This window comes from Sedimentibacter saalensis (genome assembly GCF_007830175.1).
Lineage (GTDB): Bacteria > Bacillota > Clostridia > Tissierellales > Sedimentibacteraceae > Sedimentibacter > Sedimentibacter saalensis.
Map to the genome: position 1 here is coordinate 288358 of NZ_VLKH01000004.1, position 193063 is coordinate 481420.

General features: G+C 36.0%; 186 protein-coding genes and 1 riboswitch (1 of these 187 cut by a window edge). Of the genes, 48 read left to right on the forward strand and 138 right to left on the reverse strand.

Annotated features, from left to right (window positions below):
- From LY60_RS08945 to LY60_RS08980, 8 genes are all read right to left on the reverse strand, one after another.
- A protein-coding gene (locus LY60_RS08945; RefSeq protein ID WP_145082575.1) for an adenine deaminase C-terminal domain-containing protein crosses the window boundary here: on the reverse strand, window positions 1-195 show its start. 1518 nt of this gene lie to the left of the window's left edge; 195 of the gene's 1713 nt are visible here — the first part of the coding sequence; the start codon lies at window positions 193-195; the stop codon falls past the left edge of the window.
- Between the two features lie 66 nt (window positions 196-261).
- Entirely contained in the window at window positions 262-1323 is a 1062-nt protein-coding gene (locus tag LY60_RS08950) for an ABC transporter substrate-binding protein (RefSeq protein ID WP_145082577.1), read from the reverse strand.
- A gap of 14 nt (window positions 1324-1337) precedes the next feature.
- Window positions 1338-2372, reverse strand: coding sequence for an ABC transporter ATP-binding protein (locus tag LY60_RS08955; protein WP_145082579.1), 1035 nt, complete (start codon window positions 2370-2372; stop codon window positions 1338-1340).
- A gap of 12 nt (window positions 2373-2384) precedes the next feature.
- A complete protein-coding gene (locus LY60_RS08960) occupies window positions 2385-3167 on the reverse strand; it encodes an ABC transporter permease (protein WP_145082581.1) in 783 nt (260 codons plus the stop codon).
- The gene (locus LY60_RS08965; protein WP_145082583.1) at window positions 3160-3999 is read right to left on the reverse strand and encodes an ABC transporter permease; all 840 of its coding nucleotides are present in this window, start codon (window positions 3997-3999) and stop codon (window positions 3160-3162) included. Before LY60_RS08965 ends, LY60_RS08960 begins: the two co-directional genes overlap by 8 nt.
- Before the next feature lie 456 nt (window positions 4000-4455).
- Window positions 4456-5565, reverse strand: coding sequence for a DEAD/DEAH box helicase (locus LY60_RS08970; RefSeq protein ID WP_145082943.1), 1110 nt, complete (start codon window positions 5563-5565; stop codon window positions 4456-4458).
- 119 nt (window positions 5566-5684) lie between these two features.
- Complete coding sequence (locus tag LY60_RS08975; protein ID WP_145082585.1) at window positions 5685-6704, reverse strand: anti-sigma-I factor RsgI family protein; 1020 nt, start codon at window positions 6702-6704, stop codon at window positions 5685-5687.
- Window positions 6701-7411 carry an RNA polymerase subunit sigma gene (locus tag LY60_RS08980; protein ID WP_145082587.1) on the reverse strand — a complete coding sequence of 237 codons (711 nt, stop codon included), beginning with the start codon at window positions 7409-7411 and terminating at the stop codon, window positions 6701-6703. The genes LY60_RS08975 and LY60_RS08980 overlap by 4 nt, the downstream gene beginning before the upstream one ends.
- 154 nt (window positions 7412-7565) lie before the next feature.
- Between LY60_RS08980 and LY60_RS08985 the strand changes: the two genes are divergently transcribed.
- Both LY60_RS08985 and LY60_RS08990 read left to right on the forward strand, forming a co-directional pair.
- The gene (locus LY60_RS08985) at window positions 7566-8090 is read left to right on the forward strand and encodes a flavin reductase (protein WP_246145406.1); all 525 of its coding nucleotides are present in this window, start codon (window positions 7566-7568) and stop codon (window positions 8088-8090) included.
- 121 nt (window positions 8091-8211) lie between these two features.
- On the forward strand, window positions 8212-10224 hold the full coding sequence (locus LY60_RS08990) for a methyl-accepting chemotaxis protein (RefSeq protein ID WP_145082589.1): 2013 nt from the start codon (window positions 8212-8214) through the stop codon (window positions 10222-10224).
- Window positions 10225-10270: 46 nt separating this feature from the next.
- Here the strand turns inward: LY60_RS08990 and LY60_RS08995 are convergent, their stop codons facing one another.
- A complete protein-coding gene (locus LY60_RS08995) occupies window positions 10271-10786 on the reverse strand; it encodes a nitroreductase family protein (RefSeq protein ID WP_145082591.1) in 516 nt (171 codons plus the stop codon).
- Between the two features lie 413 nt (window positions 10787-11199).
- Here LY60_RS08995 and LY60_RS09000 point away from each other — a divergent pair, with 413 nt between their 5' ends.
- The 4 genes from LY60_RS09000 to LY60_RS09015 all read left to right on the forward strand — a co-directional run bounded on the left by LY60_RS09000 (window position 11200) and on the right by LY60_RS09015 (window position 14977).
- Window positions 11200-12069 (forward strand): substrate-binding periplasmic protein, encoded by an 870-nt coding sequence (locus LY60_RS09000; RefSeq protein ID WP_145082592.1) that lies wholly within the window; start codon window positions 11200-11202, stop codon window positions 12067-12069.
- A 66-nt stretch (window positions 12070-12135) separates the two neighbouring features.
- Complete coding sequence (locus LY60_RS09005; protein ID WP_019229395.1) at window positions 12136-12801, forward strand: amino acid ABC transporter permease; 666 nt, start codon at window positions 12136-12138, stop codon at window positions 12799-12801.
- A complete protein-coding gene (locus LY60_RS09010) occupies window positions 12791-13528 on the forward strand; it encodes an amino acid ABC transporter ATP-binding protein (RefSeq protein ID WP_145082594.1) in 738 nt (245 codons plus the stop codon). The genes LY60_RS09005 and LY60_RS09010 overlap by 11 nt, the downstream gene beginning before the upstream one ends.
- A gap of 12 nt (window positions 13529-13540) precedes the next feature.
- Window positions 13541-14977, forward strand: a complete 1437-nt coding sequence (locus LY60_RS09015) for an amidohydrolase (protein ID WP_145082596.1) — start codon at window positions 13541-13543, stop codon at window positions 14975-14977.
- Window positions 14978-15004: 27 nt separating this feature from the next.
- On the opposite strand, the gene LY60_RS09020 is transcribed toward LY60_RS09015, so the two are convergent.
- The gene (locus tag LY60_RS09020) at window positions 15005-15469 is read right to left on the reverse strand and encodes a peroxiredoxin (RefSeq protein WP_145082598.1); all 465 of its coding nucleotides are present in this window, start codon (window positions 15467-15469) and stop codon (window positions 15005-15007) included.
- A 157-nt stretch (window positions 15470-15626) separates the two neighbouring features.
- Between LY60_RS09020 and LY60_RS09025 the strand changes: the two genes are divergently transcribed.
- Window positions 15627-16481: a DegV family protein gene (locus tag LY60_RS09025; RefSeq protein ID WP_145082600.1), complete on the forward strand. Its 855-nt coding sequence runs from the start codon at window positions 15627-15629 to the stop codon at window positions 16479-16481.
- A 74-nt stretch (window positions 16482-16555) separates the two neighbouring features.
- Here LY60_RS09025 and LY60_RS09030 read toward each other — a convergent pair whose 3' ends face one another.
- The gene (locus LY60_RS09030; RefSeq protein WP_145082602.1) at window positions 16556-18427 is read right to left on the reverse strand and encodes a DUF4153 domain-containing protein; all 1872 of its coding nucleotides are present in this window, start codon (window positions 18425-18427) and stop codon (window positions 16556-16558) included.
- 30 nt (window positions 18428-18457) lie between these two features.
- The gene (locus LY60_RS18040; RefSeq protein WP_019229389.1) at window positions 18458-18598 is read right to left on the reverse strand and encodes a hypothetical protein; all 141 of its coding nucleotides are present in this window, start codon (window positions 18596-18598) and stop codon (window positions 18458-18460) included.
- Window positions 18599-18847: 249 nt separating this feature from the next.
- On the opposite strand from LY60_RS18040, the gene LY60_RS09035 reads away from it, so the two are divergent.
- Window positions 18848-19195 (forward strand): hypothetical protein, encoded by a 348-nt coding sequence (locus LY60_RS09035; protein ID WP_019229388.1) that lies wholly within the window; start codon window positions 18848-18850, stop codon window positions 19193-19195.
- Between the two features lie 68 nt (window positions 19196-19263).
- Here LY60_RS09035 and LY60_RS09040 read toward each other — a convergent pair whose 3' ends face one another.
- From LY60_RS09040 to LY60_RS09050, 3 genes are all read right to left on the reverse strand, one after another.
- Window positions 19264-19752, reverse strand: coding sequence for a ferritin family protein (locus LY60_RS09040; protein ID WP_145082604.1), 489 nt, complete (start codon window positions 19750-19752; stop codon window positions 19264-19266).
- 111 nt (window positions 19753-19863) lie between these two features.
- Window positions 19864-21132 (reverse strand): O-acetylhomoserine aminocarboxypropyltransferase/cysteine synthase family protein, encoded by a 1269-nt coding sequence (locus LY60_RS09045; protein WP_145082606.1) that lies wholly within the window; start codon window positions 21130-21132, stop codon window positions 19864-19866.
- Between the two features lie 181 nt (window positions 21133-21313).
- Entirely contained in the window at window positions 21314-22264 is a 951-nt protein-coding gene (locus LY60_RS09050) for a D-aminoacyl-tRNA deacylase (protein ID WP_145082608.1), read from the reverse strand.
- 202 nt (window positions 22265-22466) lie between these two features.
- Here LY60_RS09050 and LY60_RS09055 point away from each other — a divergent pair, with 202 nt between their 5' ends.
- Both LY60_RS09055 and LY60_RS09060 read left to right on the forward strand, forming a co-directional pair.
- A complete protein-coding gene (locus LY60_RS09055) occupies window positions 22467-22919 on the forward strand; it encodes a hypothetical protein (RefSeq protein WP_145082610.1) in 453 nt (150 codons plus the stop codon).
- Between the two features lie 71 nt (window positions 22920-22990).
- Window positions 22991-23422, forward strand: coding sequence for a CBS domain-containing protein (locus LY60_RS09060; protein WP_145082612.1), 432 nt, complete (start codon window positions 22991-22993; stop codon window positions 23420-23422).
- Window positions 23423-23461: 39 nt separating this feature from the next.
- On the opposite strand, the gene LY60_RS09065 is transcribed toward LY60_RS09060, so the two are convergent.
- Window positions 23462-23701, reverse strand: a complete 240-nt coding sequence (locus LY60_RS09065) for a 4Fe-4S binding protein (protein WP_145082613.1) — start codon at window positions 23699-23701, stop codon at window positions 23462-23464.
- 174 nt (window positions 23702-23875) lie between these two features.
- Here LY60_RS09065 and LY60_RS09070 point away from each other — a divergent pair, with 174 nt between their 5' ends.
- Entirely contained in the window at window positions 23876-24568 is a 693-nt protein-coding gene (locus LY60_RS09070) for a DUF421 domain-containing protein (protein ID WP_145082615.1), read from the forward strand.
- Window positions 24569-24605: 37 nt separating this feature from the next.
- On the opposite strand, the gene LY60_RS09075 is transcribed toward LY60_RS09070, so the two are convergent.
- From LY60_RS09075 to LY60_RS09160, 18 genes are all read right to left on the reverse strand, one after another.
- Entirely contained in the window at window positions 24606-25295 is a 690-nt protein-coding gene (locus LY60_RS09075; RefSeq protein WP_145082617.1) for a DUF2238 domain-containing protein, read from the reverse strand.
- 59 nt (window positions 25296-25354) lie between these two features.
- On the reverse strand, window positions 25355-26356 hold the full coding sequence (locus LY60_RS09080) for an ATP-NAD kinase family protein (protein WP_145082619.1): 1002 nt from the start codon (window positions 26354-26356) through the stop codon (window positions 25355-25357).
- Between the two features lie 244 nt (window positions 26357-26600).
- Window positions 26601-27989: a dihydrolipoyl dehydrogenase gene (gene lpdA / locus LY60_RS09085; RefSeq protein WP_145082621.1), complete on the reverse strand. Its 1389-nt coding sequence runs from the start codon at window positions 27987-27989 to the stop codon at window positions 26601-26603.
- A gap of 10 nt (window positions 27990-27999) precedes the next feature.
- Entirely contained in the window at window positions 28000-29292 is a 1293-nt protein-coding gene (locus LY60_RS09090) for a dihydrolipoamide acetyltransferase family protein (protein ID WP_145082622.1), read from the reverse strand.
- Window positions 29293-29333: 41 nt separating this feature from the next.
- Window positions 29334-30329, reverse strand: a complete 996-nt coding sequence (locus LY60_RS09095; protein ID WP_145082624.1) for an ATP-NAD kinase family protein — start codon at window positions 30327-30329, stop codon at window positions 29334-29336.
- A gap of 48 nt (window positions 30330-30377) precedes the next feature.
- A complete protein-coding gene (locus tag LY60_RS09100; RefSeq protein ID WP_145082626.1) occupies window positions 30378-31349 on the reverse strand; it encodes an alpha-ketoacid dehydrogenase subunit beta in 972 nt (323 codons plus the stop codon).
- On the reverse strand, window positions 31346-32302 hold the full coding sequence (locus tag LY60_RS09105) for a thiamine pyrophosphate-dependent dehydrogenase E1 component subunit alpha (protein ID WP_376752544.1): 957 nt from the start codon (window positions 32300-32302) through the stop codon (window positions 31346-31348). Before LY60_RS09105 ends, LY60_RS09100 begins: the two co-directional genes overlap by 4 nt.
- Before the next feature lie 47 nt (window positions 32303-32349).
- Window positions 32350-32733 carry a Lin0512 family protein gene (locus LY60_RS09110; RefSeq protein WP_281291835.1) on the reverse strand — a complete coding sequence of 128 codons (384 nt, stop codon included), beginning with the start codon at window positions 32731-32733 and terminating at the stop codon, window positions 32350-32352.
- Complete coding sequence (locus tag LY60_RS09115; protein ID WP_019229373.1) at window positions 32724-33026, reverse strand: DUF6506 family protein; 303 nt, start codon at window positions 33024-33026, stop codon at window positions 32724-32726. Before LY60_RS09115 ends, LY60_RS09110 begins: the two co-directional genes overlap by 10 nt.
- A 515-nt stretch (window positions 33027-33541) precedes the next feature.
- Window positions 33542-35497: a sigma-54-dependent Fis family transcriptional regulator gene (locus tag LY60_RS09120; protein ID WP_145082630.1), complete on the reverse strand. Its 1956-nt coding sequence runs from the start codon at window positions 35495-35497 to the stop codon at window positions 33542-33544.
- Window positions 35498-35641: 144 nt separating this feature from the next.
- Complete coding sequence (locus LY60_RS09125; RefSeq protein WP_145082632.1) at window positions 35642-36133, reverse strand: NUDIX domain-containing protein; 492 nt, start codon at window positions 36131-36133, stop codon at window positions 35642-35644.
- Between the two features lie 11 nt (window positions 36134-36144).
- Window positions 36145-38565 carry an FAD-dependent oxidoreductase gene (locus LY60_RS09130; protein WP_212633471.1) on the reverse strand — a complete coding sequence of 807 codons (2421 nt, stop codon included), beginning with the start codon at window positions 38563-38565 and terminating at the stop codon, window positions 36145-36147.
- A gap of 324 nt (window positions 38566-38889) precedes the next feature.
- A riboswitch (molybdenum cofactor riboswitch) is annotated at window positions 38890-39006 on the forward strand.
- Window positions 39007-39233: 227 nt separating this feature from the next.
- Window positions 39234-39884, reverse strand: coding sequence for a vWA domain-containing protein (locus LY60_RS09135; protein WP_145082636.1), 651 nt, complete (start codon window positions 39882-39884; stop codon window positions 39234-39236).
- Window positions 39885-39955: 71 nt separating this feature from the next.
- Window positions 39956-40966 (reverse strand): macro domain-containing protein, encoded by a 1011-nt coding sequence (locus LY60_RS09140; protein WP_145082638.1) that lies wholly within the window; start codon window positions 40964-40966, stop codon window positions 39956-39958.
- A 24-nt stretch (window positions 40967-40990) separates the two neighbouring features.
- On the reverse strand, window positions 40991-41449 hold the full coding sequence (locus LY60_RS09145) for an HD domain-containing protein (protein WP_170226168.1): 459 nt from the start codon (window positions 41447-41449) through the stop codon (window positions 40991-40993).
- A 53-nt stretch (window positions 41450-41502) separates the two neighbouring features.
- Window positions 41503-42024 (reverse strand): GNAT family N-acetyltransferase, encoded by a 522-nt coding sequence (locus tag LY60_RS09150; protein WP_145082641.1) that lies wholly within the window; start codon window positions 42022-42024, stop codon window positions 41503-41505.
- Window positions 42025-42111: 87 nt separating this feature from the next.
- The gene (locus tag LY60_RS09155) at window positions 42112-42828 is read right to left on the reverse strand and encodes an HD domain-containing protein (RefSeq protein WP_145082643.1); all 717 of its coding nucleotides are present in this window, start codon (window positions 42826-42828) and stop codon (window positions 42112-42114) included.
- A gap of 34 nt (window positions 42829-42862) precedes the next feature.
- Complete coding sequence (locus LY60_RS09160; RefSeq protein WP_145082645.1) at window positions 42863-43363, reverse strand: flavodoxin family protein; 501 nt, start codon at window positions 43361-43363, stop codon at window positions 42863-42865.
- Between the two features lie 222 nt (window positions 43364-43585).
- Between LY60_RS09160 and LY60_RS09165 the strand changes: the two genes are divergently transcribed.
- Window positions 43586-45070 (forward strand): DUF1846 domain-containing protein, encoded by a 1485-nt coding sequence (locus LY60_RS09165; protein ID WP_145082647.1) that lies wholly within the window; start codon window positions 43586-43588, stop codon window positions 45068-45070.
- Window positions 45071-45253: 183 nt separating this feature from the next.
- On the opposite strand, the gene LY60_RS09170 is transcribed toward LY60_RS09165, so the two are convergent.
- The 15 genes from LY60_RS09170 to LY60_RS09240 all read right to left on the reverse strand — a co-directional run bounded on the left by LY60_RS09170 (window position 45254) and on the right by LY60_RS09240 (window position 59184).
- A complete protein-coding gene (locus LY60_RS09170) occupies window positions 45254-46441 on the reverse strand; it encodes an alanyl-tRNA editing protein (RefSeq protein ID WP_145082649.1) in 1188 nt (395 codons plus the stop codon).
- A 103-nt stretch (window positions 46442-46544) separates the two neighbouring features.
- Window positions 46545-47327 carry a C40 family peptidase gene (locus LY60_RS09175; RefSeq protein WP_145082651.1) on the reverse strand — a complete coding sequence of 261 codons (783 nt, stop codon included), beginning with the start codon at window positions 47325-47327 and terminating at the stop codon, window positions 46545-46547.
- Between the two features lie 212 nt (window positions 47328-47539).
- Window positions 47540-47869 carry a tRNA-binding protein gene (locus LY60_RS09180; RefSeq protein ID WP_145082653.1) on the reverse strand — a complete coding sequence of 110 codons (330 nt, stop codon included), beginning with the start codon at window positions 47867-47869 and terminating at the stop codon, window positions 47540-47542.
- Window positions 47870-47996: 127 nt separating this feature from the next.
- Window positions 47997-49694, reverse strand: coding sequence for a bifunctional diguanylate cyclase/phosphohydrolase (locus tag LY60_RS09185; RefSeq protein ID WP_145082654.1), 1698 nt, complete (start codon window positions 49692-49694; stop codon window positions 47997-47999).
- A 51-nt stretch (window positions 49695-49745) separates the two neighbouring features.
- Window positions 49746-49883 (reverse strand): cyclic lactone autoinducer peptide, encoded by a 138-nt coding sequence (locus LY60_RS09190; RefSeq protein WP_019229352.1) that lies wholly within the window; start codon window positions 49881-49883, stop codon window positions 49746-49748.
- Complete coding sequence (locus tag LY60_RS09195) at window positions 49880-50551, reverse strand: accessory gene regulator ArgB-like protein (protein WP_145082656.1); 672 nt, start codon at window positions 50549-50551, stop codon at window positions 49880-49882. Before LY60_RS09195 ends, LY60_RS09190 begins: the two co-directional genes overlap by 4 nt.
- Window positions 50538-50999, reverse strand: coding sequence for a hypothetical protein (locus LY60_RS09200; protein WP_145082658.1), 462 nt, complete (start codon window positions 50997-50999; stop codon window positions 50538-50540). Before LY60_RS09200 ends, LY60_RS09195 begins: the two co-directional genes overlap by 14 nt.
- A gap of 236 nt (window positions 51000-51235) precedes the next feature.
- Window positions 51236-52213 (reverse strand): helix-turn-helix transcriptional regulator, encoded by a 978-nt coding sequence (locus tag LY60_RS09205; protein ID WP_145082660.1) that lies wholly within the window; start codon window positions 52211-52213, stop codon window positions 51236-51238.
- 307 nt (window positions 52214-52520) lie between these two features.
- Window positions 52521-53903: a nickel pincer cofactor biosynthesis protein LarC gene (larC, locus tag LY60_RS09210; protein WP_145082662.1), complete on the reverse strand. Its 1383-nt coding sequence runs from the start codon at window positions 53901-53903 to the stop codon at window positions 52521-52523.
- Entirely contained in the window at window positions 53903-54646 is a 744-nt protein-coding gene (gene larB / locus LY60_RS09215) for a nickel pincer cofactor biosynthesis protein LarB (protein WP_145082664.1), read from the reverse strand. Before larB ends, larC begins: the two co-directional genes overlap by 1 nt.
- A gap of 16 nt (window positions 54647-54662) precedes the next feature.
- Entirely contained in the window at window positions 54663-55475 is an 813-nt protein-coding gene (gene larE / locus LY60_RS09220; RefSeq protein WP_145082666.1) for an ATP-dependent sacrificial sulfur transferase LarE, read from the reverse strand.
- A 13-nt stretch (window positions 55476-55488) separates the two neighbouring features.
- Window positions 55489-56253 carry an energy-coupling factor ABC transporter ATP-binding protein gene (locus LY60_RS09225; RefSeq protein WP_145082668.1) on the reverse strand — a complete coding sequence of 255 codons (765 nt, stop codon included), beginning with the start codon at window positions 56251-56253 and terminating at the stop codon, window positions 55489-55491.
- On the reverse strand, window positions 56253-57059 hold the full coding sequence (gene cbiQ / locus LY60_RS09230; RefSeq protein ID WP_145082670.1) for a cobalt ECF transporter T component CbiQ: 807 nt from the start codon (window positions 57057-57059) through the stop codon (window positions 56253-56255). The genes LY60_RS09225 and cbiQ overlap by 1 nt, the downstream gene beginning before the upstream one ends.
- A 13-nt stretch (window positions 57060-57072) precedes the next feature.
- Entirely contained in the window at window positions 57073-58095 is a 1023-nt protein-coding gene (locus LY60_RS09235) for an energy-coupling factor ABC transporter permease (RefSeq protein WP_145082672.1), read from the reverse strand.
- 201 nt (window positions 58096-58296) lie between these two features.
- Window positions 58297-59184 carry a LysR family transcriptional regulator gene (locus LY60_RS09240; protein ID WP_145082674.1) on the reverse strand — a complete coding sequence of 296 codons (888 nt, stop codon included), beginning with the start codon at window positions 59182-59184 and terminating at the stop codon, window positions 58297-58299.
- 106 nt (window positions 59185-59290) lie between these two features.
- Between LY60_RS09240 and LY60_RS09245 the strand changes: the two genes are divergently transcribed.
- The 11 genes from LY60_RS09245 to LY60_RS09295 all read left to right on the forward strand — a co-directional run bounded on the left by LY60_RS09245 (window position 59291) and on the right by LY60_RS09295 (window position 68894).
- Window positions 59291-60226 carry a (4Fe-4S)-binding protein gene (locus LY60_RS09245; RefSeq protein WP_145082675.1) on the forward strand — a complete coding sequence of 312 codons (936 nt, stop codon included), beginning with the start codon at window positions 59291-59293 and terminating at the stop codon, window positions 60224-60226.
- Window positions 60220-61191, forward strand: a complete 972-nt coding sequence (locus LY60_RS09250) for an ABC transporter substrate-binding protein (protein ID WP_145082677.1) — start codon at window positions 60220-60222, stop codon at window positions 61189-61191. The genes LY60_RS09245 and LY60_RS09250 overlap by 7 nt, the downstream gene beginning before the upstream one ends.
- On the forward strand, window positions 61148-62182 hold the full coding sequence (locus tag LY60_RS09255) for a FecCD family ABC transporter permease (protein WP_145082679.1): 1035 nt from the start codon (window positions 61148-61150) through the stop codon (window positions 62180-62182). The genes LY60_RS09250 and LY60_RS09255 overlap by 44 nt, the downstream gene beginning before the upstream one ends.
- Entirely contained in the window at window positions 62179-62958 is a 780-nt protein-coding gene (locus LY60_RS09260) for an ABC transporter ATP-binding protein (RefSeq protein WP_145082681.1), read from the forward strand. Before LY60_RS09255 ends, LY60_RS09260 begins: the two co-directional genes overlap by 4 nt.
- Before the next feature lie 199 nt (window positions 62959-63157).
- A complete protein-coding gene (locus LY60_RS09265; RefSeq protein ID WP_145082683.1) occupies window positions 63158-63610 on the forward strand; it encodes a DUF2975 domain-containing protein in 453 nt (150 codons plus the stop codon).
- A 9-nt stretch (window positions 63611-63619) separates the two neighbouring features.
- Complete coding sequence (locus LY60_RS09270) at window positions 63620-63826, forward strand: helix-turn-helix domain-containing protein (RefSeq protein WP_019229427.1); 207 nt, start codon at window positions 63620-63622, stop codon at window positions 63824-63826.
- Window positions 63827-63829: 3 nt separating this feature from the next.
- Window positions 63830-65302 (forward strand): DUF4153 domain-containing protein, encoded by a 1473-nt coding sequence (locus LY60_RS09275; protein WP_145082685.1) that lies wholly within the window; start codon window positions 63830-63832, stop codon window positions 65300-65302.
- Between the two features lie 110 nt (window positions 65303-65412).
- Window positions 65413-65889 carry a DUF2975 domain-containing protein gene (locus LY60_RS09280; RefSeq protein WP_145082687.1) on the forward strand — a complete coding sequence of 159 codons (477 nt, stop codon included), beginning with the start codon at window positions 65413-65415 and terminating at the stop codon, window positions 65887-65889.
- A 144-nt stretch (window positions 65890-66033) separates the two neighbouring features.
- Window positions 66034-67101 carry an FAD-binding protein gene (locus tag LY60_RS09285; RefSeq protein WP_145082689.1) on the forward strand — a complete coding sequence of 356 codons (1068 nt, stop codon included), beginning with the start codon at window positions 66034-66036 and terminating at the stop codon, window positions 67099-67101.
- A gap of 117 nt (window positions 67102-67218) precedes the next feature.
- Window positions 67219-67908 (forward strand): hypothetical protein, encoded by a 690-nt coding sequence (locus tag LY60_RS09290; RefSeq protein WP_145082691.1) that lies wholly within the window; start codon window positions 67219-67221, stop codon window positions 67906-67908.
- Window positions 67905-68894, forward strand: coding sequence for a GIY-YIG nuclease family protein (locus tag LY60_RS09295; RefSeq protein WP_145082692.1), 990 nt, complete (start codon window positions 67905-67907; stop codon window positions 68892-68894). The genes LY60_RS09290 and LY60_RS09295 overlap by 4 nt, the downstream gene beginning before the upstream one ends.
- 28 nt (window positions 68895-68922) lie before the next feature.
- Here the strand turns inward: LY60_RS09295 and LY60_RS09300 are convergent, their stop codons facing one another.
- Window positions 68923-69822, reverse strand: a complete 900-nt coding sequence (locus LY60_RS09300; RefSeq protein WP_145082694.1) for an NYN domain-containing protein — start codon at window positions 69820-69822, stop codon at window positions 68923-68925.
- A gap of 229 nt (window positions 69823-70051) precedes the next feature.
- On the opposite strand from LY60_RS09300, the gene LY60_RS09305 reads away from it, so the two are divergent.
- The 5 genes from LY60_RS09305 to LY60_RS09325 all read left to right on the forward strand — a co-directional run bounded on the left by LY60_RS09305 (window position 70052) and on the right by LY60_RS09325 (window position 74898).
- Complete coding sequence (locus tag LY60_RS09305; RefSeq protein ID WP_145082696.1) at window positions 70052-70468, forward strand: Fur family transcriptional regulator; 417 nt, start codon at window positions 70052-70054, stop codon at window positions 70466-70468.
- A gap of 43 nt (window positions 70469-70511) precedes the next feature.
- Complete coding sequence (locus LY60_RS09310; protein ID WP_145082698.1) at window positions 70512-71006, forward strand: rubrerythrin family protein; 495 nt, start codon at window positions 70512-70514, stop codon at window positions 71004-71006.
- A gap of 359 nt (window positions 71007-71365) precedes the next feature.
- Window positions 71366-72157, forward strand: a complete 792-nt coding sequence (locus LY60_RS09315; RefSeq protein WP_145082700.1) for an FAD binding domain-containing protein — start codon at window positions 71366-71368, stop codon at window positions 72155-72157.
- A complete protein-coding gene (locus tag LY60_RS09320) occupies window positions 72147-72620 on the forward strand; it encodes a (2Fe-2S)-binding protein (RefSeq protein ID WP_145082702.1) in 474 nt (157 codons plus the stop codon). The genes LY60_RS09315 and LY60_RS09320 overlap by 11 nt, the downstream gene beginning before the upstream one ends.
- Complete coding sequence (locus tag LY60_RS09325) at window positions 72607-74898, forward strand: xanthine dehydrogenase family protein molybdopterin-binding subunit (protein ID WP_145082704.1); 2292 nt, start codon at window positions 72607-72609, stop codon at window positions 74896-74898. Before LY60_RS09320 ends, LY60_RS09325 begins: the two co-directional genes overlap by 14 nt.
- Window positions 74899-75158: 260 nt before the next feature.
- Here LY60_RS09325 and nagA read toward each other — a convergent pair whose 3' ends face one another.
- The 26 genes from nagA to LY60_RS09455 all read right to left on the reverse strand — a co-directional run bounded on the left by nagA (window position 75159) and on the right by LY60_RS09455 (window position 101913).
- A complete protein-coding gene (nagA, locus tag LY60_RS09330; protein WP_145082706.1) occupies window positions 75159-76316 on the reverse strand; it encodes an N-acetylglucosamine-6-phosphate deacetylase in 1158 nt (385 codons plus the stop codon).
- The gene (nagB, locus tag LY60_RS09335; RefSeq protein WP_145082708.1) at window positions 76313-77071 is read right to left on the reverse strand and encodes a glucosamine-6-phosphate deaminase; all 759 of its coding nucleotides are present in this window, start codon (window positions 77069-77071) and stop codon (window positions 76313-76315) included. Before nagB ends, nagA begins: the two co-directional genes overlap by 4 nt.
- Window position 77072: 1 nt before the next feature.
- Window positions 77073-78011 carry an N-acetylmuramic acid 6-phosphate etherase gene (gene murQ / locus LY60_RS09340; RefSeq protein WP_145082710.1) on the reverse strand — a complete coding sequence of 313 codons (939 nt, stop codon included), beginning with the start codon at window positions 78009-78011 and terminating at the stop codon, window positions 77073-77075.
- Window positions 78012-78021: 10 nt separating this feature from the next.
- Window positions 78022-79119: an ABC transporter ATP-binding protein gene (locus LY60_RS09345; protein ID WP_145082712.1), complete on the reverse strand. Its 1098-nt coding sequence runs from the start codon at window positions 79117-79119 to the stop codon at window positions 78022-78024.
- Entirely contained in the window at window positions 79107-80045 is a 939-nt protein-coding gene (locus tag LY60_RS09350) for a BadF/BadG/BcrA/BcrD ATPase family protein (RefSeq protein WP_145082714.1), read from the reverse strand. The genes LY60_RS09345 and LY60_RS09350 overlap by 13 nt, the downstream gene beginning before the upstream one ends.
- Before the next feature lie 14 nt (window positions 80046-80059).
- Window positions 80060-81109: a serine hydrolase domain-containing protein gene (locus LY60_RS09355; protein WP_145082716.1), complete on the reverse strand. Its 1050-nt coding sequence runs from the start codon at window positions 81107-81109 to the stop codon at window positions 80060-80062.
- 10 nt (window positions 81110-81119) lie between these two features.
- Entirely contained in the window at window positions 81120-81953 is an 834-nt protein-coding gene (locus tag LY60_RS09360; protein WP_145082718.1) for a carbohydrate ABC transporter permease, read from the reverse strand.
- A gap of 13 nt (window positions 81954-81966) precedes the next feature.
- A complete protein-coding gene (locus LY60_RS09365; protein ID WP_170226157.1) occupies window positions 81967-82923 on the reverse strand; it encodes a carbohydrate ABC transporter permease in 957 nt (318 codons plus the stop codon).
- Window positions 82924-83004: 81 nt separating this feature from the next.
- Complete coding sequence (locus LY60_RS09370) at window positions 83005-84390, reverse strand: ABC transporter substrate-binding protein (protein ID WP_145082722.1); 1386 nt, start codon at window positions 84388-84390, stop codon at window positions 83005-83007.
- A 185-nt stretch (window positions 84391-84575) separates the two neighbouring features.
- Window positions 84576-85427 (reverse strand): MurR/RpiR family transcriptional regulator, encoded by an 852-nt coding sequence (locus tag LY60_RS09375; RefSeq protein ID WP_145082724.1) that lies wholly within the window; start codon window positions 85425-85427, stop codon window positions 84576-84578.
- Window positions 85428-85575: 148 nt separating this feature from the next.
- A complete protein-coding gene (gene yqeB / locus LY60_RS09380) occupies window positions 85576-86382 on the reverse strand; it encodes a selenium-dependent molybdenum cofactor biosynthesis protein YqeB (RefSeq protein ID WP_145082726.1) in 807 nt (268 codons plus the stop codon).
- Entirely contained in the window at window positions 86379-86963 is a 585-nt protein-coding gene (locus LY60_RS09385) for a nucleotidyltransferase family protein (protein ID WP_145082728.1), read from the reverse strand. The genes yqeB and LY60_RS09385 overlap by 4 nt, the downstream gene beginning before the upstream one ends.
- Window positions 86953-87690: a selenium cofactor biosynthesis protein YqeC gene (gene yqeC / locus LY60_RS09390; RefSeq protein WP_145082730.1), complete on the reverse strand. Its 738-nt coding sequence runs from the start codon at window positions 87688-87690 to the stop codon at window positions 86953-86955. Before yqeC ends, LY60_RS09385 begins: the two co-directional genes overlap by 11 nt.
- Before the next feature lie 193 nt (window positions 87691-87883).
- Complete coding sequence (locus LY60_RS09395; protein ID WP_145082732.1) at window positions 87884-89146, reverse strand: amidohydrolase family protein; 1263 nt, start codon at window positions 89144-89146, stop codon at window positions 87884-87886.
- A gap of 123 nt (window positions 89147-89269) precedes the next feature.
- Window positions 89270-89959: a PrsW family glutamic-type intramembrane protease gene (locus LY60_RS09400; protein ID WP_145082734.1), complete on the reverse strand. Its 690-nt coding sequence runs from the start codon at window positions 89957-89959 to the stop codon at window positions 89270-89272.
- A 94-nt stretch (window positions 89960-90053) separates the two neighbouring features.
- Window positions 90054-90668 (reverse strand): 4Fe-4S binding protein, encoded by a 615-nt coding sequence (locus LY60_RS09405; RefSeq protein ID WP_145082736.1) that lies wholly within the window; start codon window positions 90666-90668, stop codon window positions 90054-90056.
- Between the two features lie 175 nt (window positions 90669-90843).
- On the reverse strand, window positions 90844-91440 hold the full coding sequence (locus LY60_RS09410) for a GNAT family N-acetyltransferase (RefSeq protein WP_145082738.1): 597 nt from the start codon (window positions 91438-91440) through the stop codon (window positions 90844-90846).
- A 96-nt stretch (window positions 91441-91536) separates the two neighbouring features.
- Window positions 91537-92424 (reverse strand): DarT ssDNA thymidine ADP-ribosyltransferase family protein, encoded by an 888-nt coding sequence (locus tag LY60_RS09415; protein WP_170226158.1) that lies wholly within the window; start codon window positions 92422-92424, stop codon window positions 91537-91539.
- Window positions 92425-92645: 221 nt separating this feature from the next.
- Window positions 92646-93710 (reverse strand): butyrate kinase, encoded by a 1065-nt coding sequence (buk, locus tag LY60_RS09420; RefSeq protein ID WP_145082742.1) that lies wholly within the window; start codon window positions 93708-93710, stop codon window positions 92646-92648.
- Between the two features lie 54 nt (window positions 93711-93764).
- Window positions 93765-94334: an indolepyruvate oxidoreductase subunit beta gene (locus tag LY60_RS09425; protein ID WP_145082744.1), complete on the reverse strand. Its 570-nt coding sequence runs from the start codon at window positions 94332-94334 to the stop codon at window positions 93765-93767.
- A complete protein-coding gene (gene iorA / locus LY60_RS09430; RefSeq protein ID WP_145082746.1) occupies window positions 94335-96119 on the reverse strand; it encodes an indolepyruvate ferredoxin oxidoreductase subunit alpha in 1785 nt (594 codons plus the stop codon).
- A gap of 126 nt (window positions 96120-96245) precedes the next feature.
- On the reverse strand, window positions 96246-98201 hold the full coding sequence (locus LY60_RS09435; RefSeq protein ID WP_145082748.1) for a sigma 54-interacting transcriptional regulator: 1956 nt from the start codon (window positions 98199-98201) through the stop codon (window positions 96246-96248).
- A gap of 83 nt (window positions 98202-98284) precedes the next feature.
- Complete coding sequence (locus tag LY60_RS09440) at window positions 98285-99190, reverse strand: bifunctional enoyl-CoA hydratase/phosphate acetyltransferase (RefSeq protein ID WP_145082750.1); 906 nt, start codon at window positions 99188-99190, stop codon at window positions 98285-98287.
- Window positions 99191-99460: 270 nt separating this feature from the next.
- Window positions 99461-101302: a heavy metal translocating P-type ATPase gene (locus LY60_RS09445; RefSeq protein ID WP_145082752.1), complete on the reverse strand. Its 1842-nt coding sequence runs from the start codon at window positions 101300-101302 to the stop codon at window positions 99461-99463.
- An 8-nt stretch (window positions 101303-101310) separates the two neighbouring features.
- Window positions 101311-101532: a cation transporter gene (locus LY60_RS09450; RefSeq protein WP_145082754.1), complete on the reverse strand. Its 222-nt coding sequence runs from the start codon at window positions 101530-101532 to the stop codon at window positions 101311-101313.
- A 21-nt stretch (window positions 101533-101553) separates the two neighbouring features.
- Window positions 101554-101913 carry an ArsR/SmtB family transcription factor gene (locus LY60_RS09455; protein ID WP_246145407.1) on the reverse strand — a complete coding sequence of 120 codons (360 nt, stop codon included), beginning with the start codon at window positions 101911-101913 and terminating at the stop codon, window positions 101554-101556.
- A gap of 185 nt (window positions 101914-102098) precedes the next feature.
- On the opposite strand from LY60_RS09455, the gene LY60_RS09460 reads away from it, so the two are divergent.
- The gene (locus tag LY60_RS09460) at window positions 102099-102782 is read left to right on the forward strand and encodes a hypothetical protein (protein ID WP_145082756.1); all 684 of its coding nucleotides are present in this window, start codon (window positions 102099-102101) and stop codon (window positions 102780-102782) included.
- 37 nt (window positions 102783-102819) lie between these two features.
- Here the strand turns inward: LY60_RS09460 and LY60_RS09465 are convergent, their stop codons facing one another.
- Window positions 102820-103113 carry a hypothetical protein gene (locus LY60_RS09465; protein WP_145082758.1) on the reverse strand — a complete coding sequence of 98 codons (294 nt, stop codon included), beginning with the start codon at window positions 103111-103113 and terminating at the stop codon, window positions 102820-102822.
- 180 nt (window positions 103114-103293) lie between these two features.
- Between LY60_RS09465 and trxA the strand changes: the two genes are divergently transcribed.
- Complete coding sequence (gene trxA / locus LY60_RS09470) at window positions 103294-103602, forward strand: thioredoxin (protein ID WP_145082760.1); 309 nt, start codon at window positions 103294-103296, stop codon at window positions 103600-103602.
- 79 nt (window positions 103603-103681) lie between these two features.
- Here the strand turns inward: trxA and LY60_RS09475 are convergent, their stop codons facing one another.
- The 3 genes from LY60_RS09475 to LY60_RS09485 form a co-directional block, all read right to left on the reverse strand.
- Window positions 103682-104269: an ECF transporter S component gene (locus tag LY60_RS09475; protein ID WP_145082773.1), complete on the reverse strand. Its 588-nt coding sequence runs from the start codon at window positions 104267-104269 to the stop codon at window positions 103682-103684.
- 92 nt (window positions 104270-104361) lie between these two features.
- Window positions 104362-105585: a DUF401 family protein gene (locus LY60_RS09480; protein ID WP_170226159.1), complete on the reverse strand. Its 1224-nt coding sequence runs from the start codon at window positions 105583-105585 to the stop codon at window positions 104362-104364.
- 249 nt (window positions 105586-105834) lie between these two features.
- Window positions 105835-107433 carry a M20/M25/M40 family metallo-hydrolase gene (locus tag LY60_RS09485; protein WP_170226160.1) on the reverse strand — a complete coding sequence of 533 codons (1599 nt, stop codon included), beginning with the start codon at window positions 107431-107433 and terminating at the stop codon, window positions 105835-105837.
- A 156-nt stretch (window positions 107434-107589) separates the two neighbouring features.
- On the opposite strand from LY60_RS09485, the gene LY60_RS09490 reads away from it, so the two are divergent.
- A complete protein-coding gene (locus tag LY60_RS09490; protein WP_145082779.1) occupies window positions 107590-108243 on the forward strand; it encodes a TraX family protein in 654 nt (217 codons plus the stop codon).
- Window positions 108244-108526: 283 nt separating this feature from the next.
- Here the strand turns inward: LY60_RS09490 and LY60_RS09495 are convergent, their stop codons facing one another.
- The 23 genes from LY60_RS09495 to LY60_RS09605 form a co-directional block, all read right to left on the reverse strand.
- Entirely contained in the window at window positions 108527-109936 is a 1410-nt protein-coding gene (locus LY60_RS09495) for a Na+/H+ antiporter NhaC family protein (protein WP_145082782.1), read from the reverse strand.
- A 9-nt stretch (window positions 109937-109945) separates the two neighbouring features.
- Entirely contained in the window at window positions 109946-111109 is a 1164-nt protein-coding gene (locus tag LY60_RS09500; RefSeq protein WP_019228209.1) for an alanine dehydrogenase, read from the reverse strand.
- 178 nt (window positions 111110-111287) lie between these two features.
- Entirely contained in the window at window positions 111288-112718 is a 1431-nt protein-coding gene (locus tag LY60_RS09505) for a sigma-54 interaction domain-containing protein (protein ID WP_145082784.1), read from the reverse strand.
- 117 nt (window positions 112719-112835) lie between these two features.
- Window positions 112836-113093 carry a cysteine-rich small domain-containing protein gene (locus LY60_RS09510; protein WP_019228208.1) on the reverse strand — a complete coding sequence of 86 codons (258 nt, stop codon included), beginning with the start codon at window positions 113091-113093 and terminating at the stop codon, window positions 112836-112838.
- Between the two features lie 102 nt (window positions 113094-113195).
- Entirely contained in the window at window positions 113196-115457 is a 2262-nt protein-coding gene (locus LY60_RS09515; protein ID WP_145082786.1) for an S-layer homology domain-containing protein, read from the reverse strand.
- A gap of 79 nt (window positions 115458-115536) precedes the next feature.
- A complete protein-coding gene (locus tag LY60_RS09520) occupies window positions 115537-116715 on the reverse strand; it encodes an ABC transporter permease (protein WP_145082788.1) in 1179 nt (392 codons plus the stop codon).
- Window positions 116705-117400 (reverse strand): ABC transporter ATP-binding protein, encoded by a 696-nt coding sequence (locus LY60_RS09525; protein WP_145082790.1) that lies wholly within the window; start codon window positions 117398-117400, stop codon window positions 116705-116707. The genes LY60_RS09520 and LY60_RS09525 overlap by 11 nt, the downstream gene beginning before the upstream one ends.
- Window positions 117401-117412: 12 nt before the next feature.
- Window positions 117413-119131 carry an efflux RND transporter periplasmic adaptor subunit gene (locus tag LY60_RS09530; RefSeq protein ID WP_145082792.1) on the reverse strand — a complete coding sequence of 573 codons (1719 nt, stop codon included), beginning with the start codon at window positions 119129-119131 and terminating at the stop codon, window positions 117413-117415.
- Between the two features lie 170 nt (window positions 119132-119301).
- Window positions 119302-121347: a sensor domain-containing protein gene (locus tag LY60_RS09535; RefSeq protein WP_145082794.1), complete on the reverse strand. Its 2046-nt coding sequence runs from the start codon at window positions 121345-121347 to the stop codon at window positions 119302-119304.
- A gap of 196 nt (window positions 121348-121543) precedes the next feature.
- Window positions 121544-122737: a CaiB/BaiF CoA transferase family protein gene (locus tag LY60_RS09540; RefSeq protein WP_212633472.1), complete on the reverse strand. Its 1194-nt coding sequence runs from the start codon at window positions 122735-122737 to the stop codon at window positions 121544-121546.
- Between the two features lie 518 nt (window positions 122738-123255).
- Window positions 123256-124155, reverse strand: a complete 900-nt coding sequence (locus LY60_RS09545) for a hydroxymethylglutaryl-CoA lyase (protein WP_145082796.1) — start codon at window positions 124153-124155, stop codon at window positions 123256-123258.
- A 13-nt stretch (window positions 124156-124168) separates the two neighbouring features.
- The gene (locus tag LY60_RS09550; RefSeq protein WP_145082798.1) at window positions 124169-125362 is read right to left on the reverse strand and encodes a CaiB/BaiF CoA transferase family protein; all 1194 of its coding nucleotides are present in this window, start codon (window positions 125360-125362) and stop codon (window positions 124169-124171) included.
- Window positions 125363-125477: 115 nt separating this feature from the next.
- The gene (locus LY60_RS09555; RefSeq protein WP_145082800.1) at window positions 125478-126920 is read right to left on the reverse strand and encodes an SLC13 family permease; all 1443 of its coding nucleotides are present in this window, start codon (window positions 126918-126920) and stop codon (window positions 125478-125480) included.
- A gap of 277 nt (window positions 126921-127197) precedes the next feature.
- Entirely contained in the window at window positions 127198-129207 is a 2010-nt protein-coding gene (locus LY60_RS09560; RefSeq protein ID WP_170226161.1) for a sigma-54-dependent Fis family transcriptional regulator, read from the reverse strand.
- Between the two features lie 114 nt (window positions 129208-129321).
- Window positions 129322-130566 carry a [Fe-Fe] hydrogenase large subunit C-terminal domain-containing protein gene (locus LY60_RS09565; protein ID WP_246145408.1) on the reverse strand — a complete coding sequence of 415 codons (1245 nt, stop codon included), beginning with the start codon at window positions 130564-130566 and terminating at the stop codon, window positions 129322-129324.
- Between the two features lie 121 nt (window positions 130567-130687).
- On the reverse strand, window positions 130688-131827 hold the full coding sequence (locus tag LY60_RS09570; RefSeq protein WP_145082806.1) for a GGDEF domain-containing protein: 1140 nt from the start codon (window positions 131825-131827) through the stop codon (window positions 130688-130690).
- A gap of 122 nt (window positions 131828-131949) precedes the next feature.
- A complete protein-coding gene (locus LY60_RS09575) occupies window positions 131950-132678 on the reverse strand; it encodes a TIGR03915 family putative DNA repair protein (RefSeq protein WP_212633473.1) in 729 nt (242 codons plus the stop codon).
- A gap of 7 nt (window positions 132679-132685) precedes the next feature.
- Window positions 132686-133933: a putative DNA modification/repair radical SAM protein gene (locus LY60_RS09580; RefSeq protein ID WP_145082809.1), complete on the reverse strand. Its 1248-nt coding sequence runs from the start codon at window positions 133931-133933 to the stop codon at window positions 132686-132688.
- A gap of 115 nt (window positions 133934-134048) precedes the next feature.
- Window positions 134049-135404: a DUF4179 domain-containing protein gene (locus tag LY60_RS09585; RefSeq protein ID WP_145082811.1), complete on the reverse strand. Its 1356-nt coding sequence runs from the start codon at window positions 135402-135404 to the stop codon at window positions 134049-134051.
- A gap of 12 nt (window positions 135405-135416) precedes the next feature.
- A complete protein-coding gene (locus tag LY60_RS09590) occupies window positions 135417-135893 on the reverse strand; it encodes a sigma-70 family RNA polymerase sigma factor (RefSeq protein WP_145082814.1) in 477 nt (158 codons plus the stop codon).
- Window positions 135894-136135: 242 nt separating this feature from the next.
- Window positions 136136-137326: an aldo/keto reductase gene (locus LY60_RS09595; RefSeq protein ID WP_145082816.1), complete on the reverse strand. Its 1191-nt coding sequence runs from the start codon at window positions 137324-137326 to the stop codon at window positions 136136-136138.
- A 12-nt stretch (window positions 137327-137338) separates the two neighbouring features.
- Entirely contained in the window at window positions 137339-138811 is a 1473-nt protein-coding gene (locus LY60_RS09600) for a sensor histidine kinase (protein ID WP_145082818.1), read from the reverse strand.
- Window positions 138801-139496, reverse strand: a complete 696-nt coding sequence (locus tag LY60_RS09605; RefSeq protein ID WP_145082819.1) for a response regulator transcription factor — start codon at window positions 139494-139496, stop codon at window positions 138801-138803. The genes LY60_RS09600 and LY60_RS09605 overlap by 11 nt, the downstream gene beginning before the upstream one ends.
- A 187-nt stretch (window positions 139497-139683) precedes the next feature.
- Here LY60_RS09605 and LY60_RS09610 point away from each other — a divergent pair, with 187 nt between their 5' ends.
- Window positions 139684-140133, forward strand: coding sequence for a DUF2680 domain-containing protein (locus LY60_RS09610; protein ID WP_145082821.1), 450 nt, complete (start codon window positions 139684-139686; stop codon window positions 140131-140133).
- Window positions 140134-140160: 27 nt separating this feature from the next.
- Here the strand turns inward: LY60_RS09610 and LY60_RS09615 are convergent, their stop codons facing one another.
- Complete coding sequence (locus LY60_RS09615; RefSeq protein WP_145082823.1) at window positions 140161-140841, reverse strand: Crp/Fnr family transcriptional regulator; 681 nt, start codon at window positions 140839-140841, stop codon at window positions 140161-140163.
- Window positions 140842-141027: 186 nt separating this feature from the next.
- A complete protein-coding gene (locus LY60_RS09620) occupies window positions 141028-142419 on the reverse strand; it encodes an alanine/glycine:cation symporter family protein (RefSeq protein ID WP_145082825.1) in 1392 nt (463 codons plus the stop codon).
- A 261-nt stretch (window positions 142420-142680) separates the two neighbouring features.
- Between LY60_RS09620 and LY60_RS09625 the strand changes: the two genes are divergently transcribed.
- From LY60_RS09625 to LY60_RS09635, 3 genes are read left to right on the forward strand one after another with little or no spacing between them, the layout of a single operon-like run.
- Window positions 142681-143484, forward strand: a complete 804-nt coding sequence (locus LY60_RS09625) for a polyphosphate polymerase domain-containing protein (protein WP_145082827.1) — start codon at window positions 142681-142683, stop codon at window positions 143482-143484.
- On the forward strand, window positions 143466-144140 hold the full coding sequence (locus tag LY60_RS09630; protein ID WP_145082829.1) for a DUF4956 domain-containing protein: 675 nt from the start codon (window positions 143466-143468) through the stop codon (window positions 144138-144140). Before LY60_RS09625 ends, LY60_RS09630 begins: the two co-directional genes overlap by 19 nt.
- 10 nt (window positions 144141-144150) lie before the next feature.
- Complete coding sequence (locus LY60_RS09635) at window positions 144151-146019, forward strand: carbohydrate-binding domain-containing protein (RefSeq protein WP_145082831.1); 1869 nt, start codon at window positions 144151-144153, stop codon at window positions 146017-146019.
- Window positions 146020-146139: 120 nt separating this feature from the next.
- On the opposite strand, the gene citC is transcribed toward LY60_RS09635, so the two are convergent.
- The 9 genes from citC to LY60_RS09680 all read right to left on the reverse strand — a co-directional run bounded on the left by citC (window position 146140) and on the right by LY60_RS09680 (window position 155114).
- Window positions 146140-147177: a [citrate (pro-3S)-lyase] ligase gene (gene citC / locus LY60_RS09640; RefSeq protein WP_145082833.1), complete on the reverse strand. Its 1038-nt coding sequence runs from the start codon at window positions 147175-147177 to the stop codon at window positions 146140-146142.
- Window positions 147178-147187: 10 nt separating this feature from the next.
- Window positions 147188-148591 (reverse strand): citrate lyase subunit alpha, encoded by a 1404-nt coding sequence (gene citF, locus LY60_RS09645; RefSeq protein ID WP_145082835.1) that lies wholly within the window; start codon window positions 148589-148591, stop codon window positions 147188-147190.
- On the reverse strand, window positions 148591-149457 hold the full coding sequence (locus LY60_RS09650; RefSeq protein WP_145082837.1) for an HpcH/HpaI aldolase/citrate lyase family protein: 867 nt from the start codon (window positions 149455-149457) through the stop codon (window positions 148591-148593). The genes citF and LY60_RS09650 overlap by 1 nt, the downstream gene beginning before the upstream one ends.
- A gap of 2 nt (window positions 149458-149459) precedes the next feature.
- Window positions 149460-149729, reverse strand: a complete 270-nt coding sequence (gene citD, locus LY60_RS09655; RefSeq protein WP_145082839.1) for a citrate lyase acyl carrier protein — start codon at window positions 149727-149729, stop codon at window positions 149460-149462.
- A gap of 86 nt (window positions 149730-149815) precedes the next feature.
- The gene (locus tag LY60_RS09660; RefSeq protein ID WP_145082841.1) at window positions 149816-151105 is read right to left on the reverse strand and encodes a 2-hydroxycarboxylate transporter family protein; all 1290 of its coding nucleotides are present in this window, start codon (window positions 151103-151105) and stop codon (window positions 149816-149818) included.
- Between the two features lie 33 nt (window positions 151106-151138).
- A complete protein-coding gene (locus LY60_RS09665; protein WP_145082843.1) occupies window positions 151139-152311 on the reverse strand; it encodes an NAD(P)-dependent malic enzyme in 1173 nt (390 codons plus the stop codon).
- A gap of 276 nt (window positions 152312-152587) precedes the next feature.
- Complete coding sequence (locus LY60_RS09670) at window positions 152588-153274, reverse strand: response regulator (protein ID WP_145082845.1); 687 nt, start codon at window positions 153272-153274, stop codon at window positions 152588-152590.
- The gene (locus LY60_RS09675; RefSeq protein ID WP_145082847.1) at window positions 153267-154850 is read right to left on the reverse strand and encodes an ATP-binding protein; all 1584 of its coding nucleotides are present in this window, start codon (window positions 154848-154850) and stop codon (window positions 153267-153269) included. The genes LY60_RS09670 and LY60_RS09675 overlap by 8 nt, the downstream gene beginning before the upstream one ends.
- Before the next feature lie 42 nt (window positions 154851-154892).
- Complete coding sequence (locus tag LY60_RS09680) at window positions 154893-155114, reverse strand: YdbC family protein (protein WP_145082849.1); 222 nt, start codon at window positions 155112-155114, stop codon at window positions 154893-154895.
- A 183-nt stretch (window positions 155115-155297) separates the two neighbouring features.
- On the opposite strand from LY60_RS09680, the gene LY60_RS09685 reads away from it, so the two are divergent.
- Window positions 155298-156188, forward strand: coding sequence for a putative ABC transporter permease (locus LY60_RS09685; RefSeq protein WP_145082851.1), 891 nt, complete (start codon window positions 155298-155300; stop codon window positions 156186-156188).
- A gap of 28 nt (window positions 156189-156216) precedes the next feature.
- Here LY60_RS09685 and LY60_RS09690 read toward each other — a convergent pair whose 3' ends face one another.
- The 5 genes from LY60_RS09690 to LY60_RS09710 all read right to left on the reverse strand — a co-directional run bounded on the left by LY60_RS09690 (window position 156217) and on the right by LY60_RS09710 (window position 159657).
- Entirely contained in the window at window positions 156217-156699 is a 483-nt protein-coding gene (locus tag LY60_RS09690) for a sporulation membrane protein YtrI (RefSeq protein WP_145082853.1), read from the reverse strand.
- Complete coding sequence (locus LY60_RS09695; RefSeq protein ID WP_019228281.1) at window positions 156696-157031, reverse strand: YtrH family sporulation protein; 336 nt, start codon at window positions 157029-157031, stop codon at window positions 156696-156698. The genes LY60_RS09690 and LY60_RS09695 overlap by 4 nt, the downstream gene beginning before the upstream one ends.
- 136 nt (window positions 157032-157167) lie before the next feature.
- On the reverse strand, window positions 157168-158460 hold the full coding sequence (locus LY60_RS09700) for an ATP-binding protein (RefSeq protein WP_246145409.1): 1293 nt from the start codon (window positions 158458-158460) through the stop codon (window positions 157168-157170).
- A 339-nt stretch (window positions 158461-158799) separates the two neighbouring features.
- Window positions 158800-159009 (reverse strand): hypothetical protein, encoded by a 210-nt coding sequence (locus tag LY60_RS09705; protein ID WP_145082857.1) that lies wholly within the window; start codon window positions 159007-159009, stop codon window positions 158800-158802.
- A 78-nt stretch (window positions 159010-159087) separates the two neighbouring features.
- Entirely contained in the window at window positions 159088-159657 is a 570-nt protein-coding gene (locus LY60_RS09710) for a GNAT family N-acetyltransferase (protein ID WP_145082859.1), read from the reverse strand.
- A 201-nt stretch (window positions 159658-159858) separates the two neighbouring features.
- On the opposite strand from LY60_RS09710, the gene LY60_RS09715 reads away from it, so the two are divergent.
- The 5 genes from LY60_RS09715 to LY60_RS09735 all read left to right on the forward strand — a co-directional run bounded on the left by LY60_RS09715 (window position 159859) and on the right by LY60_RS09735 (window position 165900).
- On the forward strand, window positions 159859-160365 hold the full coding sequence (locus LY60_RS09715) for a DUF2318 domain-containing protein (protein ID WP_145082861.1): 507 nt from the start codon (window positions 159859-159861) through the stop codon (window positions 160363-160365).
- A gap of 13 nt (window positions 160366-160378) precedes the next feature.
- Complete coding sequence (locus LY60_RS09720; RefSeq protein WP_145082863.1) at window positions 160379-161719, forward strand: urease accessory protein UreH domain-containing protein; 1341 nt, start codon at window positions 160379-160381, stop codon at window positions 161717-161719.
- A gap of 337 nt (window positions 161720-162056) precedes the next feature.
- Window positions 162057-163136, forward strand: a complete 1080-nt coding sequence (locus tag LY60_RS09725) for an ABC transporter ATP-binding protein (RefSeq protein WP_145082865.1) — start codon at window positions 162057-162059, stop codon at window positions 163134-163136.
- A complete protein-coding gene (locus LY60_RS09730) occupies window positions 163133-163999 on the forward strand; it encodes an ABC transporter permease (RefSeq protein WP_145082867.1) in 867 nt (288 codons plus the stop codon). The genes LY60_RS09725 and LY60_RS09730 overlap by 4 nt, the downstream gene beginning before the upstream one ends.
- A gap of 11 nt (window positions 164000-164010) precedes the next feature.
- A complete protein-coding gene (locus LY60_RS09735; RefSeq protein WP_145082952.1) occupies window positions 164011-165900 on the forward strand; it encodes an extracellular solute-binding protein in 1890 nt (629 codons plus the stop codon).
- A gap of 176 nt (window positions 165901-166076) precedes the next feature.
- On the opposite strand, the gene LY60_RS09740 is transcribed toward LY60_RS09735, so the two are convergent.
- The 7 genes from LY60_RS09740 to LY60_RS09765 all read right to left on the reverse strand — a co-directional run bounded on the left by LY60_RS09740 (window position 166077) and on the right by LY60_RS09765 (window position 171519).
- Complete coding sequence (locus tag LY60_RS09740; RefSeq protein WP_170226162.1) at window positions 166077-166610, reverse strand: hypothetical protein; 534 nt, start codon at window positions 166608-166610, stop codon at window positions 166077-166079.
- Between the two features lie 108 nt (window positions 166611-166718).
- The gene (locus LY60_RS09745; protein ID WP_145082871.1) at window positions 166719-167588 is read right to left on the reverse strand and encodes an SPL family radical SAM protein; all 870 of its coding nucleotides are present in this window, start codon (window positions 167586-167588) and stop codon (window positions 166719-166721) included.
- 340 nt (window positions 167589-167928) lie between these two features.
- Window positions 167929-168234 carry a hypothetical protein gene (locus LY60_RS09750; RefSeq protein ID WP_145082873.1) on the reverse strand — a complete coding sequence of 102 codons (306 nt, stop codon included), beginning with the start codon at window positions 168232-168234 and terminating at the stop codon, window positions 167929-167931.
- Window positions 168235-168325: 91 nt separating this feature from the next.
- The gene (locus LY60_RS18045) at window positions 168326-168469 is read right to left on the reverse strand and encodes an LDCC motif putative metal-binding protein (RefSeq protein WP_170226163.1); all 144 of its coding nucleotides are present in this window, start codon (window positions 168467-168469) and stop codon (window positions 168326-168328) included.
- Between the two features lie 342 nt (window positions 168470-168811).
- Window positions 168812-170167, reverse strand: coding sequence for a sensor histidine kinase (locus tag LY60_RS09755; RefSeq protein ID WP_170226164.1), 1356 nt, complete (start codon window positions 170165-170167; stop codon window positions 168812-168814).
- A gap of 1 nt (window position 170168) precedes the next feature.
- Window positions 170169-170858, reverse strand: a complete 690-nt coding sequence (locus LY60_RS09760) for a response regulator transcription factor (protein WP_145082877.1) — start codon at window positions 170856-170858, stop codon at window positions 170169-170171.
- A gap of 253 nt (window positions 170859-171111) precedes the next feature.
- Window positions 171112-171519 carry a NusG domain II-containing protein gene (locus tag LY60_RS09765; RefSeq protein ID WP_145082879.1) on the reverse strand — a complete coding sequence of 136 codons (408 nt, stop codon included), beginning with the start codon at window positions 171517-171519 and terminating at the stop codon, window positions 171112-171114.
- A gap of 224 nt (window positions 171520-171743) precedes the next feature.
- Between LY60_RS09765 and LY60_RS09770 the strand changes: the two genes are divergently transcribed.
- Window positions 171744-172088 carry a hypothetical protein gene (locus LY60_RS09770; RefSeq protein ID WP_145082881.1) on the forward strand — a complete coding sequence of 115 codons (345 nt, stop codon included), beginning with the start codon at window positions 171744-171746 and terminating at the stop codon, window positions 172086-172088.
- Window positions 172085-172303, forward strand: a complete 219-nt coding sequence (locus LY60_RS09775) for a hypothetical protein (protein WP_145082883.1) — start codon at window positions 172085-172087, stop codon at window positions 172301-172303. Before LY60_RS09770 ends, LY60_RS09775 begins: the two co-directional genes overlap by 4 nt.
- 101 nt (window positions 172304-172404) lie before the next feature.
- Here the strand turns inward: LY60_RS09775 and LY60_RS09780 are convergent, their stop codons facing one another.
- The 3 genes from LY60_RS09780 to LY60_RS09790 all read right to left on the reverse strand — a co-directional run bounded on the left by LY60_RS09780 (window position 172405) and on the right by LY60_RS09790 (window position 176409).
- The gene (locus tag LY60_RS09780; protein ID WP_145082885.1) at window positions 172405-173637 is read right to left on the reverse strand and encodes an MFS transporter; all 1233 of its coding nucleotides are present in this window, start codon (window positions 173635-173637) and stop codon (window positions 172405-172407) included.
- A 3-nt stretch (window positions 173638-173640) separates the two neighbouring features.
- On the reverse strand, window positions 173641-174228 hold the full coding sequence (locus tag LY60_RS09785; protein WP_145082887.1) for a winged helix-turn-helix domain-containing protein: 588 nt from the start codon (window positions 174226-174228) through the stop codon (window positions 173641-173643).
- A gap of 126 nt (window positions 174229-174354) precedes the next feature.
- A complete protein-coding gene (locus LY60_RS09790; protein WP_170226165.1) occupies window positions 174355-176409 on the reverse strand; it encodes a methyl-accepting chemotaxis protein in 2055 nt (684 codons plus the stop codon).
- Between the two features lie 563 nt (window positions 176410-176972).
- On the opposite strand from LY60_RS09790, the gene LY60_RS09795 reads away from it, so the two are divergent.
- Complete coding sequence (locus tag LY60_RS09795) at window positions 176973-179216, forward strand: immune inhibitor A domain-containing protein (RefSeq protein ID WP_145082891.1); 2244 nt, start codon at window positions 176973-176975, stop codon at window positions 179214-179216.
- A 100-nt stretch (window positions 179217-179316) separates the two neighbouring features.
- Here LY60_RS09795 and LY60_RS09800 read toward each other — a convergent pair whose 3' ends face one another.
- The gene (locus LY60_RS09800) at window positions 179317-179925 is read right to left on the reverse strand and encodes a DUF421 domain-containing protein (RefSeq protein WP_145082893.1); all 609 of its coding nucleotides are present in this window, start codon (window positions 179923-179925) and stop codon (window positions 179317-179319) included.
- Between the two features lie 119 nt (window positions 179926-180044).
- On the opposite strand from LY60_RS09800, the gene LY60_RS18190 reads away from it, so the two are divergent.
- Together LY60_RS18190 and LY60_RS09805 are read left to right on the forward strand one after the other, a co-directional pair.
- A complete protein-coding gene (locus LY60_RS18190) occupies window positions 180045-180221 on the forward strand; it encodes a hypothetical protein (RefSeq protein ID WP_246145413.1) in 177 nt (58 codons plus the stop codon).
- On the forward strand, window positions 180152-180481 hold the full coding sequence (locus LY60_RS09805) for a four-helix bundle copper-binding protein (protein WP_246145412.1): 330 nt from the start codon (window positions 180152-180154) through the stop codon (window positions 180479-180481). Before LY60_RS18190 ends, LY60_RS09805 begins: the two co-directional genes overlap by 70 nt.
- Window positions 180482-180521: 40 nt before the next feature.
- Here LY60_RS09805 and LY60_RS09810 read toward each other — a convergent pair whose 3' ends face one another.
- From LY60_RS09810 to LY60_RS09830, 5 genes are read right to left on the reverse strand one after another with little or no spacing between them, the layout of a single operon-like run.
- Complete coding sequence (locus LY60_RS09810; protein ID WP_145082897.1) at window positions 180522-181001, reverse strand: (2Fe-2S)-binding protein; 480 nt, start codon at window positions 180999-181001, stop codon at window positions 180522-180524.
- A 1-nt stretch (window position 181002) separates the two neighbouring features.
- A complete protein-coding gene (locus LY60_RS09815; RefSeq protein WP_145082899.1) occupies window positions 181003-181836 on the reverse strand; it encodes an FAD binding domain-containing protein in 834 nt (277 codons plus the stop codon).
- Window positions 181823-184159, reverse strand: coding sequence for a xanthine dehydrogenase family protein molybdopterin-binding subunit (locus LY60_RS09820; protein ID WP_145082901.1), 2337 nt, complete (start codon window positions 184157-184159; stop codon window positions 181823-181825). The genes LY60_RS09815 and LY60_RS09820 overlap by 14 nt, the downstream gene beginning before the upstream one ends.
- An 11-nt stretch (window positions 184160-184170) precedes the next feature.
- Window positions 184171-184359: a capping complex subunit for YIEGIA gene (locus tag LY60_RS09825; RefSeq protein ID WP_145082903.1), complete on the reverse strand. Its 189-nt coding sequence runs from the start codon at window positions 184357-184359 to the stop codon at window positions 184171-184173.
- A gap of 24 nt (window positions 184360-184383) precedes the next feature.
- A complete protein-coding gene (locus LY60_RS09830) occupies window positions 184384-185292 on the reverse strand; it encodes a YIEGIA domain-containing protein (protein WP_145082904.1) in 909 nt (302 codons plus the stop codon).
- A gap of 365 nt (window positions 185293-185657) precedes the next feature.
- Here LY60_RS09830 and LY60_RS09835 point away from each other — a divergent pair, with 365 nt between their 5' ends.
- A complete protein-coding gene (locus tag LY60_RS09835; RefSeq protein WP_145082906.1) occupies window positions 185658-185927 on the forward strand; it encodes a hypothetical protein in 270 nt (89 codons plus the stop codon).
- A gap of 108 nt (window positions 185928-186035) precedes the next feature.
- Here the strand turns inward: LY60_RS09835 and glmS are convergent, their stop codons facing one another.
- The gene (gene glmS / locus LY60_RS09840) at window positions 186036-187826 is read right to left on the reverse strand and encodes a glutamine--fructose-6-phosphate transaminase (isomerizing) (RefSeq protein WP_145082954.1); all 1791 of its coding nucleotides are present in this window, start codon (window positions 187824-187826) and stop codon (window positions 186036-186038) included.
- 782 nt (window positions 187827-188608) lie between these two features.
- Between glmS and LY60_RS09845 the strand changes: the two genes are divergently transcribed.
- On the forward strand, window positions 188609-188848 hold the full coding sequence (locus LY60_RS09845; RefSeq protein ID WP_145082908.1) for an alpha/beta-type small acid-soluble spore protein: 240 nt from the start codon (window positions 188609-188611) through the stop codon (window positions 188846-188848).
- 58 nt (window positions 188849-188906) lie between these two features.
- On the opposite strand, the gene LY60_RS09850 is transcribed toward LY60_RS09845, so the two are convergent.
- Window positions 188907-192197 (reverse strand): S-layer homology domain-containing protein, encoded by a 3291-nt coding sequence (locus tag LY60_RS09850; RefSeq protein WP_145082910.1) that lies wholly within the window; start codon window positions 192195-192197, stop codon window positions 188907-188909.
- A 395-nt stretch (window positions 192198-192592) separates the two neighbouring features.
- The coding region (locus LY60_RS09855; protein WP_145082912.1) for an electron transfer flavoprotein subunit alpha/FixB family protein at window positions 192593-193063 on the reverse strand (471 nt) is incomplete at its 5' end.

The window sequence follows — 193063 nt, forward strand, 5'->3', positions numbered from 1 at the left end:
CATGTGTACATCAATTAATCCGGGAATAATGAATTTATCATGCATATCAACACAGCTCTCTGCCTCAAGCTCAGTCATCTGGCCGGAATGAACCCACAAAAATCTGCCGTCTTTAACTGCAATATTCTTTTTTTCGAATTTTTTTAAAAACACATTGAAAACCTGCGCATTGTAAAAAATAGTATCTGCTTTCATTTTTTCCCCTTATTCATGGTATGCTGAAAATAACAAAGGACAGGGTTTCCCTTGTCCTCTCAATGATTACTGATTCATTATACGGTTCCACTGGTTAATCCATTGATCCAGGTTTTTGTTTACAAAACTTGAATCAATTGATTTTGCACGCTCTGCAATTTCTCCGTATGTCTTGTTCTTTGCTGTTGCTTCATCAAGCTGAACATTTTTGTTTGTTGGTGTTTCATTTAAAGATAAAGCTGTTTTAGCCTGAACTTCTTCAGAAATTCTCCAGTTAACAAAGGCATAAGCAAGTTCCTTGTTTTCTGAAGCAGCACTTACGTTTATTACATTGAAGTTTGCATATGTTCCGCTTTGAGGAACTACATAGGATAAATCAGGCTGAGCCTTGTATATAACCGGAAGAGCAAAGTCTCCTACAACAGCTACAGAAATTTCTCCTGTCTGAAACATGTTAGCCAGGTCTGATGATTTAGTGTATGTTTTTACAACATTTGGCTTCAATTCTTCAATTGCCTTGAAAGCAGCAGCTCCGTTATCACTTGTTATGTCTGTCTTTGCATAGTCGCTTGCTACGTGAAGCATATGAGGTCCATAAGTAATTGTCATGTCAGGAATAGCAATTTTGCCTGCAAGACTTGAATCCCAAAGGTCAGACCATTCATCAATTTCCATGCCCGCTGCCTGTGGGTTGTATATTATTCCGAGACTGTTTACAACAAATGGTGCACCGTAACCATTGTCAGACAACTCCTTTGCAGGAACTATAAGGTTGTCAAGGTTTGGAACCTTTGTTGAATCAATAGCTTCAAACAATCCTGCTTCAACTGCCTGAGCATTGTTGTTTTGTGCCAGTTCGATCACATCAATTCCACTGTTAGGATTTGTTGAAAATTTCGTGAATCTTTCTCCTGAATTTCCAGTTTCCAGAATAATTTCACAGTTATTTGCTTCTTCAAATGGCTGAATAATGTCAGCATTAACTTCATCCTCACCTATTGCAAATGTAGATACTATCAGTTGTTTTGGTTCATCCTTAGCCGGAGCTTCATTCTTATCCCCGCCTGAGCAAGCTGTCAGAAAACTTGCAGCAATAATTAATAACGCTAAACTTTTTTTGAATTTCATTGATTTTCTCCTTGTTATACTAAAATTATTTTATTGCTAGGCATAAGCAGGTGTACTGCGTCGCCTTGTTGATATGGTTTTTCTGATTTGTGGTTTACGTTGATTTTTCCAAGTTCAGTATTTATTTCATACTGGTAGCTGTCCCCAAGGAAAGTTCTTACATCAACACTTCCATTGATTGTATTCATACTTGAATCTTCGTGTGCAATTTGAATGTCATCAGGACGGATTGTTGCAACGGCCTGATTACGTCTGTCTTCATAATCAATGACAAACTCGTTTCCACAGGTGTTTTTATATTTATGATCCCCTATTTTTTCAACATTGAAAAAATTATCAAAGCCTATAAAGCGTGCAACAAATTCAGTACTTGGAAACTTATATATATTTTCAGGTGTGTCGTACTGTTCAATATCACCGTTGTTCATTACTGCCACCTTGTCGGATATGGAAAAACATTCTTCCTGGTCATGTGTTACAAATACAGTTGTAATTCCTAATTTCTGCTGTATTCTTTTTATTTCCGTCCTCATGGATATTCTAAGCTTTGCATCAAGATTGCTTAAAGGTTCATCAAGAAGCAAAAGCTTCGGCTCAACAACTAGAGCCCTGGCCAGAGCAACACGCTGTCTTTGGCCTCCGGACATCTGCTTGGGAAATCTCCCTGCAAATTGTGACAAATCTGTCACTTCAAGTATACGGCCAACTTTTTCCTTGATTGTATTTTTGTCCATTTTGCGGTTTTTTAATCCAAAAGCGACATTGTCAAAAACTGTCATATGAGGAAATAACGCATAGCTTTGAAATACCATTCCAAAATTTCTTTTGTGAACAGGAACCTTTGTCAAATCTTCACCATCTACCATGAAGATTCCGCTGTCTGGATTAATGAGACCGGCTATGATTCTTAAAGTGGTTGTCTTGCCGCAGCCGCTTGGACCAAGCAAAGAAACAAGCTCCCCTTTTTCTATTGTCAAATTTAAGTCTTTCAATATATATTTATTCCCGTCATAACTTAAATCTATGTTTTTTAATTCTACAAAACCCATAATAACTCCTTTCTAGGCAATTGTTGCAAGACCTAATGTCTTTTCAATCACCCACATCAATAATATTGTGCACAGCATAAGCATTACCGACATGGCTGAAACAGTCGGATCATAGTTGTATTCAATGTGATTCATCAGAGCAATTGGCAGAGTCTGAACTCCCGGTCCTGATAAAAACATGGAAACAGGTATATTGTTGAATGAATTTATAAATGCAAGCATGAATGAAGCAAATATTCCCGAGGAAATATTGGGAAGAACAATTTTTATAAATGATTTAGATTTTGTGCATCCAAGCGTCCAGGCCGCTTCCTCTATGCTGAAATCAAAATGCTCTAGGCTTGAGCCCACAACTCTTATAATATATGGAAGAGAAATAAGAAAATGTCCCATGAATAAGCTTGTAATAATCTTCATTTGAAGTTTTATTGTAAGAAACTGAAAAAGTGCAAAGCCTATAACAATTCCCGGTACAAATGTTGGAGACAAAAATACATTTTTAAGGAGTGCCCTTCTTTTAACCGTTCCCCTTGCCAGTGCATAAGCAGCAGGGACTCCAACGATAATTGACGCCACAGTGGCCCATATGGAAATAAAAAGACTTGTTTTCATTCCCCTCATAAATGATTTTGTTTTGAAAACTTCTTCAAACCACTGAAGTGAAAAACCCTTGATAGGAAACTGTATGGCAGATGATTCTCCAAAGGCTGTAACAACAACAATAAACAGAGGTATAATTAAAAAGGCAAACACGAGACTGGACATTAATGTAAGCCATATGTTTTTTTTACGCATTTTCATCTTCTCCTCTCTTGTCAAATTGATTGGCTATTATATTGAAAATCTGCATTACAAGAAGTGTTACCACAATCATTATTAGCGCTATTACTCCTGCGTTTGTCCAGTTGCCAAGAGCACTGGCTTCCTGATAAAGCATTGTAGCAAGCATCATATTTTTATTTCCTCCAAGCATCTGCGGAGTTGTATAGGCAGTCAGTGTTCCTGTGAACACAAGCATGCTTCCAACAAGAATACCCGGTATGCAAAGTGGTAGAATTACCTTTGTGAAAGATTTGAAATAATTGGCTCCAAGAGTCTGAGCAGCCTCGATTAAATCTCCGTCTATGTTGTCCAAAACTCCAAGAACTGTTGTTATCAAAATTGGCAGGAACAAATAGACTGTACCTATTATTATTGCAAATTCGCTGTAAAGCAAGCCTACAGGCTGTTTAATTATGTTAAGTGAAAGCAGCAATGAATTCAAAACTCCGTTTTTACCAAGAATTGTTATCCATGCAAAACTTCGAACGACCGAGTTTGTAAGCAGCGGGAACAATGTGACAGCCAACAGTATGCTTCTTGTCCTCTTTGAAACCAGTGACATGAAGTATGCAGTGGGAACGCCCAGTATTACGCAAATTATAGTTACAATCATGGATATTTTGAATGTTCTCCACAATATACCCAAGTTATAACCATCCTTAAAAAATTCTATATACTTGCTTATGGTAAAAGCTTCATTGAAAAATGTCGGAAATAAAATTGACAACAGGGGAAGGAACAGAAATAAAATCAATAATACGGTTCCCGGCAGCAAGAGAAGCATTGTATTTCTTTTAAGTTTCATTTTTACCTCACTATCTAAATTAATTATTGCTATAATGAAAATTTGAACTTATGCAGCAATCTTTTGAATTATAGCAGTTGCGAACTATCGTGTCAACATTTATATAAAGATTATCAAAATAGAAAATTTATATTTAATTCATTTTTTATAATAATTAATAACTTTCAAAATTTGTCATTAAGATGTTATCATGGTAATATCCAATGTTTTTTCTCATTATTATTTTTCCATATTTTTCTTGTTGTCTTTATTTATTCAAACAAAACGCTTTAATAAATATTTTTTTGACAATTTAGCCCTCTGAAAATTCATCAAAAACACGAACATTAAATTTACTTATGATATTTATTGTTTGATATATCACAACTATAGAAAAAATCTGCAACACAAAAAATCCTGCCGTTTTATTAAGCAGGATTATGACGTTTTCTAACATAAACTATTTTATTAATTTTTCTACAGCTCCACAGTCCTTCTTTCAATTTTAAAACCTATTGCTTCTTCTATTTCTTCCAGGGTTTTCATATCCTTTGGAGCAGCAAAAAGACATGTGTATCCTTCTTCTCCTGCTCTGCCCGTCCTGCCTATTCGGTGTATGTAACTTTCAGTATTTTCAGGCATGTCATAATTATATATGTGACTTACACCTCCGATATCAAGGCCCCTGGCCGCAACATCAGAAGCAATAAGATATTGTATGTCTCCTTTTCTAAAGGATTTCATTATTCTTTCACGCTTGTTTTGGACTACATCGCTGTGAATTTTCTCGCAGTTGTATCCCCTCGTGTGCATGTCTTCTTCCAGCTTGTCAACCCTTACTTTCGTCCTGCAGAATATTATTGCCATAAACGGTCTGTCCTCATCAAGCACTTTGCACAAAGCATCTTGTTTTTGCCTGTCTGTGGTTTCCACCACATTTTGTTTTATATTTTCTAAAGTTACACTTTCTTTTTTTACAGAAACCGTTACCGGATCTTTCATGTACTTATAGGCAAGTTTTTTCACCTGAGAATCTATTGTTGCCGAAAAGCACAATGTCTGTCTTGATTTAGAAGTTTCAGCCACTATGTCTTCAACCTCATTTTTAAATCCCATGAGGAGCATTTGATCAGCTTCATCAATTACCAGTGTTTTTAATTTTTTTAGGTCCACCGTCTGCCTTGACAAGTGATCCAGAAGTCTGCCGGGAGTTGCAATCACCATGTGGACAGCACCCTTCAGTTTTCTTATTTGAGCATCAATGTCCTTGCCCCCGTATGCAGCAAGTATATTTATTTCCTTTGCCTTTTTAAGTTTCATTGCCTCATCTGTTATTTGTATGGCAAGTTCTCTTGTGGGAGTTATAATTAGACACTGAATAAAATCAGATTCAGCTGATATATTTTCAAAAATTGGAAGCAAAAATGCAAGAGTTTTTCCCGTTCCTGTCTGTGCCTCTCCGATTACATCCTTACCGTTTTTTATGAAATTAATGCACTCTTCCTGTATTGGTGTTGGATTAGTGATTCCTGCAGATTTCAAAACATCTAAAATGTTTTCGCTTATTCCTAGTTCTTTAAAATCCATTATTTTACCTTTCAATATATTATTTGTAATATTATACCACGTCACATGGTTTTTTACTAATATATTTAAAAAACAAACTGACCTTTAAAAGGTCAGTTGTCTTTGGATAGTGCATATTATTAATTGTTTTTTTCTTTTTTATTGTTTGATGAATTGTTTGTTTTATTTGATGGAGCTGCTTTAGATTCGTCTTCATTTTCTTCCGCTTCAGCTTCTTCTGTTTCTTCATCTTCAACATCTTCTATATCATCATTTTTATTATTTTTAATATTGTTCACTTTATTTTTTTCATTGCCTTTGTTGTTTTTTACTTTTGTTTCTTCAGTTTCGTCTTCTATTTTATCTTCATCAGCAGTATTTGCTTCTTCTGCATCTTCTTCATCTGCTTTTTCAACTGCTTTTGAAGTTTCTTTTAATTGTTTTCTGTTTTCTTTTATTGCCTTGTTGATTTCCTTAACTGACTTGTCAAGCCATTCTTCCATGTCTATTTCTTCTGCGCCTTCTACACCTTCAGTACTTTTAACCAATTTTTGCACAAGGTTCAGTTTTCCTGGAGTTACCCCAAGAGATCTCGCTTCTTCAACTCTTTCCTTTCCCACTGCTTCAACTTCAACTTCTGCAGTTTCACCTATTTCTTCAACATATTCCTTTGTTTCTTCTTCAAGCTTTTCAACTAATTCTTCAGCCTTTTCATCATTTTTACCTGAAATTGTTATTACTATACCTGCATCTTCATCGTCAGTGATGTATCCGCCTTCTCTCAATTTATCTATAGTGACTTTTACAGCTTTTGATATGTTAACATTTTTAACATCCAGTTCAGTAGTTATCACTTCTCCGTCATCATTTACTGCTTTAACTGATAGAACTCTTCCAAAAGTATTCACAGTGTATTCAATTGAAGGATTAACATCAAGACTCACATAAGTTGCCGGTAAAGCATATGCAAAGCTCCCTGCTGCAGTTACAGCTAACACAGCTGCTATACTTCCTGCTTTTTTAATAAAATTCATTTTGTTTTCTTTCATTCTGACCACCTGTCCTGTCTCATAATTTTTATTTTTTATTCTCACAACTGCACCATTGTCAGACAGGACAGCCGCTTGATTATTATTGATTTCTATTACAATACCTTTCACTTCATTTCCTCCCTGACAAATTTCAAATATTCCTGAAGTACGGGATAATCTCCGGACATTATCTCCGCCCCTGCTATTATGTATTTTCTGTGCCTCTCCAATAATTTTCTGGGTAGCTTTAAATTATTTTCTATGGTTTTTAATGGAAGAAGCTTCAACCTTCTCATTTCGTTCAGCAAAATTGAGTTCTGCATTATATAAACAATTGCTTTTGCACAAACCAATTTTGTTTTTTTTGCCTTAGGAGAAACATCAGCCAAATCAAAAAAAGAAAATCCGTATTCTTTGAGTATTCCGGACACAGCTTCAATTTCAAGTTTTGCTTCATTTTCTTCTTTAACTGCAACCTTTTCCATTACTTCCTGCATCAGCATAATTTCTTCCTCTTCCCCATCACTTTCAAAAACATAGGGGTTTACAGAAACTTCGCAGAAATGCCTGGACTGCTTCTTTATATAGTCATATAATCTCCTTTTGATTACAATTTCTGAAAACGATAAAAAAGATCCTTTTTCATATGAGTAAGCATTGACTGCTTCATTAAAAGCCGAAAGAGAAACAGACCACTGATCATCGCTTTTTGTTATGTACTTGCCGGTTGCCTTGTATGCTGTCTTTAAAATAAAGAATTCATATTCCTTAAGAAATTCTTCTAAGTGTTTTTTATTTTCTTTAACTTCCATTGCTTTCTTGTCGATTTCTCTCATAATATACCTCTAGATACTATTCGACAAATACAATCATAAAACTAAGGCAAACCATGATTTAAATTTTGGAAAGATATGTATATTCCTTAAACATGTTGAATTATTTTATATCTTTGATATACTTATTGCATTACATATAGAAAGGATTGAGAACTTGAGTAATTTTATTGAAATCAATGCAGAAGAATTGAACATAAGTCCTTTTAAACTCATAGGACATGACTGGATGCTCTTGACTGCCGAAAAAGAAGGCAAAGCAAACACAATGACAGCATCCTGGGGAGGACTTGGAGTAATGTGGGGTAAAAATGTTTCTTACACTGTTATTAGACCTCAGCGTTACACAAAGGAATTCATTGAAAACTCTGATACTTTTTCCATTTCCTTTTTTGAAGCAGCATATAAAAAACAGCTGTCATATCTGGGAGCCGTATCAGGTAAATCAGAAGATAAAATACAGAAATCAGGGCTCACATTAATGCATATAGACAACACTCCTACATTTGAAGAAGCAAGTATTGTCATTGTCTGCAGGAAGCTTTATGCTCAGGATTTTAAGCCTGAATTCTTTATTGAAAAAGCCAATGATGAAAAGTGGTATCCAAACAAAGACTATCACAAGCTCTACATTTCAGAAGTGGTAAAAATATTAAAAAAACACGACAAAATCCCACAATAATTTGTGGGATTTTGTTTTATGCAAATGTCGAAATTTGTCAAAATAATGAATTTCTGCTCTAAACTTTCTAAAAAATAGTTCGATAATAAAAGTAATAAATATCACATCAAGGGGAGCAAAAATGAAAAGAAAACTATTAGTCAAAAGATCAAACAGATCAAGCAGGTCAAAAAACCTAAGCGCTAGAATTCTTAGAATACTCGGAATCTGCGTTGCCACAGCAGTTATTGTAACGGCTACTGCTTCCTTACTTCCGATGAATTCGCTCATAACAAGACTTTCTACACAACAGGCTGTCACTTCTGCGGATTTTATGAAGGAAGAGCTGGAAAATCTGGGCAATACACTAAAAATTTCAGCAAAGACAGTTTCAATGGATCAGACGATCATTGAATCATTGAATTCAAGCAGCCAAGAAGACATTCTCAATGAAATCAAATATCTGGGAGAAGCACTTGATATTGATAACATTGTAGTGACTGACGCAACAGGCACAATTTTGTCAAGCACAAGTGAAGACGATAAGATCGGCAGCAACATTTCAGGCAGAAATACAATAAAGATGGCATTATCAGGTGATATATCAAGCAACATAGGAAAAGATGAAAATTCCGTGTATGCTGTAAATGCTTCAAGCCCCATATTCAACAACGGCGCAATCATAGGTGCCGTCTATACATCATACAACCTTGACAACACTGAATTTGTAGATCACTTAAAAGAAATGACCGGTGATGAATTCACCATCTTTTCCGGAGACACAAGAATCAATACTACAATTGTTGTAGACGGTAAAAGAGCTGTGGGAACAACTCTAGACCCCAAAATAGCAAATATAGTCATCAACGAAAAGCAGGAATATACAGGAAGGGCAAAACTCTTCGGCAAAAATTTCATCACTGCATACTACCCAATAATGTCCGGTGACGGAAAGACTGTTACAGGAGTGTTGTATTCAGGAATGGATCATACAGAAATTGAAAAGACATTCTACAATAACATAATTATAATTTTCATAATAGCCATAATTTCAATAATACTTGACATATCCATAATAGCGGCAGTTCTTAAAAGAGGACTGAAAACTCCAATAGAAAAGGTTGTTAAGGCAGCTAGTGCAATTGAAACCGGACAAGTAGACAATGAAGTTTTATCCATGATAAACGAAATCACCAGCAACGATGAAATAGGTATGCTTGCCCGCTCCATGGAAGGTGCAGTCAATTCTGTTCAATTGATGTCTAGCGATATAAGCATGTTCCACAATGCGCTCATAAGCCGAGACCTTACTATGTCTGTTGATAAAACAAAACACAGTGGAATTTACAGAGAAATCATGAATATTGTCGAGAATCTGTTTTCAGAACTTGGCAACATCTTAAAAGAAATAAAAGTTATGGCTGACAGCATAGAAAGCGGCTCATCACATGTATCATCTGCCTCTCAGTCCCTTGCACAGGGTTCCACAGAACAAGCAAGTGCAACTGAGGAATTATCTTCAACAATTGAAAACATAGCAGTTCAAATCAACGAAAACGCAGCAAGCGCTGAAGCTGCAAATTCTCTTTCTATAGAAGCCGGACGTGAAGTTAACTCAAGCAGCGATCATATGAATGAAATGGTCAAAGCAATGGATAACATAAATTTAATTTCAAAGGAAATTGGAAAAATCATTAAAACAATTGACGACATAGCATTCCAGACAAACATCCTGGCTCTGAATGCTGCTGTTGAGGCAGCAAGGGCTGGAGTACACGGAAAGGGCTTTGCAGTAGTTGCAGATGAGGTCAGGAACTTAGCAAACAAAAGCGCAGAGGCAGCAAAAAGTACAGCTATATTGATAGAAAACTCCATGACAGCTGTGGACAATGGCAGTAAAATAGCCGCTGAAACAGAAAATGCTCTCCATAATGTTGTAACAAAGACAAATGAAATGAGCAGCATAATTAACGAAATAGCTGAAGCAGCACAGAAACAAAGAGAGGCAATTTATCAGATTAATATAGGAATAGATCAAATATCAAGTGTTGTTAATGCAAACTCTGCTTCATCGGAAGAAACAGCAGCTGCTTCTGAAGAACTTTCAGCACAGGCACAGTCCCTTCATGAAATGGTGAACCAGTACAAAATGTAGCAAAAAAGCTGCTGCAGAAATACTGCAGCAGCTTTTTTATTGTCATTTAAAACTTTTCAAAGTGGACCTTTGACATGTTAAGATTATTTTCATTATAATGTGTTTTTTCTTCATCTTTATATCCCAGTGCCACTATACTCAGCACTCCGTATTTTTCCGGTATGTTCAAAACATTTCTCACTTCAGCCTCAGATTCACCAAAATCACTTTGTCTCTTTCTCATTTGAATCCACACTGAGCCAAGTCCCTGTGCCTCAGCTTCAAGCTGAATCAATATAGAGGCTATGGACGCATCTTCCACCCAGACGTCGCTTAAATTGCTGTCTGCAATTACAGCTATGGCACATACTGCAGTATCAAGTCCATTTGCACCTTTTGCCTTGCATTTTCTGAGCCTCATCATAGTATCCCTGTCTTCAACTACTACAAATTCAACAGGCTTCTTATCCTTTGATGAAGGAGCCAAAAGTCCTGCCTTTATTATTTTCTCTATTGTATCCCTGGGAATTTTTTCTTCCTTGAACTTTCTTACAGTCCTTCTTCTTTTCAGCAAATCAAGCATAATTTTCTCCTCGTAAATTTCATCTATAATAACGCCAATTAATCATTTGAACATAAATATTATATCAAATTATTAAACTTAGAACAACTCACATGATTTTTATTTCTGCAGAGAATGTACCTAGCACTGAATTTACAGGTATAAGTTTTTTATGTCTATAAAAATATCTGCATAATTAATATCTTTAAATCCAATCAATATTTTTAGATTAAATACGTCTTGTCCTACAAATTTTCTTGCTAACACATTTGAAGTGTGGTATAAATAATACATTAAACTTTAATGCGTTAAAAAAATAAATTTAATATGTATTCATAATGCGTACACAGTTGCATTAAATTGCTACAATATCGGTACACAATATGATTAAATATACTTTTTTATTTTAACGTCATAACTGAAAGGACAATCATATGAAAACAACAAAACTACTAGCATTTTTATTGACTATGACCACAATTGTCACAGTCGCAGTCGGATGTACTGCAGACAAAACAACTAAGGAAGCAGCGGCAGAACCTAAGAACCGCCTTGAAGCAATAATCGAACGCGGTTACATTGAAGTTGCAACCGAGCCATATTTTGCTCCTTATGAGTTTATCGATCCAAGCAAGAAAGGCAACGAGCAATATGTTGGAAGTGACATTAAACTTGCCCAGTACATTGCAGACGAACTTGGAGTTGAACTTCACATCGTTCCACTTGAATTTTCTGCAGTTTTAAGCAGTATAACAGAAAAAAAATACGACCTTGCAATTTCAGCTTTGTCATACACTCCCGCAAGAGCACAGGCTATGAACATGTCAAAGGGATATTATTTTGCTGAAGGCGGTGACGGACATGGCCTTCTCATAAGGGCTGAAGATGCCCAGAACATTAAAAGTGCTGAAGACGTAGCAGACAAAGTTATCGTTGCACAAAGCGGTTCCCTGCAGGAGCTTTATGTAAATGAACAAATACCGAAATACAAGGAATTCAAACGTGTTTCATCCACAACTGACGGTTTTTTAATGGTACAGGAAAAAAAGGCAGATGTATGCGCCACAAGCATACCAACTGCTCAGCTATATATAGAAGCAAATAAGGACAGCGGACTCATGGTTGTTGACAGTTTTGAATTTTATGTTGATGAAAAAACATCAGGAACAAGAATCGGTATTCCTTTAGGCGAAGAGGAACTTACTGATAAAATCAACGAAATAATAGATGAAGTGGTAAATGACGGCACATTTGAACAATGGCACACAGAATACACTAAGTATTCAAAGGAACTTGGTCTGTAATCATTTGGAGCTTTTGATTTTTTCAGCTTCTCTAAGATCCAGCGCAATGACAATAAGGAGATAAAAATGTTTCAAACTATCATAGATTTATGGATTAAATATGACTACGTGTATATGAACGGTTTGTTGGGAACTTTGATTTTAGCGGCAATCACCGTCCTGGTTGCCACAATAATCGGAACAGTGGTTGCAATTATGAAGCTGTCGAAAATAAAAATTTTGGATTGGATTACCTCTTTGTACATTGGAATACTTCGCGGTACTCCAATCCTGCTTCAGCTTTATTTTTTCTGGCTGCTTCTGCCTAAAATAGTCCCTTTTGAACTTTCGGATACAGCATGCATCATAATAGCACTCATAGTAAATGCAAGCTCATATGTTGCAGAAGTAATACGTGCAGGAATTCAGGCAGTGGACAAAGGCCAGACAGAAGCAGCTAAGAGCCTGGGTCTTTCCAACTACAACACAATGAGAAAAATAATTCTTCCTCAGGCAATAAAAAACATTCTTCCTGCCCTGGGCAACGAATATATTACAATGGTTAAGCAAACTTCACTGGCATCGGTGTTTTTTGTGCAGGAACTTATGACAGCATACAAGACTGTACAATCTGCCACATTCCTTGCAATACCTTCACTGATTATTGTAGGAGCCATATACCTTGTTGTGACAACTGTATTGACAAAAGCTCTCACCATGTTTGAAAGGAGGCTCAAAGTAAATGAGCAATAGGGAACTTATACGCGTTGAAGATTTGTGCAAATCATTTGGAAAACTTCAGGTTCTTAAAAACATCACAGAAAGCATTCATGAAGGAGAGGTTGTGTCCATAATAGGCCCTTCAGGAAGCGGCAAAAGCACATTTTTGCGCTGTCTGAACCTCCTTGAAAAACCAACAGGAGGTAAAGTTTTTTTTGAAGGCGTAGACCTTGCCGGCAAAAAAGTCAACGTAGACAAGCACAGACAAAAAATAGGAATGGTTTTTCAGCTGTTCAATGTTTTTCCACACCTTACGGTGCTTGAAAACATAACTCTGACTCCCATACTTGAAAAAAAAGTTCCTGCTGCTGAGGCAGAAAAACAAGCCTGCGAGCTTTTGGACCGTGTAGATCTTCTTGATAAAAAGAATGAATACCCTACAAAGCTGTCTGGCGGACAAAAACAAAGGCTTGCCATAGTCAGGGCTCTTGCCATGGAGCCTGACGTTGTACTGTTTGACGAACCCACAAGCGCCCTGGACCCCGAAATGGTTAAGGAAGTTCTTGATGTAATTAAGGATCTGGCGGTATCAGGAATGACAATTGTGATTGTTACTCATGAAATGGCTTTTGCCAGAGAAGTGAGCGACCGTGTCTTGTTCATGGCAGATGGTATCATACAGGAACAAGGAACACCGGATTTTATATTCGACCATGCAAAAAATCCAAGAACAATTGAGTTTTTAAGCAAGGTTCTTTAAGAGGAGGATGAAGTGACTGATTTAGAATTTATTGAAAAAATAATTGATGAAAAAAAGCAACTGATTATTGATGTAAGCCATAAAATATGGAATTATGCAGAGCTTCCCTATGCTGAAACAAAATCAGCTTCACTTTTATGTGATGTGCTCAAGCAGGAAGGTTTTAAGATAACTTTGGAAGTTGCTGAAATTCCAACTGCCTTTACTGCTGTATTTGGAACAGGCACACCTGTTTTCGGATTTCTCGGAGAATATGACGCTCTTGACATTTTAAGCCAGGAGGCAGGAAATCCTCATAAATGTCCAATAAATGAAGGTGCTCCGGGACACGGCTGCGGACACAATCTCCTTGGAGCAGGTTCCCTTGGTGCTGCTCTTGCAGCAAAGGAATACTTAAAGGAAAATAATCTTAATGGAACAGTTATTTATTATGGCTGTGCTGCAGAGGAAGGGGCAGGGGCAAAACAGTTCATGGCCAGGGCAGGACTTTTTAACGGCGTTGATTTTATTTACACATGGCATCCGGCAACAACAAACGAAGTTCAGTCCGACCGTTCTGTTGCAATAATGGGAGCTAATTTTGAATTCAAAGGGCTCACTTCTCATGCAGGCGGCTCGCCCCATTTAGGAAGAAGCGCCCTTGATGCTGCAGAACTCATGAGCGTTGGTGTCAACTACTTAAGAGAGCACATCATAGACCAGGCACGAGTTCATTATGCTTATGCAGATGCTGGTGGAACAGCCCCAAATGTTGTTCAGGACCACGCTCTTGTGAAATATGAAGTTCGTTCACCTAAGGTAAAGCAGGTTAAAGAATTGTTTGAACGCGTTGTGGATGTTGCTAAAGGTGCAGCTATGATGACAGGAACAACAATGAACTATGAGGTAACAATGGCATTTTCTGATTACATAACAAACAGTGCTCTTGCAAAAGTTGCAGATGAATGTCTTCAGGAAATTGGTGCTCCAATGTGGGATGATGAAGATTATGCTCTTGCAAAACTATACCTTTCATCATACAGCCAGAACACACTTAATAATATCAAGGAAGAAATAGCTGAAATATATGGTGACGACAAAGTTGAAGAAATTCTGGCAAAGCCACTTGACAGCATCATTCATCCATATGATGAGAAAAACAAAAAATACAGCACCGGCTCCACAGATGTGGGAGATGTGTGCTATGCTGTACCAACTCTTAACTTTCTCATTGCAACTGCATGCGTTGGAAATGTTGGGCACACATGGCAAATGACAGGTCAGTCAAACAGCAGCATATCAGACAAAGGTCTCATAACTGCTGCCAAGGCAATGGCATTAGCAGCCATAAGAACCATGAACATGCCTGATGTTATAGAAGAAGCAAAAAATATAGTGCTGAAGCAAAATGGAGGCGCTTACATCTGTCCTCTTCCTGACTACGTTAAACCACCTATTGGAAGATACTAAAATAAATGCCGCAAATGCGGCATTTATTTAATCAGACAACTCCTTAAGATCTTCAAGTACTTTCTCCACATGATTATTTACTTTTACTTTGGAATAAATTTTTCTTACTATTCCTTGTTTATCAATTATGAAAGTTGTTCTCTCAACACCCATGGTCTTTTTACCATACATGTTTTTTTCCTTCCACACATCAAAGGCCTTAATGACTTCTAAATCAACATCACTGGCAAGATCAAATTTCAAATTGTATTTTTCTGTAAACTTCTTATGACTGTCAAGACTGTCCTTGCTTACCCCCACAACAACTGCTTCAAGTTTTTCAAAGTCATTCAGGTGTTCGTTGAAATCAACGGCTTCATTTGTTCAGCCCGATGTCATGTCCTTGGAGTAAAAATAAAAAACTACATTTTTACCTCTAAGATCAGATAATTTAATTGTTCTTCCGTTTAACTCCAAAAAAACATCAGGAGCAGCATCTCCTATATTTATCATAATAGCCTCCTTTTTTTATGATATTATAACATATTCGTGAATATTTTGAGAAAAATAATTACATACTTTAAAACAAACAAATAATATTTGGAATAACTGCTATTATATGTTATAGTTAATGAACTATGAAAACAATTTTGATGAACGGAGAATATCATTGAGAAAAATTATTATATCAACAGAAAGCGGGTCCGATCTACCATTGGATCTAATTAAGCGTCACAATATTCAGGTTGTTCCAATGCATGTTATAATGGACGAGCAAAATTATCCAGATGGTTCAATACCTGTTACAATGGTTTACGATTATTACCAACAGACAAAAAAAATACCCTCCACATCGTCAACAAACCCAAATGAATATGAAAGTTTCTTCCGCAAAATTAATGAAGATAACCCGGGCTGTGCAATAATTCACATTGCATATTCCTCAAAAGCTTCAAGCACATATCAAAATGCTTCCATAGCAATCAAGGAATTTGACAACATTTACTTGGTAGACTCCATGAATGTGTCGGGCGGTGAAGCTGCAATTATTGTAAAATCAGCTGAGCTGGCAGAAAAAAGCAACTGCACGGAACCAGAAAAACTAGTTGAAGAAATACGAACATTTGTCTCACGAGCACGTGCCTCCTTTATTCCGGGAAATCTGGAGTACTTAAAGGCAGGTGGACGTGTATCAAACGCTGCATATCTGGGAGCATCTCTGCTACAGCTTAAGCCCCTCATTGAAATTATAGAAGGAAAATTAGTATCTACAAAAAAATTCCGCGGTAAAATGAGACGTATAGCAGAAAATTACATAAACGAATTTATAAACCATTACAATTTAGAAAAAGACAGAATCTTTCTTTTGTATTCTCTTGGCCTTGATGAAGAAATAAAAGTGCAAATGGAACAGATTGTGAAAGAAAATAATTTCAATAAAGTTCAATGGATACAGACCGGGTGTGTAATTTCCACACACAGCGGACCAGGAGCAATTGGAATAGCAGGTTTTGAAATACAGTAACACATAATTGTCAACATGAGTATCATTTAATACATAAAAGAATGCATTAATGTCAAACATTAATGCATTCTTTTTTATTGTTTTTCTCTTATATACAGTGCATCCGGATTAATCCAGTAATTTATTCTATCTTCACGGGTATCCAAAGAAATGCTGAGATCCCTTAAAACAAGCATTACTTCAACTTCAGGAGTTTCAAATTTAATACTCATGTCATCAAGGGGCACTTTTTGCGAAGATTCCATGTTCCCAGGAGGATATTTTTCGATAATCTTGTCAATATATGTGTTCAAGTCATCTTCTATAATCGTTCTGCTGTTTAGCATAATTTTTAAATCCGGTAAATTGTCAGGAGGAGTATAGGTCCAATAAACATCATACGTTCCCCTTTTTCCTTTTACTGTTATTCCACCATCCTGGTTTTTTTCGTAATAATCCTGAAAGCTTACAGCCCAGTTATAGTTGCTCACATCAACCGCCACCTGCTCGCGATACAGTGAGGTGCTCATATAAAAACCTGGAGATCCTTCATAAAAATCATCAGGCTGAGGCCAGATTTGTTCAAATCCCATTTTTGATTTAAATGTATTGCTGTTCTGAAGATCTCTGTCAAACCATGATGGCAGCTTTGCTTCATTGGTACCTGCAAGGAAACTTACAGCATCAGTGATTGATTCCCTGACATTCTTATCGGGTTCAGCTGCTGCCGGAATCAATTTGTCGTCTTCAAGCATGCCTTCATTATTAAGAAGATTTTCAAGTCTGTTTATTTGGGCAGTTACAGGAAGTGCGTTGTATCCCACAAAAGGCAGGACCGTTATTGCAGCCAGAGAACAAACAACTGCAACAATTCCTATATGAGCTTTTGACTTTTTAATAATTAAAAGTATTGCTGCAAAGAGAGCTGCTACCCAAACCACAATAAAGAAATATTCAGTTGTTTTAAGTCCGTATTTTTGAAGCTGCAATACAAAAGCCCAGGCTTCAAAGGCCAGAATAAAAAGCACAGCCACAGGATAAACTTTTTTGTAAAATTTAGCTATAGCCGTTTCGTTGTGAGTGACCATTATGTGAAGCCATATTCCGCTTACTGCAAACGACGTTGCTATTGAAGAAAGTCGAATGAAATCTGCTCTCATTCCTCCTACGATTGTCTTCCCTGCCCAAAGCAATAGCACAACTGTCATGGCAAGGACTATGGGCACCATGATGTATTGAAACAACACTTCAACGAACTTTGGCTGTTTCTGGGCTACAGCACGGTGTTCATCAACATTACCCTTGCTGAAATCCGGAAAATACCCAAGAAAAATTGTGAAAGCTAAAAAACCGCTTATAGTTCCGATATACATGTAGACTTTGCTGCTCATTTCTCTGTAAAGCAGTGCTCTTATGGCCCCTGCAACAGCAGATGTTCCGCTCATAATAACTATGCCGTAAAGAATGGCAATAAAAAATGCCTTGTGCGTCATGAAATACGAATGAGCGAAATCTGATTGGTCTTTTGGGTATCCTGCCATTACAATAAATGTCAGGAAACTTATAAGCATTAAAACTCCTACCCGGGATGCTGCAATTATTGAAATAGTTTTATAACGGATTCCGGTAAATTCAGGGTCAGTTCCACCAAAAGCATATAAAAGCAGAAAAGCTGAAGCTGCAGCTAAAACACCAACAACATTTGCTGTCATGAAAGACTTTTTATCTCCTATGCGGCTTTTTGCAGCAGTTATTGCAGCCAGACTCAATATTGCTCCAAGTGCAAATGCCCAATGCAGGCAGTTAAACAGAAAATTGTAGGATTCCTGCTCAGGCCAGTCAAGATGAATCCTTACAATTGTAACCAGTGAAAAGGCCAGTGCATTTGCAATAGCAGCAGGAAAAGTTTGAAAAGATTTTACTGCACCCTTTTGAATTTGCGAAACAGCTCTTTTAAAAACATTCATAATTTTCACCTCCCGATCCAGCAATACTGTCTACTGATCTTTTTTCTTTTTCTTAATAAGCTCCGGCTGTGTCATAACTGGTCTTTCATAAGTTATGGGAACATATGTTGTTACATCATCTGTTTTTTTCTTTTTCTTTCTTTCTTCTTTTTTAATATTTTTATTTGCCATATTAATATCCTTCTTTCTTATATATTTTAAATTATTACTCCTACATTATACCATAAATGTTGAAACTATAAAATATTGTATTAATTATTAAAGTATTTTTAATATATTTACCCTGAATGCACTATCCTAAACAATTAAGTATACCCGCTTTTTTGCCATTAAATTTGTGAAGAAAATTAATTTAATTGTAAGTTTCACCGATAATGTGGTAAAATAAAAGCAATCAAGGTAACATGTAAAGGAGAACATATGAAAGAAATTAGCGGAGTAGAAAAACAAAAGAAACTGGTTAATGTTGTTTTGGATGAAAAAGATGTGCCGGTTCTTATAAAAGATATTGAAGAGATGGAATTTGAAGACACTAAGTATAAGAGCAAGGAAAAATTTGAATATGACAAAAAAATAATTCTAGAAACACCATGGAATGTAAATGTGGTTCTACAGAATAAAACAAGCAAAATTAGCGAAATAATCGACATTAATCTTCAAAGAAACGGAATTGAAGACGTAAGCTGCAAAAGGATATTTTCTGCACTCAGAGCAAAGTACAAATCTTCTCCTAACCTGGACGACAATGAAAGAGCAGAATTAATATAGCGGGATAACCGCTTATTTTTTTGTAAAGATTTAACAAAAAACCTGCCAAATAAGGCAGGTTTTTATACTTATAATCCTCTTCCAAAAAGCGGCTGGCTTTCTGTCTTCCTCTGAAGAATCATCTTCAGATGAGATTTTTCTTCCTTAAGTATGATTTCCATTTCATCCTTGGCAAGATCAGGATAAAGTCTTTGAAGTTCGGTCACAAATATTACAGCATCTCTTTCGGACTGTTCTGCCAGTTCGAATATCTGGCTCTTGGTAAATATTTTTTTTGCTTCTTCAATAAGTTTCTCATCAAAAAGAACATTGTTATCAACCAGCAAATCCATGTACTGTGCATCTTCATCATCTAAATCAACTTCTGCATTCTTTTCGAATTTTGTAAGCAGCGCATTGTAGATCTTTTCATGCCTTTCTTCGTCTTTAGCCAGCTTTTCGAAAAACTGCTCTCCAATTCTTACTTCAGCAGCAACAGCCCTGTATAATTTTGCAGCACTTGCTTCATTTTCAGCAATTGTTTTTAATAATTTTGTTCCATTCCATTTAACAGACATAATATTTCCCCTTTCAGATATTTTATCACTTTAAATTTATACCCGAAAAAATATTATTAAAACATCATTATAAGCTTTATGAAACGATAAAAACAGCTCTGCAAGTTAAAACTAATTTATATTATCCAATGCCTGTTTTATATCGTCAAGTATATCATCAATATTTTCAATGCCCACAGAAAGTCTCACAAGTCCAGGTGTGATACCTGCTGCAACAAGCTGGCTGTCAGTAAGCTGTCTGTGAGTGGAGCTGGCCGGATGCAGTACACATGTGCGTATGTCTGCAACATGGACCTCATTTGATGCAAGCTTTAAAGAATCGATAAATTTAACGGCATTTTCTCTGCTTCCTTTTATTGATAATGAAATTACACCGCTTGCTCCCTTAGGAACATATTTTTTTGCAAGTTCGTGATATTTATCTGTTGCAAGTCCCGGATAATTTACAAATTCAACTTTTTCAGATTTACTTAAATAATCCGCAACAGTCAATGCATTGCTGCAGTGTCTTTCCATTCTTACTGCAAGAGTTTCCAGTCCAAGGTTTAAAAGGAATGCTGCATTGGCAGAAGGATATGCTCCTATATCCCTCATCATCTGCACTCTTGCTTTTGCTATGTAAGCTGCCTTGCCGAAGTTTTTAGTGTACACAACACCGTGATAAGATTCATCAGGTTCTGTAAATTCAGGGAACTTTCCGCTTGTCCAGTCAAAGTTTCCGCTGTCCACAATTACTCCTCCAAGCTGGACAGCATGGCCATCCATGTACTTCGTGGTTGAATGGACTACAATATCTGCTCCAAATTCAAAAGGTCTGCAAAGAACAGGTGTTGCAAATGTGTTGTCAACAATCAGCGGCACATTATTTTTGTGAGCAATATTTGCAAATTTTTCAATATCAAACACAGAAAGTGCAGGATTAGCTATTGTTTCTCCAAAAACAGCCCTTGTGTTATCCTTGAACTCCTTTTGAATTTCTTCTTCTGTGGCATCAGTGCTTACAAAAGTGCACTCTATTCCAAATCTTTTTAAAGTTACAGCAAAAAGATTTATTGTTCCTCCGTATATTGTAGATACGCTGATAAAATGGTCACCGGCTTTAAGAATATTCAAAAGACTTATCATTGAAGCAGCTTGTCCTGACGTGGTGCACATTGCTCCCACTCCCCCTTCAAGGGCGGCAATCTTAGCTTCAACTGCAGCAACTGTGGGATTTGAAATACGTGAATACATGTGTCCTTCAGCACTGAGGTCAAACAGCTTTCCTATATGTTCAGTGGAATCATACTTGTATGTGGTTGATTGATATATGGGAAGAGCCCTTGGTTCTCCATTTTTAGGCTGGTAGCCTTCATGAAGCAGTTGTGTTTCAATTTTCATTTATTACCTCCGGTTGAATTTACTTTCCCATTGGATAATTGACATAGCGCAATTACAATGAAGGAATATATTGTTGAACATTATATCACGATGTGCAATTTTCATCAATATACATTTTAAAGTATTTATATGTATGTTTATGATGCCCATTTGAAATATATCATCCTAGAATCGCACACAATTATTTCCAGCTGATATTTTCCGGCATTCTTAGAGCCTGATGTTTTATAATTGGAACATTGTATTTTTCGCCAAGTTTTCTCACAAGATCCTTGTAACATCCCTTTAGTTTGTCGTGAAAAACAATGCCGTCAATTCCTCCTATAATTGATTCTATGCATGCGGAGAGTTTTTCCTCCCCTTGTTCATTTTCGTATTCACCTGAAACAAGCCACTGATTTGCCACAATATGAGAAATACCGAAATATTCTTTCCCATCGTTCCAGGAAGTGTGTACTGATTCGGCAAAATTCGGATCAAAATGAATGCCGCCAACACATAGTAAATTATGAAGCTTTATGTCATGGTCAAAAACATGCAACAGTGAACGAGCTAAAATGCTGCATGCCTGCTTGTTGCACCAGCTATCTTCTTCACTTCCCACTTCTATGTCAACCATGGGAACACTGTATTTAAGAATCAATTCCGGGTCGCCTGTTCCGTCATGGACTCCTGACCAATGAGTAGCTTCAGTTACTACCTTAAAATCTTCAAGTCCTATATCTTTTCGTATTTTTTCCATTGAAATCATTAGATTATGATTGTACAAAGGATTAGCTGGTCCGTAGCAGCCTGATGATACATCTCCTATTGTGTGAATTGTTAACACCCTTTCAGGCGCATTTGTTCCTTCATGCCATGTTACCATTCCTGACATATCAAAGTCACCAAAATATTTGTTCATATCAGGTAAAAATCTGGGATAATCACGGCATATAGCAATATCACTGGGAGCAAAATAATATTCATTGTTTTTTTCATCAGCATACTTCATCACTTCTTTTCCAGCAAAAGTAAAACCTGCTGGATGAAGATATCCTTCTTCTTGTAAAATATCCCACACAAGAAAGCTCACATGTCCCCAGTCTTTATGGTCACAAATATAATATACAGCTTTTCTTCCTCTTGTCATGGCGTTCCTCCCTATCTTTTCTTTTTATATTACTGCAGTTGCAATATTTTTTCAACATCATCATTATAAAAATATAATAATCTTAATCTCATTCTTAATCTCAGTAAAATCAATTTTCTCTGCATTGCATATATTATTGGTATATATAATTATATACATTCAGATGTGCAATTATAATACCGCTTACTACAAGGAGGTTAAAATGACCAACAAAAAAGCAAATAACCTTAAGCCGTACAAGGCTAATAATATATTGATTAAGAAAACAAACAACAACAAATCTGGTTATGTCAGAATAAGGACTGTTACAGAACTTGGAACAGTCCCCGTAGAAAATGCTTCTGTAACTATATTTTCCACACTGGATGAAACAGTTCCTCTGGACACTCATTTGTCAGATTCAGCCGGAAGTGTTCCCGTTTTCACGGTGCCGGTATCCTATGACTCGGAAGATATCAAAATGGATCCTGTATATTATTTTACAGAATATGATATAAAAGTATCTCATGAAAATTTTTATAATGTATTTATTTATGGCATACAAATTTTTCCTGACATAACAACAGATTTTGACATCAACCTTACAAAAATGCCGCCTGAAAGCATTCTTCCCAGCAGAGAGCGAATAATTCGAATTCCCAGAATAGATTTGTAATATAGCTTAATATAAATTTTTAATTAATAAAAACATCTTCAAAGGGAACTATATATTTGGAGGTGATTTTTTTGAAATTGAAAGAAATAATGTCAACTGACATTGTAAGTTTAAATCAAAATGATTCCATTGAAAGTGCAGCTCAGCTTATGAAGCAATACAATATCGGTTCAATACCAATAACCGGTCAAAATGGTGTAATCGGTATAGTAACAGACAGGGATATTACATTAAGGGCTGTGGCATCCGGTCAAAATACCAGCCGCCAGACTGTTGGAGAAGTAATGTCAACAAATATTGTATCCGGACGCCCTGATATGGATGTACATGAAGCTGCACGAATTATGAGCGAAAATCAGATAAGAAGGCTGCCGGTTGTTGAAAACAGAAGCCTTGTTGGAATGGTTTCACTGGGAGATATTTCAGTTGAGCCGGAACTTCAAGACAATGCAGAACAGGCACTGAAAAACATATCAAAACCAGCTGACAACTCTTTTATCTAAAAAAAAGAACAGAGAATTATTTCTCTGTTCTTTTTATTGCTATTGGAATGAAATTGCTCCTGTAGGACAGACTCTCAGACACTTGCCGCACTTAACGCACTTCTTAAGATCTATTTTAGGAGCTTCATACTTGTCCTGTGTCAACGCTCCCACCGGACACGCTCTAACGGAAGGACATCTGTGATTTTGCGGACACCTTGTCTTGTTTACCTTCAGAGTTTTATCTTTTAAATCCCTTGGATCCACTTCACTTTTTAAGAAAAAATCAAATAATGACATACTAACTCCTTTAAATAATTTTTCTAAATTATAACTGTTCATTATTTCTTTTTCTGTGATTTAATCACTTAAAGTTTGATACTATGGTATTAAGAGCTATCAGTTTAGAATATATGAATATTAAACATTTTAAGAGGGACAATACTGTCAGTATATAAGAACGGAGTGATTAAAATGCAGTGGTTTGAATTAACATTGAGGATTTTTGCATCCTACCTGGTACTTCTGGTGATGACTCGACTCATGGGTAAAAAACAATTGAGCCAGCTTACGTTTTTTAATTATGTAACGGGCATAACTATTGGTTCCATGGCTTCGTCCCTGGCAACAGACAACAGTCTGCAATTTGAACATGGAATATACGGTTTAATTTTATGGTCTTCATTGACCGTATTGATGGAATATCTCACTTTAAAATCAGTAAAAATAAGGTACTGGACAGATGGTCGTCCAACAGTCCTCATTAAACACGGCGAAATTGTAAAATCAGCACTTCAAAAAACCAGGTACAACATGGATGAACTTAATATGATGCTGAGAAAAATAAATATATTCAACATGGAAGAAGTTGACTATGCAATTCTTGAAAACAACGGTGATCTGACTGTTTTAAAAAAAGTTGAATATCTTAATTTTACAAAAATGGATTCAGGAAAATCATTTAAACCAAATAAAAGCTTCCCCACTGAAGTCATAAACGGAGGAAAAATCAACAAGGATACACTTAATGAAATGGGATTGGATATGAAATGGCTGGAATTTGAAATAAAAAAGAAAGGTTATAAATTAGAGGACATATTTTATGCTGAAATTGACAGCAGCACAGAACTTTTTGTCATGCCTGTTAACAAGGATGATTACTCATAGACAGCAAAAAAGTTATGGCATTTTGTCATAACTTTTTTTAATTTTGCGGTTTTTTATTTTTTATTGAATAATAACCTGCAATTGTAACTGCAAGTGAACTTAATGAATCAACAATGAAATCCTCCATTGTATCCATAAGGGCTGCGTGCCCTACGAGAATAGTTCCATCAGCCAGCATATACTTCTGCATATTTGTAGCTAAAATTTCATCTGCCAGAAACTCATATATTTCCCACACAGCACCGGAAGCCAATGCAAAACAAAAGGCAAATAAAGCCACAAAGAAAGGACTTAAGTCAATATGCGTGTGTTCGGAGTCATTTAGAAAACTCACAAGGCTGAATCCCAAGGCACCAAGCATTGCTCCGCTGAATGCATGAAGAATTGTATCCCAGTTTGGAATCAAGTAATAAAAATTTCGCACTTCCCCAAGATAAATTGCACAGTACAAAAATATAAAATACATTATTTCCATATTGTTAGGAATGTCTATGGATGCTTTTTTTTCAACTATTGAAGGTATAGCCATGACTACAATTCCAAGTATACACTGAAGCAGCATGAGAACATAGTCACTTCTTACTTTTTCGTACATTTCTGATGATGTTCCCGCAGGAGCGTAAATAATTTTAACTGTTGCATATACTATTGATAATAATAGGGACACAAATACCATTATGCCGACTATTTTTTTCCACTTGTCTTTATCTGACACTTTATTATTCATATAATACCTCTATATTATTATTAGATATTACAATATTCAACATCTAATAATATGATAGTTTATTTTCTGTTTTCGAAAAATCCTTTTTTTTGTGCTGTTTCAAGAGCTTTCACAACATTCACATGTATAGGGCCATTTCTTGTTATTTTAAATATGAAACGCTGTCCTTTGTAAAATTCTATTTCTCTTTCCCCGTCAAGAGCAATGGTGCCGCTGTCACCTGCCACATACTCGTACTCCTCATCAAGATTAAGAATAACCGGCTCACTTACAGAAACTTCTTCAAGCATTCCTGCTGCAATTGGAGCTGTTACCGTGCCCTTATCTGTGTTCACATCTAAATATGCTCCACAGTCATCATGCTGATGTATTATTTTCTTGCATCCTACAATAGATGAAAATCCAATTGAAGCCGGATGACTTCTTGTTACAAATATTTTTTCAATGCTTTCCATATCCCATATAGCTCTGGAGCCCACAAAAGGATCATTTGAAATTACTGCATCAACAAGTGCAATGTCAACGAGATTTGAATCCATGTATATTTCTATTCTTTTGTCAGTTATTGCATAGCTTTCTATTTCAAAACGATTTTGAGCAACTGCTGCAGCAGCCATTCCTGCAATTGTTCCCTCAAGCATTTCGGGATATGCGTTGTTTGTACCGGTTGATATGGCTATTAAGGGAGTTTTCTTAATTGCCTTGGCAATGGCCCTGTTTGTGCCGTCTCCTCCCAATGAAACAATACATCCCACATTATTTGATTCCATAAACTCCGCTGCATTGACCGTATCCTTCATGCTGTTGAAAGTAATAGTATCTGTTAAATCAATCTCACATTTTAATTCCTTGCTGGTTCTTAACTTATCTCTTACTTTAAGTCCCATTTTGTGAGAATCATTCATCATGTATACAGTGTCAACGCCCAATGATTGAGCTCCAAGCACTATTCTTTCCACAATATTAATTTTTTCACTGTTATCTATAACAGTGGCATGAGAAACCAGTCTCCTTATATCTTTTCCTGAAACAGGATTTGCTATTATGCCGATGGAAGTCATATTCCCTCCTATGTTGTATAAGTTTCTTACATATTATCACAATAAACTTAATATTTGCATAACTTTTTTAATTTATTCCATAATAAAAGCAACCTGTTTACAGATTGCATAGTTTAATGACAAAGTTGTTTCAATTAATATATTGGTAACTGTCAGTGAATTTGAAATCAAAGTTGTAGCGTAGAGCTACTGTAATAACCTCGGGCGGACACAAGATCCGCCCCCACAAATTGCCATATTAATTTTATTTTGGAATATGAATTGCATTTCCATATACTGCATGGGCTGCTTCAAGGAGGGATTCTCCAACTGTAGGATGTGCATGAATGGTTGAAATTATTTCTTCAACCGTGGCTTCTAGCCTTATTGCCAAAGCTCCTTCTACAATAAGGTCCGTAGCTCTGAGTCCTGACATGTGAAGACCCAGTATCTCGCCTGTAGTACCATCAGCAACATATTTTACAATTCCTTCTGTCTGTGCCTCTATCATTGCTTTTCCGTTTATATACATTGGAAAAACTCCTGTTTTTATGTCATAGCCCTTGTTTCTTGCCTGTTCTTCTGTAAGCCCCACCCCTGCCAGTTCAGGATGTGTATAAACACAGTATGGAATTGTTTTAAAATCAATGTCAGGATGCTTATTCATAATTGATTCAACGGCAACAATACCTTCTGCTGAAGCAACATGGGCAAGCATTACCCCGCCGTTGCAGTCTCCTACGGCATATATGTTTTCAATATTTGTCTGCATGAATTTATTGACAGAAACAGCTCCTTTTACTGTATTTATACCCAGTTCTTCCAGTCCCATGTTGCCAGTGACAGGTTTTCTGCCTATGGACAAAAGTACTTTTTCTGCTTCAAAAGATTTGTCACCGTTCTTTGAAGAAGTGTTCACAATAAGATTTTCTGCTGATTTGGAAATTGAAACAACTCTGGTGTCTGTGTATATTTCAATTCCGCTTTTTATAAATTTATCCCTGAGAGGTTTTACTATATCCCCATCCATGTTTGCCACAATGTCTGGGAGCATCTCAACTATTGTAACCTTACAACCCAATGTTCCATAAACCTCAGCAAATTCGGCTCCTATTACTCCTCCTCCTATTATGACCATGCTTTTTGGAATTTCCTGCAAGGAAAGAGCTTCATCGCTTGTAATCACCCCCGGAAGGTCAACTCCCGGCAAAGGAATTATCACAGGCTTTGAACCCGTAGCAATAATTGCATAATCAAAATCAACGGTCACAGTTGATCCATCCGCTGCTTTTACAAGTATTTGATTTTTGCTGATGAAACTTCCTTCTCCTGAGATTTTTGTAACGTTGTTGTTTTTAAAAAGATTTTCAACTCCAGCAACAAGTTTTCTTACTACTTTTTCTTTTCTTTTTTGAAGCTGTTTCCAATTGATTGTTGCATCAGATACATCTATGCCAATTTCCCTGCTGTCCTTTTTTATGGTTTCAAGCTGTTCAGCCGTGTGAAGAAGTACTTTTGTGGGTATACACCCTTTGTTCAGACATGTTCCCCCAAGGCGTTCTTTTTCAATTACAGTAACCTCCGCTCCCAGCTGAGCGGCTCTTATGGCTGCAACATATCCTCCGGGGCCTCCTCCCAAAATTGCTATTTTCATATTATCCTCCTTAAAGCAAAAGCATTCCTGGTTTTTCAATATATTGTTTCAATTTTGCCATAAACGAAGCAGCCACGGCTCCGTCTACAACTCTGTGGTCTGCAGTAAGGCTTAAATTCATCATGGGTTTAATTTTGATTTCACCGTCAACAACTCTTGCTTCTTCTTCAATTGTATTGACACCAAGAATTGCGACCTCCGGCTGATTGATAATAGGAGTAAATGATTCAATTCCAAACATTCCTATGTTTGTGATTGTGAATGTTCCGCCTGTTAATTCATCAGTTGTAAGTTCATTGTTTTTAGCCTTTTGACCCAAATTTATTATTTCCTTGGAAATGTCTTTTAGCCCCTTAACATTTGCATATTTTACAACAGGAACAAGAAGTCCATCAGGCAAAGCAACGGCAACACCCATATTAACGTAATTGCGGGTTATAATTTCATTGCCCTCGATAGAACTGTTCAAAAGAGGATGTTCAAGAAGAACCATGGAAACTATTTTTACAAGAATATCAGTGTATGAAACTTTGACTGTTTCTTTCAAGTCTTCCTTCAGCTGCTTCATGGCAGTTGTATCCACCTTCAGATTGTAATTTACCGTTGGAGATATCTGTACGCTTTCAAGCATTCTTTTGGCAATGACTTTGCGCATGGTTGTCATAGGCGCCCTTGTTTCCACTGGAGAAGCATATTTCATAAGCTCTTCGCTGAGCTTAAATTTAATTACATCGTCCTTCATGATGCGTGTTTCTTTTTGAATTTTGTTTGTGTCAACATCTAATTGTTCTGCAACAATTAAAGCTGTCGGAGAAACTTTTTTCTGTGAAGGCTTTTCAGCAAATGATTTAATGTCATCTTCTGTGATGGCACCACCCGGTCCTGTGCCAACAACAATTGAAATATCCACTCCCATATCCTGTGCTATTTTTTTTGCTCTTGGAGATATTTTTATTCTTCCTCCAGCTGCCGGAGCTTCGGATTGTGCTATGGATGGTGCTTTTATTTCTTTATTAGCAACGGCATCTACAGTTTCTTCCTTCTTCAGAAGATCTGATATGTCTTCATCTGAACTTCCTATAATTGCAACCGGTTCAAGGACATTTACAGTGCCCTCCTGCACAAGGATTTTTCTAAGTATCCCCGAAGACTTTGCTTCATAGGAATTTGTCAATTTGTCTGTTTCAACATCAAAAAGAACATCACCTGTATTTATTATATCTCCCTCGGATTTTTTCCAGTTTGTCAAAAATCCTTCGGTCATTGTCAGTCCCATTTTAGGCATTACTATATATTCAGCCATTTTACCTCCCAATATTATCTTGGAATAATCAAGATATTTAATTATTTAATAAAAAATCCGTTTTTCTGTGCAGTTTCAAGTGCCTTTACGGCATTAACATGTAAGGGTCCGTTTCTTCTTATTTTAAAAACAAAGCGCTGATCTGCCGAAAATTCTATTTCTCGTTCTCCGTCCAATGCAATAGTTCCCCTATTTTTGGTCATATACTCATATTCATCACTAAATTCAAGAATTACGGGTTCATCGACATATATTTTTTCAACAATTCCGGCAGCAATTGGCGCTGTTATGAAAGATTCACAGTTGTTCATGTCCACATATGCTCCGAAATCATCGTGTGCATAAATAATTTTTTTACATCCCACAACAGCAGAAAATCCTATAGAAGCAGGATGGCTGCGGGTTACAAATATTTTTTCTATTGTATCCATATCCCATATGGCTTTTGATCCAACGAATACGTCTTTGGAAATGACTGCATCAATCAGTGCAATGTCTTTCAGCTCATCATCCTTGTAAATTTCTATTACTTTATCCCTGGCAATGAAAAGACTGCTGTCATATTTTCCTGTTGCAACAGCAGCTGCTGCCATTCCCACAACTGTTCCTTCAAGCATTACAGGATATACATTATTTGTCCCTGTTGAAATGGTTATTAGGGGAGTGTTTTTTACAGACTTAGCCACTGCTCTGTTTGTTCCATCTCCTCCTAAAGTAACGATGCAGCCAACTCCTTTTTTTTCCATGTATTCGGCTGCATTTACAGTATCTTCCATACTGTCAGTGCGCATCATTTCTATTACTTCTATTTCACACTTCAATTCTTCACAAAGCTTTAGTTTATCTAAGACCCTGTATCCTATATTATAAGAATCAGGCATGATGTAAACTTTGTATACACCTAATGACTGAGCTCCAAGCACGATTCTTTCCACTATGTTTATTTTCTCGTTGTTGTCAATTACGGTTGCATGGGAAACAAGACGCCTTATGTCTTTGCCTGATGCCGGATTTGCCACAATACCTATGGAAGTCATCGCTCCTCCTTTTAAAACGCAGCATCGATTGCTCGATGCTGCATAAGATTAAAATAATGATTTGACAGCAGCTTCTATATCCTTATGGTTAGGAAGCATGTAAGTTTCAAGACTCATTGAGAAAGGAACAGGAGTGTTCAATGCTCCCACTCTTTTTATAGGAGCGTCGCATTCGTAGAAGCATTCTTCAGCTATAAGTGAAGCAATTTCTCCTGAAAATGCTCCTCTTTTTACTTCTTCACTCACAACCACAACTTTATGTGTCTTTTCAACTGACTTAAAGATTGTTTCTTTGTCAAGAGGATACAGTGACCTTAAATCAACAACTTCAGCATTGATACCATCCCCGGCTAAATCTTCAGCTGCCTTTATAGCGTCCATCACCTGTTTTCCATATGTTATGATTGTAACATCGGTTCCTTCTTTTTTAATGCAAGCCTTACCAAGAGGAACAGCCTTAAGTTCATCATCAACTTCACTTTTTACAGCATACAATGTCTTGTTTTCTATGAATATAACCGGATTGTCATCTTCAATTGCAGAAACCATCAATCCATAAGCATCCTGAGCATTTGACGGATAAACAACCTTCAGCCCCGGAACATGTGCAAGCCATGCTTCCAATGACTGTGAGTGCTGAGCAGCAGCACTGACTCCTCCGCCTTCAGGAAGACGTATAACCATTGGAAGAGTAATTTTTCCACCGGTCATGTACCTTAACTTAGCTGCCTGATTGACAATCTGATCCATACCTACAGTTACAAAGTCCATGAACATAAGCTCTGCAATGGGTCGTAAGCCGCATGCAGCAGAACCTACAGCTGCTCCTATGATTGCTCCTTCAGAAATAGGAGTATCTCTCACACGTCTGTCTCCAAACTCATCAAACATACCGGCGCTAACACCAAAACATCCGCCGAATTTACCAACGTCTTCACCGAAAAGAAGAACATTTGGATCATCCATCATTTTTTTTCTCATTCCTTCTCTAATTCCTTCAGCATATGTCATTGTTCTCATCTTATTCTTCCCTCCTCAACTATATCAGTGTATACATCTTCTAAAGCTGATTCCAAGGCTGGCACTTTGCTGTTGTCTGCAAATGCATTTGCTTCATCAATCATATTATCAACATCAGCATTCATTTTTTTGATTTCTTCTTCAGTCATTATGTTGTTTTCCTTCAGATAATTTTCCATCCTTGGTATTGGGTCTTTCTTAAGCCATGCTTCTAATTCTCCCGAAGGTCTGTATACTGTGGGGTCTCCTTCAAAGTGTCCCCTAAACCTATATGTCTTACATTCAATGAGCGTAGGTCCCTGTCCTTTTCTTGCTCTTGCAACTGCTTCACCCACAGCTTCATAAACTGCAAACACATCGTTGCCGTCAACTGTAACTCCCGGCATGTTGTAAGCTGTTGCTCTTACAGATACATCAGTAATTGCCTGATGTCTTGCCTGGCTTACGGAAATTCCATATCCGTTGTTTTCGCATACGAATACAACCGGAAGTTTCCAGATGCTTGCCAGGTTCAGCCCTTCGTGGAATGTGCTCTGGTTTGTTGAGGCATCCCCAAAGAAGCATACACATACCTGATCTGTTCCTTTATATTGAATTGCAAGTCCCGCTCCGGCTGCAATGTTATGTCCTGCTCCTACTATTCCGTTAGCTCCCAGTATCCCCTTTGATGCGTCAGCTATGTGCATTGAACCGCCTTTACCTCTGCAATAACCATTTTCTTTTCCGAAAAGTTCAGCCATCATGAAGTTTAATTCTCCGCCCTTTGCAATAATGTGGCCATGGCCTCTGTGAGTGCTTGTAATGTAGTCATCTTTTCTTAAATTTGCGCAGGCTCCTGTAGCAACAGCTTCCTCACCAAGATAAAGGTGAACAAATCCCGGAATTTTGCCCTCAGCAAACTTATCCATTGCTCTTGTTTCAAATTTACGAATTTTTAACATGGTCAAATACATTTCTTTTAATTGCTCATTTGATATTTTCAAAATATTACCTCCCATCGTTATTTTATTCCTACTTTTACACAAGCTATGCAAGCTTCTATTGAATCATCCCTGTCACCGAATCTTGTAAAGTAAAGGCCGTCTGTTTTAAGCCCTCCCTTTACGGCATCGACAGTTACCTTTCCCACTGGGAAACACTTTTCAATTTCTTCCTTATTCACTTCTTCAGGTCTTGATACAGCCACCGTCACATCAATAAATACGTTTTCATCAATGTTGTCCTGAGAAAATCCTGCCACTTCATTGAGTCCTATAAGGCAGCTTTTAGAAATGGCATCCTTTGAAGCCTTCACAGCAGCCTTTGTAACATCCTGTCCGTGAAAATCAATTCCCATTCCAAACTCAATTACAAACTTTTTCGTAATACCACCCCCTAGAAAAATTCATCACCGCTTTTATTGCCCAGGCCGGGATGAATGTCAAACCTTATTGCTCCCACAACCGATTTTCCTTTTACTGCTTCGCTTACCATAAAAGTTCCTTTGTTTCCGAAGCCTCCGCACAGTTCAATTGCTGAAACTCCTTCATCAGCAAGCTTCTTTGCCGTTTCCACAGCTTTTTCATAAGAGTTTACGCCCACTGTTGTTAAAATAACATCTCCAGTATCTATAACAGATTTATGAACTTCCGGATCTCCTTGTGGTGCTATAAATATGAACGCTCCTTTAAGAGGCATATATGTTCCTCCTTTCTTTTATTTGTCTATATATAAGCATAAACCGTGCCAAGCTTGAAAAATTATTATATAAATTTATTTGCTTGTTAAATTCAAGTAATACTCGGCTTTATTCAAAATTTTTTATAAATTTTTCTCTGTGTTGTCTCAAAAAAAATCTCATTTTGAGACCAGAATCTCACCTTGAGATATAGTTTTATTTTTAATAGCTTGATTTACAAAAAAACAGCAGTCTCATTTTGAGACTGCTTATTGATTATGGCAAAATTGTTTCAATAATGTAATGGAGGACTACTGTCCTCCCGAAGATAACAAAACTATTGAATTAATAATACGGGCGGATACAAGATCCGCCCCTACGGAATGATGATTAAAAATTACTGTGTATTTGAAATCCTACACGTAGGGGAGGACTACTGTCCTCCCGCAAGAATATTGGATTTATAACACGGACGGTCACAAAATCCGCCCCTACGATTTGTGGAAAATTAGGTTTGTCAATAGTCTGTGCAGTCTCATTTTGAGACTGCTTCATATTTATAAGAGTTGTTCATGTCAATGGAATACATCTTTATTTTTCTGTATATAGTTGCCCTGCTTATATTCAAATCATTGGCAGCCATGATTATATTTCCCTTGTTTGCTGAAAGTGCCTTTAATATGCTTTCCTTTTCAATATCCTTAAGGTTATAGGTCGTTGCTGCTTTTTCATGTTCCTTGAAGTCATTTGATGCTTCAGTGCTTTTTGGGAATGTAACGCTGCTTATGAGAACTTTGTCAGACATGTAGTATGCTCTTTGAACAACATTTTTCAGTTCTCTTACATTTCCAGACCATTGGTGCTTCATGAGCATTTCCTCAAAATATGGACTGAATTTTTTATATATTCCATCATTTTCTTCATTGAGCCCCTTCAAAAAATACCTTGCAAGCTCAATGATGTCGTCCTTCCTTTGCCTCAATGGAGGTATTTTTAAGTTGATTACATTGAGCCTGAAATACAAATCCTGTCTGAAGGATCCTTTTGAAACTTCATCTATCAGGTTTCGGTTTGTTGCCGAAATTACTCTCACATCCAGGTCTCTTTCAAAAGAACCGCCTATTCTCACAATTTTATTGTTGTCCAGAACCCTCAAAAGTTTTGGCTGTACTTCAAGAGGAACTTCACCTATCTCATCGAGAAAAATTGTTCCTCCATTGGCCAGTTCAAACTTGCCCGGCCTTCCTCCCTTTACAGCCCCCGTAAATGAACCGCTTTCATATCCAAACAACTCACTTTCAAAAAGCTCCTTTGGAATGGCAGAGCAGTTTATAGCAATGAATGGACCGCTGCTTCTGTTGCTTTCGTTGTGAATAGACTGGGCATACAGTTCCTTGCCTGTTCCGCTTTCCCCTTCAATCAAAACAGAACAGTTTGTTTTAGAAATTTTCTTGGCAGTGCTTATGAGCTCATTCATTCTCACATCTGTTGTGACAATGCTGTCAAATGTATAGTTTGCATTAAATCCTGCAAGCCTCATTACTTCCTTCCTCACCTGCTTTGCTTCCTTCATGAGCATTACGGCTCCTGTAACTTCATTGCCAACTGTTATTGGAGAAATGTTCAATGAACATTCTATTTTTTTTGCTCCTATTGAAATTGTGTAATCAGAAAAACTCATTTTGTTTTTGTTTTCTAGAATGTTTTTTTGTATGTCAATTCCTTTGAATATTTTTCCTATATCAATACTAAATATGTCTTCTTCCTCCATGTGGAAAAGATCCTTTATTTTATTGTTTATTCGCATTATGTTAAGAGAACTGTCAACAACCATTATACCATCGAGTATTGCATCAAAAGTTGTATCCATAAGATGGTATGATTCAGCAATCATAAGCTGTTTTTCAATGCAGTTTGCACTTGAAACCGCAATGCCGTATGTATGTGTCTGCACATCTTTTGCACGGCCTGAAATGTCAAAGCATCCGATTACTTCTCCCTTGCTGTTGTGAATGGGTGCCGCAGAACAAGTCCACTGGTGATGATATTCGCAGTAATGTTCAGGGCCCAGAACCTGTATGGGTTTGTCGGCAGCAAGACATGTTCCTATGGCATTTGTGCCCACGCTTTTTTCATCCCACAGCGAACCCTTAACAAAATTTATGGTGTCGTGAATGTCCTTTATATCGCTGTTGATAATCAAATCTATGATTATTCCCTTTTCATCAGTAAGAACTACGCTGTAACTTGTGGACTTAACCATTTCATAAACGTTTTCCATTATAGGACGGGTTAGCCTTATCATTTCTCTTTTGTTGTATATGCTTTTTTCAAGCACACCATCCTCAACCTTTGTTCCTTTTCCGGACTTATAATCAACGCCTAGCTTTTCGCACCTTTGCCATGATTCAAGGATATCAGTTTTAATATTTTCAAGAACAACTCCCTCTTCCACATATGACTGCCATTTTTTCCTTAATTCACTGAACAATTTATCATCTCCTTTATTTTTGGATGATTATGATTAGATGTATTATGATAACATATTTATTCTTTGTGTTCAATCGTTTTCATAATCTGAATTATGACAAGGCACCAATATATTATGCATATGGAATTGCCGGGCTGAATCATGCTATTGCTCCATATTCATAAGTGTGCTCCATTTTATTCCGGTGCTTTTTTCATTTTGCATAACGCCTACCATCACTTCATCATTTTTTTCATCTTCAAAGTAATGCTCCAGTGCAAGCTTCAATACATCTATGAACTTGCGGTTCATTGCTTCCTGCTTTGGAATCCAGTGAAGTGATCCTTCGTCATTTTGCAAAACCATTTTTGTATTTGTTCTTCCGAAATAAACATAATTTATTACCGTTTCATCCTTTTCTCTTCTTAAAAGCATGTACTTAAGTTTTAAATTTTCCACATTGTAATCCTTTAAACCTGTCTCCTCATAAATTTCTCTTATGACTGCTGAATATGGATCATTTATTTCTTCCGGCTCAACATGTCCGCCCACTCCATACCAGAAGCCTGGCATACGCTTGTTTGTTTCTGACCTTTCCATCAGCAATACATCATCATTGTTCATTAAAAAAGCTGTTGCAATATTTCTGAATTTCATTTTCCACCCCGTTAATCAACCGACACTTCAAGAATAGCGCCGTTTTCTATGAGAATTTTTTTAAGAATTTCTGTATCCACATGCTGCACAGCAGTGTCTTTGTCAATCGCCATGGAAGCTGCAATTCCTGCGGCTTCACCCATTATCATGTATTGAGGCTCCATTCGAAGTGATGAATACGCAATGTGGCTTGCAGACACACAAACCGTAACAATAAGATTATCTGCTTCTGAAATTTTAGGCATCATAACCCTGTATGGAATCTGATAAGGAGTAACTGGAATTTGCAGTTCTCCTTCGTTTTGAACATAGCCATCCAATGTGAGATATCTTTGGACGTTGTGAGAATCTATGTTGTAAGAACCCATACCAATGGCATCAAACTTTAATTTATCATGTCGAACATCTCGTTCTGTCATGACATAATCACCCACCATGCGCCTTGCTTCTCTTATGTAAAGCTGGTACGGCCAATAATCGTTGTCAACAAATTCATCCCCCGCATAACCCCACTTCTTAGCATCCGCTCTGAGTTCTGCCGGTACAGCTTCATCATTTGTCACAAAATATAACAGCCCCTGAATATACTCTTTATGTTCTTTTCTGATTTCTTCCCTTTGCTGGTAATCAGCTTCAGGATACAGATAGCTCCCTCCTATGTAATCTGTGGAAAATGGTCCTGAATTATTTATGTCATACTTGTTGTTAGGCAATGGTCCAAAAAATATAATATCTGAAAATTTTATGCTTCTTCCTTCACTTTCCTTTAAGAAATTAAGCCAGGCCGCAACGAGCAGATATCTTTCCCTTCTGTAGTTTTCAGGCTTTGAAAATGGAACCTGGTTGTTTGGATTGTTTGTTAGGCACAATCTGTAATTGTATGATTGCACAATCTCATCACCGCTGCCTGCTGGTCCCGGAAGCCTGGTGGAAATTTCTTCATATAAGGTTCCATTTTTATCAAAAGCCTTTAGGTTATAATAAAAATTATTTCTCCCAAGAGGAGGAAGAACCCCTGCAAAACTTTCCTGGTAAACATCATTGCTTTCCCTGCCCACTGTATATGATACGCTTGATTTTGCCATGAGATCGCCTTCATAGGTGCTGTCGATAAAATTCTGAGCATAAAATAATAAGCCGTCCAGCATTTCAATGCTTAATATGGAAGTTCCGTCTTTTTTCACACCGCCTTTTTCCTTTAGAAGGCTGTTAAAATAAACATGGATGTTTTCCTCCTGCAGCATTTTTTTAAAAATCAGTTCTGCAACATGTGGTTCGTAAAACCAGCTTATTTTTTTGCTGTAATGCCTTCCTGCCAATTCAAAAAATTCTTTTGTCATTCCTCCTATTACTTTTATGTTTCCGTGATCCGTGTAGCTTAAGCCCCCGGAAACCATGCCGCCTAAGTGAGACGTCTGTTCTATGAGTGCAACATCCTTTCCTTCTCTTGAAGCAGAAACTGCTGCCATAATCCCCGAAGCTGTTCCTCCGTAAACAACAACATCATAAAAAAGAGGATACCTTACAAAGTCAACCTTCATTGGCTGCTGCCTGAGCTTTATGTTTGAAGACTTGTAGTCCTCATCATCAACAGTGAACCGTACCTGTTCCGTCCCGAAAAATCTCCCAAAAGTATTTGTTAAGCTCTGAAGAATCATTCCTTCATGCATGGCTTCCACATTCATGCCGCTAAGAAATTCCATGCTCAAATCGATGTGAAGTGTATGGTCCATATCCATGTCAAGCTTGTTAATGCGGCTATTTTTGGGAAGCACCCTCACATTACCCTTAACAACATCATAGTAGGCAGAAGTAAACACTTCCTCTGTTATATCATTTGTACTGAATTCTATTTTTTCTGAAACATTTCTTATTTTCATATCTTTTAGGTCAGGAAAATAAAAATTGATTTCTTCAGTCAGTTTGTAGTTCCTTTTAATTTCACTTAAGTAATAAGTATTTTGAGTTATTTTTGCATTGTCTTTAAAATCAGATGAAGCTTCCTCGCTTATGACAATAGATTTCACAAGTCCCACTCCCTTGGCGTAATATTCAACAGTCCTTTTGTTATCCCATACGGTAGTAACCTCTACTGCACTGTACATCTCGATTGGAGTAGAAACCATTGCAGTTGTTGAAGTAATTGTTCTGACGCCTCCTCCGTTTACAGACCAATGTCTTCCTTCTTCTATTGGACCCATCATAAGAATTTCCATATTACCTGGATAGTTCATGAGATTTTTTCTGAAATAACTTTCTTCCTGTGATAATTTCATCATTGCCTTATTGTCTGAAACCTGAATTACTGAAATATTCACTTCATCAGCATATTTTGTTCGTAACTGCATCATGTCTTCACTTACATAATCTATAGTCATTTCATAAATTTCATCATTTTCTGCTGTAATGTAAGTATACTTTGTATCCTTCAAAACAGGAAAGTAATCAATGACCATGTCAATTTGAGTATGTGGTTCCTGATCATCAGACTCTGAAACCTCTCCCGTATCTTCTATTTGTTCCTTCAGATAAATTTCTTACATGGAATATAAAAGAAAAGCAAAAGCTATAGTAATTACAAAGATAACAACTCCTCGAACGTTTTTTTTCATTAAATCACCCCTTTTGATGCCTTACTATATTTATACCTTTCATTTAAAATAATAAACCACTAATGAAATTATTTTTTATGGTAATTAAAAATTATTGTTTACATTTTAACGAATAAATGTTAATATATTTTTAATTAAATATTTTGTATATTAATTTTGCGAAATTGATTTTCCTAAAGCACAAGCCATGGATGCAATTCGTTAGGGTATAGCTGGAAACGTCTATGCCTCCCGTTGGAAAGTAGAATTAATTGCAGAGGTAATTTTTGTACTTTTATGTACCATTACATCTACAATTGCATCTTTCTCGGGAAAGATGTTTTTTTATTTATATAAAATATTTATAAAATGAAGGCAGCTGTTGACAAAGATATCCTCCCCGGATAATTTAATTTCGTTGTAGGGAAGTCGCGTCTCCTTACACTTTATTGCTGTCCTTCATTTTATTTTTGGGAAAAAAAAGACCGCATTGCGGCCTTCATAGTTATTTACTTCCTTCCCCTTTTGTTGTAATCCATTTCTATTTCGCTCTTCCAGTCTGCTTCAACTTTCTTCCCTTTTCTGAAATTGCTAACGGCTTCACTTACAACTTTATAATTAAGCATTGTTCCTTCCGAATCAGGGCAGAAATTTGCTGCACGTTCTTCATCAATTCCAAGGTTTAAAGCAGTTTCAGCCGCATCTATGTTTGCACCAAGGAATATGAAGTCCCATGCGTATTTTGACTTCTTAAGCTCAATCATGTCCTTGATTTTCCTGAACGTGAATTCCTTGCTTGAATTTTCCATTCCATCTGTGATTATTACAAAAATCACTTTGCCCGGTCGGAACTGTTCACTTGATTCTGAAATTGACTTTGAGATTCTGCTTATGGTTCTTCCAATGGCATCAAGAAGAGCCGTGGAGCCACCTACAAAATATTCCTCTTGGCTTAAAAAGTTTACATTTTGTATGTTCAATCTTTCGTGGAGCAGTTCATAATTGTTGTCAAACAAAACCGTTGTCACAAGAGCTTCTCCTTCTTCTTTTTTTTGTCTCTTAAGCATTGAATTGAAGCCTCCTATTGTGTCCTGTTCGAGTCCGGACATAGAACCGCTTTTGTCAAGTATGAACACCATTTCAGTTAAATTATTTTTCATTTTTACCCTCCATTCATTTGTTAATATGAGGATAACATTTTAATAAAATAAAAGGTCGCTTTAAAAGCGACTTATACTCCAAGCAAGTTTTGATCAAATGCAAACAATGCCTCATTTATTTCAAATATGTTGTAAATTTCTTCCTCAATAAAATATTCCACAATTATGTCAAACTTGCTGCTGTGGGAAAGTGCATATCCTGCCCTTCGGAGCAAATCCTTTGTTTCATCAATGCCCAGCTCCAAAGAAACAGCAAGCGCCAGGACAGTTGACTTTCTCGGACTGTAGTCCTTGTCGGTTCTGATTTTTGAAAAAAGCTTTCTGTCTATGTTGGCTTTTTTGTATGTTTCAACATCTGTCTTTCCCTTTTCGTCAATTATGCGAAGAAGCATCTGAGAAAAAGTTTCGTCAAGTTCCGTAACAACATCTTCAAGTTTTCTTATGCCTTTAGCCGGAGCTACTTCATATTCCTTAAGACTCGGAATTTCCAGTCTGTCTTCCTGAACCTCAAAGCTTTGAATTTTTCTGTAGTGGTCACTTTCAAATTTATCCCGGACGTATTTGTCGTCTATGTACTCTTCTATAGACTTGTACAACTTTTCGCTTAAATCAAGGGCTTTCTTGTCAAACACCGCAAGGTAGACAGTCATGTCATTTTCAAGGAGAAATTCCTGGATTGCTGCCATGGCAACCCTTAATGCCTTGTCCTTTGGATAACCATAAATGCCTGATGAAATCAGAGGAAAAGCAATGGATTGGAGATTATTCTCCTTTGCAAGATTAAGAGAATTTAAATAACAGTCTCTTAAATGCTTTTCTTCACTGAAGTTTCCACCTTGCCATATGGGGCCCACTGTATGGATAATATATTTTGCAGGAAGTGCATATCCTTTTGTAATAACTGCTTCACCAACATCACAGCCGCCTATGGAGTCGCATTCCTTTTGCAGTTCTTCCATTCCAGCAGCATTAAAAATTGCGCCGCACACACCACCGCCCATTTTAAGCCTTGTGTTAGCTGCATTTACTATAGCATCAACATTCATTTTAGTAATATCATTTCTGATAATTTCAAATGGCATAGTTACTCCCTTCTGCTTATAGCATTACTGGTATATGCTGTTTAAAAAACTTTTTCCAGTCTTTGTCCTGAAATACTTTTGCTCAATTATCTCTGTCTGTTCTTTTTGTATATTTTCTTCAAAAATGTTTACCAGAAAATCTGCTTCCACAAGTATTTGAAAATCAATTCCGTCTATTTTGCTGTATGTATGGTGATTGCCTATTAAAAACTCAATTCTTTCTTTTATGTCTTCGCTTAAATTGAATTTAGCCATGATTTCCCTTGCGGCAGGTGGTCCTTCAATTTCCTGGTAAATTCCTGCCGAAGAAGAATATTTTCTTTCGCTTTCCTTTATTCCAATGTCGTGCAAAATTGATGAAATTTCAAGAGCTTCCTGTTCTTCCTTTGAAATTTTTTCAAGTTCTCCTATGCTTTTGGCATAGGCGTACACCTTCAGTGCGTGGTTTATTCTTACTGCATCTTTTTCAAAATATTCAATCATCTTTTTCATTATTTTGCTTACATTATTCAATTTATCACCTGCCGATTTATGAATTACAAATCCATGACCATTGTGTAGAGATTGTGTGTTTTTTTCTTGTAATCCCTTTTTGCTTCTTTAACTTTTTTATAACCAAGAGATGACCAGAACATTACACCGTTAGTGTTTTCCTCTACTGCACCAAGCCTAAGCATTTTTGCTCCTGAATTTATTGCCAGATTTTTAACTGCATCATGTGACATCCTGCCCAGACCATTTTTCCTTTTCTCAGGATCTATGAACATGAGTCCGATTATCCATGAATCAGGTTCAGGATAATTTTTCACAACTTCTATAAGTCCTGAAAGTTCATTTTCAGCACTAAAAATTCCAACAACAAATTTATCCTCGTAAGTGTTGTTTGGAGGAAGAGATGTGAAAATTTCCACTGCATCCTCATAATCCGGATATGTTCCGTCATGGAGAAGGTAATAGTCTGAGCACCTTTTGCACAGTCCATATACCTGATTAATGTTGTCTTTTTCATGCATCGTTTTTACTTTATATCCGTTTTTTAAATCAATGCTGATTTCCATATTCCCCTCATAATTATTCTAGTTTTCGTGGCGGTATCATAGTTAGCGGTTCTAAAAAACACCATGAACAATCTGCAACGAAACAAATTATTCTTCATTCCACTGCTTCACAAGAGCCACTGCATAATCCTTTTCAATTTTAGATACTTCCTTGTTGTCTATGAGTGCTTTCAGCTTGTCATCACGTACCCATTTGCACATTTCTCTGCTGTAACCGTAATAATCGTGCTCGTTTGTCTTAACAATAAGCTCTTTGTTTTTGTCAATATAATATGTTGCAAACAAATCAGCATAAATGTCTGTAAATTCCCAGTACATTTCATAGTCAAACAACGGTTCAAAAACATCAAGAAGTTCTCCGTAGTACCAGCTTTGTTTTTCCTTTGGTCTGTTAAAACGGGTCCATACTTCTTCCTGCATAACAGCATAATCTGCCTTAATGCTTCTTAAATTTGAAAGCTTGTCGGCCAGAGCCAAAAGCATAACATCCATATCCGCTTCCCTGCCAAGGTAATCAATTGTGTGCTGCTTTCTTACTTCCCATGATTTTGACTTATCTTCTGAACAAGCAGCTACAATTGCTGCAACTTCACTTCCAAATTCTCTTTCAATGTCGTCTATTTCAACATGGGTGTCTTCCACAGTGTCATGGAGAAGTCCAGCAATTATGAGATTTTTGCTGCATTTGTTTTCTGTGAGTATGTGGGCAACCTCAAATGGATGCACTATGTAAGGAGCATCTGAGCCTTTCCTTACCTGGTTTCTGTGAGCTTTCGCTGCAAATTCAATAGCTTTATGTATCATTTTATCACTCCGAAATTTTTATAATTTTTATATTTTAACCGACTTGAAGGACATTGTTCTTTGAAAGCCATTCCTGCAAGGGCCTAATTAATTCTTCCTGTTTAAGCACTTCCTTCATCTTCGACTGAACATAAAAAACATCAGCAATATTTCCGCCTTTTCTTTCAATGCGCTCAGTCATTGATTTAATAACTGCTGTTGGTTCCTTTTCATCAGCCAGCGTCAGGAATATATAAACATTCTTATTTTTAAAATTCATGCTGTGAATGATGGAATTTAAAGGCGTTGAACTGTGGCCTGCCCACACCTGGCCTCCAATAAAAATATTGTCATAGCCGTCATCATTCAAATCCGTGCTTTTGATTTTGCCTTTAAGCCCAATTATTGATGAAAATGCTGCCCATGCAAAGCCTGCTGCTTCCGGTTCCTTGACCATTTCGATTTTTTTAAGCTCCCCTCCGGTCAAATTTGATATTTCCTTTGCCACAGCTTCAGTATTGCCGCTTAAGGTGTAATAAACAACTAAATTCTTCATTGCTCTCCTCCATTATATTGAGACTGTATCAAAATTTCCTTCTGCATTGCAATAGCTGTAAAATATTGTATCCTATTCTATTATTATCTCTAATTTCTTTCTTGTCAACAAAAAGGCTTAAATTCTTAAATATTTGCAAAGAATATTTTAGTTTTAATTGTTGAAAATATATACTGTTAATGATATACTCTTCTTCATGTATAAAACGAGGAGAACTTATTTATGAAAATTGGATTTGACAACAATAAATACTTAAATATGCAATCTGAACACATTAAAGAAAGAATTGCACATTTTGACAATAAGCTTTATCTTGAATTCGGCGGGAAATTATTTGACGATTACCATGCATCAAGAGTGCTTCCGGGCTTTCTGCCGGACAGTAAGCTGAAAATGCTGTCTCAGCTCAAAGACCAGACAGAAATTATCATTGCCATAAATGCCGATGCAATAGAAAGCAACAAAATCCGAGGAGATTTGGGAATTACTTATGACGATGATGTTTTTCGTCTTATAGATGCATTCCGCAACATGGGATTTTTTGTGGGAAGTGTTGTTATAACTCAATACACAGAAGGCGCTGCAACAAAACAGTTCCGCCGCAAGCTTCATGAACTGGACATCAAATCATATCTTCATTACAAAATAGAAGGGTACCCAAGCAACATTAAACTCATTGTAAGCGATGAAGGCTATGGCAAAAATGATTATATCGAAACTGAAAGACCTTTAGTTGTTGTAACCGCTCCGGGACCTGGAAGCGGAAAGATGGCAACATGTCTTTCACAGCTTTACCATGAAAACAAGCGCGGTGTGAAGGCTGGATACGCAAAGTTTGAAACTTTCCCTATCTGGAACCTGCCTCTTCACCATCCGGTTAACATAGCATACGAAGCAGCAACAGCAGACCTTAACGATGTTAACATGATTGACCCGTTTCATCTGGAAGCATACGGCAATCCTACAGTAAATTACAACAGAGATATTGAAATATTCCCTGTATTAAATGCAATATTTGAAAGTATTTTTGACAAGAGCCCTTATAAGTCCCCAACAGACATGGGTGTTAATATGGCAGGAAACTGTATCACTGACGACCAGGTGTGCAAAGATGCTTCCAAACAGGAAATCATAAGAAGATACTACCAGGGCCTTTGCGACATAAAAAGAGGACGCTGCTCAAAAGATGTTCTTTACAAATTGGAACTTCTCATGAAACAAGCAGGAGTTTCGGAAAGTGACCGCAAAGTTGTTGAACCTGCACTCAAGCGTGAAGAAGAAACAGATTATCCGGCAGTTTCCATAGAACTTCATGACGGTCAGATTGTAACAGGCAAGACTTCAGATTTGCTTGGAGCTTCAGCAGGAGCTCTTTTAAATGCCATAAAAACTCTTAGCGGAATTGATGATGAAGTTCACCTTGTTTCTCCTGAAGCAATAGAACCTATTCAAACATTGAAAACTTCTTTTCTGGGAAGCTGCAATCCAAGACTTCATACAGATGAAATATTGATTGCACTTTCTGTGAGCGCTGCAAACAACCCGGAAGCAAGACTGGCACTTGAACAGCTTCCTAATTTAAAAGGCTGTGAAGTTCATTCAACAGTGCTTCTTTCATCTGTTGATGAGCAAATATTCAAGAAACTTGGAGTTCATCTAACTTGTGAGCCTAAATACGAATCCAATTGCATATACCATAAACATTAAAATAAATCCCAAGCATTGCTTGGGATCAGACTATTGAAAAACCCCCGACGCTGTCATCCTGAGTGAAGCGAAGGATCTCATCTTTACTTAAAACATGAGATTCTTCGAGCAAGCTCTCAGAATGACAACGTCCAACATAAACTTTGTTATCAACCTAATCCCAAGCATTTGCTTGGGATTTCATTATTTTAAAAGCATATCTTTTGCAATTTCCAGGCACTTTGCCCCGTTTGACTTATCTCCTGTGCACTGAAGAAGGAAGTTGTTTCCTCCTCCTTTTCCGTTCATAATAACTCTGCATTTTTCAAATATATTCTTAATGTCATAATTCATGTTTTTTGACTGACCTATTACAAGGCTGCATCCAGTATCAGCTTCAGAAACCATTACTGCCACATAGTCTTCATCCTCAGTAATCTTAGAGCAAATATATCTTAAGTCCTTTACATCCTCATCTGACACTGAAAATATATACTTTAAATTTTCCTTCTCTATGGCATTTGTTTTTAAATCTCTTGCCTTATATTCATTGATACTGTTCTTGAGATTGTTCACATCTTTTTTTAATTGCTTGTTTTCATTAATAATTTTTTCAAAATTATCCATGATCATGTCTGCCCTGCAGGTCAAAATAGATGACAGAGCTGAAATATTTCTGTTTTTGATTATGTAGTCACCAAGTGCCCTTTTCCCGCAAAGGAATTCCACTCTTGTTCCCTGCTTGTATTTTTCAGTCTTTGTAACCTTTATAATTCCTATTTCTCCTGCATTTCTCACATGAGTTCCGCCGCATGCTGAAATGTCGCAGTCCTGGATTTCAATTATTCTCAAAACATCGAGTTTCAGAGGATCTTTTCTGAGATCAAGCTTCATTGCTTCTTCATAGGAATAATTTTTAGCGACAACAATTTTATTATCATAAATGATTTTGTTGCACAATTGTTCCGCCTGTTCAATCATATCTTCAGTGAGAGGTATGTCCAGATCTATTGTTGTATAATTATCGCTCATATGAAATCCCACAGTGTTTCCGCCGAACAAGTGAGAGACAGAATATGAAAGAATATGCTGTCCTGTATGCTGCTGCATATAGTCAAACCTTTTGCTGAAATTTATGTTAAGTTTAACTTTGCCGCTTATTTCATCCTTCAGAATGTGTACAATTTCATCGCCACATTCCTGCACATCACATACATCAATGTTGTTTATTGTTCCTTCATCCTTTGGCTGTCCGCCGGACATGTGAGGATAAAATATTGTTTTGTCAAGTATTGCCTCATAAAAATCATCTTTTTTAATACAGCTTATAACTTCTGCTTCAAGTTCAGTAAGGTAGGAATTTTCCTGATAAATTTTTTCGCTTGTCTTCATCTTGTCTCCTGTTAACAAATTATTATATTATTAATATAACACATTTTCACAAATAAATGAACAACAACTACGCAACAAAAAAGCGGCACATGCCGCCGTTTATTTATTTTATAACTCTTGTTGCTCCATAGTAATATTTAGAAAAATATCCTGATGACAATGTGTCAAGTTTTACAGTTTGTCCAGGTATTGGAGAATGTATAAAGTTTCCATCTCCAACATAAATTCCAACGTGATTCAGATTATACGAAGTTGATGAATACTTGAAGAAAACCAAATCCCCCGGCATAAGCTCAGATTTTTCAACTCTTACTCCTATTGAATACTGATCAGTAGAAGTCCTTGGCATGTCAATACCGAAATTAGCCATTACATATTTTACATAACCTGAACAGTCAAAGCCGCTAGGTGAACTTCCTCCCGCCACATAAGGAGTGCCGATGAACTGTTTTGCGTAATCTACCACGTTGCTTCCTGAAGGTGATTCTGTAGATTTATCTATTATTTTCACATATTCTGCAAACACATAGGCTGTTGCAGAGTTGTATTCTATTTCATACCAGCCGTTGCTGAGAGTTTTTATATTGAATGTGCTTCCTAAGGAAAGTTTCCCTAATATTTCTGTATCTGTTGAAGGACCGCTTCTTACATTAAGTATATTTACAGTAACTTTTCCCTGTTGAACAGGTTCTTGAGGAGTTGTTTCCTGAATTTCAGGTACTTGAATTTCTACTGATTGAACTTTATTGTCTTCATTTATGATTTCTGCTTGACTGTTTTCCTGTGTATCTAAATCATCAGCATTAATTTCTGTTGCAAATGCAGTTGTACATAGCATTATAGATGTTATTCCCGCAATGATAATCGTTTTCCTGAAATTGTTCATAATTTACCTGCTATTCAGAAGAAATGAATAGTACTCCCTTTTCTAATTTTTCCGGATTGAATTTCCATTGCCAAAATTTCTTAAAATTATACTGAATCTAAATGGTCTTAAAAATTTTAAAGTAAGATATTTCGACATTGAAAACGTATAACTTCAATTATTTTATCAAAAAAAGGAGAATTTGTCAATGCAAATATCATTTTCTCTTAATCTTATCCCAGTTTATCACCTTTCTCAACTGTTCTTTCAGGCTGTATAAGAACTACCCCTCCCTTTGAATATGTACCAAGTACAAGCACCTCCGAAATAAAATCTGCTATCTGTCTTGGAGGGAAATTTACAACTCCAAGCACCTGACATCCTATTAAATCTTCTGCTCTGTAAAAATCAGTTATCTGGGCACTAGATTTTTTAACTCCTATTTCATCTCCAAAATCAACCCAAAGCTTGTAAGCTGGTTTTCTTGCTTTCTCGAAAAATTCAACCTTGATTATTTCTCCCACACGAATATCAATTTTACTAAAATCATCAAATGTTGCCATATACCCTCCATTGTCCAATGTTTTCTTATTATTATATCACATTATATTTGTTTTCATATTGTTTTTTACACATACGCATCATTACATTTAAAAAAATAAACGCCTTAGAAAGACGTTTAATATTATTTTAGTTTAAATCAAGCATATTTCTATTATTACTAAGCATTCTAATAAACTCTTGAACCATGTCCGGATCAAACTGCGATGAACTGCACGTTATCAGTTCCTCTACTGCCTGCTCATAGGTTTTTCTTTTGTGATATGGCCTGTTTGAAGTCATGGCATCAAAACTGTCAGCCACACTTAGTATCCTCACAAGATAAGGTATTTCATCTCCCATTAATCCTTTAGGATATCCTGTTCCGTCATACCATTCATGATGGTGCAATATAAGAGGCAGCACTTCACTTAGAGCAGTAACAGTCCTTACAATCTGTGCTCCGTTTTCAGGATGTGTCTTGAGCAGATTCCACTCCTCATCTGTAAGCACGCCTATTTTGTTTAATACATCCTTGCTTATTTGAATTTTTCCTATATCATGTAGATACGCTCCATACCTCAATGTCTTTCTGTCATTGTCAGAAAGATTGAGATGGTTTGCCATAAGTTCGCAGTAAATAACTACTCTGTCTGTGTGAGCATATGTGTAACGGTCCTTTGCATTGATAACACTTATTAGAGTTTTTATGGAACTTATTAAATCAATATGTTTTTCGTCAATATCCTCTTTCAATTCTTCCAACACTGAATAATAACTTTCAACTCTGTTTTTATTGAAAAACTTTGCCCTGTACAAAGCATCATCAGCAGTATTGATTAGTTCTTTTTTGTTTTTAGCCTTTATGGGATAACATGAAACACCTATAGAAATAGTCAAATTTCCGTTAGGTTGATTTTCTTCACCTTCAAAATGTGTGTTTTCTACAGCATCTCTTAATCTGTTTCCTATTTCAACAGCTTCTTCCTCGCAGGTATCCGGCAATATAATTGCAAATTCTTCACCGCCGTATCTAGCAATCACATCATTTTCTCTTACATTTTTTTTGAATATTTCTCCGAACTTATTCAGCACAACATCACCTGCACTATGGCCATAAAGATCATTGTAATATTTGAAATGGTCAATATCAATGAATAAAAGCCCCAGTACCTTATTTGACTTGTCTGCTTCATGAATGTGCTCGGACAATGAATTTTGGAAATATCTGTGGTTGTATACGCCGGTCAACTCGTCAATATTTGCCAGATGCAATGTATTTTCTCTGTGCTGGTTTTCAAGTTTCACATAATAACCCAAAAGCCATGCCATTATCACAAATACTCCTGACAGCACCAAATCTGCTTCAAAATATTTGTTAACACCGGTTTTATACCCCAGTAAATCTATTATCAAAATAGCAACAGAGCTTATGACAGCAGTTGTTATGCCAGTATTGAAGCCATATTGAATTGTATTTGCAATTATTATAAATAAATACAGGAATTTGTACTGGCTTTCATGGAATCCTGATATACAAATCAGTCCTGTATATATGGCCATAAAAACTACACTTTCTATGAGGCTGCTTATATTATACACTTGTTCAATCTGATCTTTTTTAAAACTGTGCAGCCATCCCTCGCATATGAGAACAAAAATTCCAAACCCTATGAAGTTTAAGGCAACAATGTTATTTCCAATTGTATTGCTCACCCACGACATCATATAAAGGTTTTCTGGAAATTGTGTAAATATAACAATACCACATATCAAAAGAGAAATGAGCTTTAATACAGACAACATGTCGTATAATTTTTGTTTTCTATTTATGTCAATTTGCATCATTTTTATCACCTGCTTTGCATGTCCAATAAAAAGGGGTCATAAGACCCCTTTTTATTCTTCTCTTAATGATTTAGGTTCTTCTGGCTGATACATTCCCCACCAGCAAGCTGAAGCAGTAGTTGTTGTAGCTAAAAATGACAACATTACAGCTGCTAAAGTCATAACCTTCAATACTAGACCTTTTTTCATTTGTTCGCCCTCCTATTTAGTATAGTCGTACCCCCCATAAACGTATCTAAAGATTCTATAATTATGTGTCCAAGAGATACCAAAGTTATAGATTGCCATAAAATACCTGTGGATATACATACGGCAACAGTTAAAAAATTAATGTTATTTGTAAGTACATAAGCATATGTCATAACTATGTTTACAGCCAACATGCTTAAAGTAAACATCAAAGACTGCTTTTTAAGTCGTTTTCTTTTATCCGGATTTTTTAATGGTTTGTTGACACTGCCAACAGGACAATATTTAATCATAACATAGAAAACAAAAGCAAACTCTAATGCCATTAATCCAATTAAATATACAAATTCAATATTAATCATCAGATGTTTTACCAAAAGTCCAAGAACACAAAATATAATCATTCCAATAACAGCACAGTTCAATGGTTTAGTTGCATGGACTCCGCCTGAAAACTTCCTTAAAATTGCCGCTGCAAAGGAAATAATCATAGATTCAGCAAAAACCCCTAACAAAAGACCAAAAGCAGCAATTGCAAAAATAGACAATACAGTCTGAATTAGTGCAAACGCTCCGTAGGCAATAACCTCTTCCTGGTCATGTCCAAGGGATAAATTTGAAGAAACAACTGAAGCAAAGGATTTAGAAACCTTGTCAATCCAACTCATTTTTAATCCTCTTGCTTTTTAAATTAATAATTATAACTACAATCAAGTAATAGAATATCATTGAAGGAATACCTGCTATTACCGATAACAATGTTTGTCCAGACAATGCTGATGTAAAATTAAGAGAATTGTAGACAACAACCAGTATTATATCTGAAGAAAACAACAATATTACTGATGTCAAAGTAGCTTTAATAGCTTTATGTATCTCAATATTATTCAATTTAACAGCCAATGCAATATCAAACAAAATAGCTATAATTGTATGTACTCCGAAATGAATTGGTAAAAATCTTACAAAATAAATTCCGACACCTCCAATTACACCGGATATTAATACTTTTTTAAAATCAACTTCTGAATCAGATAAAAGACAAATTGCATACATAACTAAAAATGTTTCAGGAATTATTCTAATAAATAACGAATATATAGGTTGCTGAAGCATAAAATTCTCCAAGTTGAATCATATTTTTAATCTAAATTTTATTATGTTTCGTAAAAATTATAGCATTTAGTGTCGATAAATACAATGTTTTTTCAAAATAATTACAATTAATTAGGTAAAAAATGCTATATTAACAATTTTTTCCTTTATTCGAAAATATTAATGTAATTTAAGGAAAAAACTTCAAAATTACAATTAAAAACTAAACAGCTACACAGCAACAATCTAAAATCATCTCAGCAATAACTGCCTTCAACTTCTTTACAGTATTCTACCAGTTTGTTCTTTACATTGTCAGGTGAAAGGATTTTAACCTTGTTGCCAAACTGAAATATCCACCCCAGAAAAGGAGGACTTATTTGAACTCTCACAATTGCCATGAAGTTGTCCTGGTCGTATTTGTGTATTATTGTTTTTTCACCAAAGCGGTCAATTACAACACCAAGCAGAGAATTGTCAAACAATGCTTCCAAAGTTACTTCCTCCCCTCCAAACATACCAAACACTTTTTTGGCATGATCTCCAAAATTTATATGATCTCCTTGTTCTGCTGCTATTTCCAGAATTTCTATGTCTTCCATCTTGTCCACACGAAAGTGAGAAATTCTATCATGTTTTTCACAATCAGCAATCAGGTAGTAATTTTCATCATACCATGTGAGGGTATAGGGACTTGCTGTATATCTTTCACCATTGTTTCTGTATCTTTTTTTCTTGTCAACTGTATATTCAAAGTACTTGAAGGAAATTTGCCTGTGGGTTGCAACAGCAAGATGTATTCTGTCAACATTGCAGTAAATTTTTTCATTCATGGTTTTTACTCTGTCGGCCACATAAACCTGTCGTTTTAGCTGCAAAGCCTCGTAATTACTGGCTAGACTGCTTATTTTCCTTATGAGGTCTCTAGATTTTCTTTCAGTGATAAATTTTGACGATGCCACAGCATCTGCAAGAAGTTTAAGCTCTGCCAGTTCAAAAGTTCTGTCCCCGACATAGTAGCTATAAGTCTTTGATTTTTTGCATAAAATATCAATTCCGTAGCTTTTTAAGGAATCAATATCGTTGTAAATGCTTTTTCTTTCTGCATTTATGTCGTATTTTTTTAGTTCGTTTATAAGGTCTGGAACTGTTAAGGAATGTTCTGAGTCAGTTTTTTCGAAAAGAATTTTCAACAAATACATCAGCTTTAATTTTTGATTTGATAATTTAGACATTTTACCCCCCGATACAATGTTAATATATTTAATTGTGCTTTTAAAACAAAATTTCATAAATACCTGCTCCGACACTTAATTTATCGGCTGTATTTTATATAATTTTATAATTTCATATATTATTTCCAAGACCTGTTCCTGTGCATAATCAGGTATAATTGCTGCATCAACACCAGAATGTGCATATTTGAATACATAGTGACCATTCTTACACATAATTATTATATGATAATTTTACCAAGCATTCAATAATGTTAAAAAATTTTATTATATATAAAAAGGCTCGGAATTTTTCCGAACCTGGATATTATAACATCAATGAAATATTCTTAATTTCATCATTTATTTCCTTGTAGCTCTTGCCTGTTATGTTGCATATGTTTTTTACATCTTCATATTCAGGCTTACAAAACACATTTCCTTCATAGCTGCTAACTTTTACTTTAACAGGACCATACTTTGTTTCCACTTCTATTATTTCCCTGTTAAGAACAGTCCTCTCAGTCCTGTATCTTCTGATACCAATAGTTGTTGTGTTGTTAAATATTACAGATTCCATTTTTCTAATGTCATCTTCTTTGCATATTACTGTCAGTCTGTAAGCCGGTCTGCTTTTTTTCATGTAAATTGGAGTGAAGAAAACATCGCTTGCTCCGTCTTCAAAAAGTTTCTCCATTGTGAATGACAGACTTTCTCCCGTAGAATCATCAATGTTTGTTTCAAGCACCCACATATATTTATTTCCTTGGCAATGATGCATGTCTGTTTCTGATTGTTCATTTGATTCTTCAATCAGATAAGTTCTGAGCACATTTGCTTTGTCAAAATCTTTTTTACCGGCACCTGTTCCAGTTTTCTTGATGGTGTAGGATAGAGGCAGAGAATCCATAGTCTTAATAGCCGCTGCTATTGCTGCTCCTGTAGGTGTTATCATTTCGCCCCTGGCTTGTGTTATTCTTATGGGCAGAGAATGTTCTGCTGCAATGTTTACGACCGCAGGAACAGGAACAGGAATTATGCCGTGTTGGCATTTAACATGACCTCTTCCTTCATACAGTTCAGAAACCACTACATCATCAATTTTAAGGTTATCTATTAATATGGCCAAAGCAACAATGTCAACTATGGAATCAACTGCTCCCACCTCGTGGAAATGAACTTCTGAAACTCCAAGACCGTGAGCCTTTGCTTCTGCTTCTGCCACAACCTGGAAAATCTTTCTGGAAATTGATTTTGCTCTGTTTGTAATTTTTGATTCATCAATTATTTTTAATATATCGACTATGTTTCTGTGTTCATGGTAATGATGTGCATGTTGTCCATGACTGTCATCTGCTTCTTGATAATGTTCATGGTGGTCATGATCATATGAATGACAGTGGCCGTTTTCTATTTCATGTCCATGACTGTGCTCGTGATGATGTTCATGGTCATGATGGTGTTCATGGTCGTGATGGTGCTCATGTTCGTGATGGTGCTCATGCTCTTGTTCTAAAACAACATTAAAATCACATGCATCTATGCCACATTTCTTTGTTCTTCCTATTTCTATGCTGTATCCGTCTACATTCAGACTTCTCAATCCTTCCATCATCACTTCCCTGTCACCGCCCAGATCAAGAAGGGATGCTACAGTCATATCACCGCTTATTCCTGAATAACATTCCATATACAAAATTCTTTTGCTCATTATTGTACCGCCAATCTGTTTATTTGTGTGCTCATGTACCCTGCTCCAAAACCATTGTCAATGTTTACTACAGCAATTCCTTCTGCACATGAATTAAGCATTGTGAGAAGAGAAGAAAGCCCGTTAAAATTTGCACCGTAACCTATTGATGTGGGCACTGCTATTACTGGTTTATGGGACATTCCTGCTATTACTCCGGGCAAGGCTCCTTCCATGCCGGCAACAGCTACAATGCAGTTGGCTTTGTTTATATCTTCAATTTTTGAAAGAAGTCTGTGAATTCCTGCTACTCCAACATCGTAAACCCTCATTACCCTGCTTCCGAAAAATTCCGCTGTCTGTGCAGCTTCTTCTGCAACTGCAATGTCCGATGTTCCTCCTGTGCACACTGCAATTAAACCAGTTTGTTCCGGAACATTCCTCATTATTTTTACAATGCGCGACATTTCGTCATATTCAGCTTCAGGCATAAGTGCATTTATTGCTTCATATTGTTCCTTTGAAGCTCTTGTACCCATTATGTTTATATTTTTTTCATTGAATGACTGAAAAATCTTAACAAGGTGCTCTGTTGATTTTCCGCTGCAGTAAACAACCTCTCCAAATCCCGACCGAAGCATTCTGTGGTGGTCAAGCTTTGCAAACCCAAGGTCCTCGTAAGGAAGTTTTTTAAGAGTTTTTTCAGCTTCACTCAAATCAATTTCATTGTTCTTTACTTTTAACAGCAATTCGTGAATATCCATCTTAACCTCTTTTATTTTATTTTTCCAAATTAATATCCATGCTTCCGGAACGGAAGCCTTCTATATCCAATGTAATATAAACAAAGCCGGATCTTTTCATGAAATCAATGATGGATTGGCTGTTTTCTACCAATTTGATCATATTTTCCTTTGTTACCTCGATTCTTGCTATGTCATTGTGAACCCTCACTCTAACAACATCAAAGCCCAAGCTCTTTATAAAATCCTCTGCTTTATCTATTTTTTCTAAAATTTCAAAATTTAATTCAGTATTGTAAGGAAGTCTTGTAGCCATGCATGGTGCTGATGGTCTTGAAGCAACAGAAATGTTTAAGCTCTTTGCCATTTCTCTTACTTCCTGCTTTGATATATCAAGCTCTGCCAAGGGGCTTACAACTCCCAGTTCTCCAAGAGCCTTTACGCCGGGTCTGTAGACTTTCAGGTCATCTGCATTAGTGCCGTCAACCACGTATTTTAGATCATTGTTCTTTGCAAATTCAGTTAAATTTACAAACAGCGATTTTTTGCACAAATAGCATCTGTTTACGGGATTTTTCAATATTTCCTTGTTTTCAAATTCATTTACCTGAATTATTTTATGAATGGCTCCCATTTCTCCTGCCACTTTTTTTGAAACAGTTACGTCAGAAACAGGGTGCAGTCTTGTTTCAAAAGTTACGGCGTATACATTCTTGTTTTGTTTTTTCCCTGCTTCGCATGAAAGTTTAAGTATGAGACTGCTGTCAACTCCTCCTGAAAAGGCAATACATACTCCGCCTTCAACAAGCTTGTTTATTTTTTCTTCTAGCAATAAAAATTTATTTTCCATAATTCCTCCCATGTTAGGTCATTTGTTTATATTTTGAGCAAACAGGACACCCCTGAAGCACAAATGGTTTTTCAAGTCCGCATCTGTCAAGAAGCTCTTCATTTCTTAATATTTCATCTGATTTTCCGTCAGCCAGAACTCTGCCTTCGCCTATAACTATTGTTCTTTCGCAAACATCAAGTACCATGTCCAGGTCGTGAGTTGCTATTATTTTTGTGTGTTTAAATTCTTTCAATATGTTAATGAGCCTTCTTCTTGACTTAGGATCAAGGTTGGATGAAGGTTCATCCATGAGAAGTATGTCAGGTTCCATTGATAATACACAAGCTATTGAAACCGAACGCTTTTCTCCTCCTGAAAGCTTGTAGGTTTGTCTGTCTGACAAATGTGATGCTCCTACAATTTCCAGGGCTCTTTCAACTCTTTTCTTAACTTCATTTTCTGATAATTTATAATTTCTTGGCCCAAAGGCAACATCATCATAAACTGTGGTGCTGAACAGCTGATGATCCGGATTTTGAAATGTAAAACCAATTCTCTGCCTTATTGACGGAAGTGTTTTTTTATCAAGCGGAACATTGCCTATTCTTATTTCACCGCTGTCAGGGAACAAAATTCCGACCATTGACAAAAGAAGAGTTGATTTTCCTGCACCGTTACTTCCTACCACTGCCACTGATTCTCCGTGATAAATTTCAAAATTCACACCGTTTAGTGCCTTTTTCCCATCAGGATATGAATAGCAAACATTGTCTATAATTACATTGTGATGACTCATTAAAATGCTCCTGTCATAATGTTGCCAAGTATTACCGGCACATTGTAAAATCTGACTAATAATAAAAATACAACACACAAAATCAAATACACATAATCATTTATGCGAAAAATATTTTTAGCCGTATAATATTCCCCTTGGTATCCACGCAAGCACATTGCACTGTAAATTGATTGTGCTCTGTCGTACGTTCTCATCAATAACTGCCCCAAAAGCGGTCCCCACATATTATTGTGAATTCCTTTTTGTCCCGGAGCCCTTAAAAAATATGAAGTACTTATTGTTGAAAATTCTTCAATCAAGACATATGTATAGCGGTATGTGAGCAAAAAAACCATTATAAAAATTTTCGGCACATGTAGGCTGCCAAGGGCTTTTGCAATATCGTCCACTGAAGTAGTTGCAATTAAAAGCATTCCGCACATAACTGATAATGTGCTTTTTATTATGAGGCTTATATATGATAAAATACCTCTTGATACAATCATATTTTCAAAGATTACAACCGCTTCTTTGTCAAGTATTGGATTGGAAATTCCAACAAGCATAATAAGAGGCAGCACCAGCAGCGACCTTTTTAATACGGGCATAACCTTAATGTCTCCAAGGTTGAAAACTATAGACGGATATATTGCCAGTGGAATCAGTGCCACAATTTCATACTTGTTAAATGAAACAGCAGTTAAAATATAAAAAAAACTTGCCAACAATTTGACCAAAGGATTCAGTTTGTGAATCACTGTGTCATTTTGAGCTATTTCATCGAAATACCTTAATCCATACATTGATTTTGTAATTTTATTCATTTGTCTGTCCCGGTTAGTTATTGATTTTAGCCTTTATTTGTCTGTATTTTTTTGAAATTTTTCCTATTAATGCAGCAACTATTAACGTCAAAATACTTCCTGATATTCCTGAAAGTGAAGTTCCAAGTTTTGCTTGAGTTTGAGCTTCCTGATCAGATTTAAAATTATAATCCGGAAGAAATGAGATTTTATCCTGAACGCTTCTTAGAAGTTCATGTATGCTGCTGTTGCCTTCAACCTCGTTGCTGTCAATTGTTTTTTCTATTGACCATTCAAGACCGTCAGGATTATTTGATGCATACCATGATGCAATTCCTCCTATAACTAGTGCCGCACAAAGAAGCAATGCAACAACTTTTTTATTATTACTGTTATTAATTTTATCCAGGTTGCTGCTTTCAAGAAGTTCGGGGCGGGTGTTCCATAAAAACGAAATGACTGCAGCAGTCAGCAGTCCTTCAACAATACCTATTGCCAGGTGTATGGGCTGCATCATAATTACAAACGTGCCAAAAGGAAGTTCAGTCTTCCCTGAAAAAAATGTTTCAAGTACAACAGCAAATGATCCAAGCTGAAGTCCTACTACAGCTGCAATCAGCGATCCGATAAGAATATTTTTCTTTGACATTTTCTTATGTATTATTTTTTTATAAATAAGAGGATATGCAACATAACATGTGAAAAATCCCATGTTGAATATGTTGCATCCAAGTGCAAGCAGCCCCCCATCAGCAAAAAAAAGAGCTTGAATTGCCAGTATTGAAATCAGCGTCAAAAATCCTGCATGAGGTCCAAGAAGTGCTGCTAAAAGGATGCCTCCTCCAATATGACCGCTGGAACCCGTTCCTGGAATAGTAAAATTTATCATCTGAGAAGCAAAAACAAATGCTCCCATAACCCCCATCAAAGGAATCTTTTTTTCATTTTCTTCAATTTCTGTCTGAACCTTTTTTACAGAATATGTGGCAGCGCCAGCAGAAGCAGCCCACATTGCTCCGCCTGTTGCAGCCGATACGAGGGCATCAGCCATATGCATATTATCAGCTCCTTTAATATTGTCATAATTATCCAAATTTAAATAAAATAAAAAACCACAAGGTATGCTTGTTCTCAAGCAATAAAACCTTCGTGGTTTGATGTCATAATCTTGGTCTTCCAAAATTTTAATCGTCTTCAGACGACTTTTTAGATTTTAGCAAATTATATTGTTCTTGTCAACCATTAATGAAAATGATATTTAACTTAATTTGATTGAACAATCCATACATGTGCTTATGAAACTTTTAAGATTATCAGATAAATATTTGCTTTTGTGGTATGCAAGATAAAAGTTCCTAGTGAGTTTTAAGTCATTTATTTTTATTGCATGCAGCTTTTTTTCTTCAATTTCTTTTCTGACCAGCATTTGGGAAATGACCGTGAGTCCCTGCCCGCTTATGACTGCATTTTTTATGGCTTCTGAGTTGTTGCAGATCCATTTTTTGTTAATTGTTATGTCCAGGTTTTCGATTTTCTTTTCAAAGAGTTCCCTTGTTCCGCTGCCTTCTTCCCTGAGAATGAAGTCTTGATTGTTAAGCTTCTCTGCAGTTATTTCTTCCAGTGATGAAAATTCATGGGAGAGAGGACAAACAAGAGTGAGTTCATCCGAAACTATTGGAACTGTAATTATGTCCCGGCTTTTAATTATTCCTTCAACTATTCCCAAATCAAGTTTACTCTTCAAAATCATTTCTTCTATGACGTTTGTATTTTCAACATATACCTTTGTACTTATGTTTGGTTTCTTAAGTTTAAAGTCATTTAAAATATCATTTAACACGCATGTTCCCACAGTTATGGTTGCTCCAATTTTCAAAGAGGTGTTGCTGCTGCTTTTTAGTAGGCTGTCTTCCATTTCTTCAAAAGAAGAAACAATGTGACGTGCATACTTCAGAAGATTTTCTCCTGCTTCTGTAAGATAAAGCTTTTTTGACAGCCTTTCGAAAACTCTTACTCCGTAGTGCTGTTCAATTTCTGCAATTACCTGGCTCACTGACGGCTGAGCCATGAAGAGTTTTTCTGCGGCCAGACTCATCTTTTTGTAATCGCAAACTGCTATAAAAATTTTCAGATGTCTTATTGTCATGGTTCCTCCCATAGGTAATTACCTATCATATTATACAATAATACTATTTTTAATTATGTAATTCAAGGATTATAATATTAAATATAAAATATGTAGCGGAGGAAATATGGAAATTACAGCAGAACAGAGAAAAAAAGTTAAGGGTGAGGGATTCCTTTCCAACAATGATATGGAGCACTTTTCAGCAAGAATAATAACTGAAAACGGTGTTCTTACATCAAAACAAATGAAAAACTTAACCTTGGTTGCAGAAAAATACGGAAACGGACAAATTACATTCACTTCAAGACTGACAGTAGAGCTGCCTGGAATTAAATTTGAAGATATTGAAGCAGTGAAAAACCATGTGGCAGAAGATAACATGAACATTGGAGGAACAGGATCAAGAGTTCGTCCTGTTGTTGCATGCAAAGGAACTGTATGTACAAACGGATTTTTCGACACGCAGGAAATGGCAACTGAAATTCATAATCGCTTTTACACAGGATACAGGAGTGTTACTCTTCCTCATAAGTTCAAAATAGCAGTTGGAGGATGTCCAAACAACTGCGTCAAGCCTGACCTGAATGACCTTGGAATTGTAGGTCAAATGGTTCCAAACTACAACCAGGACAAATGCAGGGGCTGCAAAAAGTGCAGCATTGAAAATGTATGTCCCATGAATGCAGCAAAAGTAGTAAATAAGAAACTTGTTATTGATAAAGAAATATGCATTAACTGCGGCATTTGCATCAACAAATGTGCCTTTGATTCAATTCCCGATGGAAATAAAGGATACAAAGTATATGTTGGCGGCAGATGGGGTAAAAAAATACGCATGGGTTCTCCACTAAGAAAGCTTTTTACAAAAGAAGAAGCCATGGATGTTGTAGAAAAAGCAATATTATTGTTCAAATTAAAAGGCTTAACAGGCGAACGCTTTGCTTCAACTGTAGACAGGCTTGGAGTGGATGAAGCAGAAAAAATACTTGTATCAGACAATATTATGGACAGAAAAGGAGAAATACTTGGAATTAAAACAAAGGGCGGTGCAACGTGCTGAAAAAAAACATTCAAATACCACTGCTTATTTTGATTTTACTAACAGCAATGGTTGCTGTATCATGCAGCAATAGCCAGGCTTCATCAGATGAAACTAAAGTCAGCGCAGAAAATATGAACTACACATTTGAAGATTCCCTTGGTAATGAGGTTGTGTTAAAGGAAAAGCCTCGTAATGTGATTGCTCTTTCAGGTTCTTATGCTGAAACGTGGCTTCTTGCAGGAGGAAATATTGCCGGAACAACAGACGACAGTATTTCAGAACGAAACATAAAGTTATCTGAAACCACTAAGATTGTGGGTACCATAAAAGAACCAAACCTTGAAGAAATATTGTCTCTTTCTCCTGATTTCATAATCCTTTCCTCGGATATAGAAAGCCATTTGGAATTAAAAGAAACATTAACAAAAGCAAATATACCTCATGCATACTTTAAGGTTGAACAGTTTGAGGATTATTTAAAAATGCTTGATATATGTACTGACATAACCGGAAACAAGGATCTGTATGAAAAAAACGGCCTCGAAGTACAAAATGAAATTGAAACAGTAAAATCTGATATTATATCATCAACGTCAAATCCATCAGTTTTATTCATACGTGCATTTTCAGGGGGTGCCAAGGCAAAGGACGATGACAACTTTGCATGCAGGATACTTGATGATCTTGGAACAACAAACATTGCCTCCAAGCACCAGTCAATTCTGGAAGAGTTGAGCATGGAAGAAATTATTGAAGAAGACCCTGATTATATATTCGTCACAACTATGGGCAACACAGAAAAAGCCATTGAAGCAATGAAAAGCGGAATAGAAAAAAATCCTGCCTGGAGCAATTTGTCTGCTGTAAAAAACGGCAGGTACATTGTACTTCCTAAGGAACTTTTCCACTACAAACCAAATGCAAAATGGGGAGAAAGTTATGAATACCTGGCAAAAATCATATATCCGGAAATTTTCAAATAAAGACACACTGAGCTATAACATTTTTGTTATGGCTCTGCTTTCAATTACACTTTCAGCAGGAATAATTTTAAGTATTTCTCTTGGCTCAACTAAACTAACTTTGACAGAAACAATAAATGCATTGTTTAATGAATCTTCATCAAATACTTATCAGATTGTAAATTATGTGAGACTGCCACGAATGTTAGCAGCAGTTCTCGCCGGAAGCTCCTTGTCTGTTGCAGGGGTTATATTGCAGACTGTACTAAACAATTCTCTTGCAAGCCCCAATGTAATAGGAGTTAATGCAGGATCTGGACTTTTTGTTGTTCTTATTGCAGCATTTTTCCCTTCATTTTTTTATTTGACTCCTGTTGCTGCATTCATGGGAGCGCTGATTGCTGTTAATCTTGTTTATTTAATAGCCTTAAAAACCGGAGCTTCGCGGATGACCATTGTATTATCAGGAATTGCCGTATCAAGTTTCATCGGTGCCATAACAGACACAGTTCTCACAATTGTTCCTGATGCTTCAATAAGCAGGACTGCATTTATGATTGGTGGCTTTTCAGGAGTAACAATGGAAAAGCTTCAGTTTGCAGCCTTATTTATAATTTTCGGTCTTATAGTATCTATGCTTTTAAGCTATGACATGAATATTTTGTCCTTAGGGGACGAATCGGCTAAGTCCCTGGGGCTGAATGTTCCCTTGTACAGATTTGTTCTTCTGGCAGTTGCTGCTTTGTTGTCCGGGAGTGCCATAAGTTTTTCAGGGCTCATTGGCTTCATAGGATTAATTGTACCACATGCTGCAAGATTTTTGGTTGGAAATGACAACAGAATTCTGATAGTGGTAAGCGCCATGCTTGGAAGCTCGTTCACTGTTTTTTGCGACATACTTTCTCGTATATTGTTTGCACCCTATGAATTACCTGTGGGAATAATCATGTCCTTTATTGGAGGACCGTTTTTTGTGTATCTTTTATTGATGAAAAAAAGAGGTAATTTATGATTAGTTTGAAAAATGTAACTGCAGGCTACAGCGGCAGGGAAATAATTAAAAACATAGACGTTTCATTTGACAAAGGTACCATCACAACCATCATCGGCAAAAACGGCTGCGGTAAAACAACTCTGTTAAAAACTTCTTCAAATTTATTAAAAATAATGTCCGGAAAAATTCTTCTTAATGTTAATGGAAAAAACTTAGATTTATCCAATATGAAAAATCAAGATATAGCGCGGCACATTTCATTCCTTCCGCAAAACAAGGAAGTTCCAAACATAACAGTCTACAGCCTTGTAATGCATGGCAGATTTCCATATTTGAACTTTTCAAGAATTCCTCAGAAAAACGACAAAAAAATTGTTGAGGAGTCAATTGAATTAATGGGACTGGAACAGTTTAAAAACTGTAACTTGAAGGAATTATCCGGAGGTCAAAGGCAAAAATCATTTATTGCAATGGTCTTGGCTCAAAACACAGACATAGTATTTCTGGATGAACCCACAACTTATCTTGATATAAACCACCAGCTTGAAATTATTGAAACTGTGAAAAACTTGAAAAAACTTGGCAAGACAGTTGTCATGGTCCTTCATGACTTGAATCTTGCCTTTTCCTGCTCAGATAAAATATGTCTCATGGACAACGGTCACATTGCTGTTAATGATGTTCCTGAAAAGGTTATAAAAACAGGAAAAATAAACCAGATATTCAACATACGATGCATGGAGGCCAGTTTAGAAAACTATTCCTCAAAGCATTATATCTTCACTCTTCCCTAGCTTAAATATATAGTTATCTCATAAATCACGGCAATCACTTCAGATTATTGACAAATCCTGACGGGCATTTCTTATGGCCCGTCTTTTTGCATTTTCTTCAATGTGAAAGACAATATTTTTTTATTGTTTATCGATAAATAATTATTGACATTAGAAAAACATCTGCTATAATTTAGTTATAAAAGCAAGGAGGACTTTCATGTATAAAAATAGTTTTGTTCATTATGTATCTAAAATTTGTGTTGATGTGCTTTTCATTGTAGGAATTATTTGCTGCTTATATGTACCATTTTCAAAGCCATTGCTGGTGTACTACTTCAATTTGCAGGATAATTTGATTTTGCCCATGATATTGGTACTGATTGCTTCAGGCATTGCATCAGTATATATTTTGTGGCAGCTCAGGGTCATGTTCAAAACATTGATTGGTGGAAATCCCTTTGTTTTGAAAAATGTTACATGCCTTAGAAAGATGGCTGTTGCAAGCATGTTAATTTCAATTATATTCTGTATTAAAAGCTTGTTTTGGTTTACCATATCAACCGTTGTGATTATTCTCATATTTGTTATTGCATGTTTGTTTTGCCTGACCCTCAAGGATTTGTTCAAGCAAGCCGTATACTATAAAGATGAAAATGATTTAACAGTGTAGGAGGATACAATGGGTATTGTTATTCAGTTAGATGTCATGATGGCAAAGAGAAAAATAGGACTCATGGAGCTGGCGGAAAAGGTAAATATTACGCCTGCCAATTTATCAATATTGAAAAACAACAAAGCCAAGGCCATAAGATTCTCCACACTGGAAGAAATCTGCAGGGCATTGGATTGTCAGCCGGGAGATATAATAGAATATGTAAAGGAGTAAATCATGGATAATTCAATAAAAATTAAGCTGTCTATTTATGGACTGCTTTCAGCAGTGAGCTTCATATATTTAATACTTACTCACAACCCGGGAATAAGTGTTCCTGTATTTACAATCATTCAGTTTGTTTCAATATTCACCTTAATCTACAAGCGTGAAGAGGCAAAAAATAAAAAAGGACTGTTAATGTTTGTTCCCATATTCATTTTGTCTCTTAACTATTACTTAAGCGGAAGTTATTTATGGAGAGCGCCTAATTTCCTGTGCACAATGCTGTTGTACAGCACCATGGTTGCAATTCTTACAGACAACTTCCCTGTGAAAGAACTGAGTTTCAAATTCTTATTTAAAATACTCGAACATGTTATTGTCCCATTAAGAAACTTCAACATTCCTTTTAAATGGATCAATAAGTATAAAAGCGATGACGTGAAAAAAAAGCTTCATTCCAGCATAATACTCGGAATATTCATATCTCTTCCATTTGTAGTATTCCTGCTGATTATGCTGTCCTCTGCAGACCTTGTTTTCTCAGTCAAAGTTGAAAATACACTTGAATGGTTTTCAAAAATGCTTGATTTAGAGTTAATATTTAAAATCATTTTTGGAATGATTGCAGGACTGTATTTGTTTGGTCTAATATACATTGTATTTGCAGAGAAAAAGTCAGATTCCCAAAATGCAATTTTCACCTTAGAAATACGACCCAAAAATGTCGACACAATTGTCATAAATATTTTGCTTTCATCAATACTGCTGGTGTATACACTGTTTATTTTCATTCAGTTCAAATATTTATTTGCGGGTTCTGTCTTGCCGGGAAACTTAAATTACGCCGAATATGCCAGAAGAGGATTTTTTGAACTCATTTTCCTGAGCTTTTTAAATATTGGGCTTATATTACTGACAGTATATTTATATAAAGAAAAAATTTATGTTCAAAGAAACAAATGGTCAAATCTTACAAAAATATTCATGATGTATCTGTGCGCAGTAACATTTGTAATGCTCATATCTTCATTTTACAGAATGTATCTATACGACCAGGAATACGGATTTACACGACTTAGGGTCTTGGTTTACGGATTCCTCATATTTGAATCCATTGGTCTTATAATTACTGCTGCATTTATAATGAGACCTGAATTCAATATTATGGCCGTATACATGGTTATTGGATTATGCTATTACTTGTGTTTGAATGTTGTTCAAATTGATTACATAATTGCCAAACATAATGTTGATATGTATCTTGCAAAAGAAACAGATTCGCTGGATATAGATTATCTCATGAGTTTATCTGTGGACGCGGCTCCACAGATAGCAAGGCTTGTAGAAAACAAAAATGCAGACATAATGACCAGGTATAAAGCAGATTTGTACTTTAAAGATATTGAAGAAAATTACAGCAGCGATTCACTTTGGCAGAGCAGAAATTATTCCATCGACAAAGCCATACAGCTAATAAGCAAATAAACCCGTGGACGGACCTTTTAATTTATAAATGAACTAAAAGGTCCGTCCACGGAATGAATTATTTATACTGTATTAAAATAAAATCAACAAAGTAATTAGAGAGGTGTTTTATGAAACGAGGATCAACACTTTTTTTAAAGATAGCTATTATTCTTATAGGAGTTCCAGTTCTTAGCCTCGGTGTATTTGGATTAACCTGGCTTCCTAATAATCCGGTAAATCCAAAATATGCCCATATGATATATCCCATTATACTAGGGATGTATGTATCTGCTATACCATTTTTCATTGCATTATATCAGGCTTTTAAACTATTAAACATTATAGACATCAATCAAGCATTCTCTAAATTGTCTGTTAAATGTCTAAAGAACATCAAACTTTGTGCAGCAGCTTTCAGTGGTGTGTATGGGTTAATAATGCCATTTGTTTTTCTCATAGCAGAATTTGATGATGCACCAGGTTTAGTCATAATCGGTATGATTCCAGTATTTGCTTCAATTGTAATTTCTGTCTTTGCTGCAGTTCTTGGAAAGCTATTAAAAGAAGCCATTGATATAAAAGACGACAATGATTTAACGATTTGATACAGCATATAGTCAATATCGATGTGATGTTAAAAAGGAAAAATTAGTGTGGCTTCTTACAGAAAATACTATAACTATGACATATTGAAAGAGCAAGAAAAAGAAAAATATTAATAAAAGAAATATATCAAAAGAGGTACATTTATGTATGATATTGTAATTGTCGGGTCTGGCCCTGCAGGAGCTAACCTTGCACGATTAATCGGAGATAAATATAAAGTTTTATTGATAGATAAGCGTGATCTGGAAAATGAGAACCACAAAAACACTATTAATAAATGTTGCGGAGGTTTACTAGCACCTGATGCTCAGAAAATGATTGCAAAGTTGGGCTTAGGAGTTCCAAAAGATATTCTAGTTGACCCACAGCTTTTTGCAGTAAGAACCATTGATTTAACTAACAACCTAGAAAGGCTATATCAGAGATTCTATCATAACATGGACAGAGAAAAGTTTGATAGATGGCTTATTTCATTACTTCCAACCGGTGTTGATAAAAAATTCAATTCATTTTTTAAGAGCTTTACCAAAACGAAGGAAGGGTATGAAATTAAATATATTTATAATGGACTTGAGACAGCTGCTAGAACAAAAGTTATCGTAGGTGCTGATGGTGCCCTTTCAAATATAAGAAAGTCTATTTGCTATGATAAAAATTTTCCCGAAAGGTACATTTCAATTCAGGAATGGTATGAGTGTCAATCTACTATGCCTTATTTCACAGCAATCTTTGATACAGAAATAAGTAATTTTTACTCTTGGGTAATACCTAAGAATAAATGCTTGCTATTAGGATCAGCCCTAAAACCTGGGGATAATACAAGAGAAAAATATAATCTTCTGAAGGCAAAATTAACACAATTAGGCTTTAATTTTGGAAACAAATTAAAAACAGAGGGTGCATTTATTAATAGACCTATGAAAATATCACAGTTTTATGCAGGTAGAGACTGTATAGCTTTAGTTGGAGAAGCCGCAGGAGCAATTAGCCCCAGCTCAGCAGAAGGAATCAGCTATGCATTAAAAAGCTCCCTATATTTAGCTGAGAGTCTTGAAGATGGAATAGATGGATTTTTAAATAGATATGAACAGAAGGTAAAAGATATTAAATTAAATTTACTTATAAAAAATTTAAAATCTCCGGCAATGTTTAACCCCTTTTTAAGAAATTTTGCTATGAAATCAGGTTTTCAAAGTTTAAAGCAATGCTAAATCTCTGCTAATTTAAATGTCCGTACCCAAGATGATTTTTTACATCTTCTGTATTATTTTTTACATTGCAGAGAAATTATTATGATAATGTGTTATTATAATGATGGAGGGAATTATATGAATGCTTCTGTTTCAATGCTTTTTTATTCCATAGTAAGTGCATTTTCAATTATTTATACTGCCTATTCCATTAATAAAAACATATCTCTAAGAAGAAAAAAAGAAGATTATCTTATTGTGCAGCTGAACAATAAATACAACTTTGCATGGTTATATTTGATTCTTGTGATCATTTGGATTACCATGTTCACTAAAGAAATCAGCAGTATGTACAATATGCTTAAGAGAGAATATTTAAACAGTATTTTTCAACTGTTCAATCCCATATATATAGAGAGCTTAAGCAATTACTTTTACGAAAATGACAAGATGATTGAATATTATGAAACGTTGCATTATCCAAATGACTTCATGAACAGTCTCTATATGATTATCGCTTCCGTATGTATTTTAATATTGGATATTAACAAAGAAAAAGTAAAAATCGCCCTATTTCAAGATGGCGTGCTCGTTAGAGACAAATTTTATAATAAGGATAAGCTACTCCAGTATGAGTGGGGCGGTGCCTATGAAAACAAAATGTTTTTTAAAGGGATATATTGCAACCTGGTGTTATACATGGACAGTATTTTTCAAAGCAACCGTGAACTTGCAGTAAGAGTGAATTATTCCGACAAGGATAAAATAGATAATATTTTAAAGTATACATACAACCTGAAATCAAAGGATAATGATGGTGATAAATGATAGACATTTCAGACAAAATTAAAACTATACTTGAGCAACTTCCTGAGCTTCCCGGTATCTACAAAATGATTGATCAAAGAGGAAACATTATATATATTGGAAAAAGCAAGAGCCTTAAAAAAAGAGTGAAAACTTATTTTGCAGATAATCCTAAGTGGGATAAAGTCAACAGAATGGTGCGACTCATTGACAACATTGAGTACGTGGTCACTGACACCCACTTGGAGGCAATGCTTCTGGAATGCAGTCTCATTAAATCCATACAGCCCATATTCAACTCTCAGATGAAAAATGACAAACGTTACGTCTATCTTAAAATAGAAGACTTCAACCGCCACAATTCCTTAAAGGTTACAAGCACAAGAGAAGAAAATTCCTTCGGACCTTTCAGGAACAAGTACATGCTGTATGATATCATGGATTCGTTAAAGAATCTGTACCCCATAATAAAATCAAATGACAGCTATGATTTTGAATACAACCTCTTTCCTGTTTCCATGAACAAGGAAATTTTTCAGGAGAATAAAAAATCATTGCTCCATTTGTTTTCTGACGAAAATAACTTTGATATTTTCATTAAAATTTTAAATCAAAAAATGCAGACAGAATCATCTCTGTGCAATTTCGAATCAGCAATAATGTACAGAAACATGATTCAAAACATGGAATATCTTAAAACAGCAATAAATAAATACAAAATCATCATGACTTCAAGCATATTTATAACAATACCGCTGAAAAATGGGTACAAGCTTTTTTTCATATCCGGTGGAAACATTGTTTTAAAAGAAAAATTATCTGAAACCAGCGAAATAAGTGATGAAACTAAAAATGACTTCATCAGGCGGGGAATGAAATCAACAGAAAATTTTTTAGCTGACATGGACGAAAAATCGCACATGGATTACAGGGACATTCTGTATTCTGAAATAATAAACCTTCCCGACGAATACAAGACTGTGGGGACGGACCTTTTAATTCAGTAATTTGAATTAAAAGGTCCGTCCCCGGAATTTATTGTGTTTTCTTTTTTTTGTTGTAGGTTCTTTTTCGAACTTTTTGTGTTTTGGCTGGCTTTGCAGCTTCAGCATGTGATTCCTGCTCTGTTGGATTGTGCTTTAATGACACCCACAGAGATGTTCCTTCTGCTCCCTTTGTATGCATATCCAGGAAGTCAAATTTCTTTAAAAATTTAGAAAGCTTTGTATCACCGTAATTTCTCACGTCAAAGTCAGGATATCTTTTTACAAGCCTGCTTCCTAATTCTCCTATGTTCATGCTTTGATCTTCATCGTCTATTTCATTAACCATTTTGATAATTGCCATCTTAATGGTGTTTATATCAGTCATGGTCTTGTCATTTTTGTCTGTACTGTTTTTAGATGCTTTTGAAGTTTTATCTGCCTGACTATCCCCTTCTGTCTTTGACCCATCGGTCCTTTGTCCTGAGGAATTGTCCGCAGCAATTTGATTTTCCGATTCTGCCAGCACATCCAGATATTTGAACTGATTGCATGAAGCAATAAATGGTTTTGGAGTCTTCCTTTCTCCCATTCCAACCACCAGCATGCCTGACTCTCTGAGCCTTGAGGACAGTTTTGTAAAATCGCTGTCGCTTGACACTATGCAAAATCCATCAACATTGCCGGAATACAAAATATCCATGGCATCAATAATCATGGCTGAATCCGTGGCATTCTTTCCTACAGTGTAGCCATACTGCTGTATTGGAGTAACAGAATTTTCAAGAAGGACATCTTTCCATGATGAAGTATTGGGCTTTGTCCAATCAGCGTAAATTCTCTTGTACGTTGCAACACCGTAATTTGTTATTTCGTCCAATATGTTTTTTATGTATTTTGCTGACACATTGTCCGCATCTATCAGCACTGCAAATCGTTTTTCTTCAACCATTGCATTCACTCTCCGATTTATGTTATATATATAATACTTCAATTAACATAATTTATCAACAAAAACAAATAATAAATGAATTGTAGATTAATTATTCTGATTCTGACTGTAATCATAATAAGAAATTACATTTTCATAAATAGTGCTTGACAAATCATTTTGTTGATAGTATTATTAGTTTGTAATCATTACAAATTAGAAATCAATATAAATCTAAAGAAGGTGTCATATGAAAATAATACTTGAAGATTTGTTGGAAGAACTTAAAAAAAATAATATACGTCTTTCACATCAAAGATTGAAGGTATTGGAATTCCTTGTTTTAAATCAATGTCACCCTACAGTTGACCAGATTTACAACGGACTTCACAAGGATGTTCCAACTCTGTCAAAAACAACTGTTTATAACACTTTAAACTCATTGACCAGTGCAAATCTTGTAAAAGTCATAAACATTGAGGACAATGAAACCAGATATGACATAAACACCTTTAATCACGGCCACTTCAAATGTCAGCAGTGCAAAGAAATTTTTGATTTTGGAATAAACATGGATTCAATAAACACTGATGATTTAAACGGCTTTAAAACAACTGATAAAAACGTGTATTTCAAGGGCTTATGCCCTAAATGTTCAAATGCTTAATCGCCGTAAGGCAGAATATAAAATAAAATTTATGGAGGATATTATGGAAGATAACAAAACACTTAAAAATTTAATGGATGGTTTCGCTGGAGAGTCACAGGCTAACAGAAAATACCTTGCATACGCAAAAAAAGCTGAAGCAGAAGGAAAAACTAATGCAGCTAAACTTTTCAGAGCAGCATCTGATGCAGAAGCATTGCACGCTCAAAAACATTTAGAAGTTGCAGGAAAAATCAAGACTACAGCTGACAACCTGGCAGATGCAGTTGCAGGAGAAACATTTGAATTTGAAAGCATGTATCCTGAATTCATTAAAGCAGCAGAAGCTGAAGGAAACAAAGCAGCAATTAATTCATTTACTTTTGCAATGAAAGCAGAAGAAGTTCACGCGAAATTATACAAGGAAGCTTTGGAAAATATAGACAATACAGAAGAAGTTACTTACTACTTATGTCCTGTATGTGGAAACATTGAAACATCTGTTCCTGATAAATGCAGCATCTGCGGCGTACCAGGCACAAAATTTATAAAGTACTAATCACCTAAACATAATAAATGTAATAATTAAACCGCTCATAATGAGCGATTAGATTGATGACAAGGTTATTAAATTAATTAATATTGGTAATTGTTGTGAACTTGAAATCTAAGTTCGTAGGGGAGAGCCTTGTGCTCTCCCGCAGATAACAAATTTTGAATTAATAGCCCCGGGAGGACACGAGGTCCTCCCCTACGGTTTGTCAATAGTCTGCCGCTCATAATGAGCGGTTTTTTTGTCTGAAATCATATTTCAGAATATTTATCCCTTTTTATAAAGTTTCATTGAATATTTTGTCGAATTAATGTAAAATTAATTGACTATTCAGATAGATTAATTTATATGAAGGGAGTGTATTCATGTTTACTATAGATAAATATGTTGTTGCCGAAAGTCTGGATCAGGCATATGAGCTTAATCAAAACAGGCGAAATGTTATAATCGGCGGAATGCTCTGGCTTAAAATGGGAAGAAAAAAAATAGGAACAGCTATTGACCTTTCTAATCTCAATCTTAATACAATTGAAGAAGATGACGACAGTTTTAAAATAGGAGCAATGTGCACGCTTAGAGATGTGGAAAATCACTTGGGATTGAACAGCTATTTCAACAATTTGCTTTCAAAATCAGTTGAACACATTGTGGGAGTTCAAATGCGCAATCTTGCAACAATAGGAGGAAGCATTTATTCCAGATTTGGCTTTTCTGATATTTTGACCGCACTATTGTCTCTTGATAGTTATGTTGAGCTTCACAAAGGAGGAATTGTTCCTTTAAAAAAATTTGTAGACATGCCTTACGACAATGATATTCTTGTAAGAATCATAATAAAGAAAGATGGAAGGTCATCGTGCTACAAAAGCCACCGCATGAGTTCTTCTGATTTTCCTGTTCTTGCCTGCGCAGTTTCAAACAAAGGAAATGAATGGTATGCTTCAGTGGGAGCGCGCCCTGGAAAAGCAGTTTTAAAACAGTTCACCTTAAGTGAAAAACCAAGCAATGAAGAAATAGACAAGGTTGCTCAAGATATAACCAAATTGATGACATTCGGAACAAACATGAGAGGAAGTACCAGGTATCGCAGGCTTCTTGCTGACGTTCTTATAAAAAGAAACATTGAAGAAATAATAGGAGGAAATCATGCAGATTAAATTATGGATTAACAACAAAGAATTTAATGATGATATAGCACCTGACATGCTGCTCCTTGATTTCATAAGATCAAAAGGGTTTTTAAGCGTGAAAAGAGGATGCGAGACATCTAACTGCGGATTGTGCACCGTCATGCTTGATAATAAGCCTGTACTTTCATGCTCTGCTCTTGCAGTGCGGGCAAACGAAAAACATGTCACAACAATTGAAGGTCTTGAAAAAGAAGCCTTGGAATTCGGTGGCTTTTTAGCCGATGAGGGAGCCGAACAATGCGGATTCTGCAGCCCTGGATTCATAATGAATGTACTTGCCATGAAAAATGAACTTATAAATCCTTCAGAAAGAGAAATCAAAAAATATCTGGAAGGGAATCTTTGCCGCTGTACCGGTTACATGGGACAGCTAAGAGCCATAAAAAAATATTTATCACGTGTAAAGGAGGGTTCTTATGAAAATAGTTAACAAAGGTGTCAGAAAAAAAGATGCTTTAGCACTGGTTACAGGAAAACCCGTTTACACAGATGATATAGCGCCAAATTGCCTGACTGTAAAGCTCTTAAGAAGTCCTCATGCTCATGCCATGATTGAAGATATCAGCACTGAGAAAGCAAAAAAAGTGCCCGGCATAGAATGCGTGCTCACATATGAAGATGTTCCCAAAACTAGGTTCACAACTGCAGGACAGACATACCCTGAGTTCAGTCCTTACGACAGGTCAATTCTTGACAAACATATACGATGTGTGGGAGATCCTGTTGCAATAGTTGCAGGATGGGATGAAAAATCCGTTGACAAGGCTATTGGATTGTTAAAGGTAAAATACAATGTTCTAGAGCCGATTCTTGACTTTAGAAAAGCAAAGGACAATAAAATAATTGTGCACCCCGAAGAAGATTTCAAGGCACTGGTTGATGTTGGAACAGACAAAGACAGAAACATATGTGCTTCGGAAGTTTTTGAATTTGGAAATGTTGAAGAAGAATTAAAAAAATGTTCTCAAATCATAGATGAAACATATCACACAAAGGCAAATCATCAGACTGCAATGGAAACATTCAGGACGTACACATACATGGATGCTTACGGCAGGCTTAACATTTTAAGCTCCACCCAGGTGCCTTTCCATATAAGACGTATAATGGCAAATGCTCTGGACATACCGAAATCAAAAATACGTGTTATTAAGCCTAGAATTGGCGGAGGCTTCGGCTCTAAACAATCTTCTGTCAGTGAAATGTTCCCTGCAGTTGTAACATGGATAACAGGAAAACCTGCAAAAATTGTGTTCTCAAGAAAAGAAAGCCTTACAAACGGAAGCCCGAGACATGAAAGTGAAATCAGAATACGCCTTGGGGCAGATGATGATGGAATGATAAAGGCTATACACATGGACACATTGTGGAATGCAGGAGCTTACGGTGACCATGGCCCTACAACAGTTGGTCTTGCCGGACACAAAGCCATGACTATCTATAACAGCGCTGCTGCATATAAGTTCAATTACGATGTGTTGTACACAAATACCATGGGCGGCGGTGCTTACAGAGGATATGGTGCAACACAGGGATTCTTTGCACTTGAATCAGCCATAAATGAGCTGGCAGCACGACTTAACATGGACCCCACAGAACTTAGAATGAAAAACATGCTCACCCAATCACAGGTTGGAAATAAAATGCCCACATACTACAATGAAGAGCTTAAAAGCTGCACATTGGACAAGTGTCTCTTAAGAGCTAAAGAAATGATAGGCTGGGATGAAAAGTACCCGTGCAAAGACATGGGAAACCATAAGGTAAGATCCGTTGGCGTTGCTGTATGCATGCAGGGTTCAGGTATTTCAAACGTTGATGTTGGAGCAGTGGAAATAAGGCTCAATGATGACGGCTTCTACACATTGATGATAGGCGCTACTGACATGGGAACGGGCTGCGACACCATTCTTTCACAGATAGCTGCAGAATGTCTTGAATGCGAACTGGACAACATTGCAGTAAACGGCGTTGATACAGATGTGTCTCCTTACGACACAGGATCCTATGCTTCAAGCACAACATACATTACAGGAATGGCTGTTATTAAAGCATGTGAAGCTCTTAAAAATAAAATACTTCATGAAGGAGCCAGACTTCTTAATCTTAATTCTGATGACGTTGAGTTTAACGGCAAGGAAGTGTTCTCCCTGAAAGAAAACAAGAGTATTTCATTAAAAGACATTGGAAATAACAGCCTTGTTGGATTCAACAACTATCTTACAGCCTCAGCATCTAACTATTCTCCTACATCACCTCCTCCATTCATGGCTGGAATTGTAGAAATCGAACTAGACAAGCTTACAGGCAAAGTGGACATAATTGATTATGCTGCAGTTGTTGACTGCGGAACTCCTATAAATCCAAACCTAGCAAGAGTCCAGACTGAAGGCGGATTAGTCCAGGGAATAGGAATGACGCTGTTTGAAGATATAATTTATGATGAGAATGGACGTATGATGAACGATTCATTTATGCAGTACAAAATTCCATCCAGAATAGATGCCGGCAACATAAGAGTTGAATTTGAATCAAGCTATGAACCCACAGGTCCGTTCGGGGCAAAATCCATAGGTGAAGTGGTTATAAACACTCCTGCACCTGCAATTGCAAATGCCATTTACAATGCAACAGCATTAAACTTCAGGGAACTTCCCATAACTGCTGAAAAAATAGCCTTGAAAATGCTTGAAAGAAATAATATTTAATATGCTGCTGCACGTTTGTGCAGCAGTTTTAAATTAAAAAAGTTGCTCCATGATGCAGCAACTTCAGGTGGATGACAAATAAACTTTCGACGTTGTCATTCTGAGGGCTTAGCCCGAAGAATCTCAGGTTTTCAATAAAGATGAGATTCTTCACTATCGTTCAGGATGACTGCGTCAGTGTTTGTCAATGGTCTGAGTTGCTCCATGTTGTGCAGCAACCTTCTAATTAGTTTTACCGTCACAGTATTAATTTCTTATCATTACTTCTTAAATATTACATTCCCACCTTTTATCACACAAGAAACATTAACATTATCATCAAGCAACAACATATCTGCATCCTTTCCGACTTCAATGCTTCCTTTGTTAACATGAACGCCTATAGCTCTTGCAGGTGATAAGCTGGCCATTTTTACTGCTTCATGTATAGGAACATTTAAAAATTTCACCATATTGTATACTGCTTTGTTTAAATTTAAAGTTGAGCCTGCCAGACTGCCATCTGACAAGCGAGCTTCGCCGTTAATTACCATTACCTTTTGTCCGCCTAATTCAAATTCGCCGTCTTTTAAACCTGCTGCCCGCATGGCATCTGAAACTAACACTGCTTTATCTGTTCCCTTTGCCTTTAATGCCAGTTTAATTGCAGCATCATGCAAATGGATTCTGTCACATATTAATTCACAACAAACTCTGTCATCTGTCAATGATGCTCCAACAATTCCAGGTTCTCTATGATTAAAACTTCTCATGCCATTATATAAATGGGTTGAAATTGTTGCACCATTATTTATGCCATTCATGGCTTCTTCATAAGTAGCATTGCTGTGTGCCATGGATACTGCAACATTTTTTTCCTTTAAATATCTGATTAACTCAAGTGCTCCGTCTTTTTCAGGCGCAATGGATACCATTTTTAATTTATTGTCTGATATTTTTATTAATTCTTTAATAAAAATAATATCCGGATCTCTTATAAATTTATCCGGCTGAGCTCCTTTTTTGCTATGGGAAAAAAATGGTCCTTCCAAATGAATTCCAAGTATTTGTGATGAATTTTCCTTATTTTCATAATTTGCAATGTTTTTTACAGCTTCAACAATATTCTCATATGACTGCGTTAAAACAGTTCCTAAATATGAAGTTACACCGTTTTGCAAATGATATTTACCTATGGAATCTATGGCTTCTATAGTTGAATCCATAAAATCATATCCTGAATTACCGTGGTTATGAATATCTATAAAACCTGGTGATAAGTATTGGCCTTTTCCATCTATAATTTCATCAAATTCAATATTTTGCATATTTTCCTGCAAATCAATTTTAGTAATTTTACCTTGTTTTACTAAAACTTCATATCCGATTAATACTTCAGAAGGAGTAATGATTTTAATGTTTCTAAGCAATATACTCATAGACAACCCACCTTTAGAAAATTGTAATCTTTTATGTTTTCAGCTGCTTCATTATCAAGTAAAATTGTTATATTATTGTGAAGCTGCAATATAGATGCCGGCAGTCTGGGATCTATTTTGCCGCTTATAGTTTTTGAAATAGCTTCAGCTTTTGATGAACCTGCTGCTATTAAAACTATTTTCTTAGCCGACAGTATTGTTTTTATTCCCATAGTTATGGCTTTTTTCGGAACATCTTCAATTTTATTAAAGAATCTTGAATTAATATTTATAGTATTTTGATGTAATTTAACTTCGTGTGTATGGGGTTCAAAATATTCAGCTGGTTCATTAAATCCTATATGTCCATTTTTGCCGATCCCCAGAAATAATATATCTATGAAACCAGCCTTTTTAATTTTATTTTCATAATTAAGACATTCTGATTCAATGCTGCTTGTCATCCCATTTGGAATATTAATGTTCGCCCAGTTAATGTCAATATGTGAGAACAGATTTTTTTCCATGAAAAAATAATAACTGTTTTTATCAGTCTTATTAAGACCAATATATTCGTCAAGATTAAATGTTTTAATATTTTTAAAAGATATATTATTTTTTTTGTATTCATTGACAACTATTTTGTACATCTCCAATGGAGTGCTGCCTGTAGGCAAGCCCAGCACTGCATTTTCTTTATTTTTAACTGTATTTAACAAATAGCCAGCTGCCAGGCTGCTTATTTCCTGATAGCTGTTTTTTATTATAACTTCCATTTTACCCTCTAACAGTCTTTGCATTAAGATATTTTTTTCCTAATTGAATTGCATCGATTACAAACCCTTCTGACTGCATCAAATAATCTTTAGCTTCATCTAAAGAACAATCCGTTTCATATATAACAATTGCTTCTTTTAAATTCCAATTTGTTTTTTCAAGAATTAATTTTGCTTCATCTTCATTTTCAACATTTGTTATATTTTTAAATATTCTTAACGCCCTTTGTCTTAATTTTGAATTTGATGCCTGCAAATCAACCATTAAATTTTTATACGTCTTTCCCAGCTTTATCATGGTTGTTGTGCTGATTATGTTAAGTATCATTTTTTGAGCTGTTCCTGATTTAAGCCTTGTTGAGCCTGATATAACTTCCGGCCCCACTATGACTTCAATGCTGACATCAGCAAGCTTTCCTGTTTCTGAATTTGGATTACAGGATATTGCAATTGCTTTAGCTCCAACAGCTTTAGCATACTTTATTGCACCTTTAACATATGGTGTTCTTCCGCTGGCTGCAACTCCTATCAATACATCATTAGAATTGAATTTCTCTTTTATTAAGTCATTGACACCGCTGTTTTCATCGTCTTCAATTCCTTCCACTGCATTTCTGAGGGCTATGTCACCACCTGCAATTAGGCCCTTAACCAACTCTGGATTTGTATTAAATGTAGGAGGACATTCTGAAGCATCTAATACTCCCAGTCTGCCGCTTGTTCCTGCTCCAACTATAATCAGTCTTCCATTGTTTCTTAAAGCTGATACTGTTATGTCAACGGCTTTAGTGATTTCGGGTATAACATTTTCTACAGCAAAAGCTACTTTTTTATCTTCGTTGTTTATAGCTTCTATTATTTCTCTTATGCTCATCTTATCTATGTTAGAGGTATTTTCGTTTAATTGTTCCGTTATCATACCATTTTCAATAATTGTCATTTATTTGCTCCTACATTTCTAAATTGATTCCTGTTTCTTTATTAAACATGTGAATTTTGTCCCATTTGAAAGATATGTTTATCTTATGGTCTGTTTTAATATCATAGCGTGTCTCGCTTCTTATAACGATTTTATTGTCATTAATTCTTGAATGTATTAACATTTCATTTCCCATTAACTCTGATACGTCAACATTTATTTCGTAGCTGTCTTGTAACTTGTCTGTGATTGAAATGCACTCAGGTCTTACACCAAGCGTTATTGGCTGTGATTTAATATTTTTTGATTTAAACTTTTCAACATATTCTTTTGATAAGTTTATTGTATGTCCATTAAATATAATAAAATAATTATCGTCTTCACAACTTAATTCTGCTTCAAAGAAATTCATTTGAGGAGTACCGATAAATCCTGCCACAAATACATTTGATGGATTTTCATATACATTTTGAGGTGTATCAACTTGATTAACAACTCCATCTTTCATTATTACTATTCTGTCTCCCAGTGTCATGGCTTCTGTCTGATCATGTGTTACATATATAAAAGTGGTGTTAAGTCTTTTATGAAGTTTTAATATTTCAGTTCTCATTTCATTTCTAAGCTTTGCATCCAGGTTTGACAATGGCTCATCCATTAAAAACACCTTTGGGTCTCTCACTATTGCTCTGCCTATGGCAACCCTTTGTCTTTGTCCACCTGAAAGTGCACGTGGCTTTCTTTTTAAATACTCTTCTATTCCTAATATCTTTGCAGCATTAATAACCCTGTCATTTATTTCTTCTTTGCTCATTTTTCTTATTTTCAAACCAAAAGCCATGTTATCATACACAGTCATATGCGGATACAAGGCATAGTTTTGAAATACCATGGCAATATCTCTGTCCTTAGGAGCAACATCATTAACTTTTCTATTTTCTATATACAGTTCTCCTTGGGTTATTTCTTCCAGCCCTGCTACCATTCGTAAAGTAGTAGTCTTGCCGCATCCTGATGGTCCGACTAAGACTATAAATTCCTTGTCTTGTATTTCCAGATTCAAATCTTCAACTGCTGTTACATCATGATCATATTTTTTATATATATTTTTTAATGTTATAGATGCCACGTTTTCCTCCTGGTTTCATATAGATTAAATACTGCTTCTGTTACCATTATGTCCTTATTAATAAACAGGCAATTTTTACTGTATTTTGAAACTTCATTTTTATATGATTCAAGTACAACAATGCTGTTATGAAATACTCCCCCATTTAAGCCAATTTTTATATTTTCGTCAGTTTTAAATTCCTTAATTGCTGATACAGTTGTTTCTGCTAAATATTTCCCTGCATCTTCTAAAAGTTTTACTGCAGCAGCATTATCTTTATCTGATAGATTTACAATTATATGAAACAGTGAAGCTACTGTTTTTTTGGGATTGTCATAAACAAACTTCTTAATCACCTTGGGTACAATTTCTGTAATTTCTTTTTGAGAATTTGGAAGACTGCCCCAAATTTCTCTAATGATCTTTGTACTTAATTCATCTAACTCAAGTCCGTTATCTATTTGTGCAGCTATTCTTTTAAGAGCTTCAACAGCAGTATGATAACCGCTTCCTTTATCTCCTAAAATATGGCCCCATCCTCCAATAACTTTTCCTTCATTATTTTTTTGAACATATACAGAAGCACCTGTTCCAGCTATTGCAATTATTCCATCTTCATTTTTCAAGTACGCTTTTGCTGTCATTTCAGCATCATTCAATATAATGTTGTCCAGCATAAATTTATCTTTTATGTAATTATGTAAAATTTCCTTAAAATCTCCGGTGTCGGCACCGGCCATTCCAACTGCTAAAAATCTGCATTCACCTTTTATACTTTCCAAACAGCTTTCAATCAACTTGCTTATATTGGCAATTGTTTGCTTGGCATCAACTGAAGGATTGCCGTATCCTCCGTTATTTTCAAATATTAAATTTTGTTCCAAGTCATATGCTGCAAGATGTGACTTAGTTCCTCCAGATTCTATACCGATTATATATTCCATATGTCTTCCCAGCTTTATTTTATAGATGTTAAAGCAATATTGTGTATATTTCTTCTTAAGCTTACTAATTTAGTATTATCTCGGGATGGGTGGATTCTGTTAGTTAAAAGTATGAAAGCTTTTTTGTTGACTAAATCCATGATTATTGAAGTTCCAGTAAAACCGCTGTGATATATTGTTCTGTCACCGGCAAAATCACACAATGCAGCATTCTTTCCCTTAACCCACCAGCCTAATCCTCTGTCGTCATTTAATCCTTCTGTATGTAATTTTGAAATCAATTTGATTGTTTGTTTGCTTAAAACTGTTTGTCCGTTAAACTCACCGTCATTTAAATACATTCTTGCAAAGTTCTTTAAATCACCGGCTGTTGAAAACAGTCCTGCATGTCCTGCAACTCCCCCAAGAACATATGATTTTTCATCATGTACCATACCTTTAATAATTTTATTGCGCATTTTACAAAATTCAGTTGGAACACAAAGCCCTTTTATTTCATCTTTTGGACTAAAGAATGTATCAGTCATATTAAGTTTATTAAATACATTTTCTTCTGCAAATTTTTCATAGGACCCTGTTAAGGCATCAATTATAAATCCCAACAAAATGAATCCAATATCTGAATACAACACCTGCTTTTCAAACCGTAGGTCATTTACTTTGTTGTTGAACACTGCATCAATTAATTGCTCCTTGTTCATTTCTTTGCAGTCTATATCAGCATCATGACCTGATGTATGAGTCAACAGATGTCTTATTGTTACCTTATTGTTTTTATATCTTGGCAATATGTCTGAAACCGGCGTATCCAGGTGCAAAACCCCTTGTTCCATCAGCATCATGATTGATGTTGTTGTTGAAATGACCTTGGTCAGTGAAGCTAAATCATATATGGCATTATCAATTAGATTTTCTTCAGTTGGTATTAGCTGTGATTTTCCAAAGCATTTCATGTATGAATCTTTTTCATCCATAAGAACAAACGCAGCTCCAGGAAAAGTTTGATTTTCGCACAAGCTAATAATGTAATTTTCTAAATATTCAACTCTTTCTTTAATAAACATAAATCTCTCCTTATTCCTTAAGGCCGCCAACCAGAAATCCTTTGGCAATTCTGTCCTGAAATATAATATATATTAAAATTGTAGGTAGTGTGGCTATTATTACTGCTGCAAACAAGACTGTCCACGTTGCGTTATATTGCTGCTGAACCTGCAATGATCTGAGTCCCACAGCCACTGTCTGAAGTTCTGGATTTGTAAGCAGTATGGATGGAAGGAAATAGTCATTCCAAATATTAATTGCAGTAATTATAGTAACTGCAATTGTTGCTTCTCTTGCCATGGGAAACATAACATTCCAGAACACCTTAAAATCGCTGGCTCCGTCAATAAATGCTGCTTCAGCATAACTCCACGATATTTTTTTAAAGAAAGAATAAAAAATTACCATGTTTGTTCCCATGCCGGTAGCATACATAACTATTAATCCGTATATATTAAATAAACCTGTGTCTTTTAAGAAAACATACAATGGAGCGAGTGTTCCTGATGTTGGTATTAAGAATCCAACTATTGCCATACCGTATATCAGCTTATTACCTCTAAATTTGTATTTTGCCAGTATATATGCTGTACCGGCTGAACAGATTACCTGAAGAACCGTACCAACAATTGTTAAAACAATACTTGTCTTAAAATATGAGAGCATGTTTGTTTCTTTAAGAGCCCTTGCATAATTTGTAAAATCAAACTTTGCAGGAAGACTCCATGTGCTGCTATAAAATTCAGAAACTGTTTTAAATGAATTAATTAAAACCCATATATAAGGGAAAATTAATGAAAATGCATATGAAAACAACAATACTTCAATTAATATTAGAACAGTCTTGCTAAATTTTCTTCCCAATTTATATCCTCCTTTAGCTCCATTCCTTTTCTCTTTTGTCCAGGAATTTTTTAATAATAGATACTGCAATGTAACCCAAAACAGCCATTGTTATTCCGGCTGCAGAGGCAAGGCCATAGCTTCCGCCACCTAATACTTCCTCAACAACTTTAAGTGCAATGGTTGATGTTCCGTATTGGCCGTTTGTCAATAATTGTGGATGGAGAAATACTCTGAATGCTGCTGTTGCACCTAAGATTGTAACAGTGCATATTGTTGGCCATACGCTTGGTATTATAATGTGAATGAATTCCTGCCAGTTTGTTATTCCATCTAACTCAGCTGATTCCAATATCTCTTTAGGTATTTTTGCAATTGCTCCGCTTAAAATCAGATTATTAAAACCGATACCTGCCCATACGCAATAAATAAATACATTTATTAGAGCTGTCTTGGGATCTCCCAGCCAGACCCTTGTAAGGTTCTCCATTCCAATTCTTGTTAAAAGCTCATTAACCAATCCTTGGTTTGGAGCCCAGGCAAATGACCAAACCATGGTCAATATAACTATTGATATAATATTGGGGATAAAAAGCACTGCATTAAAAAATCTATAAAAAGGAATTTTTTTAGACAGCACGTATGCCACAACCAATGATAAGGGAACTATAACCAAGACGTTCAATCCAAGCCATAAGAATGTATTCCTAAATGCTATTCCGTATGAAGCAGTATTATTTATTATCTTATTAAATAGTTCCATGTAGTTTTCTATACCGGCAAAACGCATTTTACCTGTAAATCTGTTTAATCTTTGAAATGAATAAGCTAAAGTCTGCAAGTTCATAAAAAGTGTGAAAATCAGCCAATGAGCAACAGGCCATGCCAGCATTAAAACAACAAATAATTTTGATTTGTTCAATTTATTTGATTTCACTTTAATTAACTTTTTATTTTTGTCTTTGTTTTCGATTTTTGAAATTTCGCTCAAAATCATCACCTCTCTGATAGCTATTTTAAACTCAAGGAACTCCTAATGAGCGTTCCATTATGGAGTTCCTTTATAATCAGATTATAAGCCTAAATCTGTTTTTACCCTATCATATTCTGTTGCAGCTTCATTTTTAAAGTCTTCTGCAGCCTTTTCAGGTGTTATTTCACCGGTTGAAATCTGAGTCAGATATGCATTTCCCAATGATTTAAACATTAAAGGGTTACTGCTTGCATCTGTATATTGATAATAAGCTTCATTAGTTATAACATCTTGGCATGTTTGAGTGAATTCACTTACTTCATCACTAAGTTCATAATTAAATGGTCTTAATCCTCCTGCAAGCTTAGCAAACTGTTCACATGATTCCGGGCTTAAGCTGAATAAAACAAATGCTTTTGCGACTTCAGGCACTTCAGTATTGTTATATATAGCCATGTAGTCTGGCATATTAATAAATGATACAGGCTTATCCACTTTTCCACCTTGTGGAACAGGAGCCATAGCAATTCTGTATCCCTGCGGCCATGCTTCTGACATTTCGTTTTCTAACCAGTACCCATTGAGTATCATAGCTACTTTGTTGTTAATGAACTCCATTTGAACCTGTGTATGATCTAGTGCAGTAGTTCCGCTCATTATGTAACCTTTGTCAAATAATTTCCTAAAGTTCTTGAATGATTCCAACACTGCTGTATCTCCATAAATATCAGCACTTGTTGGGTTTTTATATTCTCCAAAGAATTTTTCTTCGCCCATTGCTTGTAACTGCCATCCTCTAATGAACGGTCTTGTATAATTAGGAAATTTTCCTGGATAAGTCAAAGGTGCAATACCGGCAGATTTAATCTCTTCACATAAAGCTTCGAATTCTTCCCAAGTTTTTGGATATTCCCAACCATGTTCTTCAAACATATTTACATTGTAAACAACGCTCATAGGACCTGCTGACCAAGGAACAGAGTATTTTTTTATTCCGCCATTATCTTTTCCAAGGTCAAAGTAAAATTTATCTTTTGCTACATCAGTAATATACTCATCCAATGTCATATCAGTTCCCGGAACTTTTTCTTCATAAAGACTTGTTAAATCCATTACCAAACCCTGTGGTCCCCATTCTTCCCACATGCTACCGTTTGCCATATAAACATCCGGTGCATCTACTCCGCTTTCAATCATTGGTGTTAAAGTTTCTGTAAGGTTAGCATCTCCAACCAACTCCACTGTTACATTTGGATATTGTTTTTCAAATTCTGTTTTAAGCCAGTTCTGCCACTTGTTGCCGAAACCTGCTTCGAAAAATGTTACTTTCAGAGTTACTTCTTTATCTTGTGGAACGCTGGGAGCAGCTTCGTTTGATGCATTATTAGCTGCGTTGCTGTCTGCTGCTGTCCCTCCGCTGCTGCATCCTGCTAACAGCATTGCAGCTACTAGAGTAATTGATAATACCTTTGCAAACTTTTTCATTACTATTCCTCCATAATTATTTTTGAAAGCCAGATGCTTTCTGAATTAATTTGAAACATTTATTGAAATTTTATTTTAAATTAATTATAGTTTATTTGAAACATTATTTCAACAGTTTAATTTATAAATTTAACTTTTTTACAATAAAAAATAAATAAGATTTAGACTTGTTGTCGCAATCTTACTTATTTTAGCTTTAAACCGGAAATTATGCTGCCCGTTTCTATTATTTGTTTTGGAATATGATCGTAATTTTTCTTAATTAAACTCATGAATATGATGTCAATTAAGGTTAACTGCGATATTCTTGAAGATATGGCTCCTATTCTAAAACCCTGTTCTATATGTATTGTATTAATATTTATATCAGAAATATCAGCTATTGGATTTTTGCCGACATGAGTTATTGAAATTGTTTTAGCTCCTCTTTCTTTTGCCAGTTTCAGGCTGTTAAATGTTTCTTTAGTCTTGCCGCTATTGGAAATGGCAATTGCTATGTCATTTTTGTTTATGTAGGATGCTGAAACAAGCTGCAGATGGTAATCGCTGTGCAGACTGGTTTTCATATTTATTCTCACTAATTTATATTGAAAATCCAAAGCAACAACATAAGAACCACCAACACCAAACAAATGAATTGTATCTGCATTATTTATTGCATCTACAGCTTCATCTATTATTTCTGATTTAATAATGGATTCTGTATTTTTAACAGCATTTATATGAGCGTTAATTACTTTAGAAATAATTTTTTCTGTAGAATCATTTGTGGTGATTTGTTCATATATTTCTTTTTCTTGATTTAATTCTTTACTTAAATTTTTGGCTATAGCCATTTGAAATTCTTTAAAACCACTATATCCCAGCTTCTTTGAAAAACGAATTATTGCAGCGGGACTTGTATCAGATACACTTGCAAATTGTTGAACAGTCATTTCACATATTTCCAGCCTGTTATTTATTACATAGTCTGCTAATTTTTTATCATTTAAAGATAATGTAGGTTTTAAATTTTCTATAACATTTAATATATCCATTATTACGCTCCTAAAAACTTTGAGACATGACCGTAAATGTTTTGCCGTATAATATGAAATGAGCGTCAAAACGTATTGATACTCTAATCATACCATATTATTACAAAATAAACAATAAAGTATAGCGAACTCTCTCTATATTCTCTATTTAAATCCCTTTAATTCTCTTAAAAATCATCACGGCCTCCAGAACTCCTCCTCCAATGGCTCTTGCCTTGTCAGAAATTGAAAAACAATTTTCAAGCTGGTCCACTCTTGGGTCCACATCTCCGACCTTGAAATTTTCAGTCACATATGTGTTGTCTCTTAAAATTCCTCTGAGTATGCCGTCAATTTTTGCTTTTACTTCCTTACCGTCAACTATAGCTACAGTTTCTCCGCATTTAATTATATCACCGATGTTATGGGATGTCCTGAATGTTCCTTTGCACGGCGAATAAATTACCCGTTCCCATGTGTATCCTTCTATGCTTCCGGGTGTCTTTGTGTTAGGAGCTGCTTCACCTTCAAAAATAATTCTTCCAAGATTGTGTCCCCTGTTGCTTTCAATTACAGCATCAACATCTATTCCTGCTGTGAATCCGGGACCCACTGCAACAGTAACAGGAGCAAGATTCCTGCTCATGCCGGTATTTTTTTTTGCTATTATTGAATCAACTACAACATCCGGTTTCAATATGTTTATATAATATCCTTCAGGATCAACAGCTATCGGAACCTGGTCCTTTTCCCATGCACTGTATATTTCATCTGCATTTTCAGCCAATATGCAAACTGTATCCTCAAGAACTTTTATTCCGCTGTATACTGCTTCTGAGAAACATACCGTCCTTCTTATGGAAGTAGGCTGTTTTGTTTCAAGAATGAGCACCCTGAAACCGGATCTGTGAAGTTTCTGTACAACACCTGAAGCAATATCTCCTCCGCCTCTTACCAGGACAATATTTGATTTCATCTTTCCACCTTCTTACTGACATTTTCATAATCTTCAATGGTATCAATATCCAAGAATTCATATTCTCTGTCTGTGTCTACAAAGACTATTTTATCCTTATTATTAACTATGACAGCCTTTCCTCCATTGTCTTTGCTAAGCATTAAAAGTTCCTCCTTTAGCCAATGTGGAAAAATTACAGGATTCCTCATTTTATCTTTGCACCTGGGCACTATAATACAACAGGGATTTTTTTCAAAACTTTCAAGCATGAGCTTTACAGTTTCAACAGATACAAGCGGCTGATCTGCCACAAAAAACATGTACCCATCGGCTTCCTTTGATTTTTGAACGCCAAGAATTACAGACCGGCTCTGACCGTTCTCATACTCTGTATTTTTAACAGCATTAAATCCCAGAAGCCTGGACTTTTGCAGTATTTCCTCATCCTTTGCCACAACAGTCTTATCATAAAAATCGCATTTATTGATTGTGTCAAGTATGTATTCAAAAATTTGCCTGTCTTTTAATTTCATGAGGAGTTTATTTTTATTCATCCTTCTTGACATACCTGAAGCCATAACTATTGCGCTAACATTCATAATATACCCCTTCTTTCAATGAACCCGTGCAAATTTTAAAATCAAATGCATTCCCTGCAGCATTTGTTTTCAGGTATTCTGCAAGTTTTCGAGCTGTCTGTATCTTTTCACTGTCATCTGCCCTGTTAATGAACAAGTACAAACTTCCTCTTGAATTTTTAAATATTCCATCTGGGCTGGAACATATTCTTCCTACGGTTTCATTGTCTACAATCAAGCTTCCTTCAGTAAACTTAATGAAACCCTCGTAATTATATATATTGTCCTGTTTTATTTTTTCGCCCAGCATGTCAATGGGAAAAACACCAATTGTCTTTGTTGTTTTTCTTAGTATAGGAGGTTCATGGTCCTTCCATGCTTTGAGAGGCAGCATTTTTGAACCATCTGCCTCAATGAGCACAACATCAAAATCATCCATTACACTTTCAAGGTCTTCATCACTGATTCCAATCAGTTTTTTTTCTTCCTTAATGTACTTGCTGGAAATCACTGTTTCTCCCTCATGATTCTTCATTTTATCTCGAATGTAATCATCTATGCAAGGGTATATGAAATCATAATATTCTTTTGAAGGCATTAAAATTTTGGTGCTGGTGGTTATAAGCACCCTGCTCTTTTTCCTCAGTTCATTTCCAAGTGTAAACAGAAGAGATGTCTTCCCTCCTGTACCTGTAATTGAAACAACATCACCCTTTTTTATATCAAACAATTCCTTTAAAGTTTTCATAAATCCTCATTTTTAAACCATGAAGGCAGATACTGAAATCATTTTATTAATTATACAATTTATAATATTAAATATCAATGAATATAAAATGATATACGCGATTCTGGTTGATTTTCAAATAGAATGGTATTTTTAGAAGCTGAAATATTGTTCCTCTTTACAAAAAAGAGCAATGAATTACATTGCTCAGATTTTATATCAATTTCCCTGCCACATATTTTTTGACTATATTTTCATGTGAGCCCACATAAACAAATCTTTCAAGTCTTTCCTCCAGGTTGTGAGGAATTTCGTTTATGAGATTTTCATCATCAATTACTAGGGCATCAAACTGATAACCCTTCTCAAATGAGCCTACCTTGCCGAAGAAAGAACCTCCGCCTTTAGTGGCAAGATAAAATGCTTCAGAAAAGCTAACTGGCTTATATTCCGGAAAAACAGTCCAGTAAAGTTTTGATGTCTTGATTGTTTCAACTATGTGTTCTCTCATGTTGAGAGAATGAGCTCCTCCCACATCAGAGCCAAGTCCAATTTTTAGTCCTGCGTCCATATATTTTCTAAGAGGCATCATGCCGCTTGACAAATTTGCATTAGACTGAGGGCAGTGGGCTATCATCACTTCACGTTCTTTAAGCATAATGAGCTCATCATCTGAGCAGTGGACACAGTGAGCCATTACTGTCTGACCTTTGGGCATAAGACCATAGTCATTATAAACACTTGTAAAATCCCTGCACTCAGGATGAAGTTCTTTCACCCACTTTATTTCATCCTTGTTCTCATCAAGATGTGACTGAACAGGAAGATTATACTTATTTACTATTTCTGATAGTTTTTTCATGAGCTCTGCAGTTGTGCACGGAACATATCTGGGTGTAACAATATAATCCACATTGTCATTGTTTTTTGTACTGTTCATCCACTCAATAAGTTCAACTGTTTCATTTGCAGATGTCAATGTATCTTCCATGAGGCCTTCTATTGAATTTCTATCCATATTCACTTTTCCAACCAATGCTCCCATGCCTGACTTTCTGAGAAGTTCAATCAATATCTTAGTACCTTCAGAGTGGCTTGTTGCAAACATGCTTGCCCTTGTGGTGCCGTTCTTTTTCATCTCTTCGATTGTCAGACTATATGATGACCTTGCAAATTCAGCATCCTTGTAATTTCCTTCAACTGCAAAAGTATATTTCTCAAGCCATGGTAAAAGTTCAAGGCTAAATCCCATACCTGCATTGACCCACTGTGGTGCGTGAACATGTACATCGTTGAATCCCGGTATTATGAGTCCCTTTGTATCTACCTCCGGCAATATATTTTTATATTTTTCGGGGGGCTGTGAATAAACTCCTTCAATAATTCCTTCTTCAACAGCTATATATCCATTTTTAACTATTGTAAATTTTTCTGATGTTTCAGTGTAAAGAATATTTCCTTTATATATTTTAATCATCTAAATCCTCTTTCTTATAACCTTAAAAACACAACTCTTAATCTTATCACAATTTCCATAATAATGCAATATATTTTTGACAAAATAAAAGCACAGCGAACTGTGCCTTAATAGTGTGTATTCTTACAACCCGTTTCTTTTTTTCGAATCAGCATAATACACATTTAATTTCTTTAAGTTGTTCACCCAAAGATAAATAACAAAAGGTACGAATAAAACCATCAGAATATCTATTTGTGACATGAGTATGAAGTCAAAAATACCGTGGAGAACTGTAGGAACAGAGAGTGATTTCTTAAAATAATACTGGCTTTCTTCTTCTGTGAGAGCAAATTTTGCCATGGATAAATAATAACCCATTGTAACCGCAAAAAGCATGTGTGCAGGTACAGACACAATTGCTCTGTAAAATCCTATGGATTCAACATCTGAAAATCTAAACACAACATACATTACATTTTCTATGGTTGCAAAACCGAGGGCTGCAATTACGCAATATACTATGCCGTCCAGCTTCTCATCAAACACCGGATTGAAGTAAACATTTTTTAAAACAACCTGCCTTTTCATGTATTCCTCCGTGAGTCCGGCTACTATGAAAGCCGTGTACCCAATACCGATTATTCCAGGAAACACATTGAAAAAAGTCAGAATGTTTTCCACAAAAATTGTTGGAATTACAGAAATTATCCCCATAATGAAGACTTTTAAAAGAATTCTTACAGGTTCTCTGTCATGTCTGTCAAATAAATAGAAAAACAAACCAAGCGCAATGCCTGGGGTTATTGCCGTCATAAATAAATTTATGTTCATAGCCTCTCCAATTATGAATTTTTACATAAAACTTATTCTTTTATATTATTACTTTATTATTCAATTGGCAAACTATTTTTACAGGAAATAATTTTTACTGGCAGCTTATTGCCTGCTCCTGTGTTTTTTTCTGAGCGTCAAGGTATAGTCCCGATATGGTTGAAATAGGACAAATTGTGCACCAGGTTCTTGGCTTGTAAACAAATGCAAGCACCAAACCAATTATGGTTGTGGTCATCATCATTGAATAAAAGCGGTATGCCATGTGTGTAATCCAAGGCAATACGTTGTTTAATTCAATCATTTGCGGCATTTTGAAAGGAATTGGAAACACTATGAAAAACCTCAGCTGTTCCAATGGATTCATTAATCCCGACGCAACTCTTGCCGTTGACATGGTGATGAAAAACAAGCTTATTCCGAAATATATCAGCATTATATATTTTAAGTTTCCTTTAATGAAATAAGTAGGAGTTTTTAAAGAAAACTTGCTTGTAAGTTTTCCTGCTTTTGTATATAGATTTGCTCTTGGGCAATATCCCTGACAATATGTCTTCCTTTTTGTTTTTACAAGCAATACCATGGGAAGAATCATGCAAATCAGCCCCAGAAGCGAAAAGTGTATATTCACAAAACCAAGTGTGAAATATAAAATGTTGATGACAAAAAGATTTTTGTTGTTCTTTAAATTTTTAAAAAAATTAGTCATTAATACCTCCATGCAATTTCGCGACAAAAAAATATACAACTAAAAATTTTGGCGATATTCATTCGTGAAAATTAATTAATTGCATATATTTTTTAATCTTAATATGACTTAACTAATATGTTGTCATAGTATACATGTTGGTATGTATATGTTCTGTGATTAAATCACTGAACCGTTATTCAATGATGCTTTGCACTCTTTTCATAACAGATTCAAATTCTTCAGTTCCGGCTAATTCAGCTATATTCTTAGGCTTTTCAGGACAGAGAGTGTATTCCTTAATATTAAGGCTCAAATATTGAACATCCACCCAATTTCCGAATTTGAAGCCAACATTTTTCAGTATTCCAACTTTTTCAAAACCAAGCTTGCTGTGCAGTTTTTCGCTTTTGATGTTAGGCATCGTTACAACACCATAAATATTACAATATCCTAAAAGACCTGACAATTCAATAAGAGCAACATAAAGTGCCTTTCCAATGCACTTGCCCTGATGTGAAGGATCTATGTAAATAGAGGATTCAACGGACCAGTCATAGGCTTCCCTTTCTCTAAAGCGTGAAATGTAGGCATATCCTACAACCACGTTTTCTTCTTCGCAAACGAGAAGTGGAAATGTTTTTTGAATTTTGGCCATTCTTTCTATGAATTCTTCTTCTGACGGCACTTTGTACTCAAAGGTAATAATGGTATCCCTTACAAATGGTTCATAGATATCTAAAATTGAAGAATAATCACCTTCGTTAGCAAGCCTTATTTTACAGTTATTCATCTTTATCCCTCTCTATCATAATTTTATATATAATACTGCACATAATCGAAATTTTCAATATAAATAATAAAAAAGACAAATTAAGCTGTGCCTAATTTATCCTATTGTTTCCTCAATGGAAAGTATTCCACCAAACCAAAACTCAAACCTAACAGGAACTTCTGTCTTCATAACTTCAAGATTAAAATCCACACTGGAGGATTCGGGAAATTTTATCTTTGTACTTCGTATTATGTTACCTTCCAGGTCATAGAGTTTGTATTCATTGTTTCCTGATTCTTGAACAGGCTGGTTTGTAGAAAAATGAAGGACAAAGATGTTACTGTCAATTTTACCATCATACACTATGTTGTAATCCTTGATGAAGTTTTTTTCATTAAAAAACATTTCAGGTTCTACACTGTAATATTTATTCTTTCCAAAGAGGCTGCACGCCCTCTTGTAGTCTGCAATACTCCTGAACACTATGTTCTTTAAATTTCTTATAGAAACCGGTTCATCAATAATAAGCTCTGCCATTTTTTTTCGTCTTGAAGTCTTCATGTTTTCACTTAAATCATCATCCGGTTCTATATTAAACACCGTTTCCCAGTCTATTTTCTTGCTGAAGAATTCATTGTCAGTTCCAAATTTTGTATAAATGGAGTCTGCATCACCGTCTGTAAACACTGACAGATCAAAACAAATTAATTCCTCACTGAACACCAGACAAACTGGAACGTCCATTTTCAGGCGGCTGTTGCATTTTTTTTCATAATAAAACCTTGTGCAGTTTTTTAGGTCGTTTACTGCTTTAATGTCTTTATCCCATACATCCGTAAACTCTATGTTGTTTGCATAACAAAGAGCCCTGCTGCAAAGATATCCTATTTCTATTATGGAACTTAAGTTAGAAAAGTCTGTGTAGTGCAGCAGCCCCCTGAACTCATGCTCTTCTTTCAATTTTTTGACCGTTTCTTTCAGCTTATGGCAATCACTTTTCACATAAATTCCTCCTCACATCTTTAATAATTTATATTAGATAAGGTTTTCATTTATGTGATTAAAATTGAAACTATTTTTATGAAAAAAATGGGCTGTTGCATTAGCATTTATTATCGTTTCATTTTGAGGGCTTTAGCCCTAAGAATCTCATTACTTTAAAATATGAGATTCTTCGCAGCGCTCAAAATGACATGAATATGCTAATGCAGCAGTCCCAAAACTTATTCTGTGTATTCTTTTGCTTGTTCCTCATTTCTAAGAACTCTCAATGTTCCAAGGGCCAGTGATTCCATTTCATTTTCCCCTGCCATAATTTCAACTGGAGCAATGAACTCAACTCTTTCTTTTATCATGTCTGTCATCATTTTTGAATACGCAATGCCCCCTGTTAAGATTATGGCGTCAACATTACCTTTCAATACTGTTGCAAGCTCGCCTATTCCTTTTGCGATCTGGTATGCCATGGCTCTATAAACAAGATTTGCTTCTTCATTACCTTCATGTATCATCTTTTCAACTTCTCTTGCATCTGTTGTTCCAAGGTAGCCTTTAAGCCCTCCGTTTCCGCTTATCATTTTCCCCACTGTTTTTTTATCGTACTTTCCTGAAAAACACATGTCCATGAATGGCCTTAAGTTTACTCTTCCTGAACGTTCCGGTGAAAATGGTCCCTCATCGTCAGAAATGATGTCGCTTAATCTTCCCTTTTCATAGACACTTAAGGAAACCCCGCCTCCCATGTGGGCAACAACAAAGTTCATTTCAGTGTAATTTTTACCCATGTTCTTTGCTGCCTTAATTGCCATAGCCCTGGAATTTAATACATGGCTTGTGCTGGTTCTCGGCAATGCGGGCATTCCTGAAATTCTAGCTTCCGGTATCAATTCGTCAACCTTTACCGAATCGTAAATGTATGCTTCTTTTCCTATTGAAGAAGCAATTTCATGGGCAATAAGTGCTCCAAGGTTCGATGCGTGTTCTACAACGGGTCTGTTTTTAAGTCTGTCAACCATCAAATCATTGACTCTATATGCACCCGACTTTACAGGCGGAAGCATTCCTCCTCTTCCAACCACTGCATCAAGCTTATTTACATCAAAACCATTGTCCTTTAAAAATAAAAGAACAACGTCTTTTCTCATTTGAAACTGATCAACAACCTTTTCAAACTTTTCCATTTCTTCAGAAGGGTGATCCAGGGTCTTGACCAGAATTTCCTGCTCATTTTCGTAAAGCGCTATTTTTGTTGAAGTGGAACCGGGATTGATTGCAAGTATCTTATACACAAGTGCCTCCTATATTTTTTATACCTTAAGTGAAAATACTATTCATACTTAAGTTTAAACTAAACTTTTTCCTGTTTCAAGTGCTGTTAAATTGATATCAACAAAATTTTCTTTTACGTTATCTCTGAGTATTTTTTCCCAGTCAATTTCTTCAAGCCCCATTGCCTTTATGATTGTTCCAAGCAATATTATGTTCATAACCTTTGAGTTTCCGAGTTTTTCAGCTTCCTGCGCTGCATGTATTACAACTGTAGCTGCTTTTCTTTTTAATACTTCAACTGCATTTATAGGATATTCTGCTTTTCCTGAAAGTATTGGCATTGAATTTATTTCATAGTCATTTACAACAACCTTTCCATCCGGTTTAAGAAAATTCAAGTATCTCAATGCTTCCATCTTTTCAAATGATACAAGTATGTCTGCTCCTCCAAGCTCTATAACCGGAGATTCAACTTTTTCTCCGTATCTTACCTGAGATGATACAGAACCTCCTCTTTGGCTCATGCCGTGAATTTCGCTCATCTTCACGTCAAATCCAGCTTCCATCAATCCTGTTGTAAGAAGTTTGCTGGCAAGTATTGTTCCTTGTCCTCCCACTCCAACCAATAATATGCTTTTTGTCATTTATGCTTCCACCTTTCCTATTGCATTTACAGGACATACCTGGACACAAACTTCGCAGCCCACGCATGAATTCTTGTCTATGAATGACTTCTTTTCACTTTTATCAAATGATATGGCAGGACATCCTGTTCTTGTGCAGGCTTTACAGCCAATGCATTTTTCAGTATCAACCGCGCAATATGTTTTAAACGCATCTTTGAATTCTTCTTTGTCTTCCGGAGAGAATTTTTTCAATACGCAAGGCCATCTGGTTATTATAACCGAAGGTTCATCAAGTGCTAAAGCCCAGTCAAGAGCTGTCTTTACCGCCTTTAAATCATTTGGATTGATAACAGCAACATTATTAAACCCTATTCCCTTTACTATTTTCTCTATGTCAAGAATTACCGTCTTGTCGCCCTGCAAAGAGTATCCTGAGCCTGGATTTTCCTGATGTCCTGTCATTCCTGTAATACGGTTGTCAAGAATCACATTCACAGTGTTTGAGTTGTTGTACAGAACATTCATAAGCGAGTTTATGCCAGTGTGGAAGAACGTTGAATCACCAAGGCATGAAACAACTCTCATCTTGCTGTCCTGCTGCATGTTGAACACCTTTTGCGCTCCGTGTCCCACGCTCATGCTTGCTCCCATGCATATGTTGTGATCCGTACAGTTATAAGGCTCTGCAAATGCCAGTGAATAGCATCCTATGTCTCCTGATACCAGAACATTTTTTCTTTTTCCCAGTTCATAGTAAAATCCTCTGTGAGGACATCCTGCACAAAGAGTAGGTGGTCTTGAAACAACTTCCTTTTCATCATACTCAACAGTTGGAAGAGTTTCTCCGAACACGGAAGCACGTATTACTTCAGGAAGCATTTCTCCAAATGGAGGGAATGTATTTTTTCCGAAACATTCAAATCCGAGTATTTTTACCTGTTCCTCAATATAGGGGTCATTTTCTTCTATTACGTATACCTTTTCTATCTTTGAACAAAACTCACTTATTTTTTCTGTCGGCAGTGGCTGGGTGAAACCAAGCTTCAAGTATGACACTGTATTTCCGAACACTTCCTTTGCATAGCTGTAACATACGCCTGATGTGATAACTCCTACTGCTGTGTCATTCCATTCAAAGAAATTAAGCTTTGTTGTGTTTGAAAATTCAAGAAGCTTATGCTGTCTTTCTTCAACCTTTGCACGCAACTTTCGTGCAATGGCTGGAACTGTAACGTATTTGTTTATGTCTTTTTTGTATGGTATTATTTCTTTTTCTTCTCTTTCAACACATTCAACTATTGCCTTTGAATGGCACACTCTTGTAGTCATTCGAAGAAGTACCGGCGTATCATATTTTTCGCTTAATTCCAGAGCTGTCTTTGTCATGTCTTTTGATTCCTGGGAATCTGAAGGCTCAAGCATTGGAATTTTTGCAGATTTTGCATAATTGCGATTGTCCTGTTCATTTTGAGAAGAGTGTTGTCCCGGCTCATCTGCAGATACAAGCACAAGTCCTCCGTAAACTCCCGTATATGCTACTGTGAACAAAGGGTCCGCAGCAACATTCACTCCAACATGTTTCATTGAAGCAATTGCCCTTGCTCCTGCCATGGATGCACCAATTGCTGTTTCCAATGCAACCTTCTCATTAACTGCCCATTCAGCCACGATATTTTCTTTATACAATGCTATGTTTTCTAATATTTCAGTGCTTGGTGTTCCCGGATAAGCTGAAGCATATCTTACACCTGCTTCATAAGCACCTCGTGCAATGGCTTCATTTCCTGTCATTAATTTTTTCATATTAACGCTCCTTTATTTTTCTGCTAATATAAATAGCAACATTCATGCCAAAAAACAAAGGCTTAAAATCATGGTTTTCATAATTTTAAGCCTAGAATTTTTTAATTTTGTTTGTTTTTTTGTACGTTATTGTTTTATTTTTTGCACATCTTTCCCTGAATTTATTTTATTCCACAAGGATGACCTGCTTATACCAAGCATTTTTGCAATATCATTTTTTGACATTCCCTGTTCTTCAAGCATTTTAATGACTTTATTTTCAACATACCTGTCTATTTCCTTCAAGTCCAGAATAATGTTAGATTTTTTTACTATTTCAGCATTTTCTTCAGTAAATTCAATTTCTTCTCCAGTATTCTCAGCTTCAAATACTTCATTGTCTTTGCAGTCTGCTGCTCTATCATCCAGATTAAATTCTCCAAATATGACACATCGTTTGGCAATATTCTTAAGTTCCCTGACATTGCCCGGCCATGAATAAAGAACAAGTTTTTCTTCAAACTCTGAACTTATTTCAGGGACTTGTCCATCCTCTGCAAACTCATGCAAATAATGCTTGAAAAGAGGCAATATATCTTTTTTTCTCTGTCTTAATGGAGGTATGTGAAGTTCAAGTATGTTTAATCTGTAAAACAAATCCCTCCTGAAGGATCCATCCTTGATTTTATCTTTGAGACTTTCATTGGCAGCAGTCAATATTCTTACATCAAGAGGAATAACATAATCAGAGCCTATTCGCATAACTTCCTTTTCTTCAAGCACCCTGAGAAGCTTCGACTGAAGATTCAAGGACACACTGTTTATTTCATCAAGGAATATTGTACCTCCATGAGCAAGTTCAAAGAGACCGGGCTTTCCTCCCTTTCTGGCTCCTGTGAATGATCCTTCTTCATACCCGAACAGCTCGCTTTCAAGAAGACTCTCTGTTAATGCAGCACAATTTATTGCAACAAAAGGTTCATCCTTGCGGTCGCTTATGTTGTGTATGCTCTGAGCCATCATTTCCTTGCCCGTTCCTGATTCACCATAAATTATGGCAGTGCTGTCCGACATTCCTATTTTAACGGCCCTTGCCATGGTATCCTTCATGATAGAATCAGCTGCAATTATATCATTGAATTTAAATTTGGCAACAAGACCTTTTTTATTCATTTCATATCGTATTTTCTTTTCCAGATTCTGAAGTTTAGTTATATCCTGGAAAGAACATATAACACCTACAGCCTGGTTTTCTATTTCAAGCATTGATATGTTTGCTGTGACCACGACCTTTTTAAGCTGCATTATTTGATTGTACCTGTTAGTCCTAGTTTTTAAAACGTCCTCAATGGCACTGAGTTCCGGAAAGACATCTGTCAGGCTTTTCCCCAGCACATTGTATTGGTCTTTTTTTAGAAGCTCATGGGCACGTTGATTGTACAAAATTATTTTTCCTTCTCTGTCCACAGCCAGTACTGCATCATGGACTCCGTCAAGTGTTGTATTAAGAACTTCATTTTTATATTTTTGCTCATATAGACTGTCAACTATTTCCCTTGCTCTTGCCACTGCATCGTGAATGGAATCGTCACTGGCTGAAATATGCACAAAATTTAAGTTATAATTTTGAGCTGCCTTGCAGGGAATTCCTCCGCCCACTATTACAACATCTCGTCCTGCAAATACATAGCTGCTTATAATTCCTTCAATTTTATCCTGATGGTCAAACTTTTCAATAGTTACGCTGCAATTTAACAGTTCGCTCCATTCATTAAGATCAAAAGTTTCCATGTGGGAAAGAACAAGCACCACTTCTTTTTTATACTTTTTCGCGGTCATAATGGCATACAAAATATCAAGGGTGGAAATTTTAAGCTGTATTACAGGAACACTTACTTTGCCAACAGTGTGAAAATAACCGCCGCTCCTTGCAATAATTGCCTTCACACCTTTTTTCTCAAGCAGCATTCCCTGTTCGCTGATTTTATCCTCATCAAGGGTTTCAATAATTATTTCACCGCTTTTTATATTGTCTGCATAAAGCTTTTCAATTATTTTTTTAAGCTCCGTATTGTTTGCTATGATCCCTATTTTTCTTCCCATATGTTTCTCCGATTTGTTTTTTACATTATACAGCATCAAAAACAATAGCACAAAAAACAGCTGAATAGTTCAGCTGTACGTATTTATTTTACTGCAGAAGCCGATAACACCAGAGACAGGTATTTTTCTTCTGATGTCGCTCCCCTTGAAGTAAGCACTACCGGAACTTTTGCTCCAACTATCATTCCTGCCATTTTGCCGTGTGCAAGTTCAAGTATGGCCTTGCTCATTATGTTTCCTGTTGTAATATTTGGAGCGATAAGTATGTCCGCGTCCCCTGTGACAGGAGAATCAAATCCTTTTATTTCAGCAGATTCCTTGTTAAGAGTGAGGTCTACGGATATGGGTCCTTCAACAAGACAGTTCTTGATTTTGCCTTCCTGGTTCATCTTTTTAAGCATATCGGCATCCACTGTTTCAGGCATCTTTGGATTTACGGTCTCAACTGCTGCCAGCACTGCAACCTTTGGGCATTCGTATCCCATTGCCAGAAAAACATCAACTGCATTTTCAATTATCTGTTTCTTTTCTTCTACATCAGGATACATCATCATTCCGCCGTCAGTTATTGAAATGAGCTTATGGTACGTTGGAACTTCAAGTATTGCAACATGCGACATCACCTTGCCTGTTCTTAATCCTTTTTCCTTGTTTACAACAGCTTTTAACAAATCTGCTGTCTGAAGCTTGCCCTTCATTATGAAATCGGCCTTGTTTTCATTTATAAGTTCCACAGTTTTTTCAGCTGCTTCCTGGTCGCTGTTTGTGCTGATTATAGAGTCTTCATCAAATTCAACATTAAGGTTTTTCAATATTTTTTTGATTTTTTCCTTGTCTCCGATAAGCACAGGTTCAACAAGCTTGTCTTTTACCGCCCTAAAAACAGCTTCTAATGTGTGTTCGTCATGGGCTGCAGCCACTGCGACTCTCTTTTTAGAATCATTGTTTTGAACTTTTGCAATCAATTCCTGAAAATTTTTCAACTCCATTTTGTCCTCCTGAATTTATACAACTTCTTTGTGATATATTATAACACATGTGACATAAATTTTAAACTAGCAATTAGTCAGCTAAATTTTATATAATTTTATAAATAAAAAGGGCCTATGCCCAAGTTTAGATGATAAAGTATATATTTGGACGCTGTCATTCTGAGAGCTTGCTCGAAGAATCTCATATTTTCAATAAAGATGAGATCCTTCACTATCGTTCAGGATGACAGCGTCAGCTTTTGTCAATAGTCTGAGGTAACTGCCTTTTTAATCTATGTTTTTCACGTTCAGTGCTCTGAAGGAATTTAATATTGCTATTACGGCAACTCCCACATCGGCAAACACCGCTGCCCACATGGTAGCATAACCCATTGCCGATAAAAGAAGTATTAAAAGTTTGATTCCTATGGCAAAAATTATGTTTTGAGATGCAATCTTCAATGTTTTTTGTGATATTTTTATTGCAGTTGCTATTTTTGACGGTTCATCAGTCATTATGACAATGTCTGCTGCTTCTATGGCAGCATCTGAACCAAGTCCGCCCATTGCTATTCCTATATCAGCTCTTGCCAATACCGGTGCATCATTTATTCCGTCACCTACAAAAGCAAGCCGCCCTTTAGGAGATTTTTCTGTCAAAAGCTCTTCAACCTTTTCAACCTTGTCTGCAGGAAGAAGTTCAGCATAAACCTTGTCAAGTCCAAGTTCTCTTGCAGCCTTTTCTCCGGCCCTTAATGTATCTCCCGTAAGCATCACAATTTGTTTTATATTAATATTTTTAAGTTTCTTTATGGCGTTTTTTGAATCTTCCTTCACTTCATCTGCTATTACAATAAGACCGGCATAAATATTCTCAACTACAACGTGAACAACAGTTCCTGAAAATTCATTTTTGTTGTATTCAATACCCATTTTCTCCATGAGTTTCACATTGCCTGCAGAAACTTTTTTTGAGTCTACAACTGCTGAAACTCCGTGTCCCGGAATTTCTTCAACATTTGATACTCTTTCTGCATTGATTTCCTTTTTATATGCTCTTTTCAATGAAGATGAAATAGGATGATTTGAATAATTTTCAGCATATGCTGTGAGTTCAAGAAGCTCCTGTTCAGAAATTCCTTCCGGATGGATTTCCTGGACGTTGAAAACACCCTTTGTTAGGGTACCTGTTTTATCAAACACAACTATTTCAGTGTTTGCCAATGCTTCAAGGTAGTTGCTTCCCTTAACAAGTATTCCTTTTTTACTGGCTCCGCCTATTCCGCCGAAGAAGCTTAATGGAACTGAAATAACCAGTGCGCATGGACATGAAACAACCAGAAATGATAGTGCTCTGTAAATCCACTGGCTGAATGTTGCTTCTTTTATTATCAATGGTGGAACAACTGCCAAAAGTGCTGCTATTATAACAACCGTTGGTGTGTAGTATCTTGCAAATTTTGTTATGAACTGTTCAGACTTGGACTTCTTGCTTCCTGCATTCTCAACAAGATCAAGAATTTTACTCACTGTCGATTCTTCAAATTCTTTGGTGACTCTTGCTGTAACAAGTCCGTTTATATTGATGCAGCCGCTTAAGAGGTCGCTTCCTGCAATTATTTCTCTTGGAACAGATTCTCCCGTAAGTGCAGAAGTATCAAGCATTGAACTTCCTTCAATAACTATTCCGTCAAGAGGCACCTTTTCTCCTGGTTTTATTACAATGATGTCCCCAATCTTCACATCTTCCGGGTCCATAACTTCAAGTCCGTCTTCTGTTTTTACGTTGGCATAGTCAGGTCTTATGTTCATTAATGCTGTAATAGATTTTCTGGACTGGCCAACAGCATAGCTTTGAAACAGCTCACCAATCTGATAAAACAACATTACAGCAACGCCTTCAGGAGCTTCTCCTATAGCAAATGCTCCAAGAGATGCCACGGCCATGAGAAAATTCTCATCAAACAAATCTCCTCTTAAAATGTTTCTGAATGCATTGTTTACAACATCATACCCGGCAAACAGGTAGCTCACAACAAAAAATATTATTTTAAGTATTTCAACATTTATAATTAATGCGGCTGCAAAAAAAATCGAGCTTAGCACAAGCCGCCAAACAAGTCTTTTCATATGTGCTCCTATAAGGCCTTAAATTTAACGTTAGGTTCGTATTTGTTCACTATTTTTTCTGCTGCAGCAATTATATGATCCATTTCGTCCTCATCGCCTTCAATTGTCATTTTAGTGGTCATAAAGCTCACAGTTGCACTTTCTACTCCCTTAAGAGCATTGACTTCCCTTTCAATTTTTGCTGTGCAGTTTGCACAATCCAAGCCTTCAAGCATAAATTTCTTTTTCATAACGTCCTCCAAATTTTTGTGTTATTTTTCTTTAATATGTTCCATTCCTATTTCAAAGATGTCTTTTACGTGATCATCCTTAAGAGAATAAAAAACAACTTTACCTTCTTTTCTGAATTTAACAAGATCTGCCTGCTTCAGATACCTGAGCTGATGAGAAATTGCCGACTTAGTCATATTTAATAAAACCGCTATGTCGCATACGCACATTTCATGAGCATCAAGTGCAGATATTATTTTAAGCCTCGTGCTGTCTCCTAAAACCTTAAAAAAATCAGACAAATCATAAATATCCTCTTCAATTGGCATTCTTGTTTTAACTTCTTCCAGAACATCTGCGTGTATCACTTCGCAATCACAGAATATTTCATCTTTTGACAAACAATCACCTGCTTTCTTTAGTTGAATAGTTGTTCAACTGTTATAATTATTATAGTTGAGCAACCATTCAATTGTCAATATTATTTTTATTTTTTTGAAAATTTTTCTAATGTTTGTACACAATTACTTTGTTGTGCATAAAATAATGTACAAGATTCTTGTAAATTATTTTGGAGTTTGATATTATGTACAAAAAATTTAACAATCCAGTCGCTCAGGGAAACTTGGGTACATGGAGAAACAATGGATGCTGCGAACATCCTGATAATGAAGAAAATGAAGATACAGTACAAATCATCGAGGATGTTGACAGCGACAATACAATTGACATCAGCACATCAATCAGCATAAGCCAGACAGCTACATCTGCCGGAGGTGCCGGTGGTGACGGCGGCGACGGCGGAGAAGGCGGAGGTGCTTCACAGGCATACGGACTTATAGCTGTGGCAATAAATGAAATTGAAGCAGGCATTGAAATTCCTACAGTTCCTGATGCATTGGGTGAGGGAGATACTGCACTTGACGCTGAACAAGTTAAACAGCTTCAGCAGTCAAGACCTCATCAAAATGATGACGGCGCAACTGCTTCAGGAGGAGATGCTAACGGAGGTGCCGGTGGTGACGGCGGTAACGCAACATCTCTAAACTATGCATCTGTGGTAGTTGACAATGTTGTTATCATTAACAGCAATGTGGATGGCGACGGACAATATCCTGCATACACCATAGGAACAGGCAACAGGAAACTTGAAATAAGAGTGGATGAAAACGGAGAAGCTTTTGTCAATGGCGCAAAGATGGATGAACAAACATTGGGAGACGGCACAAAGGTATTAATTTTTAGAGACAGCAAAGTGCAAAATTCATAAAATGTTATAAAAAATAGGGCGTTTAGGCGCCCTTTACTCATATGTCCGAATCTGTTCCGTGGGAAAAGTCAATAATTTCTGATTGAGACATTATCGCTCCCGTTTCTTTAAATTCAACAATCTCGTCATCTTCAAGTCCTTCGCCTGCAGGCATTTCATCTGCACCGGGACTTGATGTTTCATTGACTCCATCACCTGTTCTTCCGCTTTCATCAACAATCCATAACCGGTTGAACGGAGATCTTGTTCCTTCCTTCAAATTATATTTTTCAGCAACTTGTTCATCAATGGGGACTAGACCCCCGTCTGTTTTCAAAAATAATTTTTTCATGATATCTCCTTACATTTATAAATATAAATTTAAGTACTTATATTATAGTAGTATTGCCGATAAAAGTAAAATTCATAATTTTTCATTTCCAATTATTTTTATTTTTCATGTGACTTAATCACTGTTAAATATCCATTAAGTGATAAAATGAGTTTATAATAAATCAAGGAGATGGAATATATGAGTACAATAAAAATTACAAAAGACAACTTCGAACAGGAAGTTTTAAATTCAGATAAGCCAGTATTGCTGGATTTCTGGGCTTCATGGTGCACACCGTGCAAAATGGTTTCTCCTGTTGTTGATGAAATTGCCAGTGAAGTAACCAATGCAAAAGTCGGAAAAGTTAACATTGATGAACAGCCTGAACTTGCATCTGCATTTGGAATAATGAGCATTCCTACACTTGCAGTAATGAAGAACGGAAAAGTTGTAAACAGCATGGTAGGAGTAAGGCCTAAGGCATCAATCCTAAAAATGCTTGCATAATATAGCAGTCACCTCTTAAAATTGGAAAAAGGCAGCAATGGGAGCTGCCTTTTTGTTGTTCACTTTTTATTTAAATAAATCACATAATGTTTCTTTCAAGTTTTTCAAATACTCCTGCTGACTTCAGTGCAGGCCTTATGGTCAGGGACAGAGCAATTGAAGCTATTACAGCTATTACAGCATTTGTTGATGAAACCATGAACTTTGTTACTGCAACTGCAGCCACTGCTTCCCAAGTGCTTTGCAGCACAACATACTGAAGAATAATTGTCTTTGATATATAAAGCGCTACATATAGAAAAGCTCCTACAACAGCAGCAACTATGTTTACTTTTTTGTTCTCACCGTTGTAGCTTCCCATGTGAGAAATTTTCCCCGCTACGTAACCCATTGCAAATTTCATAATAAAAGTGATCCAAAATTCCGGAGCAAAAGCCGGATCAAACAAGTCAAATATTGCAGAGCCAAAACCTGCAGCCAGTCCTCCCACTGTTCCTCCAAACAAAAGTCCGCTTAAGATACACATGACATTCCCAAGATGAAGCATAGTCTTCCCAAGAGGTGTGGGGATTTCAATCCTGAAATTCGTCGCAACAAAAACCATCGCTGCCATAAGACCCACAACCGCCATTTTATATACTGAATATTTTTTTGAGTTCTCTTTCATAACAGCCTCCTAATCATTTATACTTCCATTATACGATAGACTGATACTCTGTAAATATCCAGATTTGATATTTTTTAGCAGTACAGATTTATTTATGCAAATATTGCAGTGAGTATGAATGCTGAACTGAAAAGCACAATCAAAGAAAACATGAGGTAGTATCTGTATTCCTTGTAAAGTTCAAGTGTTGTGACATTCATAAGCTGAATTGTAAAAGCCTGGCACAGATGAATGGGTGAAAAGAAATATCCTATAAATGCACTTGCAAAAGCAAAATAAACATATATATACAGCATGTTGCCTGCAACATTCAACTGGGAAACCATGGGTAGTATTATAGCCAAAGCAGCTGTCTGATTACCCGTAATGATACCAAAGAATACAGATGAAACAAGAAATATTACCAATACAGAAAATGTGCTGTTGCTTTGTTTAAACAGATTTCCAAAAATCAGTAAAAGATCGTCCATTTTCAAAATCATTTCTTTAAGAAGCAATATTATTGCAACCATAAGAACTGTATGCCAGTTGATTGACTTAATGGTGATTTTCACAAAATCTTTTTTATCGCTTAGAAAATAAACGCATACAACGCTCACAATCATAGTAATATAAAATGGCAATCCTGTTAAAGCATTTAATATTACGCAAATAGTGATTGGGGATGTATACAAAAGAAGTTTTAAAAAGTTCTTGCCCAGATCTTTTTTATGAGTTGATTTTTCACTTTCTATATTTTTTATGTAAAGCAAGTATCCTACAAAAAACATCGGTACAACATATGCAAGATTGAACATAACCAGTTTTGTAATGTTTATTTCAGGCATTGAACTGGCAATTACCAAAAGGCCTGTTGAAAACGGAAGCAAAAACATGGCGACGTGCCTGAACACAAGATTAATGGCAGCGCGCTTCGGCGGAGCAATATTCATTTCCTCCCCCAGATTATTTATAAATGGTGCAGACAACAATGCTCCCCCGGGTATTATAAGAATGCCGATTAAAGCGGGTATTATCATAAGAATTATTTTTTTGCTGCTTACTATGAGCAAAATAGTTTCTACTATTTTGTCAAGAGTTTTGTAGTGTTTCATGAGGCCACCAAGAACACTCACCATGAGTATGGTAAGTACAGTGCTAAGTGATGATCCTTTAAAGACCTCAGCTAAAGATTGTGCTGTGCCTTCAAATCCTATTCCTGAAATTATTGCCAGAACACCTGCCGAAATCAATAATATATAGCTCAGCTTAAGTTTAGTCCTGCCCAGCACTGGAATCAATAAAAATGATATTATTACGGATGCCAATTGAATCATAGTCGTTCCCCTTCCTAATTTGTTATATAAATTATATTTCATATAAGAAAATATTACAATATATTAAAATTTTATCAATTTCGATACAAAAACAGCCTCCAGTGGAGGCTTAGTTTGATGATAAGTATAAATTGGGCGTTCATACTTAGAGCTTGCTCAATCTCATGTTTTCGATAATGTGAGATCCTCGCTATCGTTCAGGATGACAGCGTCAGGTTGGACAATATTCCAATGGAAGCTTTCTTTCAATTAAATAGTGTTAATCAATTTTCTTATTAATTCGGGAACTGTTTTTTCAACATCCGGCATATATACTCTTTCATAAATTGTATGATATTCCTTTCCCCATGGGCCAAGTACAATCACAGGAGCAGAAATATTTTCAACATAATCAAATGGAATGTCGTAGATTTCCTTGGAAGTGACCATGTTAGACATAACTTCCTCCTCGCCCTTTCTGTTTGTGCATGATGTGTAGCTGCCATCGCTGATTCCCATGAAGTAGCTTTCCTTCTCTAATTTCAATCCATAATGCTCCGAAAGTACCTTTTCAATTGTGTTTTCAAATATCTCATTGTTATTTGAAAGATAGCTGTTGTTAACTGCAGGATAGTAAGGAGGAATTATTCCTATTACTGCAACAGGTTCTGTAATGGCTGAGAGCTCAATTATCCGTTTTACTATGAGAATTCCGGCATCCTGCATGGATATTTCGTTGTTTCTTACAAGTGTGTTTATGTTGTCAATTAATTCCTTCTTCAGAGTAATGTAATTATCATTGTTTTCGGATGCAATTTTTTCAATTTCTTCGAACTTATAGACCAATGGATTGTAACTTCTTTTATTATTCCCCTTAAGACTGTAGTTTTCATTTAATATGTCATATGCCTTGTTGTACTTGTCAATTACTGTCTTCATTGAATTTAAGCACATGTCCTTAACTTCTTCAATTATTTTTTCAGGAGTCTTGCTCTTTAAAAATTGATAGTTAAAAAACACCGAGCTGTATTCCGGAATTGATACGTCATATGTTTCCTTCATGTCTCTGGCATAAAGAACAGTAGGAGGAGGTGTTGTCATATTTCTGTCTGTTGAACACAAATGAGGATTAAGTTCCATGTTTGAAATTATCTCTGCCATAATGGCAGTTGAGTTCAAGCCTTCCATCACATCGCTTGAATGGGCTATTTTTCCCTTGACAACTATCAATGGCATAATTTTTCCAACAGAACCCAACGAAATTTTAAATGTGTCAGGTCCTTTCCTTCCATGTGGCTCAGTGATTACAACCAGCTTGTAATCAAGATTATACTTGTGTTTTAGTTCGCTGAGCAGTCTTGTTGACTGCCTCATGCCTGCAGACAGGTTTTCCTCGTCGTGAACACCAACAAACAAAACATTAACTTCACTGTTTATTTGTTCAAGAACACAGTCAATGTCTATAGCAATTCCTGCCTTCATGTCGCATGTTCCTCTGCCGAAAAGCCAGTCACTGTCTTTCAGATCATTTTTTGCATCATCGTGCAGGCTAAAGTCATTAAGTTTTTCTTTCAGTTCGTCAGGATTCAGTGCATAACTCTTTAAAGTGCCGTATGATTCTATTTCAACTGCATCATAATGTCCTGACAACACTATTGTTTTGTCAGTGGTACCCCGTCTTAGAGCCCACACTGCAGCCCTTCCCAAAAAGTCGTCGTTATGGTACATGCCGCAAAGTTCCGGATTTTTTCTGAAATATTCATCTTCTTTTATAATGCCATAAATGCACTGTGCCATGTCATTTTCTTTTACACTTCCCGTATCGCTTTGAACTTGAACAAGTCTGTAAAGAATCTCTCTAATATTCATTTTATCCTCTTCTTTTTTCCTATTTTTGTTCATTTACCAGAATTATACTATACACACATCACCACTTCAAACAATATTTCCACGGAAATACATTATTATTGCAGCATATAAAATGCAATGTTATAATTAATTATTAATTTATTACTGGAGATAAAAATGAATGTTTTATTCTTGAAAGCAGTAGCTCTTGCTACAATGATAATTGACCATTACGGAGCAATTTTTCACAGCGGAGAAAATATTTACAGAATCATAGGAAGAATTGCATTTCCTGTTTATTGCTTCCTTCTTGTGGAAGGTTACTTCCACACAAGCAATGTGAAAAAATACGGCAAAAGATTATTATTATTTGCATTTATTTCAGAGATTCCGTTTGATTTGGCCTTTTACGGAAATGTGGGATTTGCTCACCAGAACATTTTCTTCACATTGTTCATAGGACTTTCTGCAATTTATTTCCTTGAAAAGAAGGACCAAAAATACAATTTCGATAAAAGAAGTCTAGTAATTGCAGCAGCTGGAATTTTAGCAATGGTTCTTTCTGTTGACTACAGCATAATGGGAGTCATTTACATATTGTCATTTTATTTTACCAGGAATTTTTCTAAAAAAAGGCAATTGTTATACATGGCGGTAATAATGTTATTTACAAACCTCATGTCATCACCTCTGCAGCAATTTTCCCTGCTTGCTCTTCCTTTCATATATTTTTACAACGGCGAACCGGGGCTTAAAAACAAGTTTCTGCAGATTATGTTTTATGCAGCCTATCCTCTTCACCTCCTGCTGTTTTACTTGTTAAACAAATAAAAAACATCGAAGAATTTAAACGTAGGGAAGAACTACTGTTCTCCCGTAGATATTATAATTACTGAATCAATAACAACGGGCGGACACAAGGTCCGCCCCTACGTATTGCAATATTAGCATTATCGCGAATCTGGATTACAGTATGCAGGGGAGAACTACTGTTCTCCCGCAGATATTAAAATTACTGAATCAAAAAAAGGGCGGTCACAATCCGCCCATACAATTTATAAAAAATTTATAATTTGTATGACATCGTTATTCAACGATGTCTTTATATTTTTTGTTATATGCTTGTAAATCCTATAATCAGGTATGCTGCCAGTGCCATTCCACCGCAAATTAATGCGTATGGAAGCTGAGTTTTTACATGGTCTATGTGGTCTGCAGCAGAACCTGTCGATGCAAGTATTGTAGTGTCAGACAAAGGTGAACAGTGGTCACCGAAAACTCCACCTCCAGCTACAGCAGCAAAGCATGCAACAACCAGTGTAGTTGCTTCTCCACCTGTGAAGCTGAAAGCAAGAGGCAATGCTATAGGCATACAAATTGCAAATGTTCCCCATGAAGTTCCTGTTGCAAATGCCATAACAGAAGCAATCAAGAATATTATAGCCGGAAGAAGCTGAGGGCTTAGGAAACCTTCGCTTATTGAAATGATGTAATTTGCTGTTCCCATTTGCTTGCTCAAAGAATTGATTGAATAAGCCAATGCCAGTATCATGATTGCCGGAACCGCTCCTTTAACACCGTCAGTCATTGTGTGCATGATTTCCTTGAAAGGAATTCCCTGAATAAACATGCTTATTCCCATGAATATCATTACGAAAAGGAATGCTTCCATTGTCTTTGCAGACTTCAGTTTAATATATGTTCCAATGGCAATTGTCATTATCATTATTACAGGAAGTATAAAGTTCAAAAACACTCTTTGCTGGATTCCTGGATAGGCTTCCATTTCTGTGAGTTCCTTTCCTATTAAAGGATCAGCTCCGTCTCTTAAAACTTTTCCTTCCTTTATTGCTCTGTCTTCAGCTTTTTTCATAGGTCCAAAGTCTTTTATTATTCCTCCGGATATTAATCCTACAAAAATAACAGTAATAAGTGCATAGAAGTTGAATGGAACAGCTTTGATAAATAATTTCATTGCATCTTCCTGAGTGACGATTGCCCCTATACCTACAGCCAGACCGCTTAAATATGCTGCCCAGCCTGTTATGGGAACCAGCACGCTTACAGGAGCAGCACCTGAATCTGCTATGTACGACAATTTTTCTCTGGAAACTCTTGCTTTGTCAGAAATGCTTCTCATTGTTGTTCCAACGAATAAAGGACTGAATGAATCGCTGAAATATACAAACATTCCCAACAGCCATGCTAAAAGCTGAACTGCACGTCTACTTAAGTTCTTATTCTGAATATATTGCGAAAATCCTTGAATTGCTCCTGTTTTTTGAAAAAAAGCAACTAATATTGCAATAAAAGTGTTTAAAAGCATTACCCATGCAAAACTTGTTGTGCCAAGGCTTGTTTTTATTAATGTAGGAAATCCCATTATTCCCTGGCCGGCAAGGAAAGTACCCAGTATGCATGCAAATCCTAGAGAAACAACCGTATTTCTTGTTGCAAAGGCTAAAGCTATTGCTAAAAGTGACGGTATTATCGATATAAAACCCATATTTACTACTTGTTCCATCTCTTCCTCCTAAAGGGTAATTTTATTGTTTGATCTTGATACTGTTGCTGGCGGTGCCGGATCCAGATTTTCATCAGCTATTTTCAAAACATCTTCCGGTCTTATCCAAGGTCTTCCCTGCAGTGCACTTGTTTCCTCGTGAGTAAGATATCCTTTGTATGTTGTCATGCTTCTTCTTAAAAATCCGTCTCTGATACATGCCTTCTCTATTCCCAGGTTCATGATGTTTCTAAGGTGAGGCAAAATTGATGCTGCATATGCAACGGTTGTTGAATTTGCTATTGCTCCCGGAATATTGCTTACGCAGTAATGCACAACGCCTTCTTCCACATATCTTGGGTCTTCGTGAGTTGTTTCGTGGAATGTTTCAATAACGCCGTAGTCATTGCTTATATCAACTATTACAGAACCTCTGGGCATTGATTTAACCATTTCCCTGTCAATAAGAAATTCCTTGCTTCCTTTTGGCCACTTAACACAGTTGATTACCAAATCTGTATCAGGAAGCAGCTTTCTGATGTTGTACTTTGTTGAAATCATGGTGTTTACTTTTTCGTCATACATTTTGCCTATTTCTCTTAATGTTGCAATGTTAACATCCATGACTGTAACCCATGCTCCAAGAGACTGAAGAACCTGCAGTGCATTTTTGCCCACAATTCCTCCTCCGAGTATGAGAACCTTTATTCCCGGTGCTCCTGCAAGTCCGCTTACAAACTTTCCGCTTCCTCCGTTAATGGATAAAAGTGATTCAAGTCCCATGAGAGCTCCCTGTTTTCCTGCAGCTTCGCAGTTAGGAGAACCATATCGATGTGAATCCTCAGCAGTGAAGGCAATAACCTTTTTGTCCAGCAATGCCTGAACCTCTTCCTTGTGAGCAGCCGGATGGATACATGTGAATACAATCTGATTTTCCCTGAGAAGTTCAAATTCAGGCGGTTCAATTTCTTTTACTTTTGCCAGAAAATCACACCTTGAATACATTTCTTCCATGGTTTCAACCAATTCAGCACCAACCTTCACATATTCTTCGTTCAGGAACCCGGCTTTCAAACCTGCGTCCTTCTGCACAAGAACCTTGTGTCCGTCTTCAACTATGCTGGCTACTTCTGATGGAGTCGCTATAACCCTGAATTCCCCATTTTTTATGTCTTTCAATACTCCAAAAATCAAAATATTTCCTCCTTTAAATTATTCTGTTCTTATTTCTGCATTATTCATGCCAACGGAACAAAAATATTTAAAGATTGAAAATTCAATATTTTCAGATTCTGCTTATTGTTTATATCTTCGTCTCAACACTAATATTGCCCGCAAATGAGCAGGCCGCTGCTCAAATGTGGGCAATATTTCAAATAATTTTAAATTTTTTAGCTTTCCTTTGAAGTGTCTGCCTTGGTATATTTAAAATTTTGCATGCTTTTGACACATTGTAATCCGTACTCTGGAGCACTCTTTCTATAATTGATTTTTCATACTTTTCAACCATGGACTCCAGAGGTTCTATGTCCAGCTGTGACTCAGTGTTCAAGTTAATCAGCTGATTGAATTTATGCTCTATATCCGAAAACTTAAGGCTTTCACTTGATCCGTCAACCATGCTCAGACCATAAATCAATATATTTTCCAGTTCTCTCACGTTCCCCGGCCAGTCATATTGATTAAGTTTTTCATAAAGTTTGTTTGATACAAATTTGATGTTTTTCCCAAACACCTTGTTATACTTTGAAATAATGTAGCTTGTCAAAATAGGTATATCATCTTTTCTTTCCCGTAGTGGAGGTATGTTAAAGCTTATGGCACTTAATCTGTAATAAATATCTTTTCGTATGGTACCAAGATCTATTGCTTTTAATGGGTCTTCATTGCTGGCAGCTATAACCTTCACATCAACCGTCTTTATTTCTTTGGAACCAATACTTCTGAATGTTCCGTCCTGTAGCACCCTTAACAGTTTTGACTGCAGATGAGCAGGCATTGAGTTTATTTCATCCAGAAAAATAGTTCCTCCCTCAGCCAGTTCCAACAAGCCGGCATTATCAACAGCCCCTGTAAATGCCCCCTTAGATGTTCCGAACAAAATGCTTTCAAGCAGATTGTCAGGTATGGCAGCACAGTTTTGCGAGATAAAAGGCTTGTTTTTTCTGCTGCTTTCATTGTGTATGGCTTGAGCAAAAAGTTCCTTTCCCGTTCCGGTCTCTCCGCATATTAGTGTTGGAAGGCTGCAGCCTGCTGCAACTTTTATATAGTCCTTAAGCTCATTCATCCTTTTGTTGTTTGTTATAATGTTTTCCGTAACATAGCTTGCTTGATTTTCTTTTGATTCAAGCTTATCCATATGATTTCTTTCAAATGTTGAAGCGTCAATTTTTGCTCTCCTGCTCTTTTCATAAAGCTCAGTATCAATTTCAACTTCATCCTTTTTAAGCTCGTCATATTCCCGCACTGATAAATCTATGGCTCCCACAATTTTGCTGTCTGATTTTATTGGTATGGATAGAGACGTAATTTTTATGGGCATTGTACCTGTTGCTTTCAAAGACTGGTTTTCAACATAAAAAGGAACTCCATGAATCATGGACTGATATGTTGTGCTGGACTTTTCATCCAGATTTTCATACACATCCAGAAACTTCTTTCCTACAACTTCATAGTTTTCGTCTGCACCTTCATTAAGCTTGTTGTTGAATTTAGCGGTAAAAAGTATTTCGCCTTTTAAGTCAATTATTGTAATACCGTCTATATAACCTTTGTTGTTGAATAAGTTTTTCATAAGTTCCATAATTTGCCTCGGTTATTTAAAATAAATAATGCAATTACTATATTATTATAATTAAAACCATATTTTTGTTCAACATAAATACATTAAAGGATGTATTTATTATTTTTATTTTGACAATTAAAAATCGCTGCCTTTTTTTACAACATCTTTCATCTTGGACATTATTCTTTCGTAGCTTCCCTTTCCATGAGGTACAAGGCATTTGGAACAGTCTTTAATGCCGTGATTCTTTATATAATTTCCTCCGCATTCTCCTTTAAGCATGTACAATGGACAATAGCAAAAAAGGCAGTTGAAATTTTCCTTGTCTTCAGTTTTATGACATGGGAAGTACTCACACTGTGAATTTTGATAAAATTTAAAATGTTCAGTCATATTATCTCCTAAAAGTATTATGTCTGATTATATCATATTTGTTCCACAATATAAACGGTTAATTGATATCAAAAAAAGCGCGAAGTATTCTTCGCGCCTTCATTATTTTTTAGTTGCTATTATAATCCTTATTCTTCCTCCGTTGACCTCTGCCTTGTCGTAGTATGCCGTCAAGGTATAGTTGTCTGAATTGATGATTTCTGACAGTGGCAGAACCTTGTAGCCGTTTCCTGAATAGCTTTTTTCATATACAACAACATTGCTGCTTAGCAGGTATGATCCTGAGTAAGTTTCAATCTGCACCCCGTTAATGTCTGTGATTTTTGATGACACCTGGGACAATTTTTTTATGGAAACAACCGTTCCACCGCTTACTTCAAAGGCTGCAGGATCTCCTGAACATATACTTGTATATGAACCGTTATCTTTTATAAGAGTGAGAATACTTCCGTTGATATTGCATTTATATACGGATGATGTGCTGTTGTCTGCCTCTGTTACTTCTGCACTTGTGACAATGCCGTATTCCAACGCATCTCCCGTAACATTTTGAAGAATCAGATTGTCTATTTCACCGTTTGTGTTCTTGCTGTAATACATAACATCTGAACTGGATATTTTAACATCATCAAGGCGCTGAGGGAAGATTATCTCATACTGACTTGACAAATCAGAATCTGTGGCACCCACATCCATTATTTTAATGTCTTCTGCAAGCTTAGTGCTGCCAAGTTTTTTATTGTCCCAGTCAAATGTTCCGCTTAGTGATGAGCTGCTCAGCGTTGTTATTGTTGCAAGGCCGTCTGTAAATTTAACCTTTACAACACTGTTTATTTTGCTTGAATAATCCTTGTATGCTTCGTATTCAAGCTCATCATCATCTGTTGTAACAATTTTTATGAAGTAAGCAGAATATGTGTAGCCTGATGAATTTGTAACACTCTTTGTTCCGCTTTCAGTCATATAGCCAACAACTTCTGTCTTTGATTCTGTTGGAGACACTACATCAGCAACCTTTCCATCCTTTCCAAGAAGGAGAGTAACACTGTCACCTATGTCAAATGTTCCTTTTGAACACAGTTTATTGAATGCTGCTATTGTTTCCAGAGAATAGTCAATACCTGAAACAGTTACACCGGAAGGCTGGTCCTGATTGGGATATGCCTTTTCATAAACACCTGTAATTTTTTTGTTGTATGCCCATATTGTATTTAATGAATCTGAATAATACAATATGTCGTTGAAGTTGATGTCTTTTACAGTTGCCTTGTTTCCGTTTCTTAATAATGTGGCACTGTTCACATCCGTATTGAACATGTTAACCCAGTCCGAACCAGATACAGTAACAGGTCCTTTAAGAGTGTTTCCTGATATTACAACAAAGTCTATGTTTCCGTTTATCTTTGAAACCTTTACTATGTCTCCGACGCTTATGTTTGAAACAGCATTTGAAACAGTTGTTTTAGTGCCATCAACATACACGGTTGTTCCTGAGTTTAGTCCTAATGCTAAAGTGTATCCACCTTCAGTTGCAACTATTATGTCATTCTCCAGGGCAGCATAGGCTGTATAAGTTTCAACCTGATGGCTTGAAGGCATGAAACATATTATTTCATCGTTAATGTTCAAAATTGCATTTCCTTTTTTCCCTACACTATCCTCATTGAATGTATCAGCAACTTTGTAAGTTCCTTCAGAAGTGGATACTTTTCCTGCACCAATTGATGGATTTTCATTTGAAGTTGCAATTAAGATTACATTTTCTAGCAGGCTGTATCCTGTTGAATCTATGTAGCTTGTTCCTGATTTCGTATTGCTGTTAAGCATGTTGTAGACAATTCTCATTGCATCTTGTCTTGTTATTTCAGTTCCCGCTGTTGCTGAAACATTTTTAGTGAGTCCGATGTTTGCTGCAGCGCTTAGCTGTCCATAAGGCCATGAAGAACCAAAATCTTCGCTTGTGTATCCCATGAGAGTCAAAGCGACTGTAACAGCTTCTTCAAGGGTAACATTTTTGTCCGGCTTAAATGTTGCATCAGGATACCCTTTTATGAGCCCGTTTGAAACAGCAACGCTCACATATGGCGCTGCCCAGCTTGAATATTGAACATCTCGAAAAGGCGATGTGGTGGATCTTGATGACACGCTGTTTTTATAGATGGAAGCATTTATCATTATTTTTGCAAACTGTGCTCTTGTAAGCTTATCACCAAGATGAAGATTCCCGTCCGGATAACCGTTCATTATTCCAAGAGACTCCATAACTTCAGCAATTTCTTCACTGGACACTTCCAAAGCATTTGCCGGGGTGAAAGTTGATGCAAGCGTCAGTATTATTAACGCAACTGCCAATACTTTTTTCATTTTATAATTCCTTTCATATTAGTATACAGGAGATTTCTCCCCTGAATGATATTTTATTTATGAACTGTAAACAATTGGATTAATCATGTCTTAAGGCATCTATGGGGTTCATTTTAGCTGCTTTGTTTGCAGGGAAATATCCAAATGTTATGCCTATGGCCACAGAAACAGAAAATGCTACTATTACAGCTCCCATGGACGGCTTGACAGTCATGTCGAGAACAGATCCCACCAGGTACGATGAAAAAAGCCCAAGCATTATTCCTATTATTCCTCCGGCTGAACTTGTGGTTGCAGCTTCTACAACAAACTGGCTCATAATATCGCGCCTTTTTGCTCCCAGAGATTTTCTTATGCCTATTTCTCTTGTTCTTTCAGTCACTGAAACAAGCATAATGTTCATGATGCCTATTCCTCCTACCAGAAGTGATATGGCTGCAACACCTACAAGTACAAGGGTTACTGTTCCCATCATTTCATTTACCTGATCCAGGGCCTGGGATGCGCTGAATACACTGTAATAATCTGAGCTTGAAAAATATTCTCCCATTTTTTTATTTATTGCTGACATTGCATCTTCAACGGTTTCTGTTGATGCTGCACTGAATGAATAGCTGCTGACTCTGCCCATGAATGAAAGTCTTGCTGCTGTGGTGTAAGGAATCATAACAACATCATCGTCACTTCCTTCCTCAGAATCAGCCTTTTCTTCCAAAACTCCCACAACTGTGAAGGATGAACCATTAATCTTTATTTGTTCTCCTAAGGGAGAGGCTCCTCCAAACAACTCCTGGACAATGTAGGAGCCCACAACGCATACCTTCTGTCTTTTTTCAACATCCAGGTAAGTAATGAATCTTCCCAAAGATGTTTCACTGTTTTTAATATCAGGATAAAATTCATTACAGCCTGTGCATGTGGTTGTAATATTTTCTGTTTCATATTTAACCGTGGCGCTTTGAATGTTTACAAGAGGAGTGACTGCTGCAAGCACTTCGGAATTTTCATCCACAAGTTCCTGCATATCATCAGGGTCTATGGTTATGTTTCCGCCTCTTCCTCTAATGCTGACAGATATAAGGTTCGTTCCCATGCTCTCAAAACTTGCCGACATGTCTGCAGCCATTCCGCTGATTAAACTCACCAGAATTATTACAGATGCCACACCTATAATGATTCCAAGCATTGTAAGGAATGAACGCATCTTGCTTCCCAGAAGACTTTTTATTGCCATGTTGAAAGATTGCTTAAAGTTCATTTTTCACAACCTCCAATACAGTATCCTCTGTTATGCTTCCGTCATGAAGCCTTATAATTCGCTTTGCCTGATGAGCAATGGAGTTGTCATGTGTTATAAGAACAATTGTGCTTCCTTCTTCATTTATTTGTTTAAGAAGCTCGAGAACTTCCTGCCCTGTTTTGGAGTCAAGAGCACCTGTAGGTTCATCTGCAAGAATAACCGGAGGATTTCCCGACAACGCTCTTGCTATGGAAACTCTTTGCTGCTGTCCTCCTGAAAGCTGTGATGGCATGTTGTAAATTCTGTTCAAAAGACCTACACGAGACAATGACTCTTCAACCATTCTTTGTCTGTCGTGTTTTTCTATTCCTCTATATATGAGTGGAAGTTCAACATTTTCAAAAACATTTAGTTTTGAAATCAAATTGTACTGCTGAAATATAAAACCCAATGTAAGGTTACGTATTTCAGACAATTCATCCTCATTTAATTTGCTCACATCTCTTCCGTTTAGAATGTACTTGCCTGAAGTTGGAATATCAAGACATCCTACCATATTCATGCATGTTGATTTTCCTGAGCCTGACTGACCTACTATTGCTACAAACTCTTTTTCGCCAATGTGCAGACTTATTCCATCGAGAGCCCTGATTTCTGTATCACCAACTTGGTAAATTTTATATATGTCTATTAAATCAATCATTTGTGACCTCCTTTAAAAACCTCCGGGCGCTCCGCCTCCGCTTGTTGATCGTCCTGTGGGTGCTCCTCCCGACGGCATTTGTCCTCCCGGAATTCCGCCTTCCATTCCAGGCATCATCTGCTGAGTCTTTGTGGTTGTTGTTTCTGTGGGAACTATTATTGTGTCTCCTTCTTCAAGACCGTTTGTTATTTCCACGTAATCAGTATTGCTTATTCCAATTTCCACTGTTACATATGTATATCCATCGGGAACATTGTCAGCACCTGGCATCTTCTTTGAATTTTCACCTTGTTTCGCTGCCTTGGAGCCGTCTTTGTCTTCAACCAGCACTCTGTTTCCTCTGTTCAGTGCAGACGCCGGTATCATCAGCACATCTTCTTTTGACTCTATAACTATTTTAGCGTCCACATTCATTCCAATCATAAGATCCTTAGAATATTCCATGACAACAGTTACAGGATAGTATGCAACGCCGTTTGAGTTAGTCCCTATTTTACTTATGTTGGCAATTGTTCCCTCAAAAACCTTTCCTTCCAGAGAATCAGCAGTAACTTCAACAGACTGACCAACTTCGATTTTTCCTATGTCCAGCTCATCCACATCAATATCAAATTTCAAGTTGGACAAATCCGCCACCACTGCCATTACAGTACTGTTTGAGCCTGAATCAAGTGTATCTCCCGCCTTTGATGTTTTTTCAATTACTGTTCCGTCAATAGGAGAGGTTATGTTATAATCTTCAAGCTTATCATATGTGTTTTGCAGGGACAGCTCTGAATCAGAAAGTGACAGTTCGCTAGTCTTCAGCGTTATATCAGCACTGTCGCTTTCAAGATTTACTATTACATTTCCTGCTCTCACGTTGTCTCCTGTTGTGTAGTTTACACTTACAACATCTCCTGAAGTTTCAGCTTTAATTGTTTTTTGCTGCCAGTAATCAAACGTTCCCGAAGAGTTGCAGGCAACACTATTTACAATAGCAGTTGCCTTGTCCGCAGTTGTAATTGAGCCCGGATTTTTAACCTTGATTTTCACGTTTGAAACAGTGGCTCCGGAATCTGTTATTATTTCTCCCGATGAAACATATTGAACGGTTCCTGTTGTTTCATAAAAAGAATTTTCAAGAACGATGTTTGCAGCATCACCAACATTTATATTTGCAGTATCTGCAGAGTTAAATGGCACTTCAAGCATCATGTATTCATTGTTAATAATATCAGCTATTGAAGTACCGCTTTGTACGGAATCACCTGCTTTTACATAACACTGTGTGATTACTCCGGATATGGGAGCTTCAACAGACAGCCCTGCATATTCCTTAAGTGTTTGATTGTGTGAGAGCTGTTGTTTTTCAAGAGAAACCTTTGCTTTTTCAATTGTATTATCTATGTCCTTCGTATCAATCACATAAAGCAAATCTCCTTTTTTAACTTCCTGTCCCTCCTCAAAATCCGACTGCAAAATATCTCCCGTTGCCAGTGAAGTTATTTCATACATCTCCATTGCTTCTATAGCACCTGAACCTTCAATTGAAACAGTCAAATCTCCTTTTGTTACATTTGCTGTGTTTATTGAATCTGTTTCTTCCTTGCCGAATATTGCATTGTATCCAAACAAAGCTCCTGCAATTCCTGCAACAACTGCAAAAAATATTGCGATTTTCTTTTTTGTCAGTTTTATTTTTTCGATTTTAGGCAGTTTGAATTTCTTGAAATTCTTTTCCTTATTCATTTATTTCCTCCTTAATTTCTATATAAAAAAATATAATCTTGCTTTGTGTTGGAAATGTGTGCATGGAGTGTCATAAAATTGAAATTTATCACACTTTAGGTTTCGAAAACAAAAAACAGTTCCGCACAACAAAAAAGCCTGAATTTATCAGGCTCTTAATCAGTATTGTGTCATTTGTATGTTGATGTATTATTGCTTAGCATTTCAGTGATTGCTTCTGCAGGCTGAGGAATGCTTATGAAATACCCTTGCCCCAAACTGCAGTTGATATTTTTTAAATATTCCAGCTGTTTGCTTGTTTCGATTCCTTCTGCAACAACTGTCAGGTTCAGGTCTCTTGCCAGTGACAAAATAAACTTTATAATTGAACCGTCCCTTCTTCCGTCAGTCACAGATTTAACATAACTCTTATCAAGCTTTATAATGTCAATTGGAAGCTGTTTTAAATATGTTATTGATGAATAACCGGTGCCAAAATCATCAAGGGCAATTTTAAGCCCCCTGCTCTTTAATCTGTTAAGCCGTTCAATTGCAAGTTCAACGTTGGAAATGGCTGCAGTCTCTGTGATTTCAACAACAAACTTTGTATAATCGACATGAAATTCTGATAAAATGGATTCAATGAACCTAAAGTTCATATTGCTTATCAGTGTCTTGCTGGATAAATTCAAGGACAATGTTATATCTCTATACCCTTTTTGTTCCCACTTTTGTTTTTGAATAAGAGCATTTCTAAAAATCCTCTGTTCAAGGCCATATATCTGGCCTGTTTCTTCTGCAACAGGAATGAAATCAGAAGGAGGTATAAACCCTTCAGTTGGATGATTCCACCTTACCAATGCTTCAAGGGACACTATCCTGCCTGAGGAAAGTTCAATCTGCGGCTGATAATAAAGTTCGAATTCCTTGTTGTCCAAAGCCTTCTGCAGTTTATTAGACATGTTTATATGCCACATTATGTCTTCATGAATATTTTCCTTGTATAGAAGGACTTTGTTCTTTCCTTCTTTTTTTGCTACGTTCATTGCAATGTCAGATTTCTTGAGAAGAGCACCCCCATCACGCCCGTCATCCGGGTAAATTGCTGCTCCTACACTTATGGAAATGAAAAATTCCCTTATTCCGGAATGCCATGTATTGCCTAAATCCTTTTGCAATCTTTCTAATTTTTTCATAAGTATTTCTTCTGAGCCAAAGTTTTTTATCAGCAGGCCAAACTCATCACCTCCAAGTCTGGCAGCTAAATCTGGCGCTGTAACATATGAAGTGAGTTTAACTGCAATATATTTTAACAATTCGTCTCCTATAATATGTCCCATTGTGTCATTGACATATTTAAAATTGTCAATATCAATAAATACTATAGCAAACTTGTCCAATTTTTTACTTTCAATCAAACATTCAATTTCATTTGAAAACATATCTCTGTTAGGCAATCCAGTAAGAGAATCATGGTATGCCAAGTATCTGATTTTTTCTTCGTATTTTTTTCTTTCAGTAATATCCATACCGATGGACACAATTACTTTTTTACCTCTGTCAGTTTTTATTACCTTGTTGCTCCAGAGTATATCTAAATTTTTGCCTTCCTTTGCAGCAAAATTGATTTCATATTCCCTGAGTCCGCCATTTTGAATTATTTCCTGGAAAATATTATTTACCCTTTGCTTGTTATGTGATACTTCAAAGAAGTCAACCCATATTTTTCCCAACAATTCCTCTTCATCATAACCGAAGGTCTTGATGCAAAAAGAATTTGTTTTTAATATTTTCCCATCCTCATCCCATAAAACAATAATTACCGGGGCTTCTTCAATTATGTTTTGAATAAGATCCTTCTGATAGTTAAGTTCTTTTTCCAGCACACCCTGTTCATGGTTTGAAGTTTTAAGATCCTCATATGCCTTGAACGCTCTGTCTGTTGCGCTTTTTATGCTTTTTGTCTTTTCTGATATCAGTATAAAAAACATAACCATTGTTATTAGAACAAACAACCATCCCTTGTAAATCTGCATGATTTTGTAGAACTCTATATTATCGGTAAATGTTCCAAGAATCTTATCTGAAAGTACAATCCACAACAAGCCAAAAATACCGTACTTTATAACCACTATTAAAGCTTCTTTTTGGGGATTAATACTTTTAACCGATTCAATAATATTTTTTGATGAATTGCTGAGTTTTGACATGTCATCAGGAAAATTTCGTTTTTTCAAATTCTTCACATCCACTTTGAATTTTTGGAAAATAAAAAAAGAATAACCATAGTATTTACTATAATCTACCCATTATTTTGCATTTTAAACACATGCAAAGCTTAATCATTATAGCAATAAAAAAGCAGCATATCAATCACAACATGCTGCTTTTTTGTAAAACTGTTTCAAATTTTTCTTAATTAATTTTTATAGATTAGAATACACCTTTTTCAATATATTCATTTATTACAGCTTCGCTCAGTCCTACAAATTTCTCGTAAACATCAAAATTGTGCTGACCCAGTGTCGGTGCAGGAGTTCTTATTTCAGCTTTTTTGTCGCTGAATTTAATGTGGTCTCCTGTCAATGTAGTTTTTCCTGCTATAGGATGTTCAACTTCCACAAACATCTCTCTTGCTACAGCAATGTGAGGATCTTTTACAACCCTGTCTATTGTATTTATTGGTGATGATGGTACTCCTACAGCAAGCAGACTTTCTACCACTTCATCAATAGTATGCTGAGAAGACCATACTTCAATGAGTGGTTTTAATTCAGCATGGTTTTTAACCCTCAGTGCATTTGTTGCAAATCTTTCATCTGAAAGAAGTTCAGGTTGTTCCATTACTTCTGTAAGCAGTTTATACAGCTTGTCATTACCGCATGCTATGATAACATCTCCGTCTTTTGCCTTAAATGAATCATAAGGATATGCAGATTCATATCTGTTACCTATTTTTTCAGGAATTCTTCCAGTTGCCAGGTAAATTTGTGTGATTATTTCCAGTGAAGATACAACTGAGTCAACCAAAGAAACGTCAACCTTTTGTCCTTCTCCGGTTTTTATTTTGTTTACAACTGCTGCAAGAACACCGATTGTGCAGCCTAAGCCACCCAACACGTCTCCCATTGCTGTACCTGTTCTTGTTGGAGCTCCACCCGGCCAGCCTGTTGTGCTCATAAGTCCGCCCATTGCCTGTCCTATAATGTCATAACCAGCTCTTTGGCTGTATGGTCCGTAGTGCCCGAAGCCTGAAACGCATCCGTACACGATGCCAGGGTTGATTTTTTTCAAATCCTCATATCCAAGGCCTAATTTTTCCATTGTTCCCGGACGGTAGTTTTCAATAACTACATCTGCTTTTTTAACCATCTCTATGAATACTGCTTTTCCTTCAGCTGTTTTCAAATTTAATGTTACGCCCAATTTATTTCTGTTCAGGTTCATGTAGTATGCGCTTTCTCCGTTTACAAATGGTCCGAAAGCCCTGCTGTCGTCTCCCTTTTTAGGCTGTTCTATTTTATAAACTGTAGCTCCCATGTCAGCTAAAAGCATTCCGCAGTAAGGTCCTGCCAACACTCTCGTAAGGTCTAGTACAACTATTCCATCCAATAATCCTTTGCTCATAATTTCCTCCAATTAAACTTATTATATTTTTACTGAATTGCATAATTTCATAATATTTGCAGACAGTTATTGCTTATATGTTATATATAGCAATTACTGTGCCAACTTTTTGTTGCATATTATTTTAATAAAAGTTCAAAAACGTTGATATACTATGCTTAAAGTATTCCTATAAAAATATTTGTATCAATTTTTGTTTCTAATTGTTGCATTTCTTTTTTTGTAAAACAATTTGAAACATTAAAGTGCTTTGGTTGTCCTTTGCACTTTTTTTATATGATAGGAGAGAGAACTTTCCTCATCATATAAAAAAGTTGCTTCGCAACTCCGCTAGGGGGACCTATGTCCCACTTCGGCGCAAAAAATACTAACGTATTTTTTGCTGAGCACCCCCCTTGACGGCAAGGGCGTCCCGCCCTTTGCAATCCCCGTTTTTTATATACTAGGAAAGAGAACTTTCCTAGTATATAAAAAATGCGTTTCAAAGAATATGAAACGCATTTTTATTATTTATTTAATTATCCGTTGCATTGTCCTGTCTGAATATTTACAAGATGTCCGCTGAAATTACCAGTGATAATGCTTTTTTCATATTTTGCAGCTTCTATGAGCTTGTTAACATCAACACCTGTTTCATATCCCATGTCGTTCAGCATGTATGCCAAGTCTTCTGTTGCTGTGTTTCCTGATGCTCCCGGTGCAAATGGGCATCCGCCAAGTCCGCCTAAAGTTGACTGAACTTTTGTAATTCCAGATTCAATTGCTGCCAGAGTGTTTACCATTCCCATATTTCTTGTGTCATGAATATGAACCTGGAATTCTATTTCCGGGAATTCTTTCACTGCTGCCGAAACAATTTCTCTTACCTGTCTTGGATTGGCAATACCTATGGTGTCTGCCAGGGACATTTCCTTGACTCCCATGTTTGCAACTCTCTCAAGAAACTTCAGCACAACATCAGTAGAATATTTTCCTTCGAAAGGACAACCAAAGACAGTAGCTACATCTACGCATACGTTCAGATCTTTGTAATTATCCATTATTTTTTGGAGTTCAGCAAATGATTCATCATGAGTTCTGTTTATATTAGCCTTGTTGTGACTTACACTTAATGAAATAACATATGAAACTTTCCTAAGACCTGCTTCATAAGCAGATTTTGCTCCGAAAAGGTTTGGAACCAATGCGAAGAAATCATATCCGGGGTATTTTTCTGTTACTGTTTTTGTTATTTCCGCAGCATCTCTTAATTGCGGAATTGCTTTTGGACTAACAAAAGATGTGTGCTGAATGTGCTTTATTCCTGCGCCTATTAAATCGTCAATAACTTTCAGTTTCTGTTCTACGGGAATATAATCTTTTAAATTTTGAAACCCGTCTCTTGGTCCAACTTCAACTATTTGTATTTTTTTATTCATAATTTCTCCTTTATTAGAATACGCCTTTTTCAATGTATTCTTTGATTATTTCTTCGCTCAATCCAACAAAGTTTTCATAAACGTCGAAATTATGCTGCCCTAATGTTGGAGCCGGAGTTCTTATTTCAGCTTTTTTGTCACTGAATTTAATGTGGTCTCCTGTTAATGTTGTTTTTCCTGCTACCGGATGTTCAACTTCCACAAACATTTCTCTTGCTACAGCAATGTGAGGATCCTTTACAACCCTGTCTATGGTATTGATTGGTGATGATGGAACTCCTACAGCAAGAAGTTTTTCTACAATATCATCAACATTTTGTTCAACTGTCCATGCTTCAATAATCGGTTTCAAATCAGCATGGTTTTTAACTCTCAATGCATTTGTTGTAAATCTTTCATCTGTCAGAAGTTCAGGCTGTTCCATAACTTCTACCAGGAGTTTATACAGCTTGTCGTTACCGCATCCTATGATTACATCTCCGTCTTTTGACTTGAACGAATCGTAAGGATATGCTGATTCGTATCTGTTACCTATTTTTTCAGGAATTCTTCCAGTTGCCAGGTAAATTTGTGTGATTATTTCCAGTGAAGATACAACTGAGTCAACCAGTGCAACATCAACCTTTTGTCCTTCTCCGGTTTTAATTTTGTTTACAACTGCTGCAAGCACTCCGATTGTGCAGCCTAAACCGCCCAACACGTCTCCCATTGCTGTACCTGTTCTTGTTGGAGCTCCGCCCGGCCAACCTGTAGTGCTCATAAGTCCGCCCATTGCCTGTCCGATGATGTCATAACCAGCTCTTTGGCTGTATGGTCCGTAGTGTCCAAAACCTGAAACACATCCGTACACGATGCCAGGGTTGATTTTCTTCAAATCCTCGTATCCAAGACCTAATTTTTCCATTGTTCCCGGACGGTAGTTTTCAATAACTACATCTGCCTTTTTAACCATCTCTATGAAAACTGCTTTTCCTTCAGTTGTTTTCAAATTTAATGTTACGCCCATTTTATTTCTGTTCAGGTTCATGTAGTAAGCACTTTCTCCGTTTATGAACGGTCCGAAAGCTCTGCTGTCGTCTCCCTTTTTAGGCTGTTCTATTTTGTAAACTGTAGCTCCCATGTCCGCTAAAAGCATTCCGCAGTAAGGTCCTGCCAACACTCTTGTTAGGTCTAGAACTACAACCCCATCCAATAATCCTTTGCTCATTTACTTGCTCCTATAAAATATTATTTTAACTTGTTTATTTATTTTTACTAACTATCAATAACAACCATAATTTATAGAGCAGATAAATTTTTACATTTATCTGCTCATTTTTATACTATGCGCCTATACCGAATAAACCGAATACTATAGCGTACATAATTATTGGGAATACTATCAGGCATATGATTTTTAATCCAAGACCTGCTTTCATCAAGTCAGAAATTTCAAATGCTCCTGTGCTGTAAGCAATTGCATTTGGAGGTGTTGCCGGAGGAAGCATGAATGCAAAGTTAGCTGCAACCATACATACAAGCATCAGCTGTAATGGATCCATTCCTATTGCATTGGCAACCCCTGGAAGCACTGGCAGGAATGAAGCAACAACAACGGCATTTGTTGTAACTTCTGTAATAAATGCTGTAATTATGCCGACAACCATGATTATCATTATTGGTGGCATTCCGCCAAGTCCGCTTAAAGATCCAGCTATCCACTGTGCAACTCCTGCATCTGTAATGGCATTACCCATTACCATTGAGCCACCCAATAGAAGCATTGTACCCCAAGGTGCATCTGCTAAAGCTTCTTTACCGCTTAAAACATACTCGCCTTTATTGTAGTCAACAGGTATTACAACAAGAGCAATTGCTATTGCCATTGCAATAGTTTCATCAGTTGCAAACGGTACAAGACCTTTCCATAACCCGCTTGTAACCCATGCCAACACAGCAGCAGCGAATATAATAGCAGTAGCTTTTTCACCTTTGTTCATTTTTCCAAGAGCATGATACTCTTTTCTAATAACATCCACATTTATTTCATCAAGCTTGTCAACTTTGTAGAATTTAACCATAAACAGCCAAGCAAGCGGGATCATAACTATAACGAAAGGAAGACCTATCTTCATCCATTCAACGAATCCAAGCTGAACTCCTATTGTTTCTGCAATAATACCAGTTCCTGTAGGAGTGGTTGTTGTTCCTATTAATGTTCCAAGACCACCTAATGTTGCTGCAAATGGTATTGACAATACCATTGCTTTCTTGAAACCGCCTGATATTTCTTTATCCATTGTTGCTATAATTGACATGGCAACAGGCAGCATCATAGCTGTTGCTGTTGTATTTGACATCCACATTGATACAACTGCAGTTGCAAGTATAAATCCTAATACTATCATTGCTGGTTTTTTACCAACCTTCATTACTATGCCAAGTGCCATTCTTTTGTGCAGTCCCCATTTAACCATTGCAGTTGCAAGGAATCCAACACCTAAAACCAGGTATACTGTCTGATATGCATAATGTTTAAATAATGCAATGTCGTTTTGCCCCTTAGCTCCTGTTATTCCAAGCAAAGGAAATAACAAAATCGGCAATAACGCTGTTACTGGAATTGATATTGCTTCAGTCATCCAGAATACAATCATCAAACTTGATACTGCCAATACTCTTTGTCCCACAACAGATAATCCTGCAGGTGTTGGCATAATAACTAATATTGCGCAAAGAAGCACACCCACAATAAAACCAATTTTTCTTACTTTAAATTCTCCCATTTGGTCCTCCCATAATTTAATAGATTATAAATGCGTATTTATAAACTCTTGTATTCATATTTAGCATTAATTGTGCCAACTTTTTATCAAAAAATATCTTCAAGTAAATTATTGTTCAAATTTCAATACAATCTTTATATATTAAAAAAATTAAAGTATGAAAATATGTCATCCATCACTTTAATTTTTTATATACTTATTTCAATTTCAAAAGAATTGTTTCATTATGTTTCATCAAGGTTCTTTATGTAACCTTTCCATGGAACCTTGCAACATATTACAATTTAATATTGTATTGTTTCATTTTTCTCCACAATGTTGTCCTGCTTATTCCAAGAGCATCAGCTGCTTTTTGAATTGATAAGTCATTATTTTTAAGGGCACTGGTTATCTTTTCGGCTTCCCATTTGTTTAAATCATTACCCTTGACTGATGTTGTTATACAAACTTGATCTTCTTCAATAGAATCTTCATTGTTGCTAATGCTGTAATCTTTGCTGATAAAGCTGCTTACAAGCTGTTCGAAATCATATCCATTGCCGTGATATTTCATCAAGACAGAGATTCTTTCAACAAAATTTTGAAGCTCTCTTATGTTTCCATACCATTTATATGAATTGACCCTTTTCATAATGTGTTCAAACATGCTTAAAAATTTTGTTTTGTCACTTCCAAGGTACTTATCAAAGAAAAATCTTCCAAGAAGCATTACGTCACCGCCTCTTTCCCTTAATGGGGGCACCGTAAGATTCAGAACTCCAATTCTGTAATATAAATCTTCTCTGAATGACTTTGACTTCATTTCATCTATTAAATTCCTGTTAGTTGCTGTAATGACTCTTACATCAACAGGTGTTTTCACAACAGAACCAACTTTTCTTATTTCTTTTTCCTGAAGGACCCGAAGGAGCTGTGCCTGGATTTCTATTGGTATTTCACCTATTTCATCAAGAAAAATTGTTCCCTTGTGAGCAAGTTCAAACAAACCTATTTTTCCGCCCTTAATTGCTCCGGTGAATGCTCCTTCCACATATCCGAACAGCTCAGATTCCAATAGATTAGAAGATAACGATGCGCAGTTTATTGCAACAAAAGGCCCGCTTTTTCTTGAACTTGAATTGTGAATGCTTTGAGCAAACAACTCTTTTCCTGTTCCAGTCTCACCTTGAATGAGGATTGTAGAATCCGAAGAAGCATAACTTTTAGCAATTGATATTGCATTTTTTATTTCATCTGATTCACCCTTAATGTCTCTGAAGTGATACCTTGCCACAAGACCTTTTTCATGAAGGCTTCTTCTTATTTTGTTTTCATTTTCCTGAATGACCTTAACATCCTGGAATGTTGCCACAACGCCTTTTACTTTGTCATCAACTACTATGGGTATCCTGTTGGTGGATACAAGAGTTCCGTTAATGTCCATAAGCTGGTTAAGCTGTTTTTCCTTGTTGCTTATTGTGTCAAACATACTCGTGTTGTGTATGATTTCATCTATGTTTTTACCTACTGCATAACCGGGACTTGTTTTTACTATCTGTTCCGCAACAGGATTTATAACATCTACTTTTCCTTTTTCATCAACTGCAATAATAGCATCATGAGTGAAATTAAGAACCGCCTTGTACCTTTCAAGCTGAACCTTTAGTTCATTTTGTTTCTTTGATTCTTCTTTCTGCACCTGAAGTATCTGCTTTGCTGTTTCAATTGCACTTGTAATAGAAACTTCAGAGTTTTCAATAGTTATATGCTTCAAGTTGTACATTTCGGAATATTTTTGAGTCATTACTCCTCCGATTCCCAAAACCGCACCGTCAGTCAATGATTGTCGCACTATTCTTTCACAGTCCTTGTCTGTCTTGAAAGTATAATATTTTGCCTTTATATCCAGCATGCTGCAAAGACTTTTCACATCATCTGTCATTTCTCCATAAGAAAAAAAGGCTATGATTCCATTTTCATATTTTGCTACTTCAATGGATTCTATGTAATCTGACAAAATACTGTTAATCGCAACCACCGATACATTTAACTTAGATTCAATTATGGCTGAAGCAGTGCCTTTTCTGCTTATTATTACCTTTGCACCCTGTTCAACTAAATTTCTTGCTATTCTCAATGCATCATTAAGAGTATCTTCTTTTGAAATGGGAACAAACACATCAATTTCTTCATTCCGCTGTTCAATTATATTTCTCGTTTTCTGAGCAAGCTGAATGGTTGGAGCAATAAGAGATATTTCAGTTACTCTTTTGTTAAGCATGTTGATTGACTGTTCTATTTGTATCACTTGAAACATCCTTTCACTTTAATATCATTTAATAATGTTACATTTTAAATTATGATAACACAAAAACAAATAAAAATCTTTAAATTTTTATTTGTTTAATTAAAGTGCAGTATGTTACTGCATTTCACGTATGAACATATTGTCTCTTTCAAGAAGCGACTCAATTGTGTCGTATCCTAACCTCTTCAAAAGTTCCATGACATATGGATTGTCTACGGGAGTTTTGTATTGTGCTTCACTTCCGTAGTCATTTACATGCTTTGTTCCCTGCTGGGAGTCTATGATTCTTTTAGGACCGCCAACACACCCTCCGACGCATCCCATTCCTTCAAGAAAGTTTTCAGAAATTTTTCCGTCCTTTATTTCGTTAAGAAGCTCCTTGCACTGGGCAATTCCATTGGCCTGTCTTGACCTTAGAGGAATGGTTCTGCTCGGGCGCAAATAATCCAGAGTGTCTTGAATTGCTTCGCTCACTCCGCCTGTCCTTGCATAAATTCTTCCTGTCTTTGAAGAATGGTCCCTTAAGTCTTCTTCCATCTTTTCAGGTTCTATGCCTGCAATTTCAAAGATTTCTGCAACTTCCTGAAATGTGAGTACAAAATCAACTGCATCTTCTATGTCCTTCTCCCTTGCTTCTGCCTTCTTTGCTACACATGGACCTATGAAGACTGTCTTAACCTGTGGATACAGCTTCTTAATGGATCTGCCGCAGGCAACCATTGGTGAAACTGAAGGAGGCAGATGAGGAACCATTTCATTGTATATTTTCTTTATCATTGCAATCCACATGGGACAGCAGCAACTGGTCAAAAGAAAATCTTCATCTGTCTTTATGGATTTATCAAATTCAAGTGCTTCTTTCAACGTGAGAATGTCTGCAAAAAGTGCAACTTCAATCATTCCTGAAAAACCGATTTTTTTGAATGCGCTGCGCAATTTTCCCGGTGTTACTTCAGGTCCATACTGACTTGTGAAGGCGGGTGCAATCATGGCATATACAGGATGGACACCGTTGTTTATCATTTCAAAAAGCGGCAGCAGATCCTTTTTGTCTGTAAGGTTGTTCTTAATGCAGCTTTCTATGCACCTTGAGCACCCTATGCAATTATCTGTAACATATACATTGCCTTCTTCATCTCTTTTCATTGCCTTAAAATCGCAGCCTTCATCACACTTTCTTTTTTCTTCATCACTGCAGCAGCAGTCACCAATTCTCACTACTGTTCCATGTTTGTCAGGATTTAAAAGACAGTCCAGGTGGTGAGGATCAAATTCCGTAAGCTTTTTAAGTTCTTCGTCTATTTTTTTATTTATAGCAGCCTTTAATAGATGATCATAAAGGGAGTTGTAAGATTCCATAAGTTCCTCCATGTTTTTCTATTATTATGAACAAATAAAGACTAAAAATTACAGAATTAAAAAAAATAAGCCTCACAGATGTGAAGCTTTGAAGTCTAAGTTATTATTGATTTTATACATTTCATTGATTATAAGATGCCCGTTTCATATCATCAACCCTGCGGCCATATAATCCCTTTAATTTTGCCTTATGTTCATACATGCGCCTGTCAGCACATTTAAACGTTTCATAAATGCTGTTGTCTTCTTCCTTGATGTAAAAGGCGCAGCCATAAGCAAGTTCAATTTTTATGTCGTGTATATTGTTAACTTCCAAAAGAAGCTTTTCAAGTTTTATAAGAGATTCTGTAATATCTTCTTCAGAAGCACCTTCACAAAGAGCACAGAATTCATCTCCACCGATTCGATACGCCTTGCCGATTTTTTCAAAGCTTTCCTGCAGCACTGTGGCTGAAATGAGTATTGCCTTATCTCCTGCATGATGACCCTTGCTGTCGTTTATTTGTTTCAGGTCATTTAAATCAAGCACCACAACTGCAACAACGTTATCTTTATTGTCATAAATTTCCATTTCTCTTTCAAATGCTTTTCGGTTCATAATTCCGCTTATTACGTCATATTTAAACTGAAGTTCTCTAAGGAAAATATAGTATAGCAACAGAGATAATGCAACGCTTGGCCACACTATGTGAAAATCAATGAATTGAAGCTGCAGCGAAACACCCAGCACTGGCATAAAAAAGACATATTTTAAAAAGAGCATATCATCCCTATCATACTTAGAATCATTTCTCAGTATGGAAATCATAAACAATATGTAGTAAAAAAAGCCTATAACTATGGGAATTGCAAATAAACTTCCTCTGTGATATGCTGCTGCCTGATCAAAGTAAAATATCCATCCTGTTTTGTAGGTTGCAATGCTTATGACAGAATTTAGAAGCAATGGAAATGAGTAAAAAATTTTGTTGTTATTAATATCATTGTTGTATAAATACAAGAGTACAAAAGGAACTACTGGAGTAAGCAAAAATCCCACGACGTTTTCCAGCTTGTAAAGCCATATATGTTCAACATTTTGAAGGCTTTGCCCCCAAATATCCATTATTTCCAACGACAATATAATTATTGTTATAGTTGAAGCTAATATGTATATTTTTGTTTTGTAAACATCTACTACTGCATTGCGTTTAGCAAGGTTAATTGTAAAAAACAACGCAGCAATACCAATGACATCAGAACTTATTGAACCAACATTCAAATTAACTCCACCCTTTATGGTAATCAACAAAACATAAATAATTTTTGCTGATAGTATTTTCTTATTTATTATACAATTTATTTTGCATAATTTCAATCATTTATGAAATTTAATGGTAGAATTCACTTGAATTCAGCCATATTTTTCCTGTATCTGGATGGCACGAACTGAAACTGTAAATTTATATTTTTTCTTTCCTTTATGGCAAGGTCAATGAAATATTGCTTCCATAAACTTTGAATCCTTTTTTCGTCTTTTGAGTATTCAGGATTCTCAATAAATACATTTTCTTTGATTTCCCATACCCCATCAGAATATAAAACAGCTTTTTTCCTTTTTTCGTCATGAATTATGAACTTTTCATACTTGTACCTGTCAGCAAAGTGATCAGTTATTAAAATTAAAATATCATTGTCAGGGGAAAATCTTGAATACAAAATTCCTCCTATGTCAGCAAATCTCAATATGCCAAGAACTCTATGCTCCTCTCTCGAAACTTTGATGTAAGCTTCATTTATGGGAAGCACCTTTTCATGAGAGAAAAAATTCATTGTGTTTTTTCCATACTTAAAGGCAAAACTCAAGAATTCAAGTATTATATTTTCCTTATTTTCAAAATTTGAAAGAAAACAATAAAAAACATTTATGTAGGCTTCCCTTGAAATTTTATTGTTTATTGCGTTAGAAACAGTTTCTGCCTTCTCTTTATCTGTTTTTATGATTTTGTATTCATTTACAATTGATTGCTGGTAGCTTGAGGCATTATAAATTCCCGCTGCATTTTCCAACTTGTAATGGAAGTAAATGCACGTTAAAAGTCCTTCGAAAGTTCCGTCATATAAATAATCCATAGCCACCTCATATAAACTCATAAATGCTTAATTGCTTTTGTATTTCCTTGAATCTTATTTCTTCTTTTATGGCATCCGGTTCAAACTGTGTATTGCCATAATATTTACCGTTTACAGTGATAAAGTATCTTGCTCTTTTTAAAACTGTCTTCATTCTTCGCAGGGTGTCGTAGGAAAGTTCTGCATTTTTTCTTTCCCTTATAATTCTCTGGGCGCTGGTCACTCCTAGGCCGGGAACCCTTAAAAGTTCTTCGTAGGATGCCTTGTTTATTTCAACAGGAAACCTATCAAGGTTTCTTAATGCATACATCATCTTAGGATCGAATTCAAGATCCAGGTTTGGTTCGATTTCCGTGAAGAGTTCCTCTGATTTGAAATAATAAAATCTCATGAGCCAGTCTGCCTGGTAAAGCCTGTGCTCTCTTAAAAGAGGAGGCATGGAGCTTACCGCAGGAAGATTTGGTGATGTAACAACTGGAATGTATGCTGAAAAAAACACTCTTTTCATGCTGAAACGATCATAAAGATTTTGAGACACATTTAAAATTGTTCTGTCACTGTCCGGAGTTGCTCCAATTATCATCTGTGTTGACTGTCCACCAGGCACAAAGCGGGGAGCGTTCACTGAATGCTTCTTGTCCTCTATATATCTTGCTGCTTCATTTTTTATTAAATTCATTGGCTCAAGAATTTTTTCTATTTTTTTCTGGGGAGCAAGTATTTTAAGGCTTTCTCTTGTGGGAAGTTCAATATTCACACTCATTCTGTCAGCCAGTGCCCCTGTTTTTTCAACAAGAAGAGGGCTTGCTCCCGGTATTACCTTAACATGTACATATCCCCAGAAATTGTATTTGTAACGCAGAAGGTACAATACCTTGTATATATTTTCCATTGTGTGGTCAGGACTTTTTTCAACTGCAGAGCTTAAAAACAATCCTTCTATATAGTTTCTTCTGTAAAACTGAATAGTGAGCTCTGCTACTTCTTCAGGTGTGAATGTGGCTCTTTTTATGTTGTTCGTCACCTTGTTCAGGCAATATTTGCAGTCATATATGCAATCATTGGTCAAGAGAATTTTCAAAAGAGAAATGCATCTTCCGTCTGAAGACCAGGCATGACAAATTCCTGCTGCAGAGGCATTGCCTATTCCGCCTGTAGTATTGTTTTTTCTTTCAACTCCGCTTGAAACACATGAAACATCATATTTAGCAGCATCTGATAAAATTTTCAGCTTTTCAAACAAACTTTCGTCCATAGCTCACCACTTCTTTTTTCTTAAATAATATCACAGACAGTCATCATTGTCAAACATATGTTCGTTTATATGGTATAATTAAAGCAGAATTTCTTAAGTGAAATTCTGCTTTAGTTTACTTTATAGGAAGAGGAATTTTAATTGGTTCCTTTAGGAATATTTTAGGTGTAAGAGACCTCTGAAGAATTACTACTCCGCTTTCAGGATATTCAACTGTTAAATATGTTTCCATTTCAGAATCCCTTCTGGAGCTTCCTTCCGATTTTATTTCGTATGATTTTCCTTCACTGTCTTTATAATTTGGAGCAAACACCCCAAAACATTCATCATCACTGACATTGGTTGAAAAGGTCAAATCTGCCTTTTCACCGCGCCTTGAAACTTTAGACAAGCGCATGCCTTCAATTTCTGGTGAAATAATTCCCTTTTCAAGGTCAACTGTTATAAACTCCTTGTCTTTTTCAAGAAGTCGAATTCCCTTTATTATTAGATTTTGTTCCTTAGGCTCTGCAAAATAATCAGATTGGATGTAAACATTCATGTGGCTGTTAGTTTCATCATATGTTGAAGTGATTCCGTTTCTTCCTGAATACATTTGAGTTCCTTCACTTTCAACTGCCAGATCAAGTCCTTTTATCCATGCAGAATTTTCTTCGGAAAACTCAAATGACACTTCCGTTCCCGTAGGATAGACTTTCATTTCCTTAAGAGTTATTTTTTGACCCATGATTATGTGCTCTTGATTGAATTCATATTCTATGGGTTTAGCAAATTCATTGAATTCAATATTAAATGAAAAGTTTCCCACGTCTTCCATCAACGGATACTTTTCATCCTCCAAAAACTGATTTTCAAATTCCTGGTATGTTTTCCTTTTGAGAGACACATTTATTTTAATTGAATGGGGAAGAAATCCTTCTGAAAAATTATACTGCTGCATGATTAGTCCCTTTGATTTATTTTCTTCCCATGAAATGTTTGATGATGAATATCCGAATCCTTCAATTTTTTTTCCTGAAGATCCGTTTTCCATACTCGTCAGGCTTATTCCTGCCCATTGTCCTTCTGTAAGTTCAAAATCATCAGGAAGTTTAAAGAAAAGCACCAGATTTTTTTCATCTGCTATAACATAAGGAAGCATGAGTTTTTCACTGCCGTCATATGCTATGAGATTTGTTTGTTGTATATAATCATTTTCAATAGCGCTTTTTAAGCTACTGTCAAACTTCACATATTCTGCTATACTCCCTATGAGCGGTATTTCTGCAACAATTCCGGCAAATGCCGTGCTTGTGTTTACAAGCACAATAAACATTGCTGCTGCTGCAACAGAAGATATGAAACTTACAAGTGCTCTTTTTTTCCTTTTTTCCTTAAGTATTCTCATTTCAAGCCTGCGTTCCACATGTGACAATTCTTCAGGATATTCAAATGACTCTTCTATTAAATTATTCATATTTTTATCTTCCATTTGTTCTCCTTCCTATTCATTGAATTCAAGCTTCAATATTCCCAGAGCCTTCCTTGCACGGCTTGATACAGTTCCTTCGGGAATCTCAAGAATTTCCGCTGTTTCAGAAATTGTATAACCCCCAAAGTAACGAAGAACTATTACCTTGCGCAGGTTTTCCTCTAGTTTTTGCACTGCTATTTTTACAGGAAGATTAAGTTCACTGTCAAGATAGACTGCTTCCGGCATCACTTCCACCAGAGTTTCTTGTTTTTCTTTTCTCAGAATTCTGTAGCATTCATTTATCAATATTCTTGTGAGCCATGTCTTTAAATACCTTTTTTCCTTAAGTTCCCTCAGGTGCTTGTAACCCAAATAAACTGCCTCATCAACGGCATCAAGGGATTTGTTTTCATCACAAAGATATCCGTAGGCAATGCGGTACATCACTGTCTTGTATTCTGTTATAAAAGAGACATACTCTTTCTTGTCAACTGCATCTTTAAACATGCTTAATCTCCTCTCTATACATTAGAGAATCTAAGAAAGTATTTTCATTACGGAATTTAAAAATATTTTTATAAAAATAAAAGCCTTGTCTTCATGATGATGACAAACCTATTTTCCAACAAATCGTAGGGGCGGGTCTTGTGCCCGCCCGTGTTTTTAATTCAATAATTTTGTAATTTCGATAGAACAGTATCCATCCTGCATCATTGAAATCCAATGTCATCATACTGAGGCCTCAGGCCTTACTTTATTTTTAAGATTTTTCTTGTTGCTTTTACAGCAGTTTTAAACATTATGCCTTCCATTTCCCTGCTTACATTTTTGAGTTCCTTGCGTATTTCTATTTTCTGAGGGCAGTGAAGCTCGCATTTTCCGCATTCCTTGCACTGTGATGCATATGCCGGTGTTGACGACATGGCTCCTAAGGTCTGAGCATATTTCACTTTGTACATTTTGTCCTCAAGAAGATACTTTTCGTTGTAGCTTGCAAAACACCCTGGAATATTCACACCGTGAGGGCACGGCATGCAATATGCACAGGCTGTACACGGAACTTTAATTTTCTCGTTCATTATTGTTTTAACCTTATTGAACACTTCAAGTTCTTTTTCAGTAAGTGAATTTTCTCTTGCATCCCCGGCAATTCTTATATTTTCCTCAACCTGTTTTTCATCGCTCATTCCGGAAAGAACAACATTTACTTCCTTATGGTTCCATATCCACCTGAGACCCCATTCAGCAGGAGATTTATTTTTGTCACATTCTTCAAATGCCTTCATAACACTTTTAGGAAGACCTGTTACCAGCTTTCCTCCCCTTAATGGTTCCATAACAATCACCGGTATGGACATTTCATGAGCAAGCATGAGTCCTGATTTTGTGGCCTGATTGTTTTCATCAAGATAATTGTACTGAATCTGGCAGAAATCCCAGGGGTATGATTTTATTATTTGTTCAAAATCCTGTTTGCTGCCGTGAAATGAAAACCCGATGTTTCCAATTGTTCCTTCTCTTTTCAGTTCTTCAAGATATTCCATGACTCCCAGTGATTCCATTTTTTTGTACATGGCTAAGTCTGTAAGCATGTGAAGAAGGTAATAATCTATATGGTCTGTCCTGAGCCTTGTAAGCTGCGTGGATATTATTTTTTTAGCATTGTCAAGCTTGTTTACCATGTATGGAGGAAGCTTTGTTGCAATATTTACCCTATCCCTGTACCCGTCTTCCAAGGCCTTTCCAAGAAGTGATTCACTTTTTCCTGCATGATATATGTACGCCGTATCGAAATAATTAACTCCATTTTCTATGGCACTTCTTATCATGTTAATTGCTCTTGTTTCGTCAATTGCTCCTCCCTTTGTGGGAAACCTCATGCAGCCGAACCCTAGTATGGAAAGTTCGTCTCCATTTTTCTGGTTAATTTTTTTTATCATTTTTATCCTTCCTTATTTGAATTCAAACTTGAAGCTTGTTCCTGTTCCGGGCTCGCTTTCTGCTGACATTTCAACATTGTGCCTGTTAGCAATCTGTTGGGCTATGGTTAGTCCCAGCCCAGTTCCTGTTTTATTTTCTTCTGTTTTTATCCTGTAGTAACGGTTGAATATGTAAGGCATATCCTCCCTTGAAATTCCAATTCCAGTATCCCTTACCTCAACTGTATTATTCTTTAAGTTTAAATATATTATGCTGCTTTCCTTTGAAAACTTTATGGCATTGTCAATTACAATCATAAACATCTGTCTAAGCCTTCCGTAATCTCCCTTGATCATGAAAATGTCCCGGTCCTCAGCATAATCTATGATTATGTTCTTTTTCCTTGCCATGTTTGAAGCGCTTCTTACTGCATCTCTTATTACATCGCAAAGATTAATTTCATGCATTTCAATTTTAAAATCTGAATTTTGAAGCCTTGAAAGTTCCAGAAGGTCGTTTACAAGCCTTTCCAGTCCCTTGCTTTCATTAAGCATCTGCTTGTTGTATTCCTTTACCTGGTCAGGGTCTTTAACCACTCCATCGCATATGGCCTCAAGAGAGCCTCTTATTACCGTAACCGGGGTTCTTAATTCATGGGAAATGTTTGTGATAAAGTCTTGTCTTTGCTTCTGAAGTCTTTCGCTTTCATGACTTGCCTTATCAAGCCTTTCACTTAAAACATCAATTGTTGCAGCAAGCTCTCCTATTTCATCATCCTGCACAATTCCTGTCTTTGCTGTGTAATCGCCTTCAGCCAGAACAAGCGCAGTGCTTTTCATTTTCTTAAGAGGCTTTGTAAAATACATGGCAAGAAAAACAGATATTACAATTGACAAAACAAGGGCAATTGCAATGCTCATTACAAGCATTTTAAATCCTTCAAAAATAGCATCGTTCATTCCTTCAACAGGTGAATGAATTAACAGTGCTCCTATTATTTGGTTTCCTGAAACTATAGGGGTTCCCACAGTCAGTGTAGGCGTCCTAAGCATGTCGCTGAAGCCTTCGCTGAATGTTGTGCTGCCGTCAAACACGTCTTTTACAACCACATCTGCATCTTCAGGCATGTCTGAATACGTGTAGTGCATTTGTGCCATAGGGCCTATGGTCAACAAATTTAAATTTTCATCCACAATCCACACATCTGCCATTGCTATATCATCCACATTTCTGAGATATGAGCCAAGACTTCCCTGCATGTACATTCCTCCCATGCCCATGCCCATTCCCATGCCTCCGCCTTGTGTGCCGGAAAATGAAGAACCTTCCAACAGCTCCGATATGGTTTCTGCTATATTAAGAGCACGTCTTTCAATGTCATTTTTGTGAATTTCAATTGTGTTGTTTTTAAACAGGCTCATGAATATGCTGCCTATTACAACAGCAAATATGAGCAGCGCCGCTGAAAAATATATAATGAGTTTTCTTGCTATTTTATTTTTCATCTGCCTCAACCTCAAATTTATATCCTACTCCCCAAATGGTCTTTATGTCCCAATTAGCATGTTCAAATTCATCAAGCTTAGATCTGAGTCTTTTGATGTGTGAGTCCACAGTCCTGTTGTCTCCGAAATAATCGTATCCCCACAGGCTATTCAACAGGTTGTCTCTTGTAAAAACCTTGTTCCTGTTAGACACAAGAGTCCAAAGAATTTCAATTTCCTTTTTTGTTAAAGAAACATTTTTATTGTCAATTGTAACAATGTAATCATTCATATTAATTTTCAGGTTATCATAAGAAAAAAACTGATTTGCTTTTTTGTCATCAATCATTATTCTTCTCATTATTGCCCGTACCCTTGCCATAACTTCTGCCGGAGAAAAAGGTTTAACTATGTAATCATCAGCACCTATGTCAAGTCCCATAATTCTTTCGAAATCCTCTCCTCGTGCAGTAATCATTATAATGGGAACATTAGACTGCTTGCGGATTTCACGGCAAACTTCAAAACCGTCCATTTCCGGCATCATTACGTCAAGCAGAATAATATCAGGGTTGTATTTTTCAAAACTTCTTAAGGCTTCCCTCCCATTGAATGCAGATTTGACTTCAAAGCCTTCATTTTTGGCGTATTCTTCAAGTATTGACGTTATTTGTCTGTTATCATCTGCTATAAGCATTACTGACATAAAATCACCTCTGTAATATGATAAGCAATTATACCATATTATAGCATTCAATGTGTGGCAAAATTTTGTTTTTTGAGTTTCAAGTCATTAAAAATTACATAAAAACAATATAAAAAAGACACACTTTTGCCATAATTTTATTTTATAGTGACAATACAAACTAAATCCAATAACAGGAGGTAACAAAATGAAAAAACATAAAAAATCAGCAGTGGTAGTTCTGGTTGTGTTGGCTCTGTTGGCAACATCATTTACAGCCTTTGCTTACACAGTAAGTTCTCCGGCTGAAATCCTTGCAGGATTAACAGGAAAAAGCGTTGAAGAAGTAACAGATGAAAGGTATGAAACAGGATTAACTTACGGACAAATGGCTTATGATCAAGGATTGTGGGAAGAATACAATGAAAAAATGCTTGAAGACAAAAAAGCTTATTTGGATGAAAAGGTTAAAGACGGTACAATCACACAGGAACAAGCTGACGCAATATATGGAAACATGCTGTTAAGACAGGAAGACTGTACAGCTAACGGCTTCGGCGGCGGATGCGGCGGCGGAATGATGGGACTTGGCTATGGCAGCGGAAGAGGCTGCGGTGGCGGAGGAAGAGGCTTCGGCGGCGCAAGAAACTGGCAATAACAACAAAAACCTGGGTTTCCCAGGTTTTTATAATTTTTTGAGCATTTTCTTGAGCTCATCTTTGTCAACAATGTGTATCAGCCCTCTGGATAGATTTACTATGCCCAAAGTCTCAAAATTTTTAAGCATTCTGGAAACAACTTCTCTGGCGCTTCCCATGTACTTGGCAATTTGATCGTGTGTAAGTTTAATATCAGGTGATTTGTTTTTTGAAGATTCATCCAGTAAAAATGTAGCAAGTCTTTTGTCAAAGCTTGTGAACAATATTTGTTCAATTGCCCACATGACGTCTGAAAATCTGTCCACAGTGTTTTTGAGAGCAAAATTTTCCACATATACATTTCCCTGGGTGAGCTGACTGAAAGCAGAAATGTTCAAAAGCAGCACTTCTGTATCGCTCTGTGCATCTATGAAAACATCAAATGTGATGTTGTGAAGTATGCATGAAGCAGATAAAATACATGCATCTCCGTCAGAAAGCCTATAAAGCGTAACCTCACGGCCATCCTCAGACAATATATATACTCTCAGTTCTCCTGTAAGCACCAAAAGAAGACCCAGGCACTCATTGTCAGCACTGTGCAGATTTTCTCCCTTTGCATATTTCACTTTTTGTACATTATTCTTAAAAAGTTCCTTTTCCCTGGAACTTAATTTATCCCAAAAGCTTAAATCCGTGACAATATTTTTCAATTCCTCATCATTCATTCAAAAACCCCCAACAAGCATTTACAATATTATAACACATGTTTATTCAAAAGAAACTATTTTCATATTCAATTTTATGTTCATACATACATTTCCGATACTATAAAGAAAAAAAACTAGCAGCTAAGTTATTGACAGTTTCAATGTCATAACCTAGTACTAGTTTTTCTTATTATACTGCTACATTTATTTTGATTTAGCCATCATTTTTTCATCAAGCTCAACCAATACTTCATCATTTATTTTATCAAGATTGTTGTCCCATAAGTATTCCTTTGTTTCGCTTACGATAACACTTGACAAAGCAATGAGTGAAATCAAGTTCGGTATAGCCATCAAACCGTTGAACAAGTCTGCCAAATCCCATACAAATGCCAATGACATAACTGCACCAAAGTATACTGCTACTGTATAAAGAACTCTGTAAGGAAGTATGGCTTTCTTTGAATGGAACAAATATTCCACGCATTTTTCTCCGTAATATGACCATCCAAGTATTGTGGAGAAAACAAATGTCATAAGACCTATTGTCAGAACTATAGGTCCGATAACAGGAATGTTTCCGAATGCAGCGTTTGTTAAATCTCCACCGTTAAGACCTGTGTTCCAAACACCTGTATTAACTATTGTAATACCAGTCATAGCACATACTATTACTGTGTCCCAGAATGTTCCTGTTGATGCAACAAGAGCCTGTCTAACAGGGTTTCTTGTCTGTGCTGCAGCAGCAACTATAGGAGCACTACCTAAACCAGATTCATTGGAGAACAAACCTCTGGCAACCCCATATCTTGCTGTCATCATTATTGTTGAACCTGCAAATCCGCCCACAGCTGCCTTGCCTGTGAATGCGCTAGATACGATCAGTCCTATTGTTGCAGGTATTGTTTTAAATGTCATAGCAAGGATAATAACACAGCCAAGTACATAGAATACAGCCATGAAAGGAACAAGCTTGTCGCAAACGCTTGCTATTCTCTTAACACCGCCTATAATAACTATACCGGTAAGTACTGCCAATGCTATACCTGTAATCCAAGTAGGAACTTGGAACTGATTTGCCATCATGTTAGAAATTGAGTTTGCCTGTACTGTGTTACCAATACCAAATGCTGCAACGCTTCCAAACAATGCAAACATATATGCAAGCGGTTTGTTTTTCATTCCGTATTCCAGAACGTACATAGGTCCGCCGGCCATTGTTCCATCAGCTGTTTTAACTCTGTACTTAACTGAAAGCAGGGATTCTGCATACTTTGTGGCAATGCCGAACACACCTGTCATCCATGTCCAGAAAACAGCACCAGGTCCGCCTAATGCTATGGCAGTTGCAACGCCGACTATGTTTCCTGTTCCGATTGTAGCAGCCAATGCAGTTGCAAGTGCGCTGAACTGGCTTACGTCGCCTGTTGCCAATTCATCTTTTGTTACAGAAAGTTTAATAGCCTTACCAATGTGCTTTTGAATGAACTTGAGGCGGAATGTTAAATAAAGATGAGTTCCGAACAATAAGATTACCAGAGGCCAACCCCACAGCCATCCATCAATAGTTGTTACTAATTGAGCAATTCCTTCCATTTTTACCCTCCTATATAGTATAATTTCATAACGTTTTACGAAACGTTTGCCTTAATTATAGTACATACATTTCATAAATTCAACTAATATTTTGCTCTAATTTGTGATATTTATTTTACATTTTAACGATTAGTAGGTATGCTTGTGATATTTTTTTAACTATTAAGCTGCAATACAAAACTTCACTTAAGCATCATTAAAACTTCACCATATGAACACAAAGGGGCTTTATTATGAAAGAAAGAAACGGAGGAAACAATTATGGGTGATAAAAACAACAATGTATTTGAACGAATTGAAAAAAAATATCTTCTTTCAGAAGAAAAATTCAACTTATTATTTCAAAAAATTGAGCCTTACATGACCATAGATAAATTTGGTCTTCACACAATATGCAATATTTATTACGACACTGAAACATTTGACTTAATAAGAAACTCCATAGAAAAACCATCTTACAAGGAAAAGTTCAGGCTCAGGAGCTACGGTGTTCCGGGAGAAGACAGCATGGTGTTTCTTGAAATAAAAAAGAAATACGGACGCACAGTATTTAAAAGAAGAATATCACTTAGCTTAAATGAAGCTGAGGATTATCTGGAACGAGGCATAAAGCCCCAAAAAGACAGTCAGATACTTAGAGAAATAGACTATTTCATTAAACTTTACAATCCAATAAAAAAAGTATTTATAGCATATGATAGGGTTGCATTGTTTGGAAAGGAAGATGAAAGTTTAAGAATAACTTTTGACACAGACATCAGGAGCAGGACACACAATCTTGATTTAAGAAAGGGAGATTTCGGCATGGCCATTAATAATTTCAGCGGCTATCTCATGGAAATAAAAACATCCGCCTCTCTTCCGCTGTGGCTTGCACGAATATTGTCAGAACTTGAAATCTATCCTGATTCCTTTTCCAAGTACGGATCAGTATACAAACAGGGTTTAATAAACGAAAGACTTTTTGAACAGTCAATCCATGAAGAGCTGGACGAACAGCAATTAATAAGCAAACTAAATTCATCAACAAATCGGAGGAATATAAAATGTTTACAAGCATCTTAACAACTACAACAGAAGCATTATCTGTTACAAATGCCATTGTATGTATGGTGTCTTCATTGGCACTGGGCATAGCAATAGCTCTAACATACATGTACAGCAAAAAATATACGAAAAATTTTGTGGTGACGCTGGTACTCATGCCATTGCTGGTACAGCTTGTCATTATGATGGTCAATGGAAACCTGGGAACAGGGGTTGCCGTCATGGGAGCATTCAGTCTGGTAAGATTCAGATCTGTTCCTGGAAGCTCAAAGGAAATAAGCTTCATATTTTTCGCCATGGCTGTAGGAATAGCAACAGGTATGGGATTCATAACATTTGCTGCTGCTGCAACAGCTGCAATATGCCTTGTGTTTATGGCATTGTACAAAAGCGGCTTCGGCGACAACACTGCTTCTGAAAGATCTCTTAAAATAACAATACCTGAAAACCTGGATTACACAAATGTGTTCGATGACTTATTTGAAAAATATCTTAAGTCATCAGATTTATTGAAAGTTAAAACTACAAATTTAGGAAGCATGTTTGAGCTTCACTACGACGTCGTTCTTAAAAATCTCGAAGAAGAAAAAGCATTACTTGATGATATCAGATGCAGGAACGGCAACTTAACAATTATATGCAGCAGAAAGCATGCTCAAAATGAAGAACTATAAGGAGATTAAAATGAAAAACAAAATATTTTACAAAATGACTGCACTGCTAATGAGCACAGCACTTCTCATGTCATGCAGCACAAATGCCGGAACACAATCAGCAGCCAATGAAACCGGAAGTGAAAATGCTGAAGTTAACTTAAATATCAAAACACTGTCCCAAAGCCTGGTTGAATACCAGGATGATGATTATTACACAGATTGGGAAGGACAAAGTCCAAACTACATCAAATTAAACGGAAGCTCTGCAGAGCTTGAAGGAACAGGAGCATCAATCAAAGAAGGAACCATAACAATAACTTCATCGGGAACATACGTAGTAAGCGGCAGTCTTTCCGACGGACAGATTATTGTAGATGCTTCCAAAGAAGATACCGTAAGAATAGTTTTAAACAAAGCGCAAATAAGCTGCTACGACAATGCTCCTATTTATGTGGTAAGTTCAGAAAAAACAATTATTTCTCTTGAGGAAAACACAGAAAATTCTGTAACGGACGGCAGCTCCTATGTTATTTCAGATGGTACTGACGAACCAAATGCTGCTATTTACAGCAAGGACGATCTCACCATTAACGGAACAGGAAAACTCATCGTGAATTCAAATTACAACAATGGAATTAACGGAAAAGATCAGCTTAAGATAACGGGAGGAACAATAGTAATTAATTCTGTGGATGACGGTCTCATGGGAAAAGATCTGGTTGCTGTAAAGGATTCTGATTTAACAATTACTGCAGCAGGTGACGGTATTAAAGCAACAAACGACACTGACGCCGACAAAGGAAATGTGGTACTTGAAAGCGGAAATTTCAATATAGCTGCAGGCTCTGACGGCATACAGGCTGAAAAAAATCTTTCAGTATTTGACGGAACATACCAGATATCTTCAACAGGAGATTCAATACATTCCAACAGCACCATAAGCCTCTACGGAGGAACTTATGATATAGCATCAGAAGATGATGGTATTCACGCTGATTCCACCATAGACATAAGCGGAGGAACAATAAACATACAAAAAAGCTATGAAGGCATTGAAAGTGCACTGATTAACATTTCAGGCGGAAATATAACACTTGTCTCTTCAGATGACGGAATTAACGTTGCAGGAGGCATGGATAGCTCATCTGTGAACGGAAGACCAGGTCAAAACAGCTTCTCAGAAACCAGTGAAAACAAGCTTACAATTACAGGTGGAAACATTTTTGTAAACGCTTCAGGTGATGGCCTTGATGCCAATGGCTCCATATACATGGATGGAGGAAAAGTTGTGGTAAACGGCCCTACAAACAACGGTAACGGCTCACTTGACTACGACCAGACTTTTGAAATGAACGGAGGAATGCTTATTGCAGCAGGAAGCTCCGGAATGGTTCAGACCCCTACAGAAAGTTCAGCACAAAATTCACTGCTCATCAGCTATTCTCAAATTCAGCAGGCAGGAACTACTGTTAAAATTCTTGATGGAAACGGAAATACAATTGTTGAATTTACACCTGAAAAAACATTCCAGTCTGTACTTGTAAGTTCACCTGATTTAAAACTGGACACAGCATACCAGCTGTACTCTCAGGACACAAAGACAGCTGATTTTACACTTACAAAAAATATTCTTACCATATCTGAGACAGGAGAAGAGGTGACAGTGGGAGGTTTTGGACAGCCCGGACAAGGCGGCGGACGTGGAATGAAACCTGGAATGCAAAACGGTGAAGTACCGGCAATGACGGAAGGTGAAAGACCGGCTGGTTTTAAGGGTGACAGGCAGATGCCTGACGGAAAAAGCGGGGCGACACAACAAACTGACGGAACAAGCGGAGCTACTCAGCAAACTGGCATCCCCGATAATAATGCTGTGGAGACTGAAGCAACAGTATAAAAAATGTCAGATTATTAACAACCTGATTTTCCAAAAAATTGTAGGGGCGGATCTTGTATCCGCCCGTTTTGATAATTCAATAATTTTGGTATATCCGGGAGGACAGTAGTTCGCCCTACATTACACCCTACTGTTCCTTAATTTTTCAGCTATTTTCATTCCTCTGCCGGAAATAATATATTCAAAAGTTGTTCGTGGCACGATTTTTTTTATTTCGTCTAAATTTCCTTCAGCCATTAATTTTCTTACAAGTGAAGCGCTGACAGGTACATTGTCTTCCTCAAATCTTGGTATTTCAATAACCTCAATTCCTCTTTCACCAAGAAACTTTTTCATCATTATGTTGTAGGAAGCTGTGACAACATCAAATGGCTCAGTTCCTACAAAACGTCTTGTAATGTTCAATGGTTTTGCAAAGTGCTGGCAAAATATTGTGAGGTCCAGCATGCAGTTAATATCCCCTGCCTTGTACGTATCCTTCATGAAGTAGGTGGGAAATGTTGCAGATGAAATCAGGTAATCGGATGTGGGATGAACCACAACATTGTTTAAATGTTCCACTCCCCTTTTAACAAGTTCGTACCTGTCCCCGGCAGGAAATATGCTTTTGTCCTCAGACACAACAAACAAATGCAAAATGCTGCACATTTTTGCTGCAGTTTCAACCAGGTACAAATGTCCATTTGTGAAAGGATTGCAGTTTAATACAATGGCACCTGCATTGTCTGAGTTGTGTTCACCTTTAATGGAATTAACAAAGTCCCGGATACCGCCTTTTATATTTTCCATCAATGCAGCGTCCTTTGTTTCTGCTATTAGGTAAAATCCCAAATCGCTGAATATATTTATGTTTTCAGTCTTCGTAAACAAAAACATGTGGCTGTGACCATTTTCGAAGCCTTTAGATGTCAATAGAGTAACAATTTTAGCTGCAAGACCTTCACCCTGTTGTTCGTCTGCAACTGCAATGCATTTGAGGACATTGCCCTGAAGCGAGCCTGTTGCTGCAATTTTTCCGTCACTTAAACATAAGTTAACAGTAAATTCAATTCCCTCATCATAAGACAGATTTTCAGTTTTCAGAAAGTTTTTAAGCTTCTCAAGCTTACTTCCCTTCAGAGGAAATCCGAATTCTTCGTAAAATGTTTCATAGCCCATGTTTTCACCTTTATAAAGTATTTTTTATTGTGTCAATAACTGTGCCGTCACGGTATATTACATTGGCAACTGTCTTGCTGCCAAGTTTTACTTCTTTTGGAACTCCGGTAATCTCTTCAGCTATTCTTTTAAGTTCATGAATGTCAACAACAGGAAGGCCTGAAGCTAAAAGATTTTCTTTAAGATCGATTCTTTTAGGATTTACTGCAATTCCTCTTTGTGTTACTAAAACATCCACGGTGTTCCCCGGAGTTGAAACACATAGAACTTTGTCAACAACTATTGACAGCCTTGCTCTTGTAAGTGGAGCAACAATCATGGTAAGTTTTGCTCCTGCAGCAGTATCGCTGTGTCCTCCGGAACCGCCCATTATGAACCCGTTTGAATCAGTGTGAACATTTACATTGAAATCAGTATCGATTTGTGTGGCTCCCAGTATTACTACATCCAGATTGTCAACTATGGCGCTTTTTGCTGTAGGGCTTGCATAGTGGGATGCAGTTACTTCCTTGTGTCTTGGGTTGTCTCTTATGGACTGCACAGCCCTTAAGTCAAAGCACTGCACATCCATCAATGCTTCAAAGCATCCTGCCTCAAGCATGTCGACAAGATAGCTTGTTATTCCGCCCATACCGAAGCTTCCCTTTATATTTTCCTTAAGCATTATGTCCTTCAGATACTTGGCAACAGCAAGAGATGCTCCTCCTGCCCCTGTCTGAAATGAAAATCCGTCCTTTAGAAGTCCAGAGCTTTGGATTACTTTTGTGGCATAGGAAGCCATCATTAGTCCAACAGGATCTCTTGTAATTTTTGTTGTTCCTGAAACAATTCCTGTGGGGTCGCCTATTTTGTCCACACAAACAACATAATCCACATATGTTTCTGAAATTGAAAAATCGAACAATGGATATTCCATAAGGTTATCAGTTATTACAACAACTTTTTTTGCATTCATGGCATCAACAAAGGCATATCCCAGGGAACCGCATGCAGATTTTCCGTACTTTCCTGAACAGTTTCCCATGTTGTCGGATGATGGGGCAGCTATGAACGCGATGTCAATTGGAGTGTTGCCGTTTTCTATGTCACTTGGACGTCCTCCGTGACTTCTGAAGTCAACCGGCTTTTGCATTATGCCTGATGATATTTCTCTACCAACTGCAGCTCCCATATAGTTTACTTCAAGTCCTGTAACAACATTATTTTTGATGTGATTTACAAGCGGTGCATGGATGTCGAACACAGAACTTGCATTTACTGTCAGGTCCTTGTATCCCATGTTTGCAATTTCTTCCATGACCATATTTATTACATGGTCTCCGTTTCTTAAATGGTGGTGGAAGGATATCCTCATTCCATCCTTAAGACCGCATAGAGTTATTGCTTCTTTTATAGATTTTACCACTTTATTCATTAAAATGCACCTCCTAAAGCTTTAGCCGCTTCCAGAGTCTGTCTGGCTCTTTCAACTATAGGAGCGTCTATCATTTTTCCTCTTAAAGAAATTGCACCTTTTCCCTGCTCCTTAGCAACCTGAATTATATCCATAACTTCCTTAGCATACTCGATTTCTTCAAGCGTAGGGCTGAACACTTCATTGACTGCTTGCACATGTCTTGGTGATATACAAGCCTTGCCTGTGAACCCAAGACTCTTGGCAAACTCTGCATCTGTTCTTAATCCTTCCTCGTCTTCAACATCAGTAAAAGGAGTGTCGTAGACGTCAATGCCTGCCGCCCTGGCTGCCATAACCATTCTTCCCCGGCTGTAGAATATTTCGTCGCCTTGTTTTGTTCGTTTGCAGCGAAGGTCTGCAGTGAGATCTTCTCCTCCTAAAAATATTGCTTTGATTCTTTTGCTGGAGGAAGCAATTTCAAATGCATTTTCGACTCCCAGTGCAGTTTCAATAAGAGGTATGAGGGAAGTTTTCTTTTCAATGTTGTGTTTTCTTTCAACTTCGCCCATATAGTTTTCAATTACTTTAATATCCATTCCGCTGCATACCTTTGGTGGCATAATCATATCAGGTTTCATTGGCAGTATTTCGTCAAGATCCTTCTTCCAGAAATCCGTGTCTATGGAATTTATTCTTATTATGACTTCACAGCCTTTGTATCCAAGATATTTAAGCGCATTTCTAACAAGAATTCGAGCAGAATCCTTTTCTTGAGGGGAAACCGCATCTTCAAGGTCCAATATTACGCTGTCTGCACCAAGGGCATCAGCATTTAACAGCATGCCTGAATTGTTGCCAGGCATAAACAACATGCTTCTTCTCATGATTATTCCATCCCTTCTGCTCTTCTCAGGGCTGTTTCAATCCTTGCACGAATGGCACATTCAACAGCGCCCCTGTCTTTAAGCTGAATTTTTACTCTTTTAACGTCAAATTCAGAAAGAACTTCTCTCACTGTTCTTTCTATGTCTTCGCCGAACTGGTTGTAAACAATTGATGTAAGATTAATTTCTATTCCATTGTCATTAGGCTCAACCTGAACAAATATGTCGCTCGATTCCAAGGTTCCGGCAGTTGCCTTCTTTTTTATCTCCATTTTTGCCACCCTTTCTAAACCTTAAAATTATATATAAAATTATGCAATAAAGCCCACCCTGAAGGTGAGCTTATTATTATTAAACTTTATCCGAATAATATTGGTACTATAAATGTTGCCAACAGTATTATAAATGCTCCCCCAAGCCTTGAAGAAATCTGTGCAAATGGCATGAGTTCCATTCTGTGAGCTGCTGTTAAAACCGCAACGTCTCCTGTTCCTCCCATGTTAGCCATGCAAAGACCGGCTGTGATGGCTGCTTCAATAGGATAGAAACCAACAAGTTTTCCTACAAGAGCTGTTCCAACAACTGCTCCAAGCACTACCAGGAATACAAGTACAAGGTATATTGGTGAGAATGCTGATATAACCTGACCAAGATTTGTGTATGCTATGCCTATTCCCATAAGAAGTGCTGATGTCCAGTTAGTTGCAACAAATTTATACCATCCTGCACATGCTCTTTCAAACTGTTGTGGAAGAACATTGAATGCTTTTGCCAATGCAACGGATATAATCATCCATGCATATGGATGTATGTCAAGGCCTGCATAAGTATCAAAGAAGTATGCTACAATTTCACCAACTACGAAAAATGAAGTTGCAATTGCAATACCAATACCATAGTCAGAAAGCTTCAAAGCTTCAGTGTCTTCTTTTTCCTTAAGGTCATCTTCGCCGATTTCCATGAGTTTACCGTTTCCGCTCAATGAAGGATATTTTTTGCCAAGTCTGTCAAGAAGTCCTCCAAACACTATAGCCATTGCATTTCCCAAAGCCACAGCAGGCACAAGTTTAGAAAGTATTGTTTCTGAAGGAACTCCAAGTCCCTGTGAGAAAACTTCTGATATTGGAACAGCTCCTGCTCCCATGCCGCCGCCCATTATAGGAATGCCTATATACGCTATTGATTCTCCAGGTGCCTGACCAAAAAGCATGCCTCCCAATGACACAAACAACAATGATACGGCAACTCCACCAATTATTGTTGGGAAGTATCTTACTGCTGCCTTAATAAGAAGTTTCTTGCTCATACCTAAAATAGAACCTGTAATGAGTGCTGCAATGTAGAAGTCAAGAAATCCTCCGCCCTTCATAAATGTAGTAACATTTTCTGAAACTGAAGCAGGAATCAGGTTGTAATAAACCATTGCTGCTGAACCGAAAATTATTACGATTGGTCCGCCGCCAAAAAATGTTTTTACAATTGGTGTGTTGTTTCCTATTACGTCAAGCAATGAACCAATAATCATCATAAATGCAAAGGCACCTATCATGCCCCCAGGCAATATGTCCAGAAATACTGCTACAAGCAATATAACCAGCAATGTGAAATAAACTGGTAGACTAATTCCCATAATCTTGTAATCTTTCATAATTTTCCTCCCAGAAATTATTTTATTTTACTCTTATATTCTTGCTACACCTGACTTGCGTGCTGCATCAGCTATAGCATTTGCAACTACCTTTGCTACTCCCTTATCAAGCGCACTAGGTATTATGTTGTCTTCATTTAAATCTTTTTCATCAATGTAGCCAGCTATGGCATACGCAGCAGCCAGTTTCATTTCTTCGTTTATTTCTTTTGCTCTGACGTCTAAGGCTCCTCTGAACACTCCAGGGAACACAAGCACATTGTTTATCTGATTTGGAAAATCAGAACGTCCTGTACCTATAATTCTTGCTCCTGCTTCCTTAGCAAGATCAGGCATGATTTCAGGTGTAGGATTAGCCATTGCAAGTATTATTGCATCTCTGTTCATTGAACGAACCATTTCAGGTTTTACTGAATCAGCAGAAGAAACTCCTATGAACACATCTGCTCCCACAAGAACATCACCAAGACTTCCACTTTTGCTTCCAAGGTTTGTTGTCTGAGCAAGGATGAGTTTTGCTTCGTTCATTTTTTCTCTTTCCTTGTATATTGCGCCAGTTCTGTCGCAAACAATTATATTTTTAGCTCCAGCTGACAACAAAAGGTTTGAAATTGCTGTTCCTGCAGCTCCGGCTCCGTTTATTACAATATTAATATCTTCAATTTTTTTGTCTACAATTTTTAATGCATTTATGAGTCCTGCAAGAACTACTATGGCAGTTCCGTGCTGGTCATCATGAAATACAGGAATATCCAGTATTTTTTTCAATTTTTCTTCAATTTCAAAACATCTTGGTGCGCCAATGTCTTCAAGATTGATTCCGCCAAGTCCCGGTGCAATTAGTTTTACGGCATTTACTATTTCATCAACTTCTTTTGTGTCCAGGCATATAGGGAAAGCATCCACATCAGCAAATTCCTTGAATAGAATTGATTTACCTTCCATAACAGGAAGAGCAGCCTTTGGTCCTATGTCTCCAAGACCTAATACAGCAGTTCCGTCAGTTACTACAGCAACAATGTTTCCTTTAGATGTATACTTGTATACATTTTCTTCATTTTCATGAATTTTCCTGCAGGGTTCAGCAACTCCAGGAGTGTAAGCAAGGCTTAAATCTTCCCTTGTTTCAACCTTCATTTTTGATACAACCTCTATTTTTCCTTTGTGCTTTTCATGAAGTTTCAAGCTTTCTTCAAAATAATTCAAATCGTTTTCCTCCCATAACTGAATTAATTTCACAATCAATATATCATTCCGCGAAAATAACGTAAATATTATGAAAGTTAAAAAAAGTTTTGTTCATAAAAATATCATTGTTATTTAAATAACGATTTCCTGCATACAAAAAAAGGGCTGATGCATTGTGATTATCAGCATGTCATTCTGAGGGCTTTAGCCCGAAGAATCTCAAAATTTCAAAGATGAGATCCTTCGCTAACGCTCAGGATGACATGATAGCGCTTAATGCAACAGTCCCTTTTGCTATTTTACTTTTATTTTATACTTGTGCTGGGGTCTTCCAACTTTACCGTATTCTATGATTTTTTTTACTTTATCTTCTTTTTCCATATAATCAAGATATTTTCTTACAGTAACCCTTGCGACCCCGGAAGACATTGAAATTTCCTCGGCTGTCTTGTAGTTATCATTAGAATTTTCAATTTCATTCCAGATTATTTTATATGTGTACTTGTTAATGCCTTTCTCAAAATCCTCTTCATCATTGCTTTTGTCAAAAGGAGATCCGGCTATATATTTATCAAGTGTTTTTTGTTCAATAGTGTTGGAGCTGCTGAAGCTGTTGTACATTTGCTTATACTTTTCAAGTGCTTCTTTAAACCTTTCAAGGGTGAATGGTTTTATGAGATAATCAACTGCCCCGTATCTGAGTGCTTCCTGAATCATAACGCTTGTTTTATCAGCCGTTATTAAAATGACATCAACTTCTGTTCCTTCTTTTCTGAGCTTCTTCATAAATTCAATTCCGTTTTCTTTAGGAAGATAAATATCAAGCAACAAAAGGTCCACTTTGTTTCCATTCATGAATTCCATGGCTTCTGTGAGATTTGATGCAGCTTTGACTAATTTGAAATCATCTACCTTTTTCAGGAACTTTGAGTTAATATCCCTGACCATCGGATCATCTTCAATAATCATAACATTAATCATCTTTCTCACCGCCTTCCATTGGTATTTCAATATACCATGATGTTCCACCGGATATGGTCAAGTTTATTGCTCCATTCAGACGGTCCACAATTTTTTTTACAATGTACATTCCATAACCTCTCTGGCCTGATTTTGTAGTAAATCTCTGCTCGTAAATCCTGTGTCTTATATTTTCAGGTATGCCCGGACCATTATCTCTCAGTTCAAGAATTAACTTTTGATCCTTTTCATAAAGCGACATGGAAATTATACCTGTTCCGTCAACACTTACGGCATCCAGTGAGTTTTCAACCAAATTTCCGATGATACTTTCCAGGTCTTCCTCAGTCATAAGTTCAGGAAGTTTTGTTAAGCTTGACTGTTTGTCAATTTCAAGCTTAACCCTCATTTCTTCAGCCTTGTAATATTTGGCAAGAAGAAGAGCTGATATGGAAGAAATTTTAATATTTCCGGTTATGATGTCGGTTATTTTGTTCCTGCTTTTTGCAGTCTTGGATATATATTTTATTGCTTCATCATATTCTTCAAGCTGTATTAAACCTGATATGGTGTGAAGCTTGTTCATAAACTCATGATTATTGGCTCTGAGTGACCAGGCCATTTTCTTGATGCCTGTAAGCTCTTCAGCCATTTTTTTAACTTCTGTCAGATCCTTGAAGTTTATAACGCTTCCAATGACCTGATTTTTATCGTCCTTAAGCAGACTGCTGTTGCACATAATGCTAAGCCCAGGCCTTATTTTAACTTCTGTTTCATGCATACCTTCACCGTACTTAATCAATTCATAAGCTTTGTTACCCTGTATGATTTCTTCGGTGTTTTTTCCCATGTCCTCTTCTGTCAGTCCAAGTATGCGCGAAGCTTCCTTGTTGTACTGAATGAGATTTCCTGCTTCGTCAAGGGTAATGATACCCTCCATTACATTTTCCAGTATTGCATCTTTTTCCTTGAACATGAGTGTTATTTCTTTTGGCTCAAGTCCTAGTATTTCATTTTTAATATTTGAAGCAAGAATAGCAGACAAATATATACCAAAAACAAATCCAATCAAAATAAAAGGATAAAACTGTTTTATGATGTTGTTAAGAGACTTTGTGTTTTCATTTACCGTACTACCAACACAAACAGCACCCACCTGGCGTCCTTCATAAAAAACCGGAACAAATGCTCTTACAGATATTCCAAGAGTTCCTTCAGCCTTGGATGCATATTCCTCTGCTGTTTCAAGAACCCTTTTCTCATCTCCTCCTTTAAAAAGCTGTCCTATGTTCTTTTCATTGGGATGTGTAAACCTGATTCTGTCCATGTTGAAAACAACAATGAAGTCCACATTTGTTTTAACTCGTATTTTTTCTATATGTTCATTCAGTTCAGAATCCGGAATGATTTCATTGACGGCCAGAGCCTCCTTGACAAGGCTGTCTTCTGCGGCATAGTAAGCTATGTCAAAAAGCTTTTCTTCCAGCTGTTTATTGAAGATTATTTCCATCTGATAGTAGGAAAATATAGTTATACTTCCAACCGAAAACAATAGAATTAAAATAAAGAATAGTATTATCTGCGTTCTTAGCTTCATGTTTTTTCCTTAGTTATAATATTATACAGCTTTCACCTTTTTTTATAATTCAAGCTTGTTAAGAGCATCCCTCAATGTTTTCAGCTCTTCAGCTGACAGTGTTATTCCTTTGCCCATCTTTTCATGTTCCGGTGACCATTCTCTCAAATCATACTTAGGGTCTCTTTCGTTCCAGCTTATAAGGTTGAGCTCTTTTGACCATCCTCTTGATGATTCAGATATTACTGCAATTTCCTCAACTATTTCATATTTAAATTCAGCCATTTAGTACCTCTTCTTATATTATTTTTCAGGAATTTAATCCCTCCGGTAAAATCATTATACAATAAAATTTTGTCAAGTCAAGACAACAGAAACTCACAAATTTTAAAGTTAAAATCATTTTTCCTGTAAATTAAAGAAAAGATTAATTTAGCAGGAATATTATGTAATAATCGGAGGTTCAAAATGTACTTATATTTATGGTATTTTATTATTTATGCCTTCATAGGATGGTGCACTGAAGTTGTTTATGCAGCCGTGAGCACGGGAAAACTTGTAAACCGCGGGTTTTTAAACGGCCCAGTTTGTCCTATTTATGGTTTCGGGGTTCTTGCAGTAATCAATATACTTACTCCCGTTAAAAACAATTTGCTGTTGTTGTATGCCGGTTCTGTGGTGCTGACTTCTTTGCTTGAATTTTTCTCAGGCTGGATACTTGAAAAAGCATTCAATCACAAGTGGTGGGACTACACAGAATACCCCTTCAACATCAAAGGATACATATGCCTTAAATTTTCGCTGGTCTGGGGAACAGCCTGCCTTTTGGTAATAAACGCTATTCATCCACTGGTGCAGAATTTTGTATCTTACATCAACATAGAAGTTGGGAAAATAATGCTTAGCATTTTTCTGACAATAATGACTGTGGATGTAGTTGCAACTGTTCAATCTGTAATGAAGCTTAACAGACAGCTTAGTAAAATCAATGAAATGGCTGCTAAAATCAGAAGCATTTCCGACGATATGGCGGAAAAAATTTCTGAGGAAAGCATTTCAATAGTTGAAAAAGGCGAAGAACTGAGGGCTGCAATTGAAGAACAAAAATTAACAGTTAGCGGCATCATAGAAGAAAGACTATCTGAAGTTGAAGGCACAATTGAAGACAGAAAAGAAATACTTTCTCAGAAAATTGAAGAGAAAAAAGCAATCATCCGCCAGCTTAAAAATAACCGTGATGAGATGCTGAACATTTCATTCTTTGGAGAAAGAAGGCTATTAAATGCCTTCCCTGGAATAAAATCAAAACACTACAAGGAAGCATTGGATGATTTAAAAGAAAAAATACTGAGGAAGTAACCTCGGTATTTTTATTTTACATGTGAAGTTATTCCTGTGATTCAATTTCCATGACCGTTATACCAACCCATATTTTGAGTGTATCAGACAAAGACAGCTTCTTGACATCAATTTTATATTCAGCCTCGTCAAACTTTAAAATTCTTTTATCAATAACCTGCATTAAGATTTCTGCATCCAGATTCTTAACTTCCTTGCCCAGGGAAGAATTGAATTTTTCTTTAATTGCTTTTTCAATTTCTATGTTGTTTATGCTGTTAATTTGCTCTTCATCAGCTTCTATTATTATTTTTATATCCTTTAGTACAATATTTGAATTATTTATTGATTTTTCAAGCTTCTTTAACTTTTCTACGCTGTCTTCGATCATATTTTCCTGATATGCTATTTTTTCATAGAAGAGATCAATCCTGTAGCTCACCAGCATTGTTGTAATCGAAGCGCCTATGAGAGCACCCCATATAATGCCTGTTGCAAAACAAAACATATATCCTGTTCTTTTTTTATTCATTTTCCCCATATGTCACCACAAATTTTTATAGCTTTGATGAATCCATATCCTATATTTGCTCCGGACAATGATATGAGTACAAAAATTGCCTGCTTTAAAAGCGTTCTAACTTCTCCGTCAAACAATCCTTTTTCTATTACTGTGAACGATGTGAATGTTCCTCCCAGTGAAGCAGCCAATGCCCAAATTTTAATTGAAGCTGCAGCCTCAATCATTGCCTTATAAGGAGGATTGTTTGTAATTATTGCTCCTATTCCTGAAAAAATACCTGCACCAATAACAATTCCAAATGCTACCAAAAAATTCTGTACAACGCTGGAATAAAAAGTCATTAAATCCCCAACTTTCATATTATCTTTTTACAATGTATGAAATAATGCTGTGATTATGACATTCTTCATTATTTGGAAGCAAAAAATCAAATCATGTATCTTTAACACAAGATACATGATTTGTTTACTATAATTATTATAATTGCAATTGTCTGTCAAGAGGAAGTTCAATTGAAAATGTTGTTCCATTGCCTGGTTCTGTTTCAAACCATATTCTTCCTTTGTGGGTATTTGTTATTGTGTAATAAACCATAAAAAGTCCCAGACCCGTTCCGCCTGACCTTTTGAATACGAACGGTTCAAACAATATATCACGCATTTCTTCAGGAATGCCTCCTGCCGTATCTTTAACCGTTATTAAAAGTGTTTCCCCGCAGGATTTTGTTCCGATTGTTATGGTTCCCTCACCATTCATAGATTGAACCGCATTGTTTAGTAAATTTTCAACCGACCTTTTAAAAAGTTTCCTATTTATCCTTACAAGATCATTACAATCACACTTAAATGTGAGTTTGATGTTTTTATAATCACAAATTGGTTTATAACTGTTAATAACTTCTTCAATAATTGGATTTACATTCTGGCTTGAAAGTTCTTCCGGTCTAAACACATTTATTAATTCCGTTACCATTTTATTCATTTCATCAGCCTGTATGACTATCCTGTCAAAATAGCTTTTGATTTTGTCTTCATCTGTAGCTTTGTTTCCAAGCTGCCCAAGGCCGCTGATTACTGACAAAGGGTTTTTAAGGTCATGCACAGCAGTGGAAATTAAGTTGTTCATTGCTGAAAAGTTAATGTTGTTTGAGTTGTTGATGTATGTTAACACTGACTCAATAGAGCTGGCACATGCTGTAAGTATATGCAGCCTGGCAGGATGTGCATATTGAACAGGAACACTTATGTCCAAGGCACCAAGCACCTGTCCGTTGCTTATAATAGGAACTCCTATACAAGAGCAGGAACCATATACCATTCCAAAATGTTCAACACCATGAACAAGAACCGGTTCCCTTAGTCTTAGTGCCGTTCCTATTCCATTGTTTCCGATAACTTTTTCTGACCAGTTTGAACCCAGGCATAATCCTGCATCTTTTCCGCCTAATTCTTGAGGGGTGCCTCTTAAATCAATTATCCATCCTTCTTTATCTGCTAGACTTACAATGTGCGGAATTTCTTCCAAACTTAAAGACAAAGACTCCAGGTAGGGTTTGCATATTTCTATAAGTTTGGAATTTTCTCGAATTTTTATTGATAGTTCTTCCTCAGAGAGAAATTTATATTTCAGCTTGTCAGACTGCAAATCAAATTCACTGCATCGTTTCCACGACTCCAATGTAATTGGTCTTGCTTCAGAACTTTTTTTGACATTAGAAACAAAACTTTCCCATTCTGCATAAACATCACGTGCTACATCAAAATTATTCACAATATACCCCCGTCCCCGCTTGTAAAAATAAGAATTACTTATGTCTTACACTTTATTATTACAAATAATATAAATTTTGTCAACGTTTGCACGATTAAGTTTCTCAGACCCTGTCTCCTCCTCAGGGCATAACTCTACATTACCTAAGACGTTTATATTAAAGAAATGTTCCATCACATCATAAAATAATAAATACTACAAAACTTGTATTGATACGTCAACACAAGTTTAATTAAGCTATATATTTTAAGCTAATGTTATCACAGCTGCTAATAGCAAATAATAATTAGAATAAAAGCGAGAAATAAATTAAATCTTTGTTTTCTCTGAAAAAGCTATCTATTGGTGGTAAGATTTTTTTGGAAGATTTGCTGCCACTATCACTCCAATAAATGAAAAGAAAAATCCAAACAATGTATATTTAAATTCATAATATCCTTTAAGTTTGGCAATCTTAGAGCTGATGGACCCGCATATAAGTCCCTGCAACACTGCTCCGAACAATATATTCATGTAGTAAGTTGACCAAAATTCTTTGAAAACTTCCATCTTCTCCTCCTATATCGCTGGCGATATAAGCATTATACCACCATTTTTTACATGTTTCAACAGCTTAAGAAAACATTTTCATTTCTTTATACTGTTGTAATATTCATCAGCCAGCAAGCCGTACATCGATGCATCACATATACCTTGGTTGTTTTTGTCTGCATTTCGCAATGTACCTTCATAAGTCAAGCCGCACTTTAGCATAACCTTGCCTGAATTTGGATTTTTTGGATCATGACGTGATTCTATTCGCTTTGCTCCAACCTCTTCAATTAAAAATGGAATTATTCCGGCAAAAGCCTCAGATGTAATGCCCTGATGCCACCATTTCCTGCCAATACAATACCCTATATGCACCATATTGATTTCTTCATCCATATGTACAACACTGATGCTTCCCACTGGTTCATTTTGATTTTCCTTTAAAACAATTGCCCATTGATAAAACTTGTTGTCAGCATAACTGTTAACCCAGTCATTTACTACAATTTCTGATATTTCTACAGAGGTATGAGTGGGCCATGTTAAAAACTTTGTAACCTCGCTGTCATTTGCCCAGTTGTTGTATAATGCTTCTGCATCTGAAAGTTTAAATTTCCTCAATATTAATCTTTCTGTTTCCAGATTTACCGTCCCCAAATGATTCATAATTTCCTCCCTTAACATTTTATTTCTATAATATTAACATTTTACCATAAATTTCTCCAGCATTTAATTTTCACATATAAAAATTATAGCTAGTTAAAAATTTCATCTTCATTATTGCAGGCAAATACAATATTAATTCTCCATAATTTCTTCACAAGCTCATTGTATGATAATAAAAAAATACTAAATTTGAGAGGATATATGAAAAAAAATAATTTGATACTTGGAGCAGTTGCTCTTATAGTGGTAGCAGCTGCAGCATTCACATTTTTAAAACCTAATACTGATAAAGGGAAAACTAATGATCAACCAAAGACAGCTCCGGTTTCAGCTATTAATGAAAATGGCGATATAGTAATTCCAATTGCTGATATAACTGAGGATGCAACTTTCTACTCATACGACAAGCTTGACACATACATGGAAGTTTTAGCTGTTAAGGCTTCTGACGGAACAATCCGAACAGCATTCAACACTTGCCAGGTATGCTATTCTTCAGGAAAGGGCTACTATGTCCAGGACGGCAACGTCCTGGTATGTCAGAACTGCGGAAACAGATTTAATATGGATGAAATTGAAGTAGCCAAAGGTGGATGTAACCCGGTTCCTATATTTGATGAGTGGAAAGAAGTAACCAACTCTTCTATTATTATAACCAAGGATGTATTCGTTGAAGCTGAAGGTATTTTTGCAAACTGGAAGAATTAAGCGGTAATTAAAAATGCAGAATTCAATTGAACAACAAATTATAAAAATAGATGGAATCACTTGTGCTGCATGTGAACGCAAAATTGAAAAAGCAATAAAAAATCTGGATGGAATATTGAGTGCAGATGTGGACTATGCTTCTGCCACAGCAGATGTTTCCTATTTTAGCCCTAAGGTAGATTTAAATGATATTTATGATGCCATAAGAAATGCCGGATATGAGGTAATCTTTGATGATACCTACGAAAAGGAGTCATCACATATGACTACCCTCTTCATAGGCATTATACTTGCAGGTTTGTATATTATTATAAACAATACTGTAGGGTTTAATTTTTTTCCTCAGGTTACCAGCAGCATGGGCTTTGGAATGCTTTTTATTGCAGGACTTTTCACTTCAGTTCACTGCATTGCCATGTGCGGAGGTATCAGTCTATCTCAATGTGCCGGCTGTGGCGGCTGCGAAAGCAAAAATATATACTTAAGGCTCAAGCCAAATTATTTATATAATTCGGGCAGAGTGACATCTTACACATTTTTAGGAGGCCTGGCCGGTGCCCTTGGTTCTGTTTTCAGTGTGTCTCTTAAGGGTAAGGCTTTTATTTCTCTTGTAGCAGGCTTGTTTATGATAGTTATGGGAATTAATATGCTTGGCATAAACTCTGTCTTGAGAAAAATTATGCCTCGCCTTCCAAAAGCCTTGACTGATAAAATCGACAGCACAAAAAATCATAAAGGATCTTTTATTGTGGGACTTCTTAACGGATTTATGCCCTGCGGTCCTCTTCAGGCCATGCAGCTTTACGCCCTTGGAACCGGTAGTTTCCTGACAGGAGCTGTATCAATGCTTATATTCGGATTAGGTACTGTTCCGCTCATGTTCGCATTTGGTGCTTTCAGCTCTCTTATCAGTTCAAAATTTACAAAACAAATGATGAAGGTAAGCGCCATGTTAGTCATAATATTGGGAGTGGTAATGGGAAGAAGAGGTCTTTCTCTGGCAGGAATCAACATTGCTGAAACTTTACTGTCACCACTTGGCATTAATTTTGAACAAAATGACAGTTCTAAAAATGCTGTTATAAAAGATGGCTATCAAACAGTAACAACAAATCTTGAATCAGGAAAATATCAGCCAATTACAGTGTATGCAGATGTTCCTTTGAAATGGACTATAACTGCTGATAAAGAAAACTTGAACGGATGCAACAATGAAATTATTATTCCTGAGTTCAATAAACAGCAAAAATTAGTGCAAGGTGAAAACATTATTGAATTTACACCGACAAAAACAGGAACTGTAACCTACACATGCTGGATGGGTATGATAAGCAACACAATAACAGTTAAATAAATCAGCATTAAACTGCCATACAGGGCAGTTTTTTATTTGCAAATTGTATATTTTTAAATTATCTGAATACTGTGAAAATCTGAAATTTTTTTAAAAATACTCTAAAAATTTCTTATGATATTAACCATTGAATTTCATTAAAGTTTCAATGTAAAGTTACATTGTTAAATTGTTGTCTTTCTCGTAAAAAAAATATTAAAAAAAATGAAATTTTTTATTGTAAAACCTTACATCTTACATTATAATTATAACATTCTGAAAAAATGCACTTATTTGCATAATCTGAAAGGTTTTCAGAATCTTGATCTAATTATAAGGAGGAAGATAATTTAAAAAAATGGTAAGAATCGAGAATGTAATGAAGGACTTTGGGGGTCAAAGAGTTATTGAAAATCTCAACTTGGAAGCTAAACAAGGTGAATTTCTGACTTTACTTGGTCCCAGTGGTTGCGGAAAAACAACTACATTAAGAATGATTGCAGGATTTGAAGAGCCTACGGGAGGTAAAATTCTACTTAATGGGAAAGATGTTTCTCAAAATCAACCATATGAAAGAGATGTAAACACTGTGTTTCAAAGTTACGCTCTTTTTCCTCATATGAATATTTTTGAAAATATAGCTTTCGGTCTTAAGTTAAAAAAACTGCCTAAGGAAGAAATTAAAAAAAGAGTTAAAGAAGCATTGAGGTTGGTCCGACTTGAAGGTTACGAAGAAAGAAAACCCAATGAAATCAGCGGCGGGCAAAAACAAAGAGTTGCAATTGCCAGAGCCATTATCAACAACCCAAAAGTACTCTTATTGGATGAACCTTTGGGTGCCTTGGACATGAAACTTAGGAAAGAAATGCAAATAGAGCTGAAGCACCTTCAGCAAAAGCTTGGTATAACATTTATTTATGTCACACATGACCAGGAAGAAGCCTTGGTATTGTCAGACAGAATTGCCGTAATGAACAACGGCAAGGTAGAACAGCTAGGTAACCCAAGCGAAATATATGAAAGACCAAAGACTAAATTTGTTGCTGATTTTATCGGTGAAACAAATTTATTCGAAGGAGCAGTGAGCCATGTATCAGAAAATTGTATTAAAGTTATTATTGATGACTTAAGTGAAATAACAATAACAGATCCGCTTCTTGATAAATTGTCTTTAAAGAAAAATGCAAATGTGTATGTTGCAGTGAGACCTGAAAAAATGAAGCTTGTTTCTTCAGCAGAAGAAGGTATGAATAAAATAAAGGTTACGGTAAAAGAAAAAATTTATGCGGGTTCTGTCAATAAAACCATTGCTGCTCTGTCAAAGGGAAATGAAATAACAATCAATGAGCTGACTGGCAACACAACTACCATTAATGATATAAATAAAAGCATGTTTGCTCAGTGGGACTATGAAGATGGGGTGGTGATTCTGCAATGACCACAAATTCACTTAAAAAAAACAAAGGACCCCTTTGGACCCTTTCCCCATTAGTAATTTGGCTTTCAATTTTGGTGGCTGTTCCACTTATGTTTGTAATAGCCATAGGATTCTTAAGCCGCGGAACATACGGCAATGTGGAATTTAAATTTACACTAGAAAACTACATGAGAATATTTAATCCTTTGTACCTTAAAATGCTGTTATCATCGCTGTGGCTTTCATTTATAACAACCATAATTTGTCTTGCAGCAGGATATCCATTTGCCTATTTCATAGCAAATGCTCCTAAAAGAATAAGAGGAATACTGTTGATGCTTATAATCATACCATTCTGGACAAATTCTCTTATAAGGACATACGCATGGATTACCCTTTTAAGGACAAGCGGAATAATTAACTCTTACTTGATGCAGTTTGGAATGATAAATGAACCAATACAATTTCTCTATACAAACGGTGCTGTAGTTCTTGGGCTTGCATATACACTGTTTCCTTTTATGGTTCTTCCTCTGTATGCTTCAATTGAAAGTCTTGATAAAAGATATCTTGAAGCTGCATCTGATTTAGGAGCAAATCCATGGACGACATTTTGGAAAATTACAGTTCCGCTGACAATGCCCGGAATAATAGCAGGCTGTATATTGGTGTTTATACCAACTCTCGGATTGTTTTTCATTCCGGATTTGATGGGTGGCAGTAAAATAATGCTCATAAGCAACTTTATAAAGAACCAGTTTTTGACTGCAAGAGATTGGCCTTTTGGTTCTGCAGCTTCTATTGTGTTAATAGCTCTTACTTTTATTTTGCTTGGTGTATATGTAAAAATACTGAACAAAAATAAAAACATGGAGGTATTGTAGTGGTTAAAAACATGAAATCAAAACAAAATTTATTATCTTTATATTCTTTTATAATTTACTCTGTTATATATATTCCTATTATCATATTAATAGTGTTCTCCTTTAATGATTCAAAGGTCAATGCAATGTGGCAGGGATTCACTTTCAAGTGGTATTTGGAACTTTTTGATAACAGCTCCATAGTGACAGCAATGACAAACAGCCTCATGGTTGCTTTTGTAAGCGCCTTGATTTCCACAGCCATTGGTACACTGGCAGCTGTTGGAATGTACAAGTACAAATTCAGAGGCAAGACAGTGCTTGATGGATTGTTGTATGTTCCAATTATTATACCGGAAATTGTAATGGGCATAGCACTTTTAATGTTCTTTTCACAGCTTAAAATACCAACTGGAGCACTTACATTGATACTTGCACATACGACATTCAGTGTATCCTATGTGGTCATTGTAGTAAGATCCAAACTTGAAGGTTTTGATCCTTCCCTAGAAGAGGCCGCCATGGATCTTGGTGCAAAGCCCCTTGAAATATTTTATAAGATTACTCTGCCGCTCATAGCTCCCGGAATACTGGCCGGTTCGCTTCTGGCATTCACATTGTCAATGGATGATGTGATTGTAAGCTTTTTTGTTTCAGGACCAGGCTTTACAACTTTGCCGCTGCAGATATTTTCAATGGTCAAATTTGGAGTAAGCCCTGAAATAAATGCTTTGTCCACATTAATGCTGATTTTTACATTGAGCATAGCTCTGTTTTCAGAAAAACTTCGTTTTAAAAGTGATAAAGAAAAAAAAGTAAAAGAAAGAATAATATTAAAGGAGAAAATAAATTTGAAAAGAAGTATTAAAAAAATTGCTGCATTGTTCATTGCAGTATTGATAATAGCAGGAGTATTTACAGGCTGCAGCAAGTCAGAAGGCGGAGCTGGTGCAAAAAACGAAGAAGTATTAAATGTATTCAACTGGTCAGAATACCTGCCTGAAGAAGTAATAGAAAAATTTGAAGAAAAGTATAATATCAAAGTAAATTACACCACATACGCATCAAATGAAGAGATGCTTGCAAAGCTAATGGCAGGCGGAGCTCAGTTTGACATAGCTGTTTCAACAGATTATATGGTTGATGTTATGAGAAATCAAAATTTGATTCAGGAAATAAACATGAACAACATCCCTAACTACAAAAACATAGGTGATGAATTCAAGGGATTGGCCTTTGATGCTGAAAACAAGTATACAGTACCTTACATGTGGGGCAATGCAGTTGTTGCTGTAAACACTAAAATGATTGATACTGAAATCAACAGCTATGCAGATCTCTGGGACAGCAAACTTAATAACAGCATGGTTGTTCTTGACGACCAGAGAGCAATTATAGGAATAGCTCTGAAGAAACTTGGGTATTCATTCAACGAAACCGACCCTGCCAAGCTTGAAGAAGCAAAAAATGAACTTGTTAAGCTGAAAGACAACATTAAAATATTTGATTCTGACAGCCCCAAAACTTCTCTTATAAACGGTGAAGCAGCTGTTGGATATGTCTGGGGAGCAGAAGCAGTGCTTGCTCAGCTGGAGAATCCGGACATCAAGGTTTTCTTCCCAGAAGAAGGATTATATTTATGGCAGGACAATTTTGTAATTCCAAATGGTGCTCCTCACAAGGATAATGCGGAATTATTTATAAATTTCCTGCTTGAGCCGGAAATAAGCGCAGAAATTTCAAAGAGTTTCCCATATGCAAATCCAAACGTTGAAGCTCACAAGCTCATGGATGCTGAAACTCTGGATAATGAGGTTATTTATCCCGATTCAGAAATCATTAAAAAGGGAGAACACTTAAGAGACCTTGGCGAAACAACAGTAGTTTATGATGAAATTTGGACTGAATTAAAAAGCAATTAACATAACAAAAGCTTCGCAATAATAGCGAAGCTTTATTATTGAAAAACGATGGAATATTACATTTATTGTTCTCCATAATATCTTCATAATTATGATGTACAATATATTTAGAATTAAATTGAAGCTTATACAATTTATTTCTCCCCCAATATAAGTAAAAATAAGACCGAAAGGTCTTATTTTTTATGATTCATTAATGAAATATTATTATTTATGATTTCATCTCTTGGATGAGGCGGAATATTAGTAACTTTTTCATCAATAGGAACGCCTTGAACAATTTTATTTAAATTGTAAAAAAATGAAGCTTTAATTTCCGGAAAAAGCCGTATATTTAATGTGGTTACTTTGTAATAGCCCTCACTTTCTATTGTCAAATTATAAGTTGTAAAATAATATTCAGGACCCTTAATTAAATTTCCTAATTTATGCGCTATGGGCAATTCTATTATGGTTGGATTTTTAACTATAACAACTTTTTCTACTGGAATGTGAAATTCGTCACCCTGCCTTGCATATATTGTCACAACTGCATCGGTTGCGATATCCTTGCCGAGATTTTTAGTTACATAAAGTTCCAGATATCCGTATTCAGTATTAACAGGAACTTCATTATTGATGATACCAAGAGCTGCATTTATTTTATTATAATAATCAATATTTCCATAATTAAAATAACTGTTGTACAAATTTGGCTTCTTACAATCCATTATAATCTCTCCAATATATTTGTCTCCCATAATCATTATATGTTATTTTAAAATAGATGTAACTTTTTAAATCAAAAAAGAAAACCCTAAAGTTTTCTAATGTTATAATCAAAATAAACAAATTTGTTCATTTATATTTTTTGTTTCAAACTCCTTTAAATAAGCAAATACATTGTTTGACCCGACCAATATATTATGTTTATGACATTCGTGATAAAGTATCTTCATAAGCTTGTCATTATTGGTACTATGACACTCATAAGAATTTCCAAATACTTTCATATATTTCTGTTTCATACCCGGAAAATGTTCATCCAGCTTACTGTAAAAATATTCTCTATTGCCTTCACGCATTGTAACTCCAATGCCAAAACATATAATTCCATGAACTTTAGCCTCAATGCAGTAATTGATGAGTGTTCTAAAATTTTCTTCCGTATCATTTATAAAAGGCAAAAAAGGACATAACCAAACAACCGTTGGTATTCCATTTTCATTGAGTGTTTTCAATGTTTCGAATCTCTCTTTTGTAGTGGAAACATCAGGCTCTATAATGCGGCATAAATTTTCATCAGCAGTAGTAAGAGTCATTTGTACAACACATTTTGACTTTTCATTTATGCTTATGAGCAAATCTAAATCACGTAATATCCTATTTGATTTTGTTAAAATAGAAAGTCCAAAACCATATCTATCTATTATCTCCAGGCATTTTCTGGTATACATTATTTTTTCTTCAATATGAATATACGGGTCGCACATGGAACCTGTACCTATCATGCATTTTTTTCGCTTTCGCCTCAATTCATTTTCAAGCATCACAGGTGCATCCATTTTAATTTCAATATCTGTAAACTCATGCTTCATTTGATAACAGCTGCTTCTGCTGTCGCAATAAATGCAGCCGTGGCTGCAGCCCCTGTATATATTAATTCCGTTGTTAGCTGACAAAATAGACTTGTATTCCTTGTAATGCATGAAACCACTCCTGATTAACTTATTTCAATATGAGTTACCAATAATTTAAAATTGCTATTTCAATTACTACTTTTCTTCGGATACTTTTTTCCATACTTTCAAACTATTATAACACATATATAAAGACTGCGCAAACAATTGTTCGCCATATAGTGGCTTGCTCATTGTTAGTATTTATTTATTACTACTTTAGTTCAAACTAGATTTTAATTTACTTGATTTAAAAATAAAAAAGCTCTTTGACAAATAAAAATCATCAAGAACTTTCAAAAAATCATATTTCGTATATTATCTAACGGCTACAAAATATACGGCTTTTTCATATTCGTCTGAACACTTATTATTCAGCCCTATTGTTTAATTCAAGCTGCGCACTTTGGTTTTCTTCCTTGCTTTCACAGCAGTCGGACTTTTTATTGTTGCCTCGTCCTAGCATCATTGGTATCATTCCAATCATCATAATAGGGCATATAAATGGTGCTATTACTGCCAATATCCTGCTGGAGCCAGGGCTAAATCTTGATATAAACGGTAATGCTGCAAAAATTAATATTGGTAACCCACAGCAAATAATCATATGAAGCATGTGTTTTATTGGACTATGATTATGTCCCTTATTATCGTCTTTATTTCCATGACAGCTCATTTTATTTCCTCCATCGTACTTTCGAAATTTATATTTCTTAATTTTGAATTACATACCGATTGTGAAACATATTGGTAATATTGTTAATCACTTACTTCTTGTTTGTATTGTTGGAAGTTTGTACATTTATATTTTTTGGTCTATTTAAATCGCAGCAATCAAGCCTTCCGCTTCCGAAACTTTTTTCATTTTCCTTTGCCAATCTTTCAAGCCAATTCTTAATAAATTTAAACATTATACCACTCCTCTTTTATTTTTATGAACCCTTTTTTACTATATCCACTACATAAAAAATTTTATTCATCCATGCCTTTTATTTATTTTATCAAGATACTATGGAGAAATTATGAAGTTTATTAATTAAATTCTAGTGAACAAATATAGAATTCTTAATATAGCGCAAAACTAATTTAAATGTTATTGAAATTGGCAAATCAATTTTAACTAACAAATGTATATGATGCAAGAATAAATGATATTTTTTAAATCATTACCGCAACTATATAAATAAGTTGTTCATACTGTATTTGTCACATAACCTACACTTGAGGAATTAATATAGCATTAAGTGATGTTACTATCTGTTGAATTCAATTATTACGCTAGTTCCTTTTCCAACTTCACTATCTATTTTAATGGTTCCTTCATGTGCTTCCACCAATGCTTTTGTAATTGTAAGTCCTATGCCGGTTCCCCCGGTTTGGCGATTTCTTGATAAATCGCTTCTGTAAAACCTCTCAAAAATATATTTTAAATCTTCTTTTGGGATCCCAATACCTGTATCATTTACTGTTATTCTGATTTTATCTTTTATTTTTTCAAGAAAAATACTGGCAGATCCATTTTCATTAGTATACTTAATTGCATTAGAGAGAATGTTAACGAAAATACGTTTTAAATAATCCATGTCTCCCATCATATAAACTTCATTTTGAATTTTCTTATTTAAATTAATATTTTTATCTAAGAACATAGGCTCATAGCTGTCTATAATATCATTTAAAACAACCGATAGATTTATTGTGCTTAACTTAAGATTTATTTCATCGTCCTCAACTATAGATAATTCTGATAATTCATCAATTAATTTTGTTAATCTGATTATTTCTCCATGAATAACAGAAAGCCGTTCATCATTTGGTTCCCACACTCCATCCATAAAAGCCTCTATATGGCTTTGAATGGCTGCAATCGGAGTTCTCAATTCATGTGCTATATCTGTAGTCATCCTTTTTCTTAAATGTTCCTGATAGTTCAATCTTTCTGCAAGCTCTTTAACCGATACGGACAATTCATATAGTTCAAATGTGTTAGTATTAATGTCATTTAATGATTTATATTTTCCTTGTTCAATCAGTTTAGCATTTTCTTTGATTGCATAAATTGGGTTTAAAAACTTCTTTGATATGCGAGTACTGGAACGTACTGCAAATATGAAAGTCAGTACTGAAGCTAGTGCAAATATGCTGTTTATTGTTACAATAAACTTTTCATCTTCTATATTAGAAATGATGCTTTTTGGGCGTCCCACATCGATAGTCCCTATTTCTGACTCATTGTATATAAAGGGATAACTTCTAAAGGAAAAATTAGCTTCATTATTGCCATATTCATCTACCATACCGTATAAAGTGCCATAGGAGCTGCTGTTCCAGCTTATATTATTGTTCTTGTCCCTTATTTGAATGATAACATCTTCACTGAATGCATAATGCATTATATTCATCAGTGAATGAGAATTCAACTCTTCATAATCGCTGTATACGCGTTCCACGTATTGAACTACTTTCAAATCATCTCTGCTTCTTGAATCTCTGATATAATCCGAAAAAAAATAATTTATGCCTATATTTGAACTAATTGTAATAAATGCAATAGATAATATTGAAATCATTACAAAATACTTCCGTAACTGTTCACTTATTTTAATCATGTTATTCTCCTTCAAACTTATATCCAACCCCATAGACAGTTACAATATATTTGGGTTCTTTTACATTGTTTTCTATTTTTTGTCTCAAATTTTTAATATGAGTATCAACAGTACGGTCATATCCTTCAAAATCATAACCAAAAGCCAGACTTACTAAATGACTTCTGGTAAAAACTTTGTACGGATTCTGTGCCAGGGTCAATAATATTTTAAACTCATTTGGTGTTAAACTTACATCATGTCCTGCCTTCTGGACAATATGTTTAGGAATATCAATCAGTAAGTCCCTATTATTAAATTCCAGGGCATCAGTTAATTCAGAATTGCCTTTTGTTCGTCTTAGGATTGCTCTTACTCTTCCAACCAGCTCTCTGGGACTGAATGGTTTTGTCAAGTAATCGTCTGCTCCTATATATAAACCTGTAACTTTATCATCTTCTTTGCTTTTGGCTGTCAGCATTAAAATAGGTACATCAGATTCCTTTCTGATAAGTTTGCATATTTCCTCTCCTGAAATATCAGGAAGCATTAAATCAAGAATTATAAAATCAGGTTCTATGTCGTGAAACAGTTCAATAGCTTTATTTCCACAGGCTGCTGTATATACTTCGTATGTTTCCCGTAACAGGTAATCTTTTATAACATTCGAAAGATTAATTTCATCATCAACAACTAATACTTTTTCATTCATCTTTTTCACCATAGTTTTTCAAACCAACTTCATATTGCCAAAATTAAATTAGAGTGGTTATATTATACTCATTTATTCTAATAATAAATCATGTAGTTATTATGAATAATTGCATTTAAATATATTTTCTTTCTCCATAACTTCTCCATAAACAATAATTATAATTAGTTATGGATTTTGAATTGTCAGATCAAAGCGATTTAATCTCCCTCCAAATATAGTTATGAAAAAATAAGACCTGAAGGTCTTATTTTTATGCGACAACATCTATATCAATATCATTTTCCTGATTGTTTGTATTGCTTTTAATATTAACAATAATTCCGTTAGGCATACAAACAATAGTTTCATACTCTTCTTTTATCCATCCTGTTTTTGAACATATCTCTTCAGGGCATATGTCTTTGTTCATTTCTAACATCCTTACAGCCCCATTCTTGACTTCTATGAAACCTGTATTTTCTCCAAATTTAAAGCTGTAAGTATTTGCAGCTTCCTCAGTTAATAATAACTTTTCTACAATGTTGCCATTTACTTTAATTTCAATTACCTTCGCCTCATCTTTTGTACCAAATAATACAGCTAATCCTAACCATGCAACACTTATAATAATAAGTGAGCATATTAATATTTTATCCCATAATGTCATTTTGCTTAACATCTGAATTTTCCTTTCAATATTTCAAGTTATATAATTAACAATCAATTATAAAATAAAAATGTGAAGAAGTTATGTATCTTTAATGGCCACATAAATTTAAATTTACAAAATCTTTAACAAAAATAAAAAATGGACATATTATGTATTAAGATAGATGTCCACTAAAACATAACAACATACATCGTTCTATCTTTGATATTAATTAATAGGGTGATAATTAAATTATGGAATGTCCATTTTGTTGTTTTTTAAAAAATTATACAGGACGATTTGTAGGTATAGGCTTTGTATGCAACTGTTGTCTTGACACAACTCAGTACAACCACGTTTATGGATTTGGTTATCTGAGAAGACGGTCTTTTTATGGTGACAGCATTAGATTGTATGATGCTCCAAGGGATGGAAATGTAATATTTACTGCTAATTGTGATGATATATTTGAAGTTTACTTTCCACCTAATGATGCAAACGGACCTATGAGTATGGAAGAGCTTAAAACTATAGTTGAAGAAAAGGAAAAGAACTCATTTTCTAGATTCGTCAGCACAAAAGGGGGAGAAGGCAAATGATTGAACATGAAAATAATTGTAGTATTTGTGATAATCTCTTGAATGATTATAGCGGAAGACTCGTATCAATAAAAACCAAATGCCCATCCTACTACTATGCTGAAGGACGAATTTTAGATATAAGAGACAATCTTGTTATAATGGAATTTAGATATGGCGGAATAATAGTAATTTGCTGTGACAATATATGCTACGTTCGACCAATAGAAGCATAAAATTAAAAATTATAACGAATAGGTAAATATCTTAATTAAAAAATAATGACCATGTATGATTTTAAATTATGAGATATCATATATGGTCATTTTGCATTTTTTTATTCGTACCTATTTTGAACTTCTCTATGTCTGTCGAATATAAAATTTTTTGATATAATCAATATGGTAATAAATATTACACCCGCTGCAATCATCCACAATACTGGTATTGATATATAATTTATTATGAAGCTATTTATTAAAGAACCTGTTAATCCGCCCATTTGCAATACTAATGAGTTTACTGACAATACAGAGGCTCTGATATTACCAGGAATTTCACTGTTTAATATAACATTTTCAGGAATATTTGACATTCCTAAAAACAAATATATTAAAGTATAAAATACAATAAACGAATATGCATTTAACTGAAGAGCTGCAACAATCAATGAAGATACAAGCATAGTTCGTAGTATTAAATACATTTTTTTAAAGTCTAAATTATACCTTTCAATAATTTTTTCTGATATAATGCTTCCAAATATACTTGATGCAAAATACAAAAATGATATAATTCCAAGAAGCCAATACATGCTGTTATCAGGCAAAAGCGAAGTAAAATGTGGCTGCCAATATGTTTCTATGGTTAATAAGAAAAATCCTGTTGCAAATGCAGAAATAAAAATACACTTTATAGTTCTGTTTTTTATTACTATCAATGAACTGTCTTTAATATGATTTTTTAATGATATATTCTTTTTTATATCAGATTTAGAATTTTCAGAAATAAAAACAACAGATAATAACAGCACTATAATAATTAATAATATTTCTGCAACCAAGTTTAAATCAAAAGTTCCAATATCTACAATTAAGCTTTGCGAGAACTTAGGTAATACTCCTCCCGTCAATGCCCCTAAAGATAAACCCAGTGAATCTAATACAGACAGGCGAACGGTAATTTTATGTAACTTATCCTTCCCAAATGTTTCAATATAAGAATCTATAAACAAAGCATCAAATGAACCGGAAGAAAGAGCTCTGCTGGTTCCATAAAATATTATACCAATACACAAAAAAATCATACCTTGGCCAATAAGAATAACTGAATATCCAAAAAGTGCAACAATCAAAGACAGACAAAATATTTTTTTCCTGCCTATTACATCGGCTAATATTCCTGTGGGCAGTTCAAGTACTACTACAGTTAACGAATATATTCCCATGATTATAGATATGTTGCTTAAAGAAGCACCTTTATCAATTAACAACAGGCTTAAAACAGGTACGAGAAGACCCGTTGATAATGATCTTAGGAATACTATTAAGGAATATAATTTCACCCTCATTTTTTACTCCTTCACCTGATTTTCTATTAAATCTGCCCTGTATGCTATTAAAGCATATTCAAATGGGTGAGAAGCTTCAGTTGATTTAGAATGACTGTTAATAAAATTATTTACCATGTCATACAATTCATTTGCTTCTTTTTCAGTCAAGTGAACAACCCCTGATAAAATATCAGCCAATTTATTTCCCTTGTTAAATTCATCTGTTAGAAGTGCTCTTTTATATTTTATTAAATCTTGAAAACCGTTGTATGTTTCATAAATCATATTTCTTGCTAAAATATCACGTTCTTCTGATAGTTCATCATTAATACTCTGCCCCAGGCTGATTGTTTTGTCAGTTATTGTTAAGTACTTTGCTGTTATACCATTTATAACTTCACAATGGTCAGTTTCTATAATCCCTAATTGCTCTAATAGCTTTATATGATGACGAGCAGATGAAGGCGTTATGTTTAAATTATCTGCAATATATTTTGATGTTACAGGTCTTCCTTCGACACGCATAAATTTCATTATTTTTTGCCTGATTGGTGACATTACAACTTTAAGATCCTCATCTGATGCAATTACTATTTTATCATTTACCATGATAACACCTCCGAAACATCGTTACAATTATTGTAACATTACATTAATTGTTTTGTCTAGAGAAAAATAAAAAATATTATAAAAAAACATGACTTCAATTGTCATGTTCTTTATAATATTTTTTACTTAACTTAATATAAACTTTTTAATCAATTCATTTAATCTTTCTACCTGTGATGCCAGTTCTACACTATTTGCTGCTGACTCCTCAGCTGAAGCGGCATTTTCTTGGACCACAGATGATACCTGTTCAACGCCAATTTTTATTTGTTCTATAGCTACCGCTCCATCATTGGCCATATCAACTATGTTTCCTATCAACCTGCTTGCTTCTTCAGTTGCAACTACCACTTCTTCTAAATATTTCCCTGTTTCTTTAGCTAATGTTGTTCCATTGCTAATAGCCGAAAGTGAATTTTCTATTAAATCTGTAGTTTCCTTTGCAGCTTCTGCTGACTTTCCTGCTAAGTTTCTTACTTCATCAGCTACTACTGCAAATCCCTTTCCTGCAGCACCTGCACGTGCGGCTTCCACTGCTGCATTTAATGCTAAAATATTAGTCTGGAAAGCAATATCATCTATTACCTTGATTATTTTTCCTATTTGCCCTGATGTCTTGCTTATTTCATTGATAGCTATTAACAGCTCCTGCATTTTAGCATTCCCGTTTTCAACTTTTTCAGAAGCTTCTAGTGATTTGTTCCCAGCATCTTTAGCTTCATCTGCTGTATTTTTAACTCCATCAGCAAGCACAATTATTGAGGCTGATAATTCTTCTATTGAGCTTGCTTGTTCTGTGGCTCCTTGTGAAGTTGCTGATGCTCCGCTTGCTATTTGTTCTGCTCCGCTGTTAATAGCTTCTGATGATTCTTTTATTTCTCCAATTACTTGTTTCTGCATTTCACTGACATTAATCAATGCATTTTTAAGTTTTTCAAATTCTCCGGTATATTCATATTTTAAGTTCCAACGTATATCTCCATTTGCAAATTGATTCAATACTTCTGAACTTTCATCTATATAGTCAATGTATTTCTTTAACCTGTCTGTTAAGCTGCTTATTGATTCTGCTAATTTACCTACCTCATCATTTGAAGATACATTTATTTCAACATCAAGGTCGCCATTAGCCAGCTTGTCAGTTACCCTTTGTATCTGCACTATTGGTTTTGTCATTTTTGTTATCAATATAAATATTAAAGTAAGTAATAATATTCCAACAATTAAAAAGATAAAAATAACTTTATTTGATAAATCTTCAGTAGCCCGTGAAAATTCTTTTTCACTCATAGATGATACCAGCTTCCATCCAGTATCTCCTATAACATCCAGGCTGCCAACATGCTTTTCTCCATTTTCTTCATACTCAATTAATTCAGTATTGCTTTCTCTGATAGCAGATACTAATTTCTCATCAAACCCAACTTCTGTAACATTCTTCAGTAACTTATCAGCATCTTTGCTATAAGCTATATTATTGTCACCTGTTAAAAGTGTAAAATATCCGCTTTCGCCAAATTTATTGTCACCTGTAATTTGTTCAAGTTTATCAATTAATATATCAACACATACTTCTCCAATCACCTGTCCATTTACATTTACAGGAACTGATAATGTAACCGCCATGGAGCCAGTGTTAGAATCCTTATATATTTCTGACACATGCTTTAATCCATCCTGAAGCGTCCTATAATATGCTTTTTGTGTTAAATCAACATCTTCTTTAACAACAGTCTTTGATGATGTTACATAACTTGATGGACTTTCTTCGGCTACATAAACAGAGCTTACAACTCCATCATATCCCTTTTGAGCATCTTTCAATATTGCTATTACATTGGCAAAATCTTTATTTGTTGTTACACTTGTTCCATTTTGAGTGCTGATTAAATAATTTTGAACCGTTGTGTTATTTGATACCATTTCTGCTAAAACTGTATAGCGTTCAAAAAATTCATTTGCTTCTCCACTTACCCTCATAGCTTTTTCTAGCAACAATTCCTGCTTTGTCGTTTCATATTCTGATCTTACACTAGATGAAATTACAACACCACTTATGGATAATAGCACTAAGCATGCTATAAATATTGCTGTTACAAGTTTTCCTCTAATAGTTCTTGCTTTCTTGATTTTTTTGAAGCTAATTTCATCTTTGACAATTTTGTTTTTAATAAATTTCATGTTTTTACCTTTCTCTCTGAGCTGCTTTTTTTGTGTGTACAGCATATATCGGCAAAAGCATTAAATTATTTACAAAATTAATAATACATTTTATTCCATTTGAAAAATATTTTCTGCACAATTAAATGTTGCACAGGTAAATCCATATTATTTTAATAAATATTTTTATGCTGCAAATGTATTCGACATTTAATGCTTAAATTGTAGTTTAAAATAAATATATGAACAAATGTTGAGCAGTACATAATATAGTTTTTCCTCAAATCCAAATTTTGTATATTCTATGAAATTGTAAATAATAATTCATATTTTTCTGATACTTCTATTCATATTAATTAAATTAATCCGGGTATGAAATCAATTATGTTGGTTTTGTATTATAAAAATTTCAAGAAGGAGGTAAAAACAAAACTATTTGTTTTATTGCAGTTGCCTTAATGTCAGTAAATTATTTTACAAGTGACATGAGGACCATTTATTTTGTTATGTGAAGGGGGTGCATAGTAAATAAACATTAAATAATCTCTTTTTAAAAAATACATTTGGAAAAATAGGAGGATATAATGAAGTATAAAATAGTATGTCTACTGACAATTGCATCCATGATTATTGGAAGCATGGCAACTACTACATATGCAGTATCTGCAGCTGATGGAAACATCAATAACGGGAAGAAATTTGTTCAAAAAAAGGACAATCTTCCAGACCCATTAACAACCAAACAACTTGATTTAAGAGAGAAAGCAGTGAAAGCAAAACTTAATGGTAAAGCATTAGGTAAAACTCATGAAGTTGCCAAAGGCCAGTATGTTGAGCTGGAAAGAGAAGGTGAAGGAGCAATATGGACAGTCTTAGGCGAATTTGCAGATTTTCCGCACAACAATATAACAGAACCTGATCGTAAAGTAGATAATACAACAATCTGGGAACCTGATTTCAGCAGGGATTATTTTTATGATTTGCTTTTCAGCGAAGAACCCGGTGCAAACTCCATGCGAAACTATTACATTGAACAATCTTCTAATCGTTACGCAGTCTATGGTGATGTTACAGATTGGATTAAGGTACCAAATAATGCTGCATATTACGATGACAATCCTGACTCAAATGTATGGCTTTTCCTGGAAGATACAGTAAATGGCTGGTATCAAGAACAGCTTGACGCAGGCATGTCTCCTGACAAGATAAATGAGTACCTAAAACAGTATGATGTAAGAGACCGTTACGATTACGATGGCGACGGAGATTTTGACGAACCTGATGGTTATATTGATACATTCCAGTCAGTGCATGCAGGCGAAGGTGAAGAAGCCGGCGGCGGAACTTTAGGTGATGATGCTATATGGAGCCACAGCTGGTATGCTTACAGTAATCTGATTGGTAAAGAAGGACCTTCTTTCAATATGTTAGGCGGCATCCAGATTGGCGATAGTGATTACTGGGTTGGTAAATATACAATTCAACCTGAAAATGGAGGAGTTGGAGTTTTTACACACGAATATGGCCATGACCTGGGTTTGCCTGATCTTTATGACACTTCAGGTGGTGAGAATGGTACAGGTTTCTGGACTCTTATGTCTTCAGGCTCATGGATGAGCGATGGAACAAAGGATATCGGTTCTAAGCCAAGCCACATGGGAGCCTGGGAAAAGTTGCAGTTTGGATGGTTAAATTATGAAGTAACTAAAGCAAGTAAAAAACCAATGTCATTCAAATTAGGCCCAATGGAATTCAATACAAAGCAACCACAGGCTTTGTTCGTGGTTTTGCCGGAGAAGTCTGTGACCACTGTTATCAGTGAACCATATGCTGGCTCAAATTTCTACTACAGTGGATCTGGTGATGACCTGGATAACTTTATGACTAAGCAAATTGACGTCACTTCCGGTACAGCCATATCTGCAATGGTGAACTACGACATAGAAGAAGATTGGGACTATGCTTATCTTGTAGTCTCTACAGATGGTGGTGCAACTTGGACAAATATAGAGACAAATCTTTCAACTGATGATGACCCAAATGGCCAAAACTATGGTAATGGCATCACAGGCACTTCGAATAAATGGGTTGAATTAACTGCTGATATTTCAGCTTATGAAGGACCGATAACTCTTGGTTTCCGCTACTGGACTGATGGAGCTTCTGGCGGAGTAGGCTTCATGGTAGACGACATCAGTATCAAAGGCTTTCCAATAGATGGTGCTGAAACTGAAACTGATGAAGGCTGGAAATTTGATGGTTTTAAAGTGACTACCGGAACAGAATCCGGACTTTTCAGCAATTATTATATAGCTGAATACCGTACTTACAAAGGTTATGACTCCACGCTTAAAGTAGGTCCATACAACTTTGGTTTTTTAGATAATAAACTTCTGGCAAACTGGGCTGAACATTTTGCTTATCAAGATGGTTTACTCATAAATTATTGGGATACTTCTCAAAGCGATAATGCTACAGCTGATCACCCAGGACATGGTTTAGTTCTGCCAATTGATGCTCATTACCAGGCGCTGAAACGTGTTGATGGTAAAATTTGGCGTAACCGCATCCAGACATATGACTCCACATTCACTACAACTGCAACAGACGGAATTCCGGATTTGCATTTAAATAGTATATTATCACCTGTTAAAAGTCTACCGGCAGTAAATGTATTTGATGATAGTATACTGCACTATGATGAAACCAATCCACAAGGAAGTGTAATTCATCCAAATACCGGCACAATTATTGAGATTCGTTCAATGGATTCTAACGGTTTCATTCAAATACAGGTACATTCAGCAAAATCAAGCAAAAATAAATAATAACCAACTTGTTTCGTAATACCACGGGTTCAGTTTTGTTTATTTGTAATAAATGAAACTGAACCTGAAATTTGAATCTACTAATATTATTGTTTAATTTTTAGGGCTCATTTTTTCCTTCAAATTTTTTTGTTTTTATTTCATTAAAAATATTATTTCCTTGATTTTCATTTAATTGTATATTTGTATTCATTCCTATTAACTTCTTTAGCTGTAATATTTCGTTTATTAATAAATTGAAATCTTCTTTAGTTATTGGTTTTTTATTTTCATTTAGTTCATACCCTAATTGGCCGCTAACTTCGATTGTGGCATATTTTACATCTTCAATAGATGATATTCCGGATTGTCTTAATCGTGTTTCAAGTCTATCAACTGACATTCTAAGATTTCTTAAGTTTTTTGTATTTAATTTACCATCTTCAATAACAATTTTTGCCTTACCAGTAGATATGGTTTCTAAAAGGTCAAACTTCATCTCTAAGTATTCAGTTATTACCATCAGTACTGTTATTATTAATCCAACAGCTAAGGTACGTAATATATCTTTTCCAGCCACGGGCTGAATCAATAATGAACCAATTCCTACCATCACAACTACCTGAGTAATTGTCATCTGAGATATGGATTTTCTTCCTCCTATCCTTAAAATTAATCTGCCTCCATAAAATATAATGATCGTCTGCCAAATCCAATTTAAATTATTCATTTAATCATCTCCTAATATTAAATTAATCTGAAATTTTGTACAAGAATATACCTTAATTATTCTACATATTTTAAAAATTATAACATGCATTACAAGTCAATTTTATCTAGTAGTTAAAAATGAATTATTCAAAGTATATTTTTGAAAATATTATTAAAAATATAAAGGTAAACAATATAACTAAAGGAGAAAATATATGGGTATTGTTACAAACAAAACTGATAAAATGCAATCTTGCATTGATGCTTGTGCTAAATGTTCTCAGGCTTGTTATGAATGTTTTAATGCTTGTTTAAATGAACCCGACTTAAATGCGAGGAAAAACTGCGTCAGTATGTTGGTAGAGTGTGCTATGATGTGTCAAATGTCAGTGGCTACTATGTCAATGAATGGACATTTTTCAAGTGAACATTGCCAGATTTGTGCTAAAATATGTGATAAATGTGCTGAAGAATGTGCAATGTTTAAAGATGATCATTGTAAAAAATGTGCAGACATTTGTCGTATGTGTGCTGAAGAATGCAGGAAAATGGCAAATATTCATTCCATGGTTTAGTAAACATAGAAAAAAACTTCTGATTTTTTCAGGAGTTTTTCTATATGTTTTTAATTTTTCCTGTTAAAATTGAGTTTATGGCTTCCTTTATTTCCTGGTAGCTTGTGCACCTGCATAAATTAGATTGGAGCCACTGTTCTGTTATATATTCATCTGCATCCAAATGCTGTGTAGCTAAAGAATGACACACCATTAAAAATCCTGATGTACAAAATCCACATTGAAATCCCCATTTTTCTACAAATGCTTTTTGAATAGGTGCATTTTTAAGACCTTCAATTGTTGTTATTTTATGTCCGATCATTTCAACAGTCAAAGTCAAACAGGACTTTATAGGCCATCCATCAACAATAACAGTGCATGCTCCACAATCTCCATTCTCACAGCCAGGCTTCGCACCTGTAAGATTTAATTCATTTCGAAGAGTATAAAGCAATGTATCAGAAGGATTCACTGCGACTTTTCTTTTTTCATCGTTCACATCAAGTTCTATGATGCTTGTGTCTAATATTTTAAACATATTACACCTCGTTTAACATTTTAAAAGTATTTTCAAGGGTATTTTTGAGCACAAATTTTCTATATTCTGATGATCCTTCAGCGTCATATAATATTGAAGATGATACTTGCTCAATAATTTGGCCTATTATATTTTTATGATTTATTCCCTCATCGTTAATATAATTTTCTATTTCTTTATTTCTGAATGGATATGAATATAATCCGCTGAATGCGATTCTGATTTTATTATCCTTTTTTAGTGCTGCCACTGTCATAAGCGGATAAGCAATTTTATCGCTTTTAGTTTTTTTAACGTGAACATATGGCAGTGAAAAATATCTTTCATCTATTATTAGATTGACTAATATTTCCCCGGGTAATAGATTCAGTTTTTTATCAAATATTTGATTAAATTGAACTTCTCGCCTGCCATTTTTACCGAAAATTACAACGATGCTGTCGCAAAGCATCAGGGGAAGCGATGTTTCTTTGTATATTATTGTTCCGCACAAATTGCCTCCTATGGTTAATTTGCACTGAACTGTGTGATCGGCTATTCGTGCTGCAGTTTTGTCAAGGAGAGGAAACATTTTTGATTCGGATATCTGGCTAAGTGTTACTGCACTGCCGATGTTTAATTTATTGTCCTTCATTTCCATAGTACAACATTCAGGAATTCCTTTAATATCAATGACAGCACTCATATGAATATTATTTGCTCTTGCCATTGTTATAATTTCAGTTCCACCGCTGTAATACATGGGATTCTTGCCCTGTAAACTTAGTTCATTAAATGTTTGGAAGGCTTCTTCTAATGTGTCAACCTTATAATATTCAAATTTAGTAGGTATCATTTTTACCTCCTGTTTTTTTCTTCCAAATATATTCCGGTGTTATTGGAAGTTTATCAACATCTATATCGGCTGCCAAGGATATGGCATTGCCAAGTGCACTGGGAATTCCTATGATGCCGTGTTCTGCTATTCCCCTTGCACCATAAGGTGCTGACAAATCAGGTGTTTCTATGAAATCAACAACATATTCGGGATTTTCTCCGTATCTCATCATCTTATATGTTCTAAAGCTTGTAGTTTGCATGATGGCATTTTCATCATATAAAAATTCTTCTCTGCTTCCTATGCCGAGCCCCATGCTCATGCCGCCCATTAAGAGACCCATTGCCGATTTTGGATTTAAGAGTTTTCCTACATCAATTACAGTTGCAGCTTTAACAAATCTATACGTATAATCGGTTTTATCAAATTCAATTTCAACCCCTTGAGCTCCCAGTGTCCAGGTCGGACCTGCTTTACCTGTTCCAGTGGCAGGGTCGAGATGTGTAAGTCTGCTCATAACAAAACTGCCTCTTCCAAAAATATGACCGCCCACAGTATTTCCATTGTCATATTGGAATCCATAAACTAAATCCTTAAAAGACATGTATGTTGTTGGATCTTCGTTTAAAAATACCCGCATGTTGCCAACATCTAAATCTTCCGGAGAACATTTGAGAGCAACAGCAGCAGCTTTTTTTAATTGCATGATTAAGTCCTCTGCAGCTCTTAACACTGCACTTCCAGCCATATAAGTGCTCATGCTCGCAACAGTCTTCCAATGTGTAGGGCTTGTTTGTGTGTTTACATTCATAATTACATTGATTTTGCTTACAGGCATTTTCATTTTTTCCGCAAGAATTTGAGCCAGTGTTGTTTTTGAACCAGGACCTATTTCAACAACTCCGCAGTTTACATTTATGCTTCCGTCAGAATTAAAAGTTAACAAAACACCTGAGGATGCATCAGTAGGTGAAACAGATGTTTTCCAAAAACAACTGATGCCTTTAGTTCTGACTTTTCCATTGTCTAGTTCAATTTTATTTCCTTCCTGCCAGTTCATGATCTGTTTAAGTTTCTCTAAACATAAAACAAGATCGCCCGTATTGCTTTTGGTGATTTTCACCTGTGTTGGCGAAGTTGAGCCTACAGTTATTGCATTGATAACTCTTAATTGGATAGGGTCCATATTTAATTTCAATGCTAATTTATCCAACATTCTTTCTAAACAAAAAGCGTGGCTCGCATGACTAAATCCTCTAAATGATGTGGAATATGTATGATTTGTATAAATGCTCATTGCATCACATGACAAATTTTCTATACTGTATGGTCCTGAGCAATCCACTGCAATTGCTTTTGCTAAACGTGGAGATATGTTGGAATAAGCTCCACTATCAACTAAATAAGTCATTTCCGCTGCCTTTATTTTTCCAATGTTGTCAGCTCCAAGTTTAATTTTTACTTCAGCACCCATTTTACATGGTGAAGTGGAAATATCCTCTTCACGGCTGTTTGAAATTTTTACCGGTCTTCCATCAACAGATTTTGAAGCAAGATATGCCAATATTTCTAATTGAACATTTGCTTTACCGCCAAAAGCACCTCCTACAAGGGGTGTATTCACAATAACTTTGCCTTCTTCCAATTTGAAATATTTGCTGATATATTGTTTTACTGTAAAAGGGGTTTGTGTTGAAGTGTCTATTAGAACTGTTCCATCCGTTAAAATTTCAGCCATTGCATTTCTTGTTTCCAAGGCAGCATGGTCTGCCTGCGGCTCAGTAAAGCTTCCTTCCACAATGATGTTGCTCTCCTGCCAGCCCTTATTCATATCACCTTTTCTTACTTTTACTATGTGAGAAATATTAGTATTTTTTTGCGGATATATATATTTAGATTCAAATTTATAATCAGCTAAATTCTCGTGAATCAATGCAGCATTTTCTTTTATTGCTTCAGAAACAGTATTTATAACAGTAAGTGGTTCGTATTCTACTTTTATTAAGTTTACTGCTCGCATTGCAGTTTGCTCGCAGTCAGCAACTACTAAAGCAACCGTCTCTCCGTAGTATCTGACTTTTTCCTTTGCAATGGGAGGCATGTCATCAATTAGTTCTCCAAATAAAATTTCACAATCATATCCTGTTAAAACAGATTTAACTCCAGGTTCTTTTAATGCTTCGGAAACATTAATGGATTTAATTTTAGCATGGGCATATGTGCTGCATAACATCTTTGCATGAAAAATATTTTTCACAATTTCATCTGCATTATATTTTGCTGCACCTGTTACTTTATCCCATGCTTCTTTTTTTATAATGCTATTGCCTAAAACCGTCAATTCACATCCTCCTATTTTATTAAGATATAATCACCGCAATTTAGTTGTGAAACATTGGCTTTCATGGCTTTTGCGATATCCCTGCACAATATTTTTTGTTCATCAACGTCATTTGCTATTAGTGTTAATGGATTGCCTCCATGAACTCTTTCTTTATTTAAAGTAATGTATGCAATTATTTCTGCTTTTTCTTTTGACATGACAATTTCTCCTTAAGCTTTTAATTATTTATCTTCAAGCGGACTTTTCATTAGTTCAGGATTCTTTTTAACATTTTCTAAAATTGGTGTTTGTTTTATTGTATCAACAAAGGCTCCTTCATCTCTTATTATTGGAACTATTGCTAAAGCAATTTTACCTGTACTAAATTGTTTCCTGATGAAGTTATATCTTTTAACACCAAGCCTTCTGCAAACTTCAAAAAGAATTGCCTGTCTTTGACCATAATTATCTAGAGTGATGCGGAAGTGCTCTTTTTTGGGAATTATTACAGCACCAATACCTTCTGATTGAACTAATTTTCTTGAATTATCAGTTCCTAATAAATTTGTAACAAATATATTATCTACATATAATTCAGAATTTCTAACTTCAATTTTGCCTATTTTAACTTCTGCAAGATCTCCGACATTATGTCCTTTTGAAAATCTTCTTAAAATTAAAAATGTTATTGTACCGGCTATTACACCAACTATAATATTTACCCAAATTATTGGACTGTTAACGGCATGCATGGTTATTCCAGTGGTTAAAGATACTAATAGAGCAAAATAATTTCTTGCTTCATATGTTTTTGAAATACCATCAATGTAAGCATTACCTCTTTTAGCATATTCAGTAGTATCAACATCTTTTAAACTTTCCTTTTCCAATTTTCTAATGTCCCTAAAATGCTGTATCCCCAATGTTAAAAAAGTAATAGCTGAATAATTCTTAGTTATAAAAGCAGGAACGACAACAGCCCCTAAACCAGCTGCAACTATGCCTGAAACTAAATTTAACAAATAACCATTCGGATAACTCGGGTATTGCCTATAATCCTGTATTATGGTTAATATTCTTGCTAAACTGCCCATAACTACAGCAGTACCAATGAAGATAAGCTGCTGCTGTGAAATAATTTCTTCTTTCATTATGGCCTCCAATTTAATTATCGTGTATTATTTCGTTTATAATTTTTGATAAGCAATCATCCCTATGCGGAAGTTTTCATGGATGATGAACACAGTAATATTGTTATGTACAAGGGTTGATTTATACCTGGAAAAATTACATTGACTTTCTTATTATCTTATTTTTTGCCTTTAATTATTCAAAAAAATATTATAAAGTCAGCAATATAAATGCCTTCATGTAAAATATGAAAAGAAAAAGTTTTTATTGTACAATTGGTTAGAATAAATTGTTTCGCTAAAATATACTGCTAATAATCATATTTTTTTTGCAGAAACTATTTTATGTAAATAACATATAAAACTTACGAATAAAAGGAGCAAAAATGGTAAATATTAGTGAAAATATTCCTAACATCAAAAATTCAAATTCAATAGATCAGTCAGAAATTCAAAATGCTAAACAAAACATGAACTCTGCAGGAAGCAAAACTAAGATTTTAGGTGCTGAATTAACTTCAAATATTTCAGAATCAGCAAGCCTAGGAATGACCAATTCTGTTCTTAGCTTAAATAGTTCTACATCTGTAGGAATTAATGAATTGCAAAGTGCTAAAAATGCAGTTCATAAAAGTGGTAAACAGGGGTTATTATAATAGCCTGACTAAATAATAATAATTAAAAAATCACTTAGAGCACATCTTTAATACTCTAAGTGATTTCTTGTGAAATTATTAATAATTTATTCAGCGAAGCTCATGTATTTATTCTACAGTAACTGATTTTGCCAGGTTTCTTGGCTTATCTATATCACAGCCACGAAGGAGTGCCGCATAGTATGCAAGATATTGTGCCGGAATGATTGTTGCCAGGGGCGAAAGCAGTTCATTTACGTCATCGATTACTATTTCGTCTGTTTCCTGACTCAATTTTCTCATTGATATTACAAGTGTTGCTGCTCCTCTGGCCTTAACTTCCTTTATGTTGCTTCTTGTGTTAAGGTTGATGTTCTCCTGTGTAATAACTGCCACTACAGGAGTGTTGTGCTCAATGAGAGCTATGGTTCCGTGCTTTAATTCTCCTGCTGCAAATCCCTCTGTCTGAATGTAGGAAATTTCCTTGAGTTTCAATGAAGCTTCCAGACATACGAAGTAATCCATGCTTCTTCCTATATAAAAACAGTTTCTGCTGTCTTTAAGATATTTTTCAGCCAATAATTTGTAATTGTCCTTGTCATCGCACAGTGTTTCCATGGAATATGCAATTTTTCCAAGTTCCTTGAATATATTGATGTCAATTTTGTTGTCAACTACTGCAGCAAGTATTGCAAGAACAGCAATTTGTGCTGTATATGCCTTTGTTGAAGCAACTGCTATTTCCGGTCCTGCGTACAAGAGAAGCGTGTTGTCTGATTCTCTTGACAATGTTGATCCTTTTACGTTTGTAAGAGTAAGTGTTTTGTAGCCCATTTGTTTTACCTTGACCAATACAGCCCTGCAGTCTGCTGTTTCACCGCTTTGTGAAATGAACATGAAAAGCGGTTTTTCAGTTAATAAAGGCATATTGTAAATAAACTCGCTTGCTATTACAACTTCAGTTGGTTTGCCTGCAATTTTTTCAAAGAACTGCTTTCCAATAAGTCCTGCATGGTAGCTTGTTCCGCATGCTATTATATAAAGTTTGTCGCAGTTTCTTATATCTTCAAGTATTTCAGGCTGTATTTTCATGTTTCCATTTTCATCGGAATACTCTGACATTATTTTTCTGATCACAAAAGGCTGTTCTTCAATTTCTTTCATCATGTAATGAGGGTATGTTCCCTTTTCTGTGTCTGAAGCATCTATGTCTGCCTTGTATGGCTCTCTTGTGATTTTGTTGCCGTAAATTGTGTATATTTCTATTGAATCTTTTGTAATTTTCAGAAATTCCTTGTCTTCAATTTCATAGAACAAGTTAGTATGATTTATCATTGCCATGGCATCGCTGCCCAGCATGTTAAATCCTTCGCCTTTTCCTGCCAATAAAGGAGTTTTGTTCTTTGCTGCATACAATGTGTTCATGTCATCACCGTCAAGTATTGCAAGGGCATATGAACCTTTAAGTTCACTCATTGTATGTCTTATGGCCAGTTCAACTGATTCTCCGTCATTGACGAACTTTTCAATAAGCTGCACAATCACCTCTGTGTCTGTGTCGCTTGTAAATTTAGTGTCTTTTAAATATTTTTGTCTCAATTCAACTTCATTTTCAATTATTCCATTGTGTACCAGCGTAAAGCGTTTTGAACTGCTCTGGTGAGGGTGTGAATTTATCTGGTTTGGCACACCGTGTGTCGCCCATCTTGTGTGCCCGATTCCAAGCATTCCTGTAACCTTGTTGTCCAGGCATTCTCTTAATTTTGCTATTCTGCCTTTTTCTTTGCATATATAGACGTTGCTGTCATGAGCAATTGCAATACCTGCTGAGTCATAACCCCTGTATTCCAATTTTTCCAGTCCGCCTAATATTATTTCCTTCACATCTTCATATCCGATATAACCTACTATTCCGCACATATCAATTCTCCATTCTTTTTTTAAATTAAAAACCAGGCTTGAAATAGAAATTTTCCAAGCTTTTATATGACTTTTGAACATGTCAAAAAAGTCAAATGATAAAATTACCATCATCACAATATTAATTATATTATGATTTTTTTGTTTTACTTCAATAAATTAATTGTGGGATTGTAAACCAGATTGATATTATTTCATTAAGATGTGAAAGTTATTGATTTCATTTTGTTTTGACAGTCACCCGTCATATTTGCTGAAACCATTTCGATGTAACCACACCGCAGAGCATCCGCCGAATATTCGATAACTCTGTCCTCGTCAACTTTAAAAGTTCTGGCGCTATAATACAATAATCAAAGTTTAACTTCCCTTTATTCTCCTTTCTACTAAATTTATTATTAATTTATGAAAATAAAAAAAATTAGTTACTTTATCTTTTTTATTTTATCACAAAACTAATAAATAGTACATGATTTTTTTGAAATAATATAAAATGCAAGTTTAATAGTTTCCAATAGTCGACCTTTTGTTCATTAATTTGCCATGTATTATATTAAATCTCGTGTCAATAATATGTTTAGAAAGTCAATCTTCAAATTGATTTTCAGAACAAATTTAATCTTGTAAATTAAAATTGACCTGCAATACATAAAACATAAATGTACTCAGGTTGATAGGGCCCGGGAAGTATAATTTACCAACTTAACAATATCTTACATGATTAAATTAAACACAACTGACAATAATAACACTACATCATTCATGAAAGGAGAAACAAAATTATGGCATCAAACAACAACAGCGGAAGCAACAATATAGTTGTTCCAGAAGCAAAACAAGCATTAAACCAAATGAAGGCTGAAATAGCTAATGAATTGGGATTAACTAACTATGAACAGGTAGACAAAGGTAACCTTACTGCTAGACAGAATGGTTATGTAGGCGGATACATGACTAAGAGACTGGTTGAGATGGCTCAGAGACAAATGAGCGGAACTTCAGGCATGGGCTCAACTAAATAAGTAAGAAAAAGAATAATGATATAAAATTGGTGAACAGGGTTACTGTTCACCAATTTTTTTACCAGTCTTTGTTTACAGGCATTTTCATGAGTCTTCCGTATCCGTTGAATGAATCCTCATAATGGTATACGTAATCAGTCTTAGGATCAAGGAATATGAGTCTTCCTTCTTTTTGTGCCTGGCTCCTTAGATATCCTGCTCCGGAAGGATAATCTGTTTCGATCTGGAACCAGGTGTATTCACCGCCGCCGTTATTTTTGTACATGTTGTAAAAATCCTCATACCTCGGCGATTCTGCTTCAGGATATCTGCTTGTGAGAGCAAAACCTCCGGGTTCTACGTAAACCTTGAGATTTATGGAACTGTGGGGCTGCACAACAGGAATTTTCAAATCAACAACCGGCATGAAAACTTCATAGATTGCTACTCCATCAATAATTCCTCCGGTCAGGTAATCAACCGTGTAACCGTTAAGTCCATAAATAAAATGGTTCCTGTATTCTGTTGATGTTATAGTACCTAAATTAGGATCATAATTGTACTTGTTAGTGTCGTTTGTGAGGAAAAGTCCTGTTGGGTCATATGATGTTGCATATATTCCATTTCTGTCAAGCCTGAACTGCACGTTTAAATCCAGTGTTCCCGGGACAGAAGGATAATCTGTATCATTTCTCACTTCAATTTCCACATAGGCAGGATTATACAAGTAATCAGGATTTAATTTCAAAAATGGAGCATTCACAGGGTTCTCATCTTTTTTGTTGTTTGCATTCTTAAATTCGTCCACAATGCCTGAAGCTGTTTTTTTTGTGATTTCGTCTGTTATTTCATTTGGCGGAATTCCTGCTTCTGTCAGTGCAACCTGTGTAAGGTATGCTATGTTGTCTTCAGCAAGCTTTTCAAAGTTAGGCAATGTTGGAGGTATTCCTACTGACATGAGCCCGTAATTAATCAGACCTTCCAAAGCCACCGCCAGGTATTCCCTGAATGCCTTAATTGGAAATACACTTACAACTGTTTCAATTAGTTTTTTCTTTATGGATTCATATTTTTGCTGAATATCAGCATAAATCTTTGCCAACGTAGAAACCAAATCAACAAAGAAACCTACAACACCGTCATAAAGTTCTTCATACCACGGCTTATCTTTTTCCTGAGGCTTAGGTATGTATACATTTCTGCCTTCAGGTATAACTCTGTGGATTGCAGCTTCATATTCAGGATAGCTGCCGTTTGGATACATCAACGCTTTGATATTGGGTGACAGTGTCTCTCCGCCATACTTCCATTTGTTGAATATCTCATGTGGTTCTGGTTCCCTGAAAACATAATAATGTGAAAGGTATTCCGGGTCTGCCCAGTCGATTGACTTGTATCCTGTAATCCTTACGCTTGGAATGGAATAATCGATTACAACAGTCTTGTCGTACTTGGAAGGAGGAACAGGAGGAGCAATTATTGTAACCGGTTTTCCAAACCCATACTGAACCTTAACAATATCAGAGTATATTGTCTTTTCCCTGCCGGGCTGTTCATCGTCAGCTATTGCTACTATCCTTACATTGTATTCTATGTACTGTTCAGCAGCCATCTGTGCGGGATCTTTCCCGAACTCCTTAAATGGCACCAATACTGACGGAGTATAATTTCCGCTGTAGAGTTCAGTTTTCTTGTATTCCTTTTCATAAACCAGATTGTTCTTATCAACATAAGTTTGTTCATCATCAAAATCTTCGTCATATACCTGCACTATTACTCTTGATGCATCTTCATCCAAATTGTTCAATTGGAAAAGTCTGGTTGTTGTTGAAGTCGGGTCAACGCTTACGTTATTGCCGTTTGACCAAGGGTCGTGAACCGGTTCATCTACAGTTTCAGCCTGGCTGCTTCCAAGACATGATTTCGGTGTCCACAGTTCAAATGCAGACTGCGTATTCTGAATTTTAGAAATAACTTTTTCGCCGAACAGCACTGCAATTCCTTTGCCTGGATCTCCAATTGGATTGCCTGATGTATCAACTGCAACTGCCCTCACATAGAATGTTTTCTGTGTCTGAGGAATTGGGTTTCTAACAAGCTTTAATGATTCAAGATAAACTTTTGCAAAATCTACTGAAAATTCTTTTGAACTGACTGCAGCTTCACCTGTCATTACAATTCCCGGCTGTGTTTTAAAATCGCTTTTATATCCTGAAAACTGAACTGCTGAAACCTGCCATACGACCTTTGCAGCTCCTGGCGCATTATTAAGCTTGAAAGAAAACCAGCGCACATTATCTCCATTCTTGTCTACGAAGGCTCCGAAGTCTGACTTGGTATAAACAGGCCCTTTAGCCCGCTCTTTTATTGGAGGCTGGTAATAGATTACCGGAAGATCCGGGAGTTCAATTTTAGGCGGATTTATAACCGGCGTATTTAAATCAGGTATTTCAGGCATTTGAGGTATATTGGGAACAATTACTGGATTTGACAATGCTGCATATATCTCAGAATACTTTATGGCCTTTCGATCTGATGAAAACACAGGCAGCTTGCTTGGTTTTCCTGATTGAGTTGAAACAAAAAGTTCTGTTCTCTCATCGAACTTCGGGAAGAAGACGTTGTTTGAAACCATTGTGAACTCATACTTTTTCTGAAAATCCTTTATAGGTGCCGGTCCTTCTACAACTGTCACAGTTCCTTTTTTTCCTGCTTCCTGTGAGGCTGCTGCAGTGCTGTATTTTTTATATGTACGCAGCAGAAGAACTATGGCCTGCTCTCTTGTTGTGTTTGACAGAGGATCTATGGTATCAGATGATACACCCTTCATTATTTCATTTTTGTATGCAAATTTCATTGCATCACTTGCCCAGGTTGCTATTTTCGATGCATCCTTGAACGGAAAATTTCCACTTGTATCCTTGTCAAGATTAAGTACACTCACAGTAAGTGACCTGTATATCATGACGCAGATTTCCTGCCTTGTGATGTATGCAGACGGAGAAAACATATCTGCAGCTGTTCCCTTGACAATTCCCAGCTTGTAAGCCTTTAATATTTCCTTATTGTCCGTGTCCTTGAAAATATTATCTGCTGCAACCGGCACTACACCTGTAAGCTTTTCATAAAGCTTTATAACTAAGGTACAGAATTCTTCACGAGTAATATTTTTGTTAAAACTGCTCATCACATTTGAATATGTGAGAGATAGCCCGTAAGCCTCTTTTATCTCCGGTTCCGCCCAAGCACTTTGGGTTCCGTCAAATTGGACGGAATCAATCTCACCAGAAGCCTGAAAAGGTGCTACAACATTCATGAACATTGAAATTAAAACAATAACAGCAGTAATGTGTTTAATTTGTGATTTCATGTTCTCACTCCTTTTATTATTTTCACATACTTTCTGCAGTTTTATTGAGTAATTTAATTATATTATAAACTTTACTCATGTCAATTTATATTTATGAAAGCTATCTTATAAAAGATTTTGCTAAAATGATGCTTTATGTCCGCCCGATTATTATGGAATAAATTCTATGTCTACAACCATTCCATTTTTATGATATGAGCATCACTTGTGTTAACAAAAAGAAAGACCAGTTGTTTAATTATACAACCGGTCATCATTAATATTACAATTATTCTTAATTATAATTTTCAAAAGAAATGAGTTTTAAAAATAATTTATAACCCAAGTGCTATAATTTTATTTAATTAAATAATGAAACAAAAGGTGAATGACATTGCCATTCACCTTTTTATTGCTTATTTATCTTCTTTGCCAGCTGCCTGTTTCAATTGTTCAATAAGAAGAGGAACTATTTTGAAAATGTCTCCCACTATTCCAACATCAGCCACATCAAATATAGGAGCTGATGCATCCTTGTTGATTGCTATGATGTAATCAGATTCTTCCATTCCGGCCAAGTGCTGTATTGCCCCGGAAATACCGCATGCAATGTACAGATTTGGTCTTACTGTCTTTCCTGTCTGTCCTACCTGTCTGTCTTTTGGAACCCATCCTGCATCAACTGCTGCTCTTGATGCTGAAATTGTTCCTCCAAGAAGTCCAGCCAGTTCTTCAAGCATTGGATAGTTTTCAGGACCGTGCATTCCTCTGCCGCCTGATACCAATACTTTTGCATCTTCTATATTCATTCTTTGCTGAATTATTTTTGTAATGTCAAGTATTTCAACATTTTTGCAGTCTGCAGGAATTTCTACCTTGTACTGCTC

What these genes read in the sequence shown, in the direction of transcription:
- LY60_RS09540 (WP_212633472.1), bottom strand. Translation starts at nt 122,737, where the DNA reads ATGAGCAAAGGATTATTGGATGGAATAGTTGTACTAGACCTTACGAGA.
- LY60_RS09615 (WP_145082823.1), bottom strand. Translation starts at nt 140,841, where the DNA reads ATGAATGATGAGGAATTGAAAAATATTGTCACGGATTTAAGCTTTTGG.
- LY60_RS09495 (WP_145082782.1), bottom strand. Translation starts at nt 109,936, where the DNA reads ATGGAACAAGTAGTAAATATGGGTTTTATATCGATAATACCGTCACTT.
- LY60_RS08960 (WP_145082581.1), bottom strand. Translation starts at nt 3,167, where the DNA reads ATGCGTAAAAAAAACATATGGCTTACATTAATGTCCAGTCTCGTGTTT.
- LY60_RS09070 (WP_145082615.1), top strand. Translation starts at nt 23,876, where the DNA reads ATGCAGTGGTTTGAATTAACATTGAGGATTTTTGCATCCTACCTGGTA.
- LY60_RS09160 (WP_145082645.1), bottom strand. Translation starts at nt 43,363, where the DNA reads ATGAAGAATTTAGTTGTTTATTACACCTTAAGCGGCAATACTGAAGCT.
- LY60_RS09490 (WP_145082779.1), top strand. Translation starts at nt 107,590, where the DNA reads ATGAATGTTTTATTCTTGAAAGCAGTAGCTCTTGCTACAATGATAATT.
- LY60_RS09355 (WP_145082716.1), bottom strand. Translation starts at nt 81,109, where the DNA reads ATGTTTATTAAAGAAAGAGTTGAATATTTAGAAAATTACATTATTAGC.
- LY60_RS09510 (WP_019228208.1), bottom strand. Translation starts at nt 113,093, where the DNA reads ATGACTGAACATTTTAAATTTTATCAAAATTCACAGTGTGAGTACTTC.
- LY60_RS09375 (WP_145082724.1), bottom strand. Translation starts at nt 85,427, where the DNA reads ATGGATATATTAAATGTTATAGAAAATTTAAAACCTACATTATCTTTA.
- LY60_RS09760 (WP_145082877.1), bottom strand. Translation starts at nt 170,858, where the DNA reads ATGAATGAAAAAGTATTAGTTGTTGATGATGAAATTAATCTTTCGAAT.
- LY60_RS09830 (WP_145082904.1), bottom strand. Translation starts at nt 185,292, where the DNA reads ATGAAAGAAGAAATTATTTCACAGCAGCAGCTTATCTTCATTGGTACT.
- LY60_RS09170 (WP_145082649.1), bottom strand. Translation starts at nt 46,441, where the DNA reads ATGAAGACAAGCGAAAAAATTTATCAGGAAAATTCCTACCTTACTGAA.
- LY60_RS09150 (WP_145082641.1), bottom strand. Translation starts at nt 42,024, where the DNA reads ATGGAAATCAGCATTGATTTAAAAAACGGATATAAAGTAAAAACGATG.
- LY60_RS09475 (WP_145082773.1), bottom strand. Translation starts at nt 104,269, where the DNA reads ATGAAAGAGAACTCAAAAAAATATTCAGTATATAAAATGGCGGTTGTG.
- LY60_RS09065 (WP_145082613.1), bottom strand. Translation starts at nt 23,701, where the DNA reads ATGTCATTATTTGATTTTTTCTTAAAAAGTGAAGTGGATCCAAGGGAT.
- LY60_RS09635 (WP_145082831.1), top strand. Translation starts at nt 144,151, where the DNA reads ATGAAAAACAAAATATTTTACAAAATGACTGCACTGCTAATGAGCACA.
- LY60_RS09460 (WP_145082756.1), top strand. Translation starts at nt 102,099, where the DNA reads ATGTACAAAAAATTTAACAATCCAGTCGCTCAGGGAAACTTGGGTACA.
- LY60_RS09750 (WP_145082873.1), bottom strand. Translation starts at nt 168,234, where the DNA reads ATGAGCTGTCATGGAAATAAAGACGATAATAAGGGACATAATCATAGT.
- LY60_RS09305 (WP_145082696.1), top strand. Translation starts at nt 70,052, where the DNA reads ATGAAAATAATACTTGAAGATTTGTTGGAAGAACTTAAAAAAAATAAT.
- LY60_RS09605 (WP_145082819.1), bottom strand. Translation starts at nt 139,496, where the DNA reads ATGTCAGTAATGCTTATAGCAGATGATAACAGACAAATAACGTCAATA.
- LY60_RS08990 (WP_145082589.1), top strand. Translation starts at nt 8,212, where the DNA reads ATGAAAAGAAAACTATTAGTCAAAAGATCAAACAGATCAAGCAGGTCA.
- LY60_RS09155 (WP_145082643.1), bottom strand. Translation starts at nt 42,828, where the DNA reads ATGATACATAAAGCTATTGAATTTGCAGCGAAAGCTCACAGAAACCAG.
- LY60_RS09515 (WP_145082786.1), bottom strand. Translation starts at nt 115,457, where the DNA reads ATGAAAAAAGTATTGGCAGTTGCGTTAATAATACTGACGCTTGCATCA.
- LY60_RS09405 (WP_145082736.1), bottom strand. Translation starts at nt 90,668, where the DNA reads ATGACTAATTTTTTTAAAAATTTAAAGAACAACAAAAATCTTTTTGTC.
- LY60_RS09395 (WP_145082732.1), bottom strand. Translation starts at nt 89,146, where the DNA reads ATGATTAAAATATATAAAGGAAATATTCTTTACACTGAAACATCAGAA.
- LY60_RS09310 (WP_145082698.1), top strand. Translation starts at nt 70,512, where the DNA reads ATGGAAGATAACAAAACACTTAAAAATTTAATGGATGGTTTCGCTGGA.
- LY60_RS09075 (WP_145082617.1), bottom strand. Translation starts at nt 25,295, where the DNA reads ATGAATAATAAAGTGTCAGATAAAGACAAGTGGAAAAAAATAGTCGGC.
- LY60_RS09800 (WP_145082893.1), bottom strand. Translation starts at nt 179,925, where the DNA reads ATGAATAATTTAAATTGGATTTGGCAGACGATCATTATATTTTATGGA.
- LY60_RS08980 (WP_145082587.1), bottom strand. Translation starts at nt 7,411, where the DNA reads ATGAGAGAAATCGACAAGAAAGCAATGGAAGTTAAAGAAAATAAAAAA.
- LY60_RS09295 (WP_145082692.1), top strand. Translation starts at nt 67,905, where the DNA reads ATGATAGACATTTCAGACAAAATTAAAACTATACTTGAGCAACTTCCT.
- LY60_RS09370 (WP_145082722.1), bottom strand. Translation starts at nt 84,390, where the DNA reads ATGAAAAAGTTTGCAAAGGTATTATCAATTACTCTAGTAGCTGCAATG.
- LY60_RS09235 (WP_145082672.1), bottom strand. Translation starts at nt 58,095, where the DNA reads ATGCATATGGCTGATGCCCTCGTATCGGCTGCAACAGGCGGAGCAATG.
- LY60_RS09275 (WP_145082685.1), top strand. Translation starts at nt 63,830, where the DNA reads ATGGATAATTCAATAAAAATTAAGCTGTCTATTTATGGACTGCTTTCA.
- murQ (WP_145082710.1), bottom strand. Translation starts at nt 78,011, where the DNA reads ATGACAATTATTGAAAATGGTATGATAACGGAACAATTAAACGAAAAT.
- LY60_RS09290 (WP_145082691.1), top strand. Translation starts at nt 67,219, where the DNA reads ATGAATGCTTCTGTTTCAATGCTTTTTTATTCCATAGTAAGTGCATTT.
- LY60_RS09730 (WP_145082867.1), top strand. Translation starts at nt 163,133, where the DNA reads ATGACCACAAATTCACTTAAAAAAAACAAAGGACCCCTTTGGACCCTT.
- LY60_RS09765 (WP_145082879.1), bottom strand. Translation starts at nt 171,519, where the DNA reads ATGTTAAGCAAAATGACATTATGGGATAAAATATTAATATGCTCACTT.
- LY60_RS09265 (WP_145082683.1), top strand. Translation starts at nt 63,158, where the DNA reads ATGTATAAAAATAGTTTTGTTCATTATGTATCTAAAATTTGTGTTGAT.
- LY60_RS09690 (WP_145082853.1), bottom strand. Translation starts at nt 156,699, where the DNA reads ATGAATAAAAAAAGAACAGGATATATGTTTTGTTTTGCAACAGGCATT.
- LY60_RS09845 (WP_145082908.1), top strand. Translation starts at nt 188,609, where the DNA reads ATGGCATCAAACAACAACAGCGGAAGCAACAATATAGTTGTTCCAGAA.
- citC (WP_145082833.1), bottom strand. Translation starts at nt 147,177, where the DNA reads ATGGGCTATGAAACATTTTACGAAGAATTCGGATTTCCTCTGAAGGGA.
- larC (WP_145082662.1), bottom strand. Translation starts at nt 53,903, where the DNA reads ATGAGCAAAAGAATTTTGTATATGGAATGTTATTCAGGAATAAGCGGT.
- LY60_RS09435 (WP_145082748.1), bottom strand. Translation starts at nt 98,201, where the DNA reads ATGGGAAGAAAAATAGGGATCATAGCAAACAATACGGAGCTTAAAAAA.
- LY60_RS09135 (WP_145082636.1), bottom strand. Translation starts at nt 39,884, where the DNA reads ATGAAAAATAATTTAACTGAAATGGTGTTCATACTTGACAAAAGCGGT.
- LY60_RS09835 (WP_145082906.1), top strand. Translation starts at nt 185,658, where the DNA reads ATGGTAAATATTAGTGAAAATATTCCTAACATCAAAAATTCAAATTCA.
- LY60_RS09790 (WP_170226165.1), bottom strand. Translation starts at nt 176,409, where the DNA reads ATGAAATTTATTAAAAACAAAATTGTCAAAGATGAAATTAGCTTCAAA.
- LY60_RS09315 (WP_145082700.1), top strand. Translation starts at nt 71,366, where the DNA reads ATGTTTACTATAGATAAATATGTTGTTGCCGAAAGTCTGGATCAGGCA.
- citF (WP_145082835.1), bottom strand. Translation starts at nt 148,591, where the DNA reads ATGAATAAAGTGGTAAAATCTATAAAAGAAGCAATAACTCTATGCGGT.
- LY60_RS09620 (WP_145082825.1), bottom strand. Translation starts at nt 142,419, where the DNA reads ATGGAAGGAATTGCTCAATTAGTAACAACTATTGATGGATGGCTGTGG.
- LY60_RS09520 (WP_145082788.1), bottom strand. Translation starts at nt 116,715, where the DNA reads ATGAACTTTAAGCAATCTTTCAACATGGCAATAAAAAGTCTTCTGGGA.
- nagA (WP_145082706.1), bottom strand. Translation starts at nt 76,316, where the DNA reads ATGAGTATATTGCTTAGAAACATTAAAATCATTACTCCTTCTGAAGTA.
- LY60_RS08995 (WP_145082591.1), bottom strand. Translation starts at nt 10,786, where the DNA reads ATGCTTGATTTGCTGAAAAGAAGAAGGACTGTAAGAAAGTTCAAGGAA.
- LY60_RS09660 (WP_145082841.1), bottom strand. Translation starts at nt 151,105, where the DNA reads ATGAAAGATTACAAGATTATGGGAATTAGTCTACCAGTTTATTTCACA.
- LY60_RS09525 (WP_145082790.1), bottom strand. Translation starts at nt 117,400, where the DNA reads ATGATTGATTTAATAGACATATATAAAATTTACCAAGTTGGTGATACA.
- LY60_RS09095 (WP_145082624.1), bottom strand. Translation starts at nt 30,329, where the DNA reads ATGACTTCCATAGGTATTGTGGCAAATCCGGCATCAGGCAAAGACATA.
- LY60_RS09325 (WP_145082704.1), top strand. Translation starts at nt 72,607, where the DNA reads ATGAAAATAGTTAACAAAGGTGTCAGAAAAAAAGATGCTTTAGCACTG.
- LY60_RS09770 (WP_145082881.1), top strand. Translation starts at nt 171,744, where the DNA reads ATGGAATGTCCATTTTGTTGTTTTTTAAAAAATTATACAGGACGATTT.
- LY60_RS09080 (WP_145082619.1), bottom strand. Translation starts at nt 26,356, where the DNA reads ATGACTTCCATCGGCATAATAGCAAATCCTGTTTCAGGAAAAGATATA.
- LY60_RS09565 (WP_246145408.1), bottom strand. Translation starts at nt 130,566, where the DNA reads ATGGAATCTTACAACTCCCTTTATGATCATCTATTAAAGGCTGCTATA.
- LY60_RS09035 (WP_019229388.1), top strand. Translation starts at nt 18,848, where the DNA reads ATGAAAGAAATTAGCGGAGTAGAAAAACAAAAGAAACTGGTTAATGTT.
- LY60_RS09040 (WP_145082604.1), bottom strand. Translation starts at nt 19,752, where the DNA reads ATGTCTGTTAAATGGAATGGAACAAAATTATTAAAAACAATTGCTGAA.
- LY60_RS09255 (WP_145082679.1), top strand. Translation starts at nt 61,148, where the DNA reads ATGAATACCTGGCAAAAATCATATATCCGGAAATTTTCAAATAAAGAC.
- LY60_RS09545 (WP_145082796.1), bottom strand. Translation starts at nt 124,155, where the DNA reads ATGAATAAAAAAATACAAATAGTTGAAGTTGGACCAAGAGACGGGTTT.
- LY60_RS09810 (WP_145082897.1), bottom strand. Translation starts at nt 181,001, where the DNA reads ATGTTTAAAATATTAGACACAAGCATCATAGAACTTGATGTGAACGAT.
- LY60_RS09195 (WP_145082656.1), bottom strand. Translation starts at nt 50,551, where the DNA reads ATGAGTTGGATTGACAAGGTTTCTAAATCCTTTGCTTCAGTTGTTTCT.
- LY60_RS08955 (WP_145082579.1), bottom strand. Translation starts at nt 2,372, where the DNA reads ATGGGTTTTGTAGAATTAAAAAACATAGATTTAAGTTATGACGGGAAT.
- LY60_RS09045 (WP_145082606.1), bottom strand. Translation starts at nt 21,132, where the DNA reads ATGAAAATTGAAACACAACTGCTTCATGAAGGCTACCAGCCTAAAAAT.
- LY60_RS09550 (WP_145082798.1), bottom strand. Translation starts at nt 125,362, where the DNA reads ATGAGCAAAGGATTATTGGATGGGGTTGTAGTTCTAGACCTAACAAGA.
- LY60_RS09480 (WP_170226159.1), bottom strand. Translation starts at nt 105,585, where the DNA reads ATGATTCAATTGGCATCCGTAATAATATCATTTTTATTGATTCCAGTG.
- LY60_RS09200 (WP_145082658.1), bottom strand. Translation starts at nt 50,999, where the DNA reads ATGCTTCAGCAACCTATATATTCGTTATTTATTAGAATAATTCCTGAA.
- LY60_RS09205 (WP_145082660.1), bottom strand. Translation starts at nt 52,213, where the DNA reads ATGTCTAAATTATCAAATCAAAAATTAAAGCTGATGTATTTGTTGAAA.
- LY60_RS09055 (WP_145082610.1), top strand. Translation starts at nt 22,467, where the DNA reads ATGACCAACAAAAAAGCAAATAACCTTAAGCCGTACAAGGCTAATAAT.
- LY60_RS09175 (WP_145082651.1), bottom strand. Translation starts at nt 47,327, where the DNA reads ATGAACAATTTCAGGAAAACGATTATCATTGCGGGAATAACATCTATA.
- LY60_RS09010 (WP_145082594.1), top strand. Translation starts at nt 12,791, where the DNA reads ATGAGCAATAGGGAACTTATACGCGTTGAAGATTTGTGCAAATCATTT.
- LY60_RS09795 (WP_145082891.1), top strand. Translation starts at nt 176,973, where the DNA reads ATGAAGTATAAAATAGTATGTCTACTGACAATTGCATCCATGATTATT.
- LY60_RS09670 (WP_145082845.1), bottom strand. Translation starts at nt 153,274, where the DNA reads ATGATTAATGTTATGATTATTGAAGATGATCCGATGGTCAGGGATATT.
- LY60_RS09260 (WP_145082681.1), top strand. Translation starts at nt 62,179, where the DNA reads ATGATTAGTTTGAAAAATGTAACTGCAGGCTACAGCGGCAGGGAAATA.
- LY60_RS09680 (WP_145082849.1), bottom strand. Translation starts at nt 155,114, where the DNA reads ATGGCTGAATTTAAATATGAAATAGTTGAGGAAATTGCAGTAATATCT.
- LY60_RS09270 (WP_019229427.1), top strand. Translation starts at nt 63,620, where the DNA reads ATGGGTATTGTTATTCAGTTAGATGTCATGATGGCAAAGAGAAAAATA.
- trxA (WP_145082760.1), top strand. Translation starts at nt 103,294, where the DNA reads ATGAGTACAATAAAAATTACAAAAGACAACTTCGAACAGGAAGTTTTA.
- LY60_RS09580 (WP_145082809.1), bottom strand. Translation starts at nt 133,933, where the DNA reads ATGGACGAAAGTTTGTTTGAAAAGCTGAAAATTTTATCAGATGCTGCT.
- LY60_RS09675 (WP_145082847.1), bottom strand. Translation starts at nt 154,850, where the DNA reads ATGAAGCTAAGAACGCAGATAATACTATTCTTTATTTTAATTCTATTG.
- LY60_RS09125 (WP_145082632.1), bottom strand. Translation starts at nt 36,133, where the DNA reads ATGAAATTCAGAAATATTGCAACAGCTTTTTTAATGAACAATGATGAT.
- LY60_RS09320 (WP_145082702.1), top strand. Translation starts at nt 72,147, where the DNA reads ATGCAGATTAAATTATGGATTAACAACAAAGAATTTAATGATGATATA.
- lpdA (WP_145082621.1), bottom strand. Translation starts at nt 27,989, where the DNA reads ATGAAAATAGCAATTTTGGGAGGAGGCCCCGGAGGATATGTTGCAGCC.
- LY60_RS09410 (WP_145082738.1), bottom strand. Translation starts at nt 91,440, where the DNA reads ATGAATAACTGTAAAATAAGGCTTGCTAACGAAGGTGATTATTCTTCA.
- nagB (WP_145082708.1), bottom strand. Translation starts at nt 77,071, where the DNA reads ATGGAAGTTATAATAAAAAACAGCTATCAGGAAATAAGCAGCCTGGCA.
- LY60_RS09725 (WP_145082865.1), top strand. Translation starts at nt 162,057, where the DNA reads ATGGTAAGAATCGAGAATGTAATGAAGGACTTTGGGGGTCAAAGAGTT.
- LY60_RS09450 (WP_145082754.1), bottom strand. Translation starts at nt 101,532, where the DNA reads ATGAAAAAGAAATTTATGCTTGAAGGCTTGGATTGTGCAAACTGCACA.
- LY60_RS18190 (WP_246145413.1), top strand. Translation starts at nt 180,045, where the DNA reads ATGAATTATTCAAAGTATATTTTTGAAAATATTATTAAAAATATAAAG.
- LY60_RS09595 (WP_145082816.1), bottom strand. Translation starts at nt 137,326, where the DNA reads ATGATAAAAAAAATTAACCAGAAAAATGGAGACGAACTTTCCATACTA.
- LY60_RS09485 (WP_170226160.1), bottom strand. Translation starts at nt 107,433, where the DNA reads ATGAATATTAGAGAGATTCTTTACAGACTTGTTCAAGTTCAAAGCGAT.
- LY60_RS09165 (WP_145082647.1), top strand. Translation starts at nt 43,586, where the DNA reads ATGAAAATTGGATTTGACAACAATAAATACTTAAATATGCAATCTGAA.
- LY60_RS09650 (WP_145082837.1), bottom strand. Translation starts at nt 149,457, where the DNA reads ATGAGAAGAAGCATGTTGTTTATGCCTGGCAACAATTCAGGCATGCTG.
- LY60_RS09585 (WP_145082811.1), bottom strand. Translation starts at nt 135,404, where the DNA reads ATGGAAGATAAAAATATGAATAATTTAATAGAAGAGTCATTTGAATAT.
- LY60_RS09505 (WP_145082784.1), bottom strand. Translation starts at nt 112,718, where the DNA reads ATGGAACTTATGAAAAACTTATTCAACAACAAAGGTTATATAGACGGT.
- LY60_RS09575 (WP_212633473.1), bottom strand. Translation starts at nt 132,678, where the DNA reads ATGGATTATTTATATGACGGAACTTTCGAAGGACTTTTAACGTGCATT.
- LY60_RS09755 (WP_170226164.1), bottom strand. Translation starts at nt 170,167, where the DNA reads ATGATTAAAATAAGTGAACAGTTACGGAAGTATTTTGTAATGATTTCA.
- LY60_RS09785 (WP_145082887.1), bottom strand. Translation starts at nt 174,228, where the DNA reads ATGGTAAATGATAAAATAGTAATTGCATCAGATGAGGATCTTAAAGTT.
- LY60_RS09400 (WP_145082734.1), bottom strand. Translation starts at nt 89,959, where the DNA reads ATGAACATAAATTTATTTATGACGGCAATAACCCCAGGCATTGCGCTT.
- LY60_RS09630 (WP_145082829.1), top strand. Translation starts at nt 143,466, where the DNA reads ATGTTTACAAGCATCTTAACAACTACAACAGAAGCATTATCTGTTACA.
- LY60_RS09145 (WP_170226168.1), bottom strand. Translation starts at nt 41,449, where the DNA reads ATGATTGAATATTTTGAAAAAGATGCAGTAAGAATAAACCACGCACTG.
- LY60_RS09240 (WP_145082674.1), bottom strand. Translation starts at nt 59,184, where the DNA reads ATGACAATAAGACATCTGAAAATTTTTATAGCAGTTTGCGATTACAAA.
- cbiQ (WP_145082670.1), bottom strand. Translation starts at nt 57,059, where the DNA reads ATGAATAAAATTACAAAATCAATGTATGGATTAAGGTATTTCGATGAA.
- LY60_RS09735 (WP_145082952.1), top strand. Translation starts at nt 164,011, where the DNA reads ATGAAATCAAAACAAAATTTATTATCTTTATATTCTTTTATAATTTAC.
- LY60_RS09530 (WP_145082792.1), bottom strand. Translation starts at nt 119,131, where the DNA reads ATGAATAAGGAAAAGAATTTCAAGAAATTCAAACTGCCTAAAATCGAA.
- LY60_RS09225 (WP_145082668.1), bottom strand. Translation starts at nt 56,253, where the DNA reads ATGAGTCATCACAATGTAATTATAGACAATGTTTGCTATTCATATCCT.
- LY60_RS09610 (WP_145082821.1), top strand. Translation starts at nt 139,684, where the DNA reads ATGAAAAAACATAAAAAATCAGCAGTGGTAGTTCTGGTTGTGTTGGCT.
- larE (WP_145082666.1), bottom strand. Translation starts at nt 55,475, where the DNA reads ATGGAAAATAAATTTTTATTGCTAGAAGAAAAAATAAACAAGCTTGTT.
- LY60_RS09775 (WP_145082883.1), top strand. Translation starts at nt 172,085, where the DNA reads ATGATTGAACATGAAAATAATTGTAGTATTTGTGATAATCTCTTGAAT.
- yqeB (WP_145082726.1), bottom strand. Translation starts at nt 86,382, where the DNA reads ATGAAATCAAATATTGTCCTGGTAAGAGGCGGAGGAGATATTGCTTCA.
- LY60_RS09425 (WP_145082744.1), bottom strand. Translation starts at nt 94,334, where the DNA reads ATGACAAAAAGCATATTATTGGTTGGAGTGGGAGGACAAGGAACAATA.
- LY60_RS09555 (WP_145082800.1), bottom strand. Translation starts at nt 126,920, where the DNA reads ATGGGAGAATTTAAAGTAAGAAAAATTGGTTTTATTGTGGGTGTGCTT.
- LY60_RS09030 (WP_145082602.1), bottom strand. Translation starts at nt 18,427, where the DNA reads ATGAATGTTTTTAAAAGAGCTGTTTCGCAAATTCAAAAGGGTGCAGTA.
- LY60_RS09100 (WP_145082626.1), bottom strand. Translation starts at nt 31,349, where the DNA reads ATGAGAACAATGACATATGCTGAAGGAATTAGAGAAGGAATGAGAAAA.
- LY60_RS08965 (WP_145082583.1), bottom strand. Translation starts at nt 3,999, where the DNA reads ATGAAACTTAAAAGAAATACAATGCTTCTCTTGCTGCCGGGAACCGTA.
- LY60_RS08970 (WP_145082943.1), bottom strand. Translation starts at nt 5,565, where the DNA reads ATGGATTTTAAAGAACTAGGAATAAGCGAAAACATTTTAGATGTTTTG.
- LY60_RS09705 (WP_145082857.1), bottom strand. Translation starts at nt 159,009, where the DNA reads ATGGAAGTTTTCAAAGAATTTTGGTCAACTTACTACATGAATATATTG.
- LY60_RS09710 (WP_145082859.1), bottom strand. Translation starts at nt 159,657, where the DNA reads ATGAATCATTTGGGGACGGTAAATCTGGAAACAGAAAGATTAATATTG.
- citD (WP_145082839.1), bottom strand. Translation starts at nt 149,729, where the DNA reads ATGGAGATAAAAAAGAAGGCAACTGCCGGAACCTTGGAATCGAGCGAC.
- LY60_RS09440 (WP_145082750.1), bottom strand. Translation starts at nt 99,190, where the DNA reads ATGGAGTTGAAAAATTTTCAGGAATTGATTGCAAAAGTTCAAAACAAT.
- LY60_RS09105 (WP_376752544.1), bottom strand. Translation starts at nt 32,302, where the DNA reads ATGTATTTGACCATGTTAAAAATTCGTAAATTTGAAACAAGAGCAATG.
- yqeC (WP_145082730.1), bottom strand. Translation starts at nt 87,690, where the DNA reads ATGAAAACTTTAAAGGAATTGTTTGATATAAAAAAGGGTGATGTTGTT.
- LY60_RS09245 (WP_145082675.1), top strand. Translation starts at nt 59,291, where the DNA reads ATGGAAATTACAGCAGAACAGAGAAAAAAAGTTAAGGGTGAGGGATTC.
- LY60_RS09445 (WP_145082752.1), bottom strand. Translation starts at nt 101,302, where the DNA reads ATGAAAAGACTTGTTTGGCGGCTTGTGCTAAGCTCGATTTTTTTTGCA.
- LY60_RS09090 (WP_145082622.1), bottom strand. Translation starts at nt 29,292, where the DNA reads ATGGCTGAATATATAGTAATGCCTAAAATGGGACTGACAATGACCGAA.
- LY60_RS09590 (WP_145082814.1), bottom strand. Translation starts at nt 135,893, where the DNA reads ATGTTTAAAGATGCAGTTGACAAGAAAGAGTATGTCTCTTTTATAACA.
- LY60_RS09715 (WP_145082861.1), top strand. Translation starts at nt 159,859, where the DNA reads ATGAAAAAAAATAATTTGATACTTGGAGCAGTTGCTCTTATAGTGGTA.
- LY60_RS09625 (WP_145082827.1), top strand. Translation starts at nt 142,681, where the DNA reads ATGGGTGATAAAAACAACAATGTATTTGAACGAATTGAAAAAAAATAT.
- LY60_RS09115 (WP_019229373.1), bottom strand. Translation starts at nt 33,026, where the DNA reads ATGCCTCTTAAAGGAGCGTTCATATTTATAGCACCACAAGGAGATCCG.
- LY60_RS09140 (WP_145082638.1), bottom strand. Translation starts at nt 40,966, where the DNA reads ATGCCATTTGAAATTATCAGAAATGATATTACTAAAATGAATGTTGAT.
- LY60_RS09190 (WP_019229352.1), bottom strand. Translation starts at nt 49,883, where the DNA reads ATGAAAAAAGGTCTAGTATTGAAGGTTATGACTTTAGCAGCTGTAATG.
- LY60_RS09745 (WP_145082871.1), bottom strand. Translation starts at nt 167,588, where the DNA reads ATGCATTACAAGGAATACAAGTCTATTTTGTCAGCTAACAACGGAATT.
- LY60_RS09465 (WP_145082758.1), bottom strand. Translation starts at nt 103,113, where the DNA reads ATGAAAAAATTATTTTTGAAAACAGACGGGGGTCTAGTCCCCATTGAT.
- LY60_RS09695 (WP_019228281.1), bottom strand. Translation starts at nt 157,031, where the DNA reads ATGACTTTTTATTCCAGCGTTGTACAGAATTTTTTGGTAGCATTTGGA.
- LY60_RS09850 (WP_145082910.1), bottom strand. Translation starts at nt 192,197, where the DNA reads ATGAAATCACAAATTAAACACATTACTGCTGTTATTGTTTTAATTTCA.
- LY60_RS09285 (WP_145082689.1), top strand. Translation starts at nt 66,034, where the DNA reads ATGTATGATATTGTAATTGTCGGGTCTGGCCCTGCAGGAGCTAACCTT.
- iorA (WP_145082746.1), bottom strand. Translation starts at nt 96,119, where the DNA reads ATGAAAAAATTAATGACAGGAAATGAAGCCATTGCACGAGGTGCTTAT.
- LY60_RS09005 (WP_019229395.1), top strand. Translation starts at nt 12,136, where the DNA reads ATGTTTCAAACTATCATAGATTTATGGATTAAATATGACTACGTGTAT.
- glmS (WP_145082954.1), bottom strand. Translation starts at nt 187,826, where the DNA reads ATGTGCGGAATAGTAGGTTATATCGGATATGAAGATGTGAAGGAAATA.
- LY60_RS09180 (WP_145082653.1), bottom strand. Translation starts at nt 47,869, where the DNA reads ATGGCAACATTTGATGATTTTAGTAAAATTGATATTCGTGTGGGAGAA.
- LY60_RS18045 (WP_170226163.1), bottom strand. Translation starts at nt 168,469, where the DNA reads ATGTTTAAATTTATTAAGAATTGGCTTGAAAGATTGGCAAAGGAAAAT.
- LY60_RS09720 (WP_145082863.1), top strand. Translation starts at nt 160,379, where the DNA reads ATGCAGAATTCAATTGAACAACAAATTATAAAAATAGATGGAATCACT.
- LY60_RS09815 (WP_145082899.1), bottom strand. Translation starts at nt 181,836, where the DNA reads ATGATACCTACTAAATTTGAATATTATAAGGTTGACACATTAGAAGAA.
- LY60_RS09805 (WP_246145412.1), top strand. Translation starts at nt 180,152, where the DNA reads ATGCAATCTTGCATTGATGCTTGTGCTAAATGTTCTCAGGCTTGTTAT.
- LY60_RS09740 (WP_170226162.1), bottom strand. Translation starts at nt 166,610, where the DNA reads ATGGATTGTAAGAAGCCAAATTTGTACAACAGTTATTTTAATTATGGA.
- LY60_RS09685 (WP_145082851.1), top strand. Translation starts at nt 155,298, where the DNA reads ATGTACTTATATTTATGGTATTTTATTATTTATGCCTTCATAGGATGG.
- LY60_RS09825 (WP_145082903.1), bottom strand. Translation starts at nt 184,359, where the DNA reads ATGTCAAAAGAAAAAGCAGAAATAATTGCATACATTACTTTAAATAAA.
- larB (WP_145082664.1), bottom strand. Translation starts at nt 54,646, where the DNA reads ATGGATATTCACGAATTGCTGTTAAAAGTAAAGAACAATGAAATTGAT.
- LY60_RS09000 (WP_145082592.1), top strand. Translation starts at nt 11,200, where the DNA reads ATGAAAACAACAAAACTACTAGCATTTTTATTGACTATGACCACAATT.
- LY60_RS09050 (WP_145082608.1), bottom strand. Translation starts at nt 22,264, where the DNA reads ATGACAAGAGGAAGAAAAGCTGTATATTATATTTGTGACCATAAAGAC.
- LY60_RS09350 (WP_145082714.1), bottom strand. Translation starts at nt 80,045, where the DNA reads ATGGAATATATAATCGGTATAGAATCTGGAGGAACTAAGTCACATCTT.
- LY60_RS09300 (WP_145082694.1), bottom strand. Translation starts at nt 69,822, where the DNA reads ATGGTTGAAGAAAAACGATTTGCAGTGCTGATAGATGCGGACAATGTG.
- LY60_RS08950 (WP_145082577.1), bottom strand. Translation starts at nt 1,323, where the DNA reads ATGAAATTCAAAAAAAGTTTAGCGTTATTAATTATTGCTGCAAGTTTT.
- LY60_RS18040 (WP_019229389.1), bottom strand. Translation starts at nt 18,598, where the DNA reads ATGGCAAATAAAAATATTAAAAAAGAAGAAAGAAAGAAAAAGAAAAAA.
- LY60_RS09780 (WP_145082885.1), bottom strand. Translation starts at nt 173,637, where the DNA reads ATGAGGGTGAAATTATATTCCTTAATAGTATTCCTAAGATCATTATCA.
- LY60_RS09280 (WP_145082687.1), top strand. Translation starts at nt 65,413, where the DNA reads ATGAAACGAGGATCAACACTTTTTTTAAAGATAGCTATTATTCTTATA.
- LY60_RS09185 (WP_145082654.1), bottom strand. Translation starts at nt 49,694, where the DNA reads ATGATGCAAATTGACATAAATAGAAAACAAAAATTATACGACATGTTG.
- LY60_RS09385 (WP_145082728.1), bottom strand. Translation starts at nt 86,963, where the DNA reads ATGAATGTTAGCGCAATAGTTATGGCTTCAGGTATGTCAAGAAGGATG.
- LY60_RS09600 (WP_145082818.1), bottom strand. Translation starts at nt 138,811, where the DNA reads ATGAAAAATAAAATAGCAAGAAAACTCATTATATATTTTTCAGCGGCG.